General features: G+C 71.2%; 129 protein-coding genes, 3 pseudogenes and 2 riboswitches (2 of these 134 only partly in view). Of the genes and pseudogenes, 68 read left to right on the forward strand and 64 right to left on the reverse strand.

Annotated elements, in window-relative coordinates:
- From QQG74_RS13805 to QQG74_RS13825, 5 genes are all read right to left on the reverse strand, one after another.
- Positions 1-1,246 carry the beginning of a type I polyketide synthase gene (locus QQG74_RS13805; RefSeq protein WP_341720677.1) on the reverse strand. Its footprint begins 4,289 nt before the window's first position, so the window shows 1,246 of its 5,535 coding nt (coding positions 1-1,246); its start codon is at positions 1,244-1,246; its stop codon lies off the left edge, out of view.
- A gap of 50 nt (positions 1,247-1,296) precedes the next feature.
- Positions 1,297-5,523 (reverse strand): SDR family NAD(P)-dependent oxidoreductase, encoded by a 4,227-nt coding sequence (locus QQG74_RS13810; protein WP_341720678.1) that lies wholly within the window; start codon positions 5,521-5,523, stop codon positions 1,297-1,299.
- Between the two features lie 327 nt (positions 5,524-5,850).
- Positions 5,851-13,119 (reverse strand): SDR family NAD(P)-dependent oxidoreductase, encoded by a 7,269-nt coding sequence (locus QQG74_RS13815; protein ID WP_341720679.1) that lies wholly within the window; start codon positions 13,117-13,119, stop codon positions 5,851-5,853.
- Between the two features lie 97 nt (positions 13,120-13,216).
- A complete protein-coding gene (locus tag QQG74_RS13820; protein WP_341720680.1) occupies positions 13,217-13,453 on the reverse strand; it encodes a DUF5988 family protein in 237 nt (78 codons plus the stop codon).
- Between the two features lie 124 nt (positions 13,454-13,577).
- A complete protein-coding gene (locus tag QQG74_RS13825; protein ID WP_341720681.1) occupies positions 13,578-14,894 on the reverse strand; it encodes an AarF/ABC1/UbiB kinase family protein in 1,317 nt (438 codons plus the stop codon).
- A 616-nt stretch (positions 14,895-15,510) separates the two neighbouring features.
- Between QQG74_RS13825 and QQG74_RS13830 the strand changes: the two genes are divergently transcribed.
- On the forward strand, positions 15,511-18,294 hold the full coding sequence (locus QQG74_RS13830; RefSeq protein WP_341720682.1) for an AAA family ATPase: 2,784 nt from the start codon (positions 15,511-15,513) through the stop codon (positions 18,292-18,294).
- Positions 18,295-18,387: 93 nt separating this feature from the next.
- On the opposite strand, the gene QQG74_RS13835 is transcribed toward QQG74_RS13830, so the two are convergent.
- Positions 18,388-19,215, reverse strand: a complete 828-nt coding sequence (locus QQG74_RS13835; protein ID WP_341720683.1) for a helix-turn-helix transcriptional regulator — start codon at positions 19,213-19,215, stop codon at positions 18,388-18,390.
- A gap of 293 nt (positions 19,216-19,508) precedes the next feature.
- On the opposite strand from QQG74_RS13835, the gene QQG74_RS13840 reads away from it, so the two are divergent.
- Both QQG74_RS13840 and QQG74_RS13845 read left to right on the forward strand, forming a co-directional pair.
- Entirely contained in the window at positions 19,509-19,901 is a 393-nt protein-coding gene (locus tag QQG74_RS13840) for an SCO5389 family protein (protein WP_341720684.1), read from the forward strand.
- Between the two features lie 182 nt (positions 19,902-20,083).
- Positions 20,084-21,061, forward strand: a complete 978-nt coding sequence (locus QQG74_RS13845; protein WP_341720685.1) for an ATP-binding protein — start codon at positions 20,084-20,086, stop codon at positions 21,059-21,061.
- 41 nt (positions 21,062-21,102) lie between these two features.
- Here QQG74_RS13845 and QQG74_RS13850 read toward each other — a convergent pair whose 3' ends face one another.
- Both QQG74_RS13850 and QQG74_RS13855 read right to left on the reverse strand, forming a co-directional pair.
- A complete protein-coding gene (locus QQG74_RS13850; RefSeq protein ID WP_341720686.1) occupies positions 21,103-21,729 on the reverse strand; it encodes a histidine phosphatase family protein in 627 nt (208 codons plus the stop codon).
- A 103-nt stretch (positions 21,730-21,832) separates the two neighbouring features.
- Positions 21,833-22,321 carry a YcxB family protein gene (locus QQG74_RS13855; RefSeq protein WP_341720687.1) on the reverse strand — a complete coding sequence of 163 codons (489 nt, stop codon included), beginning with the start codon at positions 22,319-22,321 and terminating at the stop codon, positions 21,833-21,835.
- Positions 22,322-22,437: 116 nt separating this feature from the next.
- Between QQG74_RS13855 and QQG74_RS13860 the strand changes: the two genes are divergently transcribed.
- Positions 22,438-23,058, forward strand: coding sequence for a GyrI-like domain-containing protein (locus QQG74_RS13860; RefSeq protein ID WP_341720688.1), 621 nt, complete (start codon positions 22,438-22,440; stop codon positions 23,056-23,058).
- Positions 23,059-23,126: 68 nt separating this feature from the next.
- Here the strand turns inward: QQG74_RS13860 and QQG74_RS13865 are convergent, their stop codons facing one another.
- On the reverse strand, positions 23,127-24,845 hold the full coding sequence (locus QQG74_RS13865) for a cellulose binding domain-containing protein (RefSeq protein WP_341720689.1): 1,719 nt from the start codon (positions 24,843-24,845) through the stop codon (positions 23,127-23,129).
- A 273-nt stretch (positions 24,846-25,118) separates the two neighbouring features.
- Here QQG74_RS13865 and QQG74_RS13870 point away from each other — a divergent pair, with 273 nt between their 5' ends.
- Positions 25,119-26,531, forward strand: coding sequence for a non-reducing end alpha-L-arabinofuranosidase family hydrolase (locus QQG74_RS13870; RefSeq protein ID WP_341720690.1), 1,413 nt, complete (start codon positions 25,119-25,121; stop codon positions 26,529-26,531).
- Positions 26,532-26,666: 135 nt separating this feature from the next.
- On the opposite strand, the gene QQG74_RS13875 is transcribed toward QQG74_RS13870, so the two are convergent.
- The gene (locus tag QQG74_RS13875; RefSeq protein ID WP_341720691.1) at positions 26,667-27,779 is read right to left on the reverse strand and encodes a DUF2332 domain-containing protein; all 1,113 of its coding nucleotides are present in this window, start codon (positions 27,777-27,779) and stop codon (positions 26,667-26,669) included.
- 107 nt (positions 27,780-27,886) lie between these two features.
- On the opposite strand from QQG74_RS13875, the gene QQG74_RS13880 reads away from it, so the two are divergent.
- From QQG74_RS13880 to QQG74_RS13915, 8 genes are all read left to right on the forward strand, one after another.
- A complete protein-coding gene (locus QQG74_RS13880) occupies positions 27,887-29,461 on the forward strand; it encodes an amino acid adenylation domain-containing protein (RefSeq protein ID WP_341720692.1) in 1,575 nt (524 codons plus the stop codon).
- A gap of 65 nt (positions 29,462-29,526) precedes the next feature.
- On the forward strand, positions 29,527-30,711 hold the full coding sequence (locus tag QQG74_RS13885; protein WP_341721231.1) for a polyketide synthase: 1,185 nt from the start codon (positions 29,527-29,529) through the stop codon (positions 30,709-30,711).
- Between the two features lie 324 nt (positions 30,712-31,035).
- Complete coding sequence (locus QQG74_RS13890; protein WP_341720693.1) at positions 31,036-36,372, forward strand: MupA/Atu3671 family FMN-dependent luciferase-like monooxygenase; 5,337 nt, start codon at positions 31,036-31,038, stop codon at positions 36,370-36,372.
- Positions 36,373-36,407: 35 nt separating this feature from the next.
- The gene (locus QQG74_RS13895) at positions 36,408-37,484 is read left to right on the forward strand and encodes a phytanoyl-CoA dioxygenase family protein (RefSeq protein ID WP_341720694.1); all 1,077 of its coding nucleotides are present in this window, start codon (positions 36,408-36,410) and stop codon (positions 37,482-37,484) included.
- A 2-nt stretch (positions 37,485-37,486) separates the two neighbouring features.
- The gene (locus QQG74_RS13900) at positions 37,487-40,567 is read left to right on the forward strand and encodes an AMP-binding protein (RefSeq protein ID WP_341720695.1); all 3,081 of its coding nucleotides are present in this window, start codon (positions 37,487-37,489) and stop codon (positions 40,565-40,567) included.
- On the forward strand, positions 40,564-42,279 hold the full coding sequence (locus QQG74_RS13905) for a beta-ketoacyl synthase N-terminal-like domain-containing protein (protein ID WP_341720696.1): 1,716 nt from the start codon (positions 40,564-40,566) through the stop codon (positions 42,277-42,279). The genes QQG74_RS13900 and QQG74_RS13905 overlap by 4 nt, the downstream gene beginning before the upstream one ends.
- On the forward strand, positions 42,276-44,048 hold the full coding sequence (locus tag QQG74_RS13910; RefSeq protein WP_341720697.1) for an ABC transporter ATP-binding protein: 1,773 nt from the start codon (positions 42,276-42,278) through the stop codon (positions 44,046-44,048). The genes QQG74_RS13905 and QQG74_RS13910 overlap by 4 nt, the downstream gene beginning before the upstream one ends.
- Positions 44,045-45,835, forward strand: a complete 1,791-nt coding sequence (locus QQG74_RS13915; protein ID WP_341720698.1) for an ATP-binding cassette domain-containing protein — start codon at positions 44,045-44,047, stop codon at positions 45,833-45,835. Before QQG74_RS13910 ends, QQG74_RS13915 begins: the two co-directional genes overlap by 4 nt.
- Positions 45,836-45,860: 25 nt before the next feature.
- On the opposite strand, the gene QQG74_RS13920 is transcribed toward QQG74_RS13915, so the two are convergent.
- From QQG74_RS13920 to QQG74_RS13930, 3 genes are all read right to left on the reverse strand, one after another.
- Positions 45,861-47,207: a condensation domain-containing protein gene (locus QQG74_RS13920; protein ID WP_341720699.1), complete on the reverse strand. Its 1,347-nt coding sequence runs from the start codon at positions 47,205-47,207 to the stop codon at positions 45,861-45,863.
- Between the two features lie 164 nt (positions 47,208-47,371).
- Positions 47,372-48,067 carry an SDR family oxidoreductase gene (locus QQG74_RS13925; RefSeq protein WP_341720700.1) on the reverse strand — a complete coding sequence of 232 codons (696 nt, stop codon included), beginning with the start codon at positions 48,065-48,067 and terminating at the stop codon, positions 47,372-47,374.
- A 65-nt stretch (positions 48,068-48,132) separates the two neighbouring features.
- Positions 48,133-48,714 (reverse strand): hypothetical protein, encoded by a 582-nt coding sequence (locus QQG74_RS13930; RefSeq protein ID WP_341720701.1) that lies wholly within the window; start codon positions 48,712-48,714, stop codon positions 48,133-48,135.
- Positions 48,715-49,294: 580 nt separating this feature from the next.
- Between QQG74_RS13930 and QQG74_RS13935 the strand changes: the two genes are divergently transcribed.
- Positions 49,295-50,398: a glycosyl hydrolase 53 family protein gene (locus QQG74_RS13935; protein ID WP_341720702.1), complete on the forward strand. Its 1,104-nt coding sequence runs from the start codon at positions 49,295-49,297 to the stop codon at positions 50,396-50,398.
- Positions 50,399-50,477: 79 nt separating this feature from the next.
- Here QQG74_RS13935 and QQG74_RS13940 read toward each other — a convergent pair whose 3' ends face one another.
- The 3 genes from QQG74_RS13940 to rfbA form a co-directional block, all read right to left on the reverse strand.
- Positions 50,478-51,260, reverse strand: a complete 783-nt coding sequence (locus QQG74_RS13940; protein WP_341720703.1) for an alpha/beta fold hydrolase — start codon at positions 51,258-51,260, stop codon at positions 50,478-50,480.
- A 25-nt stretch (positions 51,261-51,285) separates the two neighbouring features.
- Positions 51,286-51,561 (reverse strand): DUF5988 family protein, encoded by a 276-nt coding sequence (locus tag QQG74_RS13945; RefSeq protein ID WP_341720704.1) that lies wholly within the window; start codon positions 51,559-51,561, stop codon positions 51,286-51,288.
- 61 nt (positions 51,562-51,622) lie between these two features.
- On the reverse strand, positions 51,623-52,528 hold the full coding sequence (rfbA, locus tag QQG74_RS13950) for a glucose-1-phosphate thymidylyltransferase RfbA (RefSeq protein ID WP_341720705.1): 906 nt from the start codon (positions 52,526-52,528) through the stop codon (positions 51,623-51,625).
- Between the two features lie 134 nt (positions 52,529-52,662).
- Between rfbA and rfbB the strand changes: the two genes are divergently transcribed.
- The 9 genes and pseudogenes from rfbB to QQG74_RS13995 all read left to right on the forward strand — a co-directional run bounded on the left by rfbB (position 52,663) and on the right by QQG74_RS13995 (position 103,174).
- Entirely contained in the window at positions 52,663-53,643 is a 981-nt protein-coding gene (gene rfbB / locus QQG74_RS13955; RefSeq protein WP_341720706.1) for a dTDP-glucose 4,6-dehydratase, read from the forward strand.
- Positions 53,644-54,313: 670 nt separating this feature from the next.
- On the forward strand, positions 54,314-57,121 hold the full coding sequence (locus tag QQG74_RS13960) for an AAA family ATPase (RefSeq protein WP_341720707.1): 2,808 nt from the start codon (positions 54,314-54,316) through the stop codon (positions 57,119-57,121).
- A 97-nt stretch (positions 57,122-57,218) separates the two neighbouring features.
- Positions 57,219-58,766: an MFS transporter gene (locus tag QQG74_RS13965; RefSeq protein ID WP_341720708.1), complete on the forward strand. Its 1,548-nt coding sequence runs from the start codon at positions 57,219-57,221 to the stop codon at positions 58,764-58,766.
- Between the two features lie 184 nt (positions 58,767-58,950).
- Positions 58,951-60,264 carry an activator-dependent family glycosyltransferase gene (locus tag QQG74_RS13970; RefSeq protein ID WP_341720709.1) on the forward strand — a complete coding sequence of 438 codons (1,314 nt, stop codon included), beginning with the start codon at positions 58,951-58,953 and terminating at the stop codon, positions 60,262-60,264.
- Positions 60,265-60,350: 86 nt separating this feature from the next.
- Positions 60,351-63,875: pseudogene (locus QQG74_RS13975) on the forward strand (type I polyketide synthase); the annotation flags it as partial.
- Positions 63,876-64,334: 459 nt separating this feature from the next.
- Positions 64,335-75,938, forward strand: a complete 11,604-nt coding sequence (locus QQG74_RS13980; RefSeq protein WP_341721232.1) for an SDR family NAD(P)-dependent oxidoreductase — start codon at positions 64,335-64,337, stop codon at positions 75,936-75,938.
- A 52-nt stretch (positions 75,939-75,990) separates the two neighbouring features.
- Positions 75,991-86,146, forward strand: a pseudogene (locus QQG74_RS13985) (type I polyketide synthase); the annotation flags it as partial.
- Between the two features lie 63 nt (positions 86,147-86,209).
- A pseudogene (locus QQG74_RS13990) lies at positions 86,210-96,182 on the forward strand (SDR family NAD(P)-dependent oxidoreductase); the annotation flags it as partial.
- Positions 96,179-103,174, forward strand: coding sequence for an SDR family NAD(P)-dependent oxidoreductase (locus tag QQG74_RS13995; protein ID WP_341720710.1), 6,996 nt, complete (start codon positions 96,179-96,181; stop codon positions 103,172-103,174). The pseudogene QQG74_RS13990 and the gene QQG74_RS13995, both read left to right, overlap by 4 nt.
- A 144-nt stretch (positions 103,175-103,318) precedes the next feature.
- Here QQG74_RS13995 and QQG74_RS14000 read toward each other — a convergent pair whose 3' ends face one another.
- Genes QQG74_RS14000 through QQG74_RS14010 form a run of 3 tightly spaced genes read right to left on the reverse strand, consistent with a single transcriptional unit; the run spans position 103,319 to position 106,270 of the window.
- Positions 103,319-104,608 carry a methylaspartate mutase gene (locus tag QQG74_RS14000; RefSeq protein ID WP_341720711.1) on the reverse strand — a complete coding sequence of 430 codons (1,290 nt, stop codon included), beginning with the start codon at positions 104,606-104,608 and terminating at the stop codon, positions 103,319-103,321.
- Positions 104,605-105,069 (reverse strand): cobalamin-dependent protein, encoded by a 465-nt coding sequence (locus QQG74_RS14005; protein WP_341720712.1) that lies wholly within the window; start codon positions 105,067-105,069, stop codon positions 104,605-104,607. Before QQG74_RS14005 ends, QQG74_RS14000 begins: the two co-directional genes overlap by 4 nt.
- Positions 105,047-106,270 carry a type III PLP-dependent enzyme gene (locus QQG74_RS14010; RefSeq protein ID WP_341720713.1) on the reverse strand — a complete coding sequence of 408 codons (1,224 nt, stop codon included), beginning with the start codon at positions 106,268-106,270 and terminating at the stop codon, positions 105,047-105,049. The genes QQG74_RS14005 and QQG74_RS14010 overlap by 23 nt, the downstream gene beginning before the upstream one ends.
- A 157-nt stretch (positions 106,271-106,427) precedes the next feature.
- On the opposite strand from QQG74_RS14010, the gene QQG74_RS14015 reads away from it, so the two are divergent.
- Positions 106,428-107,015 carry a TetR/AcrR family transcriptional regulator gene (locus tag QQG74_RS14015; protein ID WP_341720714.1) on the forward strand — a complete coding sequence of 196 codons (588 nt, stop codon included), beginning with the start codon at positions 106,428-106,430 and terminating at the stop codon, positions 107,013-107,015.
- A gap of 50 nt (positions 107,016-107,065) precedes the next feature.
- Here the strand turns inward: QQG74_RS14015 and QQG74_RS14020 are convergent, their stop codons facing one another.
- The 3 genes from QQG74_RS14020 to QQG74_RS14030 form a co-directional block, all read right to left on the reverse strand.
- Entirely contained in the window at positions 107,066-113,641 is a 6,576-nt protein-coding gene (locus QQG74_RS14020) for an SDR family NAD(P)-dependent oxidoreductase (protein WP_341720715.1), read from the reverse strand.
- Positions 113,638-115,167, reverse strand: coding sequence for an AMP-binding protein (locus QQG74_RS14025; protein ID WP_341720716.1), 1,530 nt, complete (start codon positions 115,165-115,167; stop codon positions 113,638-113,640). The genes QQG74_RS14020 and QQG74_RS14025 overlap by 4 nt, the downstream gene beginning before the upstream one ends.
- Before the next feature lie 94 nt (positions 115,168-115,261).
- Positions 115,262-116,737, reverse strand: coding sequence for an AMP-binding protein (locus QQG74_RS14030; protein WP_341720717.1), 1,476 nt, complete (start codon positions 116,735-116,737; stop codon positions 115,262-115,264).
- 145 nt (positions 116,738-116,882) lie between these two features.
- Here QQG74_RS14030 and QQG74_RS14035 point away from each other — a divergent pair, with 145 nt between their 5' ends.
- Positions 116,883-117,131: a phosphopantetheine-binding protein gene (locus QQG74_RS14035; RefSeq protein WP_341720718.1), complete on the forward strand. Its 249-nt coding sequence runs from the start codon at positions 116,883-116,885 to the stop codon at positions 117,129-117,131.
- A 9-nt stretch (positions 117,132-117,140) separates the two neighbouring features.
- Here the strand turns inward: QQG74_RS14035 and QQG74_RS14040 are convergent, their stop codons facing one another.
- The 4 genes from QQG74_RS14040 to QQG74_RS14055 are packed head-to-tail and all read right to left on the reverse strand — an operon-like array spanning position 117,141 to position 120,915.
- A complete protein-coding gene (locus tag QQG74_RS14040; protein WP_341720719.1) occupies positions 117,141-118,130 on the reverse strand; it encodes an ACP S-malonyltransferase in 990 nt (329 codons plus the stop codon).
- On the reverse strand, positions 118,127-119,029 hold the full coding sequence (locus QQG74_RS14045) for a proline iminopeptidase-family hydrolase (RefSeq protein ID WP_341720720.1): 903 nt from the start codon (positions 119,027-119,029) through the stop codon (positions 118,127-118,129). The genes QQG74_RS14040 and QQG74_RS14045 overlap by 4 nt, the downstream gene beginning before the upstream one ends.
- 14 nt (positions 119,030-119,043) lie before the next feature.
- Positions 119,044-119,751 carry a methyltransferase domain-containing protein gene (locus QQG74_RS14050; RefSeq protein WP_341720721.1) on the reverse strand — a complete coding sequence of 236 codons (708 nt, stop codon included), beginning with the start codon at positions 119,749-119,751 and terminating at the stop codon, positions 119,044-119,046.
- 18 nt (positions 119,752-119,769) lie between these two features.
- The gene (locus QQG74_RS14055) at positions 119,770-120,915 is read right to left on the reverse strand and encodes a DegT/DnrJ/EryC1/StrS family aminotransferase (RefSeq protein ID WP_341720722.1); all 1,146 of its coding nucleotides are present in this window, start codon (positions 120,913-120,915) and stop codon (positions 119,770-119,772) included.
- 171 nt (positions 120,916-121,086) lie between these two features.
- Here QQG74_RS14055 and QQG74_RS14060 point away from each other — a divergent pair, with 171 nt between their 5' ends.
- Together QQG74_RS14060 and QQG74_RS14065 are read left to right on the forward strand one after the other, a co-directional pair.
- Positions 121,087-122,550, forward strand: coding sequence for an NDP-hexose 2,3-dehydratase family protein (locus QQG74_RS14060; RefSeq protein WP_341720723.1), 1,464 nt, complete (start codon positions 121,087-121,089; stop codon positions 122,548-122,550).
- A gap of 2 nt (positions 122,551-122,552) precedes the next feature.
- Complete coding sequence (locus QQG74_RS14065) at positions 122,553-123,542, forward strand: aldo/keto reductase (RefSeq protein WP_341721233.1); 990 nt, start codon at positions 122,553-122,555, stop codon at positions 123,540-123,542.
- Positions 123,543-123,591: 49 nt separating this feature from the next.
- Here the strand turns inward: QQG74_RS14065 and QQG74_RS14070 are convergent, their stop codons facing one another.
- Together QQG74_RS14070 and QQG74_RS14075 are read right to left on the reverse strand one after the other, a co-directional pair.
- Positions 123,592-124,647: an acyl-CoA desaturase gene (locus tag QQG74_RS14070; RefSeq protein ID WP_341720724.1), complete on the reverse strand. Its 1,056-nt coding sequence runs from the start codon at positions 124,645-124,647 to the stop codon at positions 123,592-123,594.
- Positions 124,648-124,762: 115 nt separating this feature from the next.
- Positions 124,763-125,635, reverse strand: coding sequence for an aldo/keto reductase (locus QQG74_RS14075; RefSeq protein ID WP_341720725.1), 873 nt, complete (start codon positions 125,633-125,635; stop codon positions 124,763-124,765).
- A 253-nt stretch (positions 125,636-125,888) separates the two neighbouring features.
- On the opposite strand from QQG74_RS14075, the gene QQG74_RS14080 reads away from it, so the two are divergent.
- Entirely contained in the window at positions 125,889-126,302 is a 414-nt protein-coding gene (locus QQG74_RS14080; RefSeq protein ID WP_341720726.1) for a cold shock domain-containing protein, read from the forward strand.
- 55 nt (positions 126,303-126,357) lie between these two features.
- Positions 126,358-126,567, forward strand: a riboswitch (cobalamin riboswitch).
- 129 nt (positions 126,568-126,696) lie between these two features.
- Complete coding sequence (locus QQG74_RS14085; protein ID WP_341720727.1) at positions 126,697-129,072, forward strand: ribonucleoside-diphosphate reductase subunit alpha; 2,376 nt, start codon at positions 126,697-126,699, stop codon at positions 129,070-129,072.
- A 13-nt stretch (positions 129,073-129,085) separates the two neighbouring features.
- Here QQG74_RS14085 and QQG74_RS14090 read toward each other — a convergent pair whose 3' ends face one another.
- Positions 129,086-130,261: a transposase gene (locus QQG74_RS14090; RefSeq protein WP_341720728.1), complete on the reverse strand. Its 1,176-nt coding sequence runs from the start codon at positions 130,259-130,261 to the stop codon at positions 129,086-129,088.
- A gap of 321 nt (positions 130,262-130,582) precedes the next feature.
- Between QQG74_RS14090 and QQG74_RS14095 the strand changes: the two genes are divergently transcribed.
- From QQG74_RS14095 to metE, 5 genes are all read left to right on the forward strand, one after another.
- Positions 130,583-131,617 carry a ribonucleotide-diphosphate reductase subunit beta gene (locus QQG74_RS14095; protein WP_341720729.1) on the forward strand — a complete coding sequence of 345 codons (1,035 nt, stop codon included), beginning with the start codon at positions 130,583-130,585 and terminating at the stop codon, positions 131,615-131,617.
- A 138-nt stretch (positions 131,618-131,755) separates the two neighbouring features.
- A complete protein-coding gene (locus QQG74_RS14100; protein WP_341720730.1) occupies positions 131,756-132,586 on the forward strand; it encodes an ATP-binding cassette domain-containing protein in 831 nt (276 codons plus the stop codon).
- A 9-nt stretch (positions 132,587-132,595) separates the two neighbouring features.
- The gene (locus QQG74_RS14105) at positions 132,596-133,357 is read left to right on the forward strand and encodes an ABC transporter permease (RefSeq protein ID WP_341720731.1); all 762 of its coding nucleotides are present in this window, start codon (positions 132,596-132,598) and stop codon (positions 133,355-133,357) included.
- 30 nt (positions 133,358-133,387) lie between these two features.
- Positions 133,388-134,158, forward strand: coding sequence for a MerR family transcriptional regulator (locus QQG74_RS14110; protein ID WP_341720732.1), 771 nt, complete (start codon positions 133,388-133,390; stop codon positions 134,156-134,158).
- 29 nt (positions 134,159-134,187) lie between these two features.
- Positions 134,188-134,399: riboswitch (cobalamin riboswitch) on the forward strand.
- A gap of 110 nt (positions 134,400-134,509) precedes the next feature.
- Entirely contained in the window at positions 134,510-136,747 is a 2,238-nt protein-coding gene (metE, locus tag QQG74_RS14115; RefSeq protein WP_341720733.1) for a 5-methyltetrahydropteroyltriglutamate--homocysteine S-methyltransferase, read from the forward strand.
- A gap of 83 nt (positions 136,748-136,830) precedes the next feature.
- On the opposite strand, the gene QQG74_RS14120 is transcribed toward metE, so the two are convergent.
- Complete coding sequence (locus QQG74_RS14120; protein ID WP_341720734.1) at positions 136,831-137,019, reverse strand: DUF397 domain-containing protein; 189 nt, start codon at positions 137,017-137,019, stop codon at positions 136,831-136,833.
- Positions 137,012-137,893 carry a helix-turn-helix transcriptional regulator gene (locus QQG74_RS14125; RefSeq protein WP_341720735.1) on the reverse strand — a complete coding sequence of 294 codons (882 nt, stop codon included), beginning with the start codon at positions 137,891-137,893 and terminating at the stop codon, positions 137,012-137,014. Before QQG74_RS14125 ends, QQG74_RS14120 begins: the two co-directional genes overlap by 8 nt.
- 691 nt (positions 137,894-138,584) lie before the next feature.
- On the opposite strand from QQG74_RS14125, the gene QQG74_RS14130 reads away from it, so the two are divergent.
- Positions 138,585-139,487, forward strand: a complete 903-nt coding sequence (locus QQG74_RS14130; protein ID WP_341720736.1) for a GNAT family N-acetyltransferase — start codon at positions 138,585-138,587, stop codon at positions 139,485-139,487.
- A gap of 10 nt (positions 139,488-139,497) precedes the next feature.
- Here the strand turns inward: QQG74_RS14130 and QQG74_RS14135 are convergent, their stop codons facing one another.
- Complete coding sequence (locus QQG74_RS14135) at positions 139,498-140,217, reverse strand: VOC family protein (RefSeq protein ID WP_341720737.1); 720 nt, start codon at positions 140,215-140,217, stop codon at positions 139,498-139,500.
- Between the two features lie 176 nt (positions 140,218-140,393).
- Positions 140,394-143,768 (reverse strand): endo-1,4-beta-xylanase, encoded by a 3,375-nt coding sequence (locus QQG74_RS14140; protein WP_341720738.1) that lies wholly within the window; start codon positions 143,766-143,768, stop codon positions 140,394-140,396.
- A 328-nt stretch (positions 143,769-144,096) separates the two neighbouring features.
- On the opposite strand from QQG74_RS14140, the gene QQG74_RS14145 reads away from it, so the two are divergent.
- Entirely contained in the window at positions 144,097-144,777 is a 681-nt protein-coding gene (locus QQG74_RS14145) for a hypothetical protein (protein ID WP_341720739.1), read from the forward strand.
- A 70-nt stretch (positions 144,778-144,847) separates the two neighbouring features.
- On the opposite strand, the gene QQG74_RS14150 is transcribed toward QQG74_RS14145, so the two are convergent.
- The 4 genes from QQG74_RS14150 to QQG74_RS14165 form a co-directional block, all read right to left on the reverse strand.
- Positions 144,848-147,571, reverse strand: a complete 2,724-nt coding sequence (locus QQG74_RS14150; protein ID WP_341720740.1) for a S8 family serine peptidase — start codon at positions 147,569-147,571, stop codon at positions 144,848-144,850.
- A 137-nt stretch (positions 147,572-147,708) separates the two neighbouring features.
- Complete coding sequence (locus QQG74_RS14155) at positions 147,709-159,681, reverse strand: amino acid adenylation domain-containing protein (protein ID WP_341720741.1); 11,973 nt, start codon at positions 159,679-159,681, stop codon at positions 147,709-147,711.
- Between the two features lie 73 nt (positions 159,682-159,754).
- Positions 159,755-162,571, reverse strand: a complete 2,817-nt coding sequence (locus QQG74_RS14160) for a BTAD domain-containing putative transcriptional regulator (protein WP_341720742.1) — start codon at positions 162,569-162,571, stop codon at positions 159,755-159,757.
- A gap of 239 nt (positions 162,572-162,810) precedes the next feature.
- Complete coding sequence (locus QQG74_RS14165; protein ID WP_341720743.1) at positions 162,811-164,184, reverse strand: hypothetical protein; 1,374 nt, start codon at positions 164,182-164,184, stop codon at positions 162,811-162,813.
- Between the two features lie 174 nt (positions 164,185-164,358).
- Between QQG74_RS14165 and QQG74_RS14170 the strand changes: the two genes are divergently transcribed.
- Positions 164,359-165,597, forward strand: a complete 1,239-nt coding sequence (locus QQG74_RS14170) for a ricin-type beta-trefoil lectin domain protein (RefSeq protein ID WP_341720744.1) — start codon at positions 164,359-164,361, stop codon at positions 165,595-165,597.
- Between the two features lie 99 nt (positions 165,598-165,696).
- Positions 165,697-167,331 carry a hypothetical protein gene (locus QQG74_RS14175; protein ID WP_341720745.1) on the forward strand — a complete coding sequence of 545 codons (1,635 nt, stop codon included), beginning with the start codon at positions 165,697-165,699 and terminating at the stop codon, positions 167,329-167,331.
- On the opposite strand, the gene QQG74_RS14180 is transcribed toward QQG74_RS14175, so the two are convergent.
- Positions 167,232-169,529 (reverse strand): hypothetical protein, encoded by a 2,298-nt coding sequence (locus QQG74_RS14180; protein ID WP_341720746.1) that lies wholly within the window; start codon positions 169,527-169,529, stop codon positions 167,232-167,234. The genes QQG74_RS14175 and QQG74_RS14180 overlap by 100 nt on opposite strands.
- A gap of 221 nt (positions 169,530-169,750) precedes the next feature.
- Between QQG74_RS14180 and QQG74_RS14185 the strand changes: the two genes are divergently transcribed.
- Complete coding sequence (locus QQG74_RS14185) at positions 169,751-171,268, forward strand: S8 family serine peptidase (RefSeq protein WP_341720747.1); 1,518 nt, start codon at positions 169,751-169,753, stop codon at positions 171,266-171,268.
- A 66-nt stretch (positions 171,269-171,334) separates the two neighbouring features.
- Here QQG74_RS14185 and QQG74_RS14190 read toward each other — a convergent pair whose 3' ends face one another.
- Complete coding sequence (locus QQG74_RS14190) at positions 171,335-172,972, reverse strand: ricin-type beta-trefoil lectin domain protein (protein ID WP_341720748.1); 1,638 nt, start codon at positions 172,970-172,972, stop codon at positions 171,335-171,337.
- 385 nt (positions 172,973-173,357) lie between these two features.
- Between QQG74_RS14190 and QQG74_RS14195 the strand changes: the two genes are divergently transcribed.
- Together QQG74_RS14195 and QQG74_RS14200 are read left to right on the forward strand one after the other, a co-directional pair.
- Positions 173,358-174,050: a sigma-70 family RNA polymerase sigma factor gene (locus tag QQG74_RS14195; protein WP_341720749.1), complete on the forward strand. Its 693-nt coding sequence runs from the start codon at positions 173,358-173,360 to the stop codon at positions 174,048-174,050.
- Between the two features lie 67 nt (positions 174,051-174,117).
- Positions 174,118-175,041 (forward strand): zf-HC2 domain-containing protein, encoded by a 924-nt coding sequence (locus QQG74_RS14200; RefSeq protein ID WP_341720750.1) that lies wholly within the window; start codon positions 174,118-174,120, stop codon positions 175,039-175,041.
- Positions 175,042-175,104: 63 nt separating this feature from the next.
- Here QQG74_RS14200 and QQG74_RS14205 read toward each other — a convergent pair whose 3' ends face one another.
- Positions 175,105-175,623, reverse strand: coding sequence for a hypothetical protein (locus tag QQG74_RS14205; RefSeq protein WP_341720751.1), 519 nt, complete (start codon positions 175,621-175,623; stop codon positions 175,105-175,107).
- A gap of 290 nt (positions 175,624-175,913) precedes the next feature.
- On the opposite strand from QQG74_RS14205, the gene QQG74_RS14210 reads away from it, so the two are divergent.
- From QQG74_RS14210 to QQG74_RS14260, 11 genes are all read left to right on the forward strand, one after another.
- Complete coding sequence (locus tag QQG74_RS14210) at positions 175,914-176,396, forward strand: hypothetical protein (protein ID WP_341720752.1); 483 nt, start codon at positions 175,914-175,916, stop codon at positions 176,394-176,396.
- On the forward strand, positions 176,393-177,079 hold the full coding sequence (locus QQG74_RS14215) for a hypothetical protein (RefSeq protein WP_341720753.1): 687 nt from the start codon (positions 176,393-176,395) through the stop codon (positions 177,077-177,079). Before QQG74_RS14210 ends, QQG74_RS14215 begins: the two co-directional genes overlap by 4 nt.
- Positions 177,080-177,143: 64 nt before the next feature.
- Positions 177,144-177,494, forward strand: a complete 351-nt coding sequence (locus QQG74_RS14220) for a hypothetical protein (RefSeq protein WP_341720754.1) — start codon at positions 177,144-177,146, stop codon at positions 177,492-177,494.
- Between the two features lie 48 nt (positions 177,495-177,542).
- Positions 177,543-178,286 carry a hypothetical protein gene (locus QQG74_RS14225; protein ID WP_341720755.1) on the forward strand — a complete coding sequence of 248 codons (744 nt, stop codon included), beginning with the start codon at positions 177,543-177,545 and terminating at the stop codon, positions 178,284-178,286.
- Position 178,287: 1 nt separating this feature from the next.
- Positions 178,288-179,502, forward strand: a complete 1,215-nt coding sequence (locus QQG74_RS14230; protein ID WP_341720756.1) for a hypothetical protein — start codon at positions 178,288-178,290, stop codon at positions 179,500-179,502.
- Between the two features lie 33 nt (positions 179,503-179,535).
- Positions 179,536-181,035, forward strand: coding sequence for an SCO6880 family protein (locus tag QQG74_RS14235; RefSeq protein ID WP_341720757.1), 1,500 nt, complete (start codon positions 179,536-179,538; stop codon positions 181,033-181,035).
- Positions 181,032-182,804 (forward strand): ATP/GTP-binding protein, encoded by a 1,773-nt coding sequence (locus QQG74_RS14240; protein ID WP_341720758.1) that lies wholly within the window; start codon positions 181,032-181,034, stop codon positions 182,802-182,804. Before QQG74_RS14235 ends, QQG74_RS14240 begins: the two co-directional genes overlap by 4 nt.
- The gene (locus tag QQG74_RS14245) at positions 182,801-184,564 is read left to right on the forward strand and encodes a TraM recognition domain-containing protein (RefSeq protein WP_341720759.1); all 1,764 of its coding nucleotides are present in this window, start codon (positions 182,801-182,803) and stop codon (positions 184,562-184,564) included. Before QQG74_RS14240 ends, QQG74_RS14245 begins: the two co-directional genes overlap by 4 nt.
- 6 nt (positions 184,565-184,570) lie before the next feature.
- A complete protein-coding gene (locus tag QQG74_RS14250) occupies positions 184,571-186,052 on the forward strand; it encodes a glycoside hydrolase family 19 protein (protein ID WP_341720760.1) in 1,482 nt (493 codons plus the stop codon).
- Positions 186,053-186,063: 11 nt separating this feature from the next.
- Positions 186,064-186,492 carry a DUF4913 domain-containing protein gene (locus tag QQG74_RS14255; protein ID WP_341720761.1) on the forward strand — a complete coding sequence of 143 codons (429 nt, stop codon included), beginning with the start codon at positions 186,064-186,066 and terminating at the stop codon, positions 186,490-186,492.
- A gap of 166 nt (positions 186,493-186,658) precedes the next feature.
- Positions 186,659-187,201, forward strand: coding sequence for a sigma-70 family RNA polymerase sigma factor (locus tag QQG74_RS14260; protein ID WP_341720762.1), 543 nt, complete (start codon positions 186,659-186,661; stop codon positions 187,199-187,201).
- On the opposite strand, the gene QQG74_RS14265 is transcribed toward QQG74_RS14260, so the two are convergent.
- The 3 genes from QQG74_RS14265 to QQG74_RS14275 all read right to left on the reverse strand — a co-directional run bounded on the left by QQG74_RS14265 (position 187,196) and on the right by QQG74_RS14275 (position 189,682).
- Positions 187,196-187,708, reverse strand: a complete 513-nt coding sequence (locus tag QQG74_RS14265) for a hypothetical protein (RefSeq protein ID WP_341720763.1) — start codon at positions 187,706-187,708, stop codon at positions 187,196-187,198. The genes QQG74_RS14260 and QQG74_RS14265 overlap by 6 nt on opposite strands.
- 127 nt (positions 187,709-187,835) lie before the next feature.
- Positions 187,836-188,483 carry a response regulator transcription factor gene (locus QQG74_RS14270; protein ID WP_341721234.1) on the reverse strand — a complete coding sequence of 216 codons (648 nt, stop codon included), beginning with the start codon at positions 188,481-188,483 and terminating at the stop codon, positions 187,836-187,838.
- Between the two features lie 8 nt (positions 188,484-188,491).
- The gene (locus QQG74_RS14275; protein WP_341720764.1) at positions 188,492-189,682 is read right to left on the reverse strand and encodes a histidine kinase; all 1,191 of its coding nucleotides are present in this window, start codon (positions 189,680-189,682) and stop codon (positions 188,492-188,494) included.
- Between the two features lie 538 nt (positions 189,683-190,220).
- Between QQG74_RS14275 and QQG74_RS14280 the strand changes: the two genes are divergently transcribed.
- Together QQG74_RS14280 and QQG74_RS14285 are read left to right on the forward strand one after the other, a co-directional pair.
- Positions 190,221-190,343 carry a hypothetical protein gene (locus tag QQG74_RS14280; RefSeq protein ID WP_341720765.1) on the forward strand — a complete coding sequence of 41 codons (123 nt, stop codon included), beginning with the start codon at positions 190,221-190,223 and terminating at the stop codon, positions 190,341-190,343.
- A gap of 9 nt (positions 190,344-190,352) precedes the next feature.
- Entirely contained in the window at positions 190,353-191,387 is a 1,035-nt protein-coding gene (locus QQG74_RS14285; RefSeq protein ID WP_341720766.1) for a glycoside hydrolase family 11 protein, read from the forward strand.
- A 211-nt stretch (positions 191,388-191,598) separates the two neighbouring features.
- On the opposite strand, the gene QQG74_RS14290 is transcribed toward QQG74_RS14285, so the two are convergent.
- The 5 genes from QQG74_RS14290 to QQG74_RS14310 all read right to left on the reverse strand — a co-directional run bounded on the left by QQG74_RS14290 (position 191,599) and on the right by QQG74_RS14310 (position 199,868).
- On the reverse strand, positions 191,599-194,091 hold the full coding sequence (locus QQG74_RS14290; RefSeq protein ID WP_341720767.1) for a M14 family zinc carboxypeptidase: 2,493 nt from the start codon (positions 194,089-194,091) through the stop codon (positions 191,599-191,601).
- A 295-nt stretch (positions 194,092-194,386) separates the two neighbouring features.
- Positions 194,387-196,072 (reverse strand): sugar ABC transporter permease, encoded by a 1,686-nt coding sequence (locus tag QQG74_RS14295; protein ID WP_341720768.1) that lies wholly within the window; start codon positions 196,070-196,072, stop codon positions 194,387-194,389.
- A gap of 171 nt (positions 196,073-196,243) precedes the next feature.
- Positions 196,244-197,164 (reverse strand): carbohydrate ABC transporter permease, encoded by a 921-nt coding sequence (locus QQG74_RS14300; RefSeq protein ID WP_341720769.1) that lies wholly within the window; start codon positions 197,162-197,164, stop codon positions 196,244-196,246.
- Positions 197,161-198,192, reverse strand: a complete 1,032-nt coding sequence (locus QQG74_RS14305; RefSeq protein WP_341720770.1) for an ABC transporter permease subunit — start codon at positions 198,190-198,192, stop codon at positions 197,161-197,163. The genes QQG74_RS14300 and QQG74_RS14305 overlap by 4 nt, the downstream gene beginning before the upstream one ends.
- Positions 198,192-199,868 carry an extracellular solute-binding protein gene (locus QQG74_RS14310; RefSeq protein ID WP_341720771.1) on the reverse strand — a complete coding sequence of 559 codons (1,677 nt, stop codon included), beginning with the start codon at positions 199,866-199,868 and terminating at the stop codon, positions 198,192-198,194. The genes QQG74_RS14305 and QQG74_RS14310 overlap by 1 nt, the downstream gene beginning before the upstream one ends.
- A 236-nt stretch (positions 199,869-200,104) precedes the next feature.
- Here QQG74_RS14310 and QQG74_RS14315 point away from each other — a divergent pair, with 236 nt between their 5' ends.
- Positions 200,105-200,917 (forward strand): SAM-dependent methyltransferase, encoded by an 813-nt coding sequence (locus QQG74_RS14315; RefSeq protein ID WP_341720772.1) that lies wholly within the window; start codon positions 200,105-200,107, stop codon positions 200,915-200,917.
- A 52-nt stretch (positions 200,918-200,969) separates the two neighbouring features.
- On the opposite strand, the gene QQG74_RS14320 is transcribed toward QQG74_RS14315, so the two are convergent.
- Positions 200,970-201,848 (reverse strand): DMT family transporter, encoded by an 879-nt coding sequence (locus tag QQG74_RS14320; RefSeq protein ID WP_341720773.1) that lies wholly within the window; start codon positions 201,846-201,848, stop codon positions 200,970-200,972.
- A gap of 40 nt (positions 201,849-201,888) precedes the next feature.
- Here QQG74_RS14320 and QQG74_RS14325 point away from each other — a divergent pair, with 40 nt between their 5' ends.
- The gene (locus QQG74_RS14325) at positions 201,889-203,277 is read left to right on the forward strand and encodes a PLP-dependent aminotransferase family protein (protein ID WP_341720774.1); all 1,389 of its coding nucleotides are present in this window, start codon (positions 201,889-201,891) and stop codon (positions 203,275-203,277) included.
- A gap of 44 nt (positions 203,278-203,321) precedes the next feature.
- On the opposite strand, the gene QQG74_RS14330 is transcribed toward QQG74_RS14325, so the two are convergent.
- Genes QQG74_RS14330 through QQG74_RS14345 form a run of 4 tightly spaced genes read right to left on the reverse strand, consistent with a single transcriptional unit; the run spans position 203,322 to position 206,779 of the window.
- Complete coding sequence (locus tag QQG74_RS14330; protein WP_341720775.1) at positions 203,322-204,170, reverse strand: ABC transporter permease subunit; 849 nt, start codon at positions 204,168-204,170, stop codon at positions 203,322-203,324.
- Complete coding sequence (locus QQG74_RS14335; RefSeq protein WP_341720776.1) at positions 204,170-205,174, reverse strand: ABC transporter ATP-binding protein; 1,005 nt, start codon at positions 205,172-205,174, stop codon at positions 204,170-204,172. The genes QQG74_RS14330 and QQG74_RS14335 overlap by 1 nt, the downstream gene beginning before the upstream one ends.
- Entirely contained in the window at positions 205,171-206,271 is a 1,101-nt protein-coding gene (locus QQG74_RS14340) for a hypothetical protein (protein ID WP_341720777.1), read from the reverse strand. The genes QQG74_RS14335 and QQG74_RS14340 overlap by 4 nt, the downstream gene beginning before the upstream one ends.
- Positions 206,255-206,779 (reverse strand): sigma-70 family RNA polymerase sigma factor, encoded by a 525-nt coding sequence (locus tag QQG74_RS14345; RefSeq protein WP_341720778.1) that lies wholly within the window; start codon positions 206,777-206,779, stop codon positions 206,255-206,257. The genes QQG74_RS14340 and QQG74_RS14345 overlap by 17 nt, the downstream gene beginning before the upstream one ends.
- Positions 206,780-207,176: 397 nt before the next feature.
- Here QQG74_RS14345 and QQG74_RS14350 point away from each other — a divergent pair, with 397 nt between their 5' ends.
- On the forward strand, positions 207,177-207,644 hold the full coding sequence (locus QQG74_RS14350) for a VOC family protein (protein ID WP_341720779.1): 468 nt from the start codon (positions 207,177-207,179) through the stop codon (positions 207,642-207,644).
- A 27-nt stretch (positions 207,645-207,671) separates the two neighbouring features.
- Here the strand turns inward: QQG74_RS14350 and QQG74_RS14355 are convergent, their stop codons facing one another.
- Positions 207,672-208,112 carry a MarR family transcriptional regulator gene (locus QQG74_RS14355; protein WP_341720780.1) on the reverse strand — a complete coding sequence of 147 codons (441 nt, stop codon included), beginning with the start codon at positions 208,110-208,112 and terminating at the stop codon, positions 207,672-207,674.
- Positions 208,113-208,201: 89 nt separating this feature from the next.
- Here QQG74_RS14355 and QQG74_RS14360 point away from each other — a divergent pair, with 89 nt between their 5' ends.
- Complete coding sequence (locus QQG74_RS14360; RefSeq protein ID WP_341720781.1) at positions 208,202-208,615, forward strand: nuclear transport factor 2 family protein; 414 nt, start codon at positions 208,202-208,204, stop codon at positions 208,613-208,615.
- A gap of 58 nt (positions 208,616-208,673) precedes the next feature.
- On the opposite strand, the gene QQG74_RS14365 is transcribed toward QQG74_RS14360, so the two are convergent.
- The gene (locus tag QQG74_RS14365) at positions 208,674-209,387 is read right to left on the reverse strand and encodes a hypothetical protein (protein WP_341720782.1); all 714 of its coding nucleotides are present in this window, start codon (positions 209,385-209,387) and stop codon (positions 208,674-208,676) included.
- A 98-nt stretch (positions 209,388-209,485) separates the two neighbouring features.
- Here QQG74_RS14365 and QQG74_RS14370 point away from each other — a divergent pair, with 98 nt between their 5' ends.
- Positions 209,486-210,013, forward strand: a complete 528-nt coding sequence (locus QQG74_RS14370) for a MarR family transcriptional regulator (RefSeq protein ID WP_341720783.1) — start codon at positions 209,486-209,488, stop codon at positions 210,011-210,013.
- Between the two features lie 47 nt (positions 210,014-210,060).
- On the opposite strand, the gene QQG74_RS14375 is transcribed toward QQG74_RS14370, so the two are convergent.
- Positions 210,061-210,807: a glyoxalase gene (locus QQG74_RS14375; protein WP_341720784.1), complete on the reverse strand. Its 747-nt coding sequence runs from the start codon at positions 210,805-210,807 to the stop codon at positions 210,061-210,063.
- A 132-nt stretch (positions 210,808-210,939) separates the two neighbouring features.
- Complete coding sequence (locus QQG74_RS14380; protein ID WP_341720785.1) at positions 210,940-211,110, reverse strand: hypothetical protein; 171 nt, start codon at positions 211,108-211,110, stop codon at positions 210,940-210,942.
- On the opposite strand from QQG74_RS14380, the gene QQG74_RS14385 reads away from it, so the two are divergent.
- From QQG74_RS14385 to QQG74_RS14395, 3 genes are all read left to right on the forward strand, one after another.
- Positions 211,100-211,828: a hypothetical protein gene (locus QQG74_RS14385; protein WP_341720786.1), complete on the forward strand. Its 729-nt coding sequence runs from the start codon at positions 211,100-211,102 to the stop codon at positions 211,826-211,828. The genes QQG74_RS14380 and QQG74_RS14385 overlap by 11 nt on opposite strands.
- Positions 211,829-211,914: 86 nt before the next feature.
- Positions 211,915-212,229, forward strand: a complete 315-nt coding sequence (locus QQG74_RS14390; protein WP_341720787.1) for a hypothetical protein — start codon at positions 211,915-211,917, stop codon at positions 212,227-212,229.
- Positions 212,230-212,255: 26 nt separating this feature from the next.
- Entirely contained in the window at positions 212,256-212,804 is a 549-nt protein-coding gene (locus QQG74_RS14395) for a cellulase family glycosylhydrolase (RefSeq protein WP_341720788.1), read from the forward strand.
- 49 nt (positions 212,805-212,853) lie between these two features.
- Here the strand turns inward: QQG74_RS14395 and QQG74_RS14400 are convergent, their stop codons facing one another.
- Positions 212,854-213,993: an Ig-like domain-containing protein gene (locus QQG74_RS14400; RefSeq protein WP_341720789.1), complete on the reverse strand. Its 1,140-nt coding sequence runs from the start codon at positions 213,991-213,993 to the stop codon at positions 212,854-212,856.
- A 717-nt stretch (positions 213,994-214,710) separates the two neighbouring features.
- Here QQG74_RS14400 and QQG74_RS14405 point away from each other — a divergent pair.
- From QQG74_RS14405 to QQG74_RS14420, 4 genes are all read left to right on the forward strand, one after another.
- Positions 214,711-216,240: an alpha-N-arabinofuranosidase gene (locus tag QQG74_RS14405; protein WP_341720790.1), complete on the forward strand. Its 1,530-nt coding sequence runs from the start codon at positions 214,711-214,713 to the stop codon at positions 216,238-216,240.
- A 258-nt stretch (positions 216,241-216,498) separates the two neighbouring features.
- Entirely contained in the window at positions 216,499-217,980 is a 1,482-nt protein-coding gene (locus QQG74_RS14410; RefSeq protein ID WP_341720791.1) for a glycoside hydrolase family 43 protein, read from the forward strand.
- A gap of 104 nt (positions 217,981-218,084) precedes the next feature.
- Positions 218,085-218,312, forward strand: coding sequence for a potassium transporter TrkA (locus tag QQG74_RS14415; protein ID WP_341720792.1), 228 nt, complete (start codon positions 218,085-218,087; stop codon positions 218,310-218,312).
- Positions 218,313-218,373: 61 nt separating this feature from the next.
- Positions 218,374-219,852 carry a cation:proton antiporter gene (locus QQG74_RS14420; RefSeq protein WP_341720793.1) on the forward strand — a complete coding sequence of 493 codons (1,479 nt, stop codon included), beginning with the start codon at positions 218,374-218,376 and terminating at the stop codon, positions 219,850-219,852.
- On the opposite strand, the gene QQG74_RS14425 is transcribed toward QQG74_RS14420, so the two are convergent.
- The 5 genes from QQG74_RS14425 to QQG74_RS14445 form a co-directional block, all read right to left on the reverse strand.
- Complete coding sequence (locus QQG74_RS14425) at positions 219,801-220,775, reverse strand: glycosyltransferase family 2 protein (RefSeq protein ID WP_341720794.1); 975 nt, start codon at positions 220,773-220,775, stop codon at positions 219,801-219,803. The genes QQG74_RS14420 and QQG74_RS14425 overlap by 52 nt on opposite strands.
- A gap of 18 nt (positions 220,776-220,793) precedes the next feature.
- Positions 220,794-222,449: a hypothetical protein gene (locus QQG74_RS14430; RefSeq protein WP_341720795.1), complete on the reverse strand. Its 1,656-nt coding sequence runs from the start codon at positions 222,447-222,449 to the stop codon at positions 220,794-220,796.
- A 303-nt stretch (positions 222,450-222,752) separates the two neighbouring features.
- Complete coding sequence (locus QQG74_RS14435) at positions 222,753-223,466, reverse strand: aquaporin (RefSeq protein ID WP_341720796.1); 714 nt, start codon at positions 223,464-223,466, stop codon at positions 222,753-222,755.
- A 59-nt stretch (positions 223,467-223,525) separates the two neighbouring features.
- Positions 223,526-225,127: an FGGY-family carbohydrate kinase gene (locus tag QQG74_RS14440; RefSeq protein ID WP_341720797.1), complete on the reverse strand. Its 1,602-nt coding sequence runs from the start codon at positions 225,125-225,127 to the stop codon at positions 223,526-223,528.
- Positions 225,128-225,132: 5 nt separating this feature from the next.
- Positions 225,133-227,433, reverse strand: a complete 2,301-nt coding sequence (locus QQG74_RS14445) for an aminotransferase class III-fold pyridoxal phosphate-dependent enzyme (protein ID WP_341721235.1) — start codon at positions 227,431-227,433, stop codon at positions 225,133-225,135.
- A gap of 86 nt (positions 227,434-227,519) precedes the next feature.
- On the opposite strand from QQG74_RS14445, the gene QQG74_RS14450 reads away from it, so the two are divergent.
- Together QQG74_RS14450 and abc-f are read left to right on the forward strand one after the other, a co-directional pair.
- A complete protein-coding gene (locus tag QQG74_RS14450; protein ID WP_341720798.1) occupies positions 227,520-228,707 on the forward strand; it encodes a helix-turn-helix domain-containing protein in 1,188 nt (395 codons plus the stop codon).
- Positions 228,708-228,967: 260 nt separating this feature from the next.
- Positions 228,968-230,605 (forward strand): ribosomal protection-like ABC-F family protein, encoded by a 1,638-nt coding sequence (gene abc-f, locus QQG74_RS14455; RefSeq protein ID WP_341720799.1) that lies wholly within the window; start codon positions 228,968-228,970, stop codon positions 230,603-230,605.
- Between the two features lie 2 nt (positions 230,606-230,607).
- Here abc-f and QQG74_RS14460 read toward each other — a convergent pair whose 3' ends face one another.
- Positions 230,608-230,686, reverse strand: partial view of a GNAT family N-acetyltransferase gene (locus QQG74_RS14460; RefSeq protein ID WP_341720800.1) — the final stretch only. It continues 428 nt past the right edge of the window; only the last 79 of its 507 coding nucleotides appear in the window; its start codon lies off the right edge, out of view — the gene reads right to left on this strand; its stop codon occupies positions 230,608-230,610.

Raw genomic sequence — 230,686 nt, forward strand, 5'->3', positions numbered from 1 at the left:
CGTGCGACGTCGGCTCGTCGGCGTGCAGCGTGCTGGGCAGGTGCCCGTTGCGGATCGCCAGCACCATCTTGATCACACCCGCCACACCGGCCGCGTACTGGGTGTGGCCCAGATTCGACTTCAACGACCCCAGCCAGAGTGGCCGGTCAGCGGGGCGGTTCTGGCCGTACGTGGCGAGCAGCGCCTGTGCCTCGATCGGGTCGCCCAACGTGGTACCGGTGCCATGCGCCTCGACCACGTCCACGTCAGCGGCGTTCAGACGGGCGTTCTCGAGCGCGCTCAGCAGCAAGCGACGTTGTGCGGGCCCGCTCGGCGCGGTCAGCCCATTTGACGCGCCGTCGGAGTTGACGGCGCTGCCGCGTACCACCCCCAGAACGGGGTGGCCGAGCCGTCGCGCGTCGGAGAGCCGTTCGACCGCGAGGACGCCGACGCCCTCGCCCCAGCCGGTGCCGTCGGCCTTTTCCGAGAACGCCTTGCACCGGCCGTCGCTGGCGAGGCCGCCCTGACTGGAGAGTTCGGGGAAGGCGGTCGGGGTCAGCATGACCGAGACTCCGCCGGTCAGGGCGAGATCGCACTCACCACGGATCAGCGCCTGCACCGCCAGGTGCAGGGCCACCAGCGACGACGAACACGCCGTGTCCACGGTCAGGGTCGGGCCCTCGAGACCCAGCACGTACGCCAGCCGGCCGGCGAGCATGCTTCCCGCGCTGCCGGTGAGCAGATGGGTGCCGTGGCCCAGCGGCGAGGAGCCGAGCAGGCCCGCGAACTCGGCGGAGGTGCCGCCCACGAAGACACCGGTGCGGCTGCCGCGCAGCGCCACCGGGGCGATGCGGGACCGCTCCAGCGCCTCCCACGAGCATTCCAGGAGCAGTCGCTGCTGCGGGTCCATCGCGAGCGCCTCGCGCGGCGAGATGCCGAAGAAGCCCGCGTCGAAGTCGCCAGCGGCGTGCAGGAAGCCGCCTTCGAGCGCGACGACGCGCCCCTCCTCGTACCTGTCCGTTTTATACAGGTCGGTCAGATCCCAACCGCGGTCGGTGGGAAAACCGGCGATGGCGTCCCTACCCTCGGCGACCAGGCGCCAGAGTGCCTCGGGTGAGTCGACGCCGCCAGCGAACCGGCAGGCCATACCCACGATGGCGATCGGCTCGTGGGCCTTTTCCTCCACCTCACGCAGTCGCCGCTGGAGTTGTCGCGCGTCGGCGATCGTCCGCTTGAGGTAGTCGCGAAGTCGGTCCTCCTCGGACACCGGCACCAGCTCCTTGGCGGTAGGTCGGGAAGCTTCTCAGTCGGCGGCGGTCAGACGAGGCCGAAGCCCTTGTCGACCAGGTCGAACAGGTCGTCGTCGCTTGCGGAGTCGAGGTCGTCCTCGCCGGTCACGTCCGAGGGCGTGCCGACCCAGCTTGCGAGCAGGGTTTGCAGGCGGTTGGTCACCCGATCGCGCTCCGCGTCGTCCGGCCCGATGGTGGCGAGGACGCCCGTGGCGCTGTCCAGGGCTCGCAGCGCGAGTTCCACGCCGGAAAGCTCCGCCGGGACCAGTTCGGCCCGCAGGTGGGCCGCGAGCGCGTCCGGCGTGGGGTGGTCGAAGATGAGCGTGGCCGACAGCCGCAGCCCGGTGGCGGCGTTGAGCCGGTTGCGGAGCTCGATCGCGGTAAGCGAGTCGAAGCCCACCTCCTTGAATGGCCGGGTCGAGGTGACCGCCTCGGCGGAGGTGTGCCCGAGCACCACGGCCGCGTTGGTGCAGACCAGTTCGGTCAGCACGCGCAGACCCTCGGCGGCTGGTACCCGCGACAGCCGTGCGCGCAGCGCCGAGCCCTGATCGGTGTCGGCGCTGGCGCGAATGACCCGCCGGCCCGGTCCCTGCACGAGCCCGCGCAGCAGCGGCGGTACTGCCGACGCCTGGCTCTGCACGGCCGCGAGGTTCAGCGCGACCGGCACGGTCAGCGGCCGGTCGACCACCGTGGCCAGGTCGAAGAGCGCCATGCCGGTCTCGTTGTCGATGGGCTCGAAGCCGGCGCGTCGCATCCGCTGCACGTCCGCATCCTCGAGGTGACCCGTCATGGCGCTGCGCTCGGCCCAGAAACCCCAGGCGATGGAGGTGGCGGGGAGGCCGTTGGCGCGGCGGTGGTGGGCGAGGGCGTCGAGGTAGGCGTTGGCGGCGGCGTAGTTGGGTTGGCCGGCGGCGCCGAGGAGGCCGGAGGCGCTGGAGTAGAGGATGAAGGTGGTGAGTGGGTGGTGTTTGGTGAGTTCGTGGAGGTGGGTGGCGGCGTCGATTTTGGGTTGGAGTACGCGGTGGAGTTGGGTGGTGGTGAGGGTGGTGGTGGGTGCGTCGTCGAGGATGCCGGCGGTGTGGATGACGGTGGTGGGGTGGTGGTTGGTGAGGAGGGTGTGCAGGGCGGTGCGGTCGGTGGTGTCGCAGGCGGTGATGGTGACGTGGGCGCCGAGTGTGGTGAGTTCGGTGTGGAGGTGGTGGGCTTGGGGTGTGTGGGGTCCTCGGCGGCTGGTGAGGAGGAGGTGGCGGACGCCGTGTTTGGTGACGAGGTGGCGGGCGAGGAGGGCGCCGAGGGTGCCGGTGCCGCCGGTGATGAGCACCGTCCCCGCCGGGTCGAGCGGCTGGGGGATGGTGAGGACCGCCTTGCCGACCAGGCGTGCCTGGCTGAGCGCCCGCAGCGCGTGCTTCGCCCGGCGAATGTCCCAGGTCGTGATCGGCGGCAGTTCGAGCACGCCCTGGCCGAAGAGGTCGATGACGGTACGCAGAATCTCCTGTAGCCGGTCGGGACCGGCGTCGAGGATGTCGTACGCCCGGTAGCTCACCCCGGGGTAGTCGGCCGCGACCTCGTCGGGATCGCGTTTGTCGGTCTTGCCCATCTCGAGAAAGTGGCCGCCGCGAGGCAACAGCCGCAGTCCCGCGTCGACGAACTCGCCCGCGAGGCAGTCGAGGACCACGTCCATACCCCGCCCGCCGGTGGACGCCAGGAAGTGCTGTTCGAACTCGAGGGTCCGGGAGTTGCCGAGGTGCGCCTCGTCGAGCCCGTGCCGGTCGCGCAGCGTCTGCCACTTGCCGACGCTAGCCGTGCCGTAGACCTCGGCGCCGGCGTGGCGGGCCAGCTGGACCGCCGCCATGCCCACGCCGCCAGCGGCGGCGTGCACGAGTACCGACTGCCCGGCGGCGAGACCGCCGAGATCGAAGAGTCCGTAGTACGCGGTGAGGTACGTGATCGGAATCGAGGCCGCCTGCTGGTAGCTCCAGCCCTCGGGCATCGGTGCCAGGAAACGGTGGTCCGTGATCGCGATCGGCCCGAACGAGCGCGGGCAGAGGCCAAGCACCCGGTCGCCGACGGCGACGTTCTCGACGCCGTCACCCACCGCCAGCACGACACCGGCCGCCTCGCCACCAAGCCCCTCCTGCCCGGCGACCATGCCGAGCGAGACGATCACGTCGCGGAAGTTCATGCCGACGGCGTGGACGGCGAGCCGCACCTGACCCGGTCCCAGCGGTTCGAGGACATCGGGGCAGGGCACCATTGCGACGTTCTCCAAGGTGCCGCCGCCGGTGCTCTCCAGACGCCACGGACCCGGTTCCGACGGCGGGATCAGGGCGTCGTCGGCGCTGACGCGGACGAGCCGGGGCGCGGTGACGGCACCCGACCGGATCGCCACCCGCTGCTCGTCGAGGGTCAGCACCGCCGGAAACACCGCAAGTGACTCGGCGTCGTCGTCGATGTCGACGTGCAGGAAACGGCCGGGATTCTCGCTCTGCGCCGAGGTGATGAGCCCCGAGGCGGCGGCGTTGCCCAGGTCCCGGATGTCTTCGCTGGCGTGCACGGCGACAGCGCCGCGGGTGACCAGCACCAGGCGGGTGCCGGCGGGACGTTCCGCGGCCAGCCACGCCTGAACCAGTCTCAGCGCACGCTCGGTCGCCTCGTGCGCCGCTGCCGCCGGATCCTGGCCGGGCACCGGTGGCAGACCGGCCACCACGATCTCGGGAGCGTTTTCGGCGATCGCGGCCACCTCGGTGAACCGGTCAGACTCCGGCACTGTGGCGGACAGTCCGAAGGGGTCGGCTCCCACGACCGCGAAGCGGACCGGCTGTTCCGCCGGCGGCACGGGAACCCAGTCGACGCCGAACAGCCGGTCGTGCGCCTCCGTGGCCCGCTGGTCGCCACCGAGCTGGCCGGTCGGGGTCGGGCGGAGCACGAGCGACCGTACGGCGGCGACCGGCTGGCCCGACTCGTCGGTGATCGTCAGGGTGAGCTGGTCGCCGCCCGATGGCGTCAGGCGTACGCGCACCTTTGTCGCGCCAGTGGCGTACACGACAACGCCGGACCAGGCGAATGGGAGGTGCACGCCGGCCTCGTTCGAGCCGGCGAAGAACATGGGGTGCAGGGCGGCATCCAGCAGGGCCGGGTGGATCGCGAAACGTTCCGCCAAAGCCTGCTGGTCGTCGGGGAGCTCGATCTCGGCGAAGATCTCCCCGTCGCGCCGCCAGGCCGCCTGAAGGCCCTGGAACGCGGGCCCGTAGCCGTAGCCGTACCGGGCGAGTTCCTGGTAGACGGTGGTGACGTCGAGTTCTTCCGCGTCCGGGGGGAGCCATTCACCAGCTTCGGTGGGGCTGACGGGAGTCGCGCGCCCGAGGGTGCCGGTAGCGTGCAGGGTCCAGGACTCCTCGCCCCGCCGCGAGTGCATGCTCAGGGTGCAACGCCCGGTGTCGTCGGGGGTTCCGACGCGGACCTGAAGCGTGACGGTGTCCTGCTCGGTGAGGATCAGCGGGGCCTGCAAGGTGAGTTCCTCGACCTCGTCCAGCCCGAGCTGGTCTCCGGCGCGTACGGCGAGCTCGACGAAGGCGGTGCCCGGCAACAGCACCGAGCCGGCGACCGCGTGGTCGGCGAGCCACGGCTGGGTCCGCAGAGAAATCCGTCCGGTCAGCAGGGCGCCGTCGCCGTCGGCAAGCGTGACCGCGGCCCCGAGCAGCGGATGTGCCGCCCGCTCCAGACCGACGGTGGCGATGTCTGCGGTGCCGGCCCCGGGCGGCAGCCAGTAGCGCTCGTGTTGGAAGGCGTAGGTGGGTAAATCCACCAACCGCGCCCCAGGAAACACCCCCGACCAGTCCACCTCCACACCACGAACCCACCCCTCCGCCACCGACCGCACAAACCGACCCCACCCACCCTCACCCCGCCGCAACGACCCCAACACCACCACATCAACCCCCAACACCTCCGCCGTCTCCGACACCCCCACCCCCAACACCGGATGCCCACCCACCTCCACAAACACCCCACACCCCAACCCCAACGCCACCTCCACCGCCTCCTGAAAACGCACCCGCTCCCGCAAATTCGCAAACCAATAACCACCATCCAACACCCCCATATCCACCACCTGACCCACCACCGACGACACAAACACCACCCCACCACCCGACACCGGCGACAACCCCTCCAACACCCGCAACACCTCACCCTCCACCACACCCACCCCACCCGAATGCGACGCATAATCCACCGGCACCCACCGCACCCGCACCCCAACCCCTCACACCGCACCACAAAACCCTCCAACAACCCCACCCCACCCGACACCACCACCGACGACGGACCATTCACCGCCGCCACCCACAACCCCTCCACCAACAACCCCTCCACCACACCCACCCCCACACCCACCCACACCATCCCCCCACCACCCGACAACACCTCACCAATCACCCGCGACCGCAACGCCACCACCCGCGCACCCTCACCCACCGACAACCCACCCGCCACCACCGCCGCCGCAATCTCCCCTGCGAATGCCCCACCACCACATCCGGCACCACACCCAACGACCGCCACACCCCCGCCAACGACACCATCACCGCCCACGACACCGGCTGCACCACATCCACCCGCGACCACAACTCCTCATCCCCGAAAACACCACCTCCCGCAACGACCACCCCACAAACGGCGCCAACGCCCGCTCACACACCCCCATCCACTCCCCAAACACCCCACACGACTCCCACAACTCCCGCCCCATCCCCACCCACTGACCACCCTGACCCGGAAACACAAAAGCCGTACGCCCCACCCCACCAGCCACACCAGAAACAAACCCCGACCCCACCCCACCACCCGCCACATCAACCAAACCCGCACGCAAAGCCTCAACCGAATCACCCACCACCACCGCCCGATGCGACAACCCCGCACGCGACGACACCAACGACAAACCCACATCCCCCACCGACACACCACCCAACCCCGAACCCACAAACCCCACCAACCGACCCGCCTGACCCCGCAAACCCCCCACCGAATGACCCGACACCACCCACGGCACCACCGGCCCCGAACCGGACCCCGAGCCCGGCCCAGAAACCGGATCCGAATCCGACCCGGAAACCGGCACGGGAAGCTCAGGATCCGGCGGGAGAAGCTCAGCAAACGACCCCGAAACCAGCCCAGGAACCGGCGCGGGGGACTCGGCAACCGACTCAACAACCGGCGGCTGCTCCACAATCACATGCGCATTCGTCCCACTGATACCGAACGACGACACCCCCGCCCGACGCGGACGACCATCCACCGACCACTGCCGCGCCTCGGTCAACAACCGAACATCCCCCGACGACCAATCCACCACCGGCGTCGGCTCATCCACATGCAACGTCCGCGGCAACACCCCCGCCCACATCGCCATCACCATCTTGATCACACCAGCAACACCCGCCGCCGCCTGCGAATGACCAATATTCGACTTCAACGACCCCAACCACAACGGCACCCCACCCCGACCCTGCCCATACGTCGCCAACAACGCCTGTGCCTCGATCGGATCGCCAAGCTTCGTCCCCGTGCCATGCGCCTCCACCGCGTCCACCTCGGTAACCGACAGGCCCGCATCAGCAAGCGCCTGCCGGATCACCCGTTGCTGCGAAGGCCCATTCGGCGCCGTCAGACCATTCGACGCACCGTCCTGGTTCAACGCCGAGCCCCGTACCACCGCCAACACCCGATGCCCGTGGCGGCGGGCATCCGACAACCGCTCCACCACCACCACGCCGACACCCTCGCTCCAACCGGTCCCGTCGGCGGAACTGGCGAAGGACTTGCACCGGCCATCGGGTGCCAGGCCACCCTGCCGGGACAACTGCACGAAGGTGCCGGGGCTGGCCATGACGGTGACGCCGCCGGCCAGGGCGAGGTCGCACTCACCGTTGCGCAGCGCCTGTACGGCCAGGTGCAGCGCCACCAACGACGACGAACAGGCGGTGTCGATCGTCATCGCCGGGCCCTCCAAGCCGAGCGTGTAGGCGATCCGGCCGGAGATGACACTGCCGGCCGTGCCGGTGCCCGAGTGGCTGGCCACTTCGTCGGGCACGTGCGGCCCGATGGCGGCGTAGTCGTGGTGCATCGCGCCCACGTACACCCCGGTGCGGCTGCCCCGGGCCGAGAGCGGGTCGATGCCGGCCCGCTCGAACGCCTCCCACGAGGTCTCCAGGAGCAGCCGCTGCTGCGGGTCCATCGCCAGCGCCTCACGCGGCGAGATACCGAAGAACGCGGCGTCGAAGTCCCCGGCATCGTGGAGGAACCCGCCGTCGCGGGTGTACGAGCGGCCGGGCTCGTCGGGCTCGCCGAAAAGGTCGTCGAGATCCCAGCCGCGGTTGCCGGGGAACGGCGAGATCTCGTCGCGTTCCTCGGCGATCAGCTGCCAGAGGTCCTCCGGAGAGTTGACTCCGCCCGGGTACCGGCAGGCCATGCCGACGATGACGATCGGATCCGTCCTGGTGTCGGCGCCCGTGGCCGTGGTGGGCCGGGACACCGGCGCAGCCGCGACCGGAACGATGGTCTCCAGCAGGTAGTCCGCGAGCGCGGCCTGAGTCGGGTAGTCGAAGATCAGCGTGGCGGGCAGCCGTAGCCCGGTGGCGGCGTTGAGGCCGTTGCGCAGCTCGACGGCGGCGAGCGAGTCGAAGCCCAGTTCCTTGAACGAGCGCCGTGGGTCCGGGCCGTCGGAGGAGCCGTAACCGAGGATGGCAGCGACCTGCGTACGCAGCATGCCGAGCACCAGCGGGCGACGCTCCGCTTCGGGTAGCGCGGCGAGTCGCGCGGCGAGCGTCCCGCTGGCGGCACCCTCAGCGATCGCGGTTGCCCGCCGCAGCGGTACGCGGACCAGCCCGCGCAGCAGTGGTGGCAACGTGCCGGCGGCGGCCATCGAACTCAGCGTGGGCAGGTCCAGCCCGATCGGCGCCACCACCGCGCTGTCGACCCCGACCGCCGCGTCAAAGAGCGCGAGACCCTCCTCGGGCGACATGGGTCGGATTCCGCTGCGCGCCATGCGCCGCAGGTCGATGTCGCCGAGCTGGGCGGTCATACCACTGGCCGGTTCCCACGCCCCCCAGGCGATGGAGGTGGCGGGGAGGCCGTTGGCGCGGCGGTGGTGGGCGAGGGCGTCGAGGTAGGCGTTGGCGGCGGCGTAGTTGGGTTGGCCGGCGGCGCCGAGGAGGCCGGAGGCGCTGGAGTAGAGGATGAAGGTGGTGAGTGGGTGGTGTTTGGTGAGTTCGTGGAGGTGGGTGGCGGCGTCGATTTTGGGTTGGAGTACGCGGTGGAGTTGGGTGGTGGTGAGGGTGGTGGTGGGTGCGTCGTCGAGGATGCCGGCGGTGTGGATGACGGTGGTGGGGTGGTGGTTGGTGAGGAGGGTGTGCAGGGCGGTGCGGTCGGTGGTGTCGCAGGCGGTGATGGTGACGTGGGCGCCGAGTGTGGTGAGTTCGGTGTGGAGGTGGTGGGCTTGGGGTGTGTGGGGTCCTCGGCGGCTGGTGAGGAGGAGGTGGCGGACGCCGTGTTTGGTGACGAGGTGGCGGGCGAGGAGGGCGCCGAGGGTGCCGGTGCCGCCGGTGATGAGCACCGTCCCCGCCGGGTCGAAATCCCATCGCCGATCGAGTGCCGAGGCTCGCGCCAGTCGCGGCGCCAACAGTGCGCCGTCGCGGAGCGCCACGCGGGGCTCGTCGGACGCCAGCGCCGCGCCCAGTTCCGCCGCTGACGGGTGCTGTCCGTCCACGTCGATGAGCAGCAGTCGTCCCGGGTTCTCGCTCTGCGCCGAACTCAGCAGGCCCCACACCGCCGCCTGGGCCGGGTCGCGATCCTCGTCGTCGCGTACCGCCACGGCGCCGGAGGTCAGCACCAGTAGCCGTGCGGCGGACAGGCGCTCGTCCGAGAGCCAGGACTGGACGAGTTCGAGGGCCCGCTCGGTGGCGGCATGCGCCTGGGCTGCCAGGTCGTCGGCGGAGACGGCACCGCGGAGCCCGGCCGCCGCGATGACGACGACGTCGGGGACCGCTGCGTCGGATTCGCGCAGGGCGGCCAGGTCGGGATAGACCGTCGCCGCCGCGCCGGCGGCGGTGAGCAGCCGCGCCGCACCGGTGCCGTCCGCGTCGATCGCCGCCAGCTGGGCCGGCAGTCCAGCCGTCTCCGGTACGGGCTGGGCCGCCCACGCGACGTGAAAGAGCGAGTTCGTCGCGTCCGGCCGGATCTGTCGGCTGTCCGCCGCGCGCACGGTGAGGGACTCGATCGACGCCACCGGGTTGCCGTCGGCGTCGGCCAGGGCCAGCGCCAGTGACGACGGGCCCGTGGCGGTCAGGCGTACGCGGAGGAAGGTCGGACCTACGGCCCAGAGTGACACTCCGGCCCACGAGAACGGCAGCCGTCCCTGCCTCGTTTCGGCGGAGTCGAGGAACGCGGCCATGTGCAGTGCCGCGTCGAACAGGGCGGGGTGCAGCCGAAACCGGCCGGCGTCGTCGGGTGCGGAGCCGGGCAGGCCGATCTCGGCGAAGATCTCGTCGCCGCGCCGCCACGCCGCGCGTACGCCCTGGAAGGCCGGACCGTAGCTGAAGCCGGCCTCGGCGAAGCCGGGGTAGATGTCGTCGACGGCCATCGGTTCGGCCTCGGCCGGCGGCCAGGTGGAGAGGTCCGGCGGATCCTCGGTGCCGCCCGGGCTCAGCGTCCCGACCGCGTTGCGCACCCAGGCGTCCTCGGCCGCGCCCTCGGCCAGCGAGTACACCGCGATCTCGCACCGGTTGGTGTCGTCCGGTGCGTCGACCGCGACCTGCAACCGCACGCCGCCGTGTGCGGGCACCGCGATCGGTGCCTCGAGCGTGAGTTCTTCGATTCGCGCGCAGCCAGCGTGCTCGCCCGCGTGCAGCGCCAGTTCGACAAAGGCGGTGCCGGGCACGAGCGCGACGCCGGAGATCGCGTGGTCGGCGAGCCACGGGTGGGTTTCCAGCGACAACCGTCCGGTGAAGAGCCAGCTCTGCGAGTTCGCGACGGCGACCATGGCGCCGAGCATGGGATGCGCCGCCGAGCTGAGGCCGGCGGCGCTGACGTCCGCGGCCGGTGCGCCGTGCAGCCAGTACCGCTGACGGCTGAAGGCGTACGTGGGCAGCGGGACCACTGTGCCGGCGCGGCCGGCGAAGAACGCCCGCCAGTCGACCGGTACGCCACGGGCATGCAGGCGCGCGAGTGCGTCGGTGAGCGTTTGGGCCTCGGCACGCCCACGCCGCAGCGCCGCGACGCGGACGCTGTCGTGCTCCTCCTCGGCCTGGTTCAACGTCGAGGTGAGCACGCCGTCCGGTCCGAGTTCCAAGAACACGGTGACGTCCTCGGCGCGCAGGGTGCACACGACGTCGTGGAAGCGGACGGCCTGGCGGACCTGGCGTGACCAGTAGCCGGGGGCCCGCCACTCGTCGATGTCGGCAAGCGCGCCGGTGAGGCTCGATACCACCGCAATCGTTGGCGGCTCGATCGTCACCGTGGCGGCGACCTGCTCGAATTCCGCGAGCATCGGATCTATCCGGGGGGAGTGGAAGGCGTGGCTGACCCGCAGGCGTTTGGTCTGCCGGCCGAGCCCGGCAAAGTGTTCGGCGATCTCGCCGACGATGTCCTCGTCGCCGGAGACGACCACCGACGTCGCCGCGTTGACGGCCGCCAGGCTCGCCCGCGACTCGTGGCCGCGCAACCGTTCGGCCACCTCCGGCTCGCTCGCGGCGATCGACACCATCGCCCCACCGGGCGGCAACGCCTGCATGAGGGCAGCCCGTGCCGCCACGAGCCGGCAGGCGTCCGACAGCGACAGCATGCCGGCCACGTGGGCTGCGGCCAGTTCGCCGATCGAGTGGCCGGCGACCGCGTACGGGCGCACGCCCCAGCTTTCCACCAGCCGGAAGAGGGCCACCTCCAGCGCGAAGGTCGCCGTCTGGGTGAACAGCGTCTGGTCGAGCAGTTCCGCCGCCGGCGAACCGGCGGGCGCGAACACGGTCTCGCGCAGCGGGCGGTCGAGATGAGGATCCAGTTCGTCGCAGACGGCGTCGAAGGCGTTGGCGAACTCCGGATACGCCCGGTACAGCTCCTTGCCCATCTCCGCGCGTTGAGCGCCCTGCCCGGTGAAGAGGTAGGCGCACCGCACGTCCTGGTCCACGGTGTCGATCACCGGCTTCGACGGTGCGTCCGTGGCCAAGGCGTCGAGCGCCCGGACCGCTTCCTGCGGGTTCTCGGCGACGATCACCGCTCGGTGCGCCAATGCGGCGCGGGCGGTGGCAAGTGTGAACGCCACGTCCTCCAGCGCCGGCTGAGGGTTCGCGCGCAGATGATCGCGTAGCTGCGCGGCCTGGGCACCGATGGCCTGCGCTGTCGCGGCGGAGAGGGGAAGGGGTAGGTAGGGCAGGGGCAGCTGCGGCGCGTCCGGCTCGTCCGACGGCGGCTCGGGCTCCGGCTCCTCGATGATGATGTGGGCGTTGGTGCCGCTCACCCCGAACGAGGACACCCCGGCCCGGCGGCGACCGTCGGTGCGTGGCCACAGTCGCTCGTCGGTGAGCAGCCGCACTGCGCCGGCGTCCCAGTCCACCTGGGGGGTCGGCTCGTCCACGTGCAGGGTCCGGGGCAGCACGCCGTGCCGCATCGCCATGACCATTTTGATGATGCCGGCGGCGCCGGCCGCCGCCTGGGTGTGCCCGATGTTCGATTTGATCGATCCGAGCCACAGCGGTTCGTCCCCGGCCCGGTCCTGGCCGTACGTCGCCAGCAGCGCCTGCGCCTCGATCGGGTCGCCGAGCGTCGTGCCGGTGCCATGCGCCTCGACGGCCGCCACGTCGGACGCGCTCAGCCGGGCGTTCGCCAGCGCCTGCATGATCACGCGCTGCTGGGCGGGCCCGTTGGGGGCGGTCAAGCCGTTCGAGGCGCCGTCCTGGTTCACCGCGGATCCACGTACCACCGCCAGGATCGGGTGGCCTTTGCTCCGGGCGTCGGAGAGGCGCTCGACGAGCAACACTCCGGCACCCTCGCCCCAGCCGGTGCCGTCCGCCGCCCGCGCGAACGCCTTGCACCGGCCGTCGGGCGCGAGCCCGCGCTGGCGCGACAGTTCCACGAAGATCGCCGGTGTCGACATCACCGTGACGCCGCCCGCGATGGCCATGTCGCACTCGCCGCTGCGCAGGGACTGGATCGCCAGATGCAGTGCCACCAACGACGACGAGCAGGCCGTGTCCAGGGTGACGGCGGGACCTTCGAGACCCAGGGCGTACGCGACCCGGCCGGACACGACGCTGCCGGCCATGCCGGTGCTCAGGTAACCCTCGATCTCGTCCGGCTGGTTCGTTCGGTCGGTGACGTAGTCGTGGTACATCAGCCCGGCGTAGACGCCGGTGCGGCTGCCACGCATCGCGTGCGGGTCGAGGCCGGCGGCCTCGAAGACCTCCCACGACACCTCGAGCAGTAAACGCTGCTGGGGATCCATCGCGAGCGCCTCGCGCGGCGAGATGCCGAAGAACTCGGCGTCGAACTCGGCCGCGTCGTAGAGGAAGGCTCCGGAGCGGGTGTTGGCCTTGCCTGCGCTCGCCGGGTCGGGATCGTAGAGCGCGTCGACGTTCCAGCCGCGGTCGGTGGGCATTGTGGACACCGCGTCCCGGCCCTCGGCGACCAGCTCCCACAGCTGCTCCGGTGACGAGACCCCGCCGGGGTAGCGGCAGGCCATGCCGATGATCGCGACCGGCTCGGCGTTGCCGTCCTCCAGCTTCTTGATGCGCCGGTTGGCGTGGCGCAGATCCGCCGCCATGCGCCGGAGATAGTCAACGATCTGATCTTGATTCGTCACCCAAGCATCCTTCGCGAGTTCGCTGCCCGGCGACCTCAGCCCGTGCCGGCTCGACGTCCTACTTAATGCGTTCAGTTCGCAACCGGGGGTGCGGTGACTACTCGGCCACTCGCGTACGCATGCTCCACCGGAAGACGACCGGCCCCGCGTCGTTTCCGGCGCTGTTGTCGATCCGTTCGAAGTGCTCGTAACCGCCACAGTGGGCGATTTTGATCTTGACTGTGTCGGACTCGGTCCGGCAGCTTCGCTGCTCTGCGGTGATGCTGGCGGGACCGCCTTCGAGGACGACCTCGATGGCGCTCTGGTCCTTGGATTCGATGCAACGCCCGTTCATCTTTACCGCCTTCGCTGGGAGCATCCGCCCTGTTCGCCGCGCCCCGGTGTTCGGGCTGCGCCCGCACGTCTGAAGGTCGGGCCGGCAAGCGTCCAAAGCTTCAGCCTTTCTGAGGGCCCACCCCTTAGCCGACCGGGGCGAAGCCCGGCAGCCACCGGTGGACGATCGCCTGGAACGGTGCCCGTGCCTCGAGTTGGCACAGCACCCCCATGGAGCCGCCCATCACCCGGTGCACGAACAGGTACGAGGTGGGCAGGGTGAGTTTCGCCCCCGGTGCCTTGCGGTCCGACATGTGCGCGGCCGAGGTGCGCATCCAATCGCGGGTGAACTTGAACTCTGCCACCGAGAACGGCTCGATCATCGGCAGCAGGAAGGCCAGTAGCGCCGGGGCTTCGACGTCGCGATTCTTCTTGAAGAAGCCCTCGTCGCGCAGGCCGGCACGGACGGTTTCGGCGTCACCGTCGAGCGCCGCCCGGATGAGCCGGCCGATCGGCTTCGGCAGCCCGCCCGGCATCTGGGCGGCGGCACCGAAATCGAGTACGCACAGGCGCCCGTCCGGCATCATGCGGAAGTTGCCCGGGTGCGGATCGGCATGCAGCAGCCCGGCCCGGGTCGGCGCGGAGAAATGGAACAGGGCCAGCAGCCGACCAGCCTCGTCACGTTCCTGCTGGCTGCCGGAGGCGATGACCTTCGACAGCGGCGTGCCCTCGGCCCACTCGGTGACGAGCATGGCGGGAGTGCTGGCGAGGACGCGCGGTACGTAGATCTCCGGGTCACCCGCGTAGGCCTCGGCGAAGCGGCGCTGGTTCTCGGCCTCGCCGGTGTAGTCCAACTCCTCCAGGATGCGCTCACGCATCTCCGCGATGAGTGCCTTGACGTTCGTCGACGGCTGGAGCGTCTTGAGCATGCTGCCGAGGCGGGCGACCTGCTTGAGATCGGAGTCCAGCGCCTCGGCGGTGCCGGGGTACTGCACCTTGACGGCGGCCGGAACAGTGCTGCCGTCCGGCAGCCGCCACCGCGCCTTGTGGACCTGGCCGATGCTGGCCGCCGCCGCGGCCACGTCGTCGAACTCGGCGAACCGGTCGCGCCACCGCGGTCCCAGTTGATCGGCGAGCACCGCGTGTACCTCGGCGGGCGGCATGCGCGGCGCGTCCTCCTGCAACTTGACCAGGGACTCGGCGTAGGCGGCGGCGGTCTCGTCGGGCATGACGGCCTGGAAGATCGATAGCGCCTGGCCGAGCTTCATCGCACCGCCCTTGAGTTCTCCCAGGACTTGGAAGATCTGCTCGGCGGTGCGGGCGTGAATCTCGGCGGTGACCTCGGCGGACGATCGGCCTGCGACGCGTTTGCCGAGGCCGACGGCCTGACGTCCGGCGAAGCCGAGTGGCAGGGACGCGATCCTGGCGGCTCGCGAGGAGGCTCGGCGGGGAATCTCAGTCACTCGTTCATCGTGGCCGGGCCACCGTTACCACACAGCCCCTGATCGCGCGGGCCGGACCCCTATCCCGGCGCTCGCGGTTCGGGGATCTTGGCGTGGTCAGCAGCCTGCTCCACCGGGGTCCAGGTAGCGGCTGACGGTCTTTAGCGGCCGTCCGCGAGCAGTTCGCCAACAGGGGTCGCTCGTCGGCGACCTGCCGCGTAGTCACGCCGAGTCATCAAGGCAGCAAATTGGTGCTGATGGATTCCGTAATGGTCCGGTGCCACGGGTGCCGACGGCAAGAGCGCAACTACTGAAAAGTGTCTGTGAATCTAGGCGGCGTTAACGGACCCGCAATTCATAGGTGTCGTGCTCGCAATCTCACCCCCGGCGGACCCGGGCCGCCGACGGCATCGCGGGATGCGCAGATTGAGGCTTTTGTTGGGAAAAGTCCCTTGCTGGCGGTGGTGACGCCGTCGCGCTCGGTGCGGGCGAACGGCTGTTGCCTGTGGCGATAGTGCTGGTACATTGGCCATCGGCAGTGGATTGAGGGCCTCGTGTTCACCGATGTGCCGGTCGTGCGCGCAGGCGCTCATCAGATGTTCGGAGCTGCCGACGGGGATTTCGGGGAGGCAACCTAATGGCGCTAGTCGGACGTGCGAATGAACTGTCGAAGCTAGCGAGAATGTTTGCCGACAGTCAACAAAAAAGGGGACGTGTCGCGCTAATATCGGGACCGGTTGCCACCGGAAAAACGGCGTTGTTGCGCGCCTTTTCCGAGTCGGCGGTTCGGGACGGCGCCGTCTTCGTCGGTGCGGTCTGCTCCCGCGTCGAACGGGCGGTGCCCCTCGGCGTCGTCGCGCAGTTCGCGCAGAACTCGTCACTGCCGACCGAGTTCCGAGAACGAATGTCGGCACTGCTGGACCGAGAGCCGTTCGGCGGCTCGCCAGCCATCGATGCGCAGGCGGCGGCGGCCGAACGGCTGCGGATGGCGCAGGGCCTGTGCGCCCTGTTGCTGGAGCTCAGTGAAAGCCGACCCGTGCTGATCGGCGTGGATGACGTCCAATTCGCCGATGCCCCGTCGGTATTCTGTATCCAGTACCTCATCCGTCGGCTCACCTCGGCGCGGGTGCTCGTCGTGTTCACCGAGTCCGAGGAGGCCCAGCGCCTCCAGCCGCTCTTTCGAGCGGAGCTGTTGCGCGAGCAACACTGCGAACGGCTGCACCTCTCGCTGCTGCCCAGGGCGAGCATCGAGGAGTTCCTCAGCAACCGGCTGGATCGCGCAGCCGCCCGCCGGCTGGCGCCGCACTACGACGCCATCACCGGTGGCAATCCCCTGCTGCTTACCGCGGTACTGGAGGATTCCGCCGCCCGCCCCGACCGGGTCGTCGCCGGCAGCTGCTTCGGGCAGGCGGTGATGACCTGCCTGTACCGCGGCGGGCACATGCTGTTGGCCGCGCGGGGTATCGCGGTGCTGGGCGAGAACGCCACGCCGGCACGGGTGGGTGAGTTGCTCGGGATCGACGCCGTCCTGACCGCACAGACAATGCGCAACCTGGAGCAGACCGGTCTGATCGAGGCGGGCCGGTTCCGACACGACGCGACGGCAAGCGTGCTGTTGAACGAGTTGACGCTGCACGAGCGTGATCGCCTGCACCGCCGGGCCGCCAGGCTACTGCACCACAATGGCGCGCCGGCCCTGTCCGTGGCTCGGCACATCCTTGCCGCCGACCAGAACAGCGACCCCTGGATGCTGCCCGTACTGATGGAGGCGGCGCAGCAGGCGCTGCTGAGTGACGACGTGCAGCTGGCCACCCAATGCCTGCGGCTGGCCGCGTGCAACTGTGGCGACGACGAGCAGCGGGCGCAGATCACGGCGAGGCTTGCCCAGGTCGAGTGGCGGGTGAATCCTTCGGCCGCCACCCGTCACCTGACGCCGCTGACCGACGCGTTCCGCCGGGGACGTCTCGGCGGTTTCGGGACATCGGCGCTGATCCGCATGTTGCTGTGGCACGGCCGGACCCGAGAGGCGGCCCGTACGCTGGAGCTGGCCGGTGCGACCGTCAGCGATCCCGACGCCGAGGCGGCGGCGGAGATGCACATCACCCGGCAATGGCTGCGTTCGGTGTATCCACCGCTGCTGGCGCACGTCGGTGAAGAGCCGAGCCAGGAGGAGGTGACGCCCTGGGGCGGCGGGATTTCAATCATCTCCTACCAGTGCATGCAGGCGGTCAGCCTCTTCACCCAGGTCGTGACCCGGGGCGGCGACGACGAGGCCGTGCGGGAGGCCGAGCGGATCTTGCAGCGTACGCGGCTCGACGACAAGACGACCGAGCCGATCGAGGCGGCTCTGCTCGCCCTGACCTACGCCGACCGCCCAGATCTTGCGGCGCTGTGGTGCGAGCCACTGCTGAAAGAGGCCGCGGCTCGCGGCGCGCTGACCTGGCAGGCCAAGCTCACCGCCATCTCCGCCGAGACGGCCCTGCGGCTGGGTGATCTGACCGCGGCCGAGCGTCTGGCACGTGCTGCCCTGACGCACCTGCCGCCCAGCGGCTGGGGGGTGGCGATCGGCTCGCCGTTGTCCACCCTGATCCTCGCCACGACGGCCATGGGCAAGTACGACGCGGCGGTCGAGCTGCTCAAGGAACCGGTCCCGGAGGCGATGTTCCAAACCCGGTTCGGGCTGATGTACCTGCACGCACGCGGTCACCACTACCTCGCCTCCGACCGCGCCTACGCGGCCCTCGCCGACTTCCTCACCTGCGGCGAGCACATGCGCGCGTGGTCGCTGGACGCCCCGTCCCATGTGCCGTGGCGCAGCGACGCGGCCAGCGCCTACCTGCGACTGGGGCAGTCCCAGCAGGCCCGCAAACTCGTCAAGGAACAGCTGTCACGGCTGGGGTCGCGCCGGACCCGGACCAAGGGCATCTCCCTGCGACTGCTGGCGGCCACCGAGGAGCGGCAGCACCGGCCGGGGCTGCTGCGGCAGGCGATCGACCTCCTGCAAGACAGCGGCGACCGCTTCGAACTCGCCCGCGCCGTGGCGGAACTCAACGGGGCGCACTGCGAGCTCGGCGAGCCGGGCAAGGCCCGCACGATGGTGCAGCACGCGCTGCGGCTGGCCAAGGAGTGCTCCGCCGAGCCACTGCGCCGCACACTCGTCGCGCATGCACCGACGGTGGAGCCGGAGGTCACCGAGGCCGCGCAGTCCGCGCACGCGGGGCTGTTCGCGCTCAGCGACGCCGAGCGTCGGGTCGCGGCCCTGGCCTCCAGCGGTTACACCAACCGCGAGATTTCCAGCGAGCTCTACATCACGGTGAGCACGGTGGAGCAGCATCTGACGCGCGTTTACAAGAAGCTGAGCGTGCGTAGCCGTGCCGACCTGCCGGCCGAGCTCAACCTGAACATGGCGAAGACGGCGTAACCGCTTCGGCGGCGTGGCCACGTGATCCATCGCCGCGCAGCCGCGACCGCCGACCACGAAACCACACGCCGCGCCAGCGAGCCAGGCGTGGCCTCACCGGAGCCATCTGCTGGCAGCGAGCGTGCCCAGCAACCGCAGGGCCTCGGCGCTGCGGCTGTGCGGTTGTGCGCGGTACACGAGCAACTGCTGGCCGGGGGCGTCCCGCACGTCGAATGCGTGGTAGGACAGCGTCAGCTCGCCTACGGCACGGTGCCGGAACGTCTTTGCTTCGTGTGTCTTGCCCTGCACGTCGTGCCGTCCCCACCGGCGGCGGAATTCCGGGCTTGCCGTGCTGAGTTCTTCGACCAGTTCCCGCGCCTGCCGGTCGTGCGGATCATGACCGAGGGCCAGACGCAGGTTGGCCACGCACGCCTCGGCGGCGCGTCGCCAGTCGGCGAAGAACATCGCGCCGGCCGGATCCAGGAAGGTCATCCGGACGAGATTGTCCGCCTCGGCGAAGTCTGCGTAGAACGCGTCGGCCAGGGCGTTGCGGGCCAGCAGGTTGAGCCGCCGATCGAGGACGAAGGCGGGCGTGTCCGGCCAGGCGTCGAGCAGGTCCCGCAGGCTCTGCCCGACCTGAGGGTGGGCGGGTGTCGACGCGCCGCCGGATGGTAGTCCGGCGAGCCGGAAGAGGTGGTCTCGGGCGTCCGGTCCGAGGTCGAGGGCGCGGGCGACGGCGGCCAGCACCGACGTCGACGGGCTGCGCTCCCGGCCCTGCTCCAACCGGGTGTAGTAGTCGACGCTCACCCCGGCGAGCACCGCGACCTCCTCGCGTCGCAGCCCCGCGACGCGCCGGGTGCCACTGGAGACGAGACCGACATCGTCGGGCGTCAACCGGGCACGTCGAGCGGTGAGGAACGCCCCGAGCGCAGTGGTCGGCATGCCACCAACGGTAGCCGTGCGGGCGGTGGCCAGGCAGGGTGCGGCGCACCCTGGTTGCGCCCGGCCCGCTGGCCGGGCTCGCCGCCCCCGATGCCGGCATCACCCACGTTGCTGGACTTCTCGCACCACTCCCGTACGGCGGTGGCCACGACATGACCTCGGCGGGGCGGCTTCGTGCTCCGCCCGACCGGCCTCGCTGGTGTCTTTCCGTGTGCGGGGGATTGACGGAAGGTCACGGTCATGATGTGCTCGGGCGGTAATGAAAGTGACAACCGTGATCGTTAAGGAGAAGCATGTCGCTCACCGTGCCGCCTGACCTGTTGCGGGCCGCCGAGTCCGGGCCCGTCGACGACGAGGAGTTCGTGGCCTGCGTACGTGAGTCGCTGCCGTACGCCTGGCAGACCGTCAGCCGGGTGGCGTCGGACCTGGCCGCCTCCGACGCGGAGTTCGCCGACAACGTGGTGCCGCCGCCCAGTGAGGCGGAGCGGGGCCAGTTGTTGCGGGCGTTGGCCAGCGACGCCATCCGGTCCAGTCTGGAACGGCACTTCGGCATCAGGCTCGCCTTCCAGAACTGTCACCGGGTCGCGGCGTTCCGACCGTCGGCGGTCGACTCCGACAGCTACCGCGAGTTCGTCTCCCTTCGTGGGCAGTTGCTCAACCAGTCGCCTGAGCTGCGCGACTGCTGACCCGGTCGAGGCCCGGCGGGCGGGAGGGGCAGGCGTGCCCCGCTGCTCCTGGCTGCCGGGTGCAACCGGTCGGTTCTGGGCGCCCGGTGCAATCGGCGGGTTCGGTGTGCCGGGCTCGATCGAGGCGGCTACCATGCCCACATGGAAACGATTTTCGTTAGCATCAACGTGAGGTGGTCGGGGTGAAGGTCGCGTTCGTCGGCAAGGGGGGCAGTGGGAAGACCACCCTCACCGCGCTCTATGCCCGTCATCTCGCCACCGCGGCCCGGCCGGTGCTGGCCATCGACGCCGACATCAACCAGCACCTGGCGGTCGCTCTCGGTGGGCCGCTGCACGCCGGCACCACGATGCGACCGCTCGGCGTGCACCTGACGGCGATCAAGGAGTATCTGCGCGGGGACAACCCACGGATCGGCTCCACCGCCGAGATGGTGAAGACCACTCCGCCCGGATCAGGTTCCCGCCTGCTGCGGGTGGCCGAGGAGAACCCGATCTACGCGGACTGCGTCGGCACCATCGGTGCGGTGCGGATGGCGGCGACCGGCGAGTTCAGCGCCGAGGATCTGGGTGTGTCCTGCTACCACTCCAAGGTCGGCGCGGTGGAACTGCTGCTCAACCACATGCTCGACGGGCCCGGCGAGTACGTGGTGGTGGACATGACCGCCGGCGCCGACTCGTTCGCTTCCGGGCTGTTCACCCGCTTCGATCACACCTTCCTGGTCTGCGAGCCGACCGTCCGCGGAGTCAGCGTCTACCAGCAGTACGCCGGTTACGCCCGCGACTACGGGGTGGCCCTGTCCGTGATCGGCAACAAGGTCGAGGACGGCGTGGACGTGAAGTTCCTACGCGAGCACGTCGGCGACGATCTGTTGACCTGGATGAGCCGCTCGGCGTACGTGCGTCGGGCGGAACGAGGCACGGTCGGGCCGCTCGACGAGCTGGAGCCGGAGAACCGTGCGGCCCTGGGCCGGCTGGCCGAGGTCGTCGACGACACCGTCCAGGACTGGGCGGCCTTCACCCGCTGGGCGCACGAGTTCCACAGGCGTAACGCCGCCGCCTGGGCCAACGAACGCACCGGCGTCGACCTCACCGCGCAGATCGATCCGGATTTCCGGATGGGGCCAGCAGCCGTCGACGTCACGCCGACGGCCACTGCCTGAGCAACCGACGTGCAGCTGCCGGAATCCGGACCAGCGGGCGATCAGGCCAGGTGGTCGACGTCGTTGAGGTGGACGATCCAGCGGTTGTGGAAGTAGTCGTCCTCGCGCAGCTGGGTGATGCCCCCGGCGGAGAAGCGGATGCCCACCAGGCCCGCCGCGTCGAGGGGCATGCCGATCCAGGCCGCGATGAGGAAGGTGGCTGTGCCTCCGTGGGTCACCACGACCTGATGTTCCACCCTCGACCGCAGGATGCGGTCCAGCGCCGCGTAGGCGCGCACGGCCAGTTCCCATTTCGTCTCAGCACCAGGTACGCCCTCGTCATGGCGCATCCGTTCACCCACGGCGGGCGGCGGTACGAACCGTTCGTCCAGCCACGCCTGCGGTCGTCCGCCTGCCTCGCCGTACGACTTCTCGCGCAGGTCGGCGTCGAGCAGCACGCCCACTCCGAGCCGCTTCCCGAGCACCTCGGCCGTCCGGCGGGCGCGTAGCAGGTCGGACGAGAACAGCTCGACGGTGGCGGTAGCCGGAAATCGGCCGGCCAGCGCCTCCGCGATCTGCCCGGCGTGCGCCGCGCCCCGGTCGGTGAGGTCGGCGTCGAACCATCCACCGACCAGCCCGTCGACGTGGTGCGTCGCCTCCGGATGCGTGACGACGTACAAGTTCCTCACTCGGGTAGACCCTAGCGGCGACGGACGCCGGTAGGGTCTCCGGCCTGGCCGCCCCGGATTGGCGCGACGACACCCCGGACAGCTGTCCGGCGGCGGAGGCGAATCAGATCAGCCCACGCTTGGCCATGAAGGCCCGCAACGTCTCGCCGTCCTCGGCGGACATCAACCGACGTGGGATCACCGTGGCCGGCATTCGGCCGACGTACACGATCCAGAACTCGGGGGTGTCCTTCACCTGGGCGACCCCGTCCCAGGCGATGCCGCCGGACTCCGAGCCGCTTCGCATCATGATGTTCTCGTCGGTGATCTCGTAGGCGCCTTCGACGGCGTAGCCGCTGGACCGGCGCCGGGCCCGCCACCGTACCCACGGCCCGTAGCACGCCGCCAGCAGGCCACCGAAGATCATCGCCAACCACAGCGGCGAGAGTTGCTCGCCCCACGCGGACCCGCGCGAGAGGGTGAAGGCGATCGCCCCGACGGCCGCCATGGCCACCCCGATATAGCCGTGCCGGCGTAGCCGGACACTGCTGAGCGCGGCGGCCACCCGGCCGGGGTAGGCGGGATCGGCGGGAACGTCAAAGCGGATGTGCACGCCGAAACGATAGTGCCCCCACCGGCGCCCGGCGCCGCCTGACGTCAGATCCTCGATCTACTATCTGCCCACCGAGTTGGAAAGGCAGTGGCTCGCCGGCCGAGCCCAGGTGCCCGATGACCGACAAGACGGACTTCAAGAAAACCCTCGACGCCTACCAGGCACAACGGGATCGGTTCCGGGTCGTGGACGTGCCGGACCTGCAATATCTCATGATCGACGGCCACGGTGACCCCAACTCCTCGCCCGCGTTCAGCCAGGCGATCACGGCGCTCTATCCGGTGGCGTACAAAATCAAGTTCGCCAGCAAGCGGGAGCTCGGCCGCGACTACGTGGTGCCGCCACTTGAAGGTCTGTGGTGGGCCGAGGACCTGACCGCCTTCACGGTGGCCCGGGACAAGTCGCGGTGGGACTGGACGCTGATGCTGATGGTCCCGGACTGGATCGACCCCGCCATGTTCGGCACCGCTGTCGAGCAGGCCGGGGCGAAGAACCCGCAAGCGCGCCTGGCGGACGTCCGCCTGGAGACCCTCGCCGAAGGGCGGTGTGTGCAGACGCTGCACGTCGGTTCCTTCGACGCCGAAGCAGCGGTGCTCGCGCAACTGCACCACGAGTTCATCCCCGCCCATGGGTTCCGCATGATCGGCAAGCACCACGAGATCTATCTCAGCGACTTCCGCCGGGTCGCACCCGAGAAGCAGCGAACCATTCTCCGGCAGCCGGTCACTACCGCCTAGCGACCGGGCGTGCGGGTGGCATCCCACCCGCACGCCGGTCATGGGGTGCTGCGCGTGCCGTGTGCTGGTCAGGGGGTGAGCACCACCGTGGAGATGCTGCGTGCGCCGACGTTGACGCTTACCTGTCCACCGTTCACGCTCACCGGCTGGCTGGCCGCGTTGACGCTCTGCGAGGTGAGGTAATGCTCCGCCCTGGTGATGTTCTGCGGCACCTGGATCACGGCATTGTTCACCGCGCTGGTCGAGCGGTTCAGGATCACCAGCGTGGTCTTTCCGCCACCGGAGTAGGCGGTCACCTCCAGCGGCGCGGCCTTGGTGCTCTTGGCCAGGGCGACGCGCTGGTAGCCGGGGCGGACGTACTTGGCGTACTGCGAGAAGGCGTACCCGCGCTTGAGCGGGGCCCCCGCCGTGGTGCCGAAGGCCGCCTCGCCATCGCCGATGAAGGAGTAGTAACGCTTGCCGTACCACCAGATGTAGGCGCTCCAGTTCGACTCCATCGACCTGTGCACGGTGCGCATGATGTCGTCGAGTGTCTCGTTCCAGACCGCCTGGTTACCCGGGTTGCCCCAGATGTTGGAACCGTTGCCGTCGGCCTCGTGCAGGTTCCACTCGGTCATCCAGACCGGCTTGTTGTGCTGCTCCGCCAGGGGGTACGACCGTAGCCGGCCGGAGGCCTCGGTGCCGTACAGGTGGCCACCGATGTAGCCGATGTTGTTGCGGGCGGTCGCGTCGTTGAGGGTCGGATCGGTGTAGGTGTAGTTCAGGTTCACCGCCTCGGCAACCATCAGCCTGGTGTTCTGCACCCGGGCACCGTGGTCGCGGACGAAGTTGCGCAGCTCGGTGCCGCTCCAGTCCATCGAGTCGTAGTCCGGGTGCCAGTCCGGCTCGTTCTGCACCGAGGTGACGTCGATCGTCACACCCTGGTTGCGCATGTACTGGACGTAGCTGTTCAGATGGTTGGCGTAGTCGTCGTAGTAGTCGGTGCGCAACTTGCCGCCGTTGGTGCGGCTGTTGTTCGTCTTCCAGGCGGCCGGCGCGGTCCACGGCGAGGCGAGGATCTTCACTCCGGATCCGGCGGACTTCGCCGTGCGCAGGGCGTTCACCTGGGTCGACCATTCACCGGAGACCGGCGAGATGCCGGTACGCACGATCGACAGGCCCAACTGGTTGGCGCCCAGCCCGACAAGCGTCTGGGTCTCGGCGGTCGACCAGGTGCCGCCCCAGATCGGGGTGGCGGCCCCGAATCCGTCGATCGTCTGGTACCTGGTGGCGGTGTTGACCGTGATGTCCGCCGGACCGGTGGGCGGCGGATTGGTCGGCCCGGTCGTCGGGCCGGTGGTCGGCTCGGCCGTCGGTGCCGTGCCGCCGGTGCAGGTCACCCCGTTGAGGGCGAAACTGGTCGGCGCGGGGTTGCTGCCGCTCCAGGAACCGTTGAAGCCGAACGAGGTCGAGCCGTTGGTCGGGATGCTGCCGTTGTAGCTGACGTTGCGGGCGGTGACCGCGGCACCGTTCTGCGTCAGCGTGGTGTTCCACGCCTCGGCGACTCGTTGTCCGGCACTGTAGGACCAGGTAAGCGTCCAACTCGTGACTGGATCGCCGAGATTGGTGATGGTGACGTTGGCGCCGAAGCCGCCCTGCCACTGTGACGACACCGCGTAGTTCACGGAGCAGCCGGCCGCTGCCGCGCCGGCCGGTAGCGCCACAGCGACCGCAGCCGATGCCAGGAGCATGGCGCCGGCCGAGATCCGGGCGGCATTGACGCTGAGTCTTTTCTTGACACGTCTCATCGCTGGTGTGCCCTTCGGTGGTGGTGTGGTTGACGAGTCGTGAGCGTTCACCTGGCAGCGGGTTTGTCGCGCGCGGCGTCGGTGTCGCGTGCGGTCTTCGCGACCGAGTAAGACCTGTTCCCCACCTCGGAGGCGATGCGGTGTAGCGACCAGGTTCAATCGATGGTTGAGGCTGTGGGAGCGCTCCCGTAATATACACGAAGCATCTGTTAACGCTAACCTAACAACGACAAGCGTCAATGCTCGATCATCATTCCGCCAGGAGGATGCGTTATGTCTAGATCTAGGCCAGCCAATGTCTTGCTGGCATCGGCCGGCGTCGCGCTGTTGGTGTCGACGGCGGCCGTCGTGGCGCTGCCGGCCAGTGCCGCGGCTGCCGGTTGCTCGGTGAACTATGCCGTGTCGTCGCAGTGGCAGGGCGGCTTCGGTGCCAACGTGTCGATCACGAACCTGGGTGATCCGCTTACCAGTTGGACGTTGACCTGGTCGTTCGGTGCCGGGCAGACCGTCACGCAGGCGTGGAACACGACGTTGACGCAGAGCGGTGCCGCGGTGACCGCCCGCAACGTCAGCTACAACGGCAGCATCCCGACCAACGGCTCGACCTCGTTCGGCTTCAACGGTTCCTGGACGAGCAGCAACCCGGTACCGACGAGTTTCGCCCTCAACGGTGTGACGTGCACCGGGGGCGTGGCACCGACAAGCGGCCCGACCTCCGCGCCGCCGACCAGCACCCCGCCGACCTCGACGCCCCCGACGACGCCGCCGCCGTCGGGTAACTGCAACCTGCCGTCGTCGTACCGGTGGTCCTCCACCGGCGCGTTGGCGCAGCCGCGGGCGGGTTGGGTGTCACTGAAGGACTTCACCCACGCCCCGTACAACGGTCAGCACCTGGTCTACGCCACCACCCACGACACCGGCACCAGCTGGGGCTCGATGAACTTCGGCCTGTTCTCCAACTGGAACCAGATGGGCTCGGCCAGCCAGAACGCCATGCCGTTCTCCGCCGTGGCACCCAGCCTGTTCTACTTCGCCCCCCGCAACATCTGGGTCCTGGCCTACCAGTGGGGCGGACCCGCCTTCTCCTACCGCACCTCCACCAACCCGACCAACGTCAACAGCTGGTCAGCAGCACAAACCCTGTTCACCGGCAGCATCTCCAACTCCGGCACCGGCCCGATCGACCAGGCACTCATCGGCGACGACCAGAACATGTACCTCTTCTTCGCCGGCGACAACGGACGCATCTACCGCGCCAGCATGCCCATCGGCAACTTCCCCGGCAGCTTCGGCTCCAACTACACCACCATCATGACCGACACCACGAACAACCTGTTCGAAGGAGTCCAGGTCTACAAACTCCAAGGCCAAAACCGCTACCTCATGATCGTCGAAGCCATCGGCTCCCAAGGCCGCTACTTCCGCTCCTTCACCGCCACCAGCCTCGGCGGCACCTGGACCCCCCAGGCCGCCACCGAAAGCAACCCCTTCGCCGGCAAAGCCAACAGCGGCGCCACCTGGACCAACGACATCAGCCACGGCGAACTCATCCGCACCAACGCCGACCAAACCATGACCATCGACCCCTGCAACCTCCAACTGCTCTACCAAGGCCGCTCCCCCAACTCCGGCGGCGACTACGGCCTCCTGCCCTACCGCCCCGGACTACTCACCCTCCAACGCTGAACCACTGACGCGGGCGGGCTCGGTCGCAGACCGAGCCCGCCCGTGGCCATGCCGGCAGGGGATCGCCGGCCGGGAAGACGTACGCCGAGCCTTGCTGGCCCGGACTGCGGGTCGCGGGCCGGCCGAACGAGCCGGCTAGGAGTCGGCCAGCCACGCCATGATGCGGCCCCGCGACCAGCACCGGCCAATGGCCTCGGCACGAGCGGAGGACCTGTCGAACCCCGCCAGGCCGACGATGCTGTGGCCCGACGCAGGGCGGTCACCAAGGGTCGGGATCGTCGGCGCGACTCCGACCCCTTCCACCGACACCCACGCCACCGGCCGCCCGGCCGCAGTCTCCTGGATGCCGTGCCGCAAGCGTCGGCGACGCTCGGGCGAGAGGCGCGACAGCGCCCACGTCGTCATGACGACCGGCAGGGCGGCTGCGGGCACCCGGGCGACGGCGTCGGGCAGCAGCTCCACCGGGTCACCTCGCAGCAGCAGGGGAGGGGCAGCTGCCGCCAGCGCCAACTCCGCTTCGAGCCGTGCCATCGGCTCCCGCTGGTCCGGCCCGAGACCGGCGCGCAACCAGCGGGCGTCATCCGCGTCCGTCACGTCGATCGGGTCGGGGTCGACAACCAGCCGGGTGCGTACCTCGGGTATCGGACGGGACGGGACGGGCCGGTCGCCGAGCAGCGAACACGACCGCTGCACCGCCGAGGCCGGGTCGCCAAGCGATTGTCCGTTGCCGTACGTGATGCCTACGCGATCAACGTTGAGGTTGAGACCGGCCGCACGACCCACGTCGATCAGCCCGACCGCGTCCATGCCTACCCGTCGGGCCGCCTCGGCGATGGCCGGGTACAACACGGCGTACCGTCCGGTCTCGTCGGTAGGCGTCCGCCGCCGCGCGGCGATCGCCACCACCGAGTCGGTCATTCGCAACAGCGTCCCGATCGCGGCCTCAGCGGCAGCGTCGCCGTCCGCGGCGGAATCGGCTGCGGCAGAATAGGCCGCGGCAAGCGCCGAGGCACGTCCGGCGAGGGCGAGGTCGTGCAGCGCGGCGAGGATCATCGCAGGATGCCGCTTGCGCGCCGGTACCGTCTCGATGGCGCGCAGCGCCTCGTCGGACTCGCTGAGGGCGACGGCGACGCGCTTGTGCAGCGGAGACGTCTCGGCGGTGTCGACCTCACCAAACCGCCGGTACGCCTGCGCGAGGGACCGCCCCCTACCTGCGGATACGGCGCTTACTGCTGTCGATCTACGCATTCTGCACATTCTACTTCGCTGGTTTGGTGCGCTGATCGGCAAACGTACTGATTGGACGAGCCGCCACCGCTCACCTTGACAGGAGCTCCTGACCCGACGGTAGGTTCATGGCGATGACCTGGATCACCCAGATGCTGGTGCGCAATGCCCAGCAGTATCCTCAGCGTCCCGCGCTGGTGGCTGGTGATGGCACCCTGACCTACCGCGAACTTGTCCGGCGCGTCGAAGCCACCGCGCACGAGCTGCGGCGACGCGGAGTCCTCGACGGCGACATCGTCGCCATCGCACTCCGTCGTGGCACCCGGCAGGTCGTCACCGCCCTCGCGGCGATGTGGCTCCGGGCACCGTTCGCGATCGTCGACGTCGACGACCCGGCCGACCGGCGACGCGCCCAGATCCGGGCTTCCCGCGCGGCGTTGCTCGTCGTCGAGGCGGACGCGGAGGAGGCGGACGTCGAGCAGGACGTACCGACGATGCGGCTGCCGGCCCTGGTCGAGAGCGCGACCGCCGGCCCCGAGCTGGGGTCGCATGCCGATACCGATGCCGCCGTCTACATCGTATTCACCTCGGGGACCACCGGTGCGCCCAAGGCGGTGGCCGTGCCCTACCGGGCGCTCGACAACTACACCCGGTTCCTCGGCTCGGTACTGGCCCGGGTCAGGCCGGCGGGTGCCGCGTTGTCGTGTGCCAGCGTGACCAGCTTTGCGACCGATCTCGGTCACACGACGATCTTTCCGGCGCTCGTCGCCGGCGATGCGGTACACCTGGTGGACAAGCCCACCATGATGGACCCGATCGGGTTCGGAAACTACCTGCGTACGCATTCGATCGACGTGCTCAAGTCGACACCGTCGCACATCTCGGTGCTCCTGGACGTCGCTGCGGGCGAGGTACTACCCCGCAAACTGATGATCTTCGGTGGCGAGCGACTCTCCTGGCATTTGGTCGACCAGGTGAAAAAGGTCGGCACCTGCGCGGTGCTCAACCACTATGGACCGTCGGAAACCACGATCGGGGTGTTGACCTATCCGGTCGATCCCTCCCGGACGGACCACCGGTCGAGCGCGTACGTGCCGATCGGCAAGCCGATCGACGGAGTCTCGGTGGAGGTCGTGGACGAGCAACTCCGGGCGGTGCGGCCGGGCGAAACCGGAGAGCTGCTGGTCTGGGGGGAGTGCGTGGCACTGGGCTATCTGGGGTCACGCCACGCGACGAGCGCGCGGTTCGTGTCGCTCCCGCCGGAGCTTCGCCCACCCGGAGTTGGCGTACCAGCGCCGACCGCCTATCGGACCGGCGACACGGTACGCCGACTGCCCAGTGGCGACATCGAGTTCCTGGGGCGCACTGATCGCCAGATCAAGCTGCACGGGCAGCGGATCGAGCTCGGCGAGGTGGAGTCCGCGCTGCGCGGTCACCCGGATGTGCGTAATGCCGTCGTCGTCCACCACGAGGACACCGGACTCAGCGCGTACCTCGTCGTCGCGGATCCGATCAGCCCGCCGGACTCGAAATCGCTGCGGAATTTTCTTCGGAAAACGCTACCCGTGTCGGCGGTACCGCGCGTTTTCACCGTGCTGGAGAGTTTTCCGTTGACGCTCAGCGGAAAGCTGGACCTGAACAGGCTCGCGTTGGCGGGCGAAGTCACCGACTCCGCGATATCGGCGCGGCGTGTCGAGGGCTGAGGACCACGCCGGGGTCGGCTACCCGGTGACAGCTCGGGGTCATGGTAGAGGGGAAAAGGTTGAACGTGCACGTGGTCGGAGCCTCGCTGTTTCTTCCCGGAGGCGTACGCAGCCGGAAAGATCTCGGAGCGGCACTTTTCGACAACGAGGATCAGGCTGGGCGAGTCAGCGTATTTTCGGACGAGGAGCTGCGGACAGATTTCGCTCGGTTCCGGATCTCGCCCCGTCAGGCCCGCGTCATGGATCCACAGCAGCTGCTGATCCTCGACTGTGCCGAACGTGCGTTGGCGGATGCCGGAATCTCGCCGAAGGACCTCGCCGGTAGTCAGACCGGCGTGTTCGTCGGGATGAGCGAATCCGATTTCGTCCACACCCTCGACGTGGATCAGATCCCCGATTCCAACCGTTCATATCTTGGTATCGGCAACGCCCGTGGCGCGGCGGCGGGCCGGGTTTCCTACACGTTCGACCTGCACGGTCCCAGCTGGCAGGTCGACACGACCTGCTCATCCGGGCTCGTCGCGCTCCGGCACGGCATCACGGCTCTGCTCAGTGATGATGCCGATCTTTCCCTGGTCATCGCGAGCCACCTGGTGCGGAGCGACTTCGGAAAGCTGATCCGTTCGGCCACGGGGGCGCTGTCGGCATCCGATTCCTGCCGGGCGTTCGAAGCGGAGGCCGATGGATTCACCCTGGGCGAAGGCGTCGTCGCCGTGGTTCTCGCGCCGGACCGTCCCGGTACGCATTCGCTCGGCCGGGTGCATTGCGCGGTCAACCACGACGGTCGCACGGCCGGCCTGACCGTCCCCAACCTTCATGCCCAGCGCGACGTCATCGGACGAGCGCTGCGGATGAGTGGGTTGCCCGGCAGCGACATCGGCTACGTCGAAGCGCATGGCACGGGAACTCCCCTCGGTGATCCCATCGAAGTTGCCGCCCTCGCCGCGGCCTATGGCACCGCCGACCGTGCCGATCCGCTACTCATCGGCTCCAACAAACCCCAGTTCGGGCATCTTGAGGCGGCCTCGGGTCTGCTGTCGCTGGTGGTCGCGCTCGAGGTTCTCGAACAGCAACGTCTGCCCGGTACGAAGAGCGGGGGCAAACCCAGCGAGCTGATTCCCTGGGCGGAGCACAACATCCGACCCACGCTCGGCGAGTTCGCCTCTCCGGACACCATTGCAAACGTCGGAGTCAGCGCTTTCGGCCTATCCGGAACAAATGCTCACGCGATCGTTTCCCGAGTCAGGTGAACATGGCGCTGTGAGGTTTTTCTGGGCCTCGGGCGAGGTTGTCGTGGTGAAGGCAGCGGCATGATCCAGGCTGTATCAGTATCACCTGTGCATTATCGGACATGACTCTCTTCGGCAGTTCCTCGGCGACGTCTACGGGCTGCGCCAGAAGCGCGAGTGATGCTGCCGTCACCTGTTGCCGAGGCGTTCCGTGGGCCATGGTCAAGTGCTAACGTGAAGACCATTCGCTGCGCGGGGGCGGCGGGTGACTTCACCATGTGTGAGCGGCCGAATTGTGCCTTCGGCCGCTCATGCTTCTGCGCGTAGGCGAATGGAGGGGTTCGATTGCGGGTCGAGGACGCGGTTGCCGGTCTGGTCGAGCGGTTGTTGGAGTTGGACCCGGGGTCGGTTGACCGTGCGGTGCCGTTGTTGGACCTGGGTGCTGATTCGTTGGTGTTGGTGGAGTTGTCGCGGGAGGTGAAGTCGCGGTTCGGGGTTGACCTTTCGGTCCAGCAGTTGCTGGAGACGGTGGTGACGGTTCGGGCGGTCGCGCGGTGGATCTCCGAGTTCGGGCCGGGGGGCGAGGCGGTGCAGCCGGTCCGGGTGGATGCGGCGACGCTGGTGCCGCCGCCCGCGTCGGCCGGCGGCAATGTCGAGGACGCGGTTGCCGGTCTGGTCGAGCGGTTGTTGGAGTTGGACCCGGGGTCGGTTGACCGTGCGGTGCCGTTGTTGGACCTGGGTGCTGATTCGTTGGTGTTGGTGGAGTTGTCGCGGGAGGTGAAGTCGCGGTTCGGGGTTGACCTTTCGGTCCAGCAGTTGCTGGAGACGGTGGTGACGGTTCGGGCGGTCGCGCGGTGGATCTCCGAGTTCGGGCCGGGGAGCGAGGCGGTGCAGCCGGCCCGGGTGGACACGACGCCGACCGCGCCGACCAGTGTCGGTACCGCCGCGCCGCTGACGCCGGCATCGGCCGTGCCGGCACCGGCCGCGTCGGCGTCGGCCGCATCGGCATTGCCCGTACCGGCATCGGCCGCATCGGCAGCGACCGCGTCGGCAGCGACCGCATCGGCATTGCCCGTACCGGCATCGGCCGCATCGGCAGCGACCGCATCGGCGGCGGCCGTGCCGGCAGCGGCGATGGCGTCTGCGGTGACGGCCGCACCTGCGGCGCGGCCGGAGCATCAGCGAGACCCCGGCAAGGACTACGCGACGGCCACCGCCGCCTCGCGCGCCCTCAGCCGGCGGAGCCAGGAATACCTCTGCAACAACCGGAAGATCGCCCAGCGCGAGCACGAGGAGCGGGCGGCCTCCTATCCGATCTGGATCAGCCGATCGAGCGGTGCCCACGTGTGGGATGTCGACGGCCGCAAGCTCATCGACCTCACGATGGGATACGGCGCACACCTGCTCGGCCACAATCCGGCCCCGGTACGCGAAGCCGTCGAGCAGCAGATCGAGCGCGGACTGCACATCGGTGCCGAGGTCACGCAGACCGCGGAGGCGGCGCGGCTGCTCTGCGAACTGACGCAGCTGGACCGGGTGAACTTCTGCGTCACCGGTACCGAGGCGGTCTTCACCGCGATCCGGCTGGCCCGCGCCTACACCGGACGCTCGCTCGTCGTCCTGCTTCAGGGGGCCTACCACGGGCACTCCGACGCCACCCTCTTCAGCCCACGCCCCGGCAAGCGTCGGGAGCACCTGGCGACCCCGTCGTTTCCCGGCGTGTCCCCGAGCGCCGCCGAAGACGTCCGGGTCCTGCCCGTGAGTGAGCAGCACCTGACCGATTTCATGGCCGCGCACGGTCACGAGGTCGCCGCCGTGGTGATGGAGCCCCGGCTGAACCAGTCACCGGACATCGACCTCGGCGCCTTCGCCCGACTGGCGCGCAGCCTCACCGAGCAGGCCGGTGCCCTGCTCGTGTTCGACGAGGTCCTCACCGGGTTCCGGTTCCACGTCCGGGGCTTCCAAGGGATCTACGGCGTCCGCGCGGATCTCGCCACCTACGGCAAGACGCTCGCTGCGGGCCTGCCGCTGGCCGCGGTGGCGGGCCGTGCCGAGATCATGGACCTGATCGACGGTGGGCCCTGGACCGACGAGGTACGGGCCGACCCGGACCGGGTGTCGTTCACCGGCGGCACCTACGCCAAGCATCCACTGTCGATGGCGGCGGCGCGGGCGGTCCTTCAGCAACTCGCCAAGGACGGGGAGACCGTACTCGCCGAACTCAACGCGGCTGGTGACGAGCTGCGTGCGAAGATCGCGGAGGTCCTGGAGACCTCTGGCGTCGGCGTCCGGGTGCTGGGCACCGGTTCCTTCTTCCGGTTCGTGCCGGCCGGCTCGACGAGCTTCGCGTACGGCGGCAAGGCGTTCCACGAGTTCCGGCGGATGATGATCGCCGAGGGCGTGCTCGTCCCGGAGACCGGAAACTGCTTCCTGTCGCCCGCACACACGGCGGAGGTCCGGCAGGCGGTCGTCGAGGCGGTCGTCGGCGCGACCCAGCGGCTGGTCCACGGCGACGACGCGGACGCCCAGCGCGGGCAGCGGCGGTCGCCGTCGGTGAGTCTGGCCCTGTTCGGCTTCGCGGCCAACGACGAGCACGACATCTACTCCCGCCTGCTCGACCTGGTCGAGCTCGCCGAGGCCGAAGGTTTGGCGAACGTCTGGCTGCCGGAGCGGCACTTCGACGACTTCGCCGGGTTCTCGCCGAACCCGGCGGTGCTCGGCGCGATGGTCGCGATGCGCACCTCCCGGATCGGGATCCGGGCCGGCAGCAGCGTGCTGCCGCTGCACTCGGCGGTCTCCGTGGCGGAGGACTGGGCGATGGTCGACGTTGCCTCCGGCGGGCGGGTCGCGCTCGGTGTGGCCAGCGGCTGGATGAAGCGCGACTTCGTGCTCTCCGACGCGCCGCACGCCGAACGCCGGGAACTCTTCCGCACGCGGATCGCCCAACTGGAACGTCTCTGGCGGGGCGAAGCCGTGGCGATCGACGGCAACTCGGGCGAACAGGCGGAGGTCCGGCTGCACCCGCGCCCCCGCAGCGAGCTTCGACTCTGGCAGGCCTGCGTGGGATCGCCCGACTCGTTCTACGAGGCGGGCCGCGCCGGGCGCGGCGTGCTCACCAACCTGATCCAGCAGGACCTGGCTCAGCTCACCGCCAACCTGGAACGCTACCGGCAGGGACGACGCGACGGTGGGCTGCCGTCGGACGGCGGAGACGTCACCGTCCTGCTGCACGCCGCGGTGTCCACCGATGCGGCGGCGGAGGAGCGGAACATGGCGGCGCTGGAGCGCTACATGTTCGCGACCTTCCGCAGCACACACGACAACCCTGAACTCGTCTCCGCGGAGACCTGGAAACCGCGGATGAAGGCCGCCGCCGATCGGCTGCGTGGCGGGTTGTCCCTTGTCGGCCCCGAGGAGGCGTGGTCGGAGCTGACCGCCGCGCTCACCCGGCTCGGCGTCACGGAGATCGCCTGTCTGGTCGACTTCCTGCCGCCCGGGCAGGCGTGGACCGACACGGTGCAGGCGCTCGGCCGGCTCACCGACCGGATGACGAACGCCCCCGCCCCCGTCGAAGCGCCGTCCTCGGCGGACCGCCCGGCCGAACAGGTCACGGCACCGGCCGCGAGCTTTCCCGTCTCGATCAGCCGGGCCGCCCGCGAGATCTGGGCCGCCTGTCAGATCAGCGCCGAGACGCGCGAAGCGTACGTCATCGACCGCACCTTTCTCATCTCCCCGGAAACCGATCTCGACCGGCTGGAGCGCGCCTATCTCGACACGATTGCGGCGCAGCCTGCTTACCGTCTTCGCATCGATCCGGATGGCGCTGGCGGGTGGGTGGAGCCGTTCGGCGCGGCACATCGACAGAGCTGGCAGCTGATCGACGGGGTCGCGGAGTCCGTGGCGGCATTCGCGGCGGCCGTCAAGGTGCGGTCGTCCGCCGAGCCGCTGGACCCGGTGGCCCGCTGCGGGGTACGGATGACCTGCCAGCGAGCGGAGCGCGGGGTCTTCGTCAACCTGCGCGCCTCGCACATCGTCCTGGACGGGATGCGCTTCGCCGAGCTGCTCGACGCGGTGGCCGCGCGCTATGCGGACAAACCGGTCCAGGTGCAGTCGATCCCGCCGGTGGCGCAGTTCGATCAGGCCGCCAGGGATCGGGACCGCACGTACTGGAGCCGGTGGACGAACACCCTGCCGGACGAGGTCTTCGACGCCGGGTTCGACGCGCGTACCCTCGACCGTCGTGGCTACCGGGTGTCCGGCCGGCTCGCCTCCGGCCTGCGCGCGGGTCTCACGGCGTACGCGCGGGCTGAGCGGTCGACGTCCTTCGCCGAGGCCCTCCGCGCGGCAGCGGAGATCATCGACGACACGCTCGGCCGCCATCACCTGTACGCGTTCCCGGCGCAGCCGTCCGTGGTGGAGTACGGCAGCGGTGCCGTGCTGGTGCCCTTCTGGCTCGGACCGGTGGTCGGTGCGGGCCCGCGCCCCTCGGTGAAGGGCGCCATCATGTCGGGGGTCGAACACGCCTCGCTCACCTTCCGGCAGGTGTTCAACGACGTCACCCGACGGGTGCAGACGCCCACGGTGTCGGTGTCGTGGGACAACCTCGAATCGTTCGCGCTCAGCGGCCACCAGGTCGACGAGGTGTCGATGCCCACCGACGTGGTCCGGTTCCCGCTCGCGGTGACCTTCACCCAGCGGCCGGGCGGCGACGTCGAGTTGTCCCTCGACGCGGCACAGGGTTTCCTCCCCAAGGAGCAGGGCGAACTGTTGCTCGCGCGGTTGATCCACGGCCTCGCGGAGCGGTTCGTCCCAGCCGCCAGCCCGCAGACGGTCGAGGCCGGCGACGGGCCGGTCCACGCGAACGACGGCGCGCAGCGCGCGGACCGGGTTCCGGCGCAGTCGCTCGCCCGGCTCGTCCAGCACCTTTGCGCGGCACCGGGCGACGGTGGTGCCACGCAGGTGCGACTCGATGGCCGGGCCTGTCCGCTCGACCTCGTGGTGGCCAAGGCACGGGCCTCCGCGCGGATCCTCGCGGCGGAGGAGCCGGATTCGCTCGGTGCCGAGTCGGTGGTGATCGACGTCGACACCGCCTTCGACGCCACAGTCGCGCTGCTGGTGGCCGGGATGGTGGGTGTGGCGGGCCGGGTGCGCGAGGCGGACGCCTCGGGTGGGTTGGTCATCGCCGGATCGGGCCGGTCGGGCCGGGTATCCGGCGGCGACGTCACGGTCTTCGCCCTGAGTCGCTGGGCGGCCGTGGGCGCGGCGGAGAAGCTCGCGCTCACCCCGTGCTCGGCCGAGGAACTCGACGCGGCACTGTCCCATGTGCTCCGCGCGCTCCGCGCCGACCAGCGGGTCGAGGTCATGGCGGCACTTCGCGCCCTGGTCGACGAGTACGTGGGTGAGGTGGGCCCGGACCACGACGGTGACGGCCGCCGACCGGCGGACGCGGACCTGCACGGCTATGTCCCCGAACTGGTGCGGGGGGTCTGGAAACGAGTGCTCGACGGGTCGGCCCAGTTCGAGGACGACGACGACTTCTTCGATCTCGGTGGCGATTCGATCGACGCGATCCGCATCATGGCGATTTTGAACCAGGAGCTGCGGACCGAGCTCGAGGTGGCGTTGATCTTCGACAATCCGACGGTGGGCCAGCTGAGCGACGCGATACGGGCGCGTATCTGAGACACGTCAGGTTGCATCGATCGAGGGGTGAAGAGATGGTTCGGGAAGTCAGGACAACTGTCGGTACGCTGCGCGAGTTCGCCGCCTGGGTGGAGCCGGACGCCCGGCTCGCCGCCGAGTACGGCTTCGCCGACGGGTTGATCCCCGACAGCGCACCGGCGATCGTGGACGCCAACCTCGCCGTGTCCACCACGACCGGGCGGGGACCGATCGTCAACGACACGCGGGCGGACTGGGCGCTGTTCTGTCAGGAGCGGCTCGGACTGGAATCCTCGCTCTGGCCGTCGTTCCGGCGGCATCCGCTCAACGAGGGCTTTCTCTGGCGGTCGATCGGCAGCGGAAAGCGGGTGCTCAGTGACGCCGAGGCCGAGGCGTACGACCGCGACGGATACGTGGTCGTCGAGGACGTGCTGAGCAAGGCATTCCTCGCCGACGTGGTCGCCGACCTGGATCGCTTCGAAGCGGAGCGGGTGCAGGCCGCGAAGAACGCCGGCGGCAAGAACAACATCACCCAGGCCGGCAAGGTGTCGTTCAACGTACAGCTCGCGCGGCACTCGGCGCCGCTGCGCGAGCTGATCGCGCTGCCGCTGCTGCAACACATGATGTACGACCTGATCGGGCCGAACGTGCGTCTCTACTGGGACCAGTCGGTCTACAAGAGCCCGAACTCCTGCCTGGCCTTCCCGTGGCACCAGGACACCGGCTACACCTTCGTCGACAAGCCCGGCCAGATCGTCACGGCCTGGATCGCGCTCACCGACGCGGACGAGGAGTCGGGGTGCATGTGGGTGCTGCCTGGCGGCCACCGGGTGGGGCCGCTGGTGCACGAGAAGGGCGAGTTCGGCAACCGGGTCTTCGCCGACGACCCGGCCGGGATGATCCCGCTGCCGATGCGGGCCGGGTCCATAGTGGTCTTCGCGGGCCTGCTGCCGCACATGACCGGCGGCAACTTCCGGAACTGGACCCGCAAGGCGCTCGTCGTCGAGTACGCCCCGGACGGCATGAACCGGATCGCGATCGACCCGTGGGGCGACAAGGTCGTCAGCCCGGCGAACAATCCGCACACGCAGTTCGAGATCCTGCGCGACGGACGTCCGGTGGTTAGTCGATAAAGATGCAGAACCAGCACCGCGTCATCTCCGAGCTCTCGGGCCAGCCAATTTCCACGGTGCGCGGCGAGGGCACGCCGCAGAGCCTGTCGGGCGTGCTCGACACGGCCGCAGCCGGCACCACCACCGTTGCCACGATCGACTCCGACGGCACGCAACGGGAGGAGACCTGGCGGTCCTTCCGGCAACGGGTCCACCGGATCGCCGACGAACTCCGTCGGACAGGTCTCGACCGTGGCGCCGTCGCGGTGGTGGCCGCGACCGAGCCGTCGGAGCTGATCGCGCTCTTCTGGAGCAGCGTGGTCGCGGGCATCGAGCCGTTGCTGGTGCCGGCCGAACTCCTCGACGACCGCGCCGCGAACAGTGACTGGTTGACCGCCCTCGCCCAGAACGCCCCGGTACGCGCACTCGTCCACGCCCGAGGCGCCCGGGTCCGGGTGGTCTCCGCAGCGCCGACGTGCGGGGTCCAGCCGATCCCGCTCGACCTGGACCCGACGGGCCCGGGCGACGGCGCAGGTTTCCTCGTGGCCGCCGACGGCCCGCAATCGCGGATCCACCTGATGACCTCCGGCAGCACGGGCGCGCCCAAGGTGGTGACGCAACGACACCGGGGCATCGTCGACATGGCGCTCGGCGCCGTGGCCGTCAACGACCTCGACGCCACGACCGTCGGCTTCAACTGGATGCCCCTCTCGCACGTCGGCGGCATCCTGATGGCCCACGTTCGGGACGCCGTGATCGCGGCCAAGCACCTCTCCGTGGCCACCGAACGGATCCTCAGCGATCCGCGCGAATGGTTCCGGCTCGTCACCGAGCACCGGGTCAGCGCGGTGTGGTCGCCAAACTTCGCCTACCGGATGCTTGCCAACGTGGCGGCGGACCTCCCCGCCGACGGGACCGTCGACCTGACGAGCATCCGGTTCTGTCTCAACGGCGGCGAGGCCGTCTCCGCCAAGGACTGCGCCCGCTTCGAGGAGACGCTGGGCCGCCTCGGCCTGCCCAAGGGCACCATCGCACCGGCCTGGGGAATGGCGGAGACCTGCTCCGGAGTGCTGTACGCCCCGCACTACGACCCGCTCGCCGACGGGTCGCCTACCGTCTCCGTCGGTTTCCCGCTGCCCGGCGTGCAGGTCCGGATCGTGGCGGCGGCCGACGTCGCCCAGGACGGGCTCGGCGTCGGGCACCTGGAGGTTCGTGGCTCGCCGGTGCTGGAGCGCTATCTGGTGGGCGGGGACCTGGCCAGCAGCGCCGACGGCTGGTTCCGCACCGGCGACCTCGCCCGCATCGACGACACCGGCGTACATTTCGTCGGCCGAGACGGCACCAGGATCGTCGCGAACGGCGTGACCTGGAACTCCGCCGACCTGGAGGCCGAAGTCGAGCAACTCGACGGCATCGTCGCGGGCACCTGCGTGGTCACCTCCTATCGCGCCCGCAGCGTCGAGCGCGATCAGATCGCCGTGTTCTGCGCGGTCGACGGGGACGCCCCGACGGTGTGCGCCGAGGTCAAACGGCGCATCGAGACGATCATCGGGGTGCCGGTCGCGCAGGTGATCGACATCCCGCCCGGCGCCATCGAACGGACCAGCATCGGCAAGGTCCGCAAGGCAAAACTGGTGCAGCGGTTCATCCACCCCGACCCGCCCGGGCAGTGGGAGTTGCAGTGGGTCGCCGCACCGCAGCAGGCGACAGCTGGGGCCGGGACCCCGCGGCGGGCCGGCAAGCCGATCGTGCTGCGCGGGCCCGGACTGCACCATTCCGCAGTGGCCGGCTATCCGCCGTCGTACCTGCACGAGGTGCTCGAACACTGGCGTCAGGCGGCCGAGCCCGACCGGTTGCGGGGGCAGGACGTCGTCATCGTCGTCGAGGCCCGCGAGGCGGACGCCCGACGGATGCCTCGGTCACATCCGGTCGCGGCGTTTGTCCGCGCGATCGCGCACGGGGCGGGTGCGCGTTCGGTGCGCACGGTCTGGCTGCACCCCGTCGTGGCCGAGCACACGCTCGACGCCGTACTGGCCCAGGAGTTGACGCGCGAGGCCGAGACCCGCTCGGCCGTTGCGGACCTCTTCATCGGTCCGCGCGGCGACCGCTGGCAGCGCGTCCTGAGCCCGATCACGGTCGACGCCGACGTGCCACGCGTGGCGCACGTCGTGCTGCTGGGCGGCACGGGCCGCCTCGGCGAGGCGCTCGGCGCCGAACTGTCCGCCCGTGGCCTGCGCGTCACGCTTGTCGGACACCGGGCGCGGCCGGACGACACCCCGGCGGACGACAACACCCGGGTCTTCGTCGACCTCGGCTCCACCACGGCCGTGAGCGACCTGCTCGCGGACATCGGCTGGGCCCCCGCGGAACCGACCCTGGTCGTCCACCTGGCGGGACAGCCGAGGCCCGCACCCGAGGAGGCGCTCGTGCGTCTGCTCGCTCCGAAGACCGACGGGGTACGCACGGCGGTGGAACTGGCGCACGCCCTGGATGCCGGGCTGGCGGTCGTCTCCTCGGTCAACGCGCACGTCGGCGGCACGGGTGCCGAAACGTACTCGGCAGCGTGCGCCGCCGCCGAGGTGATCGCGGCACAGGCCACCCTGCTCCCGGTCACCGTCGTGTCGGTGCCATCGGTACGCGAGGCGCGGCAGGCCGACGAGGCGGAGGTGGCCATCGCGCAGGCCCTGGGGCTGGAGGAGGTCGGCGTCATGGACATCGCGGCGTGCCTACTGGCCCAGCCGGCCCGCGCCGTACTGCTCGGGCTGCGCGAGGACACCACCATCCTCCCGCGCCGCGACCACCTCGCCCCGTCGGTACCGCCTGCGGTCGCTGCCCCGCCGGCCGGGCACGCCGACGAGACCGGGTGGTCACCGACCACCACCGACCTCGCGCCCGTGCTGCGTCGGTTCCTGGGCGCGGCAGCCGTACGACCCGACGTGAGCTGGTTCGACATGGGGCTGACCTCGGTCGACCTGCCGAATTTCGCCCGCGCTGTCGCCGAGCACACCGGCCAGCGGATCGGCGTACTGGAGCTGATGCGCTTTCCGAACCTCGCGGCACTCGCCGACCACGTTGACGACCGCCGGAAGGGAAGTGCCGGGTGAGCGGCCGAATCGCGATCGTCGGGTACGACGCACGCCTACCGGCTGGAGCCGAGCGTACGGAGATCGACTCGTTCCTGAGGTCGGCGACGAGCGCCGTGGTGGACGTCTCCCGGGCCGAGCTGCTCGCCGCCGGAGTCCCGGAATCCGAGTTCACCCGCGACGGCTATGTCACGCGCTCGGCGCGGGCCGCGTGGACGCCCGACACCGCACGTCACCTGGCCGGCCTCACCCCGCACGAGATCGCGATCACGGATCCGCAGCACCTGCTCTTCCTCGACTGCTGCATCGGCGCGCTGCACGACGCGGGCCTGAGCCCGGAGAGCGTCCGGGGCCGTGAGATCGGTGTGGTCGGTGGCATCGGCATGGGTCTGTACGCGGGCCAGGCGCTCGACTCGTACTTCACCACCCGGTTGCAGGGCAACCGCGCGTTGCAGGAGCAGGCCGCCTTCCCGGAGATCCTCGTCGGCAACAGCAGTGACCACTGCGTCGGCCGGGTCTCCTACCGGCTGGGGCTGGTCGGCCCGAGCGTCAACGTGCAGACCGCGTGTTCCACCGCGCTCGCGGCGGTGGAACACGCGGTGCTCCTGCTCCGCAGCGGACGAACCGACACCGTGCTCGCCGGTGCCGCCGCGCTGTACTTTCCCGAGCGTCGCGGATACCAGTGGCAGCGTGGCGGGATCCTCTCGCCGACCGGGGTGTGCCGGGCGTTCGACGCCTGCGCCGACGGCACCGTCGGCGGGAGCGGCGGGGGAGTGTTCGTGCTCCGGCGCTACGACGACGCCGTCGCCGACGGCAACACGATCCACGGCGTCATCGAGGGGATCTACTCCGCAAGCGATGGTGCGCAGCGGGCCAGTTACGCCGCGCCCGCCTTCGACGGGCAGGTGCGGGTGATCCGGCGGGCGATTGACGACGCGGGCATCGGGCCGGACGACATCGCGTACGTCGAAGGGCACGGCACCGGCACGACGGTGGGTGACCTGGTGGAGCTGGGCGCCCTCCACGAGGTGTTCGGCACCCGCCGGGCACCGCTGCCGGTGGGGTCGGTGAAGCCGGCGCTGGGGCACCTGGACACGGCCGCCGGTATCGCGTCCCTGGTGAACGTGCTCCTCGGCATCAAGCGCGGCTGGATGCCGCCGACGGTGAACTTCGCGGAACTCAACGCCGACGCCCGGGAGTGGATCGCCCAACCGTCCGCGCATCCCGTCGCGTTCGAGTCGGCCAGCCCGAGGGTCGGCATCAGCGGATTCGGGGCCAGCGGCACGAGCGTGCACCTGGTGATCTCCGGCGAGCGTGCGCCGCAGGGCGGGACCGGCGACGGCCGGGACAGCACCGGCCGGGCACCCTCCGCAGGCACTGTCGGCGCCGCAGCGCGGCCTGCCCACCCGCCGACCCCGGAGCCGGCGGCGGCCGGGTCCGGCGCTGGCGACACTGGTGGCCCGGGTAACGGGACGGCATCGCGGCCCGGACGCCAGGAGATCGCCAGCGGGCTGATCGAGGTGGTCCGGCAGCGCGGCGACTTCGCCGACCTCAGCGACGACCAGCTGATGATGGTCGGGCTGCTCGACTTCGGCATCGACTCGGTCGATCTGGTCGCCGTGGCCAGTGTCATCGACAGGCGGTGGGGAGTGAGCCTGGACCCGCTGGACCTGCTGATGGCGGACTCCCTCGACTCGATCGTCGACGAGGTCGAGAGTGGGCTCGTCGAGTGAGTTCCGCTACGGCGTCGGCCACCGCGATCGGCCGACGGCTCCGGTGGAGCCTCTTCGCCCTGGGGTGGCGACTGCTCCCCGGGTTCACGGTCGGCATCATCCTGCTCCTGCTGGCGACAGCGACGGTGCCGGCCGCGTCGATCGTGGCGATCGGTCTCGTCCTGGGCAACGCGGCCAGCGGATCGTCGGTCGTGCTGGCCGGCGCGGTGTTCGTGGTCCTCTTCTTCCTCGACCAGCTCGGCAACGTGGCGATCGACGTGCTGGCCGACCGGTACGGGGGTCGCGTCCAGGAGAAGTCGGAGCGCGCCCTGATCCGGGCGCGCCTGGCCGAGCCCGGTGCCACCTCGCCCGCCCTGCGGGAGGCGCTGGACGCCATCGGCGCCGCACCGCCGCTGCGGCGGCTCGTCGTGTCGACGGTGCGGTACGTGCTGTTACGCGCGCAAGCGGTGATACCCGGTCTGGTGCTCGTGGCCATCGAGCCGCTCGCCGGCGTACCGGTCTTCGTCGCGTTCATCGTGCTCTCGGCGACAATGGAAAAGGACTACGCGGCCGAGCAGTCGGCGGCGTACTCGGCGGACCAGGACAGCGCCCGCGCCGTGTACCTCGCGGGGCTGGCGTTCCACCGGCGCACCGCCCGCGAGGTGATCCTCTTCCGCGCGGCCGACTGGGTGATCGGCAGGTTCCGTACGGCCGCGCACGCCGCCCGGCCGGCCACCCGGATCGGGCCGCCGTTGCTTGTGGCGTTGACCTTCGCGGTGGCCGCGCTGGCGTTCGCGCTGTTCGTGCTGCTGCGGGCCGCGCTGGCGCCGGGCCAGCTGGTGATGGCGGTGGCCGCCCTGGTGGCGCTGATGCTGATCTTCGGCGTCACCATGGACGTGGTCTACTCCGCGCTTGGGGTCACGGTGTTCGACCGGATTCGCCGCGCCATGACTGCCCCGGCAGGTCCGGTTGCCGCCGACTCCGGTGCGCCCCGCGCGGCACCGGGCAGCAGGATCCGTTTCGAACGGGTCACCTTCGGCTATCCCGGCGCCGCCGAGCCGGTCTTCACCGAGCTGAGTTTCGAGGTGGAACTCGGGCGCAGCCTGGCGATCGTCGGAGCGAACGGAGCCGGCAAGTCGACCCTGCTGAAACTGCTCGTCGGGCTGCTCACGCCGGACGCCGGGCGGATCCTCTGCGACGGCGTCGAGGTGTCCGCCGAGGCGCTGCGGGTCGGCTGGCGCGACTCGTTCGCCTTTCTCGGCCAGCAGTACGTCCGCTACCCGGCGGGCGCGTACGACAATGTGACGCTGGGCCGCGCGGACAGTGCCGGGATACGCGAACCGCGAGTGCGCGCCCTGCTCGACGACCTCGACCCGGAGTTGTTCCAGCCGGACGCGCCACGCCTCACCGGGGCGATGGGCGAGGGAAGCGGTCTCTCCGGCGGACAGTGGCAACGCCTCGCGACGGCACGCGCGCTCGCGGGGATGGTGGACGACGACCGGCGGGTGCTGGTGCTGGACGAACCGACGGCTGCCCTCGACGCACAGGCCGAGGCGCGGTTCTTCGCCGAACTCGGCGAACTCGCCGGCCCGGGCCGCACCACGGTGATGGTGTCGCACCGCTTCGCGGGCGTCCGCCGAGCGGCCGAGATCCTGGTACTGCACGACGGTGTGATCAGCGAACGCGGCACGCACGAGGCGCTGATGAACGACGACGGCAGGTACGCCCGGATGTTCCGCGCCCAGGCCGACCGCTACCGGACGCCGCGCGAGGGGAGCATGGCCAGGTGAGCTTCTGGGCCGCTCTGCGCGAGCTGCTACGCCTCTCGTTCCGGGCGGATCGGCGTGCCGCCCGGGTCACCATCCTGGCCTTCACGGTGCGGCCCATCGCCACCGTCGCCGCGTCCCTGGCGATCGCGATCATGGTGGCACAGTGGATCGCCGGGCAATCCCGGTGGAGCGCGTTCTTCCTCGGCCTGGCCTGCGTGGCCCTGGTGGCGCAGGTGCTGCTCGGCCGCTGGTCGCTCGCCGTATCGGCGGTGCTGATCGACCGGACGAACCGGCTCATCGACGAGGACGTGCAGCGCACGCTCTACGACGCCCGGTCCATCGAACACTTCTCGGAGCGCTCGTTCGTCGACGATCTGCACATCGTGCGCGCTGAACAGGCCCGGCTCACCGAGGGCGCCGACGTGGTCGGTCTCATCCTCGGCACCACCGTGCGGTTGGCCCTCACCGTGGTCATCACGGTGCTGGCCACGCCGTGGCTCCTGCTCATGCCGCTCGCCGCCGTGGGCGCGTACCTCTGTGTCCGGCGGCGGGACGCCGCAGTCGGGGCGGCCCACCAGGCCGCTGCGGCGCAGGCCCGGGCCAGCGGTGAACTCGCCAGCATCGGCATGGACGAGAAACACACAGCTGAGCTGCTGCTCTCCCGGGGCAGGACGTTTCTCCTGGACGCGCACCGCGCCGCCGCCACCGCAGCGGAGGCGACCCGGACAGCCGGCCTGTGGCGCGGCGCCCGATGGACGATGCTCGGGGTCGTGCTGACGAGTGCGGCGCTCGCGGTAGGCGTGGCGGGACTTGTGCGTGCGCTCGAGGACGGTACCGCCGGCCTGGCCACCACCCTGGCCGCGCTGCTGCTGCTCTCGACCACCACGTCGCTGGTCGGCGCGCTGGCGCGCTACCTGGCCTCGTGCGCGGATTCGGTCCGCGTGGTCCGTGCCCTCGATCGGGTACGCGGGCGGCTGCGCCGCGACCCGACCGGGCCCCGCCCGACGGGCGAGATCTCCGCGATCGAGCTGCACGATGTCTCCTACCGCTACCCGGCCGCCGGGACGGCGGCGATCGAGGGGGTCTCCCTCCGGCTCGTCGCGGGCCGCAGCTACGCCCTGGTCGGCGCGAACGGCAGCGGAAAGACGACACTCGTGAACCTGTTGAGCGGACTCATCGCCCCCTCGGCCGGCCAGATTCGTTTCCGCAGCGTGGCCCTGGCCGACCAGGACCCGACGCGCGGGCAGTCGCCCGACAGCACGTACATCACCCAGGATTTCGCCGAGTTGGAGTTCGCACTCCGTGACGCGGTGCGGCTCGGCGACGACCGGTTCACCGACGCCGACGTCGAGCGTGCGGCGCACGACGCGGGGCTCGGACAACTCGTCCGGGACGGTGGCCTCGGGCTGCCGCTGGGCGGCACCATGCCGAACGGGCGTCGCCTCTCCGGCGGGCAGTGGCAGCGCGTGGCGCTCGCCAGGGGTTTCCTCCGCGCGGACGCCGGGCTGCTGCTCTTCGACGAGCCGACCGCGGCCATCGACCCGATCGCCGAGGAGCAGCTGCTGGACCGGCTGATGGCCCGGGCCCGCGCCGTCGCGCGGCAGCGGGCCGGGATCGTCGTCATCGTCACCCACCGGATGTCGCTGGCACCCGCCGCCGACGAGGTGATTATCCTGCACGAGGGTCGGGTGGCCGCGGTGGGCCCGCACGCACAGCTGCTCGACCTGCCGCGGTACGCCAAGCTGTACCACGCGCAGCGCGACGGCTACCTGGGCGTGGACCAGTCGGGGCCCACGCCGTCGAGGTGAGCGCCGTGGCTGGTCTCCTGCCGGCTCATCGGGCACCGGCGTCGGCGTCGCGGTGCTCGGTCGCACCGTTGTCGGTGAGTTCGCCGACGGCGTCCCGCCACAGGTTCAGCAGTCGGTCGAGGTCGCCTGCGGCGAAGGTGCCTGCCGCGCCGAGCAGGAACCCCTTCGTGTCGGGTCCCGACTCGGTGACGTGCACCAGCAACTCGGCGGCGGCCTGCGGATACTCGAGTTCCACCGACTCCACGTCGACTCCGTCGAGCGCCCAGCCGAGATCGACGTCCTCGCGGGCGTACGCGAACGCGACCTGGTAGAGCGGATTGCGGCAGGGAGCCCCCGTGCGTCTCGCGGCGGCGTGCGAGACCAGGGACGCGATGGGGTAGTCCCGCCGCCAGAGCGAGTCACGCACGACCGACCGGCACTCCTCAAGGGTCCGCTCCAGTCCTGCCGAGCGGGGCGAACGCGAGCGGAGGAGGACGAGGTTCTGGAAGAAGCCGACGGTGTCGAAGTCCGCCGGCCGCAGCCGGGTGTCCACGGCCGTGACGATGCCGATGTCGTCGGTCCCGGAGAACTGCTTCAGCGCCCAGATCAGGGCGGTGACGTGGATGATGAAGCGGGTGCAGCGCAACCGGCGGGCGGTGTCGGCCATCCGGCCGTGGATCTCGGCACCGAGCATGCGGGTGGCCACCACCGGCCGGAACGCCGCCGGATCGGCCTGCGGGTCGGGGCTGGTGAGAAACCTCGGCGGCAGCGGCGTGAGGAGATCGAGGATCTCCGGCGTCTCGTCGATGCTCGCAAACGTGTTCCGCACGGCGGACGGATCGTAGGGCTGCGGCTCGGCCAGTTCCGCCGACCGCCCGGCGTAGAGCTGAGTCAGTTCCCGCTGGAGGATCGCCTTCGAACGCTCGTCGAGCGCGATGTGATCGATGATCAGGAGGAGGCTGTGCACGCCCGGCGCGTGCGGGATCAGGATCGCCTGGAGCATCGAGTGGCGATCCGGCGAGGTGAACCGCCCGACCGCCTCGTGCAGCGCGGTGTTCACGTGCTTGCGAATGTCCTGCTCGTCGGACATCCCGGTCTGCGCCGCGATCGTGAACACCCCCGGACCCTCGTCCTGGTGGACGATCGCAAGCACCTCGCCGTCCTCGGAGAATGCGTAGTTGGTACGGAGGATGGTGTGCCGACGGGTGAGTTCGACAAGCGCGTCGCGAAGCCGTTCGACGTCCAGCGGCCCGCGGATCAGCAGGTGCGTGCCGACGATCTGGGCGGGTACGCCGCCCGGCGCGTGCCGCATCATGATCAATCGGCGCTGGGTCGACGAAGCCTGGTACACGGTCGCGCGCGACGGTACGCCCCGATCGAGCTGGTTCCCCATCCCTGTTTCCGCCCCTTCTGCCGCGCCCACACGGCTGTCCGCTCGGCGCGCCCGGCACAGTCGAATGTGTACCGATCGCGACCGCGAGCGTACCCGCAAGGGGCTGCGCAGTCAGCTGCCCGAGCCGCAGGCCAGCAGCGGGTGGACCGCACCCGGAGTTCGGCCTACACGAGCAGGCCACCGGTGGCGCGGATGTTCTGGCCGGTGACCCAGCCCGCGTCCGGGCCGACCAGCCAGGCCACGACCGCGGCGATGTCCTCGGGCCTGCCGAGCCGTTGCAGGGCGGTAAGCGCGGTGGTCTGGGCGAGCGCCTCAGGCGGGTTGGTCGACCGGAGCATGTCGGTGTCGACCGCTCCCGGCGAGACGGTGTTGACGGTGATGCCGCGCGGTCCGAGCTCGCGGGCGGCCACGGCGGTGGCCTGCTCCAGGGCGCCCTTGCTCAGGACGTAGAGCAGGTGCCCGGCCGCCGGTACGACCGTGTTGAGCGTCGACAGGTTGACGATCCGCCCACCCGGACCCATCCGCTCGGCGGCGGCGCGCATCGCCAGCAGCGGCACCTTCGTGTTCACCGTCAACACCCGGTCGAACTCCGCTGCGGTGAGCGTCTCCAGCGGGGTGCCCGGGTTGATCGCGGCGTTGTTGACCAGGATGTCGAGGCGGTCGCCGACGGCGGCGAACATCGCCTCGACACTGCCGATGTCCTGGTGGTCGGTGCGGATGCCGACTGCACCGATCGCCGGTGGCTGCGTCCGGCAGGTGAAGTACACCTCGGCACCCGCTCGGACCAACCGTGCCACGATCGCCCGGCCGATACCGCGGGAGCCGCCAGTGACCAGGGCGATTTTTCCGTCGAGTGTCATGGCGGCAGGCTATGCGAACCTCGACGCCGAGGTCTTGAACGATTGCGCGGATGCGGGGCCTGCCGTCAGAGCCCGGCTGCGGCGTCGTACCGGCGACGTAGGTCGGCCATCTCCGATGCGCCCAACGCCTCCTGGGCCGCCAGGTCCGCGTACTTCTCCGGGAACATCTGCCGCAGCCGGTCGATGAACATGACGTCTTCGGTCGCCTCGACCACCTGGATGCCCGGTGGCTCGGTGGACATGTCCACGATGACCGGACCGGCCAGCTTGACCGCCACGTCCCAGGGACGCTTCTGCTCGGCGACCCCGCAGAGGTGGAATCCGTAGACCGTCTGCACGTCGGCGAGTTCGGTGACCTCGGCCGGCTCGTAACCGTAGACGTGGACCCCGCAGATCACCGGTGGCTTCTCCTCCTCGGTGCCCACCTGCTGGATCCCGTGCCCGGCGTGGTTGTGCTGCCCCGGATCCGCCTGCTCGAGTGTGCTGCGCATCCGGCTGACGAGTTGCCCGTGCAGGTCCGTCGGCTTCGTCTGCGGTGTGGCCGGGTTGAACAGCGCGACCGCGCCGGCCGACACCGCCAGCAGGATCACCGCCACCCACACGAAACGGTTCCGGTACCACCCCGTGAAACTCTCCCGGGAAATCATGATCGCTTCTCACCTCGTCGCCGGTTCTGGTGCACTGGCAGATCGCATCGGACGCCTCCGGCGTGCTGGCGTCGAACCTGTCGGCCGACGCGGGGCACACGTACCCGGAGGACACGGACGGCGGACACGCCTGCCCGTTGTGGTGAAGCTGGCCCGGCGATGCGGCGCGCGATCGTCTGCCAAAGCGACGCGCTGCCGGCGTTGCGCTGCTCCCGTGCTGGCCGTTCCCAGCGCGGTTGCCCCCGCGCTGCGGCGATAGGAGCCATTCCAGCACGCCGGGACCCGCTCCGGCAACATCGACGATCCTGAGCCTGGATCGGCCACGCCGGAGCTCGGTCGCCGGGGGCTCTCGCGCCAGCCCTCCTCCTCGGCCTGCGACACTACTGGCGGGTCGGCCTACGCACCGGAGCGGTCAAGGGGCGAACCGTGCCGACGAGCCTGGTCGTCCGGGCCTCCTCGCCGACCACGACCTGATCCACCGGTATCCCGACCACCTCACCTGGTTCCACGATCGTCCGGCAGTCCCGCCGGGCGTGCCCGGCTCCACCGGGCACCGCATCCACGGATGTGAAGGAGCACCATGAGACCGTCCCTCCGGGCCCTCGTGGCGGTGGCCGTCCTCGCGGCTCCGCTGGCCCTGACCGCCCCCGCACAGGCGGCCAACACCCTCACCATGCGCGGCGCCGACGTCTCCTCCCTGCAACGCAGCCTCGACCTCGGTGCCCGCTACTACAACGCCTCCGGCGCGCAGGCCGACCCCTACGACATCCTCGCCGGCAAGGGGGTCAACTATCTGCGGCTGCGCATCTGGAACAACCCGGCCAGCGGCTACAACAACAAGGCCAAGGTGCTCCAGCAGGCCAGGGCGATCAAGGCCAAGGGCTTCAAGCTGCTCATCGACTTCCACTACTCGGACACCTGGGCCGACCCGGGTAAGCAGTACACCCCTGCGGCGTGGGTCAACCACTCGCTGAGCCAGTTGCAGGCCGACGTCTACCACTACACCTACGACGTGTGCACGGCGCTCAAGGCGCAGGGGACCACCCCGGACGCGGTGCAGATCGGCAACGAGATCAACGTGGGCATGCTGTGGCCGACCGGGCGGGTCGTCAACAACAACTTCGCCCCGCTGGCGAGCCTGCTCAAGCAGGGCTACCAGGCCACCAAGGCGTGTCACAGCGGTACCCAGGTGTGGATTCACACGGCGAACGCGGACAGCATGGCCAACGCCCGCTGGTTCTACGACGGGATCAGGTCACAGGGTGTGACCTGGGACGTGACCGCGCTTTCCTACTACTGCATGTGGCACGGCTCGCTGGCCAACCTCTACAACGTGATCGCCGACGTGCGGTCCCGCTACGGCAAGCCGGTGGTGATCGCCGAGACGGCGTACCAGTTCACCACGGCCGACGCCGACCACGAGCGCAACTCGATCCCGGGCACCGTGCTCTGCGACAACATCCCGGCCACCTGGGCCGGTCAGGCGCAGCAGTTCAACTGGGTGCAGAACACCGCCCGCAACGCCGGTGCGGTCGGTGTCTTCTACTGGGAGCCGACCTGGTACGCGATCCGGGGCAACGGCTGGGATCCGGCGAACATCAACGGGACCGGAAACGGCTGGGACAACATGGCCGTCTTCGACTGGAGCGGGCGGGTCAACCCGCAGCTGTTCTGGAACCCGTGACCGGCGGCCGGGCCCGCACGTCGCCACGGGCCCGGCACCTCGCGAACCAGCGAACCAGCGCGATCGGCGGTCGCCGTGGTCAGCCGAGCCCGGCCTCCCCGGCCGCGCCGGCGGGGATCGTCTGTAGCGTGCCGGCGAGGAGGTCGGCCACCCGCTGCCGATGCTTGTCGAGATAGAAGTGGCCGCCCTCGAAGATCTGTAGGTCGAACGCGGCGGCGGTGTGTGCGGACCAGCCGGCCACCGCGGGCACCGGCGCCTGCGGATCGTTGTCACCGGTGAGTGCGGTGATCGGGCACTCCACCGGCGGTTGCGGCGTCCACCGGTACGTGTCGATGGCGCGGTAGTCGGCGTGCATGATCCGCAGCAGTTCGGCACGCAGTTCCTCGTCCTCGAGGAACATCGGGTGGGTGCCACCGGCCTCGCGCAACTCGGCCAGGATTCCTCCGTCGGTGCGCGGGGACTCGGGGCGGAACTGGGGTTGTGACGGCGCCCGCCGCCCGGAGACGAACAGCTGCTCCGGCAGCCGGAGCCCGGCGACCTGCCGCCGCTGGGTGACCTCGTGCGCGATCACCGCGCCCATGCTGTGGCCGAAGAAGGCGTACGGACCGGACAGCTGGGCGCGCAGGGCGGTGTCGATCTCGTCGGCGAGTTCGGGGATGGAGGTGCGGCTCGGCTCCTTGCGGCGGTCCTGCCGGCCCGGGTACTGGATCGCCAGGACATCGATATCCGGTGGTAGTGCTCGGGACAGCGGCAGGTAGTAGGTGGCGGCGCCGCCCGCGTGCGGGAAGCAGACGAGCCGCAGTCGACCTGTCGCCTGCGGGGTCAGCCGTTGGATCCACCGGTTGGTGGGCTCGGAGAGCACTATGGTCACCGTCTTTCTCGTGTCGTTACTCGGCGATCCGGGTACGGCCGGCCCAGCGGTAGACGACCGGAACCGTGGCCGGGACGCTGATGTCCCGGTGGAAATGCTCGTACCCGCCGCGGAACATCACCTTGATCCGGTCGGTGGTGCCGGTGACCCGCCGTCGGCGCAGCGCGTCCGGCAGGTCGGCCGGACCGCCCTCGAGTACGACGTCGAACTCGTCCGGATCCGCCGTGGCGGTCCCGCCGCCGTCCGGGTTGGCGCTGTCCGTGGTCAGTGGTGGCTGCGCGAAGTCGTTCATGCGAGACCTCCTCGGGGCTCGATAAGCTCCGGCACCGGCACGCGAATGCGCCGGTGACGGCTCACTGCAGGTGCCACATCACCGGCTCCGGATAGGACGGCTCCGTCCAGTCCAGCAGCCGCAGCAGGTAATCGCCGTAGCCGCTCTTGCACAGCGGCTCTGCCAGCCGGCGCAGGTCGTCGTCGCCGATGAGGCCGGCGCGCCAGGCGGCCTCCTCCAGGCAGCCGATCTTCAAGCCCTGCCGCTCCTCGATGACCCGGACGTACTCGGCGGCTGCCACCATCGAGTTGAACGTGCCGGTGTCCAGCCAGGCGGTACCCCGGTCGAGCACCCGGACCTGTAGGCGACCCCGGCGTAGGTACTCCTCGCTGACCGCGGTGATCTCCAGCTCGCCCCGGGCCGAGGGCTGCAACGTGGTGGCGATCCGCACCACCTCGGCGTCGTAGAAGTAGAGCCCCGGCACGGCGTACCGGGACTTCGGCTGGGCCGGTTTCTCCGCCAGGCTGATCGCCGTGCCGTTGGCGTCGAACTCGACCACGCCGAATTCCTCCGGGTTGGCCACCGGGTAGGCGAAGATGACCCCGCCTTCGACCTTGTTCTGCATTTGCAGCATCCGGCCGAGCCCGCCGCCGTGGAAGATGTTGTCGCCGAGGATCAGCGCCACCGGTCCACCGGCGAGGAACTCCTCGGCGATGACGAAGGCCTGGGCGATGCCCTCGGGTCGGGGCTGGACCCCGTACTCCAAGCGCAGTCCCCACTGGCTGCCGTCGCCGAGCAGCTGCCGGAACTGGTGCTGCTCCTCCGGTCGAGTGATGATCATGATCTCGCTGATGCCTGCCATGACCAGGGTGGACATCGGGTAGTAAATCATCGGTTTGTCGAAGACTGGCATGAGCTGTTTGGAAATGGCCTTTGTGATGGGCCAGAGTCGGGATCCTGTCCCGCCGGCCAGAAGCACTCCCCGCACGGCGGGCAGCGTATCGCCGGATCAGCCTGCCGCCTTCCCCTGCTTTTTCCGGCCGACCCCAGTTCTCGGGGCCGGGTACCCCAGTCTTGGGTCCGTCACCGGATTGGCCGCTGGGCAGGCCATAGTCTGCGGCCGTGAGGATTCTGGTCACCGGAGGCGCGGGTTTCATCGGGTCCAACTTCGTCCGTCGGCTGCTGGCCGACGGCTACCCCGGTCTGGCGGGCGCGGACGTCACCGTTCTGGACAAGCTGACCTACGCCGGAAACCTGGCGAACCTGGCGCCGGTCGCCGACTCGCCCCGGCTGCGGGTCGTGGTCGGCGACATCTGCGACGCGGACCTGGTCGGCGAGGTGCTGCCCGGTCACGACCTCGTCGTGCACTTCGCAGCCGAGTCGCACGTGGACCGGTCGATCGAGGGCGCGGCGCCGTTCGTGACCACCAACCTGGTCGGCACGTCGGTGCTGCTGGAGGCCGCGACGGCTGCCGGGGGAGTCGACAGGTTCGTGCACGTCTCCACCGACGAGGTGTACGGCTCGATCGACTCCGGTTCCTGGACGGAGGACCGGCCGCTGGAGCCCAACTCGCCGTACTCGGCCGCGAAGGCGGGATCCGACCTGCTGGCTCGCGCCTATCACCGGACGCACGGGCTGCCGGTGGTGATCACTCGAGGTTCGAACACGTACGGCCCGTACCAGTTCCCGGAGAAGGTCGTCCCGCTGTTCGTCACCAATCTTCTCGATGGCCGTCGCGTACCGCTCTACGGCGATGGTGGCAACGTCCGCGACTGGCTGCATGTCGACGACCACTGTGCCGGCGTGGCACTGGCCGCGGAGCGCGGCCGTCCCGGTGCGGTGTACCACGTGGGCGGCGGCACCGAGCTGACGAACAAGGAGCTGACCGCCCGGCTGCTCGATGCCTGCGGCGCCGGCTGGGAGATGGTGGAGTACGTGTCGGACCGCAAGGCGCACGACCGGCGGTACTCGCTCGACATCGGCCGGACGACTACCGAACTCGGCTACGCGCCGGCTGTCGACTTCGCCGAAGGGCTGGCGGCCACCGTGGCGTGGTACCGCGAGAACCGGGCCTGGTGGGAACCGCTACGGCGGAGCGCCTGACGTTCCCATGCCCGCCCCGGGTTTTCCCGAACCGGCCCGACTTGGCAGCCGGATAAGCGGCGGCGGCCGGGGCTCGGCGCGTCGCTGATGCACGGCCTCTGCTGGGTGGCATGGCGGGGCCGGATACGGCTGCGCCTCGGGGGCATTTCCGGTGCCCGGATGTCCGGTCGCCTCGCCGGGACCGCCGCCGCCCAGTCGGAGACACGACACATTCGCGTAACACAACCCGGGGCTCTCAACATTCTCTCAGGTTTCGTTACCGCATACCGTTTGGTGCACGTACGTATGTATAAAACAACATCTGTAACCGATGTAGCGATGCTCAGCGTATAAATCGCGCTCACGCTCCGGCTTAATGGCTTCGACTTTGTTAACGTTATGACCGAATGTTCCAGTCCTTGGGCTTTGGTGGTCCGCGTCCTCAACGTCCGTCTTCAGGTTGAATAACGGTGCGGGTGGTGGCGCTTGGGTCCACGTTGCGCCGTCGCAAAGATCAATGGCATACTGCCCGAACAGACCGCAGGAACAGGACATCCAATCACTCGGAATAGCTTCAAAAATGGTCGGGACCCATTTTGAAAGTAGGCTGTTCGGTTCGGCGCTGCTGGTGCTCGGGCGATTGAATTCGTGTTCCACGTCGTTACTAAATTAAGCGGGGTGGTGTGTCGAAATGACCCTCGTGGAGCGCCAAGAACAAATAGCGCTACTGCGGAGGCTTGCGGCCGAAAGCGCTTCCGGGCGCGGTCGTACGGCGCTGGTGACGGGTTCCGTGGCCAGCGGCAAGACAGAACTGCTGCGCACCGTGGTGGAACACGTCGTGCACGCGGGAGGGCGACATCTGGGCGCGACGGCGTCGGAGGCAGAACGGGACCTGCCGACCGGGGTCATCGGCCAGCTCTTCCACCACGCAGATCTTCCGCTGGCCGAACTGCAACGGGTGGACGCCGCGCTCGCCGACGTGTCCAGAGCCTGGTCGGTGTACGGCGCCGACGTCGCTGCCATCCGGCAGGCGACGGCGGCCAAGGTGCGCGGGTTGGCGCTCATGCTGCTGCGGCTGGCCGAGACGGGCCCGCTGCTGATCACCATCGACGACACGCACCACGTCGACGAGGCCTCCTGGCAATGCGTGTCCTATCTGATCCGGAGGCTTGCCACGGCGCCAGTTTTCCTGGTGCTGGCCGGCGACAACTCCACCGAACGGGCCTATCCGCCGCTACGTCGGGACCTGCTGGGTCAACCCGGTTATGCCTGGTTGCGGGTCGGCTGCCTCTCCTCGGCCGGGGTGACGGAGCTGCTGACGCAGGAGTTCGGCGAGCAGGCCGCCGACGAGATCAGCGCGGACGTGCACCGGATCAGTGGCGGTAACCCGTTGCTGGTCAAGGCCCTGATCCAGGATGCCCGGCAGGCGAATCCCGCCGGTCCGGTCCGGCTGGTGGTGCGGGACGGCTTCGCCCACGCCGTGATGGGCATACTGTTCCGCGCCGACGCCGTACTGCGCGACGTCGCCCGGGCCCTCGCGGTGCTGCCCGACGCCACCACCGTCGAGGAGGTCGGCCGGTTCCTCGAACTCGACGCCGCCGGTGTCCGGGAGGCCGTCAGCGCGTTGGAGCGCACCGGTCTGCTCGTCGACGGCCGCTACCCGGACCCGCGCTGCGCCGCCGCCGTCGTCAACTGCATGACCTCGGTGGAACGGATCACCCTGCACCGGGAGGCGGCCCGGTTCCTGCACCGCTGCGGAGCCCCCGCTACCCAGATCGCCCGGCACGTGCTCGCCGCCGGCTACACGGAGGGGGAGTGGGTGCTGCCCGTGCTGCGGCAGGCCGCCGAGCGGGCGGTGCCGGACGGTGATCTCGAATTCGCGCTCGCCTGCCTGCGCTGGGCGGAGCAGGTGAACGGTGATCCGGCCGACCTCGCCGCGGTCCGGCAACTGCTGGCCCGCCTGGAGTGGCGGCACGATCCCGCGGCGACCGCAGGGCGGCACCTGGACGCGATGGTGGCCGATGTCGCCGAGGGCCGGCTGCCCGGCGGCGCCGCGTTGCTGCCGCTGGCACACCTGCTCTGGTTCGGGCGGGTCGACGAGGCGGCCGAACTGTTCGCCACCGTGCGGTCGCGGGCCGACCAGGACGACGCGACCCGGCAGGATCTGGAGTTCGCCCGCCTCTGGTACAACCTCTGCTACCCGGCCCACGCTGCCCGGTTCGCCGGCCCGGACACCTCGGCGTCGGATCCGCATCGCCTGCTTACCACGCAGCAGTACACCCGGGCCATTCTGCTCAGCGTCGGCTCGCTCGGTGCCGGTGACGGCATCCTGCGCGAGGCCGAGCAGCTGTTGCAGCAGACGAGCCTCGCCGACATCACCGTCGGCCCGCTGACCGTAGCGCTGCTCACGCTGGTCTTCGGCGACAAGTTGGAGACCGCGGCCCAGTGGTGTGATCCGCTGATCGACGAGGCGCAACGCCGGCAGGCGACCACCTGGCAGGCGTTGTTCACGGCGGTCCGCGGCGAGATCGCCGTGCGGCAGGGCGAACTGCCCCGGGCCGAGCAGTGCGTCCTCGAGGCGTTCAAGCTGATGGAGCCGTCCGCCTGGGGCATCTTCGTGGCACTGCCGCTGGGCACCATGCTGCGCGCCACCACCGCGGCCGGCAAGCTCGGGGAGGCGATCGACTATCTGCGGATGACCGTGCCGCCGATCGTCTTCGACACCCCGCTCGGCCTGCACTACCTCCAGGCACGCGGCCGATTCCACCTGGCCAACGGGTCGTACCGGGCGGCGTTGCGCGACTTCCGCACCTGCGGGGATCTGATGAGCCGCTGGGGTTTCGACGTGCCCGGCCTGGTGGCCTGGCGAGCCGAGGCGGCCAGCGCCTGCCTGCACCTGGGGGAGGAGCGGCAGGCCGGGCGACTCGCGCAGGAACAACTCGCCCGGCTGGGCCCGGGGGCGAGCCGCACTCGGGGGGTGGCGCTGCGGCTGCTGGCGGCGGCCAGCGACGAGCGCAAGAAGCCCGCGCTGCTGAACGAGGCGGTCCGGGCGCTGAAGGAGTCGGGTGACCGGCTGGAGCTGGCGTACGCGCTTGCCGATCTCAGCCAGGCGCTCAACGCCGTTGGCGACTCCACCCGGGCCCGGATGGTGTTGCGCACCGCCGACCGCATCGCCAGCAGGTGTCATGCCTTCGATCCGACCGGGCCGGTGCACCCTACCCCGTTCGGCCCGGTCAGGCAGCCGGAGGAGGAGTGGTCCGTACCGGCCAACGCGGCCACCGCCGGGCTGAGCAGCGCCGAGCGTCGGGTGGTGGTGCTGGCGGCGGCCGGTCAGACGAATCGGGAGATCGCCCGTAAGCTGTTCGTCACGGTGAGTACGGTCGAGCAGCATCTGACCCGGGCCTACCGCAAGCTTGACGTGACCAAACGCAGCGACCTGTCTGCGGTGCTCCAGGCGGGGGTCGCGACGAAGGAATCGTCTGCGGCCTGCGAACGGTAGCCCGCCCCGGCGGTACGGGCGGCACCCGTCCGTACCGCCGGGCCGGCGCGTCAGTGGCTATATGTACGTATGAGTAAGACGCTTGTATAGTTGCCGCATGGCCGGACCGACCAACCGGGCAGGTTCACGCGAGTGGTTCGGACTCGCCGTGCTGACGCTGCCCGTCTTGCTGATTTCCATCGATGTTTCTGTCTTGTTCATCGCCCTGCCGGCATTGACCGCGGATCTGAGCCCGACCAGCAGTCAGCTGCTCTGGATCCTGGATATCTACGCCTTCCTCCTTTCCGGCCTGCTGCTCACCATGGGCACCCTCGGTGACCGGATCGGCCGCCGGAGACTGCTGATGTTCGGCGCCGTGGCGTTCGGTGGGGCGTCCGTGGTGGCCGCCTACGCCAGCACCGCCGAGATGCTGATCGCGGCACGGGCCTTGCAGGGAATCGGCGGCGCCACCCTGATGCCCTCCACCCTGTCGCTGATCCGGAACATGTTCCACGACGACAACCAGCGCCGATCCGCAATCGGGGTGTGGACGGCCAGCGTGTCCGCTGGCATGGTGCTCGGGCCGCTGGTCGGTGGCGCCCTGCTGGAGAACTTCTGGTGGGGGTCGGTCTTCATCATCAACGCACCGATCATGGTGCTGCTACTCGTCGTCGGCCTGCTGGTGCTGCCCGAGTTCAAGGCACCGCAAGCCGGCCGGTTCGACCTGCTCAGCTCACTGCTGTCGCTACTCACCGTGCTTCCGGTGATCTACGGCATCAAGACCATCGCGGAGGACGGCGGCGCGAGCGTGGTCGCCGTGGCCACCATCCTGGCCGGGCTTCTGTTCGGCCTCATCTTCGTCCAGCGGCAGCGCCGGCGGACCGATCCCATGATCGACGTACGGCTGTTCCGTAATCCCGCCTTCAGCACCGCCCTGCTGACGAACCTGTCGGTCTTCGTGGCGATGGCCGGCATCACCCTGTTCACCACCCAGTACCTACAGATCGTGCTCGGCATGAGCCCGTTCCGGGCCGGTCTGTGGGCCCTTACCGGCGCGGCGGCCTCGGCCGTCGGTGCCACGCTCGGTCCGGTCGTGGTCCGCTGGGTGCGGCAGGTGTACGTGCTCGTCTTCGGCCTGGTCCTGGCCGGTATCGGTTTCGTCATCCTGCTGCAACTCGGCACCGATACCCTGGCCATCGTCATCGCCGGCAACGTGGTCGCCGCCGCGGGTATCGGTTTCGTGGTGACCATGGTGGTGGACATGGTCGTCGCCGCGGCACCGCCGGAGCGGGCCGGCGCTGCCTCGGCGTTGTCCGAGACCTGTACCGAGTTCGGTGGCGCCCTGGGCATCGCCGTGCTGGGCAGCATCGGCGGCGCGGTCTACCGCAACCAGTTCCTCGAGAACGCGCCGGCCGGCCTGCCACCCGAGCTGACTGCCGCCTCCGCGGAGACCCTCGCCGCCGCCAAGGGGATCGCCGCCACCGTGCCCGAGTACGCCGGGCAGCTGGTCGCGGTGGCGGACGCCGCCTTCGTGGAGAGTGCCCACGCCATGGCCCTCACCGCCGCCGGCCTGGTCGCCGTGATGGCCGTCGCCGCCCTGCTCGCCCTGCGTCGCGTTCGGGTGCCGGACCCGACCGAGCGGGCCGAGGACGAGGTACACGTCTGACCGGTCCGGAAGACCGGAGCACAACTGAACAGTGTTCCACGGCAAGCTCCCTGCCCACCTCGTGCGTTCCCCCGTACGCATGGGGTGGGTAGGGGTTCTTAGGGGTCCCGAGCGCAGGTTACGCCTGGCTAACGTCGCTGCCACACCTATCTCTGATGGCATCGCCATGTCCCTGGGAGACCCCATGCGCGTCCTTCTCACCACGCTCGCTGCCAACACTCACCTCTACCTGATGGTTCCGCTGGCGCATGCACTGCGTGCCGCGGGCCACGAGGTGGTGGTCGCGAGCGGCCCCGAGCTCGTCCCGGACATCACCGGCGCGGGGCTGCCCGCAGCTGCGGTTGGTAAGCAGCTCGACATGGTCGAGGACGCCCGCCAGGCCGAGTACGGCGACACTGTGCACGGCTCGGAGTACGACATCACCGAGATCCGACCCGAGCGGCTCACCTGGGACTACGCCCGCAACGTCCTGCGCGTGTGGTGCCAGGGCCCGGTGGCGGCGTACGACTACCTGGCCAACGACCCGATGGTCGACGACCTGCTCCGGTTCTCTCGCTGGTGGAAGCCGGACGTGATCGTCTGGGACGCCACCACGTACGCCGGGCCGATCGTCGCCCAGATCATCGGCGTGCCGCAGGTCCGGTTCCTGTTCGGACTGGACCAGACGGCCCGCATCCACCGCATCTTCACCGAGGGGCTGCCCCAGCAGCCGGCTGCGGTGCGCGAAGACCCGCTGGCCGACCCGCTGGTCGAGATGCTCACCCGCAAGCTGGCCCGACACAACACCCCGTTCGCCCGCGAGCTGATGTTCGGGGAGTTCAGCATCGACCCGACGCCCGAGTGGATGCGCTTCCCCGTGGAGCACGACTACCGGTCGATCAGCCCGGTGCTGTACAACGGCCCGTCGGTGATCCCGCAGTGGCTCACCGAGCCCGTCGAGCGTCGCCGGATCTGCATCACCCTGGGCCTGTCCCTGCGCGAGATCGACGACCACTGGGGTGAGGGCATCAACGTCTCCACCGTCCTGGAGGCCGTGGACGGTCTTGACATCGAAGTGGTCGCCACCATCCCTGGGGACGTCCTGGAAGGTGTCGCGGTTCCGGAGAACGTCCGTGCCGTCGACTTCGTCCCGATGGACGCCCTGCTGCCGAGCTGCTCGGCGATCGTGCACCACGGCGGTGGAGGTACCCGCCTCAACGCACTGATGCACGGTGTGCCGCAGCTGGTCATTCCCGGCTGGTCGTGGGACGAGGCGATCCAGGCGAGCAAGTACGCCGAGCGGGGCGCGGCCGTGGTCGTACCGCAGGAGGAACTGACCGCGCAGCGGCTGCGCGACGGACTGCTGCGGCTGCTGGACGAGCCGTCGTTCGCCGCCGCCGCTGCGGACCTTCAGAAGATCGCCCGCAGCGCGACCTCACCGGCCGACACGGTGGCCGCGCTGGAGGCGCTCGTCGCAGGGCACCGCGGCCAGACCGCAGGCGTCGCACCGCTCGGCTGAGCGGTCGCTCCACCCGTCACCGGCACCGCCGGTTCCGCATCCACCGTCTCGCTGGTCATGACCTCGGCAGCACTGAAAGGTAACTTGTGAACAACGAGGAAAAGCTGCTCGGCTATCTCAAGCGCGCCACCACGGACCTGCGGAACACCCGGCGCGCCCTGCGCGAGCGGGAAGAGCGTGACAGCGAACCGGTGGCCATCGTCGGCATGTCGTGCCGATTCCCCGGTGGCGTCGAGACCCCCGCCGACCTGTGGCGTCTGCTCCAGGCCGGCGAGGACGCCATCACCGAGATGCCGACCGACCGGGGCTGGGACCTGTCGGCGCTCTACCACCCGGACCCGGACCAGCCGGGCGCCAGCTACACCCGCTCCGGCGGCTTTCTCACCGGCGCGATGGACTTCGACCCGGCCTTCTTCGGGATCAGCCCCCGGGAGGCGTTGGCGATGGATCCGCAGCAGCGGTTGCTGCTGGAGACGGCGTGGGAGGCAGTCGAGGACGCCGGCATCGACCCCACCGTGCTGCGGGGCAGCCGTACCGGCGTCTTTGCCGGCGTCATCTACCACGACTACGCGACCCGGCTGAGCAACCCGCCGGCCGACCTCGACGGTCACCTCGGCAACGGCAGCTCGGCGGCGGTCGCCTCCGGCCGGATCTCGTACGTCCTGGGCCTGGAGGGGCCCGCGGTCACGGTGGACACCGCCTGCTCGTCGTCGCTTGTGGCGTTGCACTGGGCAGTTCAGTCGGTGCGCTCCGGTGAGTCCTCGCTCGCCCTCGCCGGTGGCGTCACGTTCATGTCCACCCCGGACGCCTTCGTCGAGTTCAGCCGGCAGCGGGCGCTGTCGGTCGACGGACGCTGCAAGGCGTTCGCGTCCGCCGCCGACGGCACCGGTTGGGGCGAGGGCGTCGGTATGCTGCTGGTCGAGCGGCTTTCCGACGCGGTTGCCAACGGCCGGCGAATCCATGCGGTCATCCGTGGCACCGCGGTCAACTCCGACGGGGCCAGCAGCGGCCTCACCGCCCCCAATGGGCCGTCTCAGCAGCGGGTCATCCGGCAGGCCCTAGCCGTCGGTGAGCTGGGCACCGCCGACGTGGACGCGGTCGAGGCGCACGGCACCGGCACCACGCTGGGTGACCCGATCGAGGCGCAGGCCCTGCTCGCCACGTACGGCAAGGGTCGTCCGGCCGACCAGCCGCTCTGGCTTGGCTCGGTGAAGTCGAACCTGGGTCACACGCAGGCCGCGGCCGGCGTCGCCGGGGTGATCAAGATGGTGCTGGCGATGCGGCACGGCGTCCTGCCCGCCACCCTGCACGTGGACGAGCCGAGCAGCCACGTCGACTGGTCCTCGGGTGGAGTCCGCCTGGTGACCGAGCGACGGCCGTGGCCGGAGGTGGACCGGCCGCGTCGCGCGGGGGTGTCCTCGTTCGGGGTCAGTGGGACGAATGCGCATGTGGTTTTGGAGCAGGCTCCTGGGGTTGAGGTGGTGGAGCGGCCGGCGCGTCCGGCGGCGTTGGCGTGGGTGTTGTCGGGGAAGTCGTCGGCGGCGGTGCGGGAGCAGGCGGTTCGGTTGTCGCGGGTGTCTGGTGTGGATGCGTTGGATGTGGCGTTTACGTTGGTGCGGGGTCGTGCGGTGTTGGAGTCGCGTGTGGTGGTGGTGGGTCGTGATGAGGTGGAGTTGGTGGCGGGTTTGGGTGCGGTGGTGGATGGTGTGATGCCGGTGGGTGTTGCTGGTGGGGTGGGTAAGCGGGTGTTGGTGTTTCCGGGTCAGGGGGCGCAGTGGGTGGGTATGGGTGTGGAGTTGTTGGGCACGTCGGAGGTGTTTGCGCGGCGGTTTGCGGAGTGTGTGGAAGCGTTGGAGTTGTTTGTGGATTGGGATGTGCGGGGGGCGTTGTCGGATGAGGTGTTGTTGGGGCGGGTGGATGTGGTGCAGCCGTTGTCGTGGGCGGTGATGGTGTCGTTGGCGGCGGTGTGGGAGTCGTTGGGTGTGGTGGGGATGCGGTGGTGGGGCATTCGCAGGGGAGATTGCGGCGGCGGTGGTGTCGGGGGCCTTGTCGGTGGCCGATGGTGCGCGGGTGGTGGTGTTGCGCAGTGTTGCGGTGGGTGAGGTGTTGTCGGGTGGGGTGCGATGGCGTCGGTGGGGTTGCCGGTGGATGTGGTGCGGGGGCGGTTGGTGGAGGGTGTGTCGGTGGCGGCGGTGAATGGGCCGGCGTCGACGGTGGTTTCTGGTGAGGTGGATGCGGTGGTGGGGTTGTTGGCGGTGTTGGAGGGTGAGGGTGTGCGGGTGCGTCGGATTGCGGTGGATTATGCGTCGCATTCTGCGCAGGTGGAGGTGTTGCGGGGGCGTTTGGCGCGGGATTTGGCGGGGTTGTCGCCGGGGACGCCTTCGGTGCCGTTGTGGTCGACGGTGTCGGGCGCGTGGTTGGGTGAGGACGAGGTCTTGGACGCCGATTACTGGTTCCGCAACCTACGTCAGGAGGTGTTGTTCGCTGACGCGGTGCGGGGTTTGGTGGCGGATGGGTTCGGGGTGTTTGTGGAGTGCAGTCCGCATCCGGTGTTGGCGATGGCGGTGCAGGATGCGGCTGATTCCGCTGTGGTCACGGGTACGTTGCGTCGTGACGAGGGTGGTTGGGACCGAGTGTTGCGGTCCGCAGCGGAGTTGTGGACCCGTGGGGTGCCGATCGACTGGCCGGTGGCCGGTGGTCGGGTCGTGGACCTGCCCACCTACCCGTTCCAACGCGACCGCTACTGGCTCGACGCGGGCGTCCGTTCCGACCCGGCCGGGCTGGGCCTTACCGACACCGGCCACCCGCTGCTTGGTGCCGCCACCACCGTGGCCGGCCCGCAGACCGTCGTGCTCACCGGCCGCTGGTCGGTCGGCACCCACCCGTGGCTCGCCGATCACCTGGTCGCCGGCCGCATCCTCTTCCCCGGCACCGGCTTCGCCGAACTGGCCCTCCGGGCCGCCGACGAGACCGGCTGCCCGACCATCGAGGAACTGACCCTGCACCACCCCCTGGTGCTGCCCGAGCACGCGGGTGTGCGGGTGCAGGTCGTCGTGACGGCGCCGGACGCTGAGGGCGCCCGCGAACTGACGATCTGGTCGCAACCCGACGACGCGGGGGCCGACGTGCCGTGGACCCGGCACGCCGAGGGCCGCCTCACCCCTGCCGCCGCCGCGCCTGCCGAGCCGCTGCCGGCCCCGTGGCCACCCACCGGCGCCGAGCCGGTCGACCTCACCGGCGGGTACGACGCACTCGCCGCCATCGGCCTCCACTACGGACCGGTCTTCCGCGGCCTGCGCCAGGCCTGGCGCCTCGGTGACCACGTCTACGCCGAGGTCACCCTCGACCCCCAGGCCGCCGAGCAGGGCGCCCGGTACGGCCTGCACCCGGCGCTGGCTGACGCTGCCCTGCACGCCACCGGCCTGCTCAGCGCCGCCTCCGCCACCCCGACGCTGCCCTTCTCCTTCACCGGCGTGCGGCTGTACGCGACAGGCGCTACCCACCTGCGGGCCCGGCTGACCTCGGCCGGCCCGGACAGCCTGTCCCTGCTGCTCGCCGACGTGGAGGGCCGCCCGGTCGCCACGGTCGACCGGCTCGTGCTGCGGCCCGCCGGTGCCGCCCGCCCGGCCGTCACCAACTCACTGTTCCGGATGACCTGGGTACCCGTCGAACCTGCCACCGAGCCGGTCCGCTCCCTCGCCGTGCTCGGCGAGCCCGAGCCCGGTCTCCCGGCCGCCGTCCACCACGGCGATCTGGCCGCGTTCCTCGACACCCTCGATGCCGGCGAATCGATCCCCGAAGCGGTGGTCGTCCGGTTGCGAGGCGACCGGGACATCGACGCGCCGACTGCCGTGCGGCACCTGACCACCGATCTGCTCACCCTGCTCCAACGGTGGCTCGCCGAAGACCGGCTGACCAACACCCGCCTGTTCCTGGTCACCACCGGCGCAGTGGCGGCACCCGGACCGGTCACCGACCTGGCCGCTGCTGCGGCATGGGGACTGGTCCGTTCCGCCCAGGCGGAGAACCCGGACCGGATCGTCCTGGTGGACACGGACGCCGAGCTGCCCATGGCCGTCTTCGGTGGCGACGAACCCCAGCTGGTCGTCCGCGACGGCGTGCTGCTCGCCAACCGGTTGACCCGCACCACCCCACCCGACACCCTGCTGCCGCCCTCCGCCGCCGGCTGGCGGCTCGCCGCCGGCAACGGCACCCTCGAAGGACTGCGGCTGACGCCGGACCCGTCCACCAGCCGGCAACTCGGTCCCGGCGAGGTGCGCGTCGCCGTGGGCGCGGCCGGGGTCAACTTCCGCGACGTGGTCGTCGCGCTCGGCGTGGTGCCGGAGGAGTCCCGACCGATCGGTAGCGAGGCAGCCGGCCGGGTGCTGGAGGTCGGCACCGAGGTCACCGACCTGGTCCCCGGCGACCGTGTCTTCGGCCTCTTCGACGGGGCATTCGGCCCGACCGCGGTCACCGACCGGCGGCTGTTGGCCCGTACCCCCGACAACTGGTCCGACCGGGACGCGGCGAGCGTGCCGGTCACCTACATCACCGCGTACCTGGGTCTGGTCGACCTGGCTCGGGTCCAGCCCGGCGAGCGGGTGCTGATCCATGCGGCCACCGGCGGCGTCGGCACCGCCGCCGTGCAGCTCGCCCGCCACCTCGGCGCGCAGGTCTACGCCACGGCGAGCCCAGCCAAGTGGGACACGCTGCGGGCGGCCGGACTGCCCGACGAGCGCATCGCCTCGTCCCGGGAGACCAGCTTCGCCGAACGCTTCGGCGAGGTCGACGTGGTGCTCAACTCGCTGACCGGTGACTTCATCGACGCATCCCTGGGGCTGCTGCCACCCGGCGGTCGCTTCCTGGAGATCGGCAAGGTGGACAAGCGGGACCCCGCCGAGGTGGCGCGGATCCGGCCCGGCGTGACCTACACCGCGTACGACCTGATGGATCCCGGCTCGGAGCGGCTGCGGGCGGTACTCGCCGAGATTCTCGACCTGTTCGACCGCGGCGTGCTGACCCTGCCGCCCGTCACCACCTGGGACGTCCGCCGGGCCCCGGCCGCGTTCCGGCACCTTGCCCAGGCCCGGCACGTCGGCAAGGTGGTGCTCACCGTGCCGCCGCCAGCCTTCGGCCCGACCGGAACCGTGCTGATCACCGGCGGCACCGGTGGACTTGGCGCCCTGGTCGCCCGACACCTGGTTACCGAGTACGGCGTGCGCAGCCTGGTGCTGCTCAGCCGTTCCGGCGGCACCGCCCCCGACGACCTGGACGCTCAGGTCCGGGTGGTGCCGTGTGACGTGGCCGACCGGGCGGCCCTGGCTGAGGTGCTCGACAGCATCGACGACCTGACCGCCGTGGTGCACACCGCCGGCGTCCTGGACGACGGCGTCCTCGGCTCGCTCACCCCGGACCGGCTGGGCACGGTGCTGCGGCCCAAGGTGGACGGGGCGTGGCACCTGCACGAACTGACCGCTGACCGCGACCTGTCGGCGTTCGTCCTGTTCTCCTCCGCCGCCGGTGTCCTCGGTGACGCGGGACAGGCCAACTACTCGGCGGCCAACGCCTTCCTCGACGCACTCGCAGCCCACCGGCACGCCGCCGGCCAGCCGGCGCTCTCCCTGGCCTGGGGCTTCTGGTCCCGGCGCACCGGTCTGACCGGGCACCTCACCGATATCGACGTCGCCCGCATCGCCCGGGACGGTTCGACCGGACTCTCCGACGACGAGGGCATCGCCCTGCTCGACCACGCCCTGCTAGCCGCCGAACCGGTCCTGGTACCAGTCAAGATCGACACCAGGCTGGGTCCGGACGCACCGGCCGTGCTGCGCGGCCTGATGCGTACTCCGGTGCGCCGGGCGGCGAGCCTGCCCAGCGGCTCGGCCGACGAACGACTGGCCGGCCTCTCCGGGGACGACCTCTCCGCTGCCCTGCTCGACCTGGTCCGGACCCAGGCCGCCCTGGTGCTGGGGCACTCCGGCACGGATCCGATCCAACCCGGCCGCGCCTTCCGCGAACTGGGCTTCGACTCGCTCACTGCGGTGGAGCTGCGCAACCGGCTCTGCGCCGCCACCGGCCTGAAACTGCCCGCCGCAGTGATCTTCGACTACCCGACGGCCGAATCGCTCGCGGCCCACCTGCACGGCAAGATCACCTCGGTCGCCGGCCCAGCCCGGTCCGTCGTGGTGACGCACACCGTGGCCGCCGACGACGACCCGATCGTCATCGTCGCCGACGCCTGCCGCTACCCCGGCGGCGTACGGACCCCGGAGGACCTGTGGCACCTGGTGGCCGAGGGGGTGGACGCGATCGGCGGCTTCCCCACGGACCGGGGCTGGGACATCCCGGACGACGCGCCGTACGCGCGGGTCGGTGGTTTCGTCGACGACGTCGCCGGCTTCGACGCCGACTTCTTCGGCATCTCACCGCGCGAGGCGCTGGCCACCGATCCGCAGCAGCGACTGCTGCTCGAAGTCACCTGGGAGGCCCTGGAACGCGCCGGGTTGAACCCGCGCAGCCTGGCTGGCAGCAGCACCGGCGTCTTCGTCGGCGCCGCCGCCGGCAACTACCACCAGCGCGCCGCCGACGAGCGCATCGAGGGCTACCAACTGGTCGGCAACTCGACCGCGGTGCTCTCCGGCCGGATCTCCTACACGCTGGGCCTGGAAGGCCCGGCGGTGACCGTGGACACCGCCTGCTCCTCGTCGCTTGTGGCGCTGCACCTGGCCGTGCAGTCGCTGCGCCGAGGCGAGTGCACCCTCGCCGTGGTCGGCGGGGTGACGGTGATGTCGGCCCCGGACATCTTCGCCGAGTTCGCCCGGCAGGGCGGCCAGGCGCCGGACGGTCGCTGCAAGGCGTTCTCCGACGACGCCGACGGCACCGGCTGGTCCGAGGGCGCCGGTGTGCTGGTGCTGCAACGCCGCTCCGACGCGATGGCCGAGGGCCGCGAGATCCTCGCCGTGGTACGCGGCAGCGCGGTCAACCAGGACGGCGCGTCGAACGGCCTGACCGCACCGAACGGCCCTTCGCAGCAGCGGGTGATCCGGCGGGCGCTCGCCGATGCCCAGCTGACCGAGTCCGAGGTGGACGTGGTCGAGGCGCATGGCACCGGCACCCGGCTCGGCGACCCCATCGAGTTGCAGTCGTTGCTGGAGACGTACGGGCAGCGCACCGGTGAGCCGCTGCTGCTCGGCTCGGTGAAGTCCAACATCGGCCACGCCCAGGCCGCCTCCGGCATTGGTGGCGTGATCAAGATGGTGCAGGCGCTGCGGCGCCCCATGCTGCCCCGCACCCTGCACGTCGCCGCGCCGACCCCGGCCGTCGACTGGAGCGCGGGCGCGGTGGAACTGCTTACCGAGTCGCGTTCGTGGCCGGAGACCGGGCGCCCGCGCCGGGCCGGGGTGTCCTCGTTCGGGATCAGCGGCACCAACGCACACGTGATCCTGGAGCAGGCACCGGCCACCGAACCGGCCACCGGGACGGTCGAGCCCGCTCCGGCGCTGCCCTGGGTGCTGTCCGGCCGCAGCGTCGAGGCGCTTACCGATGCGGTACGCGGGCTGCGGTCGTACGTGGCCGCCCACCCGGACCTCGACGCGGTGGACGTGGGGCGGGCGCTGACGAAACGCTCGACGTTCGAGTACCGCGCCGTGGTGGTGGGCGCGGACCGCGACGAACTGCTCACGGGCCTGGACCGGGTGCCCGGCGGCCAGCCTGCGGTGACCGGCCGTCTCGCGGTGTTGTTCACGGGTCAGGGTGCGCAGCGGTTGGGGATGGGTCGGGAGTTGTATGGCGCGTTCCCGGTGTTCGCTGATGCGCTGGATGCGGTGTGTGAGTTGTTGCCGGGTACGCGTGAGGTGATGTGGGGCGCTGATGCCGAGGTGTTGTCTCGGACGGTGCATGCGCAGGCGGCGTTGTTTGCGGTTGAGGTGGCGTTGTTTCGGTTGGTGGAGTCGTGGGGTGTGCGGCCGGATTTTGTGGCTGGTCATTCGATTGGTGAGGTGGCGGCGGCGCATGTGGCGGGGGTGTTGTCTCTGGCGGATGCGTGCGTTCTGGTGGGGGCGCGGGGTCGGTTGATGCAGGAGTTGCCGGTTGGTGGGGTGATGGTGTCGGTGCGGGCGGCGGAGGCGGATGTGGTGCCGTTGTTGCGTGCGGGTGTGGATGTTGCGGCGGTGAATGGTCCGGCGGCGGTGGTGCTTGCTGGTGATGAGGATGCGGTGGCTGAGGTGGTGGCTGGGTTGGGGGTGAAGGCGAAGCGTCTTGAGGTGTCGCATGCGTTTCATTCGTTCCGGATGGAGCCGATGTTGGCGGAGTTCCGGGCGGTGTTGGAGACGCTCACCTTCCGTGCCGCGCTGGTGCCGGTGGTGTCGAACGTGACCGGTGAGGTGGCGCAGCCGGACAGCGCTGACTATTGGGTGCGGCATGTGCGGGAGACGGTGCGGTTCGCCGACGGGGTGGCGACGCTGGCCGGTGCGGGTGTGACCCGGTTCCTGGAGTTGGGTCCGGATGGTGTGTTGACGGCGATGGCGCAGGACAGCGCCCCGGATGCGCTGCTCGTCGCGGCTCTGCGTAAGGACCGGGGGGAGAGTCTGTCCCTGCTGGCCGCCGTCGGCCGGCTGTGGAGCGCCGGCGTCGAGGTGGACTGGGCGGTTCCGTACGCCCAGTGGGGTGGCCGCCCCGTCACCCTGCCGACCTACCCGTTCCAACACCGCCGCTACTGGCTCGACGCCATGCCGGGTGCGGACGTCACCCGGGCCGGACTCGCCGCCGCCGGTCACCCGCTGCTCGGCGCCACGGTGGAGCTGGCGGACTCCGGACAGGTGGTGTTGACCGGCCGACTGTCGGTGCGTACGCACCCGTGGCTCGCCGACCACCGGGTCGGCACGTCAGCGGTGTTCCCCGGCACCGGCTTCGTCGAACTCGCCCTGCGCGCCGCCGACCAGGTCGGTGCCGCGATGGTCGACGAGCTGACCATCGAGGAGCCGCTCGTCCTGCCCGAACACGACGCCGTCGACGTGCAGGTGTCCATCGGCGTGCCGGACGAGCTGGGCACCCGCCCCGTGGTCGTCAGTGCCCGTGCTGCCGACGCCACCTGGACCCGGCACGCCCGTGGCACCGTCACCCCCGGCAGCCAACCCACCGCCGTTGGCGACCTCACCGCCTGGCCGCCGCCCGGCGACGCCCTCGATCTCGACGGCGTCTACCCCGGCGACGGCGAGTTGACCCATGGCCCCGCCTTCCAGGGCCTGCTCGCCGCCTGGCGGCACGGCGACGACCTGTACGCCGAGGTCGCCCTGCCCGACGGCGTCACCGCCGACGGCTACCTGCTGCACCCGGCCCTGTTCGACTCGGCCTTGCACTGCCTCGGCCTGCGCGGCGGGGACACCGTCACCGCGCTGCCGTTCAGCTGGACCGACGTCTCCGTCAGCAGCACCGGCGCGACCGCGTGCCGGGTCCGGGTGTCGCCGCGCGGCGACGGCTTCAGCCTCCTCGTCACCGATCCGACCGGCCGGATCGTGGCCTCGGCGGGATCACTGGCGCTGCGGCCGGTCGGCCCGGTCACCGACGCCGTGACCCGCCGGGCCCTGTTCCGGCTCGTCTGGAAGCCGACCGCTCCGGCACCGGCCACCGGGGACGCCGAACCGCTCGACGTGCTCCGGATCAGCGCCGGAACCGTCACCGAGGTCACCGCGTACGCGCTGGCCGAGATTCAGGCGCGACTGGCCGACGACGGGCCTGGGCGACTCGTGGTGCTCACCCGTGGCGCGGTGGACGTCAACGGGTCCGGGGCCATTGACCCCGCCCAGGCGGCGGTCTGGGGTCTCGTCCGGGCCGTGCAGGCCGAGGAACCCGGCCGCATCGTCCTGATCGACTCCGACTCCGACTCCGACACCGACGGCGGGCTCGACCTGGCCACGCTGGCCGCGACCGGTGAGCCCGAACTGGCAGTCCGAGACGGCGTCGTCCACGTCGCGCGGCTGGCCCGGACCGCACCAGCCCCGGCACCCGGCGCGTTCGGCGACGGCTCGGTGCTGGTCACCGGGGCATCCGGCAAGCTCGGCGGGCTCGTCGCCCGCCACCTGGTCGGCGCGTACGACGTGCGGGACCTCGTCCTGGTCAGCCGCAGTGGCGCACCCGACGACCTGGTGTCCGACCTCACCGCCGAGGGCGCCCGGGTACGGGTCGCCCGCTGTGACGTCGGTGAGCGCGAGGCACTGGCCGGGGTGATCGCCGAGATCGAGCACCTGACCGGCGTCGTGCACGCCGCCGGGGTGCTCGACGACGGCCTGTACGGGGCGCTTACCGCCGACCGGCTCGCCGGTGTGCTGCGTCCGAAGGCCGAGGGTGCCTGGCACCTGCACGAGCTGACCGCCGACCGGGAGCTGTCTGCGTTCCTACTCTTCTCCTCGGTGGCCGGTGTCCTCGGCGCGGGCGGCCAGAGCGCCTACGCGGCGGCCAACGCCTACCTGGACGGACTCGCGGCCTACCGGCGAAACGCGGGACTGCCCGTGGTGTCGCTGGGCTGGGGACTCTGGGACGGCGCGGACGGCATGGGTGGCGGCCTGGCCGGCGCGGACCGGGCCCGCGTGCTGCGGGGCGGCGTGGTGCCACTCACCGAAACCGAAGGACTGGCCCTCTTCGACGCCGCCCTGGGCGCGACAATCCCGGCTGTCCTGCCGGTCAAGCTCGACCCCGGCGCGCTGGCGGACCTGCCGCTCTTCGCCGACCTGCGGCCCGCCGGCCGCCCAACCCGCGACACGTCGCCGCGCGCCAGCCGCCCCACCGACCGGGTGGACCTGATCCGGCTCGTCTGCGCCGAGGTCGCAGCGGTGCTCGGCTACGGCCCGGACCAGCGGGTCGAGGAGGAACGCGCCTTTCAGGACCTCGGTTTCGATTCGTTGACGGCGGTGGAGTTCCGTAACTCGTTGGCGGCGGTTACGGGTCTGCGGTTGCCGGCGACGTTGGTGTTTGATTATCCGTCGCCGGTGGCGGTGGCGGAGCATCTGTTCGAGCGGATGTTCGGCGCTGTCGAGTCGACGGTGGCGGAGACGGTCGGGTCGGGTTCTGATGATGATTTGATTGCGATTGTGGGGATGGCGTGTCGTTTTCCGGGGGGTGTGGGTTCTCCGGAGGAGTTTTGGGATTTGGTGGTGTCTGGTGGTGATGGTGTTGGTGATTTTCCGGTGGATCGGGGTTGGGATGTGGGGCGGTTGTTTGATCCGTCGGGGTCGCGTCCGGGTTCGTCGGTGACGCGGCAGGGTGGGTTTTTGTATGAGGCGGGTGGGTTTGATGCGGGGTTGTTTGGGGTGTCGCCGCGGGAGGCGGTGGAGACGGATCCGCAGCAGCGGTTGTTGTTGGAGGTGTCGTGGGAGGCGTTGGAGCGGGCTGGTTTTGATCCGTTGGGGTTGCGGGGTTCGTCTGACGGGTGTGTTTGCGGGGGTGATGTATCACGATTATTTGGGTTCGGGTTCGACGGGTTCGGTGGTGTCGGGTCGGGTGGCGTATGCGTTGGGGTTGGAGGGTCCGGCGGTGTCGGTGGATACGGCGTGTTCGTCGTCGTTGGTGGCGGTGCATTGGGCGGTGCGGGGGTTGTTGGCGGGGATTGTTCGTTGGCGTTGGCGGGTGGGGTGACGGTGATGGCGACGCCGGAGACGTTTGTGGAGTTTTCGCGTCAGGGTGGGTTGGCGGCTGATGGTCGGTGTAAGTCGTTTGCGGGTGGGGCGGATGGTACGGGGTGGTCGGAGGGTGTGGGGGTGTTGGTGTTGGAGCGGTTGTCGGATGCGGTGGCGGCGGGGCGTCGGGTGTTGGCGGTGGTGCGGGGTTCGGCGGTGAATCAGGATGGTGCGTCGAATGGGTTGACGGCGCCTAATGGTCCGGCGCAGCAGCGGGTGATTCGGCGGGCGTTGGGTGTGGCGGGGTTGGGTGTGGGTGAGGTGGATGTGGTGGAGGCGCATGGTACGGGGACGCGGTTGGGTGATCCGATTGAGGCGCAGTCGTTGTTGGCGACGTATGGGCAGCGGTCGGGTGAGCCGTTGTGGTTGGGGTCGGTGAAGTCGAATATTGGTCATACGCAGGCGGCTGCGGGTGTGGCTGGTGTGATCAAGATGGTGCAGGCGATGTGGCATGGTGTGTTGCCGGCGACGTTGCATGTGGATGAGCCGACGCCGCATGTGGATTGGGAGTCGGGGAATGTGCGGTTGTTGACCGAGGCCCGCCCCTGGCCGGAAACCGACCGGCCGCGCCGCGCCGCAGTCTCCTCATTCGGCATCAGCGGCACCAACGCGCATGTGATTTTGGAGCAGGCTCCCGAACCCGAGGCTGTTGCGGTTGTTGAGCGTCCGGCGGCGTTGGCGTGGGTGTTGTCGGCGAAGACGTCGGCGGCGGTGCGGGAGCAGGCGGTTCGGTTGTCGCGGGTGTCTGGTGTGGATGCGTTGGATGTGGCGTTTACGTTGGTGCGGGGTCGTGCGGTGTTGGAGTCGCGTGTGGTGGTGGTGGGTCGTGATGAGGTGGAGTTGGTGGCGGGTTTGGGTGCGGTGGTGGATGGTGTGATGCCGGTGGGTGTTGCTGGTGGGGTGGGTAAGCGGGTGTTGGTGTTTCCGGGTCAGGGGGCGCAGTGGGTGGGTATGGGTGTGGAGTTGTTGGGCACGTCGGAGGTGTTTGCGCGGCGGTTTGCGGAGTGTGTGGAAGCGTTGGAGTTGTTTGTGGATTGGGATGTGCGGGGGGCGTTGTCGGATGAGGTGTTGTTGGGGCGGGTGGATGTGGTGCAGCCGTTGTCGTGGGCGGTGATGGTGTCGTTGGCGGCGGTGTGGGAGTCGTTGGGTGTGGTGGGGGATGCGGTGGTGGGGCATTCGCAGGGGGAGATTGCGGCGGCGGTGGTGTCGGGGGCCTTGTCGGTGGCCGATGGTGCGCGGGTGGTGGTGTTGCGCAGTGTTGCGGTGGGTGAGGTGTTGTCGGGTGGGGGTGCGATGGCGTCGGTGGGGTTGCCGGTGGATGTGGTGCGGGGGCGGTTGGTGGAGGGTGTGTCGGTGGCGGCGGTGAATGGGCCGGCGTCGACGGTGGTTTCTGGTGAGGTGGATGCGGTGGTGGGGTTGTTGGCGGTGTTGGAGGGTGAGGGTGTGCGGGTGCGTCGGATTGCGGTGGATTATGCGTCGCATTCTGCGCAGGTGGAGGTGTTGCGGGGGCGTTTGGCGCGGGATTTGGCGGGGTTGTCGCCGGGGACGCCTTCGGTGCCGTTGTGGTCGACGGTGTCGGGCGCGTGGTTGGGTGAGGACGAGGTCCTGGACGCCGATTACTGGTTCCGCAACCTACGTCAGGAGGTGTTGTTCGCTGACGCGGTGCGGGGTTTGGTGGCGGATGGGTTCGGGGTGTTCGTGGAGTGCAGTCCGCATCCGGTGTTGGCGATGGCGGTGCAGGATGCGGCTGATTCCGCTGTGGTCACGGGTACGTTGCGTCGTGACGAGGGTGGTTGGGACCGAGTGTTGCGGTCCGCAGCGGAGTTGTGGACCCGTGGGGTGCCGATCGACTGGCCGGTGGCCGGTGGTCGGGTCGTGGACCTGCCCACCTACCCCTTCCAGCACAAGCGCTACTGGGCCGACACCCCTGAGCCGGACGACTCGGCGTTCTGGCAGGCCGTCGCCGGAACCGACACCGACACCCTGGCCGACGGCCTCGGCGTCAACCCGGACGCGCTCCGAGAGGTACTGCCCGCGCTGGAACGCTGGCGGCACCGGCAGAACGACGACGCGGTGATCGACGGCTGGCGCTACAGCGTCGACTGGGCCCTGCTGCCCGGCTCGCCCGACGACGCCCGCCTCACCGGCACCTGGCTTGTCGCGCTGCCCGCCACCGAGCACCCGCTGGAGCCCGTGGTCCTCGACGCACTCACCGGGCACGGCGCAAACGTACTGCCGGTTCGGTGGGACGGCGACCCGCAGCCGATGCGACAGGCCATGACCGGCACGCACCTCACTGGCGTACTTTCCCTGGCCGCCCTCGACGACCTGCCCGACCCCCGGCACCCGGCCCTCAGCCGCGGCGCTGTCACCACCGTCGAACTGGTCCGCGCGCTCGCCGACACCGCCGTCACCGCGCCGCTGTGGTGCGTCACCTCCGGCGCCGTCGACACCGCCGCGCCACGTGAGGGACAGACGGCGGTCTGGGGACTGGGCACCGTGCTCGGCCTGGAGGCACCTGCCACCTGGGGCGGCCTGATCGACCTGCCGGAGGTACCCGACGAGTACACCGCCCGCCGACTCGTCGCCGTCCTCGCCGGCCTGGACGACGAGGACCAGGTCTCGATCCGGACCGACGGCCCGCGCGGTCGTCGACTGCGCCCGACGAGCGGCACCGTCGGCGTACCCTGGCAGCCGCGCGGCACCGTTCTGGTGACCGGTGGCACCGGCGGCGCCGGCTCGCACGTGGCCCGCTGGCTCGCCGACCACGGCGCCGAACACCTCGTCCTGACCAGCCGTCGAGGCACCGCCGCCGCAGGTGCCGACGACCTGACCGCCGAGCTCACATCGCGCGGCGTGCAGGTCACCGTGGTCGCCTGTGACGTGGCCGACCGCGACGCGCTGGCAGCCGTACTCGCCGACCTGCCGGCCGACCCGCCGCTGACCGCTGTCGTGCACGCCGCCGGTGTGGTCAGCGACGGCGTCCGCCTCAGCGACCAGACCGCCGCCGAGGTCGCCGACACGGCCCGAGCCAAGGTGCTCGGCGCGCGGCACCTCGAGGAACTCCTGGCCGATCGCGACCTCGACGCATTCGTGCTGTTTTCCTCGGGAGCCGGGGTCTGGGGCCAGGCCGGCCAGGCCGGCTACGCCGCCGCCAACGCCACCCTCGACGGCATCGCCAAGCGCCGCCGCGCCGCCGGCCTGCCCGCCACCGCCGTGGCCTGGGGCGCATGGGGCGGCGGCGGCATGGTCGACGCCGACGTGCGAGCCCGGTTCGCGGAGATCGGCATCACCGAGATGCCACCCGGGCTCGCCGCCCGGGCCATGGGCCACGCGGTCGCCAGCGGCGCGGCCAGCACGATCGTCGCCGATGTCGACTGGTCGCGCTTCGCCCCCGCCTACCAGCTGGCCCGACCCCGCCCGCTGCTGCGCGACCTGCCCGGCGCACAGCCGGCACCGGACGACACCGAAGCGGACGGCGCCGACCTGGCCACCCAGCTCGCCGCGATGTCCGCGGAGGACCAACGGCGCACCCTGGTCCAACTGGTCCGCACCCACATCGCCGCGGTGCTCCGCTACGACGACCTCAGCGAGGTCGAACCGACCCGGGCCGTCAAGGACCTCGGCTTCGAGTCGGTCACCGCAGTCGAACTACGCAACCGGCTGGCTGCGGCCTCCGGGCTGCGGCTGCCCGCCACGCTGGTCTTCGACTATCCGACCGCTGTGGACATCGCCGGCTTCCTCCGCTCCGAGCTCGACCTCGACGGCGGTGAGGAGCCGCTTGAGGTGCAGCTCGACCGGCTGGAGGCGCTCAGCGCCGAGCTGAACGGCGACAGCCTTGCCCGGTCCCGGACCGCAGCCCGCCTGCGCGCGATCGCGGCCCGGCTCACCGACGACGGTGCCGCCACGCAGACCACCACGGCCCAGACCGTCGCCGAACAACTCGACCACGCCTCGGCGGACGACGTCATCGCCTTCATCAACAAGGAGCTGGGAGTGGACTGACCAGCCCGTATCCCCGGCCGCCCACCCGAACCACCGACCTGACGAGGCGAAGATGTCGAACGAAGAACAGCTCCTGGGCTACCTCAAGCGCGTGTCCGCCGACCTGCACCAGACCCGGCAGCGGGTGCGCGAGCTGGAGGAGGGCGACACCGAACCGATCGCCGTCGTGGCGATGGGCTGCCGCTACCCCGGCGGCGTACGCACCCCGGAGCAGCTCTGGGAGGTACTGACCGAGGGGCGCGACGTCATCTCCGGATTCCCCGACAACCGTGGTTGGGACCTGGGTAGCCTCTTCGACGACGACCCCGACCGGGCGGGCACCAGCACCGCCCGTACCGGCGGATTCCTCGACGACATCTCCGGTTTCGACCCCGGCTTCTTCGGCATCGCCCCCCGGGAGGCCCGGGCGATGGATCCGCAGCAGCGGATCCTGCTGGAGATCGTCTGGGAGGCGCTGGAACGGTCCGGGATCGCTCCCGACTCGCTGCGCGGTGCACCGGTCGGGGTGTTCATCGGCAGCAACAGTCAGGACTACGGCGAGATCGCCGCCCGCGTACCGGAAGAGGCCGAAACCTACCTCAGCACCGGCAACGTCGCCGCCGTGATCTCGGGACGGATCGCCTACACGCTCGGCCTGGAGGGCCCGGCGGTCACTGTGGACACCGCCTGCTCCTCGTCGCTCGTCGCACTGCACCTGGCGTACCAGGCGCTGCGCCGTAACGAGTGCGCCATGGCCATCACCGGCGGCGTCAGCCTGATGTCCACCCCCGGTGCGTTCCTCGCGCTCAGCCGGCAGCGAGGGCTGGCCGCCGACGGCCGCTGCAAGGCGTTCTCCGACAACGCCGACGGCATCGGCTTCGCCGAGGGCGCCGGCGTGATCGTGCTGGAACGACTCTCCGAGGCCCGCCGCCGCGGCCACACCGTCCTGGCGGTGATCCGGGGCAGCGCGACCAACCAGGACGGCGCCTCCAACGGCCTCACCGCACCCAGCGGCCCGGCCCAGCAGCGCGTCATCTGGCAGGCCCTCGCCGACGCCCGGCTCTCCAGCCGGGACGTGGACGCCGTCGAGGCGCACGGCACCGGAACCACGCTGGGTGACCCGATCGAGGCGCAGGCCCTGCTCGCCACCTACGGGCGCGACCGTGATCCGGAGCAGCCGCTCTGGCTCGGCTCCGGCAAGTCCAACCTGGGACACGCCCAGGCAGCGGCCGGCATCGGCGGCGTGATCAAGGTCGTGCTGGCGCTGCAACACGGCGCGCTGCCGAAGACCCTGCACGTCACCGAGCCCACCACCGAGGTGGACTGGTCGTCCGGCGGCGTCCGGCTGCTCACCGAGCAGCGGCCCTGGCCGCGCTCGGATCGACCGGCGCGCGCGGGGGTGTCCTCGTTCGGCATCAGCGGGACGAATGCGCATGTGATTTTGGAGCAGGCTCCCGATCCCGAGGCTGTTGCGGTTGTTGAGCGTCCGGCGGCGTTGGCGTGGGTGTTGTCGGGGAAGTCGTCGGCGGCGGTGCGGGAGCAGGCGGTTCGGTTGTCGCGGGTGTCTGGTGTGGATGCGTTGGATGTGGCGTTTACGTTGGTGCGGGGTCGTGCGGTGTTGGAGTCGCGTGTGGTGGTGGTGGGTCGTGATGAGGTGGAGTTGGTGGCGGGTTTGGGTGCGGTGGTGGATGGTGTGATGCCGGTGGGTGTTGCTGGTGGGGTGGGTAAGCGGGTGTTGGTGTTTCCGGGTCAGGGGCGCAGTGGGTGGGTATGGGTGTGGAGTTGTTGGGCACGTCGGAGGTGTTTGCGCGGCGGTTTGCGGAGTGTGTGGAAGCGTTGGAGTTGTTTGTGGATTGGGATGTGCGGGGGGCGTTGTCGGATGAGGTGTTGTTGGGGCGGGTGGATGTGGTGCAGCCGTTGTCGTGGGCGGTGATGGTGTCGTTGGCGGCGGTGTGGGAGTCGTTGGGTGTGGTGGGGGATGCGGTGGTGGGGCATTCGCAGGGGGAGATTGCGGCGGCGGTGGTGTCGGGGGCCTTGTCGGTGGCCGATGGTGCGCGGGTGGTGGTGTTGCGCAGTGTTGCGGTGGGTGAGGTGTTGTCGGGTGGGGGTGCGATGGCGTCGGTGGGGTTGCCGGTGGATGTGGTGCGGGGGCGGTTGGTGGAGGTGTGTCGGTGGCGGCGGTGAATGGGCCGGCGCCGACGGTGGTTTCTGGTGAGGTGGATGCGGTGGTGGGGTTGTTGGCGGTGTTGGAGGGTGAGGGTGTGCGGGTGCGTCGGATTGCGGTGGATTATGCGTCGCATTCTGCGCAGGTGGAGGTGTTGCGGGGGCGTTTGGCGCGGGATTTGGCGGGGTTGTCGCCGGGGACGCCTTCGGTGCCGTTGTGGTCGACGGTGTCGGGCGCGTGGTTGGGTGAGGACGAGGTCTTGGACGCCGATTACTGGTTCCGCAACCTACGTCAGGAGGTGTTGTTCGCTGACGCGGTGCGGGGTTTGGTGGCGGATGGGTTCGGGGTGTTCGTGGAGTGCAGTCCGCATCCGGTGTTGGCGATGGCGGTGCAGGATGCGGCTGATTCCGCTGTGGTCACGGGTACGTTGCGTCGTGACGAGGGTGGTTGGGACCGAGTGTTGCGGTCCGCAGCGGAGTTGTGGACCCGTGGGGTGCCGATCGACTGGCCGGTGGCCGGTGGTCGGGTCGTGGACCTGCCCACCTACCCGTTCCAACGCGACCGCTACTGGCTCGACGTGCCGCAGTCCGCTGGCGACCTGAGCGCGACCGGGCTGGCACCCGCCGACCACCCGCTGCTCGGTGCCGCCGTGACCGTCGCCGGCAGCGGCACCACCGTGCTCACCGGCCGGCTGTCCCGGCGTACCCACCCCTGGCTGGCCGACCACACCATCGACGGCACCGTCGTGCTGCCCGGTTCGGCCTTCGTCGACCTGGCCGTCCGCGCCGGTGACCACGTCGGCTGCGACACCGTTCGTGACCTTGAGGTGCACCAGGCCCTCACCCTGCCCGCAGACGACGCGGTGCTCGTCCAGGTCGTCGTGGGCGCCGCTGACGACACCGGCACCCGGTCCCTCGGCGTGTACGCCCGCCCGACGGCCGGGACGCCCGACACCCCCTGGACCCGGCACGCCACCGCAGTGCTGCTGCCCGGCGGGACCCCGCCCGCGTTCGACCTCACCGCCTGGCCGCCACCCGGCGCCCAGGCCGTCGACGTCGACACCGTGCACGCCGGGCTCGCCGCGCGCGGGCTGGAACTCGGTCCCGCCTTCACCAATCTGCACGCCGCCTGGCGGCACGGCGACACCGTGCTGGCCGAGGTCGAACTGCCGGAGGAACTGCACGCCGAGGCTGCCGGGCACCGCCTGCATCCTGCCCTGCTGGAGTCCGCCACCCAGGCCGCACTGCCCGACGGAGCCGGACCGGTCGCCCCCGGTGCCTGGGCCGAGGTGCAGCTCGTCGCCACCGGCGCCACCGCGCTGCGGGTACGCATCACCCCGGACGGCCCCGGCACCGTGACCGTTGAGGCTGCCGACCCCACCGGCGCACCCGTCGCGCTCCTGCGCGGCCTGGAATCCCGGCCGATCGTCGTGACCGCCGCCGACACCCAACGCGACGCACTGTTCCGCATCGACTGGCCCGCGCTGCCCACGACCGCCTCCGCACCCACCGGCCGGTACGCCGTCGTCGGTGACGACGACCTGGCCAACGCGCTGAGCACGACCGGCAGCGAGGTCACCACCCACACCGATCTGGCGGCGCTGATCACCGCCCTGGACGGCAACGGGCCGGTGCCGGACGCGGTGTTCGCCGCGTTCACCGGCGGCAACGACGTGGCCGCCGACACCCGCCAACTGCTCACCACAGTGCTGGCGGCAGTGCAGACCTGGCTGACCGACGACCGCCTGGCCGGCACCACCCTGACCGTGGTCACCCGGGGCGCCGTCGCGGCCCGAGCCGGCGACGACATCGCCGACCTGGCCGCCGCTCCGCTGTGGGGCCTGGTGCGCTCGGCGCAGACCGAGAATCCGGACCGCTTCCACCTGCTCGACCTGGACCCGGCCGACCCCTCGATCCCGGCTGCGGCGGTGCTGGCCGCGATCGAGGCCGCCGAACCGCAGCTCGCGGTCCGCGCCGGCCGCGTGCTGGCCGCCCGGCTCGCCCGGGTGCTGGACGACCGGCCCGTACCGACGTCGGGACCCACCCTGGACGCCGGCACGGTGCTGGTCAGCGGCGGCACCGGCGTGCTCGGCGCGCTCGTCGCCCAGCACCTGGTCACCGCGTACGGGGTACGCAGCCTGGTCCTGCTCAGCCGTAGCGGAAACGACGACGGCCGGCTGGCCGGCCTGGACGCACAGGTCCGGGTGGTCCGGTGCGACGTGGCCGACCGGGACGCGCTCGCCGAGGTGATCGACAGCATCGACGACCTGACCGCCGTGGTGCACACCGCAGGTGTCCTGGACGACGGCGTCATCGGATCGCTCACCGCCGACCGCCTCGACACCGTCCTGCGGCCCAAGGTCGACGGCACGTGGCACCTGCACGAGCTGACCGCCGGCCACGACCTGTCGGCGTTCGTGCTCTTCTCCTCGGCCGCCGGGGTGTTCGGCGACGCCGGCCAGGGCAACTACGCCGCCGCAAACGTCTTCGTCGACGCGCTGGCCGCCCACCGGCGCGCCGTGGGCCTGCCCGCAGTCTCCCTGGCCTGGGGTTTCTGGGCACAACGCACCGGTCTCACCGGGCATCTCGCCGACGTCGACGTCGCCCGGATGGCCCGGGAGGGAGTCGTCGCGCTCACCGACACCGACGGCCTCGCCCTCTTCGACACCGCCCTGCGGGTGGACGAGCCAGCCGTCGTGCCGGTCCGACTGGACCTGCCCGCCCTGCGCGCCCAGGACACCGCGCCACCGGCGATGCTGCGCGGGCTTGTCCGCGTACCGCTGCGCCGGGCCGCTGCCCGTCGCGCGGCCGGGGCTACCGACGGCCTGGCCGGGCGCCTGCTGGCCGCGCCCGTCGCGGACCGCGACGAGATCGTCCTCGACGTGGTACGCGCACAGGCCGCCGCAGTGCTCGGCTACCCGTCGGCCGACCGGGTCGACGCCGGCCGCGCGTTCAAGGACCTCGGTTTCGACTCGCTCACCGCGGTGGAACTGCGCAACCGGATCGCCACGGCGACCGGCCTGCGGCTGCCCGCGACCCTGATCTTCGACTACCCGTCCGCCACGGTGCTCGCCGCCCACCTGCGCCGGGAACTGCTCGGCGACGCCACCGAGATCGAGGCACCGGAGGTGACCTCGGTCGCCGACCATGAGCCGATCGCCGTGGTCGGCATGGCCTGCCGGCTGCCCGGCGGTGTGGCCTCGCCCGAGGACCTGTGGCGCCTGGTCATCGACGGCGTGGACGCGATCGACGGCTTTCCGACCGACCGTGGCTGGGATGCGATTCTCGAAACCGAGCGAGGCACCCCGTACGCCCGGGTCGGCGGCTTCATCGACGGGGTGGCCGGGTTCGACGCGGACTTCTTCGGCATCTCGCCGCGTGAGGCGCTGGCCACCGACCCGCAGCAGCGGCTGCTGCTGGAGGCGTCCTGGGAGGCGCTGGAACGCAGCGGTCTGGACCCGCGCGGTCTGGCCGGCACCGGCACCGGCGTGTTCGTCGGCGCGGCGGCAAACAACTACGGCGCCGGGCAGTCCGCCTACCAGGACGGCGTCGAGGGCTACATGATCACTGGCGGGTCCACGTCGGTCATCAGCGGCCGGGTGTCGTACCTGCTGGGCCTGGAGGGTCCGGCGGTGACCGTGGACACCGCCTGCTCGTCGTCGCTTGTGGCACTGCACCTGGCCGTGCAGTCGCTGCGTCGTGGCGAGTGCACGCTCGCGTTGGCCGGCGGCGTGCACGTGATGGCCACCCCGGAGGCGTTCGCCGACTTCGCCCGGCAGGGCGGCCTGGCCGCGGACGGACGGTGCAAGGCGTTCTCCGACGACGCCGACGGTATCGGCTGGGCCGAGGGTTCAGGCGTCGTTGTGCTGGAACGGCTCTCCGACGCGGTGGCGAACGGCCGTCGGGTCCTCGCCGTGATCCAGGGCAGCGCGGTCAACTCCGACGGTGCCTCCAACGGGCTGAGCGCCCCCAACGGCCCCTCTCAGCAGCGAGTGATCCGGCGGGCGTTGGCCGACGCCGGCCTGTCGACGGTCGACGTGGACGCCGTCGAGGCGCACGGCACCGGCACCACGCTCGGCGACCCGATCGAGGCCCAGTCGCTGCTGGCCACGTACGGCCAGCGCGACGGTGAACCGCTCTGGCTCGGCTCGGTGAAGTCGAACCTCGGGCACACCCAGAACGCCTCCGGCATCGTCGGAGTGATCAAGATGGTGCAGGCGCTGCGGCTCGGCGTCCTGCCGCAGACCCTGCACGCCAGCAACCCGTCCAGCCACGTGGACTGGACGGCTGGCAACGTGCGGCTACTCACCGAGTCGCGTTCCTGGCCGCAGACCGGTCGTCCGCGTCGGGCTGCGGTGTCGTCGTTCGGGATCAGTGGCACCAACGCGCACGTGATCTTGGAGCAGGGGCCGTCGGTCGAGGTCGTGTCGGAGCGTGCGGTTCGGCCGCCGGTGGTGCCGTGGCCGCTGTCGGCCCGCAGCGCCGAGGCGCTTACCGGAATGGCCGCCCGCCTCGCGGCCTGGCCGGAGCAGGATGTGGCCGATGCCGCGTACGCCCTGGCCGGCCGGCCGGTCTTCGAGCACCGGGCGGTGGTGGTCGGCACCGACCACGCCGAGCTGGTGGCGGAACTGACGGCGGTGGCGAGCGCCGGTGCCGCCGTCGGTGGCCGTCTCGCGGTGTTGTTCACGGGTCAGGGTGCGCAGCGGTTGGGGATGGGTCGGGAGTTGTATGGCGCGTTCCCGGTGTTCGCTGATGCGCTGGATGCGGTGTGTGAGTTGTTGCCGGGTACGCGTGAGGTGATGTGGGGCGCTGATGCCGAGGTGTTGTCTCGGACGGTGCATGCGCAGGCGGCGTTGTTTGCGGTTGAGGTGGCGTTGTTTCGGTTGGTGGAGTCGTGGGGTGTGCGGCCGGATTTTGTGGCTGGTCATTCGATTGGTGAGGTGGCGGCGGCGCATGTGGCGGGGGTGTTGTCTCTGGCGGATGCGTGCGTTCTGGTGGGGGCGCGGGGTCGGTTGATGCAGGAGTTGCCGGTTGGTGGGGTGATGGTGTCGGTGCGGGCGGCGGAGGCGGATGTGGTGCCGTTGTTGCGTGCGGGTGTGGATGTTGCGGCGGTGAATGGTCCGGCGGCGGTGGTGCTTGCTGGTGATGAGGATGCGGTGGCTGAGGTGGTGGCTGGGTTGGGGGTGAAGGCGAAGCGTCTTGAGGTGTCGCATGCGTTTCATTCGTTCCGGATGGAGCCGATGTTGGCGGAGTTCCGGGCGGTGTTGGAGACGCTCACCTTCCGTGCCGCGCTGGTGCCGGTGGTGTCGAACGTGACCGGTGAGGTGGCGCAGCCGGACAGCGCTGACTATTGGGTGCGGCATGTGCGGGAGACGGTGCGGTTCGCCGACGGGGTGGCGACGCTGGCCGGTGCGGGTGTGACCCGGTTCCTGGAGTTGGGTCCGGATGGTGTGTTGACGGCGATGGCGCAGGACAGCGCCCCGGATGCGCTGCTCGTCGCGGCTCTGCGTAAGGATCGGGGGGAGAGTCTGTCCCTGCTGGCCGCCGTCGGCCGGCTGTGGAGCGCCGGCGTCGACGTGGACTGGGCGGCGATCACCCGCCCGTGGAGCGGGCAGCCGGTGGAACTGCCCACCTACCCGTTCCAGCGCCGCCATTTCTGGCTGGACGCGGTCCCGTCGACGGACGTCACCCGGGCCGGACTCGCCGCCGCGGACCACCCGCTGCTCGGCGCCACGGTCCAGCTGGCCGGTTCGGCCGGCGTACTGCTCACCGGGCGGCTCTCCGTGTCGTCGCAGCCGTGGTTGGCCGACCACCGGGTCGGCGACTCGATCGTCTTCCCGGCCACCGGCTTCCTCGAACTGGCGCTGCGCGCCGCCGACGAGGCCGGCGCGGCCGGCATCGACGAGCTGACCATCGAGGAACCCCTGGTGCTGCCCGAGCACGGTGCCCTCGACGTACAGATCGCGGTCACCGAGGACGGGACGCTCAGCGTCCACTCCCGGACCGGCGACGCCCCCTGGACCCGGCACGCATCGGGCGCGGTACGCGACAGCGGCCCAACGGCCCGCTTCGACCTCACCGAGTGGCCACCGTCCGGCGCCACCCCGGTGCCGATCGGCGACCTGTACGCCGAGCTGGCCACCCACGGCCTCAGCCGAGGCCCCGCCTTCCAGGGGCTGCACGCGGTGTGGCGACACGACAATGCCCTGCTCGCCGAGGCCCGGCTGCCCGAGCCGATCGCCGCCGACGCCACCGCGTACGGGCTGCATCCCGCCCTGCTGGACACGGCCCTGCACGCCATCGGGTTGGACGTGGCCGAGGACGAGCGCGGCGAACTCCCGTTCGCCTGGACCGGAGTGTCCCTCGCCGCGGTGGGTGCGACCACGCTGCGGGTCCGCATCGTGCAGACCGCCGACGACACCGTCACCGTGGCGGCCGCCGACGGCACGGGCGCACCGGTGCTCGCTATCGACGGGCTCCGACTCCGCCCGATCCAGCCGGCCGGACCGGTCGGCCGTGGCCGTACCGACGGGCTGCACCGGGTCCGCTGGGTGCCGGTCGATGCCGCGCCCACCCCCGCCCGCCTGCGCACCATCGCCGACGTGGCGGACCTGAGCGCCGCCGACCCGCAAGACGACGTCCTGGTTCTGCCGGTCACCGGTGGTGAACCCCGCGACCTCGTCCAGCACGTCCTTGCCGTGCTACAGGCGTGGCTCGCCGACGACCGGTTCACCGACACCCGACTGGCCGTCGCCACCCACGGCGCGGTGGCGGCCGGCGACCAAACCGTCACCGACCTGGCCGGTGCCGCCGTCTGGGGCCTGGTGCGTTCCGCCCAGGCGGAGAACCCGGACCGCATCCTGCTGGTCGACGCCGCCCCGGCCGACCGGGACGACACCGTACGCATCGCCTTGGCCACCGGTGAACCGGAGCTCGCCGCCACCGGTGGGACCGTACGGGCGTCCCGTCTGGCCGCTGTCCCGGCCCCGACCGGCTCCGCCTTCGACACCGCCGGCACCGTCCTGATCACCGGCGCGTCCGGCACCCTCGGCGGCACGGTCGCCCGGCACCTGGCCGGCACCCACGGCGTACGGGACCTGCTGCTGCTCAGCCGCGGCGGTGCCGATCCGGCCCTGATCGCCGAGCTGACCGACCTGGGGGCCACCGTCCGTGACGTCCGCGCCGACGTCGCCGACCGGGCCGCCCTGGCGGCTGCCCTGGCGGAGGCTCCCGACCTGACCGCGGTCGTGCACTGCGCCGGCGTGATCGCCGACGCCACCCTCGGTTCGCTCACCACCGAGCAGGTCGACGCCGTGTTCCGGCCCAAGGTGGACGGTGCCCGTAACCTGCACGAGCTGACGGCCGGCCGCGACCTGTCCGCGTTCGTCCTCTTCTCCTCGGTCGCCGGCCTGTTCGGCGGGGCGGGGCAGGGGAACTACGCCGCCGCCAACGCCTACCTCGACGGGCTCGCCGCCCACCGACGGGCGGCCGGCCTGCCCGGCCTCTCCCTGGCCTGGGGTCTCTGGGAACTCGGCGGCATGACCGACGCCCTCGACGGCGTCGGCCGGACCCGGGTGGAGCGGGCCGGGGTCCGCCCGCTCTCCGCCGCCCACGCGCTGACGCTGCTCGACGCCGCCTGCGTCTCCGACGAGCCGATCCTCGTCCCGGCCCTGCTGGACCGTGCCGCCCTGCGTGCCGCCGGTGCGAGCGTGCCGGCCCTGCTGCGCGACCTGGTCGGCCCACCCGCCCGCCGGTCCGCCGCGACTGCGGCGGCCGGCGCCGTGCCGGCCGTGGAACGCCTGGCCGGACTGCCCGCCGGGCAACGCCATGCGGAACTGCTGGACCTGGTCCGCAACCACGCTGGCGCGGTGCTCGGCTACGGGGCCGGCGTCCCGGTCGACGCGACCCGCGCGTTCCAGGACCTCGGCTTCGACTCGCTGACCGCCGTGGAACTGCGCAACGTGCTGGCCGCCGCCACCGGTCTGCGGCTGCCCGCGACCATGGTGTTCGACTACCCGTCGCCGCAGATCCTCACCGACTTCCTGCACGGCGAACTGTTCGGGCACGCGGAACCGGCCGTGGCGGAGACGGTCGGGTCGGGTTCTGATGATGATTTGGTGGCGATTGTGGGGATGGCGTGTCGTTTTCCGGGGGGTGTGGGTTCTCCGGAGGAGTTTTGGGATTTGGTGGTGTCTGGTGGTGATGGTGTTGGTGATTTTCCGGTGGATCGGGGTTGGGATGTGGGGCGGTTGTTTGATCCGTCGGGGTTGCGTCCGGGTTCGTCGGTGACGCGGCAGGGTGGGTTTTTGTATGAGGCGGGTGGGTTTGATGCGGGGTTGTTTGGGGTGTCGCCGCGGGAGGCGGTGGAGACGGATCCGCAGCAGCGGTTGTTGTTGGAGGTGTCGTGGGAGGCGTTGGAGCGGGCTGGTTTTGATCCGTTGGGGTTGCGGGGTTCGTCGACTGGTGTGTTTGCGGGGGTGATGTATCACGATTATTTGGGTTCGGGTTCGACGGGTTCGGTGGTGTCGGGTCGGGTGGCGTATGCGTTGGGGTTGGAGGGTCCGGCGGTGTCGGTGGATACGGCGTGTTCGTCGTCGTTGGTGGCGGTGCATTGGGCGGTGCGGGGGTTGTTGGCGGGGGATTGTTCGTTGGCGTTGGCGGGTGGGGTGACGGTGATGGCGACGCCGGAGACGTTTGTGGAGTTTTCGCGGCAGGGTGGGTTGGCGGCGGATGGTCGGTGTAAGTCGTTTGCGGGTGGGGCGGATGGTACGGGGTGGTCGGAGGGTGTGGGGGTGTTGGTGTTGGAGCGGTTGTCGGATGCGGTGGCGGCGGGGCGTCGGGTGTTGGCGGTGGTGCGGGGTTCGGCGGTGAATCAGGATGGTGCGTCGAATGGGTTGACGGCGCCTAATGGTCCGGCGCAGCAGCGGGTGATTCGGCGGGCGTTGGGTGTGGCGGGGTTGGGTGTGGGTGAGGTGGATGTGGTGGAGGCGCATGGTACGGGGACGCGGTTGGGTGATCCGATTGAGGCGCAGTCGTTGTTGGCGACGTATGGGCAGCGGTCGGGTGAGCCGTTGTGGTTGGGGTCGGTGAAGTCGAATATTGGTCATACGCAGGCGGCTGCGGGTGTGGCTGGTGTGATCAAGATGGTGCAGGCGATGTGGCATGGTGTGTTGCCGGCGACGTTGCATGTGGATGAGCCGACGCCGCATGTGGATTGGGAGTCGGGCAATGTGCGGTTGTTGACCGAGACCCGTCCCTGGCCGGAGACCGACCGGCCGCGCCGCGCCGCAGTCTCCTCATTCGGGGTCAGCGGCACCAATGCGCATCTCATTCTCGAACAGCCGGAAGCCGTTGCGGACGAACCACGCGAGGGCCTTCCGCCCGCAGTCATCCCCTGGGTGTTGACCGCCCGCAGCCCCGAGGCGCTGACCGCCGCCGCAGCCCGGGTCGCCGCGACCGTACGCGAACGGCCCGCCCTCGACCCGGTGGACGTCGGCTGGTCCCTGACCCACCGCTCCGTCCTCGAATACCGGGCCGTCGTGGTCGGCGGCACCCGCGACGAACTCCTTGCCGGCCTCGACACCGTGTCCACCGGCACCAGCACCACCCAGAGCCGCCTCGCCCTGTTGTTCACCGGTCAGGGTGCGCAGCGGTTGGGGATGGGTCGGGAGTTGTATGGCGCGTTCCCGGTGTTCGCTGATGCGCTGGATGCGGTGTGTGAGTTGTTGCCGGGTACGCGTGAGGTGATGTGGGGCGCTGATGCCGAGGTGTTGTCTCGGACGGTGCATGCGCAGGCGGCGTTGTTCGCGGTCGAGGTGGCCCTGTTCCGGCTTGTCGAGTCGTGGGGTGTGCGGCCGGACTTCGTGGCTGGTCATTCGATCGGTGAGGTCGCGGCGGCCCATGTCGCCGGGGTGTTGTCTCTTGAGGATGCCTGCACTCTTGTGGGGGCGCGGGGTCGGTTGATGCAGGAGTTGCCGGCCGGTGGCGTGATGGTGTCGGTGCGGGCGGCTGAGGCGGATGTGGTGCCGTTGCTGCGCCCCGGTGTCGACATTGCGGCGGTGAACGGTCCGGCGGCGGTGGTGCTCGCCGGTGACGACGACGTCGTGGCCGAGGTCGTGGCGGCGCTTGGGGTGAAGGCGAAGCGTCTTCAGGTGTCGCATGCGTTCCATTCGTTGCGGATGGAGCCGATGCTGGCGGAGTTCCGGGCGGTGTTGGAGGGCTTGACCTTCCGTGAGGCGCAGGTGCCGGTGGTGTCGAACGTGACCGGCGAGGTGACGCAGCCCGACAGCGCCGAGTACTGGGTGCGGCATGTGCGGGAGACGGTGCGTTTCGCCGACGGCGTGGCCACCCTCACCGACGCCGGTGTGACCCGGTTCCTGGAACTCGGCCCGGATGGTGTCCTGACCGCGATGGCGCAGGACACCGCACCCGACGCGCTCCTCGTCGCCGCCCTGCGCAAGGACCGGAACGAACTGAGCGCCCTGCTCTCGGCGATGGGCCGTCTCTTCGTCGCCGGCGTGGACGTCGACTGGCGGGCCATGTACGCCCCGTGGGGTGGCCGCCGGGTGGACCTGCCCACCTACCCCTTCCAGCACCGTCGCTACTGGATTGACGCGGTACCCGCCACCGACGTCACCCGGGCCGGGCTCACCGCCGCCGACCACCCGCTGCTCGGCGCGGCGGTGGACGTGGCCGGCACCGCCGGCGTACTGCTCACCGGCCGGCTCTCCGTGCAGGCACAGCCCTGGCTCGCCGACCACCGGGTCGGCACCGCGATCGTCTTCCCGGGCACCGGCTTCGTCGAGTTGGCGCTGCGGGCGGCCGACGAGGCCGGCGCGGCCGGCATCGACGAGCTGACCATCGAGGAACCCCTGGTGCTGCCCGAGAGCGGAGCAGTCGACCTCCAGGTCGCGGTCACCGGCGACCTGGTAAACATCCACTCCCGGACCGACGGCGGCTCCTGGACCCGGCACGCCTCCGGATCGCTGGCCGGCACCGCACCGGCCGCCGCCGGCACGCTGCTCACCTGGCCCCCGGCCGCCGCCCGCCCGCTTACCCTCGACGGACTCTACGAGCAGCTTGCCGGCGCCGGCCTGTCGTACGGGCCGACGTTCCAGGGACTGCGGGCCGCGTGGCGGGACGGCGACGATCTGTACGCCGAGGTCGCGCTTGCCGACGGCGTGACCGGCGACGGGTACGGCGTGCACCCGGCCCTGCTCGACGCGACCCTGCACGTGCTCGCGGCGACCGGCGACGCCGACCGTGCGGCCGTACCGTTCGCCTGGTCCGGTGTCGCCCTGCACGCCACCGGCGCCTCGGTGGCCCGGGTGCGGGTTCGCCCGGCCGGGCCGGGTGCCGTGACGGTCGAGGTCGCCGACGCCGCCGGTGCCCCGGTCGCCTCCGTCCGGTCCCTGGCGCTGCACACCGTCGAGCCCGGCACCTTCGCCGGTGCCGCTCCCGACGGTCTGTACCAGGTGGACTGGATCCCGCTGCCGGTTCCGGCCGCTGAGGACGGCACCGAACAGCCGATCGTGGTGCAAGCCGACACCGGTCCGGTCGGTGATGTGGTGGCCGGTGTCCTCGACGAGGTGCAGCAGTGGCTGCGCCGGGGCGACGACTCCCGGCTGATGATCGTCACCCGAGGCGCGGTGGACGCGGCCGGATCCGGCGTGTCCGACGTGGCACAGGCCGCCGTCTGGGGCCTTGTCCGCGCGGCGCAGGCCGAGGAACCTGGCCGGATCGTCCTGGTCGACCTCGGCCCGGACGACGAACTGGACCTCCCGACGGCTTTGGCCTGCGGCGAGCCGCAGCTCGCGGTGCGCGACGGCGCGCTCTACGGTCCCCGGCTGGCCCGGGCGAGCGTACGGCCCGTTGCGGCGCCCTTCACCGAAACCGGCACGGTGCTGATCACCGGGGCCTCCGGCGAGCTGGGCGGGCACGTGGCCCGGCACCTGGTCGCCGCGTACGGGGTGACCAGTCTGCTCCTGCTCGGCCGCAGCGGCGCACCCGAGGAACTGGTGACGGAGCTGTCCACGGCCGGCGCCCGGGTACGCGTGGTGCGCTGCGACGTCGGCGACCGGGGCGCGTTGGCGGCGGCGCTGGCCGAGGTCGACGACCTCAGCGCGGTGGTGCACGCCGCGGGTGTGCTGGACGACGGGATGATCGGTTCGCTCAGCGGCGAGCGGCTGGCCGGAGTGCTGCGGGCGAAGGCCGACGGCGCGTGGCTGCTGCACGAGCTGACCGCCGACCGGGACCTGTCGGCGTTCGTGCTGTTCTCGTCTGCGGCGGCGGTGCTCGGTGCCGCCGGGCAGGGTGCCTACGCGGCGGCCAACGGGTTCGTCGACGGGCTCGCGGCGTACCGCCGGTCGGCCGGCCTGGCTGCCGTCTCCGTGGGCTGGGGACTGTGGGACGGCACCGGCGGGATGGCTGGCGCGTTGGGTGAGGCCGAGCGGGCACGCATCGCCCGGGGCGGCGTGCTGCCGCTGACCGTGGCGGAGGGCCTGACCCTCTTCGACGCCGCGCTCGCCGCCACCGCCGCCGCTCCGGTCGCCGTACGGCTCGACCGCCAGGCGCTGGCCGCACTTTCGGACCTGCCGCCGCTGCTGCGCGGGCTGGTCCGTGCCCCGGCCCGCCGTGCCGCGACCGACGCCACCGCCCAGGACCAGCTCGCCGCGTTGCCGGCCGAGGACCGGGCCGAAGCGCTGCTGGCCGTCGTCCGGACCCAGGTGGCGCAGGTGCTCGGCTATTCGCCCGACCAGACCGTGGAGGCCACCTGGGCCTTCCACGACCTCGGTTTCGATTCGTTGACGGCGGTGGAGTTCCGTAATTCGTTGGCGGCGGTTACGGGTCTGCGGTTGCCGGCGACGTTGGTGTTTGATTATCCGTCGCCGGTGGCGGTGGCGGAGCATCTGTTCGAGCGGATGTTCGGCGCTGTCGAGTCGACGGTGGCGGAGACGGTCGGGTCGGGTTCTGATGATGATTTGATTGCGATTGTGGGGATGGCGTGTCGTTTTCCGGGGGGTGTGGGTTCTCCGGAGGAGTTTTGGGATTTGGTGGTGTCTGGTGGTGATGGTGTTGGTGATTTTCCGGTGGATCGGGGTTGGGATGTGGGGCGGTTGTTTGATCCGTCGGGGTTGCGTCCGGGTTCGTCGGTGACGCGGCAGGGTGGGTTTTGTATGAGGCGGGTGGGTTTGATGCGGGGTTGTTTGGGGTGTCGCCGCGGGAGGCGGTGGAGACGGATCCGCAGCAGCGGTTGTTGTTGGAGGTGTCGTGGGAGGCGTTGGAGCGGGCTGGTTTTGATCCGTTGGGGTTGCGGGGTTCGTCGACTGGTGTGTTTGCGGGGGTGATGTATCACGATTATTTGGGTTCGGGTTCGACGGGTTCGGTGGTGTCGGGTCGGGTGGCGTATGCGTTGGGGTTGGAGGGTCCGGCGGTGTCGGTGGATACGGCGTGTTCGTCGTCGTTGGTGGCGGTGCATTGGGCGGTGCGGGGGTTGTTGGCGGGGATTGTTCGTTGGCGTTGGCGGGTGGGGTGACGGTGATGGCGACGCCGGAGACGTTTGTGGAGTTTTCGCGGCAGGGTGGGTTGGCGGCGGATGGTCGGTGTAAGTCGTTTGCGGGTGGGGCGGATGGTACGGGGTGGTCGGAGGGTGTGGGGGTGTTGGTGTTGGAGCGGTTGTCGGATGCGGTGGCGGCGGGGCGTCGGGTGTTGGCGGTGGTGCGGGGTTCGGCGGTGAATCAGGATGGTGCGTCGAATGGGTTGACGGCGCCTAATGGTCCGGCGCAGCAGCGGGTGATTCGGCGGGCGTTGGGTGTGGCGGGGTTGGGTGTGGGTGAGGTGGATGTGGTGGAGGCGCATGGTACGGGGACGCGGTTGGGTGATCCGATTGAGGCGCAGTCGTTGTTGGCGACGTATGGGCAGCGGTCGGGTGAGCCGTTGTGGTTGGGGTCGGTGAAGTCGAATATTGGTCATACGCAGGCGGCTGCGGGTGTGGCTGGTGTGATCAAGATGGTGCAGGCGATGTGGCATGGTGTGTTGCCGGCGACGTTGCATGTGGATGAGCCGACGCCGCATGTGGATTGGGAGTCGGGCAATGTGCGGTTGTTGACCGAGACCCGTCCCTGGCCGGAAACCGACCGTCCCCGCCGCGCCGCAGTCTCCTCATTCGGCATCAGCGGCACCAACGCCCACCTGATCATCGAGCAGGCCCCGGCACCGGAACCGGCCGCCGAAGCACCGGCCGGCCCCACCGGACCCGTCGCGTGGGTGGTCAGCGGCCGCACCCCGGCCGCGCTACAGGCCCAGGCCGAACGGTTGCACGGGTACCTGACGACGACGGAGGCCGCACCGGCCGACGTGGCCCGCTCGCTCGCCTGCCGCACCCGGTTCGACCACCGCGCCGTCGTCGTCGGCGCGGACCGCGACGAACTGCTCGCCGGCCTGGCCGCGGTGGTCGACGGCGAGGAACTGCCCGGCGTGGTGACCGGAAGCGCCCGGCCGGCCGGCAAGCTCGCCGTGATGTTCTCCGGCCAGGGCTCGCAGCGCCTGGCGATGGGCCGCGACCTGTACGCCACCCAGCCGGTGTTCGCCCGGGCCTTCGACGAGGTGTGCGCGTACCTCGACGTGCGGGACGTGGTCTGGGGCGACAACCAGGAACTGCTCGACCAGACCGGGCACGCCCAGGCCGCGCTCTTCGCGGTCGAGGTGGCGCTGTACCGGCTCGTCGAGTCCTGGCAGCTACGGCCGCACGCCCTGATCGGGCACTCCATCGGCGAGGTCGCCGCAGCGCATGTTGCCGGCGTGTTCAGCCTGGCCGACGCCTGCACTCTGGTCGAGGCGCGCGGTCGGCTGATGACGGCCCTGCCCGCCGGTGGCGTGATGACCGCCGTGCACGCCTCGGAGGCGACCGTCCGGCCACTGCTCGGCGAAGGCGTGGACCTCGCCGCGGTCAACGGCCCGGAATCGGTGGTGCTCTCCGGCGACGAGGCCGCCGTCACCGCGCTTGTCGAACGCCTCGGCGTCAAGGCCAAGCGCCTCCAGGTGTCGCACGCCTTCCACTCGGCCCAGATGGAGCCGATGCTCGACGACTTCGCCGCGGTCGCCGCCCAGCTCGATTACCACGAGCCGACGCTGCCGGTGATCTCCAACGGCACCGGCCGGGTCGCCGGCCCGGAGATCCGCACCCCGCAGTACTGGGTCCGACACATCCGCGAGGCGGTCCGGTTCCACGACGGCCTGCGTACCCTGACCGGGCTCGGCATCACCCGCTTCCTCGAACTCGGGCCGGCGGGTGTGCTGACCGCCCTGGCCCAGGAGTCCGCTCCCGAGGCGCTCTGCGTCTCGGTCAGCCGTCGGGGCCGGGACGAGGCCGCCGCAGCGCTGGAGGCCGCAGCGGCGCTGCACGCCACCGGTGCCGCCCTGGACTGGGCCGCCGTGGTCGGCGGCGCGGACCTGCGGGTGCCGCTGCCCACGTACGCCTTCCAGCACGAACGCTACTGGCTGTCCCGGCGTACCGGCGGCGGTGATCCGGCCGCCCATCCGATCCTCGACTCGGTGGTCGACCTGGCGGGTACCGCCGGTGCGGTGCTCACCGGCACCCTGTCCGTGGCCACCCACCCCTGGCTGGCCGACCACCGCGTCGGTGGCGCCGTCGTCCTGCCCGGCAGCGCCCTGCTGGACATGGCGTTCCTGGCCGCCGACCGGGTCGGTGCGGCCCGGGTCGCCGAACTCACGCTGGAGGCGCCGCTTACCGTCGCCGAGCACGGCGAGGTCCGTCTCCAGGTGGCCGTCGGTGCCGCCGACGAGACCGGTACGCACACCCTCTCCGTGCACTCGCGGCCGACCGGCGCCGCCGACGACGAGCCGTGGACCCGGCACGCGACCGGTACCGCCGGTCCCGCCACCGGCGACGTCCAGCCGGGCCACACGGCCTGGCCGCCACCCGGCGCGGAACCCGTCGACGTGGACGGTCGCTACGACGACGGCGACGACAGCGTCCTGGCGTACGGTCCGGCCTTCCGGGGCCTGCGGGCCGCGTGGCGGCGTGCCGACGAGGTCTTCGCCGAGGTCGTGCTGCCGGCGACCGCCGGTGCCGGCGGCGACCGGTTCGGCGTACATCCCGCCCTGCTCGACGCCACCCTGCACGCCGTGGGCCTGCTGCCCGGCCCGGACGACGGGCCGGTCCGGGTGCCGTTCAGCTTCGCCGGCGCGACCCTCGCCGCCACCGGCGCCGAGGCGGTCCGGGTGCACATCGCCCCGGTGGCCGGGGAGGCCGACACGGTGGCGCTGCGCCTGACCGACGGCACCGGCGCCCCGGTGGTCGAGGTGGAACGGCTGACCCTGCGTCCGGTCGCGGTGCACCGCCCGGTGAGCCTCGCCGGTGGCAGCCTGTTCCACCTCGACTGGACCGCCGTGTCGGCCACCCCGGCCGAGCCGGTGCCGGCGACCGTCGTGGAGGCGCCCACCGGGCCACCCGTGGCGGCCACCACCCAGCTGCTCGCCACGCTTCAGCAGCACCTCGCCGACGAGCACAACCCCGCCCTGGTCGTGGTCACCCGAGGGGCCGTGCCGGTGGCCGACGACGACGTCACCGACCTTGCCGGCGCCGCCGTCTGGGGTCTGGTCCGGGCCGCCCAGGCCGAACACCCAGGCCGCGTCGTACTCGTGGACGCGGAGGCCGGCGTGGAGGTCGACGGGCCGGCGCTGGCCGCCCTCGGCGAGCCGCAACTGGTCCTGCGCGACGGCGGCCTGCGCGCCGCCCGACTCACCCGCCGGGCCGTACCGGAGCAGCCGGGCACCTGGGCCGCGACCGGCACGGTGCTGATCACCGGTGCCGGCGGTGCCCTCGCCGGCCTGCTCGCCCGGCACCTGGTCACCGTCCACGGGGTCCGCCAGCTGGTGCTGGCCGCACGCCGACCCACCACCGGCGAGCTGGCCCGCGAGCTGACCGAGCTGGGTGCCGAGGTCACCACCGCGGTCTGCGACGTCACCGACCGAGACGCACTTGCCGCACTGCTCGACGGCATCCCCAAACTGGACGGCGTCGTGCACACCGCAGGCGTACTCGACGACGGGGTGCTCGACGCGCTCACCCCGCAGCGTCTGGAGCGGGTGCTGCGCCCCAAGGCCGAGGCGGCCTGGCACCTGCACACCCTCACCCGCGACCGCGACCTCGCCGAGTTCGTGCTCTTCTCCTCGGCGGCCGGTCTGCTCGGCGGCGCGGGTCAGGCCAACTACGCCGCGGCAAACGCCTTCCTCGACGGGCTCGCCGCGCACCGCCGGGCAACCGGCCTGCCCGCCCGGTCGCTGGCCTGGGGCCTGTGGGCCGAGCCCGGTGGGATGGCCGCCGCGACCAGCGGGGACAGCACGTCCCGCGACGGCGTGGGCGCGTTGACCGCCGACGAGGGACTGCGGCTGTTCGACGCCGCCCTCGCCCTGCCCGACGCGGTGCTCGCCCCGATCAAGCTGGACCTCACCAGCCGGGGTACGACCGACGACCTGCCGCCGCTGTTCGCCGGTCTGATCCCGTCCCGCACCCGGCGGACGGCACAGGGCGCGATCGGCACCGGTGCGCTGCTGCGCCGGCTGACCGGCCTGCCCGCCGCCGAGCGGACGGCCGCCGTGCTGGACGTGGTGCAGACCCAGGCCGCCCTGGTGCTGGGCCACGCCCAGCCGGCCACGCTCGCCCCCGACCAGCCCTTCAGCGAACTCGGTTTCGACTCGCTGACCGCGATCGAGTTCCGCAACCGACTGGCCGCCGCCACCGGCACCACACTGCCCGCAACCGTCGTCTTCGATTACCCCACCCTGCTGGCGCTGGCCGAGATGCTTACCGCCCGGCTGGTTCCGGTGGCCGGCGACGACGACGGCGAGCAGGAGGTACGCGCACTGCTCGGCACGATCCCGCTCGGCCGACTGCGCGACGCGGGACTGCTGGACGCCCTGCTGGACCTCGCCGGGCGCGGCGGCCCCGGTGGCCCCGGCGGACCGGCCGCCGGACCGGAGCCGGCCGGCGGCATTGACGACATGGACACCGACAGCCTGATCAGCCTGGCCCTGGGCGACGCGGGTTCCGACGACCAGACCTCGGGAGTGAATCGTTGAGCACCGCAGATGACCGCATCGTCGCCGCGCTCCGGGCCTCGCTCAAGGAGACCGAGCGACTCCGCGACCAGAACCGGACGCTGCTCGCCGCCGTCCGGGAACCCATCGCCATCGTCGGCATGGCCTGCCGGTACCCCGGTGGGGTCCAGTCACCGGCCGACCTGTGGGACCTGACGCTGCGGCGTGGCGACGCGGTCGGCGAGTTCCCGGGGGACCGGGGCTGGGACGTCGACCGCCTCTACCACCCGGACCCGGAGCACCCCGGCACCTCGTACACCCGGGAGGGTGGTTTCCTGCACGACGCGGCCTGGTTCGACACCGGGTTCTTCGGGATCAGCCCGCGCGAGGCGCTGACCACCGACCCACAGCAGCGGCTGTTCCTGGAGAGTTCCTGGCAGGCGCTGGCCGACGCGGGCCTGGACCCCCGGTCGCTGCGGGGCAGCGCGACCGGGGTGTACGCCGGTGTGATGTACCACGACTACGCCGGTGGGCACGGCACCGGCAGCGTGGTCTCCGGCCGGGTGGCGTACACCCTGGGGCTGGAGGGGCCGGCGATCACTGTGGACACCGCCTGCTCCTCGTCGCTCGTGGCGCTGCACTGGGCGGTGCGGGCGTTGCGCTCCGGTGAGTGCTCGCTGGCGTTGGCCGGCGGCGTCACGGTGATGGCCACCCCCAGCGTCTTCGTCGAGTTCAGCCGCCAACGCGGGCTCGCGGCGGACGGACGCTGCAAGTCGTTCGCCGCGGCGGCCGACGGTACCGGCTGGGCCGAGGGCGTGGGCGTCGTGGTGCTGGAACGGCTCTCCGACGCGGTCGCCAACGGCCACCAGATCCTGGCCGTGGTACGCGGCACCGCGATCAATTCCGACGGGGCGTCCAACGGATTGACCGCACCCAACGGACCTTCCCAGGAGCGGGTGATCCGGGCGGCGCTGGCCGACGCCCGACTCGCCGCCGACCAGGTGGACGTGGTGGAGGCGCACGGTACCGGCACCACGCTGGGCGACCCGATCGAGGCGCAGTCGGTGCTGGCCACCTACGGCCGGCGTGACGGCGAACCGCTCTGGCTGGGCTCGCTCAAGTCGAACATCGGGCACACCCAGGCCGCAGCCGGCGTCGGCGGGGTGATCAAGATGGTGCAGGCGATGCGGCACGGGGTGCTGCCCGCGACCCTGCACGTCGACGAGCCGACCCCGCACGTGGACTGGCAGTCCGGCAACGTACGCCTGCTCACCGAAGAGCGTCCCTGGCCGGAGACCGGCCAGCCGCGCCGCGCCGGGGTGTCCTCGTTCGGCTACAGCGGAACCAACGGGCACGTGATCCTGGAACAGGCACCGGTGGCCGAGGAGGCGGAGCCGACGAGGCCCCCCGCGGCACTGCCCTGGGTGCTCTCCGCGAAGACGCCCGCCGCGCTGGTCGAGCAGCGGCAGCGGCTGCTCGACCAGCTGACCGCCAACCCGCAGCTTGCCGCCGAGGACGTCGCCCGGTCACTGCTGCGGCGTCCGGCCCTGGAGCACCGGGCGGTGCTGGTCGGCCGGGACCGCTCGGAACTGCTCGCCGCCGCCCCGGTGTCCGGCGTGGTCGGTGCCGGCGGTAAGCGGGTGTTGGTGTTTCCGGGTCAGGGGGCGCAGTGGGTGGGTATGGGTGTGGAGTTGTTGGGCACGTCGGAGGTGTTTGCGCGGCGGTTTGCGGAGTGTGTGGAAGCGTTGGAGTTGTTTGTGGATTGGGATGTGCGGGGGGCGTTGTCGGATGAGGTGTTGTTGGGGCGGGTGGATGTGGTGCAGCCGTTGTCGTGGGCGGTGATGGTGTCGTTGGCGGCGGTGTGGGAGTCGTTGGGTGTGGTGGGGGATGCGGTGGTGGGGCATTCGCAGGGGGAGATTGCGGCGGCGGTGGTGTCGGGGGCCTTGTCGGTGGCCGATGGTGCGCGGGTGGTGGTGTTGCGCAGTGTTGCGGTGGGTGAGGTGTTGTCGGGTGGGGGTGCGATGGCGTCGGTGGGGTTGCCGGCCGATGTGGTGCGGGGGCGGTTGGTGGAGGGTGTGTCGGTGGCGGCGGTGAATGGGCCGGCGTCGACGGTGGTTTCTGGTGAGGTGGATGCGGTGGTGGGGTTGTTGGCGGTGTTGGAGGGTGAGGGTGTGCGGGTGCGTCGGATTGCGGTGGATTATGCGTCGCATTCTGCGCAGGTGGAGGTGTTGCGGGGGCGTTTGGCGCGGGATTTGGCGGGGTTGTCGCCGGGGACGCCTTCGGTGCCGTTGTGGTCGACGGTGTCGGGCGCGTGGTTGGGTGAGGACGAGGTCTTGGACGCCGATTACTGGTTCCGCAACCTACGTCAGGAGGTGTTGTTCGCTGACGCGGTGCGGGGTTTGGTGGCGGATGGGTTCGGGGTGTTCGTCGAATGCAGCCCGCATCCGGTACTCGCCATGGCGGTGCAGGATGCGGCTGATTCCGCCGTGGTCACGGGCACGCTACGCCGCGACGAAGGCGGCTGGGACCGGATCCTCACCTCGGCCGCCGAACTCTGGACCAACGGCGTACCGGTCGACTGGCCCGACGTCGGTGGTCGGGTCGTCGACCTGCCCACCTACCCGTTCCAACGGGAGCGCTACTGGATCGACGCCACCGACGCCGGTGACCCGGGCGGGCTCGGCCTTACCGACACCGACCACCCCCTGCTCGGTGCGGCCACCACCGTCGCCGGCGCACACCGTCTGGTGCTCACCGGCCGCTGGTCGGTCGGCACCCACCCGTGGCTTGCCGATCACCTGGTCGCCGGCCGCATCCTCTTCCCCGGCACCGGCTTCGCCGAACTGGCCGTCCGAGCCGCCGACGAGACCGGCTGCGCGACAGTCGAGGAACTCACCCTGCACGCCCCGCTCGTGCTGCCCGAGCACGGCGGTGTCCGCGTCCAGGTCATCGTGGAGCCGCCCGACGAGACCGGCGGCCGTGAGCTGACGCTGTGGTCGCAACCCGACGACGCCGGCTCGGACGAGCCGTGGACCCGCCACGCCGAGGGCCGGCTGGGTCAGGTAGCGCCGCCGGCACCGGAGTGGACCCAGGCGTGGCCACCCTCGGACGCGGAGCCGATCGACCTGACCGGAGCCTACGACGCCCTCGCCGCCGGTGGCCTCCACTACGGACCGGTCTTCCGCGGCCTGCGTCGCGCCTGGCGGCGCGGCGAGGAGTTGTTCGCCGAGATCGCCCTGCCCGAACAGCACCACCCGGCCGCCGGCCGGTACGGGCTGCATCCCGCCCTCTTCGACGCCGCCCTGCACGCCATCCTGGTCGGTGGCGGTTCCGGCGAACTGCGGCTGCCGTTCAGCTTCACCGGGATCACCCTGCACGCGGCCGGCGCCCCGGCGCTGCGGGCGCACCTGACCCCCGGCGACGACGACGGCCTGGCGATCCGGCTCATGGACGTCACCGGCGCCACGGTCGCCGAGGTGAGCTCCCTGATCTCCCGGCCCGCCACGCCGGAACGGATCAACGAGCCGCGCGTGGCCGACCCCGCCCAGTGGCTGCTGCATCCCCGCTGGCGCGAGGTGACCGCGCCGGCCACCACCGCCACCGGCCGCTGGGCCGTGGTCGGCGACGGCCTGACCGAGCTGCGTGCCGCCCTGATCGACCTGGGCATCGCGGTCAGCAGCGGACCGGACATCGCCGCCGTGCTGCCGGCCGACGGACCGGCACCCGAGATGATCCTGCTCGCCCTGCCCTCCGCCGAGGGGCCGGTGCCGGCGGCCACCCGGACGAGCACCCACACCGCGCTCGACATCCTCCAGCAGTGGCTCACCGACCGCCGCCTCGACGACACCCGGCTGACCGTGGTCACCCACGGTGCCGTCGCGGTACAGGAGGGCGAGGGCGTTGCCGACCTGTCCGGTGCGGCGGTGTGGGGTCTGGTCCGCACCGCCCGCTCGGAGAACCCCGACCGGTTCGCCCTGCTCGACCTGGACGACTCCACCGTGCCCGCTGCGGTCCTGGTGGCGGCGCTCACCGAGGGCGAGGATCAGCTCGCCGTCCGAGGCGGCGCCGTGCTGGCGTACCGGCTGGGTCGCGCCGGGGCGAACGGGTCACTGATCCCGCCCCCGGCACCGGCGTGGCGGCTGGAGGCCGGTGCCGGCGGCGTGCTCGGTGAGCTTGCGCTGGTGCCCTTCCCGGAGGCCCTCGACCCACTGGAACCCACCCAGGTCCGGGTGGCGATGCACGCGGCCGGCATGAACTTCCGCGACGTGGTGGTCGCCCTCGGCATGGTGCCCAAGGGCGAGCGGCTGATCGGCAGCGAGGGTGCCGGCGTGGTGACCGAGGTCGGTTCCGCCGTCACCGACCTGGCTCCCGGCGACCGCGTGTACGGCCTGTTCGCCGGCGGATTCGCACCGGTCGGCCGGACCGACCGTCGGCTGCTCGCCCCGATGCCCGACGACTGGTCGTTCGAGGTCGCCGCGTCGATACCGGTGGTGTTCCTGACCGCCTACCTCGGCCTGGTCGACCTGGCCGACATCCGGCCGGGCAGCCGGGTGCTGGTGCACGCCGCGGCCGGCGGGGTCGGCATGGCCGCCGTGCAACTGGCCCAGCACCTCGGTGCCGAGGTCTTCGGCACCGCAAGCACGGGCAAGTGGGACGTGCTGCGCGGCTTCGGCCTGCCCGACGACCACATCGCCTCCTCCCGGGACCTCACCTTCCGCGACGCATTCCTGGAGGTCACCGACGGCGCGGGCGTCGACCTGGTGCTGAACTCGCTTACCGGCGCGTTCGCCGACGCATCGCTGGACCTGCTGCCGCGCGGCGGCCGGTTCCTCGAAATGGGCAAGCTCGACAAACGCGATCCCGTCGAGGTGGCGGCGGCCCACCCCGGCGTCGACTACCAGGCGTACGACCTGATGGACCCGGGCCCGGACCGGGTCGGCGAGATCCTCCAGGAGGTCGGTGCCCTGTTCACCGCAGGCGTGCTGCGTCCGCTGCCGGTGACCACCTGGGACGTGCGCCGGGCGCGGGAGGCGTTCCGGCACCTCTCCCAGGCCCGGCACGTCGGCAAGGTGGTGCTCACCGCGCCCCGTGCACTGGATCCGGACGGCACCGTGCTGGTCACCGGCGGCACCGGGGTACTGGGTGGGCTGATCGCCCGCCGGCTGGTCACCGCGCACGGCGTCCGGGACCTGGTGCTCACCAGCCGGTCCGGGACGAGCGCGCCCGGCGTCGACACGCTCACCGCCGACCTGGTCGCCCTCGGCGCCAAGGTGACCGTCGTGGCGTGCGACGCCGCCGACCGCGACGCCCTGGCCGAACTGCTCGCGCGGATCCCGGTGCTGACCGCCGTCGTGCACTGCGCGGGCGTCCTCGACGACGGGCTCCTGGACAGCATGACGCCGCAGCGGGTGGACGCGGTGCTGCGGCCCAAGGTGGACGCCGCCTGGAACCTGCACGAGCTGACCGCCGACCGTGACCTCGCCGCGTTCGTGCTCTTCTCCTCCGCCGCGGGCGTGTTCGGCACACCCGGCCAGGCCAACTACGCGGCGGCCAACGCCTTCCTGGATTCCCTCGCCACCCACCGCCGGTCCCTTGGCCTGCCCGGACAGTCGCTGGCCTGGGGCCTGTGGGCGGAGGCCAGCGGGATGACCGGTCACCTGGCGACCGCTGGCGGCGTGCCGGCCGGGCCGCGTGGTGTCGACGCGCTGACCAGCGACGAGGCGCTGGCGCTCTTCGACCTCGCGGTCACCGTCGACGAGCCGGTGCTGGCCCCGGTCCGCCTCGACCTGCGCCCGGTGGAGGGCCCGGTGCCCCCGCTGCTGCGCGACCTGCTCACCACGGCCCGCCGCCGGGCCGCCGCCCCGGCCGAGGCCGATTCGCAGTCCCTGCAACAGCGGCTGGCGGCGGTGCCCGACGCCGAACGTGAGTCGCTTGTCGTCGACCTGATCCGGGGGTACGCGGCAACGGTGCTCGGCCACGGCAGCGCGGACGCGGTCGACCCGCACCGCGACTTCCTCGAGTCGGGGCTGGACTCGCTTACCGCGATGGAGCTGCGTAACGCGCTCAACCGGGCCACCGGGCTGCGGCTGCCCGCCACCGTCGCCTTCGACCACCGCAGTCCCGTCGCCCTGGCCCGACACCTGCTGGCCGAGCTGGCGGTCCGGGCACCGGCCGGCGCCACCGCCAGCGCCGAGCCCGGCGTCGAGCCGGCGGCGGACTCCATCGGCGGGCACTACCGCCGGGCGGTCATGGCGGGGGAGTACCACAAGGGCGTCGCGCTGCTCCAGGCCTTCGCCGACCTGCGACCGCAGTTCACCGACGCCGACGCCGCGTCGGCGCCCGAGCCGGTGCGGCTGGTCAGCGGCGACCGGTCGCCGGTGCTTGTCTGCTTCCCCTCGCCGATGACGATGAGCGGGGTTCAGCAGTACGCCCGGATCGCCGCCCCCCTGCGCGGCTCGCGGGACGTCTACTCCGTCCGGGTGCCGGGGCTCGGCCGCAACGAACCGCTGCCCGCGTCGCTGGACGCCCTGGTCGACCTCTACGCCCGCGCGGTGGACCAGGTGACGGCGGGCCGGCCGGTCGTGCTGCTCGGCCACTGTGCCGGCGGCACCTTCGCCCACGCCACCGCGACCCGGCTGGAGCAGCTGGGTGCCCGCCCCGCCGGCCTGGTCCTGCTCGACACCTACCCCGACGACGATCTGCGCGGCGCGGGCCTGGACACCGGCTTCTGGGACCGGATGCTGCGTGGCCTGTTCGAGCGGGAGTCCGCCTTCGGCCCGTTCGACGACGCCCGGCTCTCCGCGATGGGCTGGTACGTGCGCCTGCACGGGGAGCGCCCCCTCGCACCGCTGGCCGCACCGACCCTGTTCGTGCGGCCGGACGGCGCGGAGGCGGACGCGGAGAACACCCGCGCCGAGTGGCGCTTCCCGCACACGCTGCGGGAGGTCCCCGGCGATCACTTCACCATGCTCGAAACGTACGCCGAGGCGACGGCGACCACGGTGGAGGAGTGGCTGCGGACCCTGCCGGCCTGACCGGCTGCGGCCGGTGGTGCCCGCCACCACCGGCCGCGACCGGCGTGCGCAGGTCTGATCGACCGGAGGATCCGGCGCGGTGGCTGGCGGCGCTGGCCGGGGCGGCGGTGGCGCTCGGCGGGGCCGCGCGGTCAGTCGGTGACCTCAGCTGTCGGCGTGACCGCGGATCGCGTCCTGGGCGGTGGGGGCGGGCAGCGCGTCGAAGTGCCGTTGCATGTACGACAGCGAGGTCAGCAGCTCCGCCGAGGTGACGTCGCGCGTACGCCCCGGTGCCACAAGCGTGGTCAGCGGCAGCGCGCCGATGTCGGCCCAGCGCAGGGCCCCGTTCGCGTCCAGGTAGCTGCGGGTGCGGCCCTGGTTGTCCGGGTGCAGGCAGTACGGCACGTCCAGGTAGCCGCGGCGGAAGGCGATCAGCAGCGCCTGTCCCAGGTCGGCGTGCAGGTCCAGCACGGCCTCGATCAGCACACGGGCCTCGGCGTACGTCTGCGAGTCGTCGGCCGGGGCGCTGGCCTCCGGGGTCCGCGCCGCGACCTCGGCGGCCAGGTTCAGCGCGGCCACGTTCTCCCCGATCGTGGGAATCCGGTGCGCCTCGGCGGTGGTCTTCACGATCAGGCGTTCCGCGCCGGTGCAGACCGCCAGGCGGGCCGCCTCCGCCAGCAGGCTCTCGCCGCCGTGCGGCGTACGCGGGTAGACGCCCATGTAGGCGTAGATCACCACATGCCAGTCCACCTGCGCGAGGAACTCCCCGGCCAGCGCCCGCAACGCGCGCACGGCCTGTTCGTCCTGCTCCCGGTTGGTCTGCTGGGCGTAGCTGACGGAGACCGACGCGATGCCGTGCTGGACGAAGAACATCGCCTCCAGCACGCTGAGCGCGACGAGCAGGCTGGGCGGGCAGAGCTGGCCCAGCATGCAGCCGCCGAACGTCTCCAGGTGCAGCGGTGGCCCGGCGGGTGGCGCGGCGACGAACGCCTGACAGGAGTGGGACCAGTTGCGCACCGAGTCGGCAAGCGCCGTACGCCCGTACGGCAGGCAGTAGGAGACCGGGCCGCCCTCGCTGGCCTCGATTCCGGCGGCGGCGGTCGCGGCGAAGATCTGCTGCGGTACGGCGGAGCCGTGCCGCACCTGCACCGGGAAATCGTCGTCCAGCACGCCGGCCAGCAGGGCGCGATTGCCGGCCACGCCGTGCGACACGATCGGGTAGCCGTTCAGGTCGACGCCGGCCCGCAGCGCCTCGGCGGCGCGGGCGGTCTCGCCGACCCGGGTGTGACTGTCCACCGTGATCGTACCGATCGTCGCCGCCGGTACCGCCTTGGTCGCCAGCAGCCCGGCCCGCATCTTCCGTGGGTCGGGGAAACCCATCCGGGGCTGCACCACCAGCTGCCGCGCGGCGGCGTGCCGCCGGACGAACGCGGCGAAGCCCTGGCGACGGGTCACGGCAGCACGCGCGGGCGGACCGTGGCGAGGTAGCCACGGAAGTCGCCGAACTCGGTGTGGCCGTCCTCGAAGACGGCGTCGAATCCGGCGACCATCAGCCGCCGCGAGAGGGTGCCGTCGGCGACGCCGGTGGTGCTCAGCTTCCCGCCGATCACCGTCGGGGTGTCGGCCAGCTCGGGACGCGCACGCAACGCCGCGATCGCCCGTAGGCCGTCCTGAAACCCGTGGCCGTTGACGCTGCTCAGCACCACCAGGTCGGGGCGTCGGCGGGCACACTGCTCGACCAGCAGCGACTCCGGTACGCAGGGGCCGAGGTTGACCACCCGGTGTCCCAACTCCTCCAACAGCAGCTGAAGAAAGACGAGATTCCAGGTGTGCGCGTCCGAGGCAACCCCGCTGAGCACCACCAGATTCCCGCCGGACGCCTCGGGGAGCGAATCAGGCCGGATCGGACTGTTCACGGGTGTGCACCAGACGGGAGACGGAGAGCACCTCGTCGCCGCGGACCACGACCTCCGTCGGCGCCGGCCGGCCGAGGAACATGAGCAGGCTCGCGGTGGGGCCGTACGCGCCGACGTTCGGGATGGTCACCAGGTCGTCCCGGTCGAGCGTCGGCAGTTGGATGTCGCGGCCGAGGATGTCACCGGGGGTGCAGAGCGGACCCACCAGGCTGGCTCGTTCCCGCTCGCCGTCCGCCTCGGCCTCGACCGCCACGGGCAGCAGACGGCCGAGGCCGGACATCCCGCCCAGGGTGTTGATCCCGGCGTCGGCGATGACGTACTTGCGACCGCGGCTGACCTTGACGTTGACCACCCGGGTGAGCAGCGTGCCCGCGTCGCCGACCAGGTGGCGTCCGGACTCGAAGGCGATCCGCGGCGCGCCGTCCCGCCAGCCGGGCAGGTCCCGGTCGAGGGTGTGTTCGAGTTCGGTGCGCAGCTTCTCGTAGCGTGGCCGGTGGCCGGGCACGGCGTACGGGGCGGCGAACCCGCCCCCGATGTCCAGGAGCCGCAGCGGCAGGTCCAGGCGCGCGGAGAGGTCGGCGGCCAGGCCGATGGTGTGCCGGAACTCGGCGATCAGCGAGTCCTCGTCCCGGGCGTTGCTGAGCGGATAGAAGTGCAGGCCCGCCAGCTCGGCGCCGGGTACGTCGCGCAGCCCGGGCAGCACCTCCGGCAGCGTCTCGCTGTCGAAGCCGAACTGCGACGGGGTGCCGGTCATCCGGATGCTGGTGCTCGCGCTCGCCGAGGCGCTGTTGACCCGCAGCAGGCAGTGCGCGGTGATCCCCAGGGCGGCGGCCCGGGCACCCACCGCGGTCAGGTCGCCGGGGGACTCGACGGAGAACGTCCGCACCCCGGCGGCGAGCGCGGCACTGATCTCCGCGTCCGTCTTGCCCGGCCCGGTGTAGAGGACGTCGGCACCGGAGTACCCGGCCTGCCGGATCACGTCCAGCTCGCCGGTGGAGCTGATCTCCACCCGGCACGGCTGGCCAGCGCCGGTGCGCAGGGCGCGTACCAGTTCGGGGTGTGGGTTCGCCTTGACCGCGTAGTAGAGCTCGGTTCCCGGCGGAAGGGCCTCGATCAGGTCACGCCGGGCGGCGTCGACCCGGTCCAGGTCGTAGACGTATAGGGGTGTGCCGAATCGCGCGGCGAGGGCGGCGTATTCCATCAATGGTCACTCCCGACTGAATTCCCACCGACGGTAGTGAAAGAGCCAGTGGTGGCAGGACCCCTAGCACCCCCTAGTGCGACCCGGAAGCGCCGCATATCACCCCGGCGGCGACTGCCGCCACGCCCGCGCGGTGAACGCTCCGTATAGTCAGGACATGGGTCACCGTGAGGATCTGCTCGAAGGGGCGAAGCGCTGCCTCTACGAACGTGGTTACGCCCGCACCACGGCGCGGGACATCGTGGCGGCGTCGGGGGCCAATCTGGCGTCGATCGGGTACCACTTCGGCTCCAAGGAAGCCCTGCTGAACGCCGCCATGATGGAGGCGTTCACCGAATGGGGCCAGGAACTCGACCAGTCGTTGCCGGTGAACGCCGGCGCCGACCCGGTGGAGGAACTCGAATCCACCTGGCAGACGGTCACCCAGTCGTTCACCGTCCACCGGCCGCTCTGGGTGGCCAGCATCGAGGCGTACGCGCAGGCCCAGCACAGCCCGGAGCTGCGTGATCAGCTCGCGGCCAGCCTGGAGAACATCCGCACCGCCCTGGCCGGTGATGTCACCAAGGCGCACGGTGCGGTCGACGAGCGCACGGCGCGGGCCGTCGGGTCCGTCCAGCTCGCGCTGCTCACCGGGCTGATGGTGCAGTGGCTGATCGACCCGGCGGGCGCGCCGGACGGTGCCGACGTCACCGCCGCGCTGCGCATGATCGCCGGGCAGCCGCCAGCGCCGGACACCCCGCAATGAGCAGCTGACGCCGCTGCCCACCGCCGCTGCGGCGGTGGGCAGCGGCGGTGTCAGGCGTGGAGTTCGGCGTCCAGGATGTCGAACAGCTCACCGGCGGTGACGTCGTCAAGCGAGGCTGCCTCGGCGGTGTCGCTCCACCGGTCCAGCAGGGCCCGCAGACCGGTGCGGATCGCCCCCGGATCCACCCCGCGACTCGCCGCGTCGTCAAGCGCGGCGGCCAGCCGATCCCACTCCGCCTGCAAATCGGGTTCACGATCACCGACCAGGCCGGCGCGCAGGTGTTCGGCGACCGCAGCCGGAGTGGGGTAGTCGAACGTCAGGGTGGCCGGCAGGGACAGCCCGCAGGCGGCACCGAGCCGGTTGCGGAACTCCACCGCGGTCAGCGAGTCGAAGCCGATCTCGGTGAAGCCCCGGCCGGGGTCCACCGCGGCGGCACCGTCGTGGCCCAGGACCGCGGCGGCGTGCCCGGTCACCAACTCCAGCAGCATCCGGTCCTGCTCGGCGGCGGGCAGCGTGGCCAGCGTGTCGGCAAGCGACCGGACGGGCGCCGTCGCCGCCCGTCGGCGCGGTCGCGTACCACCGGCCAGCCGGGCGAGCACGCCCGGCAGGTCGGCCCGTTCGCGCAGGTCGGACAGGTCCAGCGCGACCGGGTAGAGCACCGGGTCCAGGCCGGGTCGGGTCAGTGCCGCGTCCAGCAGGCCGAGCGCCCGCGCCACCGGCAGCGGGTGCGCGCCGGCCCGGGTCATCCGCCGTACGTCGGCGGTGGCCATCCGCGAGACCATGCCGATGGCGGCGTCCCAGGGACCCCAGGCCAACGCCACGGCGGGCAGCCCCGCCTGGCGGCGGGTCCGGGCCAGCGCCTCCAGGAATCCGTTCGCGGCCGCGTAGTTCGCCTGCCCCGCGCCGTCGAAGGTGGCGGCGGCCGAGGAGAACAGCACGAACGCGGCCAGGTCCCGGTCGGCGGTCAGCTCGTGCAGATGCCACGCGCCGAGCAGCTTGGGCCGCAGCACCCGGTCCAGGCGCTCGGCCGTCAGACCGGTCAGGACGGCGTCGTCGACCACCCCTGCGGCGTGCACCACAGCGGTGAGCGGGTGCTCCGCCGGCACGCCGTCGAGCAGCGCGGCCACCGCGTTCCGGTCGCCGACGTCGCAGCCGACGACCCGCACGCTGGCGCCGTGCCCGCGCAGTTCCTCGACGAGTCCGTCGGCGTCCGGGTTGCGCGCGACCAGTAGCAGGTGCCGTACGCCGTGCCGAACGACCAGATGCCGGGCCACCTCGGCGCCGACCCCGCGCGTGCCGCCGGTGACCAGCACCGTGCCGGCCGGGTCCAGTGCGGCGGGCACGGTCAGCACCACCTTGCCGACGTGCTGGGCCAGCGCCATGTGCCGGAACGCGTCCGGGGCACGGTGCAGGTCCCAGGCCCGTACCGGCGCGGCGGTACCGGACGTGCGGGCCAACTCGGCAAGCATCTCGCCGAGCCGCTCCGGACCGGCGTCCATCAGGTCGAACGCCTGGTAGCGCACGCCGGGATGGGTCGCGGCGACCTGCTGCGCCGAGCGCACGTCGGTCTTGCCCATCTCCACGAACCGACCGCCCCGGGGCAGCAGCCGCAGCGAGGCGTCGACGAATTCGCCGCTCAACGCGTTGAGCACCACGTCCATGCCGGCGCCGTCGGTGACCTTCGCGAACCGGTCGGCGAAGGTCAGGTCCCGCGACGACGCGATGTGGTCGTCATCGAGCCCCAGGCCGCGCAGCGTGTCCCACTTCGCGGCACTGGCGGTGGCGAACACCTCGGCACCGAGCCGCTGGGCCAGGCGTACCGCGGCCATGCCGACCCCGCCCGCGCCCGCGTGCACCAGCACCCGTTCGCCGGCACACAGCCCGGCCAGGTCGACCAGACCGCGGTACGCGGTGCAGAAGGCGATCGGCTCGGCGGCGGCCCGGGCGAAGCTCCAGTCGGCCGGCATCGTCACCAGCAACCGGTGGTCGGTCACCGCGTACGGACCGAAGGCGGTGTCGAAGAGCCCGAACACCCGGTCGCCAGGTGCCAGTCCGGTCACCTCCGGCCCCACCTCGGCGACCACCCCTGCGGCCTCGCCGCCCATTGTCGCGCGGGTCGGATACATGCCGAGCGCGATCAGCACGTCGCGGAAGTTGAGCCCGGCCGCCCGGACCGCCACCCGGACCTGGCCGGCAGCCGGCGGTGCCGCCGCCTCGGGCGCGGGCACGGCGGCCAGCCCGTCGATCGTGCCGGGGCGGACCGCGTCGATGCGCCAGTGCGCCAGGCCAGCCGGTGCCACGAGCGCGCCGTGGGCACCGGCCCGGGCCAGCGCCGGCTGGTGCGCGACGCCGTCGAGCACGGCCAGTTCGGGCCGGTCCGGGGCCAGCGCCCGGAGCACCGTCGCCGGATCGGCGGCCGGGTCCAGATCGGCAAGCACCACCCGGCCGGGATGCTCCGCCTGGGCGCTGCGGACCAGCGCCCGTACCGGGGCGGCGGTAAGCGCCGCCGGGTCGCCACCGGTCGCGCCCCGGGTGAGCAGCACCAGCCGGGAGTCGGCGAACCGGTCGTCGCCGAGCCAGGCGTGCAGCAGGGCGAGGGTGCTGGTGAGCGCCGACCGGACGGTGCCGGGCAGGTCCGGCCCGGCCGGTGGATCCAGCCGCGCCAGCACGTACGGCGGCGGGTCGGCAAGCGCCGCGAGCGCGGCGGGCTCCGGGTCGATCAGGACGTGCTCGGGTGGCTGCGCCGCCGCCTCGACAGGCGTCCAGTCCAGCCGGTAGAGGTGCTCGGTGTCGGTGTCCAGGGCACCGGCGGGAAGCACCCGCTCGACGAAGGACGCCACGGTCAGCACCGGTGCGCCGGTCCCGTCGAGCAGGGTCAGCCGGGTGCCACCACCGGCCGGCACGGCGTGCAGCCGGACCGCCGCCGCGCCGGAGGCGTGCAGGCGTACGCCGGTCCAGGCGAACGGAAGTCGGGTCTGTCCGTCCGGCTCCCGATCCAGGCCGACGGCGTGCAGGGCGGCGTCCAGCAGGGCCGGATGCAGGCCGAAGCCGGCCGCCGCGTCGGCCACCTCCGCGGGGAGCGCGACCTCGGCGAAGACCTCGCCGGCGCGGGTCCAGGCGGCGCGCAGCCCCTGGAACGTCGGACCGTACCGGTATCCCTGGTCGGCCAGGCCGGCGTAGTGGTCGCCGAGGTCGACCGGCCGGGCGTCCGGCGGTGGCCACGGCAGCGCGGCGGGTTCCTCGACCGGCTGCCCGGGCGCGAGGAACCCCGAACCGTGCCGGGTCCAGCTGTCGCCGTCGGCCGGCCGGGAGAGGATCCGCAGTGCACGACGGCCGTCCTCGGCTTCGGCGCCCACCTCGACCTGGATCACCACCGGCTCCTCGGCGAGCGCCAGCGGCACCTCCAGGGTCAGCTCGGCCAGGTCCGGCACGCCGGCCCGCTCGCCGGCGTGCAGCGCCAGTTCCACGAACGCGGTGCCGGGCATCAGCACCGTGCCGGCCACGTCGTGGTCGGCCAGCCACGGATGGGTACGGGTGGAGAGCCGCCCGAACAGCACCAGTTCGGTACCGCCGTCGACCTCGGTCAGGCCGCCGAGCAGCGGGTGCCCGGCCGGACGTACGCCGAGACCGGCCGCGTCGCCGCCCGCCGCGCCGGGCGCCAGCCAGAACCGTCGGCGCTGGAACGGGTACGGCGGCAGCGGCACCCGGCCCGCGCCGTGGTCGGGGTGCAACGCGCTCCAGTCCACGGACGCGCCCCGGGTCCAGGCGGTCGCCACGGCGGTCAGCAGGTTCTCCGCCTCCGGCCGGCCACGGCGCAGCGCCGGGACGAACACCGCCGTGTCGGGCGCGCTGTGCGCGCCCATGCCGCTGAGCACCGCGTCCGGGCCGAGTTCCAGGTAGGTGGCGATGTCCTGCTCGGCGAGGGTACGCACGGCGTCGGCGAACCGCACCGGCTGGCGTACGTGCCGCACCCAGTACTCCGGGTCGCACAACTCGTCGGCACTGGCCGGCCGGCCGGTCACCGTGGACACCACAGGCGTGTGTGGCGGGTGGTAGTCGAGGATCTCGGCGACCTGGCGGAACTCGGCAAGCATCGGTTCCATGAGCGGCGAGTGGAAGGCGTGGCTGACCCGCAGTTGCCGGGTGCGGTGCCCGGCGGCGGCGAGCATGCCGGCCACCCGGGTCGTCGGCTCGGCGGCGCCGGAGAGCACCACCGAACCGGGCTCGTTGATCGCCGCGATGTCGACCTGACCAGCCAGGTCGGCGAGGAGCGGCCGGACCACGTCCGCCGGCGCGCCGACGGCGATCATGGCACCGCCGGCCGGCAGCGCGCTCATCAGCCGCCCGCGGGCGGCCACCAGCATCGCGGCGTCCTCCAGGGACAGCACCCCGGCCAGGTGGGCGGCGGTGATCTCGCCGACCGAGTGGCCGGCCAGCCGGTCCGGGCGTACGCCCCACGAGGCCAGCAGCCGAGCCAGCGCCACACCCAGCGCGAACAGGGCAGGCTGGGCGTAGCCGGTGTCGTCAAGCAGCGCCGCCTCCGGGGTGCCCTCGGCGGCGGTGAGCACGTCCCACAGTGGTCGGTCCAGTTGCAGGTCCAGGTAGCCGCAGGCCTCGTCGAGGGCGTCGGCGAAGACCGGGTACTCGCGGCACAGTTGCGCGCCACTGCCGGGCCGCTGGCTGCCCTGTCCGGTGCAGAGCCAGGCCAGTCCGCCGGTCACTCGACCGCCGATCACCAGCCCGGCGGCGTCGTCGCCGGCCGCGAGCGCGGCGGCGGCCCGGGTCAGCTCCGCCCGGTCGCGTCCGAGCAGCACCGCGCGGTCGGGCAGGCTGGTACGCAGAGCGGCCAGCGACCGGCCGACGTCGGCCACCGACGCCCCGGTCAACCCGGCGAGGTCGTGGCCCATCGCCCGCAGCGCGTCCCGGCCCCGGGCGGAGAGCGGCCACGGCGCCAGGGTCCCGTCGGGCTCCTGGGGCGGCGCCTCGACCGGGGCGGCGTCGGCCTCCTCCAGGATCAGGTGGGCGTTGGTGCCGCTGACGCCGAACGACGACACGCCAGCCCGGCGCGGGTGGTCGCTGTTGTCCCAGGCGATCTCCTCACGCAGCAGCCGTACCTGGCCCGACGACCAGTCCACGTGCGGCGTCGGCTCGTCCACGTGCAGCGTGCGCGGCAGCCGGCCGTGCCGCATGGCCTGCACCATCTTGATCACGCCGGCCACGCCGGCGGCGGCCTGGGTGTGCCCGATGTTGGACTTGACCGAGCCGAGCCACAGCGGCTGGTCCGGCCGCCGGTCGCGGCCGTAGACGCCGAGCAGCGCCGCCGCCTCGATCGGGTCGCCGAGCGTGGTGCCGGTGCCGTGCGCCTCCACCGCGTCGACGTCGTCGGGGCCCAGCCCGGCGTCGGCGAGGGCCTGGCGGATCACCTGCCGCTGGGCGGCGCCGCTGGGCGCGGTGAGCCCGTTGCTGGCACCGTCGGAGTTGACCGCCGAACCGCGGATGACCGCCAGCACGGTGTGCCCGGCGCGGCGGGCGTCGGAGAGCCGTTCCAGCACCAGCACGCCGACACCCTCGGCGAAGCCGGTCCCGTCGGCGGCGGCGGCGAAGGGCTTGCACCGCCCGTCGGGGGCCAGCGCCCGCTGCCGGCTGAACGCGGTGAAGGTGCCCGGGCCGCCCAGCACGGCCACGCCGCCGGCCAGCGCCAGCCGCACCTCGCCCTGCCGCAGCGACCGGCACGCCAGATGCACCGCGACAAGCGACGCCGAGCAGGCGGTGTCGATTGTCAACGCCGGGCCCCGCAGGCCCAGCACGTACGCGATCCGCCCGGACATGACGCTTGGCGCCGCGCCGGTCAGCAGGTGTGCGTCCAGCCCGGCGGGCGCCTCGTACAGCCGTGGCCCGTACTCCTGCGGCTCGGCGCCGACGAACACCCCGACCGGCTCGCCGTGCAGCCCGGCCGGGTCGATGCCGGCGTCTTCAAGCGCCGTCCACGCGGTCTCCAGCATCAGCCGTTGCTGCGGGTCCGTCGCGGCGGCTTCGCGCGGGCCGATGCCGAAGAACTCGGCGTCGAAGTCGGCGGCGTCGGGCAGGAAGCCGCCCCGGCGCACGTAGCTCGTGCCGGGTGCGGACGGATCGTCGTCGAAGAGCGCGCCGAGGTCCCAGCCCCGGTCGGTGGGGAACTCGGAGTCCACATGCCGGCCCTCGGCCACCAACTCCCAGAACTGCTCAGCCGAGGCGGCACCGGGGAACCGGCAGCCCAGACCGACGATCGCGATCGGGTCGTCGGCGTCCGGGCCGGTGCGCTGCGGTGCGCTCTCCACCGAATCCGTCGTACCACCAAGTTCGGCGTCGATCTGCCCGGCCAGCGCGGCCACGGTCGGGAACTCGAAGATCACGGTGACCGGCAGCGACAGGCCGGTGGCGCGGGTCAACCGGTCGTGCAGCGCGACGGCGCCCATCGAGTCCAGGCCCAGTTCGCGCAGCGGCCGGTCGTCGACCACGACCGGCGCGGGCTCCGCCGGGCGCGCGGCGGTGAGCACCGCCCGTACGGCGGCACGGACCTCGTCGAGCAGCACGTGGCGCCGGTCGGCGGGCAGCAACCCGGCGAGCCGGTCGGCCAGGGCGCTCACGCGTCGCTCCGTTCCAGCAGCTGCACCAGGTTGGCCCGGGCGTTCTTGCCGTGCTTGGTCAACGGCAGCTCGTCGAGCACCAGGCAGGTGGCCGGCACCTTGGCCGGTTCCAACCGCCGGGCCAGCTCCCGCAGGATCACCTGCGGCGGCAGCTCCGACTCCACGCACAGGGCCAGGTCCCGGCCGGGACCTGGCGGGACGGCGGCGGCGGCGCGTACGCCGGGCACGTCCAGCGCCGCTGCCTCGATTTCCGTGGTGCTCATCCGGATCCCCTTGCGTTTGAACATGTCGTCGCGCCGGCCCTCGAAGTAGAGGTAGCCGTCGGCGTCGAGCCGTCCGTAGTCGCCGGTGTGCAGGCGGGCCACGCCGTCCGGCCCCCGGCGGAAGGTGCGCGCGGTGAGTTCCGGGGCGCGCCAGTAGCCGGGCATCACGTGCGGACCGGCGGCGACGATCTCGCCGACCTCGCCGGTGGGCACCGGCTCGCCGTCCGGATCGAGGATGAGCACGGTGGTGCCGGGCAGCGGTCGGCCCACCGAGTCCGGCCGCTGCTCGTCCTCGTCGACCGGCATGATCGAGATCCGTTTGCACTCGGTCTGGCCGAACTGGCGTACCACCCGGACGCCGGGGAACGCCGTGCGCAGCGCCGCGATGGTGCTCGCGGCGAGGGCGGCGCCGGTGTTGGTGAACATCCGCACCGGGGGCAGCGGACCCTGCTCGCGTTCGGCCAGCCCGGCGATCATCGTGGCCAGCGAGGGCACGATCGGGACCACCGTGGCGCCGGTCTCCCGCATCCGGCTCAGCAGCCGCAGGTCCGACTCGTCACCGGCCAGCACGAGTTCGCTGCGGCCCAGGCAGGTGAGCAGGATCTTGTAGAGCCCGTAGTCCCAGGAGATCGGGAAGCGGCAGAAGACCACGTCGTCGTCGCGGTAGCCGAGCACGGCCTGGATCGCCTCGGAGGCGAAGACCATCCGGTCGTGCGCGCAGATCACCGCCTTGGGCGCGGCGGTGCTGCCCGAGGTGTAGACCAGGGTGGCCACGGCGTCGGCGGACAGGTCGGCGGCGGGCGTGTCGCTGGGGCCGGCCGCGGCGATCGCGGCCACCTCGGACCAGACGACCGCAGTGGCGTGCACCGGGACCTGGGTCAGGGCCGCCGTGTCGCCGGGCTCCGCCAGGAGCACAAGCACCGGCTCGGCGTCGTCCAGGATGGAGCGCAGATGGTACGCCCGGGTCGCCGGGTTGATCGGGACGAACACCGCGCCGAGCCGGGACGTGGCGTAGCAGAGCGCGACCAGCTCCCGCGTGCTTGCGGACTGCACCAGAATCCGGTCGCCCGGACGGACGCCCTGGCCGCGCAGCCAGTCCGCGCAGGCGATGCTGTGCCGGTGCAGCTCCCGGTAGGTCCACCGGCCATGTTGGTCCCGTACGGCAGGTACCTCGGCGTGCGTCCGCAGCGCCTCGTCGAGCAGGTCGTGCACCCGACGTCCCGGCATGGTGTGGGTGGCACCGTGGTTGTTGCGCTCAGCCATGTTTCTCCCTCGGTGTGCCTCTCGCTCCTGTCCTCGGCGGCGAGCCCGGGCACCGTAGCCCGGTGCGCGCCCGCCACCCCACCCCTGCCGCCCCCTAGCCGGCTCCCGCTGCCACCAGTTCGGCCGCCACGCCCCGCAGCGCGGTACGGTCGATCTTGCGGTTGGTGTTCAGCGGCAGCTCCGCCACGTGCCGGTAGTGGCGGGGCACCAGACCGGCCGGCAGCACCGCGCGCAGCTGGCGGGCGAGCACTCCGGCGGAGGTGGGTACGCCGGTGTAGAACACCACCAGCTCCAGTTCGCCCTCGGCGGCGGTCGCCACGGTGACCGCCTCCTGCACCTGAGCGCAGCCGCGCACCGCGTGGTCGATCTCGGCCAGCTCCACCCGTACCCCCCGGATCTGCACCTGGGCGTCGGCCCGGCCCAGGTAGAGCAGGTCGTCGTCGAGGCGACGGACCCGGTCCCCGGTGCGATACCAGGTGCGCCCGTCGTGCCGCAGGAACCGGCCCACGTTGTCGGCCGGGTCGAGATAGCCGGCGGTGGCCTGCGGGCCGGTGACGCAGAGTTCGCCCTCGTCGTCGTCGGTCGGGGTGCCGTCCGGGCCGAGCAGCAGGTGGTCGTGGCCGGGATGCGGCAGACCGATCGGCACCACCCCGTTCACCGACCGCGCCGCCGATGCGGGGCCCCAGCGGTGCGCGCCGATGGTGATGGTCAGCTCGGTGGGGCCGTACAGGTTCTCCAGGGTCGACGCGGGCGCGGCGACCTGCCAGCGTTGCGCGTCGTCGCACCGGAGCGCCTCGCCGGCAAAGAAGCTCCAGCGCAGTCCGGGCAGCGCGCCCGCGCCCAGCCCGCCCATCCGGGCCACCAGCGGGATCGCACTGGGCGTGGCGAACCATACGGTGATCCGGTGTTCGGCGAGGAAGGCGGGCAGTTCCCGGTAGGCGTGCCCGGGTACCGCCACCAGACCGGCTCCCGCCCCCCAGGCGCAGAAGACGTCGAACAACGCGCAGTCGAAGTTCAGGTCGAAGGTCTGCGAGAAGACGTCCTGCGCGGTGAAGTCGTAGCGCTTGTCGATGAGGCCGAAGTAGTGCGCGGCGTTGCCCTGCGAGATCGGCACGCCCTTGGGCCGGCCGGTCGATCCGGAGGTGAAGAGGATGTACGCGGTGTCGTCGGCCGTGACCGGCCGTGGCTCCGGCAGGGCGGGCGCGTCGTCACCGGCGATCGGGACGCCGGTGGCCCGCGCGGCCGGCAGCGACGCCTCGTCGGTCAGCAGCAGGTCGATCTGGGCCGCCTCGATCATCGCGGCGGTACGCGCGGCGGGGAAGTCCGGCCGCAGCGGCACGACCGTGGCACCGGCGTGCAGCGCGGCCAGCAGCCCGGTGTAGGCGGCCGGACCCTTGTCGGCGAGTACGCCCACCCGGCGCGCCCCGGCGGCGGCCACCGCCCCCGCCCGGCGTAGCGCCCGCTCGTGCAGGTCGCGGTAGCTCAGGGCGGTGTCGCCGACCCGCACCGCGACGCGGTCGGGGGAGCGGGCGAGGCCGCGCAGGAAACGCTGGGAAAGCCCCTGAACCATTTTTCCTCCATTTTCTGGGCAGCCTCGAACGCGGTTTCGCCGATATTTCTAATTCGGCCGAAAACCGCGCTGGATGTCGACAGGATGGGTGCTTGGCATTATTGTCTCTTCGGCAGAGGCGCAATGGTGAAAGGACACCTCGACCATGTGGGACGATCAGTTCGAGAGCCTGCTCAGGCAGTACCTTCCCTTCATTTCCCCGGATGAGAAGTTGGAGGCCGACAGCGACCTGCGCGACCTCGGTCTGGATTCCATGGGAATGGTGGAGCTGCTGCGTGCGCTCGAGCAGGAATACGACGTACGATTCACCGACGATCTGCTGAGCACGGACACCTTCCGTACTCCCGGAGTGCTTGCCGAGGCGCTGTCGAGCGTCCGCGCCGCCGCCGTCTGACGGCGGCGGCTAGGCCGGCACCGTGCGTCGGCGCGGTGCCATGGCCAGCCGGGGCGTGACCGCCACCACCTCCAGTGCCCGCGTGGTGGTCCCGACCCGGCCGAACAGGCTGTCCTGGCCGGCGACGCAGACCCGGGTCACGCCACGGGCCCGCAGCGCGGCCACCACCCGGGGCCAGTGCAGTGGCCGGACGATGTGGTCCAGCAGCATCCCGCGTACCTGCTCGGCGGTGGCCACCGGCGCGCCGTCGTGATCCTCGATCAGCGGCATCCGTGGGTCGGCGAACCGCAGGGTGGACAGCACCTCCCGGCCGGCCCGCTCCCGGAGCCCGGCGAACGCCGCGCAGTGCATCGGCGGGCGCATCGTGTACAGCGGCAGACCGCCCGCGCCGCGTACCTCCCGGTCCAGCCGGTCCACCTGCGACTGCGGCAGCGAGACCATGAAGAAGTCGTCGTCCAGGTAGCAGGAGACCTCGTGCCAGATCCCGTCGGCGGTCAGGCCGACCAGGATGCTGTCGAGTTGCTCGCCCGGCACCCGGACGAACGAGCGGGTGACGACCTCCCGGTGCTCGGTGGCGAAGTAGTCGTCCAGCAACCGGGCCAGCCGCGCGGTGAGGCGTACGCCGTCGGCAAAGGAGAGCGCGCCGCTGTGTACGGCGGCTGCCCGCTGGCCGAAGCTGGGTCCCACCACGACGGCCGGGTCGATGCCGAGCGTCTCGACCGACCACTCGGCCAACGCCAGACAGTTCACCAGGAACGCCACCTGGGCGGCCTCGGAGTAGTCGGAGCTGGACTCCCGGTACCGCTGCACCAGCGGATACCCCAGCACCTCGTCCGCCGCCGCGACCAGGCGCCGGGCCACCGGGTGCACCACCATGAACTTGGCGACGTCGGTGAACGGCACGGGACCCATGCCGGGGAAGACCAGGGCGGTGCCGCCCGGGTCGACACCGGTCGCACCGGCCGTTGCGGTCACCGGCCCCTGCTCGTGCGGGCTCACCCGAGCTCCTTCAGGAATGCGGAGAGCACGGCGTCGAAGGCCGCCGGCTCCTCGATGTGTGGTACGTGGCTGGAGTTCTCCAGCACCGTCCAGCGCACGTTCGGGATCAGCTCGACGAACGGCTGGACCGTGGCGGGGGTCGCCTCGTCGTGCCGGCCGGTGAGCACAAGCGTCGGCACGGCGATGTCCGGCAGCCGGTCCAGCAGCGACCAGTCCCGCAGGGTGCCGATCACATGGAACTCGCTCGGTCCGTTCATCGTGTGATAGACGGTCGGGTTGTTCGCCAGCTCCAGGAACGTCGCCATGAACTCCGGCGGCCAGGGCGTGACCCGGCAGACGTGCTTGTCGTAGAACACCTTCATCGCGGTGAAGTACTCGGCGGTGCTGGTGGTGCCGGCGGTCTCGTGCCGGCGCAGCACCTCGTCCACGCCCGGAGGCAGCTGCGCCCGCAACACCTCCATCTCGGCGCGCCACAGCGGGTACGACGCGGGGGAGTTGGCGATCACCAGCCCGCGCAGCCCGGCCGGGCGGTCGGCGGCGTGCCGGGCCGCCAGCATGCCGCCCCAGGACTGGCCGTAGAGCAGGTAGTCGCCGGAGATGCCGAGGCGCAGCAGCAGATTCTGGAGTTCGTCGAGGAACAGCTCGACGGTCCAGAAGTCGGCGCCGCGCTCGGGCAGGTGGGTGGAGCCGCCGTTGCCCAACTGGTCGTAGTGCACCACGGGCCGACCGTCGGTGCGGGCCAGTTCGGCCAGGTGGATCAGCGAGTCGTGGGTGGCGCCGGGACCACCGTGCAGCACCACCAGCGGGGTACGACCGCTGCGTAGGTCACCGGTGACGCGGTACCAGGTGCGGAACTGCCGGAAGGGCACGGTGCCGCGGGCGTCGGGCGGCAGGGGCATGTCGAGAACCTCCGCTACCGGGCCATGGTGCCGAGGAAGAGGCCCCGGTCGGCCCGACCAGCCTCCAGCATCCGCACCGGGCAACCGGCAGCGGCGAACGCCTCCTCGTACTCGGCCTGCGAGAACAGGGCCAGGTCCTGGTGGTCGACGAAGTGCCGGACGCCGTGCGGCTCGGACACCAGGTAGTGCATGTCGACAAGCGACCGGCCCTCGCGGGTGTGCCACCGACCCATCCGGGAGATGACCATGCCCGAGTGTTCGAAGCGCGCCGAGGCGAGCCGCCCGCCGTCCCAGCGTTCCCGCAGGATCCACGGCTCCACCATGAGCACCCCGCCGGGTGCCAGATGCGCGACCAGCCGGGCCGCCGCCGCGCGCAGGTCGTCCAGGCCGCCCAGATAGGCGATCGAGCTGTACATCGAGCACACCACGTCGAAGCGGCGGCCCAGGTCGAAGGTCCGCATGTCGGCCTCGTGCAGCGGGACATCGTCCAGCTTGGTGCGGGCCACCTCAAGCATCGGTGCCGACAGGTCGATACCCGTGCAGGTGAAGCTCTTCCTCAGGTGCCGCAGGTGCTCGCCGGTGCCGCAGCCCACGTCGAGCAGGGTGGTCGGCCGGTCCCCGTGCCGGTTCGCCAGATCGCGGATCAGTTCGGCGTTCTCGGCGTAGTCGGACAGGGCGCAGTAGACCCGGTCGTAGACCTCGGCCAGTTGTTGGTCGTACAAGGTTGGGTCACCTTTCGGTCAGCGGGCCTGGACCGTGCGCCGGATGATCTGACAGATGCCGGAGATTTCCGCGGCGCCGATGGCGGTACCGGTCGGTAGCGCGAGCACTCGTCGGGACAGGGCCTCCGAGTGGGGCAGCGGCAGCGGTGCGTGCACCTCCGGCGCGCGGCGGTAGGGCTCGGTCTCATGGCAGCACGGGTGGAAGTACCTGCGGGATAGCACGTTCTCGCGCAGCAGGGCGTCGTGCACATCGTCGCGGTCCACTCCGGACACCCGCTCGTCGATCTCGACGACGACGTACTGGAGGTTGGACCGTTCGTCGCCGGTGGTGCCGGGGCGCAGGCGGACCGCCGACACCCCGTCGAGTTCCTTGTCGTACTGCTCGTAGTTCGTCCGGTTCGCGTCGATGATCGACTCCATCACCTCAAGCGAGGCGAGGCCCATCGCCGCGGCGCCCTCGTTGAGTTTGCCGTTCGTACCGACCGAGCCGACCTCACGGTCCTCGCCGATACCGAAGTTGCGCATGGCCCGGGCGGTCCGCGCCAGCGCCTCGTCGTTGGTGACGATGGCCCCACCCTCGAAGCTGTTGACGAACTTCGTGGCGTGGAAGCTGAGCACCTCTGCGGCGCCGAAACCGCCCAACGGCCGGCCGCCGATGGTGGAGCCGAGGCCGTGCGCGGCGTCGTAGACCACCGGGATGCCGTGCCGGTCCGCGACCGCAGCCAGGCCGTCGACGTCGCACGGTCGACCGAAGACGTGCACCGGCAGGATGGCCCGGGTACGCGGCGTGATCAGCTGGGCGACGTGGGCGGGGTCGGCGTTTGCGGTGTCCGGGTCGATGTCGCAGAAGACCGGCACCACGCCGATCCAACTCAGCGCGTGTGCGGTGGCCACCCAGGTGAACGACGGTACGATCACCTCGTCGCCGGGCCCGACGCCGAGCGCCCGGACGGCGATCTGCATGCCCACCGTGGCGTTGCAGACGGCTACGCAGTAACGGGTGCCGGTGACTGCGGCGAGCCGTTCCTCAAACTCCTCGCCGAGCGGGCCGGCGGTGAGCCAGCGCCGGTCCCACGCGGAGTCGACGAGTTCGTGGAACCGCTCGCGGTCACCGAGGTTCGGCCGCCCGACATGTAGGGGCTCGGAGAACATCGGCTGTGACATTGGCGCATCGTAGGTACGGGCGCACCCCTAGCCTCAACCCCTGGCGGGTGGCCCAAAGCGACGGATCGGGTCGGCGCAATCCCCTACCCGGCCCCTAATGCCGCGACGGCAGCGCCGAGGTGGCGGGTCGTCCGGTGTACTGGCCCGGCCGTACCCCACAGAGGAGTCGCCGTGACAGCCCTTCCGCTCACCTCATTCCCGGAGGAAGCGATCGCGAAGCGCCTGGCCGCCTCGAGCACGATCGACCATCAGCCGATCGCCGACTTGACCGCGGTGCGCGCCTGGTACGCCGATCGCTGCCGAACGGACGTGGCCGAGGTCCGCCGCATCCCACTGGCCGAGCTGGTGGGTTGGCGCAGCGATCCGGCCACCGGGAACATCGTCCACGACAGTGGCCGGTTCTTCACCGTCGAAGGGGTGGAGGTGCACCACTCCGACGGTCCGGTGCCCACCTGGAGCCAGCCGATCATCCACCAGCGGGAGATCGGCCTGCTCGGCATTCTGATCAAGGACTTCGGCGGTGTCCTGCACTGTCTCATGCAGGCCAAGAACGAGCCCGGCAACTGCAACGGCGTACAGCTGTCCCCGACGGTGCAGGCGACCCGCAGCAACTACACCCGGGTGCACCGCGGCAACGCGGTGCCCTACCTGGAGCACTTCCAGGCGGCGGCCGGGCGACAGGTGGTCGCCGACGTGTTGCAGTCCGAGCAGGGTTCGTGGTTCTACCAGAAGCGCAACCGCAACATGGTGGTCGAGGTACGCGAGGACATCGAGGTACTCGACGGCTTCCACTGGATGACGCTCGGCCAGGTGCACACGCTGCTCGCCGAGGACCATGTGATCAACATGGACGCCCGTACCGTGCTGTCCTGCCTGCCGTTCGCCACCACCGGCCTGGCCGGCGACCTGGTGCCGGCCCCGGACTCACCGGCCGCCCGGCTGGCCCGTTCGTGCAGCCCCGAGCAGGGCAGCCGGCACTCCACTGCCGAGGTGCTGAGCTGGATCACCGAGGCCCGCAGCCGGCACGAGCTGCGGGTGACCCGGATTCCGCTCAACCAGGTCCCGGACTGGGAGCGTCGACCGAACGGGATCGTGCACCGCGACGGCCGGTTCCTCAGCGTGGTCGCGGTCGATGTCCGCGCCCACCACCGGGAGGTCGCCGCCTGGACCCAGCCGCTGATCGAGCCGCACGGCGTGGGCGTCGCGGCCTTCTTCGTCCGCTCCTTCGACGGGGTGCTGCACGTGCTGGCCCGGGCCCGGGTCGAGCCGGGCTTCGTGCAGACCGTGGAACTGGGCCCGACCGTGCAGTGCACGCCGGAGAACTACGACGGGTCGCCCGACGGCTACCGGCCGCGCTACCTCGACGACGTGCTCGCCGCGGCACCGGAGCGGATCCTCTACGACGCCGAGCTGTCCGAGGAGGGCGGCCGGTTCCTGCACGCCCGCAACCGGTACGTGGTGCTGGAGGTCGACGACGACTGGGCCGGTCCGGCGTCCGACGACCCCGACTTCCGGTGGCTGACGATGCACCAGCTCGTCGAGCTGCTGCGCCACAGTCACTACGTAAACGTGCAGGCGCGCACCCTGGTGGCCTGTCTACAGAGCCTGTTCACCCTGACGGGAGCAGACCGGTGAGCATCCCGTACACCCGGCTCGGCCGGACCGCGTTGCAGGTGAGCCGCCTCTGCCTGGGCACCCTGAACCTCGGCGTACGCACCACCGAGGAGGAGGCGTTCGAGCTGCTCGACGACGCGTTGGAGCGGGGCGTCAACTTCGTCGACACCGCGAACCACTACGGCTGGCAGCGGCACAACGGCTACACCGAGGAACTGCTCGGCCGCTGGTTCGCGCGCGGCGGCGGGCGGCGGGAGCGGGTGGTGCTCGGCACCAAGGTGTACCACCCGATGTCCGAACTGCCAAACGACCGAGGGCTCTCCGCCCGGAACATCATCGCCTCCTGTGAGGCGTCGCTGCGCCGAATGGGTACGGACTGGATCGACCTGTTCCAGATGCACCACGTCGACCGGGACGCCCCCTGGGACGAGGTGTGGCAGGCGATGGAGACGCTGACCCGCCAGGGCAAGATCCGCTATGTCGGCTCGTCCAACTTCGCGGGCTGGCACCTGGCCGCGGGCCAGGAGGCCGCCATCCGGCGGCAGTATCTCGGCATCGTCTCGGAGCAGTGCGTCTGGAATCTGGTGAGCCGGCACGTCGAACTGGAGCTGGTGCCGGCGGCCCAGCACTACGGCATCGGCGTGCTGGCCTGGTCACCACTGCACGGTGGACTGCTCGGCGGGGCACTGCGCAAGCAGGCCGACGGCACCGCGGTGAAGTCGGCACAGGGCCGGGCCATGGTGGCCCTGCGCACCCGGCACACGGAGATCGTTGAGTACGAACGGCTCTGCGCCGAGGCGGGCCTCGACCCTGCTGAAGTGGGCACCGCCTGGGTGCTGAGCCGCCCCGGGCTGACCGCCGCGGTGATCGGGCCGCGTACCCAGGCGCACGTGGACTCCGCGATCCGGGCGCTCAACCTCACTCTCCCCGACGACCTGCTCAAGCGCCTGGACGAACTCTTCCCTCCGATCGGCAACGGCGAACCGGCCCCGGAGGCGTGGCTCGGCGGTTGACTCCCGACCGGCGGGTGACGAAGGTGCCGGCCGGGAATCGACCCGGCGCCTACCCTGCGGCCCGGCCAGCCCGCCGGGCCGCGGCATGCTCGGCCCGGGCGGATGCGCCCACCTCGTGCAGGTGCCGCAGCGCTGCCCGGTAGGAGGCGACGAGGCCGGTCTGTTCGTACGGGACGCCGATCTCGGCGCAGTACGCCTGCACGATCGGCTGGGCCCGACGCAGGTTCGGCGTCGGCATGCCGGGGAACAGGTGGTGCTCGATCTGGTAGTTCAAACCGCCGAGCGCCGCATCGACCAGCCGGCTTCCCCGGACGTTGCGGGAGGTCAACACCTGCTTGCGGAGGAAATCCTCGGCACCGGTCGGATGCGGCATGCCCTTGTGGTTGGGTGCGAAGGTCAGGCCGAGGTAGACACCGAACAGCGCCTGGTGCAGCACCAGGAAGGCGACGGCCTGTAGCGGCGAGAGCACCAGGAAGAGCGCGGCGAGGTAGCCGACCGCGTGCAGGACCAGCAGTACGCTCTCCACCCCACGCCGCTGCACCGTGCCGGTGCGCAGCGCCTTGACGCTTGACACCTTCAGGCTGACCGCGAGCAGGGTGAGCAGCGGGAAGAAGAGGGCGGCCTGACGCCTGGTGATGAAGCCCTTCAGCCCACGACGACCGACGGCCGATTCGGCGGCCCAGACGAGCACCTCAGGGGCGACGTCCGGGTCGAGATCGTCGTGGTTGGGGTTGTTGTGGTGCCGGGTGTGCTTGTCCATCCACCAGCCGTAGCTCATCCCGACACCGAGGTTGCCGGCCAGCAGCCCGGCCACCGCACTCGGCCGGCGGGTGCGGAACACCTGGCGGTGCGCCAGATCGTGGGCCACGAGTGCGACCTGGGCGAAGGCGACGGCGAGGAACACCGCCGTGATCAGCTGCCACCACGAGGAACCGACCGCGAAGAAGACCGCCCAGCCGCCGACGAGCATGAGCGTGACGACGCTCAACCGGACGATGTAGTAGGCGGGCCGGCGGCGCATCAGTCCCGCGTGTGTGATCCGGCGGGACAGGACGGCGAAATCGCTGCCAGTCGTCGTCTGCGACCGCGTCAGTGTAGTCGTCATGCCTACAGCAGACCGTCTGCGGCCGACGCGGTCAGGAGCGCTATCCCCTCTGCCGACGGGGTGCTAACACCACCGTGCGTCGGCGGTCGGCGAGCCGGACCCGGGTCGCTCCCCGTCAGGCTGCGGCGGCCAGCGCCTCGTACTCCGCGTCGGTGAGCCGCACCTGGGCGGCGGCCACGTTCTCCTCCAGGTGGGCCACCGTCGACGTGCCGGGAATGGGCAGCATGACCGGCGAACGGCGGAGCAGCCAGGCGAGCGCGAGTTGGGCGGGCGTCGCGCCGTGCTCGGTCGAGATCTTGTCCAGCGGGCCGCCCGGCCGGGCCAACTCGCCGGTGGCGATCGGGTACCAGGGGATGAACGCGATGTCGTTGCCCTCGCAGTAGGTCAGGACGTCCTCGGCGGCGCGGTTGGCCACGTTGTAGAGGTTCTGCACCGAGGCGATCGGTGCGATCTCCCGCGCCGCCTCGATCTGCTCGACGGTGACCTCGGAGAGGCCGATGTGCCGGATCTTGCCCTCCTGCTTCAGCCGGACCAGCTCGCCGATCTGGTCGGCCAGCGGCACCTTCCGGTCGATCCGGTGCAACTGGTAGAGGTCGATGCTCTCCAGGCCGAGGTGACGCAGGCTCAGCTCGCACTGCTGGCGCAGGTACTCCGGGCGGCCCACCGGCCGCCATTCGCCCGGACCGCTGCGGGTCAGCCCGGCCTTCGTCGCGATGACCAGGTCGTCGGCGTACGGGTGCAGCGCCTCCCGGATCAGCAACTCGGAGACGAACGGACCGTACGAGTCGGCGGTGTCGATGAAGGTCACCCCGAGTTCGTACGCCCGGCGCAGCACCCGGACCGCCTCGGCCGGGTCCTTCGGGTCACCCCAGACGCCCGGCCCGGTGATCTGCATCGCCCCGTAGCCGAGTCGGTCGACGGTCAGCTCCCCGCCGATGCGGTACGTGCCGGAGTCCTTCGCGGGCTGGGTGCCGCCTGCATTCGTCATGTCTGTCGAAAACCCCACTGTCTCGATTCTCCGTCGGTGCCCAATCTATCCCCGTGGTCCGGTCGATGCCGGCCAACGAGGTACCGCGAGCGCGCGGCGGGTGAGGGGCGTCACCACCCGCCCGGCCAAAAAACTTGGCCGGCAACCGCCGCCGGGGACCCGGCGGGCAGCCGAGACGGCATACGATGCAACATGACGGGCGCCGGTCGCGCCCGGTGTTAGCGGATTGTTGTGGTGAGAGGAAGTGGATGGCGTGGCGGTACGGCAGGGCAAAGTCATTCGGTTCAACGTGGACAAAGGCTATGGATTTATCGCGGCTGAGGGCGGTGACGAGGACGTCTTCCTGCACGCGTCGGTGCTCCGGGACGTGCACCCGCACGAGTTGCGACCCGGCATGCTCCTTGAGTACGAGGCCGTCGAGGGTAACGACGGCGTCCGGGCCGTGCTGGCCCGCCCGGCAAATGGCGTGGAGATAACCTCCCGCCCGATCTCCGGTTCCGACTCGGCCGACGCGGACACCTGCGATGTCGTCGGCCGCTCGGAGTACGAACGCTTCGTGACCGACCTGCTCCTGTCGTCGTCGTCGAACCTGACCACTGGCGAGGTGCTGAAGATCCGGTCCGGTCTGGCCCGCTATGCGCTCGACCGCAAGTGGCTGGACGCCTGACGGCGACTCGCCCGACACACCATCTGGTGTTGCCCTTCGCGCATCCCGCCCATATATGGTGTCACCCGTAGCTGGTTCGACCATCAAGCCGTGGTGGTCGAGGCAAGAGGGAACCCGGTGCGAGTCCGGGACTGCCCCGCAGCGGTGAGTGGGAACGACCGCCGTCAACGAAGCACTGGACCGCATGGTCTGGGAAGCGACGGCCAGTAGGCGACTTTCGTCATGCCCACGAGTCCGAAGACCTGCCAGCACGCCGCACGCGTCGCGTGCGGCGGTCGAAGGCCGCGCGGGACGGCCGACGCCTCAGCCGGTCAGCCGTGGCATGCCGTGACTGACCGGCGGCGTCCCTCCCGCGCGCCCGTCGACCTCGGCGACAGGCGCGAGGAAGGGAAACATGACGGTGACCCAGGAGCAGGCGGGGCCAGAGCACCGCCGGCACGCGATGCGGGTTCGTAAACGCAACGGCGACACCGAGCCGGTCGATGTCAACAAGATCGTCAAGGCGGTGGAGCGCTGGGTCGCCGATCTCGACGAGGTCGACCCACTGCGGGTGGCGACGAAGACGATAAGCGGCCTGTACGACGGAGCCACCACGGCGGAGCTGGACAAGCTGTCGATTCAGACTGCGGCCGAGCTGATCGGCGAGGAGCCGCAGTACTCGAAGTTGGCGGCGCGACTGCTCGCCGCGTTCGTGGACTCCGAGGTCCGCGGGCAGCAGGTGGCGAGCTTCAGCCAGTCGATCCGGTACGCGCACGGCCTGGGCCTGATCGGGGACGCCACCGCGGCGTTCGTGGCCGCCAACTCGCGCAAGCTTGACGACGCCGTCGACCCGGACGGTGACCTGCGATTCGAGTACTTCGGTCTGCGTACCGTCGCGGACCGGTACCTGCTGCGGCATCCGCAGACCCGCCTGGTGGTGGAAACCCCGCAGTACTGGCTGCTGCGGGTCGCCTGCGGGCTGTCGCAGACGCCGGGCGAGGCGATCGGGTTCTACCGGCTGATGTCCAGCCTGGCGTACCTGCCCAGCTCGCCGACGCTGTTCAACTCCGGCACCCGGCACACCCAGATGTCCTCGTGTTTCCTGGTGGACTCGCCCCGCGACGAACTGGACTCGATCTACGAGCGGTACCACCAGGTGGCCAAGCTGTCGAAGTTCTCCGGCGGCATCGGCATCTCCTGGTCGCGGGTGCGTGGCCGCGGCGCGTTGATCAGGGGAACCAACGGCCGGTCGAACGGCATCGTGCCGTTTCTCAAGACGCTCGACGCCGGGGTGGCGGCGGTCAACCAGGGCGGTCGTCGCAAGGGCGCGGCCTGCGTCTATCTCGAACCCTGGCATCCCGACATCGAGGAGTTCCTGGAGCTGCGGGACAACACCGGTGAGGAGTCCCGGCGTACGCACAACCTGAACCTGGCCAACTGGATCCCGGACGAGTTCATGCGGCGGGTCGAGGCCGACGGCGAGTGGTCGCTTATCGACCCGTCCGACGCGCCCGAGCTGCCCGATCTGTACGGCGAGGCGTTCGACGAGGCGTACCGGGCGGCCGAGAAGCAGGCGGTCCGCACGGTCCGGGCCCGTGACCTGTACGGGCGGATGATGCGTACCCTCGCCCAGACCGGCAACGGGTGGATGACCTTCAAGGACGCGGCGAACCGGCTCTCCAACCAGACCGGCGCACCGGGCAACACCGTCCACCTGTCGAACCTCTGCACCGAGATCCTGGAGGTCAACAGCGACACCGAGACGGCGGTCTGCAACCTCGGCTCGGTGAACCTGGGCGCGCACGTCACCGCCGACGGCGTGGACTGGGCGAAGCTGCGCGCGACCGTCCGTACCGCTGTGGTCTTCCTCGACCGGGTGATCGACATCAACTACTACCCGGCCGAGCAGGCGGCGGCGTCGAACCCGCGCTGGCGTCCGGTCGGCCTCGGGCTGATGGGCCTCCAGGACGCCTTCTTCACGCTGCGCCTGCCGTTCGACTCGGCCCCGGCCCGGGAGCTGTCGACCCGGGTACAGGAGGAGATCTTCCTGACCGCCCTGGAGACCTCCGCCGGGCTCGCCGAACGGTTCGGCCCGCATCCGGCGTACCCGCAGACCCGGGCGGCAACGGGTGAGCTTCATCCGGACCTCTGGGGTGCCGAGGTCGGCCAGCCGCAGCGGTGGGCCGCGCTGCGCGAGCGGGTCGCCGCCCACGGTCTGCGGAACTCGCTGCTGGTCGCGATCGCGCCGACCGCCACCATCGCCTCGATCGCCGGCTGCTACGAGTGCATCGAGCCGCAGGTGTCCAACCTGTTCAAGCGGGAGACGATGTCCGGCGAGTTCCTCCAGATCAACACCTACCTGGTCGGTGAGCTGAAGGCGCGCGGGCTCTGGACGGGGTCGATCCGCGAGCAGATCAAGCGCGCCGAAGGATCGGTGCAGGGCATCGCCGAGCTGCCCGAGGACGTACGCGAGCTGTTCCGCACCGCGTGGGAACTACCGCAGCGGGCGCTGATCGACCTGGCCGCCGCCCGCGCACCGTACATCGACCAGTCGCAGTCGCTGAACCTGTTCCTGAGCGCGCCGACCATCGGCAAGCTCTCCTCGATGTACCTCTACGCCTGGAAGTCCGGGCTGAAGACCACCTACTACCTGCGCTCGCGTCCCGCGACCCGCATCCAGCAGGCCACCGTCGCCGTCACCCCGGCCGCCCGGCCGATCGTCGCGGTGGCCGACGACGAGGCGTTGGCCTGCTCCCTGGAAAACCCCGAAAGCTGCGAGGCGTGCCATTAACGCTTCCCCACCGCTACTGCCGGGAGATTTCTGGCTCGGACTGCGCGTTACCACTTACCCAGAGGGAGGTGATCACGTGTCTTACGTCGTCGGCACCAGCACAGTCGCGTTCTACCGTGGCGAGGATCGCCCTCGCGGCGTTCCGGTCGCGGCAGGCGGTGTGTCCGCACCTGTCGCACCGGAAAGTTCGCACACCCAACCCGAGGCGTTCCTTGGCTCTCGTTCCGCACTGCGAGCAGGTCATTGTGGTGTAGGCGGGCGGCACCAACACCACCTTCCGGCCCGCCCGCATGCCACGCTCGATCAGTTCCCGTTTGGCAGCGCCGATCGCGGCGTCCGCAACCTTCCGCGCCATGGTCGTGCGGGTCAGGAACGTTGGCTTAAAGTCCTCTACGGCGATCACGGAGTGGTTGTCCACGATTCTCTTGGCCCATTGGCGGGCGTCGTGGGTGTTCTGCCGGGCTGCCTTCTTGTGCAGTCTGGCGGCCTGCCGCCGGGCCCGCAGGTAGCCCTTCGACGGAGGGCTACCTCGCGGGCGGCGTCGGCGATTCATCGTGCGCTGCGCACGGGCCAACTCGGCGCCGCACCGTTTGCGGTAGCCGAGGTGAGGCAGGTCGTAGGTCGGGTCGGTGGTGGTCGCGGTCGTGGTGACACCCCAGTCCACGCCGATCGCCCTGTCGGCAGTCGGAGCGGTGCACGCTTCGCGTCGGACGACGAACGAGACGTACCAGTGCCCCAACGAGTCTTGGTAGACACGCACACTGGTCGGCTTGGACGGCAGTTCCCGGGACCAGACCACCGGGATCGTGATGCCACCGGCGAGACGCAGACGGTGCCCCCGGATAGCGAATCCCCGCAAGGTGTATTCAATGCTTGGCAGTGTCTTTTTGCGGGCCTTCACGGTCGGACGACCCCGTCCTTTGACCTTGTAGGAGTGCTGAAGGGCGAGCGCGTAGGTGCGCACAGCCTGCTGCTGGGCGACCACGGATCCTTCCCGCAGCCAGGGGGAACGGGCGCGTGCTTCGGTGAGCAGCTTCGACAGTTTGCCGAAGGTGGGGTTACGACCGGTTCTTTGCTGGTGGACGGCTTCGTTCCACAACCACCGGCACCGAGCCCACTCGGCCAGCAGTGCGTCCTGGGTGGTCGCGCCAGGACGCAACCTGTAGGTGTAACGCACTGTCTGATCCATAATGGATATGGTAGCGACGGCGCTTCATTACCGGTGGAATCGACACCCCCCGACTCAAAGAATTCCGCGAGGTGTCCGCCGAACGCGAGGCACCCCACCGTGGAGCGGGAAACGCTATGTCGCACGTCACGGCTATAAAGATCTAGTCTCCGAGCTCACGGCCCAGGCTGCCCACTGACTCTATGCGCCATCAGCAATCTCGTCGCCACGGCTGGCGGCGGGACCTTGGAGGTTGTCACACGCTATGTCGAAAGCCAACGCAACACCTGACCACCGTTACCTCCCCTTGGCTAAAGCCAAGGGCTTCGCGGGCGGATTCTGATGACCACCGTTTCTGAACCCAGCACCGGCCGGCGGCACCTGCTGCTCGACCCCGGCATGGACCTGACCCTGCGGCCGATGCGCTACCCGCAGTTCTTCGACCGGTTCAAGGACGCCATCAAGAACACCTGGACCGTCGAGGAGGTCGACCTGCACTCCGACCTCGCCGACCTGGCCAAGCTGTCACCGGCCGAGCAGCACCTGGTCTCCCGGCTGGTCGCCTTCTTCGCCACCGGCGACACGATCGTCGCCAACAACCTGGTGCTCAACCTCTACCAGCACATCAACTCCCCGGAGGGCCGGCTCTACCTGTCCCGGCAGCTGTTCGAGGAGGCGGTGCACGTCCAGTTCTACCTGAACCTGCTGGACACCTACGTGCCGGACGAGCGGGAACGGTCCGCCGCGTTCGCGGCGGTGGAGCACATTCCCTCGATCGCCCGCAAGGCCGAGTTCTGCTTCAAGTGGATCGACTCCATTTTCGAGCTGCGCGAGTTGACGACGCGGCAGGATCGGCGGGCGTTCCTGCTCAACCTGATCTGCTTCGCCGCCTGCATCGAGGGCCTGTTCTTCTACGGCGCGTTCGCGTACGTCTACTTCCTGCGTTCCCGGGGCGTGCTGCACGGCCTGGCCTCCGGCACCAACTGGGTGTTCCGCGACGAGTCGATGCACATGGCCTTCGCCTTCGACGTGGTCGACACCGTACGCGCCGAGGAGCCCGAGCTCTTCGACGCTGAGCTGGCACGGCAGGTCAAGGAGATGCTGGCCGAGGCGGTGGAGTGCGAGGTCCAGTTCGCCGAGGACCTGCTTGAGCAGGGCGTCTCCGGCATGTCACTGGCCGACATGCGGGAGTACCTCCAGCACGTGGCCGACCGGCGGCTGGCCGTGCTCGGCATCGAGCCGATGTACGGCTCGAAGAATCCGTTCGCCTTCATGGAGTTGCAGGACGTGCAGGAGCTGTCGAACTTCTTCGAGCGCCGCGTCTCGGCGTACCAGGTCGGCGTGACCGGCTCGGTCACCTTCGACGACGACTTCTGATCCCGGCCCAGCCCGACGCGCCGTTTCGGCGGTATGGCGGTCACCGATCCACTCGGACACCGCCGTGCCGCCGAAACGGAGTCCATCGACCGTGCCGGGCTTGACCTTGACGCAGCGTCAACCCCGCATGCTGACGCCATGTCCACCGAACTTCGAAAAAGCGAGCAGGTCCGCGGGCCGGCGATCCAGGTCCAGGACCTCACGAAGTCATACCAGAAGCTGGATGTGCTGCGCGGAGTCGACTTCGCCGTCGCCCGCGGCAGCATCTTCGCCCTGCTCGGCTCCAACGGGGCGGGCAAGACCACGGTCGTGCGAATCCTCGCCACGCTGCTCAAGCCGGACGCGGGGACGATCAGCGTCAACGGCTTCGATGTCGTCCGGCAGGCGGCGAAGGTGCGCGAGTCGATCAGCCTGACCGGCCAGTTCGCCGCCGTCGACGAGATCCTCACCGGGTGGGAGAACCTGGTGCTCGTCGCCCGGTTGCGGCAGGTGGGAAATCCCGGCCAGATCGCCGACGAACTGCTCGCCCGCTTCGCGCTGACCGAGGCGGCCGGCCGGCGGGTGTCGACGTACTCGGGCGGCATGCGCCGTCGGCTCGACATCGCGATGAGCCTGATCGGGAACCCGGCGGTGATCTTCCTCGACGAGCCGACCACCGGGCTCGATCCGCAGGCCCGGCTGGAGGTGTGGCAGGCGGTCCGGGAACTCGCCCGGCAGGGCACGACGGTGCTGCTCACCACGCAGTACCTCGACGAGGCCGAACAGCTCGCCGACCGGATCGCGATCCTGCACTCAGGGCGCATCATCGCCGACGGCACCCTCACCGAACTCAAGCAACTGCTGCCGCCGGCCAAGGTCGAGTACGTCGAGAAGCAGCCGACCCTGGAGGAGATCTTCCTCGCCATCGTTGGCGAGGAGGTCACGGCCGGCACGGTGGCCGCCGCCGGCCCCGACGGTACGAGCAACTGAGGATCCGAGATGACCAAGCACTTCTTCAGCGAAACCGTCACCCTGCTGGGCCGGTCCCTGCGCCACATCAGCCGCAGCCCGGACACCATCATCACGACCGCGATCACGCCGATCGCCATGCTGCTGCTCTTCGTCTACGTCTTCGGTGGCGCCATCCAGGCCGGGTCCGGCAGCTACGTGAACTACCTGCTGCCCGGCATCCTGCTCATCACCGTCGCCTCCGGCATCTCCTACACCGCGTACCGGCTCTTTCTGGACATGAAGGCCGGCATCTTCGAGCGGTTCCAGTCCCTGCCGATCGCCCGCTCGTCGGTGCTCTGGGCGCACGTGTTGACGTCGCTGGTGGCCAATCTGATCTCGCTCGTGGTGGTGGTGCTGGTCGCCCTCGTCATGGGCTTCCGCTCGGGGGCCGGCGTGCTGGGCTGGCTCGCGGTCGCCGGCATCATGATGCTGTTCACCCTCGCGCTGACCTGGCTCGCGGTCATCCCGGGCCTGACCGCGAACTCGGTGGAAGGCGCCAGCGCCTTCTCCTATCCGCTCATTTTCCTGCCGTTCATCAGCTCGGCCTTCGTACCCACGCAGAGCATGCCCGGCCCGGTGCGGGCCTTCGCCGAGCACCAGCCGGTCACCTCCATCGTCAACGCGATTCGCGGCTTGTTCGCCCAGCAGCAGGTCGGTGGCGACATCTGGCTTGCGCTCGCCTGGTGTACCGGGCTCCTCGTCGTCGCCTACGGCGTCGCCATGGCCGTCTACCGCCGCCGGGTCAGCTGAGAACGGGTCCGGGTAGGGCAGGCTGAAGCCATGCTGACGATCGGACGCCTGGCGTCGTACGCCGGGGTGACCATCCGCGCGGTGCGGCACTACCACCAGATCGGCCTGCTCCCGGAGCCGGAGCGCGACGCCTCCGGCTATCGGACGTACGACGCGGCCTCCGTCGTACGTCTGATCCGGATCCGGACCCTGGCCGAGGCCGGTGTCCCGCTGGCCCGGGTACGTGAGCTACTCGACGCCGACGCCGAGACGTTCGCCGCCGCGACCACCGAGATCGATCGGCAGTTGCGTACGCAGATCCGTGCGCTCCAGGAACACCGGCGGCGAATCGCGCGGCTGGGCTGCGGCGACTCCCTGGCCGTGCCGGCGGAGGTGGTCGACTACCTGGACCGCCTGCGGGCGATCGGCGTACCGGCGGTGGTCATCGAGGGCGAGCGGGACGGGTGGATCCTGGTGGCGGCGCGCTGGCCGGAAGCGATCCCGACACTGATGGCGGACAAGGTGGCCCAGCTGGGCAACCCGACGACCGTCCGGCTGTACCAGCTGATCGCTCGGATCGCGGAGAGCGGGGCGGACGACGAGTTGCTGCGCGAGACGGCCGACCTGATCTGCGAACTGAACGAGGCGGCGGCGGCCCACGGCGAACTCGAACAGCAGGACGAGATCATGCCCGACCCGGCGTTCATCGGCCTGATGGACTCGTTCGCCAGCGCCGCCCATCCCGCAGTCGCCCGGATGCGGGAACTGATCGCCGAGCGTGGCTGGACCGGGTGGACCCGGATGGCGAAGCGCGAACCGTGACACCGTGGCCCGGACCCGGCGCGGCCCGTACGATGGCCGGTGGTGTTGGTTCGTCCCATCCGCGCGGGTGGGGCGTCGTAAGAGGGAACCCGGTGCGAAACCGGGACTGCCCCGCAGCGGTGAGTGGGAACGACCGCCGTCAACGAAGCACTGGACCGCGAGGTCTGGGAAGCGACGGCCAGTAGGCGACCTGGTGTCACGCCCACGAGTCCGAAGACCTGCCAGCGCCGCGCACACCGCCGGTGTGCGCCGCCGGCGGTCCCTCGGGAGGGCCAGGGCGGAAGCCGGTACCTGACGGGTACCCGCCTTCCCCTCCCGTACCGCCGGGCACTTCGAGGGAAGGACACCCTGGTGAGTACCGCATTCGGGCAGAGCACCGTGCTCGGCTATCCGCGCATCGGCGCGAACCGTGAGCTGAAGAGGGCCGTCGAGGCGTACTGGGCCGGCACCGTCGACGCGGACGCCCTGGCGCGCACCGCCGCCCGGCTCCGCGCCGAAGTCTGGCGGACGCTGCACGACGCCCGCCTCGACGCGATCCCGTCGAACACGTTCTCCTACTACGACCAGGTGCTCGACACCGCCGTCGCGGTGGGCGCGATCCCCACCCGGTTTGCCCGGCTGGGTTTCTCCGCACTTGACACGTATTTCGCCATGGCCCGTGGCGTCGATGCCGAGCCGGCGCTGGAACTGACCAAATGGTTCGACACCAACTACCACTACCTGGTGCCGGAGATCGGCACCGACACCGTCTTCACGCCGAATCCCGCGAAGGCGCTGGGCGAGTACGCCGAGGCGCGCGAGCTGGGCATCACCACCCGACCGGTGCTCGTCGGCCCGGCCACGTTCCTGCTGCTGGCCAAGGGCGACGATCCGTTCGCCCGCCTCGACGACCTGGTCGAGACGTACGCCGAAATGCTTACCGCGCTTGCCGACGCGGGCGTGGCCTGGGTGCAGCTGGACGAGCCGGCCTACGTCGCCGACCGCAGTCCCGCCGAGATCGACGCGCTCCGCCGGGCCTACACCCGGCTCGGTCGGCTCGAACACCGGCCGCGCATCTTCGTGGCGACCTACTTCGGTGAGCTTGGCGATGCGCTGCCCGCCCTGCTGGACACCCCGGTCGAGGCGATCGGCCTCGACCTCGTCGCCGGGCCCGGCAACGTCCGACGGCTCGCCGCCGCCGGCCCGCTGGGCGGCCGGACCATCGTCGCCGGGCTGGTGGACGGCCGGAACATCTGGCGTACCGACCTGCGGGCCGCCGTGGCCGCCGGGGCGACGCTCGCCGGGCTGGCCGACCACGTCGCGGTCGCCACCTCCTGCTCGCTGCTGCACGTCCCGGTGGACCTCTCCGCCGAGACCCGCCTCGACCCGCAGCTGGCCGAGCGGCTCGCCTTCGCCAAGCAGAAGGTCGACGAGGTGGTGCTGCTCGGTCGCGCGCTGCGCGACGGCACCACCGCGCTACCCGCGCCGCTACCGGCGGCCCCGGCCGCCTGGCGTCACGACGACGTACGTGGACGCCTCGCCGCGCTGCGCCCCGGCGACCGACGGCGCGGCGACTATCCCACCCGGGCCGCCCGACAGCAGGAACGCCTGGAGCTGCCGGACCTGCCGACCACCACGATCGGGTCGTTCCCGCAGACCGCCGAGCTGCGCCAGGCCCGCGCCGCGCACCGGGCGGGCAGCCTCGACGACGCGGGCTACCGGGCCCGGATGCGTGCCGAGGTCGAACACGTCATCCGGCTCCAGGAGAAGCTGGGGTTGGATGTGCTGGTGCACGGCGAACCGGAACGCAACGACATGGTGCAGTATTTCGGGGAACAGCTGGACGGCTTCGCCGCCACCGAGCACGGCTGGGTGCAGTCCTACGGCTCCCGCTGCGTCCGCCCGCCGATCATCCACGGCGACGTGGCCCGGAAGACGCCGATGACGGTCGACTGGTCGACCTACGCGCAGTCGTTGACCAGCAAGCCGGTCAAGGGCATGCTGACCGGCCCGGTCACCATCCTGGCCTGGTCGTTCGTCCGCACCGACCAGCCGCTCGCGGCCACCGCCGACCAGGTCGCACTCGCCCTGCGTGACGAGTGCCGCGACCTGGAGGCCGCCGGGATCCGGGTCATCCAGGTCGACGAGCCGGCGCTGCGCGAGACGCTGCCGCTGCGCCGGGCCGACCAGCAGGCGTACCTGGACTGGGCGGTCGGCGCGTTCCGCCTGGCCACCAGCGGCGTAGCCGACGACACCCAGATCCACACCCACCTCTGCTACTCCGAGTTCGGCGAGGTGATCACCGCAATCGACGCGCTCGACGCGGACGTGACAAGCATCGAGGCGTCCCGCTCCAAAATGGAGGTGCTCGAAGACCTCGCCGCGATCGGCTACAGCCGGGGCGTCGGCCCCGGCGTGTGGGACATCCACTCGCCCCGGGTGCCGCCGCGTGACGAGGTGGTCGAGGCGCTACGCCGCGCCGTCGCGGCCGTGCCCGCCCGGCGGCTCTGGGTCAACCCGGACTGCGGCCTGAAGACGCGCGGCTACCCGGAGGTCGAGGCGTCGCTGCGGCACCTGGTCGCCGCCGCCGCCGAGGTACGCGGCGACTGACCGGTCCCCGGCGGGCGACGTGCTGCCCAGCTCGGTACGGGAGCGCGCCCGGTGGTTGTCGGGCGCGCTTCCGTGCAGCAGGTTCAGGGCCTGGTCGCTCGGATGAAGTTGGTCCAGGCGGTGAGGGAGAAGGTGAGGGCGGGACCGGTCGGGTCCTTGCTGTCGCGTACGGCGACGAGGCCGGGCAGGTTGTCGGCGACCTCGACACACGCGCCGTTGTTGTCGCCGCTGCGGGTGCTCTTGCGCCACCGGGCGCCGGTCAGCTCAGCCATGGTAGACCTCTCCAATGATCTTGCTGATCAGTTGCTTGGATTGTCCCTCATCAAGGGCCAACCCATCGAGGCTGGACCAGACTCTTTCGTAGGCTGCAATCTCGGTCGGTCGGTCGAGGTAGAGAGCCCCCGTCAACGACTCGCAGTACACGACCGAGGGCTCCGGGACCGCACGGGTGTGCAGCGGGAAGTCGAGCATCATGAAGGTGCCGGCGAGTGTTCCGTAGTGGGCCCCGGCTGCCAGCGGCAGCACGCGAATGGAGACGTTGGGCAACTCGGCGATCTCCAGGAGATTGTTGAGCTGTTCGGCCATCGTCGCTCGTCCGCCGATGGTGCGAAGTAGCACCGCCTCGGACAGGACGGAGTGGAGGACCGGTGCCTTCGGCAACCTGCGCGTCAACAGAGCTTTGCGTTGCCGCCGGACCGCAAGCACCTGCTCGAACTCGTCCTCGTCCATGTCGCGGCGATTCTGGTAGACCCCCCGGGTGTAGGCCGGCACCTGAAAGATGCCCGGTATCAACGACTCGTCGTAGCCGCGAAGCTTGCAGGCGGCGGATTCCAGGCCGACGTACATTTCGAACCAGTCCGGGATGGCCAGGCCGTACGAGTGCCACCAGCCCTTGGCCTTGGTCTCGTTGGCCAGGGCGATGAGCGCGCCGGTCAGCTCGGGCGTTACGGCGTACAGCTCACACATGGCCCGGACGTCGATGGCGCGGGTCGGGCCGAGGCCGCTCTCGATGCGCCACAGCCTCTGCCGGCTGAACTGCATCGCCTCGGCCACCGCGTCGAGTGTCATGCGCGCCTCGGTGCGCAGGTCGCGCAGCGCCCGCCCAAGCTGTCTCCTGGGGACTGTCGATCCCATGTCATCGGCCATCCGCCACCCCTCTCCGTGTTGCGTTTTGTTACATCACGACGCGAGCGGTGAAACGCGCGACCGTTGCTCACTGACCAATTCCTCCGGGCAGTGATCGCGCAATGTCAATTACGCTTCCGACCATACAAGAAACCCCCGACAGATTCCATTAGCGATGATTTCCCTCAGGATTGGCGGAGTAATTCGGTTACGAGACTCCGCAAGCACCGCTCGGCCCCGAGTGGACCTCCGCCCTCCGTCCGCGAACGCTTGTTCTCGCATAGTGGAATGCGGTCATTGAGATCTTGGATTTTTCCGTTCAGCGCTAACGGGAAACGTCCAAGATTTGGCGCCCGGCCAGGTTGTGTGGCGTTGGCAGTGCTGCGAATCCCGGGCTGCTGTCCGATGGCGTCGAGGGCTGTGACCGACGCGAGTTGCGGGATGTCGCGGCATCCAGGGTTGGTTGACGGCGCGAGTTGCGGCATCTCGCGGTGCTGTCGGCGGGATAGCCGCCGTGACGAGGCACGACCGGGACACGCGCCGGCCAGAATCAGCGTTGTGATCGATTCGATCATGCTGCTAGCCTTCGCTGGCGCCCTCGACCGGACGAAGGAGGTGGGAACCGTGGCCACGATTACTGTCATGTGCTCCCACCCGACCATGAGGGCGTCGAGGATCTGACCGGGAGCACATCGCTACCCGGAAGGAACCCGTGACCGACCTGGTCATCCGCCCGCTCACCGTGGGCGAGGAAGATCTCTTCGAAGCCCTGCCCGATCCCGGCCTGGTCGGGTTCGCCGCGTTCGGCGACACGTACGCCGACATGGCCGCAGCCGGCGAGTACCGCCCGGAGTGGACCTGGGTCGCCATGCGCGACGGCGTCGTGGTGGCCCGTGCCGCCTGGTGGGCCGGTCCCGAGGACGACAAGCCGTTGGCCCTGGACTGGTTCGACTTCACCGACCAGGACGCCGCGGTGCAGTTGCTGCGTACGGCGCCGCTGCACGCCGAGTACTCCCTGCTGCTGCCCACCGGCTGGCGCGAGGACCCGGCGGTGCGGCAGCAGGCCGAGTCTCGGATCGACGCGGCCAAGAGCGCCGGACTGTCACCGCTTGTCGAGCGCTACCGATACCGATGGACCCGCGAGTGCGGGGTGCCGCAACGTCCGGGCCGCCTCGAATTCCGGCCCGAGCCCGATGACGCAGCGATCTTCGACATCTTCCGTCGGATCCATCGGGGCAGTCTCGACGCCCACGCGCGCCGTACCGTCGCCACGTCCGGGCTGGACGCGGCGGCTCAGGAGGCACTGGACGACCTGCGCTGGAAGCCGAGCCCACGCGACTGGTGGCGGGTGGCCTACACCCGGGCGGGGGAGCTGGTCGGCCTCAGCGTCCCCGGCCGCAACTACGGTGACCCGGTCATCGGGTACATCGGAGTCGTGCCCGAGCATCGCGGCCATGGATACGCCTACGACCTGCTCGTCGAAGCCACCCACCTGCTCGCCGAGGAGGGCGCGGAGCGCATCGTGGCCGCCACCGACCAGCACAACTTTCCGATGGTCGCCGCGTTCGCCAGAGCCGGCTACCCGATCGTTCAGGAACGCATCGATCTGATCTGACCGGTACGCGTTACGCAGTCAGGACGCAGAACTCGTTGCCGTCCGGGTCGGCCATCGTCACCCGGCCAGCCTCGCCCCGGTCGGTGTCGATCCGGGTCGCGCCGAGGGCCAGCAGGCGGTCGATCTCCGCCTGCTGGTCGCCGTCGGCCGGGGGAGCGAGGTCGAAGTGCAGGCGGTTGCGGCCCTTCCTCGGCAATAGCGGTGGGCCGCCCCAGGTGATCTTCGGGCCACCGTGCGGCGAGCGGATCGCGGTCTCCTGGTCCTGGTCCCAGACCAGCGGCCAGCCGAGTGCCGCGCTCCAGAAGTAGCCGACCTGCTGCGAGCCGTCGCAGGCCAGCGCGCCGACGAACCCACACTCGGCGAGGAAGTTGTTGCCGGGCTCGATGACGCAGAACTCGTTGCCCTCGGGGTCGGCGAGCACCACGTGCGGGTCGTCGGGGCGCTGTCCGACGTCGACGTGCCGCGCGCCGAGCGCCACCGCCCTGGCCACCGTCTGCCGCTGGTCGGCCAGGGAGGCGCTGGTCAGGTCGAAGTGCATCGGATTCTGGCCGATCTTGGGCTGCTGGTTCGCCAGGAAACGGAGCCGGAAGCCGGTGTCGTCGGCGGGCAGGAGCGCAACCCCGTCGTGTGGGTCGTCCGCCACCTCCCAGCCGAGCAGCTCCGACCAGAAGTACGCGAGCCGCGACGGCTGTTGCGCCTCGACGCAGACCGCGAACAAGTCACACGTCATCCCGTTGTTCATCTCCGACCCAACCACCGGCCACCGCCGACCGGCCGCCCCTTGGCCGGAAGCCTAGGGACGAGACGCGACCCGCGCAGCCGAGTATCCGGCTGGCCGCTCTGAGTGGCGCAGACGCGGCCCGCCGGTGGCGGTCACCCCCTCGGTGACCGCCACCGGCGGCGTTCCTACAGGTTCGCGCAGTATCCGATGCTGAAGGTGCTGGCACCCGGCGCCAGGGTCTTGTTCCAGTCCACGCCCCTGATCCGGTAGCTACCGTCGCCGAGGCGTTCCCGCCTGAAGTTCCACGCGTCGTAGATGTCGCCCTCGATGTCCACGACGGCGCTCCACTCGACGGGCTTGTCGCCGGGGTTGGTGGCGGTGATGGTCGAGCAGTAGCCACCGCCGCTGTCGGAGTTCCACCGGGCGATACGGGTCTGCGTGACGGTCACGTTCGAGCCGGCGACCAGCCGGCCCACGCCCCAGCGGGCGGTGCTCTGGTAGCCAACGCCCTCCTGCTCGGCCCAGTTGCGGATCGAGGCACGGGCACCGTTCGCCGCGTCGTTGACCTGGAAGTCCAGGCCGTGGAAGGTGTCCAGGCCACCGTATTCGAGCAGGCTGATCGCCGCCTCGACGGTGTAACCCGTCGCGGTGCGTACGGCCGCGCTCTCCAGCCGACCCGCCTGGAACGCCTCGTCGCCGGTGCCGAAGGACACCACGTTGTCGGCGTTGATCCGGATCTGCGTGTCGTCGTAGCGGTAGCTGCCGTTCTTGGCGTTGCCCGCGTCGACGTAGATCTCGACCGAGTCCTGGGTCCACGGGTCGGAACCGGAGACGTCCACCACCGGGTCGGTCACCTCGGCCAGCACGTAGAGCGTCTGACCCCGCCAGAGGGTACGCACCTGTGCGGTCGCGCCGTCGGTGCCGGAGACCTGCTTGCCCGTGGTCACCGCGCCCGCCTGGGCCCAGACCGGGTCCACCGTGCCGTCGATCACCGGCGCGGTGGCGGTCTGCCGCACCTCCAGGTACGACAGCTCCTCCACAAGCGTCAGGGTGCCCACCGCGCCCGGGGTGTTCCAGCCGGCCGTGGTGTCGTTGTCGCGGACCTGGACATCCAGCGTGAGCGTGTCACCCTGGGCCGCCCCGGTCAGCGGCAGGTGGGCCACCAGGTGGTAGCCGCCGTCCCGCTTGGCCGCCACGGCCGGCACGTCACCGCTGCCCTTGCGGGAGACGTGGTACGTCTCGCCGCCAAGCACGAAGCTGACCCGGTCGTCGGCGGAGGGCGTGGTGTCGTCGACGGTGACGTACGCGGTCAGCTGCCCCGGCGCCCAGCGCAGCTGGAACCGCGCCTTGTCCTCCACCGGGAGCAGCGGCAGCTTGCGCCAGGTCAGGTCCGTCGGGGCAGCCGCGTTCAGCGGCACGTCACCGGCGAAGACGTGTGCGGTCCGCAGCCGGGCGGGCAGTTCGCCGTCCACCGCACCGTGATAGGCGGGCTTGGCGCGCAGGTTGTCGTCGAAGAGCAGCGGCGCGCCGTTGCCCGAGCGCCACGAGCGCCCGTCGGTGAGACCCCAGACCGTGACGGCGAACAGGTCGTCGGCGTACGCCCGGAAGATCCGGAAGGCGTCCCGGTAGTAGTAGCCCTGGTCGATCAGTTTCGCCTGGGTGACCGGGGTGCCGGTGGTGACGTCGAGCTCGGTGACCGCCTGGGTGACCGGCAGGTCGGCGAACGCCTCCAGTGCGGCTTCCAGGGCGCTGACCGGAGTGGCCAGCGAGACGTGGAACTGGTGACCCACCCCGTCGACCGGTACGCCCCGGGCGAGCAGTCGCTGCACCAGTGCCAGGTAGCGGGCCTGCTTGCCGCTCTGCTCGGTGTTGTAGTCGTTGATGAACAGGGTGACCGGACGATCGCTGCCCTCGGCCGCGTGCACGTCGTTGAACGCCTCGTCGGCGTAGGTGAACGTCAGGTCGATGAAGCTCTCGCCGAGGATCCGGTACCACTCGCTGCGGCGCAGGCCGTCGGCGTACTCGCCGCTGTCGCTCACCACCTCGTTTATGGCGTCGAACGCGTACAGCGGGTTGGTGGGGGAGCCGAACTTGCCGTACCGCTCGGCCAGCGAGGAGGCGACGGCGAAGATGTGCGTACGCAGCCGCTCGCGCAGCAGCTGCTGGTGGGCCGCCGACGTGGTGAGCGGCTGCCCGGCGGCGTCGGTGAAGAACCAGTCCGGGGTCTGGCTGTGCCAGGTCAGCACGTGGCCGTAGACGCCCAGGTCGTTGTCGCGGGCGAAGTCCATCATGGTCAGCGCCTGGTCGTGCGGGCGGAAGTTGCCCTCGGCGTCGTACCACGCCTCGGGCTTCATGTGGTTTTCCGGCGTGATCTGGTTGAAGTGCCGGGTCAGCAACTCGGCGGCCCCGCCGACGGTCTCCCGGCTGTCGATCGCCACGCCGACCGGGAAGTCGGTGGTCTCGTACAGGCTGGGAAGGTCCTCGATGACCGGCGGCTCGGGCACCCGTACGACGATGTCGTCGACGAGGAAGTCGCTGGTGTTGCCGGTCACGTCCGCGCCCTGCCAGCGGGTTTCGAAGTAGAGCTGCGCGCTGTCCGCGGCCGGCATGGTGAAGCGGGCGGTCACCTCCGTCCATCCGGAGTTGGTGATCGTCTCGAACTGGGCGAGGGTGCTGAACGACTGGCTGTCGCCGGTGGTGCTGGCCAGGCTGAGCCAGATCTGGTCGGTCGGCTGGCCCTCGGCGAACCGCAGCCAGGCACTGAACTCGTAGGTCACGCCCGCCTCGAACAGCCCGGTCACGTCGCGGCCGACGCCGGCGCCCTGGTTGACCCGGTCGGTGACCAGCGCTGCGGCGGCACCGTCGTGCGCGATGTCGCTCAGGGCGACGCTCGGCGCGCCCGGGCCGCTGTCGCGCGGGCCCCAGCCGTCCAGCCCGTCCTCGAAGTCGGTGTCGATGACGACGGTGCCCGGCTCCGGCCCGCCTCCGCTGCCGTCCGGCGCGGTGATCAGGACGTCGTCGAGGAGGAACGGCGTCTCGCCCTCCGCCTCGACGTAGAGGGTGGCGGCGCTGAGCCCGGTGGGCAACGTGTAGTCGCCGCCGATCCGTACCCAGCCGTCGGCGGTGGTGGGGACGTTGTCGCCGATCCAGGTGTAGGTGTTGTCGCCGCCGTCGGCCGGGGTCGCCTCGACGGTGAAGTGCACCCCGGCGGTGCCCTCGGTGCCGGCTGGCAGCTTCACCCAGGCGTTGACCGTGTACGGGACACCAGGCTCGAAGAGGGCGGTCGCGCTCGTCGCCGGGCCCTGCCAGTTGGCGGTGCGGCCGGTGACCGAGAGGCTGCTGGCGCTCTCGTGGCCCTCCTCGGCGATGGCCAGGGTGACGTCACCGCGCGGTCCCCACGGCGCGTACGAGCCGGACTCGAAGTCGTTGGCGAGGACGACCTCCGCAGCGGCGGCCGGGGCGGGTGCGACGGCGACGGCCGCGACGAGCGCGGCCGAACAGAGAACGGCGAAATTTCGCGATCGGTGTCGTGATCGACGGGACAGGTTCCAGAGGCGCATCAGTGGTCCCTTTATGCAAATTGGACGGTGATGGGGGTGTGCCTGGCAGGGCCTTCCTGGTCGGATCCAAGCGCGTGCATGCTATGTCGGCCTGATCGTCAAGGCCAGAACTTCCGGAAGTTTTCGGAAAACAGCGCACCGAGTATGGCCGCTCGGTACGGCGGATCGTGGCGTGACGGCGGTTGACTGGGTGAGAGTGGCCTGGGCCAGCCGGCGACCGTGCTGATGCTGCGCTGAACCGCTGCCGGTGCGGCCGACGCCCGGCTGGCCGTCGCCAGCCCGCGACCTGGGAGGGTACGCGGGCGCGGCGGAGTGGGATCATGGGCCGATGTTGCATTCGTTTCACCTCGCACTGCTTCCGCCGGCCGTGACCTTGCGCACCCTGCGTCGCGGGCCTCGGGCGGCTGGGCTGCGGCACGCCGAATGTTTCCCGCTCATGCGACTCGGCTCCCCGGTGCTGTCGGTGGAACGGATGCAGCTTCGACGCCTTGCGATGTTCGCCGAATGGGAGGACGAATCGGCGTTGGAGCGGTTCCTCGCAACCGACGATCTGGGGCGGCGGCTCGATGCCGGATGGCATGTGCGATTGCAGTACCTGCGGCGTTACGGCGAGGTGGCCGCGCTCGCCGGCCTGCCGGTGCAGGCGGGCCGGTCGGATCCGGCGGAGCCGATCGTGGCCGTCACCCTCGCCCGGCTCAAGCTCTTCGAACTACCCCGGTTCCTGAAATGGGGGCGGCCGGTCGAACGCCTGGTCGCCAGCCACCCGGGCGCCACCTTCGCCACGGCGGCGATGCGCCCGCCGCACACCTTCTCCACCTTCACGATCTGGCGCAGCGTCCGCGAGATGACCGACATGGTCCACGGCCGCAGCGCCGTCCCACAGGCCCATACGCACAACGTCGCCATGGCTGAACAGCATCGCCGGGACTTCCACCACGAATCGGCCTTCATGCGGTTTCGCCCGTTGGCCGAACACGGCACCTGGGAGGGGCGCACCCTGCTCCCCTGAGCGACCCTCGTCCTGCGCCCGGGCGAACCCGTCGAGGCGCAGGACGAGGGCGGCTCAGCAGTGCCGGGGCTCAGCTTCCGGTGCAGGTGGCGGTGGTTCCGCCGCCGTTTCCGGTGCCCTGGACTCCGAAACTGGTGGTCTGACCCGCGGCCAGCCGTCCGTTGTACTGCTCGTTCGTGACGGTGACGGTGCCGCTCCTGCCGCTGGCGACGCCGTTCCAGACGTTGCTGACCGATACGCCGCTCGGCAGGTTGAGGGTGACTCGCCAGCCGTTGAGCGCGGTGGCGCCTGCGGTGACGGTGACGTTTGCGACGAAGCCGCCGTTCCACTGGTCCTGGACGGTGTAGACCGCGGTGCAGGAGCGGGTCCCGCCGGTGGGCGGCGGAGTGGTAGGCGGTGACGTGGTGGGCGGCGGCGTGGTAGGTGGTGGAGTCGTGGGCGGCGGAGTGGTGGGCGGCGGCGTCGTGGGCGGCGGAGTGGTGGGTGGTGGAGTGGTGGGTGGCGGCGTCGTGGGTGGCGGGGTGGTGGGTGGCGGCGTGGTGGACGGCGCACCGCCGTCGAGCGTCAGCTTCCAGCCGTCAAGCATGCCCGGGTAGGAGGCGACGTTTTCGATCCGTAGCTTCCAGGTGCCGCGCGCCGGTTTGCTGGACAGGTCGGCGATGAAGACTTCGCGGGAGTGTGCCCGATACGACCCGACGAGGCTTTGCTTGAGCAGGAATGCCTGTCCGTCCGGCGCGATGAGGGAGAGCCGGAGGTCTCGGTTGTACTGGTGACTGATGTTGGTTTCGATGTAGCTGGTGCTCGACGGTGCCCGGCCGCAGTCGGCCACGGTGATCGGTGATTCGATCGTGCCGGACTCCGGGATCCGCATGTCGGCGGTGGCGATCCCGCCGCAGGCCGGCGGCGGCAGGTCGGCGCCGGCCAGGTTCAGCGTCCACGAGTCGAGGAAGCCGGTGCCCTGGTACATGTTGTCGCTGACGTAGAGCTGCCAGGTGCCGTTCGCCGGCTCCGACGACAGGTCGTTGGTGAGCGTGTAGTCGACGCGGGTGCTCCCGCCGCCGGTGTGATCCAGCAGGTAGTACCAGGTGCCGCCGGGTGAGATCAGGCGTACGTCGAGTTCGCTGATGTTGGCATGGGAGATGTGCACCTCGATCGTGCTGTTGCGGGCGGCGGCGCCGGGACAGCCGGTGATGGTGATCGGGGCGTACAGGTTCTGGCCCTCGCTGATCACCCGGTCGGTGCCGTCCGAGGCGACGCAGCCGGGCGGGTTGCTGATGCGCAACTGGTACGCCACCGGCCGGATCGCGCTGGTGCCGGTGCCGATCACCGAGATGGTGTAGCTGCCGGCCAGCATCGTCGACGCGGTACTGATCGTGAGCGTGCTACTGCCGTTCGAGGCGATGCTCGCCGGTTGGAGGGTGGCCGTGACGCCGTCGGGCACGCCGCTGACCGCCAGCGAGACCGGCTGGGCGGCGCCCCGGGTGACGGTGGCGGCGATCGTGGTCGTGACGGTGCCACCGGGTGTGACGGTGCCCTCGGCCGGGGTGGCGGTCAGGGTGAAGTCGTCGGCCGGGACGGTGGCGCTGACGTGGAGCAGCCGGTTCGGTGAGCCGATACCGGCGTCGGTCACCACGCCGGGCGTGCTGTCGGCCAGGAGCGCCTGGGTCACCTGCGCCGGGGTGTAGGTGGGGTTGTTGGCGAGGATGAGCGCGGCGGCTCCGGCGACGTGTGGGGCGGCCATCGACGTTCCGGAGGCCGTGCGGGTGGCGGTGTCACTGCCGATGTACGCCGACGGGATGTCGACACCCGGCGCGAACAGGTCGACACAGCTACCGATGTTGGAGAAGGCGGCGCGTGCGTCGTTGGGGCCGGTGGCGGCCACGGTGATCGCCTCGGGGACGGAGGCCGGGGTGCTCGTGCACGCGTCGGCGCCGTTCTCGTTGCCCGCCGACACCGCGTAGGTGACGCCGTCGGCGATCGACCGTTGCACGGCATCGACCATGGGCTGGTACGCCACGCCGCCGAGGCTCATGTTCGCCACCGCCAGTTCCCCGGGGTCGTGGTCGCCGGTCACCCAGTCGACCCCGGCGATCACCTGCGCGGTGGTGCCCCGGCCGGTGCAGTTGAACACGCGTACGGCCACCAGTTGCACGTTCTTGGCCACCCCGTAGGTGGCGCCGCCGACCGTGCCGGCCACGTGGGTGCCGTGGCCGTGGCAGTCGTTGGCCTCGGCGTCGTTGTCGACGAAGTCCCAGCCGGTCACGGCCCGTCCGCCGAAATCGGTGTGGGTCGCGTTGATGCCGGAGTCGATGACGTACGCCCGGACGGCCGGTGAGACCCGGGGGTAGCTGAACGAGTTGTCAAGCGGCAGCGTGCGCTGGTCGATCCGGTCCAGGCCCCAGGACGGGGTGGGGCTCTGCACGTCCGACACGGAGACCGAGTGGTTCTGCGTCACCGACGCCACGGCCGGGTTGGCCGCGAGCCGGCGGGCACTGCGCTCGGAGAGCCGGGCCTCGAAGCCGCGCAGGGCGTGCCGGTAGACCCGGCCGACCTCGCCGCTCTGCCCTAACGCGAGAGTACGGGCGGTGGTGTCCACTGCGGAGGCGCGCACCGCGGAATCCCGCAACACGACGATGTAGGAGCCGGCCACGGCGGTCGGGCCGCCGGCGGCGAGGATCTCGCCCTCGGCCGGGGCGGCGCTTGCGGGCAGGGTGGAGGCGGCGAAGGTCAGTACGGTCGCTGCGGCGACGATGGCGGGGAGCAGGGAGCGCCTGCGCGGTCCTGCCGGTGTCATGTCTACCTCCCCTGACGAGGGCCACGCGCCCGGAGCCGGACGCGTGGGATCGCCCGCGCTCAGCCGCGAACGACCACCGGAGACGTTGGTCGGCTGGCCCCGGTCTGAGAGGTGGTGACCCTTCGGTCGACTGCGGCTCAGCCGGGAAAGAAATGACCTACGTCGATATCACAATCCTTCATGATTGTTTCGCTGTCAACAAAAGTCTCAGTGGGTGAGGCCGACGAGGACGTGTCGGGCAATGCGGGAGGCAGGTCCGGCTCGATGAGGTGATGCAGCAGGTGCAGCGGCGCGGCGACGATCCCGGCCCCGGCCAGCGCCCGCACGTACGCCGTCGCGGTCGAGTCGTCCACCAGACCGTGCACCAGCGGCAGCTCCGGATCGGCCGCCCACAGCAGCGATTCCAATCGGCAGGAGGCGATCGTCGCGGGCAGCCCGAGCACGGTGCCGGTCACCGGCACCGGCGGTAGGTCTGCTGGTATGTCGCGCCTGGTCTCGCCGACGTGCAGCAGTCCACCGCCGACCACCAGGATGTCGCGGTCGCGACGCATCCGGGTCAGCGCCAGGCCGGTGTCCAACGCGGGCGGGAACGAGTCGTCCACCACGATGGTGCCGGGTGCCAGCCGGTCGACCTCGATCGGGTCGGTGGCCGCGCTGGTGGCGGCGATGACCACCTCCGCCGCGTAGCCGGCCGCCGCCATCTGCGGCGTCGACGGGCAGCTCTCGATGCTGCCCGCGAAGCCGTCGGCCCGCAGTCGCGCGGCGTGCTCGGCCAGCCTCGGGGCGGCGGCCGGGATGTCGCAGAGCACCAGCCGCGCGGGACGTTCCGCTCCGGCCAGCAGCAGCCGCAGCGCGGCGAACCCGATCGAGCCGAGACCCACCACGGCGAGAGTGCGGCCGGCAAGGCGCCGTCCGGTGGCGGCCAGCGCGGCCTGCACCGTGCGGACGACGGAGACGACGGTGACGGCGTGGCCGGTGGTCACCGCGACCCCGCTGCGGGTACGCCGCAGCACGCCGAGACCGTAGCCGGTGCGGGCGGGAATCATGCCGGCCAGCGACACGCAGCGGGCACCGAGGCGGGCGGCCAGGTCGACCGCCTCGGCCGCCTCGGCGGCGAGGGCGTCCCCGGCGGCGGTCAGCTCGTCGGCGAACCGGGGCAGACAGACGAAGCCGGAGACGCCAAGCGGGGTGTGCAACTCCTCAAGCAGACGTGCCCGGCCGTCGGGAAAGAGCAGCTCGCGTAGCTGTTCCCGGGGCACGCTGCCGGCAGGTGATCCGGCGATCGCGGCGAGCTGCGCCGGTGGCGGTAGGTAGCCGACGATGGCTGCGGCCAACCCGGTTCGCCGGGTAGCAGCAGCCGAGTCCGCCGGTGCGGTGCGGTTGGTTGCTGCGGCGGTGAGGTCGGCGCGTAGCCAGTCGGCGATCCGAACCAACTCGGCTGAACTCACCGCGTCGGGGGCGCCGCGCAGGGTCACCCGCAGCCCGTCCGGGCCGGGCCGGGCGGTCAGGAACAGGTCGGTGCCGAGCGGCGGCGCGGCCAGCTCGCTTGCGGCGTCCCAGTCGAGGCTGAGCTGCTCGGCGTGGTCCGGCGGCGACGACGATGCGGCGAGGGCCGCGAAGTCCAGGAAGCTGAAGAAGAACTGGGCGCCGAGGGGCGTGCCGGCTGGCCCGGTGGGCACTGCCGCCGCGATGGACGGCGGGTCGTCGTGCCGGCGGGCGGCGGCGACCTCGGTCGCCACGTGGGCGAGCTGTGCGGCGAAGTCGGCCGAGCCGACCAGCCGCAGCGGCAGCATCGCGGCGCAGGGTCCGAAGACCCGGTGCAGGTCCGGCAGCGGATGGTCCCGGCCGGTCACCGCCAGGCCGAAGACCAGGTCGTCCTGGCCGGTGAACCGGGCCACCGCCCGGTGGTACGCGGTCAGCACCGGGGCGTACAGGGTGGACGCCGCCTCGGTGGCCAGTCGGCGCAGCCCGTCGAGCACGACCCTGTCCAGGGTGAAACCGCAGACCGGGCCAGCCGTACCGGCCGCGTCGGCTGCGGTGGGGCGGGCGGCGAGCAGCGGTGGCCGGTACGGGGTGGCGAAGCGTCCACTCCACCAGGTGTGGGCGGTCGGCTCGGGCGGGCCGGCGGCGCGACCGGCAAGCAGTGCGACGTACTCCCGGAAGTGGATGCGCAGCGGAGGCAGGTCACCGGGCAGGTCCGCGACCAGCCGGTGATAGACCGCCAGCAGTTCCTGGCCGAACAGGGCGGCGCTGTAGCCGTCGCCGATCAGGTGGTGGGCATGCACCAGCAGGATGTGATCGTCCGGCGCGAACGCCAACAGCCGCAGTCGCAGCAGCGGCCAGGCCCACGGCTCGAAGGGGCGGTGGCGTTCCTCGGCGACCAGGGCGGCGACCTCGGCGGAGTCGGTCACGGTCTGGTAGCCGACCGGTAGCCGCAACGACGCGGGCAGTTCCTGCTGGACCGGGGGACGAGCCCCGGCGGGGAACACGGTACGCAGCATCGGGTGCCGAACGACCAGCAGGTCGACGGCACGCTGGAAGACGTCGCGGCGCAGCTGGCCGCGCAGTCGCAGCCGGGCCAGCCAGGCGGTGCCGGCGCCTGCGGCGATGGCGTCGGCGAGCAGGAAACCACGCTGGGTGGCGGTCACCGGGTACGGTCCGCCCGGATCGCCGTGCGCCGCCGCAGCGCCGTCCACGTCCGGGCCGGCGACCCGACTCGTACCGGCGGCGCTGCGGTCCGTGCCGGCGGTGCTGCGGCCGGAGCTGCGGGCCGTGGCTGCGGCGGCGTCGATCTCGGCGGCGAGCGCCCGCAGCGTGCGGTGCTGGTAGCTGACGGTCGGGCTCGGCATGGCCGGGAACTGGTGCTGTGCGCGGGCAAAGACCTCCAGCACCAGGATGGAGTCGCCGCCGAGGGCGAAGAAGTCGTCGTCGGGGGCGACCGTCGGCAGGTCGAGCAGTTCGGCCCAGATCCGGGCCAGTCTCGTCTCGGTCCCGGTGTCTGCGCCGGCACCGGCCGCCGTGCCACCGGGTGCCGGCAGCTGCTCCGCAGCGGCGGGCGCCGGCTGCTCTGGAGCGGCGGACGCCGGAAGGTGTTCCGGAGCGGCGGACGCTGGGGCCTGCTCCGGATCGGCGGACGTCGAAAGGTGCTCCGGATCGGCGGCGGGTGGGAGGCCGCCGAGGGCGCGGAGGCGGTCCCGGTCGACCTTTCCGGTGGGGGTCAGCGGGAGGCTGTCCAGCAGGTGGATCCGGGCCGGGACCAGCTGCGCGGGCAGCCGGTCGGCGAGAAACTCCCGCAGCTGCGACGCGGTCGGCGCGGTTTCCGGTACGGGGGCGACGAAGGCGTGCAGTCGCGGGTGCGGCTCGGCCTGGTGCAACACGGTCGCGGCGGCCACCGCCGGATGGGTACGCAGCACCGCCTCGATCTCGCCCGGCTCCAGCCGATAGCCGTGGATCTTCACCTGGTCGTCGAGTCGGCCGAGGAATTCCAGGCAGCCGTCCGGGCCGACCCGGCCCCGGTCGCCGCTGCGGTAGTACCGCTCGCCGTCGTGGTGCCCGAAGGCGGCGGCGGTCAGCTCGGGCTCGCCGAGGTATGCGGGCGTGAGGCCGACGCCGCCGATCAGCAGTTCACCGGCCTGGCCGGGCGGGCAGGGGTGCCCGTCGGGGTCGACGACACGTACCCGCGCCCCGCCGACCGGTCGACCGATCGGCAGCCGGCGTACCGCGTCGTCGGGCCGGCGGTCGATCAGCTGCCAGCTGGCGTTGATCGTGGCCTCGGTCGGACCGTACAGGTTGGTGATCGAGCAGCCGTCGCCGAACAGGTCGAACCAGCGCCGCACCGGCACCGGCGACAATTCCTCCCCGCCGACGTGCACCCAGCGCAGGGCGCTGAGATCCGGTGGTACGCCGTCGCGTACCGCCCGGTCCTCGGCGGCCCGCAGAATCCGCTCCCACAGGGTGGGCACCGAACTCCACACGGTGAGCCGGTCCCGTTCCATCCGGGACAGCAGCGCCTGCGGGTCACGCAGCACCGACCGGCCGAAGGTGACCACGGTGGCACCGACGAGCAAGGGTGCCAGGATCTGCCGGACCGAGGCGTCGAAGCAGATCGACGAGGTCTGGGCCAGCCGGTCGCCGGGCCGGTAACCGAACGTGTCGATCGCCCAGTCGAGATAGTTGACCATCGACCGGTGGGTGATCGGTACCCCCTTCGGCCGTCCCGTCGACCCGGACGTGAAGATCACGTACGCGGTGTCGTCCGGCGCGGCGACGATCGCCGGCACCTGGACGGGCACCTGCTCCGCCGGCACCGTGACCGGCCGGTGCTCCGGGTCCGAGCCGAGACGGACCGGGCGGACCGCACCGGTCAGCCGCGCCACCGTGGCCGCACAGTCCTCGTCGTACAGCACCACCTGGGCCCCGACCCGGCGCAGTTGCTCGTCGAGGCGGGCCGGGGGATGGGCGGCGTCCAGCGGCACCCAGGCGGCACCGGCGCGCAGGATCCCGACCACCGCGACGACCGACCCGGGTCCGGGCGCGGTGAGCATCCCGACGTGCTGGCCCGGGCGTACGCCGTGGGCGGCGAGCAGCGCCGCCACCCGGTCGGCGGCCCGGTCCAGGTCCCGGTAGGTGGTCGACCGCTCGCCGTCGCTCACCGCCACCGCGTCCGGGGTACGCCGGCAGACCGCCCGGATCCGCGCGTTGACATCCACTGCGCCGGCCAGCGGGCGGAGCGGTTCGAGCGGTCCCGGCCGCTGCTCCGCGACGTCCACCGGCCGAGGCGCGGCGGCGTCGGATGGGCGGTCGGCGGCGAGATCGACAAGTTCCCGGTGGTGCTCGGCGGCGAGCCGGGCCACTGTCCCGGGTCGGAACAGTCGCAACGGAAAGTTCCAGGACAGCCGCAGTGTCGGGCCCGACTCCCACCAGAGCAGGCTGAGCTGGGTGGCCGCCGAACCCGAGCCGGCCGCCGTCGGGACGACCCGCACCGGGGCGTCCGGGTCCGTGGTGACCGGGAAGCGGGCGAAGCTGAACCCGGCCGGGCTGGCGGTACGCGGACCGTCGCCGCTCGGCCGCAGCAGCCGAGCCAGGTCGAGGCTGGACACCGAGCCGTGCCGCTGGGCGGTGGTCCAGGACTGCCGGAGCCGGTCGGCCAGCCGGGCGGCGGGCTCGGCTGGATCCACCTCGACCAGCAGCGGCAGGGTGTCGGCGAAGGGCCCGACGATCCGCTCGATGCCGGGCAGCCGGGCGTCACGACCGGCCCGCGCCACGCTCACCGGCACCCGCAGCTGCCCGCTCCACCGTGCCAGGCACCGGACGTAGCCGGCGAGGAGCAGGTGAAACAGCGAGACGCCGGCCTCGGCGGCCCGCTGCCGCAACCGGCCGACCAGCTCCTCGTCCAATTCGTCCAGGTGCCGCAGGTACGGCGGCGCGGGCAGACTCGCCGGGTCGCCGTCGTACGGCAACCGCAGCCGCCACCCGGGATCGGCCAGCCGCTGCCGCCAGTACGCCAGGTCCGCCTCGGTCGGCGGGGCGGCACCGAGGGCGTACTCGGCGAAGCCGGGGCCGGCGGGCGCGGGCGCCACCTGGCGACCTCGCGCCAGCGCGGTGTAGTCCGCCCAGAGTTCCTCGCTGAGCTGGTTGAGGCTGGCACCGTCTCCGGCCGCGTGGTGCAGCACCAGGAGCAGGTGAGACCGGTCGGCATCCTCCCGGGCGAGCACCGCACGCAGCGGCGGTTGCCGGGTCAGGTCCACCGGCGTGTTGCAGAGCCGTTCCTCCAGTTCGGGGAGGGGGTTGGTGAGCGGCTGCACCTCGTACGCGATGGCGGCCCCGGCGGCGGACGGTGGGCGGACCAGCTGACGTGGGGTGCCGGCGCCGGCACCCGGCACGAACCGGACCCGCAGCATCGGATGGCGGTCGGCGAGACCGGCCAGGGCCCGGCCGAGCAGGTCGGCGTCGAGCGGCCCGGTGACGGTCTGCCGGACGAAGGCGTAGCTGGCCACGGTCGGGTGCAGCCGTTCGTTGACGTACCAGGCCCGCTGCACCGGGGTGAGCGGGAAGGGTTCCCCGTGGGTGATCGGCGCCACCGCCTGCGGTGTCGTCGGCGGCGCGGCCTGCGGAACCGGCGGCACCCCGCCGCCGGGCGGCACCGCACCGCCGTCCGGCGGCGGCGCGGCATCGGCCTGCGTCAGGTGGGCGGCGAGCGTGGCGACGGTGGTGTACTCGAAGAACAGGGTCACCGGCAGCTGCCGACCGAGTTCGTCCTCCAGTCGTTTGACCAGGTCCACCGCGGCCAGCGAATCCAGCCCGAGGGCGAGGAACGAGACGTCGTCGGCGATCTCCTCGCTCGGCCGGTGCAGCGGCTCGGCGAGCAGCCGGCGCAGCAACCGGGCCAGCTCCGCCGCCTCCGGCCGACCCACTGCTGGCCGACCCGTCTCCGGTTGATCCGACACCGGGTGCCCGGCGGTCGAGCCGACCGTTGCCATGGCGGCCGAGCCGGCGGCCGAGCCGATGGTTGCCCTGGCGTCCGGCACAGCGAGCGGACCGGCGGTGGCCGGGGCAGCGGTCCGGACGGTACGTGCCCGATGCGCCGTCAGGTCCGCGACGACCAGGTGGGCGGCGTCGACCTCACGGGCGAGCCAGAGGGCACGCAGCGCGTCCCGGACGGTCAACCCACCGCTGGCACCGCTGCGGGCGGCCATGCCACGGTCGGTGATCGCGCCGAAGCCGACCGCCTGGACGGGCTGGCCGGCGGCCCGCTGCGCGGCGGCGAAGGCGTCGAGGAACGCGTTGCCGGCCGCGTAGTCGCCGATCGCACCGGCCATCCCGGGCAGCACCGCGCTGACCGAGGAGAAGCCCACAAGCGCCGCCCGGTGCTGGCCCCACCGTCGCAGCGCCTGCGCCAGCAGGTGGCTGCCGCGTACCTTGGGCGCGAGCACCGCCAGGATGTCCGGGACGGACTTCGCCGCCAGGGTGCCGATCCGCACCGTCCCGGCGGCGTGCCAGACGGTGTCCACCCGGGACAGCTCGGCGAACAGCGCATCGACGTCGGCCGGCACGGTCACGTCGCAACGCCGGTACGTCGCGTCGGCGCCCGCCGCGATCAGCTCCGGCAGAAGGCCGTCCGGGGCGCGCTCCGACCGACCGGCCAGCAACAGGGTGGGCCGGCCCCGGCGGGCGAGCGTACGGGCCAACTCGGCACCGATCCCGCCGCCGCCTCCCACGATCACGTGCACACCGTCGTCAGTGGACGAATGCGACGACGGCGATGGGGCGGGCGCACCGGCACCGGAGAAGTCTGTGGGATCGGCCGCCGGGACCAGGTGCCGCGCCAGCCGGCGCCCGGCCCGCCAGGCCACCCCGGTCGCGGTGGTTACCTCGGTGCGGCTGTCTCCGGCCGTGGGGTCGTCGTCGAGTCGCAGGTCGGACAGCTCCCGGCACACCGACTCCACCCGGACCGCCAACTCGTCGCGGCCAGACAGATCGATCACCCGGGTACGCAGGCCGGGGCGTTCGTCAGCGAGGGCCCAGCAGAGTCCGGTGAGCACCGCCTGCACCGGCCGGTGCCGCTCCGACGCCCCGGTGACCTGCACGTCCTCGGTGAGCACCAGCAGCCGGCCGAGCCGCCCGTCCGGCTCGTCGAGCAGGGTCCGCAGGGCGCGTACCTGCCCGGTGACGGCGGCGTCGAGGGCCGCCACGTCCGGCGGGTCGACCGCCGGCCCGGCGAGCAGCACGGTCACCTCCGGCGGCGCGAGGTCGTCGGCCGCTCCGGGCGTGACGTGCCCGGCGTCGGGGTGCCCGGACGGCTGCACCGTGACGCCGCGTGCGGTGAGCGTGGCGGCGAGCCGGGCGGCCAGGTCACCGTCGACGCCGGGTCCACACAGCCGGATCCGGGCCGGCAGTTCGTCGCCGAGCACCGGCGCGTCCCGCCAGGCGATCCGGTGCAGCGGTACGGTCCGAGGTGCCGGCGACGGCGGGTAGGACCGCCGCTGGAACGGGTACGTCGGCACCGGCACCCGCCGCCGACCGGCGTACAGGGCGGCCCGGTCCAGCGGTCCACCGAGGGTCCACAAGCGTCCCACCGCCGCCAGCAGCGCCCCGGTCGCGGCACCCGGTTCGGCGGCCAGCAACGGCAGCACGCGCACCGGACCGGCGTCGCACCGGCCGCCGGTACCCAGGTCGAGGACGACGTCGTACGCCCCGTCGGGCATCGACCGGGGCGGGGCAGGCAACCGTGGCCCGGTCGTCGCGGCGCGTCGGACCGCCTCGGCCGGGTCCAGTTCACCGCGTACGGCGGCTGCGGTCAGTGCGCCGACGCCGGAGCCGAGCAGCCCGTCCGGACGTACCCCCCAGGCGGTGAGTTGGCCGGCCAGGGCGACGCCGACGGCGACCGCCACCGCTGCCGCGACCTGCGGTTCGGCGGCCGAATCGGTCAGGCACCAGGTGTGCAGCGGGCGTCCCGCCACCGGCGTGGCGGCGACCTCGGCCAGCAGGTTGCGGAAGACCGGCAGCCGGTCGTGCAGGTCGCGCACGGCAGCCGCGGGCAGCGTCGTGCCGTCGTCCGGGAAGACGAGCACGGTCCTCGGTCGCCGGCCGACCGGTGCCTCGCCGAGGGTGTCGGCGGCGGCGTCGAGCCGGTCGGCGAGGTCCCCGTCGGCGACCACGGCCAGCCGGTGCGGCCCGTCGTCCCGGGCGGTACCCGCGCTGGCGCAGACGTCGGCCTCGGCGAGTTCCGGGTGGGTACGCAGGTACGCGGCGAGGTCCCGGGCCGCCCGGCGCAGCGCGGCGGGCGAGTACGCGCTGAGCGTGGCCAGTTGGCAACCGGAGCCGTGCAGGTCGGCCGCGACCCGCGTCGGGCGTGCCTGCGGTGCCTCGCGCAGCACCGCGTGCGCATTCGTCCCGCCGAAGCCGAACCCGTTGATGCCGGCGAGCAGCGGGCCGGCGGCGGTCCACGGCCGCCCCTCGGTGACCACCGCGAAGCCGGCCGCGGCGAGGTCGAAGCGGGCGGCCGGACGGGTGTGGTGCAGCGAGGGCGGCAGGTACCGGTGCCGCAGCGCCAGCACCACCTTGACCAGCGCGGGCAGCCCGGCCGAGTTGAGCAGGTGGCCGAGGTTCGTCTTCACCGAGCCCAGCCCGCGCGGCACCCCGTCGGCCGGCGGCGGGTACGCCGTGGCCAGCGACCGGACCTCCACCGGGTCACCAATTTCGGTGCCGGTGCCGTGCGCCTCCACGTACGACACCTGCGCCGGGTCCACCCCGGCGTCCCGGTACGCCCGCGCGATCACCTCCCACTGCCGGTGTGGGTTCGGCGCGAGCAGGCTCAGCGAACGTCCGTCGTTGCCGACGGCGGTCCCGGCGACGACGGCCAGCACCGGGTCGGCGTCGGTGTGCGCGTCGTCGACGCGGCGCAGCACCAGCGCGGCGCCGCCCTCGCCGGGGACGAAGCCGTCGGCGGCGGCGTCGAAGGCGCGGCACCGACCGGTGGGGGAGAGCGCCTCGGCGGCGGCGAGCACCCGGTACCCGGTCTCGGTGAGGTTGAGGTTCACCCCGCCGACCACCGCGACGTCGCACTCCCCGGCGGCCAGGCTGCCGGCGGCCAGGTGCAGCGCGACAAGCGCCGACGAGCAGGCGGTGTCCACCGCCACCGCCGGCCCGGTCAGGTCCAGGGCCTGCGCCAACCGGGCCGGGATCAGGTTCCGCAGGTTCCCGACAAGTGCCGCCGCCCGATCGACAGCCGTCCCGCCGGCGGCCAGCAACTCGGGGTAGGCGCTCTCGCCGACGGCGGCGAAGACGCCGATCCGGTGACCGTGCCGGCGGGGTCCGGCGTATCCGGCGCGTTCCAGGGCCTCGTACCCGATCTCCGCGAAGAGCCGGGCGTGCGGGTCGGTGAGCCGGGCCTCCTGTTCGGTGAGCCCGAAGAACCCGGCATCGAAGAGCATCGGGTCGGTCAGGAAGGAACCCCACTGTGGGCCGTGCGCGGTCGGGGCCCAGCGGTGGGCGGGGACCGGGGTGACGGCGTCGACGCCGTCGACCAGCTGCTGCCAGAACTCCTCAGGGGTGTCCGCGCCCGGGAACCGGCAGGCCAAACCGATCACCGCGACACCCGCCCGGTCGACGTCGGTGGTGCTGCGGGTCGGCTGCGGTCCCGCCACCGGACCCGGGTCGCCGAGCGGTCCGGCGGCGAGCCGGTCGGCGAGCGTCGTGACGGTGGGGCAGTCCCGCAGGTCCGCCGGATTCAAGGCGGTGCCCAGGGCGTCCTCCAACCCGGCGAGCACCTCCATCGCCTTCAGCGAGGACCCGCCGATGCTCAGGAAGCGGTCGTCCGGGCCGATCGTGGCCGGCGGCCGGTCCAGTACCCGGGCCCAGACCTCGCGGATCAGCCCTTCGAGTTCCGGCCGGGACCGCCCGGCCGCGCCCGGCGGCAGCCGGGGTACGGCGACCGGCGCACGGTGGACCGGCGGGCACCAGCGCCGCTCCCGGTCGGCGAAGTCGCCGGTCAGATACCGCTCGCGCATCCGGCGTCGGCGCAGCTTTCCGCTTGTGGTCCGGGCGAACGCGCCGGGCGGCAGCGGCAGCACCCGGACGTTGTCGTGGCCGCTTGCCTCGGCGACCCGTCCCCGCACCGCGGCGAGGACGTCTGCCGCGTCGGCCGGTGGGCGGGCCCACGGCACGAACACCACGATCCGCTCACCGCCGGAGGCCGGGTCGGTCGCGCCGACCACCACGGCCAGGTCGCCCGGCAGGCCGGGGGTGGCGACGGCCACCGTCTCCAGGTCCGCGGCGTGGAAGGTCCGGCCGTTGACGAAGACCACGTCCTTGGCCCGGCCGGTGACACAGAGCCGCCCGTCGCGCAGGAAACCCAGATCGCCGGTACGCAGCCAGCCGGCCACGAAGGTGTCCCGGCTGGCCTGCGGCGCCCGGTGATAGCCGCGCGCCACGTTCGGGCCGCGTACCTCGATCTGGCCGACCCGCAGCTCGGGCAGGGGCCGGCCGTGCTCGTCGACCACGCGCAGCGCGCAGCCGGTCACCGGGCGGCCCAGGTCCATCAGCTCGACCGCGTGCTCACCGGGCATCGTGGACGCCGCCCGGCCCCGGCTCAACTCGGCGCGGTCGAGCACCAGCGGGACGGCCACCTCACCTTGCGGTGTGAAGGTCACCGCGAGGGTCGCCTCGGCGAGCCCGTACACCGGTCGCAGCGCGGCCGGGTCGAGCCCGGCCGGTCGGGTGTGGGCCAGGAAGGACCGCCACACCGTCGCCGAGATCGGCTCGGCACCCACCACCACGCACCGCACCGCACTCAGGTCGAGCTTGGCGAGGGTTCCGGCCGGCACCCGGCGTACTGCCAGGGCCAGCGCGAAGTTCGCCGCCGACAGCAGGGTGGCCCGATGCCGGTGGGCGGTGGTGAACCAGAGCGCCGGGCGCTTGGCGAACGCCAGCGGGCCGATGCGTACCTGCTTGAGGCCGACCGCGAGTGGGGTCAGATGGGTGCCGATCAGTCCCATGTCGTGGAAGTACGGCATCCAGGTCACCAGCACGTCGTCCGGGCGCGCACCGCTGGCCACTCTGGCCTGCTCCAGGTTCGCCAGCACGTTGTCGTGGGTCAGCTCCACCCCGCGGGGCGCGCCGGTGCTGCCGGAGGAGAACTGGAGGAAGGCGACGTCGTCCCCGGCCGGCGTCGGCAGCTGCGGCGGTGCGGTCCCGGTGCGCAGCGCGGCCAGCCGCAGCACCGGCGCGGGTAGGCCGTCCGTCACCGGGGCGGTGGCGTCGTCGGTCACCACCACCGCGTCGGGAAGACTGTCGCGCACCGCCCGTACCCGATGCGGCTCGGGCGGCAACGGCACCGGCACCAGCCCGGCGGCGAGCGCACCCCAGAACATCGGCTGGAAGTCGTGGCCGGCGTCGGCGAGCAGCAGCGCGGGCGTGCCCGGCGGCACCCCGGCGGCCCGGTAGCCACCGGCCACCCGCAGCGACTCGTCGCGCAGCTGCTGGAAGGTCACCGTACGCTCGGTGCCGTCCTCCGCGACGTGCACGATGACCTGGTCAGGCGACCGGTCGGCGGCACCGAGGAGTACGTCGAGCAGACCTCGGCGGGCACCCGGCCCAGTCGCAATCGGCACGGCAGGATGCTAGTGGTCCGCTCGGCCCGATCGGTAACCCGTATCGGCTCGGACACCCTGCTCACCTGCGTGATCAGTCCCGCGTCGGGTCGTCGGTGCCGGCCCGGCCGAGTCGCGCGAGCCGGCTCCGGGCGTCGTCGGCGGCGGGATCCCCCAGGTCGTCGTAGATCAACGCGGCCAGGCGCCAGGCCGCCGTGGCGGCGGCGGTGTTGCCCATCACGGCCCGGGTGTCGCCGAGCCGGACCAGGGTCTCCGCCTGGTGGTAGCGGTCGGCGGAGGCCCGGAACAGCTCGACGGACCGCTCGTAGCAGGAGACGGCCCGGTCGTGCTCGCCCAGCCCGTGGTACGCGAAGCCGAGACTGTCCAACGTCGCCGCCTGGCCGTTGTGGTCGTCGATCAGCTGCTGCTGGGCCAGCGCCTCCGTGCAGTCGGCGATGGCCTGCCGGTGGTCGCCCTGCACGGCGTGGATGAAACCGATCGCGTTCAGCGTCCGGCCCTCGCCCGCCCGGTTGCCGGCCAGCCGGTACAGCCGCAGCGCCTCCCGGGCGTGCGTCAACGCCTCGTCCCGCTGGCCGAGAACGAAACAGTGCTCGGTGTAGTTGTGCAGGGTCTGCGCCAGCCCGGCCGGGTCGTCGAGTTGCTCGTACAGCTTGATCGCCCGCTGGAGGCGCTCACCGGCGGTGTCGTACTCGCCCAGCCGGTAGGCGGCCCGGCCGAGCAGCCGGTTGGCCGTGGCCTGCGCTTCCAGGTCGCCGAGGCGTTCGGCCGATTCGAGCGCGGCCTGCTGGGCCACGAGCTGGTCCTGCCAGAGCCCCCGGGGCGCGAGGAAGGTGGTCAGCGCCCAGGCGAGCTGCCAGGCGTACCCGTCGAAGCCGGTCGCGGTGGCCTGCCGGATCACCCGCAGCAGCACGAGACGTTCCGCCGCGAACCAGGCCAGCGCGGCATCCTGGTCGGCCATCGGTACGTGCGCGTTGTCGGCGCGGGCCGGCACCACGGTGACCGGTGACCACTGGGGCTGCACCAGCCGGCCGGCCGGATACGCGCTGTGCAGGTAGTGGTCGTAGAGGCGGTGCAGGGCCTCGTGCCGCTCGTCGGCGTGCCCGGCTTCCTGGGCCAGCTCGGCCGCGTAGGAGCGCAGCAGGTCATGCAGGGCGTACCGGTCGGGTTGGTGCTCGGTCAGCAGGTGCGACCGGGTCAGTTCGTTGAGGACCGGGGTGAGCGCGGCCCGTGGCCGGCCGAGCAGCGCGGCGGCGGCGGATCCGCTCAGCTCGGGCCCCGGATGCAGGCCGAGCAGGCGGAACAGGCGCGCCGCGTCCGGGCTCAGCGCCGCGTACGACCAGGAGAAGACCCGCCGCACGTCGCCGTCGGCCAGGATCTCCAACCGGGTCTCCGGCGCACGCAGCTCGGCGGCGATCGCATCGAGCGGGAAGCGGGGTCTGGTGGCCACCCGCGCGGCCACGATCGACAGGGCGAGCGGAAGGCGACCGGCTGCCTCGATCATCTCGGTCACGGCGGCCGGCTCGGCGTCGAGGCGGTCGCCGATCCGGCCGCGCAGCAGGTGCGTCGACTCGGCGTCGGTAAGCACGTCGAGCGCGAGCAGTCGGGCACCCTCGGCGGCGACCAGGCTGCTGAGCTGGTCCCGGCTGGTCACCACGACGACGCACCGGCCGGCGCCCGGCAACAGCGGCCGTACCTGGCCGGCGTCGCGGGCGTTGTCGAGCACGATGAGCATCTCGCGGTTGGCCAGCAGGCTGCGGTAGAGACCGGTCCGGGCGTCCGTGCTGCTCGGCATGCGGGCCAGCGGCACGTCCAGCGCCTCGAGGAAACCGAGCAGGGCGTCGGCCGGGGAGACCGCCTCGCCGTCGTCGTACCCGCGCAGGTTGACGTAAAGCTGCCCATCCGGGAAGCGATCCGCCACCCGGTGTGCCCAGTGCAGCGCCAGCGCGGTCTTGCCGACGCCGGCCATCCCGCAGATCGCGGTGATGACCACGTTGCGTGGCCTGCTCGCCACCGCTTCCACTGCGGCGTCGAGGCGGTCGAGCTGCGCCTGCCGGCCGACGAAGTCGGGCGTGGCAAGCGGTAGCTGGGCCGGGCGGGTGCGGCCCCGGCCGGTCGTCCGATTGTCGGAACGCGGCACCGGCCCGGCGGGGACGGAACGGTGGTGCAGGATGTCGTCGTGCAGGCGGGTCAGCTCGGGTCCCGGGTCCATCCCGGTCTCCTCGGCGAGTACCTGCCGGGCCTGCCGGAAGGCCGCCGCCGCCCCAGCCACGTCACCGCTGTGATAGAGACCCGTCATCAGCTGCGCCCACGCCCGCTGCCGTAGCGGATGCCGTTCGAGCAGGCCGCGCAGCCTGGGGATCACCTGCGCGTACGCGCCGAGCGCGAGCTTCGCGGCGGCATGCTCCTCCTCGGCCAGCAGCCGCCGTTCGGTGACCTGCTCGGCCCAGCGGGACAGCGGCCTGGGCAGCGGCAGTCCGGCCAGCGCGGGGCCACGCCACAGGGCCAGCGCCTCGGCCAGCTCGGCCTCGGCCAGCGCGGGATCGCCCTGGGCCAGAGCGTCGCGTCCGCGGGTGGCTGCGGTGTCGAACCGGTCGAGGTCGCGCTCGTCCGGCTCCACTCGCAACAGGTAGCCCCCGGCGGTGGTGACGATCCGCCCGTCATGGTCGAGGGCCTGCCGCAGTCCGCGCACGTAGGTGCGGATGTTGGCCCCGGCCGACGCCGGTGGCTGGTCGCCCCAGAGCGCGTTGACCAGCTCGTCGGTGCATACCGCCTCGCCGGGGCGGGCCAGCAGCAGCGCGAGCAGCAGCCGTTGTTTCACCGAACCGAGTTCGACCGCACGGCCGTCCCGGGACACCGACAACGGGCCGAGGAGATCGAAGCGGAGCAGCATCAGTCACCCCAACCGACGGCCGAAGACAATTCACTTTGTACGCCGATTGTGCGCGGTTGATACGCGGGCAACCGTACCATCGGCAGCCGGGTCGGCGATCTTCCCGAATAACCACTTTCGGGGGGTTCGGGCGTTAGCGATCCACTTCACGGGGGGCGTGTGAACACGCGCAGGTCGGCGTACTGGTCTGGACCGTCGGCGTCGGGATGGCCGACGGCCCGGACCAGCACGCCGACTGGCTACCTCGGGCCCGGAGGCTGCGCTGCGTCCGCCGGCCCGCCGTCGTCCGCCGTCCGGGACGGAAAGAGCACAAGCGCGGCAGTCCAGTCGCGGACCGACCGACCCGCCAGCAACAGCCCCGCGGCCAGCAGGTAGAGGCCGGCCGAGATGGGCCACCAGTGCCCCACCCCGTCGCGCAGGAAGAGACTGGCCAGCAGGAGCAGCACCGCGAGCACACCGACGAGTACCGCGAGGAACGCCGCCGCCCGGACCGCCAGGTAGCCGCCGTGCCAGACCCGGTGACCGAGCAGCGCCAGGAGCGGTAACCCGACCCCGGCGATCACGCCCTCCCAGACGTTACCGTCCACGGCGGAGCTGATCAGCAGCACCGCGACGGTCACCGCCGCCGGGGCAGCCAGGGCGAGGGCCGCCGGCACCGCCCAGGGCCGCCGACGCGGCTCGCTGGGCAGGCCCGGCACGGGAACGCCAGCGCGCCCGTAGAGCGGCCAGATGGCCAGCGGAACGGTCGTCTCGACCCAGCGGTGCAGCTTGACCAGGGGCCACCGGTGGTCCTGATCGTCACCAAGCGGCACCAGGTGTGGCGTCCAGTCGGGGTCGAACCAGACCACCGCCTGAAGGTGGGACGCCCGGATCGTCGTGTTGGAGGGGCGCGGCAGCGGCTGGTACGGCGGCAGTTCGCGCGGGAAGACCGCCGACAGTTCGGCCCGGAACCGTTCGTACCGCTGGCCGTCGCCGGTGACGAGCACGACCAGCCGATCGGCCAGGCCGCGCTCGACGACCTGTTCGGTCTCCCACCGGATCGCCTCGCCCGGCGAGGCGACAAGCAGCACGAGCTGGGCCCGGTCCAGACCTGCCAGCACCCGGGACCGCCACTCGTCGTCCCCGGCGTAGTCGCGTCCCGCGCCGACCTGCGGCAGTGTGTCGCGCGGACTGCCGAGGGCCACCAGCCGGCCGAAGGTGGCCGTGGCGTTACCGAGCTGCTGCTCCTCCGTGGTGAGGTCCGCCGCCCAGGGGCCGCGCAGATCCCCACCCTGCACCCGCGCCAGGCCCGCGTCCTCGTCGAAGGACCGCAGCAACAGCACGATCGGCTCTGCCTCGGCGAGATCGGTGAGCGGATCCATCAGCCGGGCGCGATGTCGGGATCCGTGCCGGTAGGCCCAGCGTCCGAAACCCAGCAGCACGAACATCAGCACAACGGCCACCAGGGGATGGATCGGTGCGACGCTGCGGCTGCCGCCGGAGCGCAGTGCCGCGTAGCCGATCCCGCCGAAGGTCGTGCCGAGGACGAGCGCGATCAGGCCGGTCGTCTTGAGCGCCAGGCCCCAGTGTGGACGTTGCCGGATCGAGGCGGGCGGGCGAGGCGGCTGGGCCATCGCGCCTCCTGTCAGTGCCGCACCGACGGGCCCCGAAAGTGTACGCGGGAAAGTTTTGGTCGGCTTGCCCGTCGCCGGTGAACCAGCACCCGTTCAGCGCCGTCATGAGGGCGTGCAACTGCTGCGTACGTTCGCGGACCTCGTGCGTCCGCTGCCAGGCCGATGGAGGGCTTGATGACACTGAGCACCGTTTCGTCCCCGATCCGGCGGGCCTTCACGAGCACGAGAGTCGCGCTCCTCACCGTCGTGGTGCTCGCGCTCGGCCTGATCGTGGTCATGTCGAGCAGCTCGGACGCCGTCGCCGGGGAGCGGGTGACGTTCGTCAACGCGACCGGTGAGACGCTCTGGGTCGGTGCCGGGGAGAGCGGAGACGGCTCGCGCCCGATCACCGGCCTGCCCGTCCTGCGGCCCGGTGAGTCGAAGACCATCGTCATCCCCGACGACGGTCATCCGGGCCATTGGCGCGGGCGGTTCTTCGCCCGGCAACGCTGTAGCGGCGAGCCGGGCAGCACCTTCAGCTGCGTGGTGGGGGACTGCGGTCCCTTCCCGGACCGCTGTGAGCGGGGCGCGGAGCCGGTGAGCCTGGCCGAGTTCAACTTCGACCAGCACAACCCGGCGGCTCCCTGGTACAACGTCAGCTACGTCGATGCCCTGTCGGTGACGATCACGATCGACGCACCCGGTGGTGCCAATCCGCTGGCCGGCAGCTGTGTCCGGTGGGACTGTTCGGGCGGGCAGCTGCTCGCCGCCTGCCCCGAGGCACACGCCGTACGCGATCCGGGTCGCGGTGACCGGGTGAACTGCGTCAACCCCAACCGGGACGCGGAGAGCGCCTACACCGCCGCCCTGCGCCCCTTCGGCGCTCGGGCCTACCTGTGGTCCACGCACGACAAGGTTCCCGGCAACGAAACCGTCTTCGCCTGCCCCGGCTGCGCGGACTTCGTGGTGACCTTCCGCAACGGCGGCGCCTCGGCGCCCCGGCCCGCCGACCAGCCCGTCGCCGACCGGCCCGACCCGCAGCCAGGCGGCGGCTTCGCCCTGCGCGGGTACGTGAACAAGTGCGTCGACGTGCCCGGTGGCGTCTCGGCCGACGGTGCCCAGTTGCAGCTCTGGAAGTGCAACGGCACGCCGGCACAGCGGTTCGCGCGGGGACCCAACGGCTCGCTGGTGGCGCTCGACAAGTGCATGGACGTCGCCTGGGCGTCGCGGGACAACGGGGCCAAGGTGCAGCTCGCGCACTGCAACGGCGGCCCGGCGCAGGTCTGGGTCGTCGAGCGGGAGATGGTGCGGAACCCGCATTCGGGCAAGTGCCTCGACGTACGCGACCGCAACCGCGGCAACGGCGCCCCGTTGCAGATCTGGCAGTGCGCGCCCGGACAGGACAACCAGACCTGGCGTACGGTCGGCCGCTGACGAGCCGGGGCGGACCGAACAGGGCGCGCAATGGCCGGCCCGGCGGTGGCCGGGAGGGCCGCCGCGCCGCATCAGGTGGCACGAGACGGAAGGATGCGAATGAAGTCAGGTGGTCCGGAGCGGGCGGCGACGCCCTGGTGGGCGGTGGCGTTACTGCTGGCGGCCCTGTTCGGGGCGCTCACTCCGGCGACAGCGGCGACGGCGGCGCCCGGCGACACCGGCAAGTACTACGTCGTCGGTCCGCCGGTCAACGGCCAGCGCGAGTACCTGTACAGCATCGCCCTGACCACCCTCGGAAACGGCAACCGGTTCCGCGAGATCATCGAACTCAACCGGGGGCGGGCACAGCCCGACGGGGCCACCTTCACCGACGGCGTCGAACTCGCACCCGGCTGGGTCCTCGTGTTGCCCCGCGACGCCGACGGGCCGGGCGTGCGTACCGGCCCGCTCCCGGCCATCGCACCGCCGACCCCCCGGCCGTCGCCGCGTACCGTGGCGCCAGCGACGGCGGCACCGACACCGAGCACGGCACCGACACCGAGCATGGCGCCGCCCACCTCCGCCGCCCCGACGCCGCCCGCGTCGCCGAGCCCGGTCAGCTCGGACCCGGCGGCCGGTGGTTCGGCCCCGGCCGTGGCCGAACCGCCGGCGCGCTCCGAGCCCTCCGGGCCGGGCCTGCTCACTCCCGGAGTGGTCCGGATCGGCGCGGGCGTGCTCGCGGTGGTGTTCGCAGTCGTCGCGCTGCTGGTGCTGCCCCGGCGGGTGCACCAACTGCGCTCGGCGACTCTCGACGACGGGCCATGGCCGCCGGAACGACACCACACGCCGACCCCGGCCGAACGTGCGGCCCGCGCGGCGGCCACCCCGCCACCACCTCCGCCGGCCCCGGGCGAGCCACCGCCGCAGCCGTCGGCGGAACTACGGACGGCGGAGCATCCGCAGCTGCGGCTGGCGGAGCCGGCTCAGGTCGCTGCGCCGTCCATGCCACCACCCGAATGGCCGCCCCGCACCGGCACCTCACCGACCCGGGTACCGTCCGGGCCGCCGCCGCAGGCGCCACCGGACGGCGGGGTGGGCACAGAACCGGCTGCGGAGGTCGGCGATCCGCCCCGGCCCGCGTTGCCGGCCGACGGCGACGTGCCGTACGTCCGGGTGGACGCTCGCACCGAGGTCGGTCCGATCCTGGTCCGCCTGGCCGGCGTGACCACCGGACCGACCACGCCCGCGTACGCCTGGCTCGCCGACGACGAGCCGGTGCCGGCGGCGGCGGTGCCGTTGATGCTGGGCCGGAAGGGACCGTGGCGGCTCCACGTCGACCTCGGCCGGGCACCCGACGTCTTCACCCTGGTCGGCGAGATGGCCGAGTGCCGACGGCTGGCCGCCGCGTACGCCCGGCAGCTGCACGCGGACGGGATCGAGGTCGCCGTCCTCGGTGATGCACTGGGCGCCGAGATCTTCGAGGGCTGTCGGAGCCTGACCCGGCTCCCCGAGCCGGGCGACGGCGGCGCCGACCCGTACGTCGTGATCACGGCGGGCCTGCCCGAGGGCCTGGCCGCCGGGATACGCGAACTCGCTGCCGGCGGTCGCTGCGTGCCGATGGTGATCGGTCGGGTCGCCGACGGCCGCTGGTCGGTTCAGCTCGGTGCCGGTGCCGGTGCCGGTGCCGGTGCCGGTGGCGGTGCCGGTGGCGGTGCCGGTGGCGGTGCCGGTGGCGGTGCCGGTGGCGGTGCCTGATGCCGGGGCACGACGGTCGACAGCGGTCCCTTCTCCGGTTCGGGTACCCGCTGCCAGGCCCCCGCCTCGGCGCGGTACGCCCGACACACCCGCACCCGCCGGTAGGAGCGGCTACTGAGGATCAGCTCCACCTGGGCGGCGCGCAGCGGTTCCGCCCGGGAGCGGAGCCGGCGCAGCGGGGCGAGCAGGTCCGCCGTTGACGTGACGTCGATGGCCCGGTCCCTCGGCACCCGCAGCTCCAGCAGCAGCCGGCCCGGCCGGACCGCCGGCTGCCGGCGGTAGAGCCGCAGCCAGTGGCGGGGCAGGCGGACATGGTCCGCCGGCAGCAGGGCGTACGCCCGCCGGGAGCCGAAGCTCGGCCAGCGCCGTACGTCGTTGGGCAGACCGGCGATCGACCGGCCGGGTGCGGAACGGATCTGCAACGGCTCGTCGGCGCACTCGCCGGCCGGGGTCAGCTGGCCGGCCCGGTCGACGTCGAAGGTGTCCACCGCGCAGATCCGGTCCAGGCGCGCCGCCGGCAGGAGGTACGCCTCGCGGAGACCACGCAGGTGTTGCAGGCGGGCGGGTAGACGGGCCCGGAGCACCGCCATCGGGATCGCGCCGCCGGCCCCCACCCGGACCCGCAACAGCCGACCAGCATCCGGCACCGATCGGGGATCCAGGAACGCCAACAGGAACAGCTCGGCGCTGGGCAGGCCGTCGGCGACCGACCGGGCGTCGACAGGCGAGGCGACGAACGCCTCGAACGGCTCCGCGTTGACCTGCTGCCCGGCGGACAGCCACGGCGGACCGTACGCCGCCGCGCGGCGCTCCTCGGTGGTAAGCGCGGGACGGGGCAGCGGCGTCTCCGGAACGGCGGCCGACTGCCGCGACCGCTCCCCGACCCCCGTGTCCGGCTCGGCCGTGTCCGGCTCGGCCGGTTCGGGCTTAGCCGGTTGCGGCTTGGCCGGCTCCGGCTCGGGCTCGGGCTCCGGCTCGGGCTCGGGCTCGGGTTCGGTCGGCTCTGGCTCGGTCGGCTCAGTGGCCTGCTTCGTCGCCTCCGGCCGGGCAGTGTCTGGCGCCAGCTCGCCTGTCGGCGCCGGATCGGCCGGTTGCGGCTTGGCCGGCTCGGGTTCGGTCGGCTCGGGTTCGGTCGGCTCTGGCTTGGTGGGTTCGGGTTCGGCCGGTTGGGGCTCGGGTGGGTTCGGGCCGCTCGCCGTGATGCTGGGCCGGGCCGACGCCGGTAGGAGCAGGCCGTCCGGGGTGGTTCGCAGTGCCGGCGGCGCGGCGGCGAACCGGGGCCGATGCGCCTGCCACCCGGCCGGCCGACCCGCGTAGTCGAGGGCGCGCAGGTCCTTGCGGCCGTCGACCAGCTCCGCGCTGCCGCCCGGCGGTGGTGTCCAGACGGTGGCACCGGTCGTCTCGGCCAGCTCGCGTGCCTGGTTAACGAGGCTCTGCTGCTCGTCCGGGTCGGACGGCCAGGTCAGCCAGAGCCGCAGGTCGATGCCGTAGAGGGGCAGGTCACCCAGGAGGGCGGCCAGCTGGCCGCCGCTGTACACCCGCTGCGTGCCGCCGTAGTCGCCGACCAGGAAGCCACCGGCCCGAGCGGTGACCGCGACGGTCACCAGCCCGTCCGAGGCCGAGCTGAGCCGGTGCGCGGTGGCCCGCCGGGTGACGAAGTCGGCCCGGGTGGCGAGGACGACACCGCCGCGCAGCGGCAGACCCACCACGCCCCGGCGGGGGCGGACCAGACCACGCTCCACGGTGAACCAGCCGGGCAGCGGGGTGGCCAATTCGGGTGGCTGGATCACGACCCAGTCCCGGGCCCGGCGGGTGCGACGGTCCAGCGGCACCGCGTGCAGTGGCCCGTTCCCGCCCTGCCGGTCGTGGTGCCGGATCTCCGCGCCGTCGGGAGTCACCAGGACGTCGTGCGCGAGCAGCCCGGCGACCTCGCTGAACAACTCACTGTGTCGGGTGCCGTCGGCGGTGAGGATCCGTACGTCGTTGGCGTCCTCGCCGGAGCGTCGGACCAGGTCGGCGATGACCCGTGCGGTGACCGGCCGGTCCGGTTTCAGCGGCAGGACCAGGCCGCCGCGCGTCCCGGGCTCCAGCCACAGGTCGAACAGTCCGGTGATGCGCCGGTGCCGGCGGGGATCGAAGCGGCGAGTTGCCGGTGCCTTGCCGACGTCCCCGTCCCTCGTCGTGGGCCTGGCGTACATGCGCTTTCACCACCGTCCGCTCGGTTGCCGGCCGTGGCGGCCCGTGACCCGCCGCATCATCTGGTCCCGTGGCCCGTACGTCTTCACGACGAAGATCATCGGGTTCTGGTTCAGATGAATTCGAATGATCTGGCACTTGGATTGAACGTACCCGGCCCAAATCCGCTGTAGAGGGTGTCGGCCGCGCTGATCGGCCGAAGGCTACTGAAGGAGGAACATCAGTGCTGGCAAAGCGACCGAACCTTGGACGCCTGCTCGCGGGCGTGGCGGTTGCCTGCTGCCTGGTCGTGGCCATGGGCGGTACGTCGGCGGCCCAGAAAGCCCCGCCGGACCCGCAGGCATATGTCAAGTACTACGTGGTCACCGCCGCGTACCAGGGTCAACCGGAGAACCTCACCGAGATCGCGCTCCGGTTCCTCGGCAGCGGCGAGCGGTCCGCAGAGATCTACAACCTGAACGCCGGGCGGGTGCAGCCGGACGGAGCAAGCCTGACCGACCCGGCCCGACTCAACCGTGGCTGGTACCTGGTGCTGCCGTGGGATGCGGTCGGCGACGGGGTGAAGCACGGCCAGATTCCGGCCGGACCGAAGCCGACCCCCAAGGCGTCGTCGCCCACCGCGAAGCCGCCCGTGCAACAGCCCGGCAGCCCCAGCCCCAACCCCAGCTCCAGCCCCAGCGTCAGTCCGAGCGCCAGCCCGGCACCGAAGGGCACGAAGGGTGCCACCGAATGCACCGCCCTGGTCGCGTCGAGCAGCCGATCGGAATGGGCCCAGCTGAGATTGGCGGCCGACGGAGCCTGGGACCTGAGCCGCGGCAACGGGGTCATGGTGGCGGTGCTCGACTCCGGGGTGGACGGTAGCCTCGAACAGCTCAGCGGCCGGGTGGCGGTCGGCGCGGACGTCACCGTCGGAAACGGTCGTGGCGACACCGACTGCCTCGGCACCGGCACCGCGATGGCGAGCATCATCGGCGCAAATCCGGGTGCCAAGAAGGGCCCGGCCGGTCTGGCGCCCGACGCCACGATCCTGCCCGTGCGGATGGTCGGTACCTCGGGCAAGGGCCGGGCCACGGACGCGGCGAACGCGATCGAGGTGGCGGTGAGCGCGGGCGCCTCGGTGGTGGCGCTCGGCGCCGACGTGGACCTCTCCGCCCCGGCGGTCACCGCCTCGCTCACCACCGCGCTCAACCACGACGTGGTCGTGGTGGCCGCCGCGCCGACCAAACCGGTCACCCTGCCCACGCCCAGCGAACCCGAGGCCACCGGCGCCCTGCTGCTGGTCGGTGGGGTCGGTGCCGACAACGGCCTGGTCGAGGACTATCAGCCGGAAACGGTCGAGGTGGTCGCGCCCGGTGCGGACGTGACCAGCATCGGTCCGGGGAAGACTGGCGCGTTGAGCTACACCGGCACCCGCTTCGCCGTGGCCTTCGCGGCCGGGCAGGCGGCACTGGTCCGGGCCGCCTACCCGGAATTGAGCGCCGTTCAGGTCGAGCAGCGGATCCAGGGCACCGCGGACGCGGTGGGCGGCGACACGCCGGACGCCAGATACGGCTCCGGCATGATCAACCCCGCCGCGTCGGTCGCCCAGCCGGTCGAGGGCGAGCAGCCGGTCGGCAACGGAGCGGGCACCGGTGGCGGTGGCGGTGGGCTGGGTGCCCTCGTCCTGCTCGGGTTCGCCCTGGTCGGTGGTGGTGCCTTCCTGGCACTCCAGATCCTGCGCCGCCGCCGAGCCTTCGGCTGACGGACCGAGGCAGCGCATGCGAAAGGGGTACGGGCAGCAGGCCCGTACCCCTTTCGGGTTGCTCGGTTACCGCTGTCGCCAGGTCTGCTCGGCGTTGCCCACGTAGATCCAGAGCTCGAGCGGCTTGTCCTTGGCGCCCAGGTCCACGTCGACGGACTTGCCGTTGAGCCCGCTGATGATGCCGCCCTTGTCGTTGAGCCGCCAGTCCTGGGCCTTGTTGCCACTACAGACGGCCACCTGGATCGCCGTGCCGTCCTCGGAGGCGGCCCAGGCGATGTCCATGCAGAGACCTCGGGAGCGGATGGTCCCGTCCTTGCGGAAGTCCCACCACTGGGACGCTTCCTCCGCGCAGGTCTTCAGCGTGAGCCGGGTCCCGTCACCGGTCTGGCCCGAGCTGACGCAGAGCCCGGTACGCGGATGGTAGATCTGCTTGGCACCAGTCGGCCGGACCGGCTTCGGAGCGGCCGGCTGCTCGGCCGGTGGCTTCGGCTTGGCCGTGGTCGGTGCCGGCTTCGGCTCGGTGGCGGGCGGGTTGGCCGGCTGCTCCGGCCCAGCGGCTGGCGGATCGGCCGTCTCGGTCTCCTCCGGCGTCGGCTCGGTGGAGGACGTCTCGGACGGAGTGACGGGCTCGGTCAGGACCGGCCGGGCGAGCCGGGTGTCGAGCGCGTAGAGGTCGGTGAGGGCCCGCACCGCGCGCAGGTGCGTCTCGGTGTCCGGGTCCACGGAGCCGCCGGCCTGCCGAACGGCCGTGGGGCCGTTGCGGTGGGCGGCGAGCGCCAGCAGGTACGGGTCGCCGTCGAGGCTGGACAGCTCCTCGACCAACTGGCACATGGCGGTGCCGAGGGCCGGGATCGCCGCCGTGGGGTCCCAGGCGGAGCCGCGCTCGGGGCCGTACGCCTGCCACACGTCGGAGCGGAACTGCGCGATACCGCGCTGCCCGGCCGGACCGAGCAGGTTGGCGTCGAGCCCGGAGAGCGCCATCAGTTGGGCGGCGACCATCGGCGGCGTCACCTGGTCGCAGAACGATCCGGCCGCGACGACGAGCGGCACGTACTCGGCGGGGATCCCCTTCGCGTCGTTCGGCGGCGGGGCGACCGGTGCGGGCGCTCCGCGCCCGCCGAACTGCTTCAGCTGGTCGTAGTACCCGGCGTAGCCGCTGACCTGGTCGACGTAGGAGACCGCGTCGGCGGGTACGCCCTTGGCCTTGGTGACCGCGGGCAGCCCGGCGTGGAAGGCAGCCACCGCCAGCCGCCACTGGTCACCGGAGAGGCCGGCCAACCGGAGTTGACCGGTGAAGTCGCACATCTGGTGGGCGAGCGCCAGGATGTTCGCCGAGATGTCCGAGCGGCGGGCGTCCGGCCACGGTTTCCACGTCTTCCAGTCGTCGGCGTCGAGGCCGGCAATGCCCCGACCGCCGGAGGCGGTCTGCCGCGCCCGGTTGTCCAGGCCCGATTCGGCCATCAGCTGCCCGGCGATCCGCGCCGGAGTGAGCACCGGACAGGATCGGGCGGCGGCGACGATTGCCGTCATCTGCTTCTCGGTGACTGTCTCACCGATCACCGTGTCGTCGCGGGCCGAGGCGACACCCCAGTTGATGGTGGCGACGACGGCGGAGAGCACCGCCAGTCCGGCCAGCACGGCCGCCACGATTCGGCGCGGCGTCCGGCCGAGTCTGGACCTGATGGATGCAAGGTCGGTGGTCACGGGCCATCCCTTTCGGCGTAGCGACACCTGTCGTGACGGATGCCCACCACCCGGCGTTCACCTCGGCCGCGAACTTTTTTGTCGGATTGTTCGGTCGGGAAGTGAACCGGCCGGGGCGCGGAGCCGTCAACCGGGCAGCGCGCGACCTTACCGGCAGGTCGCGGTCCGCACGCTGAGCAGCGCCGTCGACAGTGGAGGCAAGCATGACCGATGGGTACGGTCCAGGCGGGACGCATCAGCCCAACGTGGCCTACGGCATACCGGGTACCTACCCGGCATGCTCCGCTGGCGGTACGGCTATGCTCGCCGTCAGGGCCGCGAGGACGCCGATGCGTGATGTCCACCCGGCCGGCAGGATGCGATCCGTCCGTCAGGGAGGCGGTCTGTGTCGGCGGTGCCCAACGAATCGGTTGGACCGTGTCTATCGGACAGTGCCGCTGTCGACTCGCCTGCCGCTGTCGACTCGCCTGCCGCTGTCGACTCGCCTGCCGCTGTCGACTCGCCTGCCGCTGTCGGCCCGTCCGCCACTGTCGACCGGTCCGCCACTGTCGACCGGTCCGCCGTCGACCCGTCCGCCGCCGAGGCCATGCTCCGGCAGGTCGTCGAGGAGTACCGCCGGCCCCTGCACCGCTTCCTCACCCGCCTGCTGCTCGGGCAGCAGGATCTTGCCGAGGATCTGGTGCAGGAGACGTTTCTGCGCGCCTGGCGGCACGCGGAGACCCTCGCCGCCGATCCGTCGAAGATCGCGCCATGGCTCTACACGGTCGCCCGGCACGTGGCGATCGACGCGATGCGGGCCCGACAGGCCCGGCCACCCGAGGTCAGCCTGCCGGACCTGAACCGGGTGCCCACCTCGGACGACGAGATGGACCGGGTGGTGAACGTGCACGCGGTACGGCTCGCACTGGGCAAGATCAGCCCGGAACACCGTGCCGTGTTGCTGGAGATGTACTACCGAGGCGCATCCGTGGCCGAGGCGGCGGTGCGGCTGGGAATACCCGAGGGTACGGTGAAGTCCAGAGCCTTCTACGCGGTGCGCGCCCTGCACGCCGCGATCGGCTCTACCGAGTCGTCCTGATCCCAAGGTCGCCCGGGACAGCAGACAGACACACCGCGTGGTGCCGACCCGTTGAGGAGAGGGCTGGATGCGCGCAGGCGGGGAGCACGCCACGGCCGAGCGGGAGAGGTTGGCCCTCTACCTGCTCGGTGCCTTGGACGACGCGGAGCGCGTGGCGTTCGAGGAACATCTCGCTGGCTGCTGGCAGTGCCTCGACGAGGCGGCCACGGTCGGCCCCTCGATCAGCGGGCTGGCCGGGCTCGGCGAGGCGGACTGGTCGCCGCCCCCCGCCGCCGCAGAACCGCCCGTACCGGCCGTGCCGGAAGCGCCCGCACCCGTCATCGCAATGCCGGCCGTACCCGTCGCCGAAAGCGACGCGAGCTCCGGGCCGGTGGGCGGTGCTGGGTCGGAGGATGCTGCCGAGTCGGCCGACGGCGGCGAGCCCGACACCGGCGGGGTGACCCGGGAACGCGGCGACGCCGAGGGGCTTGCGGGTCCGCTCCGGCCCACCGGTGCCCGACCCGGTGGACGGCGGCCCGCCGGAGCCCGTCCGGCGGCCACGGCCAGTCGCCCGTCGGCGGCCGGATCGCGTCGTCGGCGGCGGTTCGTCTGGGCCGGCGCGGCAGCGGTCCTTGCCCTCGCCCTGGCCGGGGGAGTGGTAGCGGTGAACGAGTGGAATGCGGGCTCGGAGCCGGTGCTGACCGCCTCGGGCGAGGCGCCCGGCTACGGCGCGAGCCTTTCCGTCGCCATCGTCGCCAGCAACGAGGGCAGTGCCACGATCCGGATCACCGTCACCGGCCTGCGGCCGGGACTGAGGTACCGGCTCTTCGCGGTGACCCGCGACGGTGCCACCCATGTGGTCCGGGACTGGACCGCCTCCGCCGGGCCGCAGGAGGTGGCCGGCGAGACCTCGCTTCCCGTCGACCAACTGTCGTTCATCACGGTCGGGCTGGTCGACGGCTCCGCGATCGTGACGGCTCCGCTGTCCCAGGACCCGGCCGCGCCGCGCTGATCGCGCCGGTTGGTAAGTGTTCTCGCGGCGGTGACTGCCGGCGGTTGACGGCGGCAGCCGGCCTCATCGGGCGCGTACCTGTCGGCGGCGGGGGCTGCCGAGCGTCGGGAGGCTGACCGGCCGGCCCGCCCGACCCACGCCGCGCACGCTTGTGAGGTGTGCGGCGGTGGCGACCCGCTGACCGGCCAGGGCCGCGCCGCGCAGCCGGGAGTGTTCAACCCTGGTCCAGTTCCGTTCCTGCCGTTCCTTCTCGTACGCCTGATGCCCCGCCGGGGTGGCGCGGTGGTCGAGGTACTCCTTCGCGGCGAGCGCGCCCGCCCGGTTGGCGCGGCTGAAGGCATTGTCCACTTCGATTCCGGGCGGCTCCGTCGTGCGGACCGGCCGTTGGTCGACCCAGCTGGTCTGCGCCGTGGGCACGCGACGGACGCTGGCCAGGGCCGCGGCCAGCGACACGCCCGGCGGCGGGCCGGTCACGCCCGGCGGCGGGCCGGTCACGGGCGGCGGCAGCGGCCGGTGTCGCCGGTCCTGGCGCGGGTTCCGGCTGGACGCGTCGGTGTTCGGGCGGGAGAGCGGCGGCGGCATCGGTTCCTCCGGAGGTCGGGGTCGCGCCCTGCTTCTACGGATGCGGGGCCGTCGGGTTCGCCGTGCCCGCCAGTTCTTTTCCGCAGGCCGTGGAAAAACCCGGAACTTGTGCTGAACCGAGCGGGTGGCTGCGCCGTAGAGCGGCCGTCACCGGTTCCGGTCGCCGCTGGCCGGTGCCCGGTGACGGTGACGGCGAGCAGAGATGGGAGGCGAGGCGAGTGGGCAACGGGTCGGTGGCGGTGCGGCGACCGGGGATGTCAACCCTGGGACCAGCGCCCGACGAGACCTCCGTGCGGGAGTACGACGATCGCCCGACCTGGCGGCGCGACGAGCTCTCCGACGACGGCATCGGTTGGATCGGCGCCCACGGCGGTGCCGGCGCGAGCACCCTCACCCGGCTGTTGGGCGGGACCGACCTCGGCTGCCGATGGCCGGACCCGGCGCGGTCCGAACCCGCCCGGGTCATGGTGGTGGGGCGGACGAACCTGGACGGGCTGGGGGCGGTCTCCCGGGCGTTGCACGCCTTGCGGGAGGGGCGGCATCCGGCGGGGATGCGGCTGGTGGGCGTGGTGCTGATCGCCGATGCCCCGGGCCGGCTGCCGGCGCCGCTGCTCGGTCGGATCCGGCTGATCCGGTCGATCGCGCCGGTGTACCGGTTGCCGTGGATCCCGTCGTACCGGGTGGGTGTGGAGCCGAAGCGGCCACCTCGGCAACTGTCCCGGCTGGCCGACCTGGTGTCCGCCGGTGCCGAGCCGGTCCGGAGGTGGCCGTGAACAGGTTGCTCCGGCTCGTCGCCGGTTGCGTACTGGGGATGCTCGGGCTGGTGGCGCTGCCGGCGTCCACCGCGATGGCCGCGGAGACCTACAGCGTGACGACCGACGTGGGTAGCGCCGCGTTCTACTACAAGCTCTGTCTCAAGACCACCACCACGATGAAGAACCCGCCGTCCACCGGCAAGGACCGGGTCTGCTCAGGGCAGCAGAGCTCGGTCATCGGCTCCTACACCCTCACCGCCGACTACACCCCTGGCGACACGGTGTGGATGGACGTGGAAATGATGGTCGACCTCAGTGGCCACTCCCGGACCAAGGACGACATCGAGATCACCGGTGCCAGGAACTGCAAGCTCTCGGGTGCCCTGTACGCCGGAAAGTTCAAGTGCGACAACGCGATCAACAAGAAGCAGTTCGAGCCGCCGGACATCAAGGCGTACACGATCAAAGTCGAGGATCAGAACCAGCCGATCGTGAAACTGCTGAACCTGATGGCGTGGTGCGTGAGCGCGGCTGCCGTGTTGGGGCTGCTGATCACCGGCGCGACGCTGGCGTCGCAGTTGCGTCGCGGTGCGCTCGAGGAGCGGACCGAGTACATGAAGCACCTCGCCTTCGTCGTCGCGGCGTGCCTGATCGCGACCATGGCCGGTCCGTTCGTCCGGTGGCTGGCCCTCACCGGATGACCACCCGGCCGAGCGGTGCCGACCCAACCGAAACAACCACCCGCTGATTCTCGAAGGAGTCGAAGTGTCCCTCTCCGACATCTACTACAGCACCCTGGCACGTGTCTCGACCCTGCTCGCGGCACCCGACCCGGCCGGGGGCGGCGTCCCGCAGCCCTCGATCAACGGAACGCTGCCGACCGGCCTCAGCAGCAAGGTGCAGCAGGTGCTCGGCCTGGTCGCCTGGGCGGGCACGGCAGCCGGTGTGGTCGGCGTTCTGATCACCGGTGCGGTCATGGCCATCTCACACAAGCGCGGTGAGAGCTCGGAGCACATGAGCCGGCTGGGCATGGTGCTGGGCGGCTGCATCCTGATCGCCATGGCCGGGCCCATCGTCAGCTGGCTGTTCAGCGCCGGGACCGCATCGACCAACTGACCACCCGTGCGCTGCGCGCGGTGGTCGTCCGCCGAACAGGAAGGTGCCATGAGACTGAGCTACGCAGCCGACGACGAGATGGACGAGGAGCAGCCGTTCTGGCGGCACCGTCGATGGCAGCTGTCGGCCAGCTTTCTCGCCCTCGCCCTCTGCGTCGGCCTGGCCGCGGTGCTCGGTGGCGGCCGGGACGCCACGCCCAGTGCCGCGGCGCCCGCCGGGCCGGTGATCGGCACCCTCGGCCCGGACGGCTCCCGGCCGCAGGGCTGCCGCACCGACGACTCGGCGCAGCAGATCCCGAGTGCGGCGCCGCGGGACATCACCTGGCGACCGCTGAACGGGGCCCAGACGCCGCTGTCCGCCTCGGCCGGACCGCTGAAGACCACCGGCCCGCTGCTGTGGTGCTTCGCGCACACCCCGATGGGTGCGGTGATGGCGACGCACACCATCTCCCGGCAGATGAGCGGTCCCGACTGGCCCACGGTCAGCCAGCAGCAGCTCGTGCCCGGTCTGGGGCGTGACTACTTCGACGCGATGCGGGCGTCGATCCCGGACACCGGGCCGGTGCAGACCCCCAACACCCTGGCCGGCTTCCTGGTGGTGAAGTACTCGCCCGGCACCGCCACCGTGCGGGTCCTCGTCCGGCAGGCGACCGTGCGGTACGTGTCGCTCGACTACACCGTCGACTGGAACGGTGTCGACTGGCAGCTGCGGCCGTTGAGCTCCGGCGGCCTGCACACCCGTGCCCTCCCCGTCGTCTCGCTCGTCGGCTTCGTGCTGTGGGACGAGGTGTGAGGTGGGCACCTGCGCTACTGGTGACGCCGTCTACATCGGCGAGATCGGCCAGGTTGTCGGCTTCTTCGAGCGGGGCATCGACGGCATTCTCAGCGACATCGCCAGCGCCATCATGGGCGCGGCGGTCGAACTCTTCGCAAACCTCGGCGACGTTCCCGCGCTCGGTAACGAGGAGCTGAACGGCAAAATCCATCTACAGACCGACTGGCTGGTCGTCACGATCGCGGTGGCGTCGCTGCTGGCGGCGGCGTTCCGGATGGCGCTGGAACGCAAGGGTCAGTCCCTCGTCGTGGCGCTGATGGGCCTGGTTCGCATGGTCCTCACCGTCACGGCCGCGTGGGCCGTGGTCAGTTGGCTCGCCGCCGAGGCGGACAACTACGCCGACCATCTCTACGAAGAGGGGATCAAGGCACAGCTCAAGCTGATCGCCAACTGCGGCACGGATGGCCTCACCGCCTTCCTGTTGATCATCATCGGCCTGTTGCTGCTGATCGCCGGTTGCATCCACGTCATCCTGATGTACATCCGGCTCGGCGTGATGGTGCTGCTCACCGGCACGCTTCCGCTGGCTGCGGCGGCCTCGATGTCCGAGTGGGGCGGGGGCTGGTGGCGCAAGCACATCGCCTGGATGGTCGCCTGGCTGGCGTTCAAACCGGTGGTTGGGCTGATCATGTATTCGGGCGCGGCGATGATCGGGGCCGTCGATGAGGGCGCCGCCGGTGACGAGGCCAAACACTACAAGCTCGCCGGGGCCGCCGTACTGCTGATGGCCGCCGTCGCCCTGCCCGCGTTGATGCGGCTGGTCGTGCCGGCCATGTCGGCGCTCGGTTCCCGCGACGGCGTCGGCGCTGGCGTCGGCGCCGGTGCGGGCGCCATCGCCTCCGGTGCCAAGAAGATCGCCGGCGGTGGTGGTGGGCACGGGCCATCCGTGGCGGCGGGCAGGTCCCGGGCGCCGAGCGGCGGCGGTAGCTCGGCCGGTGGCGGCAAGCCGAGCGGCGGGTCCGGTGGCGGCTCGGCCAGTGGTTCCGGTGGCGGGTCCGGCGGCGGATCTGGCGGTGGTTCCGGCGGCGGTTCGCGAGCCGGGCGGGTAGCCCGGGGCGCGGCCGGCGTCGCCGCCGCCACGGTGGGCGCTGCCGCGTCGACCGCGCAGGCCGTGGCCAGTACCCACAAGCACGCCAGCAACATCGCCAGCGGAGCGCTGCCCGACCGGGACTAGCCGGTGCCGGAACGGAAAAGGAGAACGATCATCGTGAGTACGACTGCCGAACCCATGAAGACACCGACCTACGGCAACTGGCGTCGGCCGCGTAAGGCCGGGCTGGGCTCGCTGGGCCTGATCGGAACCGTCGGCCTGTTCGGCGGGCTGGTGCTGGTCCTGATCTCCTCAATGGTGTCCCTGGACGCGGCCCTGGTGGTGGGGCTTCCGTTCGCGCTGATGCTGGCGCCGCTGGCGATCCGGACCCAGGACGGCCGCAACGTCTACAACATGGCCGCCGTCCGGGTCGGCTGGCTGCGCCGCAAATCCAAGCGGCAGCACCTGTACGTCTCCGGTCCGTTGTCGACCCGACCCGGCGGCCGGTTCCGGCCACCCGGTCTGCTCAGTCGGGTGACCATGCTGGAGGGACGCGACCCGTACGACCGCCCCTTCGGGGTGCTGCACCACCGCAACCGCAACCAGTACACCATCGTGCTCAGCTGCGAGCCGGACGGTGGCTCGCTCGTCGACCCCGACCAGGTCGACACCTGGGTGGCGCTGTGGGGGGAGTGGCTCTCCCGGCTGGCCCACGAGCCGGGGCTGCGCGGCGCCTCCGTGGTCGTCGAGACCGCACCGGATCCCGGCACCCGACTCGCCACCGAGGTGCTCGGACGCATCTCGCCGGACGCCCCGCCCGCCGCCCGCGCGGTGATGGAGGAGGTGGTGCAGAACTACCCGGACGCGTCGTCGGAGATGAACACCTACCTCACCCTCACCTACGCGGCGCCGGGCGGTGCCCGGCGCGACAAGGAGGCGGTGCTGATCGACCTCGCCCTGCGGCTCCAGGGCGTGCTCAGCGGCGTGGTCGCCGCCGGTGGCGGATGGGCGGAACCGCTGTCGGCGGAGCGCATCGCCGAGGTCGTCCGGGTCGCGTACGACCCGGCCGTCGCCGCGGAGGTGCTCGACGTACGCGCCCAGCACGGCGGCACCGGGCTGGAGTGGGCCGACGCCGGGCCGGCCGCCGCCGTCGAGACGGTCGGTCACTACCAGCACGATTCCGGGGTCTCCCGCAGTTGGCTGCTCACCCTGGCCCCGCGCGGCACGGTGCGGTCAAACGTCCTGCGTAGCCTGCTCGACCCGGCGCTGGGCATCCGCCGTAAGCGGGTGGCGCTGATCTACCGGCCGATCGATCCGGCCACCTCCGCCAAGATCGTCGAGTCGGACCGTCGCTCCGCGCAGTTCATGGCCAACTCGACCCGCGGCCTGGTCCGGGCCCGGGCGATCTCCGAGATCGAGGCCGCCGAGCAGACGGCGGCCGAGGAGGCGTCCGGCGCGGGACTTGTCGAGTTCTCGATGGTGGTGACGCTCACCGTCGACTCGGCCGCCGAGATCCGTGATGCCGACGTGACGATGCGCAACCTGCTGGGTGCCACCCGGATCGCGATGCGTCCGGCCGACCGGATGCAGGCCGCGGCCTTCACCTGCGCTCTTCCGGTCGGGATCCTGCCGTGGGAGCAGACCATGATCCCGCACGAGCTACAGGAGGCGCTGTGACGCCAGGTGTGTCGGATCTTGCCGCAGGCTGGCCGCGTGGGGCGGCCGGGCCCACCACCGCCCTGGACGACCTGGTCGTGCCGGCGGTCGAGGAGCAGGCCCGGGAACTCGACGAGACGGGCAGCCGGACCCCGAGGGCGCTGCGGCGGGAGCGTCGGCGGCGGGCGCAGGAGGAGGCCGCCGAGCGGCGGTACCTGGCGCGGCTGGCCCGGGCGAACCGGGAGGACAGCGTGCCGCACCGCGGCTCGTACGCCCTGGGTGGCGGCCGGGTGGCGGCGCTGGATCCGCCGACCATGTGGCGGGCCACCACGGTGCAGGCGTGCGGTCTGTGGCCCTTCGCCTCCGGCTCCGGGGCGCCGATGACCGGGGTCCCGCTCGGCCAGCACATCAGCACCGGAGCCACGGTCTGCGGGGACCCGCTCAACTGGTTCACCCGGGCCCGGTACATCTCCAACCCGTCGCTGTTCATGCTCGGCATGCCGGGCCTGGGCAAGTCGACGCTTATCAACCGGATGCTGATCGGGCTCGCCGCGCAGGGCGTCGTCCCGCTGGTGCTCGGTGACCTCAAGCCCGACTACGCCGACACCGTCCGCGCCCTCGGTGGGCAGGTGATCACCATCGCCCGTGGTCTCGGCGGGCTGAACATCCTCGACCCCGGTGCGATGGGCGCGGCGGCTGCCAGGATCGGCGGGCAGGCGGGCCAGGCGCTGGACGCCGAGACCCACGGCCGGGTGCTCAACATGGTGGCGGCGCTGCTCACCATCGTCCGGGGTGTACCGATCAGCGACCACGAGCAGTCGGTGCTCTCGGCCTGCCTGCGACACCTGCGGGAACGTACCCCGCAGGGGCAGACGTTCCGCCTGCCGCAGCTGCTCAGCGTGCTCCAGGAAGGGCCGCCGCGGGTCCGGCAGGTCACCCTCGACCGGGGGCAGGAATCCCGCTACCGCGACGCCGTCGACCCGCTGCACCGCTCGCTGCTCGGCATCCTCGACGGCCCGCTCGGCGACACCTTCGCCGCCGAGACCTCGACCAGGATCGACCCGGACGCCACCGCCGTCTGCATCGACATCTCCCGCATCGGCGAGGCCGACGGGCAGTTGACCGCCGCCGCAATGCTCGCGGCCTGGTCGGACGGACTGGGTACGGTGGCCGCCTCGCACGCCCTGGCCGACGCGGGGCTGGCACCCCGGCGCTGGTTCTTCACCGTCCTCGACGAGCTGTGGCGACCGCTGCGCGCGGCCTCCGGCATCGTCGACCGGATCGACGCGCTCACCCGGCTGAACCGCTCCCTCGGGCTTGCCGACGCGAAGATCACCCACACCCTGAAGGACGCCGAGGCGCTCGGTTCCGAGGCGGACAAGGCCAAGGCCCGGGGGTTCGTCGAGCGCGCCGGCATGGTGGCCTGCGCCGGGCTGCCCCGGGCGGAGATGGAGGAGCTGGGTCGGGTGGTGGGGCTGTCCCGGCGGGAGATCGAGCTGGTGTCGTCCTGGTCCTCGCCCCCGGGCTGGGCCCAGGACGGCGGCAACGAGGAGCCGCCCGGCCGGGGCCGTTTCCTGATCAAGGTGGGTGGCCGTCCCGGCATCCCGATCCGGGTCGCGATCACCGAGGCCGAGCGCCACCTGCACGACACAAACACCCGCTGGATCGCCAACGGGGACGCGGAACGGATGCTTGCCGAACGCGCGGCGGTGATGGCCGCCGTGACCGCCGGCGACCTGCCCGATCTGGGCGGCGCGTACGTCCGGCTGCCGGAGCGGGGGAGCCGATGAGCCGCCCCGGCGGGGCGGGAAACGAGTTCCTGCCCTGGCTGATCCCCGGTTTCGCGTTGCTCAACGTCGTGATCTTCGGTCTGCTCTGGCTTGGTGGCACCCTCGGTGCCGGTCTGACCGGGCACGGCTGGGCGCCGCCACCGTTCACCCTTGAGGTCTACCTCAGCCTGGTCGGCGGTGCCAGCGAGCAGGTCTGGCCGGGTGTCCCGTCGTACGTGGTCTACGGCGGGCCGGTCGCGCTGCTGCCGCTCGGTGCCGTACCGGTGGTCGTGCTGGGTCGTACGGTGCTGCGTCGGCTCCGGGAGCCGAAGAGCCTCGCCCGGGCGAGTGAACTCAGCGGCATGACGGGCAAGGCGCTCGCGGCCCGCGCCCGCGACCTGCGGCCCAGCCTCAGCCGCACCGACCGACTGCACCCCGACGACACCGGCAATCTGCTCGGCGACCTGATGCCGGCCGGACCCGAACTGCGTTCCTCCTACGAGGACGTCGAGCTGGATCTGATGGCGCCGCGCGCCGGCAAGTCCACCGGCATCGCCATCCCGCGGGTGCTGCGTGCTCCCGGGGCGGTCCTGCTTACCTCGAACAAGTCCGACGTGTTCACCGTCACCCGGCAGGAGCGCGCCCGGGTCGGCCGGGTATGGACCTTCGACCCGCAGGGCATCGCGTACACCGAGCGCGAGATGTGGTGGGACATGCTGGGCGCCTGCGACACCATCGAAGGCGCACGCCGGTTGGCCGGGCACTTCGTCAGCTCGGTGAACGACGACGCGGCCAAGAAGGACTTCTGGATCGCGGCGGCGCAGAACACCCTGACCGCGCTCTTCCTCGCCGCCTGCCGGGGTGGCGCGACGGTGAACGAGATGCTGGCCTGGCTCGCCGACCCGGCCGACCGGACCCCGGTCGACCTGCTCCGGGACTGCGGCATGCCCGCCATGGCCGACCAACTCCAGGGCACGGTACGCGGTGCCGTCGAGACCCGCGACGGCATCTACGAGACCGCCCGGCAGTGCGTCGCCTGCCTGCTCGACCCGGAGATCCTGGCCTGGGTCAGCCCCGACCCGTCCCGCCCGCAGTTCATCCCGGAGCAGCACGTGCTCAGCCGGGACACCCTCTACCTGCTCTCCAAGGACGGCGGTGGCTCCGCTGCCGGGGTGATCGCCGGCCTGGCCGACGCCATCATCCGGGCCGGCGTGGTGGCCGCCGAGCGGATGGGCGGCCGGCTGGATCCGCCCATGACCGCGATCCTGGACGAGGCGGCAAACGTGTGCCGCATCTCCGACCTGCCCGACCTCTACAGCCACCTGGGCTCGCGCGGGATCAGTGTGGTGACCCTGCTACAGAGCTACCGGCAGGGGGTCCGGGTCTGGGGCGAGGCGGGCATGGACGCGCTGTGGAGCGCCGCCACCATCAAGCTGCTCGGTGCCGGTCTGGACGACGCCGACTTCGTGGACAAGATCGCCCGCCTGGTCGGCCAGCACGACGTACGGACCCCCACCTACTCCCGTTCCCGGGACGGCTCGTCGCGCTCGGTGTCGTACCGGCAGGAGCACGTGCTGCCGGCGGACAAGATCCGGGCGCTGCCGAAGGGCACCGCCCTGTTGCTGGCCACCGGCATCCGGCCGGCCCTGATCCGGCTGCGGCCCTGGTACAAGGAGCCGAACGCCGGGCCGATCTCGGCGGCGGCAAAGGCCGAGGTGCAGGCCATCACCGAACGGGCGGCGGCGAGCTGGCAGCGCCGGGATCTGCGCCGGGTGGGTTGACCGGCGATGGCGTTGCGGAAGGCACAGGCGGCCCGGCAGGCCCAACAGCCGGTGATCGGTTTCGACTCCGCGCGGCTGGCCTGGTTGGTGATCTCGGGGATCGGGCTGTTCCCGCTTGTGGTCCTGGCCCTGCTGGCGCTGATCGTGCTGCTGATCATCTTCGGCATGGCCGGCGGCTCGCAGATGACCTCCTCCCCGGCGTCGTCGAGCACCGCCGGGCCGGGCACCGGAACCAGTGTGCTCATCGAACTCGCCGGCGGCGACGGTCGTGGCACCTTCGACGAGTCGAAGGTGCCGGATCAGGACCTGGTCGCGCCGATCAAGGAGGCCGCGAAAAAGTGCGACCTGCTCACTCCGGTCATTCTCGCGGCGCAGATCGAGTACGCGTCCGGCTTCGACGCGGCGAAGGAGGGGCCGCAGGGCCGCAAGGGGCTCTCCCAGCTGACGCCCGAGGTCTTCGACGAGTACGGCGAGGACGACGACGACAGCGGCGAAGCCTCGGCGCTGGATCCGGAGGACTCGATCCACGCCCACGCCCGGTACTTCTGCCACCTGGCCAGCGAGACCAGGAAACTGCTGGACGAGGGGAAGGTCGTCGGTGACCAGCTCAGCCTGACCCTGATGGCCTGGGACATCGGCCTGGAGGGGGTCAAGGCCCAGGGCGGCATGCCCGTGCTCGCCCTCGGCAGCTATCCGTTCCAGGTCCGTGCCCTGTTCGCGCAGTTCACCACCGACGGCTCGGAGGCAGAGTCACCGTCTCCCTCCGTATCCGCCACCCAGGACGATCCAGCCGGCCAGGACGGTCCGGACGGCGAGGCGGATCCGGACGGCCAGCCGGATCCGGACGGTGGCGAGGACACCGGATCCTCGCTGCTCAGTGGCTCCGAGTTCCAGGCGATGTTTCCCGGGCGGAACTCCTTCTACACCTACGACGGGCTGACCGACGCGATGGCGAAGTTTCCCACCTTCGCCGCCACCGGCGACGAACGGACCCGGAAGCGGGAACTGGCCGCCTTCCTGGCCAACATCGACCACGAGTCCGGTGGTCTGGTGCACGTCGAGGAGATCAATCGGTCCGCGTGGGGTAACTACTGCGATGCCGGCCAGCCCTACGGGTGCCCCGCCGGCCAGAGCGCCTACCACGGGCGGGGGCCCATCCAGCTCAGCTGGAACACCAACTACAAGGCTGCCGGCGACGCCCTCGGTCTGGACCTGCTCAACAACCCTGACCTGGTGAAGAACGACCCCTCGGTGGCGTGGCAGACCGCCCTGTGGTTCTGGATGACGCAGTCCGGGGCGGGCACCATGACGGCGCACGCCGCGATCACCGGGGGCGGGGGATTCGGCGAGACCATCAGAACCATAAACGGCGCGCTGGAATGCGGCGGCGGCAACCCGGCCCAGGTGCGGGCCCGGGTCGAGGCGTACCAGCGGTTCAGCGCCACGCTCGGCGTCGATCCCGGCGACGAGAGCACGCTCACGTGCTAGGAGGAGGCGACATGACGCAGGCGATCCAGCAGGACGAGCCGGTCCTGGACCAGCCGGCGGTGGTGCCACCGCCACCGGGAGAGCCGGAGCCCCGGCCGTTCTTCATTCTCTATCTGGACGGACCGGAGTACGCCGAGGAGCTGTGGCGATTGTCGCAGTGGGTGGAGAACCTGCTGCTGCCGGTCTACGGCGGCGAGGTCAGCTCCGGTTCGCCGTGGTGTCCCCGCTGGCGTGAGCATCCGGAGGCGATCGCCTACCTGCACGGGCTCTGGCTGGCCTGGCAGGAGCGAACCGGCCCGCAGGCCCAGGCGTCCGACCCGGCGACGTGGCACCAGAGCTATCTCTGGCCGACCATGGAGGCGCTGCGGAGCCCCAACGGCCCCTTCGCGGGTTGCAAACCCGGCTCGCACCGGCCGAAGGAGCGGCCCCAGGTGGAGTGAGTAGCCACCCCACCGGGACCGTCGGCGGTGCGAACCACGGACCGATGCGCCTGGGGCCGGATCTGGGCCCCACTGGGTCCTTCGACTCAGGCGCAGGAACCGGTTGATCACTAGCGTCCGTGCCGGGGGCACGCTCAGATCAGCCGGGCCGGAGGAGAGCACAGCCATGACCACCGACGTCTGCCCGACCGAACGGATCGGGGCCGAGACCGACCCGGTGAGCCGGATGCGGTCCATCCACGCCGCCAACGCCCAGCCGCTGTACTACTACCTGCTCCGGCTGACCTGCGGTCAGCGTGAACTTGCCGAGGACCTGCTCCAGGAGACCATGCTGCGGGCGTGGCGTCGGCTGGAGGAGTTGCCGACCGAGCCGGATCGGATCCGCCGCTGGCTCTTCATCGTCGCCCGCCACCTGGTGATCGACGCCGCCCGGGCCCGGGCGGCCCGGCCGGCCGAGATCTACGGGGTGGACGTGGGCTGGATGCCGTCCCCGGAGAACGCGCTCGATGAAGTCGTGGACCGCTCCGTCCTCTCCGACGCGCTCTGCCGGCTCACCCCGGAGCACCGCGCCGTGCTGATCGAGCTCTACTACGGCGGCGTCTCGGTCGCGGAGGCGGCCAGCCGGATCGGGATTCCGGAGGGGACCGTACGCTCGCGGTCCTTCTATGCCCTGCGCGCGGCGCGGGGGATCCTGGAAAGCGAGTCATAGCTCCCGACCGGCGGGTCCGGGTTGGTCACTACAGCCCGCCGGCCGGGTCCGCAGCGCCCAGCTCGCGGCGGCCACCGCCACCGGCGAGAGCCAGCCCAGCCCGGCGGCGACCGCGCGGACGGCACCGCGCAGGTCGGCTGCGTCGAAGTGACCGTGCACCAGGCAGCCGCACACCGGTGCCCGGAGCAGAGCGGTGATGCTCCGGCGGTCGGTGGTCCCGGTCATGATGATCACCTGCGACCGTCCGGCCAGGGCGCGCACCAGATCCCGGTCGTCGGGTGCGCGGACCTGGTCGTCAAGCAGCGTCACGGTGGGACGCATCCGGTGTGCCAGGGCCACCGCCTCGGCGCCGCAACCGGTGACGGCGACGACCCGGATCCGGTCGCCGCAGCCGAGCATGGCGCGCAGGGCGGCCCGCTCGGATGCACCGGGATGGACGATCAGCGCGGTGAGTGTCGTGCCCTGGCCGCCAGGGTCGCCGCTCAGCGCTCCGTTCGCCTCGCTCATCGGCCGTCCGCCGATCCGTCGCTCATGGTCATCCGATCCGGGCGGGTGGTGCCGGGCGGAAGGGCCCGTCGAGACTACGACGACCGTCCGTACCCGAGCGTTCAGCCAACGGCCGGATCCGCTTGAACTACCGCCGTCCCGTCCATCGCACCACAGCCTCGGTGCGGTTACCGACCTGCAACTTGCTGAAAATGTTGGCGAGGTGGTTCTTGACCGTTTTTTCGGTAAGCAGTAGCCGACGGGCGATCGCCGCGTTCGAGTGCCCGGCGCAGAGCAGGGCCATCACGTCCTGCTCGCGCCGGGTCAGGCCGAACCTCTCGCGCGCGGCCCGGAGGCGCTCCGCAGCGTCCGCGTCGGCCTGCTCGCGGGCCGCCTGCTCCCGCAAGGCGGAGATGGTGACCGAGGCAGTGCGCGGGGACAACCAGCCCTGGCCGGCCGCCACGGCCCGCACCGCGCGCAGCAACTCCGCCGGATCGAACTCGCCGTGCACCAGGTAGCCCCGGGCGCCGCCGCGCAGCATCCCGGCGATCAACTCGTCGGCGTCGTCACTTGTCAGTACGAGGACGTGGGAGTACTTCGCGACCTGGCTGACCACGCTGAGCCCGTCGGCGATGGGCATCCGGTGGTCCAGCAGGGTCACCTCCGGGCGCAATCGCTGGGCCATGGCCACCGCGGTGCGCCCGTCGGGCGCCTCACCAACCACGGTCACATCCTCGGCGCTGGCGAGCCAGCCGCGTAGCGCCGACCGTACGATGGGATTGTCATCTACGAGCATTACTTCGATCACGGTGACCACCCGCCGGAGCTGGTCAGCGCGGGGGAGAGGGGCAGCGTGGCGATCACGGCGGTGCCCAGGCCGGTGCGGGAGTCGAGCCGCAGCCTGCCGCCGGCCGCCTGGGCGCGTTCGATCATCCCGATGATGCCGAAGCTGCCCGCGGCGGAGAGTGTGGTCAGGTCGCGGGGAGGGGTGAAGCCCGCACCGTCGTCTCGGATGACCATCACCACCTGTCCTTCCCATTCGTGCAGGCTTACCCAGACCAGCGTGGCGTGCGCGTGCCGGGCCACGTTCTCCAACGCCTCGTTGAGAATCCGGGTCAACTCGTACCGCGTCGCTGGGGCCGGTTCCACGGCGCCGGCGTCGAGCCGTATCGGCACCCCGGTTCGCTCGGTCCACTCCTGACACGTCTGCCGCAGGTAGTCGAGCAACGGCCGGCGCAGCAGATCCCGGCGCAGTCCGGAGAGCAGCTCGCGGGCCTCTCGGATCGCGGTGTCCGCCCCGGTGGAGACGGTGTTTGCGAGTTCCTCGGCCAGATCGGGCTGGCGGCGTAGCAGGGTGGGCAGGGCGACCGCGGCGAAGGACACGCCACGCAGCGTCTTGGCGACCGAGTCGTGCAGCTCACGAGCCAACCGTGCCCGCTCGGAGGCGGCCGCTGAGTGTTGGGCGTTGGCCACCGCCGCGACCGAGGCATCGAGGTAGCGCGCGACGGTGGCGGTCACCACGGCGGCACCGTACCCGCAGACCAGGTTGATCATAGGAAAGGCGAGGACGAACGGGGCGGCAACGGAGTCCACCGGCCCTGTGGTGCGGAGCAGTTGCGTCGCGACGGCCAGCCCGAGCCCGGCATCGATGATCCACAGTGGTAGTGCGCGAGTGCCCAGCAGTGCGCCGGTGAGCGCGGCGAAGCCGGCCGCGTAGCAGAAGAAGGCGATGCCGCCGCCACTGAGCACCAAGATGGCGATCATGAGAGCGGCGTCGATGGTCAGGAAGCGCATCGGCCAACGGATGGCGGCTGGCCAGCGGCTCAGTACGGTGACCTGGATGGTCGTGACGGCGACGATGACGGCGAGCGTGCCGACCGCCCGCCAGGTGTCGTCGACGAGCTGGATGCCGACGCCGACCGCCGCGACCGTCAGCGCCAACCGGCCGAGCAACAGGGCTCGGCACAGGGCAACGTATGCGACGAATCGGTTCATCCGGTCGCGGTCAGCTTGTGGCGATCAGGTCGCGGTGCGGGGTGAAACCGTCGGCGTTGGACAGTGCGTCGTTGGACACCGCTCGACTCCCCCACGATGACCATGATCCCTGCGCATGATGGGCCAACCGTACACACGAGTATGCGCGCGACAAACGCCGGGCCGGCCGGATCCTGGTGGTGACCGGTGCGGTGACGAGGGCGAAGATGGTGAATGTCAGCCACCGTCGAGACGGTGGCTGGGCAGGGGTGCGCAGCCGAAACCGTCGTCCGGGTACTGTCCGGAAGGCTTCTGGAACTTTCGCTGCCGCCGGCCCCGAACTTCGGCACTCATCCGATGATTGCTGCCGCCGGTGCCCGGACAGCCGGCTCGGCTACCGCTGCTGAGCAGGGCGGATGCTGGAAACCCGGGCGGTCTGTAAAACCATGGTTTCCAGAGGATTTCCGGAAGTTGTTGACGGGTGGACGGTACCCGCCCAATACTGTTGGCCATCGACACAACTAGATGACGTCGATTGTCGCGACCTATTCGGCCGGTCGTGCTCGCCGACGATCGGCACCCCACCACCACCGCGGTACGCGCCGGCAGTCGATGGCGGCTGGCCAGCCACCCAAGCCTGCCGGCGCGTAGCGCACTGCTGGCCACCCGCCAGCCGTCATGAGGAGGAAGCATGAACAACGTCCCCGTCCCACCACGAAGTCGCAGGCGTGGACGCCTCAGGTCGATCATCGGTGCCGCCTGCGCCGTGGCGCTGATCTCGACCGGCACCGTCGCGATCTCGGCCAGCCCCGCCCACGCCGAGGCCGACCGGCAGGTCTGCTCGAACACGGAAGGCACCCACAACGGGTTCTTCTTCTCGTTCTGGAAGGACAGCGGCGACGCCTGCATGGTGTTGCGCGAGAACGGCCGCTACAGCAGCTCGTGGAGCCGGAGCACCAACAACTGGGTCGGCGGCAAGGGCTGGAACCCCGGAACCCGTCGCACGATCAGCTACTCGGGCAGCTACAACCCGGGCAACAACAACAGCTACCTCGCCCTGTACGGCTGGACCCGCAACCCGCTCGTCGAGTACTACATCGTCGAGAACTTCGGCAGCTACAACCCGAGCAGCGGCGCCACCCGGCTCGGCAGCGTCACCACCGACGGCGGCACCTACGACATCCTGCGCAGCCAGCGGGTCAACGCCCCGTCGATCGACGGCACCCAGACGTTCTACCAGTACTGGAGCGTCCGGCAGCAGAAGCGCAGCAGCGGCACCATCACCACCGCCAACCACTTCGACGCCTGGGCCCGCGTTGGCCTGAACCTCGGCAACCACTACTACCAGATCATGGCCACCGAGGGATACCAGAGCCAGGGAAGCTCGGACATCACCCTCCGGGAAGGCGGCGGCGGCGACCCCGGCCCCGGCCCCGGCCCCACCACTCCGCCGCCCGGCAACAACGGTTGTACGGTAAGCGTGAACCGGGCCGAGGACTGGAACGACCGCTTCAACACGACCTTCTCGGTCAGCGGCAGCAACAACTGGGTCGTCACCATCCGCACCAACGGCGGCCAGAGCCTGCAAAACAGCTGGAACGCCTCGATCAGCGGTAGCAGCGGCACCATCACCGCCCGCCCGAACGGCAACGGCAACAACTTCGGCATCACGCTCTACAAGAACGGCAACAACACCACACCCACCGCGACCTGCTCGACCGGCTGACCTGCCGGTCCGGACGGGGCGTCGGCAACTGCCGGCGCCCCGTCCGGCATGTCCGCCCTGGGCGGCAACCGGACGCCACTGATCCGCCGGACCGATCGACGATGGTGTCCGGTGGGGGCGGTGCCGGATGTGGTGCTGAGCGGGGCCGCCAACTGACGTGACGGTCCGGGCCGCATCCGCAGGATGGGGCCCGGACCGCCGTCGTCGACCGTCAGCGGTTGACGATCGTGACCGTCGCCTTGCGGTAGTTGTTGCCCTTGCCCTTGGTCGGGTCGTAGCCCTTCTCGACGTTGCCGGCCGCGTCGACCGAGAACCAGTGGAACGTGGTCGTCTCGGTCACGTGGAACACCTCGCCCGGCTCCCGGAACTCGGTCGCCTGGTAACGCGGCGAGTCCAGGGTGGGACGGCTGCCATCCGTCGTGTAGTAGATGGTGGCCGGTTCGTCGGTCTCGAAGCGCACGTCGACCGAGCCGTGGTAGCGCCCGCCGCCGGGAACGAGGGTGGAGGTGGGCTTCTTCTTGTCCTTGCCCCAGTCCGCCGCGACCCGGAACATCTCCATGATGCCGTTGGCGTACTCCATGGTCTCGGCGTGGCCGCTGACCAGCTCGGGGTTGCCCTCCCACGGCGGCTGGAACGAGCCGCCCTGCCAGTTGCCGGTCGCCGGGTTGTAGACCGAGCCGCCGACCTCCCAGCCGAAGGCGTAGATCCCGTAGGTGTGGTACAGATCCTCACGTACGTTGCCGGCGGAGGAGTAGAGCACGTCCGACGAGCCACCGACGTTCTCCGGCGTGACGACGGTCTCCCGGTAGGCCTTCACCTGCGACAGGATCCGACCGGCCGACTGCCAGTAGAACGCCTCGTCGCCCAGCGGCGGGCGGGGCGTGGTGATCCGTCCGTCCGCGATGTACGCACCCGGCTGCCAGAAGAGCTGACCACCGTTGGAGTGCACCGACATCATGAACTTGATGTTGTCGAACTTCTCGACAAGCCAGATGACGTTCTTCGACTCCGGCTCGGAGAGCTTCTCCGGGCCCTGGTAGGTGTTGCTGATGCAGCTGGTGGAGCCGCCCGCGTAACCGTCGTGACCCGACCCGACCCGGTAGTTGCGGTTCAGGTCCACGCCCCAGGAGTCGCGCCGACCCGGGTCGGCGTTCTCGTCCGGGCAGTGGTTGGTCAGGTTCCGGCGCTGCGACGCGAAGTTGTAGAAGCTGTAGTTCGCGCCGTCCGGGTTGTTGGACAGGATGAAGAAGACGTCGGTGTTGTCGACGATCTTCTTGGTCTCCTTGTCGGAGTTGTAGTTCTGCACCAGCCGCTCGGCGGCTTCCAGCGACGTCGTCGCGGGCACCCACTCGCGGGCGTGGTCCTGCGCCTGGATCAGCACGCCCGGGTTGCGCCCGTCGCGGTGCTTGCCGATCCGCAGCACCGGAATCGTCGCCTCGCCACGCGGCGGATCGCCCGCCGGCGCACCGGCGCGCTTCTGGTCCAGGAAGTCGGTGAGCGCGATCGGGGTGGCCGTCGACGCGACGATGCCGGTGCCGGCGTTCGTGCGGTACGGATGCGCCCGGTCGATCAGACCCTGGGACTGGGTCCGCAGCGCCGTCGCCACCTCAGCGGCGGTGCTCGCGAGCTCACCAGCGGCGTTCTTGGCCAGCAGCACACGTACCGCCTTGCCGTTCACCTCGACCGCGAGCGGAAGGTTCGCCCCCGACCGGTTCACGAACTCGACGGTGATGTCGTTACCGCCCTCGTGACCCCACGCCGCCGAGTGGACCACGACCGCCGACTGCCCGGTGCCACCGATCGTGGCCATCGCCTTGCGCTGGTAGCCGTTCGTCTTGTTCGGCAGGTAGACGATCTGCGCGATCTTCGGGTACTCGCGGGCGATCTCCTCAGCGCGCTGGAAGAGCTGCTGCGGGGTCTTGTATCCGTCGACCAGGTTCCACTTGTAGCCCCGCTTGTCCGTCAACGGCGGAGGGGCGTTCTCCAGCCAGTTCGAGACCTTGCCGGTGGTCACGCCGCCGGTCGCGCTGGTGACCCGGATCTGGTCCGGGCGAGTGTCCAACTTGAACAGGTTCCGGTGGAACATGTACTGCCCGGAGTCGACGAAGCGGCTCATCGTCCGGGCAAAGCCGAACGAGGTGCCCGGGCCGGAGTCGTTCTCGAGCTGCATGCCGACGATCGGGTTGGTCTGCGCCCCCTCGGTGGTGCGCGCCTCCACGTAGAGGAAACCCTGCCCCTTGGTGGTGAACCAGTCGGCGCGGGCGATCCGCACCGTCGCCTGGTGGCTGGCCGGCTGGACCGTCTGAGCCGTACGAGCACCGGACGTGCTGACGGCCTGTAGACCGCCGTCGGCCTCGTCGCTCCAGGTGAAGCCCTCGTCGTCGCCGAGGATCTTGACGCCCATCGCCTCGAGTTCGGCGATCTGCTCGGCGGTGGCCATCACCTCGCCCTCGATGCCGTCGGGCACCCGCTGGAGACCGTGCTCCAGGTCGAAGCCGGCGTCGACGACCTTCTCCAGCATCTCGGCGCCGGTCAGTTGGATGCGTACGTGGCCTATCTCCGCCTGATGCTCCAGGTGCGAGCGCTCTGCGCCGGTCGACGCGGCGGGCTCCGCGCCGACCGGCGCGGGCGCGCCGGCCAAGAGCGTGCTGCCCACCAGGGCGGGCAGCACGAGAAGCGCGATGCGCAGTTTGGTGCGCCGCATGCTTTCCCCTTCCACGTTGTGACGTGCGGTCTCCTATCGGGTGCGTGGAACCTATCGGTGCCGATGAAACTAGACCGGCCTTGATCTGCGCAGTTGAGAGAATCTTGAGCTTCGCCGCCGGCGGGTGCGCCACCTTGCCGGACGAAAACCTCTTCGGCCGCTGGCCGCCGCGGCGAAGACGGTGTGGATCCCGGCGCGAGGGCAGCGCACTGGGAAGAAACATCTAACACGGCGCGGATCCGGGTGCAGGTGACCGGATCGGCCGGTGACCGACGCGGTCTCGCCGGGCAGGGCGCTACGGCAGCTCGGGTTGGCGGCCGACCCGAATCGCCAGCCGGTCGAGGTACCGCACCTGAAGCGCGACCAGCGCGACCAGGAACAGCACCATGATCGGTAGTGGGAGCACCGCGCCGAGGGCCAGTTCGTCGCCACGGACTCGGCCGGTGCCGCCCTGCGCCATCGCCTCGACCGCTGCCGTCCGGGTGCCCGGCGTCTGCCCCACGAGCCACGGCCAGAGCAGTTGCCCGGCGGTGACCAGCCAGGTCACCAGACCGGCCAGCAGCACCATCGGTGCGGCCGGGGCGAGCATCGTGCGCCCCAGCCCGCCGCCGGCCCGCCACCTGGGCTCCAGTCCGCGAAACAGCACGGTGAACAGGAACAGCGCCGGGATGCTGACCCAGCCGGGCGGCATGATCCCGAGGAAGGTGTTGAGCTGGCCGAGGTCACGGGTCCGTAGGTAGGACTCGATGGCGAGCGGTCCGGTGCCGACGAACAGCCACGGCGCGAACGGCAGAAGGAGCAACTCGCTGAACCGGCCCAGGGGGCGCAGCCCGCCGATGGCGAAGCCGCCGGCCACGGCGACACCGATGGTGACGACCGTCGTCAGCAGCGTCGGCAGCCAGGTCCAGACCAGCAGGTCGCCCAGGCTGGCGCCCGGCAGCAGCCCAAGGTCGTTGGTGTACCGGAAGCTGCGGCGCAGCCACGGCCACGCCGCCCACAGCATCAGGCCGACCGACACCACGCCCGCCGCGGCCAGCCCGATCCGGGCCGCACGACTGCCCTCGCCCGGCGCTGCCGGCGGCCCGGCAGGCGCGGTGGCCTTCGGTCCGGACGTGTCGGGGTGCGCGGCCGGTCGTTCGGCGATCTCGATCCGGGTGCGGCTGGCCAGCAGCAGTGCCGTCGCCGCCAGGCCCAGCACGGCCAGGACGGCGAGCAGCAGCACTGCCTCGGCGGAGCCGCGACCGAGGTCCATCCGAGCCAGGGACAGGGCGACAATGTTCGTCAGGGGCAGGGGCGCGCGGTTGCTGGCGATCAGCATCGGCGCGACGAAGCTCTGCAACGTGGCCGCGATGATCCCGATCAGCAGCAGGCCGGCCACGGTCGCTGCCGCCGGCAGCGCGTCGTTCAGCCGGCGACGACCGCGTAGCGTGCCGAGGAAGGCGGTGGTGGCGACGGCGACGACGAGCCCCGCGCCACCGACCGCGGTCAGCTCCGCGAGCATCGCGTACGGGCGGGCCAGCGAGCCCGGTTCGATGCGGTCGAGGCGCCAACCGAGGATCAGCGCCACCGGCGCGTACCCGGCGACCGGCACGGCCAACAGGGCTCGGGTGGCCAGCCGAGCCCGCCGCCCGGCCCGGTCGGCGAGCAGTGCCAGCACCGGTGCGACCAGCAGGGCCAGCACGAGCGGGACGATCGCCAACAGCAGGGCCATTCGGTACTCGCCGACGATGCCCTGCTCGAAGCGCTGTCGGTAGTGGTCGGTGCCGACGTCGATCGACGGGTTGAGCAGGCGGTCCTGGGTCGACGGGCCGAGCAGGCGGTCCCGGGTCGTGGAGCGAGCTATCGCCAGCCCGGTGGGCAGCAGATAGGACCAGGCGAGGGCGAGAAGGGCGGGAAGCAGCAGCAGGAATCCGATGCCGATCCGGATGCCGGTGCCCAGTGGGGCGCGCGGTGCCGGCACGGACAGTGCTGGGCTGGTCATCGTGCTCCTCGTGTGATCGGGTGCTTGGCCGGCCCGACGATAGGCGCAACGATCAAGTAGGGCCATCACCGTCCGCAACTTATGTCCACAAGGGCCAGACAGTGTGGCGGTGTGGCCAAGCCCGGTACGCGAGCAGCGAGTACGCGGCCCACCGTCGTGGCCGGTAGCCGGTCAGCCCTTGACGGCACCGATCAGCACGCCCTTGACGAAGTGCCGCTGGATGAACGGGTAGACGGCGACGATCGGCGCGACGGTGACGATGACCACCGCCATCTTGATCGCCTCGGTGGGCGGCATGGTGACGCCGCTGCTGCCGCCGGAGGTGTTCGGAGCCTGCCCGGCCAGCAGGTAGCTCTGCAACACCCGCTGGATCGGGTACATGTCGTTGCTGTCGATGAAGAGCACCGCGTCGAACCAGACGTTCCAGTAGGCCACCGCGTAGAAGAGGCCGACCACCGCGATCACCGCCCGGGACAGCGGCAGGACGATCCGGGCCAGGGTCAGGAAGTCGTTGGCGCCGTCGATGCGGGCGCTGTCCAGCAGTTCCTGCGGGATGCCCTGGAAGAAGCCCCGGACGACGACCAGGTTGAACACGCTGATCGCGGGGGGCAGGATCAGCGCCCAGATGGTGTCCTTGAGGCCCAGCCCGGTCACCACGAGGTACTTCGGCACCAGCGGCGGGTAGATCAGGAACGGCAGCAGGAAGTACGCGAGCAGCCACCGGTAGCCCAACGAGCGCGGCCGGGACAGCCCGTACGCGGCGAGCACCGTCACGGTCAGCGCGATGGCGGTGCCGATGACGGTGACCAGGGTGCTGATCCACAGTGCCCGGGTGACGGCGCCACCGGCGAAGATGGTCTCGTACGCGGAGGTGTCGATTCCCCTGGGGACGACCACGAAGCCGCCGGCCTCGGCGATCGTCTCCCGCGAGGAGAGGCTGGTCACCAGGATCACCCAGAACGGGAAGAGCACGCCGAGCACGAGCAGGCCGAGCAGCAGCGCCTTGCCGGCCTGACCGACCGCTGTGGGTTTCTCCTCCCACACCGGGCGGGTACGCGGCCGGGGCGGCTTCCGGGCGATGGTGGTGGTCATGAGCGCGAGTAGATCCCTCGTTCGCCGAGCAGGTGCGCCACCTTGTTGGCGGCCAGGATCAGGCAGAGCCCGATGGCGGCCTTGAAGAGGCCGGCCGCGGCACCGTAGCCGTAGTTCCCGGTGGCGATGGAGAAGTGGTAGACGAAGGTGTCGAGCACCTCCGAGGCCTGCCGGCCGACGGCCTCGCGTTGCAGGAGGAACTGCTCGAAGCCGACCGAGAGCGCGTCGCCCAACCGCAGGATGAGCAGCAGTACGATCACCGGGCGCAGGCCGGGCAGGGTGATGTGCCAGAGCCGGCGCCACCGTCCGGCGCCGTCGGCCGCCGCCGCCTCGTAGAGGTTCTGGTCGATGGTGGATAGCGCGGCCAGGAAGACGATGGTGCCCCAGCCGACGTCCTTCCAGACCGCCTCGGCGGTGACCAGGATGATGAAGGTGTCCGGGTTGGTCATGATGTGCCACGGTTCCATCCCGGCCTCGCGCATCGTCTGCGCCAGCAGACCGGCGCCGCCGAACATGGCGACGAAGAAGGTGACCACCAGCACCCAGCTGAAGAAGTGCGGCAGGTACACCACGGTCTGGATGAAGCCGCGCAGCCGGCTGGAGAGCAGGTTGTGCAGCGCGATCGCCAGCAGGATCGGCAGCGGAAAGAAGAAGACCAGCTGGAACGCGGTGATCGCCAGGGTGTTGCGGAACGCGCCCCAGAACGCCGGGTCCTCGAAGAGGAGCTGGAACTGCCCGAAGCCGATCCAGTTGCTCTGCGTGAACGCCTCAAGTGGATTGTCACCGAGGTACGGGTTGTAGTCCTGAAAGGCGATGACGTTGCCGAGGATCGGCAGGTAGCTGAAGACCAGCAGGATGAGGAAGCCCGGTGCGACCATGGCCAGCAGCTGCCAGTCGCGGCGCAGCCGGGCCCGCAGCGAGATCCGGCGACGGCCGGTGCGGGGCGCGGGTGGCCCGGCCGGTGGGCTCGCCCCGCGAGGCCGGGTCCGGTCGGTCCCGGCCTCGACGGGTGCGTGACTGGTGCTCATCAGTTGGCCTTGGGCAGCGATTCCGCGAGCAGGCGCCGGGCCTCCTCACCGCCGTTGGCCTTCCATTCCTGCACGATGGCGTCGACGTCGGACAGCGGCCGGCGGCCCCGCAGCACGTCGTTGAACTTGTCCTCGGTGGGCACCTGGTTGGCCTTGTAGGCGGCCGGCATCTCCAGCTTCACCCCGTTCCAGGGGTCCTTCTCCAGGTACTTGACCATCTGGTTGGAGTAGTTCAGCAGGTCCGGGACGTAGTTGGGGGTGTCCGGGAACGGCCCGATGGCCGGGTTGCGACCGCTGATGAAGAAGTACTGGTTGACGATTTCCTTGAACGCCAGGTCGGTCTTGCGGGGGCCGTTCGGCGTCGGGGTGTGGTGTTTGCCCTCCACCCCGTAGTCGCGTAGCTGTGCCTCCTGGCTACCCAGCGGCGCGGAGCACCAGTTGATGACGCGCAGCAGTTCCTCGACGCGTTCCTTGCCGACGCCCTTCTTGACGAAGGTGAACGAGATCGGCTCGTCGTCGCCCCAGACCAGGGGATCCCCGCCGGTGGCGGAGTAGATCGGCACCGGCTGGATGTTGAGCTTGGGGTTCACCTTCTGGTGTTCGGCCTGGGCCGGCTGCCACATGCCGACCCCCGCCCGGGTGAAGACGATCGCGCCGTTCTTGGCGAAGAGTTGGGCGGAGTCGGCGCCCCGGCTGGCGATGATGTCCGGGTGGACCAGGCCGTCCTGGTAGATCTTCGCCATCACCTCAAGTGCCTGGCGGAACTCCGGGGTCTCGTACTTGAACTCGGGGGTGCCGTCGGAGGTCAGCCGCCAGCCCTGCTTGGAGCCGGGCACCTTGTGGTACATCTGGATCATGGCGAAGACGTCGTCGAAGGCCCACACCTTCTTCGCCGGGTCGGTGACCTCCTTCGCCATCGCCAGCAGTTCGTCAAGCGAGGTCGGGATGGTCAGGCCGCGGGCGTCCAGCAGGTCCTTGCGGGTGAACATCGCCCACGGGAACGGTCCGTCGGTCGGGTTGGGCACCGCCGCGAGGCGTCCGTTCCAGATGGCGTGCCGCCAGGCCCCGGTCGGGAAGGCAGCCAGCATCGGGTAGGCGTCTGCCGCGTCGCCCTTGAGGTGGTCGGTCAGATCCTCGAAGAGTACGCCGATGGCCTCGGCGAACCGCGGGATCTTCTCCACCTCCCAGCCCGGTACGCAGAGCAGTTCCGGAACGTCCCGGCCGCCGAACATGGCGTTGAGCTTGTCCGCGTACGTGTTGCCGTCCTGGATGGTGAAGTTGACCGGGACGCCGAGTTCCGCGTTTACCGCCTGGAGGTAGGCGCTCTGGGCGATGCCGGGCGGTGCGGGACCCCACTGTGGGGTCATCGCCGTGATCTCCTTGCCGCTGCTGCCCGGCTTCTCGCTGATCAGGTCGACCAGGTTGCTCGGATATTTGGTGTATCCGTCCGGCACCGGCCGGGTGCCGACGATGTCCGGCGCGATGCTCTGGGTCAGCTCCTTGTGGGTGGGCAGGATGTCGGCGAAGGCGTCCAGGTTCTGCGCGGTGCCGCTGCCGGCCGGCTTCTCCGAGCAGCCGGTGAGCAGTGGGCCGCCGGCGACGGTGGCCGCGCCGAGGCCCACCAGGCCGAGGAAGGTACGGCGGCTGCTCCTCGCACCGGAGTGCTGATATGTCATCGGTCTTCCCCTTCGAGAAGGGCTCGGTCGCGAACCGACGCGCACAAGTGCGCGACTTCGTCTGGATGCTAAACAAACTAATCGACGGTCGTGACGCCCACAAGAGCCCCGGCCCAGGACCCGAGGCGCGGCAGAGGTTCTGGTCGCACCGTGCCGGCTCGATGGGATTTGCGCTCGGTGACCTAAGCTTGCGAGCGGTACTCGGCTTTTGCTCCAAACAAGACTGAGGTGCGATCGTGGTGGACGGTACCGCCGTGGCGGGCGGCGAACAGGACAGGCCCAAGTTGGATACCGGTGTGCCGCAGACGGCTCGGATCTGGAACTACCTGCTCGGCGGCAAGGACAACTTCGCCGCCGATCGTGAGGTCGGCGACCAGATCATCGCCAACCTGCCACATCTCGCGCAGAACGCCAGGCTCTCCCGGGCCTACCTCACCCGCGCGGTGCGCTACCTGGCCGGTGCGGCCGGCATCCGGCAGTTCCTCGACATCGGCACCGGCCTGCCCACCGCCGACAACACCCACGAGGTGGCCCAGTCGGTCAACCCGCAGGCGCGGATCGTCTACGTCGACAACGACCCGCTGGTGCTGACCCATGCCCGCGCGCTGCTGGTGGGCACGTCCGAAGGCGCCACCGACTACGTCGACGCGGACATCCGCGACCCCGAGACAATTCTCCGGGAGGCGTCGCGGACGCTGGACCTGAACCAGCCGGTCGCGCTGATCCTGATGGGCATCCTCGGCCACATCGAGTCCGACGACGAGGCCAAGTCGATCATCGACAGCGTCATGGCCAAGCTGCCCTCCGGCAGTTACCTGGCGATGTACGACGGCAGCGACACCAGCGAGGCGGTCACCGAGGCCGTACGGATCTGGAACATCTCCGCCAATCCGAAGTACCACCTGCGCAGCCCGGAGCGGATCGCGGCTCTCTTCGACGGTCTGGAGCTGGTCGAGCCCGGCGTCGTCTCGGTCACCCGCTGGCGCCCCGACGCGAACCCGGCGCCCGAGGAGATCGACCAGTACTGCGCGGTCGGCCGCAAGCCGTAAGTCAGGGACGCTCGGCGGCTGCGGTCACGCTCGGGACCGCAGCCGCCCCTCCTCAGTGGGACCGGCCGACCCGGGTGCGTTGGGTCAGGGCGACGCAGGCCAGCACCACCAGCGCGGCAACGATCGAGGCCGGGGTGACGTGCTCGCCGAGCAGCAGTGCCGACCAGAGCAGGGTGAGCACCGGCTGAGCGAGTTGGAGCTGGCCGACCTGCGCGATGCCGCCCCGGGCCAGGCCGGCGTACCAGGCGAAGAAGCCGAGGAACATGGAGACCACGGTGAGGTAGCCGAACGCCGACCAGGCGGGCGGACCGGCGTGCGGGGGGTGGGCCAGCGCCGCCACGGCAGCGATCGGCAGGGTGGCGGGCAGCGACAGCAGCAGGGCCCAGCAGATCGTCCGGGCTCCGCCCAGTTCGCGGGCGAGCGCGCCGCCCTCGGCGTACCCGAGACCGGCGAGCGCGACTGCCGCGAGCAGGAACAGGTCGGCCACGGAGAGGGCGCCGCGCAGCGTGCCGCTGACGGCCAGGAAGGCGAGCACGGCCAGCAGCCCGCCGGCGCTCGCGAGCCAGAACAGCGGCGGCGGGCGCTCACCGGCGCGCAGCACCGCGAAGACGGCGGTCATGGCGGGCAGCACGGTGATCACGATCGCGCCGTGCGCGGAGGTCTGGCTGGTCAACGCCAGCGAGGTGAAGAGCGGGAAGCCGACCACGACGCCGAGGGCAACCAGCACCAGCCGGCGCCACTGGCCCCGGCTGGGGCGCGGCGCGCCGGTGACGCGCAGGTAGCCCCAGGCCAGCAGCGCCGCACCGACGGACCGGCCGAACGAGACGAACCAGGGGTCGAGTTGTTGCACGGCGACCCGGGTGGCCGGCAGCGACATGCTGAACGCGAGCACGCCCAGCGCGCCGAGGGTGAGGCCGACCGTCCGCTCCACCGTTACCGCCGACCTGGCGGTAACGCTACTATCAACTCTCATGAAAGACGGTAACGCAGCCGAGCGTGTTATCCAAGATCTGCGTCGGCTGGTGGCTGCGGCGGCACCCGGCACGCGACTGCCCTCGGTGCGCGAGCTGACCGCCCGGCACCAGGCATCCCCGGTCACCGTCGCCGGGGCGCTCCGGCAGTTGGTCGCCCAGGGGCTGGTCGAGACCCGATCCGGCCGGGGCACCTACGTGGCTGCCCGGCCGCAGCGACCGCACGCACCCGACCTGGCCTGGCAGACCGTTGCCCTCGGTTCCCGCCGTCCCGGCGAGGAGGAGATGCAGGCGCTACTGGCGCTACCGCCGGCCGGGGCCATCGCGCTCTCCGGTGGTTACCTCGACGCGGAGTTGCAGCCCGCCGCCGCGCTCGGCACCGCGCTCACCCGCGCCGCCCGGCAGCCCGCGTCCTGGCAACGTGGGCCGGTCGAGGGGCGGGCCGACCTGCGTGCCTGGTTCGCCCGCGAGGTCGGCGGTGGACTGCGCGCCGAGGACATGGTGATCTGCCCCGGTGGGCAGGCCGCGCTCTCCACGGCGCTACGCGCGCTCGCCGTACCCGGTGACGCCCTGCTCGTCGAGGCGCCGACCTACCTGGGCGCGCTGGCCGCCGCCGGGGCGGCCGGGCTGCGGGTGGTGCCGGTGCCCGCCGACGCCGACGGCGTACGACCCGATCAGCTCGCCGCCGCGTTCGCCCGGACCGGAGCGCGGCTGTTCTACTGCCAGCCGCTGCACGCCAACCCGCATGGCGCGACCCTGGCCGCGCACCGGCGGGCCCGGGTCGCCGAGACCGTACGCGACGCCGGGGCGTTCCTGATCGAGGACGACTACGCCCGCGATCTGACCATCGACGGGGAGCCGCCGGCACCGCTGGCCGCCGACGATCCCGACGGGCACGTCGTCTACCTGCGGTCGCTGACGAAGTCCACCGCCCCGGGGTTGCGGGTCGCCGCGCTCGGTGCCCGGGGGCCGGCCGGTGCCCGGTTGCGCGCGGCCCGCCTGCTCGACGACTTCTTCGTCGCCGGACCACTGCAACAGGCCACCATCGAGTTCGTCACCGCCCCGGCCTGGACGCGGCACCGGCGCGCCCTGCGTACCGCGCTGCGGGCCCGCCGCGAGGCGCTGCTGACCGCGCTGCGCCGGCACCTGCCGCACCTGCTCGACGGGCAGCCGGTCCCGCGTGGCGGCCTGCACCTCTGGGTGCGGCTGGCCGACGGCACCGACGACGTCGCGCTGGCCGCCGCCGCAGCCGCCGAAGGCGTCGTCGTCTTTCCCGGCCGCCCCTGGTACGCGACCGAACCGCCGGCGGCGCACCTGCGCCTCAGCTACGCCGCCACCCCACCGGAACTGATGGACGAGGCCGTGCGCCGCCTGGCCCGCGCCATCTAGGGCGCTGGCTGCTCCGCGCCCGGTCCAGCACGAGCCGGGCCGGCTCACAGGTCGCGACGGCGAAAGACCACCGTGGTGAGCCCGAGCACGAGGACGACCCAGAGCGCGGCCCAGGCGAGGTAGGTGCCGGTGAGTGCGGCCTCGCCCAGGAACGGGTGGCCTTGCATGGCCGGCCCGAACTCGATCAGCATGGACGGGTCCTGGAAGGCGTTCATCGCCCCGCGCCACAGTCCGTCGGTCGGCAACAGCATCCGGGAGACGGTGCCCACCCGGGCCACGCTCTCGTTGTCCAACGCGGTGCCGAAGGCGCCGACCACCCCCGCGATCCAGGTCGACCCGAACAGGCCGACGGCCACCACGCCCGAGGCCATCGGTGAGCTGACGCTGGACAGCAGCAGACCCAGGGTCAGCAGGACGGTGGCCTGTGCGGCGAGCAACGCCAGGCCGGTCACCGGCGCCGGTGGCCAGTAGCCCACGGTGAGCCGGACGACGAGCAACTGAGCGAGTCCGGCCACGGTCACGAAGCCCGCGCCGAAGCAGACCAGCCCCAGCCACTTACCCAGTAGCACCGCCGAGCGGCGTACCGGCCGGGCCAGGATCGCCAACGCCGCACCGGACTCCATGTCGCCGGCCAGGGTGGGGCCGGCGAGGAACGCGGTACCGAGCGCGGCGATCAGGCTCAGGCCGAACATCACCAGGTTGAGCACGAGGGATGCGACCAGTCGCGCCTCGCCGCTGGTGAGCCCGTCGAACTCGGCGTCGATCCGGGAGAACCCCCAGGCGCTGAGCGCGAGCAGCAGGACCGTCAGCACCGCGAGCGAGCGCAGCACGCGGCGACGCGCGGCCTCCTGGAGGGTCAGGCCGGCGACGGTGAGTACGGTCCGGACGGTCATCACCGGTCACCTCCGGTACGCAGGATGTCCAACAGCCGTTCCTCGAGGCTGATCCGTCCCGGCTCGACGGCGTGCACGCGTACCCCGAGGGCGACCAGGTCGGCGACGAGGTCCGGCACGGTGGCGGGATCCGGATCGGCGGGCAGCGTGACGGTGAAGGTGCCGGCGGTGTCGGTGACCTCGCCAGCGGCGGCCAACCGGGCCTGCGCCCGCGCGTCCACCCCGTCGAGCCGTAGCCGCAGCTCGCGGCGGCCCAGCAGCTCCGCCAGGGTGCCGGCGGCGGCGACCCGCCCCTTGTCCAGCACGACGACCCGGTCGCAGACCCGCTCGACCTCGCCGATCAGGTGCGAGTTGAGCAGCACGGCCACCCCCCGGGCGCGGAGGGACAGCAGCAGGTCCCGCACGTCGGCGCGGCCGAGCGGATCCAGGGCGCTGGTCGGCTCGTCGAGGATCACCAGTTCCGGACCGGCCACCAGCGCGACGGCCAGCCCGAGTCGCTGCTGCATGCCCTTGGAGAAGCCACCCACCCGGTCGCCCGCCCGGTCGGCGAGGCCGACCGCGGCCAGGCACTCGTCGCGCGTCCGCTGCGGCACCACCGCGCCGGCCAGCCGTACGTGCAGCGCCAGCACCTCCGCCGCGGTGAGCCACGGTTGGTAGCGGAACAGCTCCGGCAGGTAGCCGACGCGGCTGCGGGCCCGGGGATCCCGGCCCGGGCGCCCGAGCAGCAGCACCTCCCCGGCATCGGGCCGGACGAGACCGAGCAGCATCTTGATGACGCTTGTCTTGCCGGCTCCGTTGGGTCCGAGCAGGCCCACCACCTCACCCCGGCCGACGGTGAAGGACACCCCGTCGACGGCGGTCCGCCGCCGGTACCGCTTGCGCAGGCCCGAGCACCACACGGCGGGGGAGGGGGGCAACTCGGCGAGCAACCGCTCGACCTGCGCCCCGGCCGGACCGGTAGTGCCGGCCGCGTCGCCGAGCGCGGCGGTGGGGCCGGCGCTCACCGGTCCCACCGCAGCTCGCGCGCCACCGACAACACCTCGTCGGCGCTCAGCGAGCCGGCCACTGCGGTGACGGCACCGTCCTGCACCCAGACCACCCCCGCCAGTACGCCGTCGCGGGAGGTGAGCACCGTGGCCGGCAGGCCGTGCACCTGCGCGGCGGCGGCGGTCAGGTAGCGGTCGTTCACCGGCAGCGGCAGCGTGGTCGCGTCACCGGAGAAGCCGCGCAGCTGCGACGCGACGTTCTCCGGCAGCCCCGGCAGGGTCAGCAGGTAGTCGACGGCCGTGGCGAACGGGATGCCCGAGGAGTAGGCGGTCGGGGCGGTCGCGCGGGCCACGATCAGCGCCGGCACACCCTGGTTCGCTGACCAGACGGCGGCGACGCCGGGGCCGGCGGTCAACCGGAACTGACTGCCGTCGAGACCGGCCGGCGGCGGGGGCAGCGGTTCGCCGGCCGTGGCCGCCGTCTGCCTCGCCCTCTCCACCGAGAAGGTGAAGACCGCGCTCATCCGGTCGCCGACCTGGTACGCGGGCGCTCCGGTCACGCCGCGCGGCAACTCGTTCACCTGCGGCACGGCCAGCCCGGTGACCTGCTTCGCCGTGGCGGCGTCGGGGACCTGGCGTAGGTTGGCCCGCTCGGTCAGCTCGACCTCGCCGTACGCGGACAGGTCGGGCAACGCGACCAGGTCGGCCTGGGCGAGCGTGACCGGGGCGATCCGTTCGGTGTGGAACACCGGCAACCAGTTCGCGGCGGCCGCCGCGCCGGCCCCGGCCAGCAGCGCGAGTACGGCCACACCGGCGACCACCGGGCTGCGCAGCGCGGCCCGCCACCGGGGCACCCGGCCGTACCCGGCCAGCTGCCGGGTGGGCGTGGGCAGCCGGTCGCCCTCGACGGCGCGGGACAGGCGCTGCCATCCCGCCGCCACATCGGTGTTCAGCCGCACGTCCAGGGCCGCGCCGGTGAGCGTGGCGTCCTGTCGGGCGGCGGCCAGGCGCCAGCGGCAGACCGGGCAGCCGGCGATGTGCTCCCGGTCGGCGTCGGCCACGCCGGCCGGCTCGTCCAGCAGCCGACGCAGAATTCCCTCATTCGGATGACGCATGACCGTTCAACTCCTTCCGTAGGGCGGACTCGGCGCGTCGTACGGTGGTGCCCACGCTGCCGGGGGAAAGTTCGAGAGCGACCGCGACCTCGGCGTAGCTCAGACCGCTGTGCCGCAGCACGAGGGCCACGGCCTGCCGGCGCGGCAGCCGGGCCAGCGCCGCGCGCACCCGGCGGCGCTCGTCGAGGGTCACCACCGCGTCGGCGACGTCGGGGCAGACGTCGTCGGAGTCGCCGGCGATCTGCTCCCGGGCGGTGCGGCGGCGACGTGACCGGACCTGGTTCAGGGCGGTGTGCGCCGCCGCGACCGAGAGCCAACCCGCTGCCTGCCCCGCCGGCACCGAGGAGCGCCCGAACGCCAGGAACACCTCCTGGGCCACGTCCTCGGCCTCGGTACGGGAGCCGAGCACCCGGGCCGCGACCCCGACTACGCGCGGATAGACGGCACGAAACACCTGTTCGAGGTCGGCGCGGACGCCGTCGCGACCGGCCGAGGCCGAAGCGCTCACGCCGTACTCCCTCCGCTCGGCCCGCCCGACGGGCCCGGCGCGACCGAGCGCGGTCCGGACCGACCCGGCACGGCCGGTCCCGGAGCGGACCGCCGGTGCGCCGGCGACGATCGGAATCTGCCCTGGCCCGATGGGACCAGCTTCCTCCTCCATACCTACGAAGCACCGCCGACGCCCCGGATGTGACACCGCACGCTGCCCGCTGCCACGCGGTGGCCACCGGCTGGTTCGGGCCGGTGCCCGAGGCCCCCGGCTGTGACACCGGGAACTGACCGCTGTCACCCCCGCTTCGCAGCAGAGGGCTCCCCGGTAGCGTCGCGGGAACGGCCGGTCCGTGCCGCCGCTCGGCGCGGGCGTGATCGCCCGGCCGACCGAACCCGGTGAGGAGATTGACAAGGTGAGTTCTGCTGAGCTGCCCCCGCCGTCGCCGGTACGCCAGTTGCGGCTGGTGGTGGCGGCCGACGACTACGAGGCGGCGGTCCGGTTCTTCCGCGACGTGCTCGGCCTGCCGGAACAGGCGGCGTACTCCGGTGACGGCGACGCCCGGGTGGTGATCCTGGAGGCCGGGCGGGCCACGCTGGAGATCGCCAACCCGGCGCAGCGGCGGATGATCGACGACGTCGAGGTGGGCCGGCAGGTCGCGCCGCAGATCCGGGTGGCCTTCGAGGTGGACGACACCGCCGCCACCACCGAGCGACTGGTGGCGGCGGGCGCCACCCAGGTCGCGCCGCCGACCACCACCCCGTGGCAGTCGGTGAACGCCCGCCTGGACGCGCCGGCCGGCCTGCACATCACCGTCTTTCAGGAGTTGCGTACGCCCGACGAGCGCGCCGCGCTCGACGGCTTCGGCACCGAGTCCGCGTAGCTCGGGTCGGTTGAACGCCGGGCGGCGTCACGCCGGTTCGTGCCGGGCGAGGAGTTGACGGAGCAGGCGGGTCAGCGTCTGCCGGTCCTGGGCCGACAGTGGCGCGAGCAACTCGTCCTGAACCTGGTCGAGCACCTGGTCAATCCGCCGCAGTTGCCGTCGACCGGGCTCGGTCAGGGCCACCTTGTTGCGTCGTCCGTGCTCCGGATCCGGTGTCCGGTCGACGGAGCCCTGCTCGACCAGTTCGTTGACGGCCGCCACGACGTCGCTGCGGTCGATGCGGCAGCGGCGGCCCAGGTCGGCCTGGCTGGACGGCCCGAACTCGTGCAGCGCGGCCAGAATCCGGTAGTGGTATCCGCGTGCGTCGGCGGCGGCGAATCCGTCGGACACCAGCCGGCGAACGTGCACGGCCAACTGGGTGATCAGCCAGCTCGGCTTCACCGCCAGGCGCTCCGGGACCTCGTTCATGCCGGCCACTCTAGCGGTATTGGTTGCACCAACACTCTACTGCTAGTGTTGGTGCAACCAATGTTGGACAGACCATCAAAGGAGGCGTCGTGTCCGCTGCGACCCAGATCGCCGACCGTGTCGACATCGCCGAACTCTTCGCCCGCTTGGCCAACCTCCTCGACGACGATCGTGTCGACGACGCCCACACCGTCTATCGCGCCGACGTCGTGGCGCGCTCGCCGCGCGGTGCCGAGTTGTACGGCCTTGACCAGGTCGTCGCGCACCTGAAGCGGAGCCGAGTCGAGGGGGAGCGTACTCAGCACGTGCACGGTGACGTGCTGGTGCACGTCGACGGCGACCACGCGACGGCCACCGCGAACCAGGTGGTGTACTTCTACCGCGACGGTGCGCCACCGCACCGGACGAGCGGCCTGCGGACGGCCTGCACCGCCGTGCGGACCCCGGTGGGCTGGCGATTCAGCACGATCGACATCACGCTCGCCTGGATGCGGGAGAGCTGACCCCGTCGCTTCGATAACGGATCTTCACAAGCGGGAAGCCGCGCGACTCGTCCGTCGATCACAGAACCTGCGGTAGGTCGCCGTGGGCCGGCTCCCGGGTGGTGTGCACGAGGCGATGGCAGGCCGGCAGGGCGCGCATGCCGTGGGCGTCGAGGGTGCCGCGTACGAAGCGGTGGAAGCTGGGGCGGGCGAGCTGTCCGGCGAGGAACGGGACCGGTCCGGCCGGCAGCCGTACGTAGTTGACGAGCGTGAACGGCGACGCACCGGTGGGTCGTAGGGCGGTGGAGTTGTCGACTCCGATCTTGCCGGTGTACCAGCCGGTCAGCGAGCGCCAGACGGCCTCGGCGTCGACGTCCGCTCCGGCGGTGAAGTGGTTGAACAGGAAGGTGCCGTCGGTGCGGGCCTCGGTGTCGCCGATCCGCGCCACGTTGACCCCGGCCAGGAGCTGTTCCCCGCCGAGCGCGGACAGCTCCTCGCAGGCGCCTACGGTGTCGAGCTGGTCCACGCGCACGGTGCGTACCAGCACCGCGAGGTCGTGGCGGGGCGTGCCGGGCAGTGGCGGGATGAACACCGCCCGGTAGAGGTTGACGGCAGCGACGTCCGGGCGGCGGGCGAGCGCGGGCACGGCCGCCATGATTCGCGCCGCCTCGCGGCGTCGGCGTGGCGTGAAGGTGTGTACGGGGAGCCGCTGGGCGGGTTCTGCCGAGATGCCGAGGTAGATGAAGCCGTGCGGTTCCGGAGTGGCGAACCGGGGCGGTGGATAGCGGGTCATGAAGCCTCCAGGGCGCGAGACGTGCGCGGTGCAACCCAGATGCGGAGCATCAGTAACTGTTACCTTAGAGGACAATAACGCGGGCCTACAATGTCGGAATGTCCGCCGACACCTCAGGTGCGATTCGTCCGCTGGCCAGCCGGGCCAACTTCCTGCTGTCCCAGCTCGGCTTCCACATCGCGCAGTCGTTCGCCGAGCGGTTGGCGCCGCTGGGCATCGCACCGAACCACTTCGGGCTCCTCATGCAACTGGAGCGCGCCGAGGGAAGCTCCCAGCAGCGGCTCGCCGACGCGCTGGGCATCCACCGCAAGGTCATGGTCGGCCTGCTCGACGACCTGGAGCGGCGCGGTCTGGTGGAGCGTCGGCGGCATCCCGCCGACCGCCGCGCGCACGCCATCCACCTGACCGCCGCCGCACGCGAACTGCTGCCCCGGGCCCGGGACGTCGCCGACAAGCACGAGGAGGAGGTGCTGGCGACCCTCGACGAGGGCGAGCGCGCCCAGCTCATCGCCGTCCTGCAACGGCTCGCCGGGCAGACCGGCGACCCGCCCGGCGTACACCCCGGGCTCCGGGGAAAGGAAGGGCCCCTGCTTAACGTCTGGGGTAGTAGAAGGGCCCCTTCTTAACAGCCAACCCCCAGGTACCGGCTGGATCAGCCTGGTGTGCTCCACCCTCAGGTCGGCTCGGACAGCCAGGGTTCGAGTACCGACGGATCGGCGACCGCCAGCCTGACCTGCGCCAGTTCCTCGGTGGTCAGCGGCAGCGCGTGCAGCCGGGCACCCCACTCGGGCACCAGGTCCCGCTTCTCCAGCGCGGTCGACAACTCGATCAGCGCGGCGAGCGCCAACGCCTGTTCGACGGCGGGTGCCGCGTCGCCGTGCCGGCGTAGTCCCGAGTTCAGCGCCCGGAAGGAGGCCAGGTCGTCGCGCTTGAACTCGCGCAGGATGCGGGCGTTGTCCAGGACCTTGGCCAGCCCGGTCAGCTGCCGCGACCCGCCGTACTCCAGCCCGGACGGCTCGTCCCGCCGGATGAGGGTGATGGTGTTGCCGGACGGATCGACGATGCTGAAGCGCGACGCGCCGGGCCGGTAGCGGGTGATCCGGGGCAGCCCTCGGGCGAGCAGCTTGCCGTACGCGGCACGCATCCCGGTGGTGAACGCGGTGTGGTACGGCGCGACCGCGTCGACCATCACCAGCGCGCCGCAGCCGCTCTCGGCCGGCTGGTCGAATCCGCGCGGCGCACTGCCGTAATGCAGCTCGAACCCGCTGTATCGAAAGGCCAGATACAGGTACGGCTTGTGCTGCTCCCAGGTCACCGCGAAGCCGAGCGCCCGCCAGAAGGCGATCGTCTCGTCCACCGCCACGCAGGGCAGCAGCGGCACGGCGGATTCGTTCGGCTGGATTCGCTCCTCGGCAGTCATCGATGATCCCTCCCGGCCCGGTTGGTGTCTCCCTCAGTGTGGCCAGTCCACGTGCTAGTACCGGCATCCCCGCAGCTGACCCGCGCGCCAGTGACCTGATCTGCGCACGTGCCGCCGCTAGCCCGTGGCAGCTCAGCTGGCGAAATCGACCCCCCGGGGTGAGGTGTCGGTGGTCGAGACTTGCGGGATGCTGACGAAGCAGGTGGGGACGGGGTCGCCTTCGTGGCGGAACAGGCTGACGCATCCGCTGGTCTGGTCGCCGCCGGTGATGGCCGTGTTGGCCTGGCTATCCATGCCCTTCAACGACGCGCTCTACGAGTTCTGGGTCAACTACGACCCGCAGGGTGACGCGCAACAGCACGAGCGGTTCTACGCCACGCAGATCTTCCGGTACACCTCCGGAGTCTTGAGCGGACAACTGTTGGCGTTGCTGGCGGGTGCCGCCCTGGCCCGCCGCCATGCCCAGGCGATCGCCCTGGCGATCGCGGTTGCGCTCGGCGTACTGCTGGCCGGGGTGACCGTGCTTGTGGCGTACCCGGTCGCCAGCGCTCGGGAGGCCAGCCAGGGCGCTGGCCGGGCGTTCGACGATCCGGTGCTGGTCCGGGTGCTGCTGCACGAACTCGCCGGTTATCCGCTGCTCGCCGCCGTCGGGGTCGGCCTCGGGATCCTGCTCGCCGGCCGCCGCACCGGTAACCGCATCGCGCTGCTGACCCTGCTCGGGATGGCCTGGTACGGCGCGACGCAGGTCGGGCTGGCGCAGGACGACGAGTTCGTCGGACCGTCGTGGCTGTTGTGGGCGGTGCCGCCGATCGCAGCAGGCACCGCTGTCGCACTCGCCGGCCTGTCGCTCGACGTGTGGTCCGAACCTCCGGCGTTGGTCGGCGACGCGGGATACCGCGCCGGCATCGCCCTGCTGGTGAGTGCCGGAGCGTACGCGCTCGGACTGAACCTGCTCGGCGTCCTGGTCGACCGGCAGCGACGCCGTTCGGCCGGGCCGGTCGGTCAATCGGGAGGGCGGTGAGCCGTCCGAGTTGATCCGTCAATCGTGGACTTGCGTACTCATCGCAGTAACGGATGTGGTGAAACCGGCGAAAGGCGCAGGATCCGATGGACAGATCGAGGTTCGGCAGGTCTCGTACGCATACCCGGCGGTGGCGGCTCGGCGCGGTCGCCGGGGTGGCGGTGCTCGCCCTCGGTGTCGGGTTGGGGGTCGCCTCGGCCGGCGAGGACGTGCCGGCCGCACAGCCGCCTGCCATCAGCGCGCCCACTGCGCAGGCGCCTGCGGCGCAGGCCCCGGCCGACACGCCGGTGGCGGTGCACGGCCAGCTGAGCGTGTGTGGTGTGCAGTTGTGCGACGAGGCCGGCGAGGCGATCCAACTGCGCGGCATGAGCAGCCACGGCCTCCAGTTCTTCCCGGACTGACGAGCACGCACGCGGCGAAGAACAACGTGATCTACGAGATCGCGAACGAGCCGAACGGGGTCAGCTGGGACGGCATCAAGGCGTACGCCGACGAGGTCATTCCGGTGATCCGCAACAACGCGCCGGAGAGCGTCGTGCTGGTCGGCACCCGTGGCTTCTCGTCGCTGGGGCTCAGCGAGGGCAGCGACGAGACCGAGATCATCGACGATCCGGTCACCTTCGACAACATCATGTACACCTTCCACTTCTACGCCGCCTCGCACGGTGCGGACCGGCGCGCGGTGGTGGCCCGAGCCGCGCAGCGCCTGCCGCTGTTCGTCAGCGAGTTCGGCACGCAGACCTTCACCGGCGACGGTGACAACGACTTCGACAGCACCACCGCCTGGCTGGACCTGCTCAAGGAGCACAAGATCTCGTACGCGATGTGGAGCTTCTCCGACGGCCGGGAAACCAACTCGACATTCGTGCCGGGCACCTGCGCGGGCACCGAGTACGCCGGCAACGACGTGCTTACCGAGGCGGGCCGGTATCTGCGCAGCCGGATCCTCACCGGCGTGGGCGACCCCAACGGTTAACGCAGGTCTGTCACCGCCCTCGGCCGGGCCGCCGAGAGCGGTGACAGCACTATTGGCAGGCAACGGTGACGACGACGGGGGCCTGCGTCAGCGTCGGCGGTCGGCGGCAGTCGCCCGGTGTCGTCGGTCGCCAGGCGGCGGCCAGGTTGTAGGTGCCGCTGAACGGCCGGTAGGCGGCCCACCGGGAGAGGTCGCTTCCGCCGTTCAGGCCGCTGGCGAGCAGGACACCGGGGACGTGGCGTTGGGTCTGGAACAGCAGCGCCTGCATGCCGATCACCGGATAGCCGAGCGCGGAGCAGGCCCCGTCCCCGTCTCGCCAGCACGTCCAGGCGAGCGCCGGATCGTCGATCGCCCGGTCCGGGAAGGGCGTGGAGAAGAGGTCGAACACGATCGACTCGTAGGAGCCAAGTCGCTCACCGACGCTGGTCCAGAAGTCGACGGCGTACGTGGCGTGCGGCATCGGCTTGGCGCAGAGCGCCCGCTCGTCTCGGCAGGTCGCACCCGGGCCGGTGTAGCGGCCGTGGCTCCAGGCGAGCGCGACGATCGGCGTGATGCCGACAGCCCGCAGCCGATGCACGTACGCGGTCACCTCCTGCTGGTACGGCTCGCCGCGGTAGCGCGGTGGCACGTACGGCAGGCCGAGCCAGCAGGCTTCGTTAAGTGGAAGGTAGACCGCCTGGACGCCACGGCTGACGAGCCGGGAGACCGCGTCCGCGTCGACCGGACCGTCCCAGATGCCCCGCCCGTGTACGCATCGGGACTCGGCGCCGGTCCGTGCGAGTGGTGCCAGCCGTCGAGGAGCTGCCGCTTCGACGATCGGGTCGACGCCCCAGAGTTGATCGCGTACCACGCTGACGTACGGTGCCTGTCGTCGTTCACTTGGCGGGTGCACCCGGACGAGCACCGTCATGCTGTTCCGCACCGCGCCCGCATTGTCGTACGCCCAGGCCGTCAGGGCGTACTCGCCGGCCGGCAGGGCACTCCACTGCGCGGTGTACGGCGCGGTCGTGTCGGTGCCGATCAGGCCGGATCCCGGCGCGTCGCCGGAGCCGATGAACTCGACCCGGGTGATCTGTCGGCCGGGTGCCGGCGTGGCGGTGGCCGCCATCGTGATCGTCGCCGGGGCGAAGAACGGGTCGCCGGTCTCCGGTCGGGTGAGCTCCACAAGCGGCCGGTTCGGGTCGGGCACGGGACTCGCCGTCGCGCTGAGGGTGGGGTTCGGCGGCGAACTGGGGTTCGGGGTCGGGGTGGGGTTCGGGGCCAGCGTCGGGGTGGGGTTCGGCGTCGGGCTGGTGAGGCCCAGGGCGGCAGCACGGTCGCGCAGGTGACGCCGTTGAGCGTGAAGCCGGACCCGCTGCCGAGCTTGGCCCCGCGCGTCATGGCGTACGTGCGGAAGACCGGGATGTCTGCCGGTAGCACGTCACCGGGCCGGCCGCGCAGGGTGACCTGCGTGCCGCGCTGCTCCCAGTCCCCGCCGTCGAGATGCTTGATCTGTTCGGTCCGGTATTGCAGGTGGAAGCGGAGGGTCCAGTCGGACAGTGGCTGGCCGACGCTCATGACGCGGATCTCGCCCTGGCTCACCGACGCGGAGCCGTACCGGTGGTGCATCTCCACGGCGCACCCGCCGGCGGCGGAGGCCGGAAGCGTCACGGCGAGCAGACCCGAGGCGGCGGCGAGCACGGTGACGATCAGATAGCCGATCCGGGTCCTCATCGAAATCCCCCGAACATCGAGAAGCGTCACTGCGACGGTCGGGCGGGGCGGGTGGGGAAGTCAAGCTTTTCCTCGGATGGTGTGCGCCGCCCCGACCGCCGATGGCATGGCGGAGCCTGCCGGGGCTGGCGCTATGGTGAGTGATCGTCGCGGATTACCTCCGCAGTACCGAATCGACCAGCGGAGGAGCCGCATGGCGCGTGCGAACCTGACCATCAACCCGGCCTTCACCGTGGGGCCGGTCCGGCGACGGCTCTTCGGCGGGTTCGTCGAACATCTCGGTCGCCACGTCTACGACGGCATCCACGAGCCGGGGCATCCGAGCGCCGGGCCGGACGGCTTCCGGCGCGACGTGGTCGAGTTGGTCAAGCAGCTCGGAGTCAGCACGGTGCGGTATCCGGGCGGCAACTTCGTCTCCGGCTACAACTGGGAGGACGGCGTCGGTCCGGTTGCCGAGCGGCCCCGCCGGCTCGATCTCGCCTGGCACTCCACCGAGACCAATCAGGTCGGTCTGCACGAGTTTCAGCACTGGCTCGATCTGGTGGGCAGCGAGCTGATGCTTGCGGTAAACCTCGGCACCCGCGGTCCGAAGGAAGCCGTCGAGCTGCTGGAGTACGCAAACGTCCCGGCCGGCACCGCCCGCGCCGCCCAGCGGGCCGCCAACGGCCGGGAGGAACCGTTCGGGATCTCGATGTGGTGTCTCGGCAACGAGATGGACGGCCCGTGGCAGCTCGGGCACCGCAGCGCCGAGGACTACGGCAAGCTCGCGGCGATGACGGCAAAGGCGATGCGCCAGGTCGATCGGGACCTTGAGCTGGTCGCCTGTGGGTCGTCCGGGCGCGGCATGCCGACGTTCGGCGAGTGGGAACGCGTCGTGCTGACCCATGCGTACGACGACGTCGACTACCTCTCCTGCCACGCGTACTACCAGGAGCACGACGGCGACCTCGCGAGCTTCCTCGCCTCGGGCGTCGACATGGACGCCTACATCGACTCCGTGGTCGCGACTGTCGACCACGTGAAGGCGGTGAAGCGGTCGACAAAACGCATCGACCTCTCGTTCGACGAGTGGAACATCTGGTACCTGACCCGGTGGCAGGAACAGGCCCGCACCTTCACCATCGACGAGTGGCCGGTGGCGCCGCGCCTGCTCGAGGACCGCTACACGGTGGCGGACGCGGTGGTCCTCGGCGGTCTGCTGATCTCGCTGCTCAACCACGCCGACCGGGTCACCTCGGCGAGCCTCGCGCAGCTGGTGAACGTCATCGCGCCGATCATGACCGAGCCGGGCGGTCCCGCCTGGCGGCAGACCACGTTCTTCCCGTTCTCGGTCACCTCGCACGCCGCCCGGGGCGACGCGCTGCGGGTCCTGGTCGACGCCGACAGCACGGACACCTCGGCGTACGGCTCGGTGCCGGTGGTGGCTGCGGCCGCGACCAGCGACGGCTCATCGCTCTCGGTGTTCCTTCAGCACCGGCACCGCACCGAGGCGACGACGGTCACGATCGACCTCCGCGCGTTCGCGCCGACCGGTGCGGTCTCGGCCCGCGGCATCTGGGACTCCGACGTACGCGCCGCCAACGACCTGGCCGACCCGAACCGGGTGGGGTTGCGGATCAACGACACCGCGCGGCTCTCCGACGGCCTGCTCACCGTCGAGCTACCGCCGGTGTCCTGGACCGCACTGACGATCCCGCACCAGGCCCGACCCGCCGAGGCGTGACCGTCCCTGGGCGGCGAGCATTCCGGTGCCGGCGTGCCACCGGGCGATGGTGCCGGTGCGGTGGCCGGACGGCACTCGCAATCCGGATGCCCGACCAGGATCGGAAGGCTTGACGATGGGCGCTGATGTCGATGTCTTGACAGGTTCAGATCGTCGGTCAACACTTCGACACAAGCCCGAAACAGTCATCGATGCCTATGCGTTGCCACCGTTGTTAACGCTAACAACCGCGGTGACGTCGGGGTGAGGAGAGCCTGGATGTCGAGAATCGTCGCCAGGGTGAGCGCGCTGCTCGCCGCGATCTGCCTGCTGTTGCTGCCCGGCGGGCAGCCACCCCGAGCGGAGGCCGCCGCGCAGGCACCCCGGGCCGAGGCCGCCGCGCTCGACCCGTTCACCGGCTACCTGATGGCCCACTTCACCGGGGAGTCGGCCACCGGCGAGCAGATCTACCTCGCCCACAGCCGCGACGGGCTGACCTGGCGGGACCTGAACAACGGCGCGCCCGTCCTGCTCTCCACCCTCGGCACCCGAGGCGTCCGCGACCCCGCCCTGGTCCGCTCACCCGCCGGCGACCGGTACTGGATCATCGCCACCGACCTGCGGATCGCCAGCGGCACCTCGTGGAGCGACGCGGCGAACCGGGGCAGCACCTCGCTTGTCGTGTGGGAGTCCGGCGACCTGGTGAACTGGTCCGCTCCCTGGCTGATCAACGTGGCCGGCGCGATCCCCGGTGCCGGCAACGCCTGGGCGCCGGAGGCCATCTACAACCAGGCGACCGGCGACTACGTCGTCTACTGGGCGACGAACTCCCCGCGCAACGGGGTCACCAAGAACCGGATCTGGTACGTCCGCACCAGCGACTTCCGCACCTTCACCGCGCCGCAGCTGTTCATCGACCGGCCCGGTAACCAGGGCATCATCGACACCCAGATTATCGAGGTGCCGAACAGTGTCGGCGGCTACCGCTACTACCGGGCGTCGGCCGACGGGCACATCCCAATCGAGGCCAGCAACTCCGTCCTCGGCTCCTGGACGAGCCTGGGGAACCTGTCGCACCTGGGCATCTCCAACGGCACCGGCGGCGGCAACGTGGTCGAGGGCCCGATGTGGATGCAGTTCAACGGCCGCAACGAATGGGCGCTCTACCTGGACCAGTTCGCCACCGGCCGCGGGTACCTGCCGATCACCTCGACGAACCTGGGCAGCGTCAACAACTTCCGGACCCGCTCGGACCACCAGATGGGTGCCAGCCGCAAGCGCCACGGCTCGATCCTCAACCTGACCGCCGCCGAGGAGAGCCGGGTGCTCGCCCGCTGGCCCAGCACCGCCACGGTCAACCGGATCCAGGCGTACACCCACCAGGACCGGTACGTGCGGCACGCCAACTACGACGTACGCATCGACGCCAACGTGAGCCCCGCCCAGGACGCCCAGTTCCGGGTGGTGCCCGGCCTGGCCAACACCTCCGGGTACGTGTCGTTCGAGTCCGTCAACTACCCCGGCTACTACCTGCGGCACTACGGGTTCGACTTCGTACTGGCGGCCAACGACGGCAGTTCCGTCTTCGCCGCCGACGCCACCTTCCGGCAGGTCGCCGGGCTGGGTAACGCCGCCTGGCAGTCCTTCCAGTCGTACAACTATCCCGACCGCTACCTGCGGCACTACGGCTACCAGCTCCGCCTCGACCAGATCACCGACACCCAGTCCCGCAACGACGCGACGTTCCGGCTGACGTCGTAACCGGCACCTGAGGCTGGACGGGTCGTCGGCATCACTGCATCCGACACCCGTCCGGCCTCGTACCATTGCCCGAGAGTTCGCGGTTCGCGCGACGGGGAGGGACCATGGGCAAAGGGATTCACGTGCAGGAACTGCCCGGCATCGGCAAGCGGTACGACGTCGATCTGGGCAGCGCCACCCAGCGGATCTCGATCGTGGTACGCCGTGACGGCGCCCGCGACCTGTACGTCTTCGCCGCCGGCACGGACGACCCGGTGGCCGTGATCGAAATGTCGGAGGAGCAGGCCCGCAAGGTGGGCGCGCTGCTGGCCGGCACCTACTTCTCCGAGTAGCCGGCACCCAAGCCCAGCCCAGCCCGTAGGTCGTCGCCCAGCTCTTGCAGGAGTCCTCACCGTGCACGCTGACCTCGTGGGCTTTGGTGCCCTCGTACTGATCGCGGGACTGCTGGCCCGCTTCGGCCGCCGGATCAACCTGCCCACCGTGCCGTTCTTCATGCTCGCCGGCATCCTGCTCGGGCCGGGCACGCCCGGTCCGGTGCTGGTCGCCCATCCCGAGGACCTCAGCCTGCTCGCCTCGCTCGGTCTGGTGCTGCTGCTGTTCCACCTGGGCGTCGAGTTCCCCGTGGAGCAGGTGCTCGGCAGCGGTAGACGGCTGTTCATCGCGGCCGGCTGCTACATCCTGCTCAACGTCGGTGCCGGCCTGCTCTTCGGGTTCGCGCTGGGCTGGGGTGGCTACGAGGCGTTCGTGGTGGCCGGTGCGCTCGGCATCTCCTCGTCGGCCATCGTCACCAAGCTGCTCATCGAGCTACGCCGGCTGGCGAACGCGGAGACCCCGGTCATCCTCGGCATCATCGTCATCGAGGACCTGTTCCTCGCGCTGTACCTGGCGCTGCTGTCGCCGTTGTTGTCCGGCGCCGGCTCGGCGGGGGAACTGACGCTGCGGATCGGGCTGAGCTTCGCGTACCTGGTCGTGCTCTTCGCCGTGGCGCGCTACGGCGCCCGGCTGGTCGGCAAGCTGATCGACAGCAACGAGGACGAGTTGCTGGCCATCCTGATGGTCGGGCTGGTGGTGCTGGTGGCCGGCGTGTCGGCCGAGATCGGTGTCTCCGACGCCATCGGTGCCCTGATGATCGGTCTGGTGGTGGCCCGTACCCCCATCCGGGAGCGGGTCGAGCGCCTGGTCCTGCCGCTGCGCGACGTCTTCGCGGCGGTGTTCTTCGTGGCGTTCGGGCTGAGCATCAACGTCGGCGAGATCGGCTCGGTGGCGCTGCCGGTGCTGCTGGCGGTCCTGCTCACCGTGGTCACAAACGTGACGGCCGGGCTGATCGCCGGCCGGCTGTTCGGGCTCAACCAGCGCGGCGCGGCAAACGTCGGCCTGACCGTGCTGGGGCGTGGCGAGTTCTCGCTGATCCTCGCCACGCTCGCGCTCGCCGCCGGGCTGGACGCCCGCCTCGGCCCGTTCATCGCCCTGTACGTGCTGGTGCTCGCGGTGGCCAGCCCGCTGCTCGCGGCCAACTCCCGCTATCTCGCCCGGATCATCCCGGACCGGCTGCTGCACTCCGGTTGGCGGTACGTGCGGGAGGAGACCATCAGCACGGCCTGCACCCACCTGGACCGGGTTCAGATCACCGAGTCCGACGCCGAGGCGTGCCCGCAGTGCCTGGAGACCGGCGACGACTGGGTGCAACTGCGGCTCTGCCTGATCTGTGGCGCGGTGGGCTGTTGCAGCGACTCGGTCAACAACCACGCCGAGGAGCACTACCGGCAGACCGGGCACCCGTTGATCCGGTCGCTGGAACCGGGGGAGGACTGGCGTTACTGCTACATCGACGGTGCGCTGGTCCGCGAACCGATGGGTGCCGCCCGGCAGTGACCGGTGCTGTCGGTCTCGCGGACGAGGAAGTGCGGCCGGCGCTTGCTCTCGTGGTAGATCCGCCCGATGTACTCGCCGATCACGCCGAGCACCATCAACTGGATGCCGCCCATTCCGATCACGGCGCTGATCAGCGTCGCGTAGCCCGGCATGTCGACGCCGTCCACCGCCGCTTTCACCACCACCCAGACGGCGTAGCCGAGGGCGATCAGCGTCTGGAGCAGGCCGGCGTACACGACGAGGCGCAGCGGCTTGTGGTTGAACGAGACCAGCCCGTCCAGGGCGTAGTTGAACAGCTTGCCGAAGCTCCAGGTGCTGGTGCCGGCCTGTCGTTCCTCGTGCCGGAACGGCAGCGAGATGGTGCTGAAGCCGACCCAGGAGAAAAGGCCCTTGGAGAAGCGGTGGTACTCGGGCAGGGCGAGCAGGGCGTCCACCACGTCCCGCGACAACAGCCGGAAGTCACCCGCGCCGTCCTGTAGCCGGACATCGACCCAGCGGTTGATCGCCCGGTAGAAGAAGCGGGCCGGGATGCGCCGCAGCGCCGGCTCACCGCTGCGGTCCCGGACCGCGACGACCTGGTCGTAGCCCTGCTTGTGCAGCGCGACCATCTGCGGCAGCAGGTGCGGCGGGTGTTGCAGATCGGCGTCGAGCAGGACGATCGCGTCGCCCCGGCTGCGTTGCAGCCCCGCGAGCATCGCCGCCTCCTTGCCGAAGTTGCGGCTGAACGAGATGAACCGGACCGCCGGGTCGCGGGTGGCGAGGCTGCGCAGGGTCGCCAGGGTGCCGTCGGTGCTGCCGTCGTCCACGAAGAGGATCTCGACCTCGTCGTCCGGCAACGCGGCAGCCGCAGTGGTCACCGCCGCGTGCAGCGGACCGATCGACCGCTCCTCGTTGTAGCAGGGCACCACTATCGACAGCCGCACCGGATCCTCCAATCCGCCCTAGTTGAGGTGGTACACGAAGACGCCAGCTATCTCCTCCCGCGTGATGCCGAGGCCATCAAGCGGTCGGGTGGCAACCCCGTCCCAGGGCGTACCAGCGAGTTGATTCGGCAGCACGACCACCGACCGGATGCCGCTCTGCCGCAGGAACGCGACGCTGCCCTGATCCGGGAAGGTCATGCTCATCGTGCGGATCTGTTCCTGGCTGGCGGGCACGAAGGCGGCGAGACCGTTGGCGATGCGCGGGAACCCGTCGGTGGACCAGAGCATGACGTGGAGTTCGGAGATGCTGTCGCTGGGCAGGACCAGCATCGGCTCGGCCGCCGCCTGGATCGCCGCCGGTGCCGGTGGCACGGTGGGGTGCGGGGTGCGGTTGACCCCTTCGAGCAGGACCAGCAGCAGCGGCGCCAGGAGCACGATTCGCCCGACCACTCGCGGCCACGCCAGCTTGGGCAGCTGCCGCCCGAACTCGGTGACGGCTCCCGCCGCCAGGATGGCCAGCAGCAGGCTCGTCCACACCATGAGCCGCCCCGGGGTGCGGAGCGCATCCCAGCCGGGGAGCAGCCGCGACAACGTCAGATATCCCGGGTCGCCCTGCCCGACGAGGTTGCTGCCCAGGCCGAGCGCGCCGGTGACCAGCACACCGAGCCCGAGCAGTACGCGGTGTCTGACCCGGAACACCGAGTAGCTCAGCCCGACCGCGGCCAGCACGATCAACGTGATGCCGGGCAGCAGCGCCATCTCCGGCGGCCAGGACAACTGGGCGCGGGCGGCCGTGAAGTAGTCACCCCACAACCACGAGTCCGCGGGCGCGACGAAGTATCCGCGCAACGGTGGGGAGAACATCTCGGTCCAGGACAGGTCCCGGCGAGCCTGCGGATTCAGCTCCACCACCCGCAGGAAGGTGATGCCGAGCCAGAGACAGACGCCAGCGAACGCGGCACCACCGACCAGGTTGGCCAGCACCACCCGGCGCTCCAGCAGCCATTCGCCGCGCCGCCACCGGGCCCAGCCGATGGCCACGGCCACCACCAGCCCCACCCCGGCCAGGACGTACACCAGCGGCAACCCGATCCCGAAGCCGAGGCTCACCTGCCAGGCGGCGACCAGCCAACCGGCCACGATCCACCCGGGGCGGTGCAGCGCCGGGCGGTGGCCGCGCCGCAGCGACCAGCCGTGTCCCCGGGCCAGCATCGCCAGACACAGCGCGATGCCGCCGATGGAGAGGATGTTCAGATGCCCACTGTGAGCCAGCCGCCACGGCGCGAAGGCCCAGGCGATGCCGGCGACGGCCGCCGCCGTGCGGCTGCTGCCCAGCTGGCGGACCAGGGCGTACGCCCCGACGAAGGCGAGCGCGTAGGCCAGGACGAAGAGCAGGTTGTAACGGAACACGGCAGCCTCGACGCCACTGCCGAAGAAACCGGCGGGAGCGTAGCCGAGCAGCGTGTCGCTGTAGACGTAGGTGTACGACGCCGGAAAGAACGTGTTGGAGTGCCAGAGGTTAAGCGGGTCGGTGAGCAGTGCGTGCCCGCCCCAGGCGACCTGCCATGCCTGCAATGTGGGATCCCCGATGTCGCCCGGGATGGTCGTCCACGGCTGCTTCAGGGTCGGCCAGGTGAGGAGCACGGCCAACGCCAGGCCGGCGAAACTCGCCACCACCCATTCGTGGCGTAGCAGCCGCGCGCTGGCTGCCAGCCAGCCTGATCCGCGGCGGGGTGGGAACTCCGATTCTGCCTGGTCCGGGTCGGGCTGCTGGCGATCAGCGGACGAGGTTCCGAGAAGCCTTCGACGTATCGCCTGCACGTACCCTCCTGTTGATGACCGGTGCCGCACGTCCTAGCGTCGCATCGGTGGAAGGGTAAAAGCCATATTGATGGCCAGCGAAACTTGATCGGTCGCCGAGCCCACAGGCTGGGAAGCGGGCGAAAAGTGGATCGAGCGTTCGAAGACGCGGCCGGATCAGCGCCCGGCCGGCCGGGGCGTGCCGATCCGGGTGACCCCGGAGCCGTGTTCGACAAGGGGTGCGACAAGCGCGGCCAGGACCCCGCCGAGCAGTGGGAAGAGGATGAACACCCAGAGCTGGCCGAGCGCGTGCGTTCCGGAGAAGATCGCCGGCCCGAAGGCGCGGGCCGGGTTCACCGCGGCCCCGGTCAGCGCGACGCCGACCAGGTTCGCCACGCCCAGCGCCAGCCCGATGGCCAGGCCGGCGAAGCCGGACAGATCGGTGCTGCGCTTGCCCACCACCAGCACGACCAGGACGAAGAGGAAGGTCAGCACGGTTTCCAGCAGCATCGCGCCACCGGCGTTGATGTGGGTGCCGTAGCCATTGGCGCCCAGCACGCCGGTCTGGTCGGTCACCCCGCCCCAGTGCACAAGCACCCAGAGCAGGAAGGCCGCCAGAGCGGCGCCGGCGAACTGAGCGACCCAGTACACCACCGCCCCGAACAGTGAGATCTTGCCGGAGAGCAGCACGCCGAGGGTCACCGCCGGGTTCACGTGCGCGCCGGAGAGCTGACCGATGGTGTAGACCAAGGCGAGCATCACGAACCCGAACGCCAGCGAGACCACCACCACGCCGCCCTCGACGCGGGCCGCGACGGCGCTGCCCACGCCGAAGAACACCAGCAGGAACGTGCCGATGAACTCGGCCACGTAGCGCCTGACGTCAACCATGACGTCAGTCTTGCCCAATGATCGCCTGCGAGTGGACGTTTCGGCAGGTCATCCCCGGTTCAGGCGGATCCGGGGCGGTTCAGGCGGCGGTACACCGGAGCCACCCGCCGGTGCAACGCCCGGTAGACGTCGAAGATCTCCTCGTACCTCGCCCGATGGGCCGGGTTCGGCGCGAAGACCCGGTCGGTGCGCATCAACGCCGGGATGTCGGCGAAGCTGAGCAGCCCGGTGCCGACCGCGCCGATCCAGCCCGCGCCGCGCGCGTTGACGGCGAGCGGTTGGGCGTCGCGCCGAATCTCGACGCCGAGCACGTCGGCGAAGATCTGGCACCAGGAGTCCGACAGCGCGCCGCCGCCGGTGATCGCCAACGAGGTGACCGGCGTACCGAGGAACCGGTCCACCGCGTGGGCCAGCCAGCGGGTGTTGAACGCCACCCCCTCGAAGACCGCCCGCAACAGATCCGAGCGGTTGGTGTCGAGGGAGATGTTGAAGAAGCCGGCGCGCAGGTTCGCGTCGTCCACCGGGGCGCGCTCGCCGTACAGCCAGGGGGTGTAGAGCACGCCGTTGGCACCCGGCGGCACGGTCGGGATGATCATGTCGAAGGCGTCGAAGATCGTTCCCTCGTCGCGGCTGAGCCGGCCGGCGGCGAGCAGCGGGTCGTCGTACTCGACGATCTTGTCGCGGAGCCAGGTGAGGTTGGCACCGGCGGTGGCCTGGAGGGCGGTCATCAGATAGCGGTCGCCGATGGCACAGGGCACCGAGGCGATGCCGGCGGCGATGTCGGTCTTCTTCCGCGGCACGTGGGCCGCGATCCACGACGAGGTGCCGACATACAGGTGCGGGTCGTTGTCGCCGGTGGTGCCGGCACCGATCGCCGCGGCGGTGTTGTCGATCGCCCCGGCGACCACCCGGACCGACGCCGGCAGCCCCAGGTGCGCGGCGGCGGCCGGGGTCAGCGTGCCGATCACCTCGGTACAGGCGACGATCGGCGGCAGCTTGTCCGCGTCGACGCCGCAGTCGGCGACCAGGGCGGGGGAGTAGCGGATGTGGCCGGGCCGTCGGTTGTCGGTCACCCACGAGGTGAGGATCGAGTCGACGGTGGCCACCGTCCGCCCGGTCAGCTTCAGGTTGATCCAGTCGAGCACGTTGAGGAAGGTCGCGGTCCGCGCGTACACCTGTGGCATGGTGTCCCGGACGAAGAGCATGTGGGCGGCGGGGTCCTTGCCGGTCGGCGACGGCATCCCCCCGGTCAGCCGCAGCCAACGCGCGATCCGGCGCACCGACATCCCCTGGTACGCCGGGAAGCCGCCGAACTGCCGCCGCAGGTGCGGCGCGCCACGCATGTCGAGCCAGCTGATGCACGCCGTCAGCGGCTCCCCGGCGGCGTCCACCGCGATGGTCCCCTCGCCCTGGGTCGAGGCGCAGATCGTGCCGACCGCCCGCAACTGCTCCGGGTGGGCCCGGCCCAGCTCGGCGGTGACCTCGCCGAGCGCCGTCCACCAGGCGAGCGGGTCCTGTTCGGCGCCGCCGCCGGGCAGTACCCGCAGCGGGACCGGCCGCTCGGCCCAGCCGGTGACCGTGCCGTCGGCGGCGACCAGGGCGGCCTTCAGCCCCGAGGTGCCCAGATCGATCGCGAGAATCTGCGGCGAGCCGGCGGCCACCTGGCTCAGACCCCTTCGACAAGCGCGAAGACCTGGTCGAACCGGGCGAGCGCGTCGTCGATGACCTCGTCGGTGTCGGCCATCGACGTGTACATCCGGGACCCGGCCAGGGTGATGATGCCGTGCGCGGTGTACGCGGCACCCATCTGCTCCATCAGCCGCTTGCGGGCCTTGTTCTCCTTGAGCAGCTTCACCGGGTTGCGCATGTCCAGCAACATCACGCCGCTGCACTCCAGGTGCACGATGGAGCCCTGGTTGTACGCGACGTACGGCAGCCCGTAGGAGTCGATCAGCCGTTGCAGGCCCCGGGTCAGCCGGTCACCGGCCCGGCCGGCGATCACCGGCGCTCCGGTGCGGGCCATCTCCTCGATCGCGAAGTAGCCGGCCGCACAGGACAGCGGGTTGGCCGACAGCGTGCCGCCGACCTGAATGTGCGCCCCGCTCTTGCCGTCCAGCCCGGAACCGAAGACCGCCATCACGTCGGCCCGCCCGCCGACCCCACCGGCCATCGGGTAGCCGCCGGAGACCGTCTTGCCGAGCACGGTCAGGTCGGGAGTGACCCCGAAGTAGCCGGCCGCGCCGCCGAGCCCGAGCCGGAAACCGGTGACCACCTCGTCGAAGATCAACAGCGCGCCGAACTCGTCGCACAACTCGCGGACCCGGGCGTTGAAGTCGCGCGGCGCCGGCCGGGTGCCGGACTCGGGGCCGACCGGCTCGACCACCACCGCCGCCGTGCCGCCGCGCAGCCGGTTCTCGATCAGCTTGCGCTTGAGCTGCCCGAGATCGTGCGGGAAGGACTCCCGGGTGCGGGCGGTGGCACCGAACGGGATGCCCTTGGCGTTCATCCGGTACGTGCCGGGCACCCGCAGCCCGTAGACCATGGTGTCGGACCAGCCGTGGTACGCCCCACCGACCTTGATCACCATCTTCTTGCCGGTGAAGGCACGCGCGCCGCGTACCGCCGCCATCACCGCCTCGGTGCCGGAACCGAGCGAGCGGTACATCTGCACGTGCGGCATGAACCGGTGGATGATCTCGGCGAGCTTGAGTTCGTACTCGTGGAACAGGCCGGTCACCGGGCCGCAGTCGCGGACCACCTCGGCCACCCGCTCGTTGACCGGGCCGTAGTTGCTGCCCAGGATGGTCGGGCCGCCGGCCTGGAGGAAGTCGATGTAGGTGTTGCCGTCCCGGTCGACCAGGTACGCCCCCTCGGCCTTGTCGATGGCGAGCGGGAACGGGTAGTTGAAGGCCAGGTTGTGCTGCACGCCGCCGGGGATGCGTTGCTTGGCCCGGTCGGTGATCTCCTTGCTGGCCCGGCACTTGGTGTCGAAGTAGTTCAGCACGTCCAGCAGCGCGTCGTGGCGCAGCCCGCGTACCGGCTGGGCGGTGAGCGCCTTCAGCCGGCGCATCACGTCATCGACGTCGGGATACTCGCTTATCGCATACCCGAGCCGGGCCGACTCCGTGCCCGGCTGCTCGTCGGTTCCGGCGTTGCTCGTGGTCACCTGGGCGGCCGTCGCGTCGGCGCTCGGCAGTTCCTCGTCGGCCGGCACCCGCACCGGCTCGACCGCCTCGGTGAGCTGCGCGGCGATCCGCTTCTCGTCGGCGCGCAGCTTGCCGAAGGCGATCTCCCGGATCGCGGTCGGGATGGTGTAGACCTTCCCCGCCTCGCTTGTCAACGCCAGCAGGTACGCGATGGAGACCTTCTCCAGCAGCGCCATGTTGAACACCGCCCGGTCCGGGTCGGTGCCCACCGCCACCACGCCGTGGTTGGCGATGATGAAGGCGTTGTCCCCGCTGGCCACCTTCTTCTGCACGTTGCGGGCGAGAAACGAGGTGCCCGACGGCGCGTAGTCGATGATGGCCACCTCTCGGCCGAGGAACCGCACCTGTTCGTCGGTGAGCGCCGGGATCGGTTTACGCAGGAAGGCAAGCGCCGAGGCGTACGGCTGGTGGGTGTGCACGATCGCGTTGACGTCCGGGCGTTCCCGGTAGATGTTGGCGTGCATCCCGCACTCGATCGACGGCGCCAGCCCGGCACCGGAGTCGTCGGGCACGTGCTTGCCGTCGAAGTCGACAAGGCAGATGTCCGCCACCCGCATCCGGTCGTAGTCGTAGTTGCTCGGGGTCACCGCGTACAACCGGTGCCCGGGTACGCGGACCGAGACGTTGCCCTCGGTCGCCTTCAGATAGCCCCGGGCGAGCATCGTCCGGCACATGTCCACCACGTGCTGGCGGGACGTTAGGTGCTGCACGGCGCACTCCTCGGTCGGATCGTCGGTGCCCGGGTGCGGGCGGGTGTCCATGGTCACCCGGCCGGGCCTGTCGAAACACCGTCCCGCCAGCAGCGATAATCCGGGGCTTTTTTGTCCTGCCGTGACAAAATCGCGGCGTGACCACGCCCGGGTCCGTACCTGCATGGCGGCGCCTCCCCGCCGACCTGGCCACCGCCATGCGCCCGCACCTGCCGGTGACGGTGGCCGCCGTGGCGGTCGCGGTCACCGAGGCCACGCCGGTCTTCGCCGGCATCGACGACGACAAGTTCGGCCGCGACGTGCGGCACGCCGTCCAGGTCGCGCTCGACCGCTTCCTCGACCTGGTCGGCACCGACGAGCCGGCACTGCCGGCACCCTTCCGGGAGGTGTTCGTCGCGCTCGGCGCCGCCGAGGCCCGCGAGGAGCGTGGACCGGAGGCGCTGCTCGCCGCGCTGCGGATGGCGGCGCGGCAGCTGCTGCGTACGGCATCGCAGTCGCTGGCCCGGCTCCGTCCGGTCGGGACCGAGGAGCTGATCGACCTCTCCGACGCGGTCACCGCGTACGTCGACGAGCTGGCCGCGGCGAGCACCGACGGGTACGCGCTCCAACTGCGTGAGCAGGCCGGCGAGGGCGACCGCCGTCGCCAACTCGCCGAGCTGCTGCTGCGCGGCGACGGCATGCCCAGCGCGGTCGGCGCGGCGGCGGCCCGGATCGGCTGGCCCGACCTCGACGCCGTGGTGCCCGTACTGCTGCCGCTCGACCAGGCCCGCGACGTGCGGTTCCGGTACGGCCCGGACGGCGTCGTGGTCGAGCGCGGCCGGGATGCGGTGCTGCTGCTGCGGTCCGGACCCCGGGCCACCCGGGCCGCGCTGACCGAGGCGCTGGCCGGGCGGTGGGCCGTGGTGGGCCCGGGACTGGCCTGGCCCCAGGTGCCGGCGGCGGTCCGGCTCGCCGAACTGGCCACCGGGCTGGCCGGGCCGGACCCGGGTCCGCTCTTCGCCGACGACCACCTGATCGCGCTGGCCCTGCGCGGTGAGACGGGCGCCCTGGCGGTGCTCACCGCCCGCCGCCTGGCGCCGTTGGCCGACCTGCGTGCGGCCCAGCGGGAGAACCTGTTGGCGACGCTGCACAGCTGGCTGCGGCACTGGGGCTCGCGGGCCGAGGTGTCCACCGAGCTGTTCGTGCACCCGCAGACGGTCAGTTACCGGCTCAAGCGGCTGCGCGACCTGTACGGTGCCGACCTGGACGACCCGACCGCCCGCTTCGAGCTGCTTGTGGTGTTGGCCAGCCGACTCGGCACCCCCACCCCGACGCTGCGCACCTGAACTGCCCAGGCGACGGTGACCCGGCCTCCTCCGGTTTTGCTGCTGCGGGCGGCGCGGTCGGGCTGTTAGCCTGGCCGATGCCAGGTGGCGGTAACGGCCGGCACTGTGGACGAGGAGCGCGACGTGCTGTCAGGAGACGACGACATCTCGGGGTGAGCAGCCCCGCAGCTGGCCCCTGGGCGGGCGGCTGTCCAGTCGTAGCCCTGTTTCCTGACCGGGGCGCAGTCGCGTCCCGGCTTCTTTCCCGAGGTCTGCCTGCCATGTTCGACGCATGCGTCGTCTGCACCAACCTGTCCTTTTCCTGGCCCGATGACACTTCGGTGTTCCGGGATCTGTCCTTCACCGTGCCGCCCGGCCGGACCGGCCTGGTCGCGCCGAACGGGGCCGGCAAGTCCACCCTGCTGCGGCTGATCGCCGGTGACCTCACCCCCACCGGCGGCGGCGTGACGGTCGAGGGCCTGCTCGGCTACCTGCCGCAGAACCTGCCGCTGACCGGGGAGCTGACCGTGGCCGAGGTGCTGGGTGTCGCCCCGGCGCTGGAAGCGCTGCGGGCCATCGAGTCCGGCGACGCCAGCGAGGAGAACTTCGCCACGGTCGGCGACGACTGGGATGTCGAGGAGCGCAGCCGCGCCGAACTGGACCGGCTCGGGCTGGGCGAGGTCACCCTGGACCGGCACCTCCAGACCCTCAGCGGCGGGCAGATCGTCTCGCTCGGCCTGGCCGCGCAACTGCTGCGCCGCCCGGACGTGCTGCTGCTCGACGAGCCGACGAACAACCTCGACATCGACGCCCGGCACCGGCTGTACGACGTCCTCGAACACTGGTCCGGGTGCCTGCTGCTGGTCAGCCACGACCGGGTGCTGCTGGACCGGATGGACCGGATCGCCGAACTCGACGGCGGGCAGCTGCGCCTGTACGGCGGCAACTTCACCGCCTACGAGCAGGCGGTGAGCGCGGCCCGGGAGGCGGCCGAGCGCAACGTCCGTAGTGCCGAGCAGGAGGTCAAGCGGGAGAAACGGGAGATGCAGCAGGCCCGCGAGCGGGCCGACCGCCGGGCCGGCAATGCCGCCCGCAACCTCGGCAACGCCGGCCTGGCCCGGATTGTGGCCGGCGGGCTCAAGCGCAGCGCTCAGGAGTCGGCCGGGCGGGCCCGACAGGCCCACGCCAGCCGGGTCAGCGAGGCCCAGGGTCGGCTCGACGAGGCCAGCCGGGCGCTCCGGGAGGACCAGACGCTGACGCTGGACCTGCCGGAGACCGACGTGCCGGCCGGCCGGACCCTGGTCGAGGCCGAGCGGACGCAGGTGTGGCACGACGCCCGGCCGTTGTTCGCGGGCGACGGTGTCGACCTGACCATCCGGGGTCCGGAGCGGATCGCGTTGACCGGACCCAACGGTGCCGGCAAGTCGACGCTGCTGCGCCTGCTCTGCGGTGAGCTGGCACCGGAGGGCGGTCAGGTACGCCGGGCCGACGGCCGGGTGGCGTACCTGTCCCAGCGGCTGGACCTGCTCGACGCCGAGCGTACGGTCGCCGAGAACCTTGCCGCGTACGCGCCGGACCGCCCGCCGGCCGAGCGGATGAACCTGCTGGCCCGGTTCCTGTTCCGGGGCGACCGTGCCCACCTGCCGGTCGGTGTGCTCTCCGGCGGCGAACGCCTGCGGGCCACCCTGGCCTGTGTCCTCTACGCCCAGCCGGCGCCGCACCTGCTACTGCTCGACGAGCCCACCAACAACCTCGACCTGGTCAGCGTGGGCCAGTTGGAGAACGCGCTGGACGCCTATCGAGGGGCGTTCGTGGTGGTCAGTCACGACGAGCGGTTCCTGCGCGACATCGGCGTGCGGCGGTGGCTGCGCCTGGACGGTGCCGGGCTGCGCGAGATCGCGGCGCCCGAGGCGGGGTGAACTCACCGCGCCACCTGCCCGCCGGGCGGTAGCGCATAGCGCCGCAGGGTGACCGGGCTGCCGTCCGGAGCGGTCCAGTCG

It is taken from the genome of Micromonospora sp. FIMYZ51 (assembly GCF_038246755.1).
Lineage (GTDB): Bacteria > Actinomycetota > Actinomycetes > Mycobacteriales > Micromonosporaceae > Micromonospora.

Coding starts and splice junctions, on each gene's coding strand:
- QQG74_RS14200 (WP_341720750.1), top strand. CDS start 174,118: ATGCGCGCAGGCGGGGAGCACGCCACGGCCGAGCGGGAGAGGTTGGCC.
- QQG74_RS14140 (WP_341720738.1), bottom strand. CDS start 143,768: ATGCGCCTCTGGAACCTGTCCCGTCGATCACGACACCGATCGCGAAAT.
- QQG74_RS13980 (WP_341721232.1), top strand. CDS start 64,335: ATGGCCGTCTTCGGTGGCGACGAACCCCAGCTGGTCGTCCGCGACGGC.
- QQG74_RS13920 (WP_341720699.1), bottom strand. CDS start 47,207: ATGGGGAACCAGCTCGATCGGGGCGTACCGTCGCGCGCGACCGTGTAC.
- QQG74_RS13840 (WP_341720684.1), top strand. CDS start 19,509: ATGTCGCTCACCGTGCCGCCTGACCTGTTGCGGGCCGCCGAGTCCGGG.
- QQG74_RS13935 (WP_341720702.1), top strand. CDS start 49,295: ATGAGACCGTCCCTCCGGGCCCTCGTGGCGGTGGCCGTCCTCGCGGCT.
- QQG74_RS14070 (WP_341720724.1), bottom strand. CDS start 124,647: ATGACGACTACACTGACGCGGTCGCAGACGACGACTGGCAGCGATTTC.
- QQG74_RS14370 (WP_341720783.1), top strand. CDS start 209,486: ATGTCCGCCGACACCTCAGGTGCGATTCGTCCGCTGGCCAGCCGGGCC.
- QQG74_RS14445 (WP_341721235.1), bottom strand. CDS start 227,433: ATGGACACCCGCCCGCACCCGGGCACCGACGATCCGACCGAGGAGTGC.
- QQG74_RS14270 (WP_341721234.1), bottom strand. CDS start 188,483: ATGCTCGTAGATGACAATCCCATCGTACGGTCGGCGCTACGCGGCTGG.
- QQG74_RS14390 (WP_341720787.1), top strand. CDS start 211,915: ATGGACAGATCGAGGTTCGGCAGGTCTCGTACGCATACCCGGCGGTGG.
- QQG74_RS13880 (WP_341720692.1), top strand. CDS start 27,887: ATGGCGATGACCTGGATCACCCAGATGCTGGTGCGCAATGCCCAGCAG.
- QQG74_RS14410 (WP_341720791.1), top strand. CDS start 216,499: ATGTCGAGAATCGTCGCCAGGGTGAGCGCGCTGCTCGCCGCGATCTGC.
- QQG74_RS14355 (WP_341720780.1), bottom strand. CDS start 208,112: ATGAACGAGGTCCCGGAGCGCCTGGCGGTGAAGCCGAGCTGGCTGATC.
- QQG74_RS14375 (WP_341720784.1), bottom strand. CDS start 210,807: ATGACTGCCGAGGAGCGAATCCAGCCGAACGAATCCGCCGTGCCGCTG.
- QQG74_RS14255 (WP_341720761.1), top strand. CDS start 186,064: ATGACGCAGGCGATCCAGCAGGACGAGCCGGTCCTGGACCAGCCGGCG.
- QQG74_RS14160 (WP_341720742.1), bottom strand. CDS start 162,571: ATGCTGCTCCGCTTCGATCTCCTCGGCCCGTTGTCGGTGTCCCGGGAC.
- QQG74_RS14145 (WP_341720739.1), top strand. CDS start 144,097: ATGTTGCATTCGTTTCACCTCGCACTGCTTCCGCCGGCCGTGACCTTG.
- QQG74_RS14010 (WP_341720713.1), bottom strand. CDS start 106,270: ATGGAATACGCCGCCCTCGCCGCGCGATTCGGCACACCCCTATACGTC.
- QQG74_RS13970 (WP_341720709.1), top strand. CDS start 58,951: ATGCGCGTCCTTCTCACCACGCTCGCTGCCAACACTCACCTCTACCTG.
- abc-f (WP_341720799.1), top strand. CDS start 228,968: ATGTTCGACGCATGCGTCGTCTGCACCAACCTGTCCTTTTCCTGGCCC.
- QQG74_RS14205 (WP_341720751.1), bottom strand. CDS start 175,623: ATGCCGCCGCCGCTCTCCCGCCCGAACACCGACGCGTCCAGCCGGAAC.
- QQG74_RS14170 (WP_341720744.1), top strand. CDS start 164,359: ATGACACTGAGCACCGTTTCGTCCCCGATCCGGCGGGCCTTCACGAGC.
- QQG74_RS14290 (WP_341720767.1), bottom strand. CDS start 194,091: ATGCGGCGCACCAAACTGCGCATCGCGCTTCTCGTGCTGCCCGCCCTG.
- QQG74_RS14180 (WP_341720746.1), bottom strand. CDS start 169,529: ATGTACGCCAGGCCCACGACGAGGGACGGGGACGTCGGCAAGGCACCG.
- QQG74_RS14250 (WP_341720760.1), top strand. CDS start 184,571: ATGGCGTTGCGGAAGGCACAGGCGGCCCGGCAGGCCCAACAGCCGGTG.
- QQG74_RS14015 (WP_341720714.1), top strand. CDS start 106,428: ATGGGTCACCGTGAGGATCTGCTCGAAGGGGCGAAGCGCTGCCTCTAC.
- QQG74_RS14225 (WP_341720755.1), top strand. CDS start 177,543: ATGAGACTGAGCTACGCAGCCGACGACGAGATGGACGAGGAGCAGCCG.
- QQG74_RS14405 (WP_341720790.1), top strand. CDS start 214,711: ATGGCGCGTGCGAACCTGACCATCAACCCGGCCTTCACCGTGGGGCCG.
- QQG74_RS14305 (WP_341720770.1), bottom strand. CDS start 198,192: ATGAGCACCAGTCACGCACCCGTCGAGGCCGGGACCGACCGGACCCGG.
- QQG74_RS13875 (WP_341720691.1), bottom strand. CDS start 27,779: ATGCGTAGATCGACAGCAGTAAGCGCCGTATCCGCAGGTAGGGGGCGG.
- QQG74_RS14295 (WP_341720768.1), bottom strand. CDS start 196,072: ATGACCAGCCCAGCACTGTCCGTGCCGGCACCGCGCGCCCCACTGGGC.
- QQG74_RS14055 (WP_341720722.1), bottom strand. CDS start 120,915: ATGTCACAGCCGATGTTCTCCGAGCCCCTACATGTCGGGCGGCCGAAC.
- QQG74_RS14150 (WP_341720740.1), bottom strand. CDS start 147,571: ATGACACCGGCAGGACCGCGCAGGCGCTCCCTGCTCCCCGCCATCGTC.
- QQG74_RS14085 (WP_341720727.1), top strand. CDS start 126,697: ATGACGGTGACCCAGGAGCAGGCGGGGCCAGAGCACCGCCGGCACGCG.
- QQG74_RS13820 (WP_341720680.1), bottom strand. CDS start 13,453: ATGAACGGGCGTTGCATCGAATCCAAGGACCAGAGCGCCATCGAGGTC.
- QQG74_RS14025 (WP_341720716.1), bottom strand. CDS start 115,167: ATGGCTGAGCGCAACAACCACGGTGCCACCCACACCATGCCGGGACGT.
- QQG74_RS13960 (WP_341720707.1), top strand. CDS start 54,314: ATGACCCTCGTGGAGCGCCAAGAACAAATAGCGCTACTGCGGAGGCTT.
- QQG74_RS14030 (WP_341720717.1), bottom strand. CDS start 116,737: ATGGTTCAGGGGCTTTCCCAGCGTTTCCTGCGCGGCCTCGCCCGCTCC.
- QQG74_RS14090 (WP_341720728.1), bottom strand. CDS start 130,261: ATGGATCAGACAGTGCGTTACACCTACAGGTTGCGTCCTGGCGCGACC.
- QQG74_RS14245 (WP_341720759.1), top strand. CDS start 182,801: ATGAGCCGCCCCGGCGGGGCGGGAAACGAGTTCCTGCCCTGGCTGATC.
- QQG74_RS14275 (WP_341720764.1), bottom strand. CDS start 189,682: ATGAACCGATTCGTCGCATACGTTGCCCTGTGCCGAGCCCTGTTGCTC.
- QQG74_RS14365 (WP_341720782.1), bottom strand. CDS start 209,387: ATGACCCGCTATCCACCGCCCCGGTTCGCCACTCCGGAACCGCACGGC.
- QQG74_RS14105 (WP_341720731.1), top strand. CDS start 132,596: ATGACCAAGCACTTCTTCAGCGAAACCGTCACCCTGCTGGGCCGGTCC.
- QQG74_RS14340 (WP_341720777.1), bottom strand. CDS start 206,271: ATGCGTCATCCGAATGAGGGAATTCTGCGTCGGCTGCTGGACGAGCCG.
- QQG74_RS14300 (WP_341720769.1), bottom strand. CDS start 197,164: ATGACCACCACCATCGCCCGGAAGCCGCCCCGGCCGCGTACCCGCCCG.
- QQG74_RS14095 (WP_341720729.1), top strand. CDS start 130,583: ATGACCACCGTTTCTGAACCCAGCACCGGCCGGCGGCACCTGCTGCTC.
- QQG74_RS14100 (WP_341720730.1), top strand. CDS start 131,756: ATGTCCACCGAACTTCGAAAAAGCGAGCAGGTCCGCGGGCCGGCGATC.
- QQG74_RS14035 (WP_341720718.1), top strand. CDS start 116,883: ATGTGGGACGATCAGTTCGAGAGCCTGCTCAGGCAGTACCTTCCCTTC.
- QQG74_RS14165 (WP_341720743.1), bottom strand. CDS start 164,184: ATGGCCCAGCCGCCTCGCCCGCCCGCCTCGATCCGGCAACGTCCACAC.
- QQG74_RS14175 (WP_341720745.1), top strand. CDS start 165,697: ATGAAGTCAGGTGGTCCGGAGCGGGCGGCGACGCCCTGGTGGGCGGTG.
- QQG74_RS14435 (WP_341720796.1), bottom strand. CDS start 223,466: ATGGTTGACGTCAGGCGCTACGTGGCCGAGTTCATCGGCACGTTCCTG.
- QQG74_RS13965 (WP_341720708.1), top strand. CDS start 57,219: ATGGCCGGACCGACCAACCGGGCAGGTTCACGCGAGTGGTTCGGACTC.
- QQG74_RS14310 (WP_341720771.1), bottom strand. CDS start 199,868: ATGACATATCAGCACTCCGGTGCGAGGAGCAGCCGCCGTACCTTCCTC.
- QQG74_RS13930 (WP_341720701.1), bottom strand. CDS start 48,714: ATGATTTCCCGGGAGAGTTTCACGGGGTGGTACCGGAACCGTTTCGTG.
- QQG74_RS14285 (WP_341720766.1), top strand. CDS start 190,353: ATGAACAACGTCCCCGTCCCACCACGAAGTCGCAGGCGTGGACGCCTC.
- QQG74_RS14385 (WP_341720786.1), top strand. CDS start 211,100: ATGCCCTTCAACGACGCGCTCTACGAGTTCTGGGTCAACTACGACCCG.
- QQG74_RS13870 (WP_341720690.1), top strand. CDS start 25,119: ATGTCTAGATCTAGGCCAGCCAATGTCTTGCTGGCATCGGCCGGCGTC.
- QQG74_RS14330 (WP_341720775.1), bottom strand. CDS start 204,170: ATGACCGTCCGGACCGTACTCACCGTCGCCGGCCTGACCCTCCAGGAG.
- QQG74_RS13865 (WP_341720689.1), bottom strand. CDS start 24,845: ATGAGACGTGTCAAGAAAAGACTCAGCGTCAATGCCGCCCGGATCTCG.
- QQG74_RS13860 (WP_341720688.1), top strand. CDS start 22,438: ATGACCGACAAGACGGACTTCAAGAAAACCCTCGACGCCTACCAGGCA.
- QQG74_RS13925 (WP_341720700.1), bottom strand. CDS start 48,067: ATGACACTCGACGGAAAAATCGCCCTGGTCACTGGCGGCTCCCGCGGT.
- QQG74_RS14325 (WP_341720774.1), top strand. CDS start 201,889: ATGAAAGACGGTAACGCAGCCGAGCGTGTTATCCAAGATCTGCGTCGG.
- QQG74_RS14260 (WP_341720762.1), top strand. CDS start 186,659: ATGACCACCGACGTCTGCCCGACCGAACGGATCGGGGCCGAGACCGAC.
- QQG74_RS13895 (WP_341720694.1), top strand. CDS start 36,408: ATGGTTCGGGAAGTCAGGACAACTGTCGGTACGCTGCGCGAGTTCGCC.
- QQG74_RS14265 (WP_341720763.1), bottom strand. CDS start 187,708: ATGAGCGAGGCGAACGGAGCGCTGAGCGGCGACCCTGGCGGCCAGGGC.
- QQG74_RS14135 (WP_341720737.1), bottom strand. CDS start 140,217: ATGACGTGTGACTTGTTCGCGGTCTGCGTCGAGGCGCAACAGCCGTCG.
- QQG74_RS14075 (WP_341720725.1), bottom strand. CDS start 125,635: ATGACGAATGCAGGCGGCACCCAGCCCGCGAAGGACTCCGGCACGTAC.
- QQG74_RS13945 (WP_341720704.1), bottom strand. CDS start 51,561: ATGAACGACTTCGCGCAGCCACCACTGACCACGGACAGCGCCAACCCG.
- QQG74_RS14120 (WP_341720734.1), bottom strand. CDS start 137,019: ATGGCTGAGCTGACCGGCGCCCGGTGGCGCAAGAGCACCCGCAGCGGC.
- QQG74_RS14045 (WP_341720720.1), bottom strand. CDS start 119,029: ATGCCCCTGCCGCCCGACGCCCGCGGCACCGTGCCCTTCCGGCAGTTC.
- QQG74_RS14125 (WP_341720735.1), bottom strand. CDS start 137,893: ATGGCCGATGACATGGGATCGACAGTCCCCAGGAGACAGCTTGGGCGG.
- QQG74_RS13830 (WP_341720682.1), top strand. CDS start 15,511: ATGGCGCTAGTCGGACGTGCGAATGAACTGTCGAAGCTAGCGAGAATG.
- QQG74_RS13835 (WP_341720683.1), bottom strand. CDS start 19,215: ATGCCGACCACTGCGCTCGGGGCGTTCCTCACCGCTCGACGTGCCCGG.
- QQG74_RS13900 (WP_341720695.1), top strand. CDS start 37,487: ATGCAGAACCAGCACCGCGTCATCTCCGAGCTCTCGGGCCAGCCAATT.
- QQG74_RS14110 (WP_341720732.1), top strand. CDS start 133,388: ATGCTGACGATCGGACGCCTGGCGTCGTACGCCGGGGTGACCATCCGC.
- QQG74_RS14415 (WP_341720792.1), top strand. CDS start 218,085: ATGGGCAAAGGGATTCACGTGCAGGAACTGCCCGGCATCGGCAAGCGG.